The organism is Acinetobacter puyangensis, from assembly GCF_900096995.1.
GTDB lineage: Bacteria > Pseudomonadota > Gammaproteobacteria > Pseudomonadales > Moraxellaceae > Acinetobacter > Acinetobacter puyangensis.
The window spans coordinates 1-230,686 of record NZ_OANT01000002.1 but is presented as its reverse complement, the minus strand read 5'-3'; the positions used below and the strand labels follow the sequence as shown (position 1 = coordinate 230,686).

215 protein-coding genes, 1 tRNA gene, 1 pseudogene, 1 CRISPR repeat array and 1 riboswitch (1 of these 219 cut by a window edge) are annotated in these 230,686 nt (G+C 39.5%); of the genes and pseudogenes, 85 read left to right on the top strand and 132 right to left on the bottom strand.

Going from position 1 to position 230,686, the window contains the following annotated elements; all coding sequences use genetic code 11:
- On the top strand, nt 1-1,090 hold the 3' portion of the coding sequence (lpxB, locus tag CRO21_RS05490) for a lipid-A-disaccharide synthase (RefSeq protein ID WP_097078328.1). 89 nt of this gene lie to the left of the window's left edge; 1,090 of the gene's 1,179 nt are visible here — the last part of the coding sequence; its start codon lies off the left edge, out of view; the stop codon is at nt 1,088-1,090.
- 72 nt (nt 1,091-1,162) lie between these two features.
- Here the strand turns inward: lpxB and CRO21_RS05485 are convergent, their stop codons facing one another.
- The 13 genes from CRO21_RS05485 to CRO21_RS05425 form a co-directional block, all read right to left on the bottom strand.
- On the bottom strand, nt 1,163-1,498 hold the full coding sequence (locus CRO21_RS05485; protein ID WP_097078327.1) for a DUF3325 domain-containing protein: 336 nt from the start codon (nt 1,496-1,498) through the stop codon (nt 1,163-1,165).
- Entirely contained in the window at nt 1,498-3,186 is a 1,689-nt protein-coding gene (locus tag CRO21_RS05480; protein ID WP_097078326.1) for a PepSY-associated TM helix domain-containing protein, read from the bottom strand. The genes CRO21_RS05485 and CRO21_RS05480 overlap by 1 nt, the downstream gene beginning before the upstream one ends.
- 3 nt (nt 3,187-3,189) lie before the next feature.
- The gene (locus tag CRO21_RS05475) at nt 3,190-3,549 is read right to left on the bottom strand and encodes a DUF3649 domain-containing protein (protein ID WP_097078325.1); all 360 of its coding nucleotides are present in this window, start codon (nt 3,547-3,549) and stop codon (nt 3,190-3,192) included.
- Between the two features lie 190 nt (nt 3,550-3,739).
- Complete coding sequence (locus tag CRO21_RS05470; RefSeq protein ID WP_097078324.1) at nt 3,740-4,177, bottom strand: YbaN family protein; 438 nt, start codon at nt 4,175-4,177, stop codon at nt 3,740-3,742.
- Between the two features lie 104 nt (nt 4,178-4,281).
- Nucleotides 4,282-4,878 carry a biliverdin-producing heme oxygenase gene (locus CRO21_RS05465; protein ID WP_097078323.1) on the bottom strand — a complete coding sequence of 199 codons (597 nt, stop codon included), beginning with the start codon at nt 4,876-4,878 and terminating at the stop codon, nt 4,282-4,284.
- Between the two features lie 39 nt (nt 4,879-4,917).
- On the bottom strand, nt 4,918-7,473 hold the full coding sequence (locus tag CRO21_RS05460; RefSeq protein WP_228150368.1) for a TonB-dependent receptor: 2,556 nt from the start codon (nt 7,471-7,473) through the stop codon (nt 4,918-4,920).
- Nucleotides 7,474-7,596: 123 nt separating this feature from the next.
- On the bottom strand, nt 7,597-8,493 hold the full coding sequence (locus tag CRO21_RS05455; protein WP_171293991.1) for a FecR family protein: 897 nt from the start codon (nt 8,491-8,493) through the stop codon (nt 7,597-7,599).
- Between the two features lie 10 nt (nt 8,494-8,503).
- Nucleotides 8,504-9,034 (bottom strand): RNA polymerase sigma factor, encoded by a 531-nt coding sequence (locus tag CRO21_RS05450; protein WP_097078321.1) that lies wholly within the window; start codon nt 9,032-9,034, stop codon nt 8,504-8,506.
- A 169-nt stretch (nt 9,035-9,203) separates the two neighbouring features.
- Nucleotides 9,204-9,899, bottom strand: a complete 696-nt coding sequence (gene ispD / locus CRO21_RS05445; RefSeq protein ID WP_097078320.1) for a 2-C-methyl-D-erythritol 4-phosphate cytidylyltransferase — start codon at nt 9,897-9,899, stop codon at nt 9,204-9,206.
- A complete protein-coding gene (locus tag CRO21_RS05440; protein WP_378234960.1) occupies nt 9,880-10,221 on the bottom strand; it encodes a septum formation initiator family protein in 342 nt (113 codons plus the stop codon). Before CRO21_RS05440 ends, ispD begins: the two co-directional genes overlap by 20 nt.
- Before the next feature lie 63 nt (nt 10,222-10,284).
- Entirely contained in the window at nt 10,285-11,574 is a 1,290-nt protein-coding gene (gene eno, locus CRO21_RS05435; protein ID WP_097078318.1) for a phosphopyruvate hydratase, read from the bottom strand.
- A gap of 62 nt (nt 11,575-11,636) precedes the next feature.
- Nucleotides 11,637-12,494 carry a 3-deoxy-8-phosphooctulonate synthase gene (gene kdsA, locus CRO21_RS05430; protein ID WP_097078317.1) on the bottom strand — a complete coding sequence of 286 codons (858 nt, stop codon included), beginning with the start codon at nt 12,492-12,494 and terminating at the stop codon, nt 11,637-11,639.
- Nucleotides 12,495-12,509: 15 nt separating this feature from the next.
- Nucleotides 12,510-14,150 carry a CTP synthase gene (locus CRO21_RS05425; protein ID WP_097078316.1) on the bottom strand — a complete coding sequence of 547 codons (1,641 nt, stop codon included), beginning with the start codon at nt 14,148-14,150 and terminating at the stop codon, nt 12,510-12,512.
- 552 nt (nt 14,151-14,702) lie between these two features.
- Between CRO21_RS05425 and CRO21_RS05420 the strand changes: the two genes are divergently transcribed.
- On the top strand, nt 14,703-15,170 hold the full coding sequence (locus CRO21_RS05420; protein ID WP_097078315.1) for a hypothetical protein: 468 nt from the start codon (nt 14,703-14,705) through the stop codon (nt 15,168-15,170).
- A gap of 71 nt (nt 15,171-15,241) precedes the next feature.
- Here the strand turns inward: CRO21_RS05420 and CRO21_RS05415 are convergent, their stop codons facing one another.
- The 4 genes from CRO21_RS05415 to fdxA (CRO21_RS05400) form a co-directional block, all read right to left on the bottom strand.
- Nucleotides 15,242-17,524 carry a molybdopterin-dependent oxidoreductase gene (locus CRO21_RS05415; protein ID WP_097078525.1) on the bottom strand — a complete coding sequence of 761 codons (2,283 nt, stop codon included), beginning with the start codon at nt 17,522-17,524 and terminating at the stop codon, nt 15,242-15,244.
- A 22-nt stretch (nt 17,525-17,546) separates the two neighbouring features.
- Nucleotides 17,547-18,419, bottom strand: coding sequence for a MaoC/PaaZ C-terminal domain-containing protein (locus CRO21_RS05410; RefSeq protein ID WP_097078314.1), 873 nt, complete (start codon nt 18,417-18,419; stop codon nt 17,547-17,549).
- A 19-nt stretch (nt 18,420-18,438) separates the two neighbouring features.
- Nucleotides 18,439-19,218, bottom strand: a complete 780-nt coding sequence (locus CRO21_RS05405) for a ferredoxin--NADP reductase (RefSeq protein ID WP_097078313.1) — start codon at nt 19,216-19,218, stop codon at nt 18,439-18,441.
- A 63-nt stretch (nt 19,219-19,281) separates the two neighbouring features.
- Nucleotides 19,282-19,620, bottom strand: a complete 339-nt coding sequence (gene fdxA / locus CRO21_RS05400; protein ID WP_097078312.1) for a ferredoxin FdxA — start codon at nt 19,618-19,620, stop codon at nt 19,282-19,284.
- Nucleotides 19,621-20,309: 689 nt separating this feature from the next.
- On the opposite strand from fdxA (CRO21_RS05400), the gene moaA reads away from it, so the two are divergent.
- The 5 genes from moaA (at nt 20,310) to CRO21_RS05375 (ending at nt 24,346) form a co-directional block, all read left to right on the top strand.
- Complete coding sequence (gene moaA / locus CRO21_RS05395; RefSeq protein WP_097078311.1) at nt 20,310-21,329, top strand: GTP 3',8-cyclase MoaA; 1,020 nt, start codon at nt 20,310-20,312, stop codon at nt 21,327-21,329.
- Between the two features lie 34 nt (nt 21,330-21,363).
- Nucleotides 21,364-21,612, top strand: a complete 249-nt coding sequence (locus tag CRO21_RS05390; RefSeq protein ID WP_097078310.1) for a MoaD/ThiS family protein — start codon at nt 21,364-21,366, stop codon at nt 21,610-21,612.
- Between the two features lie 3 nt (nt 21,613-21,615).
- Nucleotides 21,616-22,122, top strand: coding sequence for a molybdenum cofactor biosynthesis protein MoaE (locus CRO21_RS05385; protein ID WP_097078309.1), 507 nt, complete (start codon nt 21,616-21,618; stop codon nt 22,120-22,122).
- 95 nt (nt 22,123-22,217) lie between these two features.
- Entirely contained in the window at nt 22,218-23,141 is a 924-nt protein-coding gene (moaCB, locus tag CRO21_RS05380) for a bifunctional molybdenum cofactor biosynthesis protein MoaC/MoaB (protein WP_097078308.1), read from the top strand.
- A complete protein-coding gene (locus CRO21_RS05375) occupies nt 23,138-24,346 on the top strand; it encodes a molybdopterin molybdotransferase MoeA (RefSeq protein WP_097078307.1) in 1,209 nt (402 codons plus the stop codon). Before moaCB ends, CRO21_RS05375 begins: the two co-directional genes overlap by 4 nt.
- Before the next feature lie 57 nt (nt 24,347-24,403).
- Here the strand turns inward: CRO21_RS05375 and CRO21_RS05370 are convergent, their stop codons facing one another.
- A complete protein-coding gene (locus CRO21_RS05370; protein WP_097078306.1) occupies nt 24,404-24,886 on the bottom strand; it encodes a winged helix-turn-helix transcriptional regulator in 483 nt (160 codons plus the stop codon).
- 81 nt (nt 24,887-24,967) lie between these two features.
- Nucleotides 24,968-25,570 carry an NTP transferase domain-containing protein gene (locus CRO21_RS05365; protein ID WP_097078305.1) on the bottom strand — a complete coding sequence of 201 codons (603 nt, stop codon included), beginning with the start codon at nt 25,568-25,570 and terminating at the stop codon, nt 24,968-24,970.
- Nucleotides 25,571-25,661: 91 nt separating this feature from the next.
- Here CRO21_RS05365 and CRO21_RS05360 point away from each other — a divergent pair, with 91 nt between their 5' ends.
- Nucleotides 25,662-26,015 carry a winged helix-turn-helix domain-containing protein gene (locus tag CRO21_RS05360; protein WP_097078304.1) on the top strand — a complete coding sequence of 118 codons (354 nt, stop codon included), beginning with the start codon at nt 25,662-25,664 and terminating at the stop codon, nt 26,013-26,015.
- A gap of 7 nt (nt 26,016-26,022) precedes the next feature.
- Here CRO21_RS05360 and CRO21_RS05355 read toward each other — a convergent pair whose 3' ends face one another.
- From CRO21_RS05355 to CRO21_RS05335, 5 genes are read right to left on the bottom strand one after another with little or no spacing between them, the layout of a single operon-like run.
- A complete protein-coding gene (locus tag CRO21_RS05355; RefSeq protein WP_097078524.1) occupies nt 26,023-26,640 on the bottom strand; it encodes a molybdenum ABC transporter ATP-binding protein in 618 nt (205 codons plus the stop codon).
- Nucleotides 26,640-27,335 (bottom strand): molybdate ABC transporter permease subunit, encoded by a 696-nt coding sequence (gene modB / locus CRO21_RS05350; protein ID WP_097078303.1) that lies wholly within the window; start codon nt 27,333-27,335, stop codon nt 26,640-26,642. Before modB ends, CRO21_RS05355 begins: the two co-directional genes overlap by 1 nt.
- A gap of 17 nt (nt 27,336-27,352) precedes the next feature.
- Entirely contained in the window at nt 27,353-28,093 is a 741-nt protein-coding gene (gene modA / locus CRO21_RS05345) for a molybdate ABC transporter substrate-binding protein (RefSeq protein ID WP_228150380.1), read from the bottom strand.
- Between the two features lie 56 nt (nt 28,094-28,149).
- A complete protein-coding gene (locus CRO21_RS05340; RefSeq protein WP_097078301.1) occupies nt 28,150-28,689 on the bottom strand; it encodes a molybdopterin-dependent oxidoreductase in 540 nt (179 codons plus the stop codon).
- Between the two features lie 7 nt (nt 28,690-28,696).
- A complete protein-coding gene (locus CRO21_RS05335; protein ID WP_171293990.1) occupies nt 28,697-30,625 on the bottom strand; it encodes a TonB-dependent receptor plug domain-containing protein in 1,929 nt (642 codons plus the stop codon).
- 575 nt (nt 30,626-31,200) lie between these two features.
- On the opposite strand from CRO21_RS05335, the gene CRO21_RS05330 reads away from it, so the two are divergent.
- The gene (locus tag CRO21_RS05330) at nt 31,201-31,986 is read left to right on the top strand and encodes a crotonase/enoyl-CoA hydratase family protein (protein ID WP_097078299.1); all 786 of its coding nucleotides are present in this window, start codon (nt 31,201-31,203) and stop codon (nt 31,984-31,986) included.
- Between the two features lie 132 nt (nt 31,987-32,118).
- On the opposite strand, the gene CRO21_RS05325 is transcribed toward CRO21_RS05330, so the two are convergent.
- Nucleotides 32,119-32,595, bottom strand: a complete 477-nt coding sequence (locus CRO21_RS05325) for a hypothetical protein (RefSeq protein WP_097078298.1) — start codon at nt 32,593-32,595, stop codon at nt 32,119-32,121.
- A gap of 110 nt (nt 32,596-32,705) precedes the next feature.
- Here CRO21_RS05325 and CRO21_RS05320 point away from each other — a divergent pair, with 110 nt between their 5' ends.
- Together CRO21_RS05320 and ygaH are read left to right on the top strand one after the other, a co-directional pair.
- Complete coding sequence (locus CRO21_RS05320) at nt 32,706-33,437, top strand: AzlC family ABC transporter permease (protein WP_228150367.1); 732 nt, start codon at nt 32,706-32,708, stop codon at nt 33,435-33,437.
- Nucleotides 33,427-33,768 carry an L-valine transporter subunit YgaH gene (gene ygaH, locus CRO21_RS05315; RefSeq protein ID WP_097078296.1) on the top strand — a complete coding sequence of 114 codons (342 nt, stop codon included), beginning with the start codon at nt 33,427-33,429 and terminating at the stop codon, nt 33,766-33,768. The genes CRO21_RS05320 and ygaH overlap by 11 nt, the downstream gene beginning before the upstream one ends.
- On the opposite strand, the gene CRO21_RS05310 is transcribed toward ygaH, so the two are convergent.
- Together CRO21_RS05310 and CRO21_RS05305 are read right to left on the bottom strand one after the other, a co-directional pair.
- A complete protein-coding gene (locus CRO21_RS05310) occupies nt 33,749-34,183 on the bottom strand; it encodes an NUDIX domain-containing protein (protein WP_213064401.1) in 435 nt (144 codons plus the stop codon). The two genes, ygaH and CRO21_RS05310, sit on opposite strands and share 20 nt — an antisense overlap.
- A 25-nt stretch (nt 34,184-34,208) precedes the next feature.
- Complete coding sequence (locus CRO21_RS05305; protein WP_097078295.1) at nt 34,209-35,246, bottom strand: NAD(P)H-dependent flavin oxidoreductase; 1,038 nt, start codon at nt 35,244-35,246, stop codon at nt 34,209-34,211.
- 375 nt (nt 35,247-35,621) lie between these two features.
- On the opposite strand from CRO21_RS05305, the gene ptsP reads away from it, so the two are divergent.
- Genes ptsP through CRO21_RS05290 form a run of 3 tightly spaced genes read left to right on the top strand, consistent with a single transcriptional unit; the run spans nt 35,622 to nt 41,149 of the window.
- Nucleotides 35,622-38,474, top strand: a complete 2,853-nt coding sequence (gene ptsP / locus CRO21_RS05300) for a phosphoenolpyruvate--protein phosphotransferase (protein ID WP_097078294.1) — start codon at nt 35,622-35,624, stop codon at nt 38,472-38,474.
- Between the two features lie 4 nt (nt 38,475-38,478).
- Entirely contained in the window at nt 38,479-39,411 is a 933-nt protein-coding gene (gene pfkB, locus CRO21_RS05295) for a 1-phosphofructokinase (protein ID WP_097078293.1), read from the top strand.
- A 4-nt stretch (nt 39,412-39,415) separates the two neighbouring features.
- A complete protein-coding gene (locus CRO21_RS05290) occupies nt 39,416-41,149 on the top strand; it encodes a fructose-specific PTS transporter subunit EIIC (RefSeq protein WP_097078292.1) in 1,734 nt (577 codons plus the stop codon).
- A 194-nt stretch (nt 41,150-41,343) separates the two neighbouring features.
- Here the strand turns inward: CRO21_RS05290 and CRO21_RS05285 are convergent, their stop codons facing one another.
- The 4 genes from CRO21_RS05285 to pheA form a co-directional block, all read right to left on the bottom strand.
- The gene (locus CRO21_RS05285; protein WP_097078291.1) at nt 41,344-41,637 is read right to left on the bottom strand and encodes a chorismate mutase; all 294 of its coding nucleotides are present in this window, start codon (nt 41,635-41,637) and stop codon (nt 41,344-41,346) included.
- A 70-nt stretch (nt 41,638-41,707) separates the two neighbouring features.
- Entirely contained in the window at nt 41,708-43,960 is a 2,253-nt protein-coding gene (locus tag CRO21_RS05280; RefSeq protein WP_097078290.1) for a bifunctional prephenate dehydrogenase/3-phosphoshikimate 1-carboxyvinyltransferase, read from the bottom strand.
- Nucleotides 43,961-43,966: 6 nt separating this feature from the next.
- A complete protein-coding gene (hisC, locus tag CRO21_RS05275; protein ID WP_097078289.1) occupies nt 43,967-45,082 on the bottom strand; it encodes a histidinol-phosphate transaminase in 1,116 nt (371 codons plus the stop codon).
- A 48-nt stretch (nt 45,083-45,130) separates the two neighbouring features.
- Complete coding sequence (gene pheA / locus CRO21_RS05270; protein ID WP_097078288.1) at nt 45,131-46,231, bottom strand: prephenate dehydratase; 1,101 nt, start codon at nt 46,229-46,231, stop codon at nt 45,131-45,133.
- A 311-nt stretch (nt 46,232-46,542) separates the two neighbouring features.
- Between pheA and CRO21_RS05265 the strand changes: the two genes are divergently transcribed.
- The gene (locus CRO21_RS05265; RefSeq protein WP_097078287.1) at nt 46,543-47,244 is read left to right on the top strand and encodes an O-methyltransferase; all 702 of its coding nucleotides are present in this window, start codon (nt 46,543-46,545) and stop codon (nt 47,242-47,244) included.
- A 142-nt stretch (nt 47,245-47,386) separates the two neighbouring features.
- Here CRO21_RS05265 and CRO21_RS05260 read toward each other — a convergent pair whose 3' ends face one another.
- From CRO21_RS05260 to tkt, 4 genes are all read right to left on the bottom strand, one after another.
- Entirely contained in the window at nt 47,387-48,229 is an 843-nt protein-coding gene (locus CRO21_RS05260; RefSeq protein WP_097078286.1) for a universal stress protein, read from the bottom strand.
- A 98-nt stretch (nt 48,230-48,327) separates the two neighbouring features.
- Nucleotides 48,328-48,957, bottom strand: a complete 630-nt coding sequence (locus CRO21_RS05255) for an acyltransferase (RefSeq protein ID WP_097078285.1) — start codon at nt 48,955-48,957, stop codon at nt 48,328-48,330.
- A 171-nt stretch (nt 48,958-49,128) separates the two neighbouring features.
- Nucleotides 49,129-49,716: an IMPACT family protein gene (locus CRO21_RS05250; protein ID WP_097078284.1), complete on the bottom strand. Its 588-nt coding sequence runs from the start codon at nt 49,714-49,716 to the stop codon at nt 49,129-49,131.
- 271 nt (nt 49,717-49,987) lie between these two features.
- Complete coding sequence (gene tkt, locus CRO21_RS05245; protein WP_097078283.1) at nt 49,988-51,973, bottom strand: transketolase; 1,986 nt, start codon at nt 51,971-51,973, stop codon at nt 49,988-49,990.
- 320 nt (nt 51,974-52,293) lie between these two features.
- On the opposite strand from tkt, the gene sstT reads away from it, so the two are divergent.
- Entirely contained in the window at nt 52,294-53,514 is a 1,221-nt protein-coding gene (gene sstT, locus CRO21_RS05240) for a serine/threonine transporter SstT (RefSeq protein WP_097078282.1), read from the top strand.
- A gap of 85 nt (nt 53,515-53,599) precedes the next feature.
- Here the strand turns inward: sstT and CRO21_RS05235 are convergent, their stop codons facing one another.
- From CRO21_RS05235 to CRO21_RS05205, 6 genes are all read right to left on the bottom strand, one after another.
- Nucleotides 53,600-53,938 carry a hypothetical protein gene (locus CRO21_RS05235; RefSeq protein ID WP_097078281.1) on the bottom strand — a complete coding sequence of 113 codons (339 nt, stop codon included), beginning with the start codon at nt 53,936-53,938 and terminating at the stop codon, nt 53,600-53,602.
- 2 nt (nt 53,939-53,940) lie between these two features.
- Nucleotides 53,941-54,678 carry a hypothetical protein gene (locus CRO21_RS05230; RefSeq protein ID WP_322853229.1) on the bottom strand — a complete coding sequence of 246 codons (738 nt, stop codon included), beginning with the start codon at nt 54,676-54,678 and terminating at the stop codon, nt 53,941-53,943.
- 50 nt (nt 54,679-54,728) lie between these two features.
- Nucleotides 54,729-55,115, bottom strand: a complete 387-nt coding sequence (locus CRO21_RS05225; protein ID WP_097078280.1) for a type II toxin-antitoxin system death-on-curing family toxin — start codon at nt 55,113-55,115, stop codon at nt 54,729-54,731.
- A 305-nt stretch (nt 55,116-55,420) separates the two neighbouring features.
- On the bottom strand, nt 55,421-58,060 hold the full coding sequence (locus CRO21_RS05215; RefSeq protein WP_097078278.1) for a bifunctional aconitate hydratase 2/2-methylisocitrate dehydratase: 2,640 nt from the start codon (nt 58,058-58,060) through the stop codon (nt 55,421-55,423).
- Between the two features lie 298 nt (nt 58,061-58,358).
- Nucleotides 58,359-62,876: a translocation/assembly module TamB domain-containing protein gene (locus tag CRO21_RS05210; RefSeq protein ID WP_097078277.1), complete on the bottom strand. Its 4,518-nt coding sequence runs from the start codon at nt 62,874-62,876 to the stop codon at nt 58,359-58,361.
- A 27-nt stretch (nt 62,877-62,903) separates the two neighbouring features.
- A complete protein-coding gene (locus CRO21_RS05205) occupies nt 62,904-65,588 on the bottom strand; it encodes an autotransporter assembly complex protein TamA (protein WP_097078276.1) in 2,685 nt (894 codons plus the stop codon).
- Between the two features lie 146 nt (nt 65,589-65,734).
- On the opposite strand from CRO21_RS05205, the gene CRO21_RS05200 reads away from it, so the two are divergent.
- A complete protein-coding gene (locus CRO21_RS05200; RefSeq protein WP_097078275.1) occupies nt 65,735-67,036 on the top strand; it encodes an MFS transporter in 1,302 nt (433 codons plus the stop codon).
- A gap of 25 nt (nt 67,037-67,061) precedes the next feature.
- The gene (coq7, locus tag CRO21_RS05195; protein ID WP_097078274.1) at nt 67,062-67,697 is read left to right on the top strand and encodes a 2-polyprenyl-3-methyl-6-methoxy-1,4-benzoquinone monooxygenase; all 636 of its coding nucleotides are present in this window, start codon (nt 67,062-67,064) and stop codon (nt 67,695-67,697) included.
- A 91-nt stretch (nt 67,698-67,788) separates the two neighbouring features.
- On the opposite strand, the gene CRO21_RS05190 is transcribed toward coq7, so the two are convergent.
- From CRO21_RS05190 to tsaD, 3 genes are all read right to left on the bottom strand, one after another.
- A complete protein-coding gene (locus CRO21_RS05190; RefSeq protein WP_087620688.1) occupies nt 67,789-68,001 on the bottom strand; it encodes a KTSC domain-containing protein in 213 nt (70 codons plus the stop codon).
- 201 nt (nt 68,002-68,202) lie between these two features.
- Nucleotides 68,203-68,640: an N-acetyltransferase gene (locus CRO21_RS05185; RefSeq protein ID WP_097078273.1), complete on the bottom strand. Its 438-nt coding sequence runs from the start codon at nt 68,638-68,640 to the stop codon at nt 68,203-68,205.
- An 18-nt stretch (nt 68,641-68,658) separates the two neighbouring features.
- Entirely contained in the window at nt 68,659-69,675 is a 1,017-nt protein-coding gene (tsaD, locus tag CRO21_RS05180) for a tRNA (adenosine(37)-N6)-threonylcarbamoyltransferase complex transferase subunit TsaD (protein ID WP_097078272.1), read from the bottom strand.
- A 152-nt stretch (nt 69,676-69,827) separates the two neighbouring features.
- On the opposite strand from tsaD, the gene rpsU reads away from it, so the two are divergent.
- The 6 genes from rpsU to CRO21_RS05150 all read left to right on the top strand — a co-directional run bounded on the left by rpsU (nt 69,828) and on the right by CRO21_RS05150 (nt 74,328).
- On the top strand, nt 69,828-70,043 hold the full coding sequence (gene rpsU, locus CRO21_RS05175; RefSeq protein ID WP_087620690.1) for a 30S ribosomal protein S21: 216 nt from the start codon (nt 69,828-69,830) through the stop codon (nt 70,041-70,043).
- A gap of 41 nt (nt 70,044-70,084) precedes the next feature.
- Nucleotides 70,085-70,531 (top strand): GatB/YqeY domain-containing protein, encoded by a 447-nt coding sequence (locus CRO21_RS05170; protein WP_097078271.1) that lies wholly within the window; start codon nt 70,085-70,087, stop codon nt 70,529-70,531.
- Between the two features lie 407 nt (nt 70,532-70,938).
- Nucleotides 70,939-71,103, top strand: a complete 165-nt coding sequence (gene rubA / locus CRO21_RS05165) for a rubredoxin RubA (protein ID WP_000760495.1) — start codon at nt 70,939-70,941, stop codon at nt 71,101-71,103.
- Between the two features lie 84 nt (nt 71,104-71,187).
- The gene (locus CRO21_RS05160) at nt 71,188-72,363 is read left to right on the top strand and encodes an NAD(P)/FAD-dependent oxidoreductase (protein WP_097078270.1); all 1,176 of its coding nucleotides are present in this window, start codon (nt 71,188-71,190) and stop codon (nt 72,361-72,363) included.
- Nucleotides 72,364-72,439: 76 nt separating this feature from the next.
- Complete coding sequence (locus CRO21_RS05155; protein ID WP_097078269.1) at nt 72,440-73,378, top strand: alpha/beta fold hydrolase; 939 nt, start codon at nt 72,440-72,442, stop codon at nt 73,376-73,378.
- Nucleotides 73,379-73,392: 14 nt separating this feature from the next.
- Nucleotides 73,393-74,328 carry a hydrogen peroxide-inducible genes activator gene (locus tag CRO21_RS05150; protein ID WP_097078268.1) on the top strand — a complete coding sequence of 312 codons (936 nt, stop codon included), beginning with the start codon at nt 73,393-73,395 and terminating at the stop codon, nt 74,326-74,328.
- Between the two features lie 102 nt (nt 74,329-74,430).
- Here CRO21_RS05150 and CRO21_RS05145 read toward each other — a convergent pair.
- Nucleotides 74,431-75,154: pseudogene (locus CRO21_RS05145) on the bottom strand (SGNH/GDSL hydrolase family protein).
- Between the two features lie 81 nt (nt 75,155-75,235).
- A complete protein-coding gene (locus tag CRO21_RS05140; protein ID WP_097078267.1) occupies nt 75,236-77,260 on the bottom strand; it encodes an NADPH-dependent 2,4-dienoyl-CoA reductase in 2,025 nt (674 codons plus the stop codon).
- A gap of 183 nt (nt 77,261-77,443) precedes the next feature.
- Here CRO21_RS05140 and CRO21_RS05135 point away from each other — a divergent pair, with 183 nt between their 5' ends.
- Both CRO21_RS05135 and CRO21_RS05130 read left to right on the top strand, forming a co-directional pair.
- Entirely contained in the window at nt 77,444-77,995 is a 552-nt protein-coding gene (locus tag CRO21_RS05135) for a PadR family transcriptional regulator (RefSeq protein WP_097078266.1), read from the top strand.
- 4 nt (nt 77,996-77,999) lie between these two features.
- A complete protein-coding gene (locus CRO21_RS05130; RefSeq protein WP_097078265.1) occupies nt 78,000-78,905 on the top strand; it encodes an alpha/beta fold hydrolase in 906 nt (301 codons plus the stop codon).
- A 138-nt stretch (nt 78,906-79,043) separates the two neighbouring features.
- Nucleotides 79,044-79,915: direct repeats of the CRISPR family, unit length 28 nt; unit sequence GTTTGATGCCGCATAGGCAGCTTAGAAT.
- 59 nt (nt 79,916-79,974) lie between these two features.
- On the opposite strand, the gene CRO21_RS17880 is transcribed toward CRO21_RS05130, so the two are convergent.
- From CRO21_RS17880 to CRO21_RS05110, 4 genes are read right to left on the bottom strand one after another with little or no spacing between them, the layout of a single operon-like run.
- Nucleotides 79,975-80,802 (bottom strand): alpha/beta fold hydrolase, encoded by an 828-nt coding sequence (locus tag CRO21_RS17880; RefSeq protein WP_409449481.1) that lies wholly within the window; start codon nt 80,800-80,802, stop codon nt 79,975-79,977.
- Nucleotides 80,803-80,834: 32 nt separating this feature from the next.
- Entirely contained in the window at nt 80,835-81,707 is an 873-nt protein-coding gene (locus CRO21_RS05120; RefSeq protein ID WP_097078264.1) for an MBL fold metallo-hydrolase, read from the bottom strand.
- Between the two features lies 1 nt (nt 81,708).
- On the bottom strand, nt 81,709-82,128 hold the full coding sequence (locus CRO21_RS05115) for a DUF6691 family protein (protein WP_097078263.1): 420 nt from the start codon (nt 82,126-82,128) through the stop codon (nt 81,709-81,711).
- Nucleotides 82,129-82,131: 3 nt separating this feature from the next.
- Entirely contained in the window at nt 82,132-82,545 is a 414-nt protein-coding gene (locus CRO21_RS05110) for a YeeE/YedE family protein (RefSeq protein WP_087620701.1), read from the bottom strand.
- Between the two features lie 110 nt (nt 82,546-82,655).
- On the opposite strand from CRO21_RS05110, the gene CRO21_RS05105 reads away from it, so the two are divergent.
- Nucleotides 82,656-82,964, top strand: coding sequence for an ArsR/SmtB family transcription factor (locus tag CRO21_RS05105; protein WP_097078262.1), 309 nt, complete (start codon nt 82,656-82,658; stop codon nt 82,962-82,964).
- Nucleotides 82,965-83,011: 47 nt separating this feature from the next.
- On the opposite strand, the gene CRO21_RS05100 is transcribed toward CRO21_RS05105, so the two are convergent.
- Nucleotides 83,012-83,599 carry a uracil-DNA glycosylase family protein gene (locus tag CRO21_RS05100; RefSeq protein ID WP_097078261.1) on the bottom strand — a complete coding sequence of 196 codons (588 nt, stop codon included), beginning with the start codon at nt 83,597-83,599 and terminating at the stop codon, nt 83,012-83,014.
- 518 nt (nt 83,600-84,117) lie between these two features.
- Nucleotides 84,118-84,477 carry a helix-turn-helix domain-containing protein gene (locus CRO21_RS05095; protein ID WP_097078260.1) on the bottom strand — a complete coding sequence of 120 codons (360 nt, stop codon included), beginning with the start codon at nt 84,475-84,477 and terminating at the stop codon, nt 84,118-84,120.
- A 95-nt stretch (nt 84,478-84,572) separates the two neighbouring features.
- On the opposite strand from CRO21_RS05095, the gene CRO21_RS05090 reads away from it, so the two are divergent.
- Together CRO21_RS05090 and CRO21_RS05085 are read left to right on the top strand one after the other, a co-directional pair.
- Complete coding sequence (locus CRO21_RS05090; protein WP_097078259.1) at nt 84,573-85,904, top strand: APC family permease; 1,332 nt, start codon at nt 84,573-84,575, stop codon at nt 85,902-85,904.
- A gap of 30 nt (nt 85,905-85,934) precedes the next feature.
- Nucleotides 85,935-87,350 (top strand): NAD(P)/FAD-dependent oxidoreductase, encoded by a 1,416-nt coding sequence (locus CRO21_RS05085; protein ID WP_097078258.1) that lies wholly within the window; start codon nt 85,935-85,937, stop codon nt 87,348-87,350.
- A 150-nt stretch (nt 87,351-87,500) separates the two neighbouring features.
- Here CRO21_RS05085 and CRO21_RS05080 read toward each other — a convergent pair whose 3' ends face one another.
- Nucleotides 87,501-89,204: a M61 family metallopeptidase gene (locus tag CRO21_RS05080; protein ID WP_097078257.1), complete on the bottom strand. Its 1,704-nt coding sequence runs from the start codon at nt 89,202-89,204 to the stop codon at nt 87,501-87,503.
- Nucleotides 89,205-89,444: 240 nt separating this feature from the next.
- On the opposite strand from CRO21_RS05080, the gene CRO21_RS05075 reads away from it, so the two are divergent.
- From CRO21_RS05075 to CRO21_RS05060, 4 genes are all read left to right on the top strand, one after another.
- Complete coding sequence (locus CRO21_RS05075; protein ID WP_141398113.1) at nt 89,445-90,764, top strand: D-alanyl-D-alanine carboxypeptidase family protein; 1,320 nt, start codon at nt 89,445-89,447, stop codon at nt 90,762-90,764.
- Between the two features lie 81 nt (nt 90,765-90,845).
- Complete coding sequence (locus tag CRO21_RS05070) at nt 90,846-92,126, top strand: NAD(P)/FAD-dependent oxidoreductase (RefSeq protein WP_097078256.1); 1,281 nt, start codon at nt 90,846-90,848, stop codon at nt 92,124-92,126.
- Between the two features lie 157 nt (nt 92,127-92,283).
- Nucleotides 92,284-92,766: an FKBP-type peptidyl-prolyl cis-trans isomerase gene (locus CRO21_RS05065; RefSeq protein ID WP_097078255.1), complete on the top strand. Its 483-nt coding sequence runs from the start codon at nt 92,284-92,286 to the stop codon at nt 92,764-92,766.
- A 190-nt stretch (nt 92,767-92,956) separates the two neighbouring features.
- Entirely contained in the window at nt 92,957-93,388 is a 432-nt protein-coding gene (locus CRO21_RS05060; RefSeq protein ID WP_097078254.1) for a CBS domain-containing protein, read from the top strand.
- 84 nt (nt 93,389-93,472) lie between these two features.
- Here the strand turns inward: CRO21_RS05060 and CRO21_RS05055 are convergent, their stop codons facing one another.
- Nucleotides 93,473-94,054 (bottom strand): YceI family protein, encoded by a 582-nt coding sequence (locus CRO21_RS05055; protein ID WP_097078253.1) that lies wholly within the window; start codon nt 94,052-94,054, stop codon nt 93,473-93,475.
- Between the two features lie 452 nt (nt 94,055-94,506).
- On the opposite strand from CRO21_RS05055, the gene CRO21_RS05050 reads away from it, so the two are divergent.
- Nucleotides 94,507-95,565 (top strand): porin, encoded by a 1,059-nt coding sequence (locus CRO21_RS05050; RefSeq protein WP_097078252.1) that lies wholly within the window; start codon nt 94,507-94,509, stop codon nt 95,563-95,565.
- Between the two features lie 122 nt (nt 95,566-95,687).
- Here the strand turns inward: CRO21_RS05050 and CRO21_RS05045 are convergent, their stop codons facing one another.
- A complete protein-coding gene (locus CRO21_RS05045; RefSeq protein WP_097078251.1) occupies nt 95,688-96,338 on the bottom strand; it encodes a YidB family protein in 651 nt (216 codons plus the stop codon).
- Nucleotides 96,339-96,458: 120 nt separating this feature from the next.
- Complete coding sequence (locus tag CRO21_RS05040) at nt 96,459-96,920, bottom strand: DUF6231 family protein (RefSeq protein WP_097078250.1); 462 nt, start codon at nt 96,918-96,920, stop codon at nt 96,459-96,461.
- Between the two features lie 30 nt (nt 96,921-96,950).
- On the opposite strand from CRO21_RS05040, the gene CRO21_RS05035 reads away from it, so the two are divergent.
- Complete coding sequence (locus tag CRO21_RS05035) at nt 96,951-97,799, top strand: DUF2797 domain-containing protein (protein ID WP_087620716.1); 849 nt, start codon at nt 96,951-96,953, stop codon at nt 97,797-97,799.
- Between the two features lie 225 nt (nt 97,800-98,024).
- The gene (locus tag CRO21_RS05030; RefSeq protein ID WP_097078249.1) at nt 98,025-98,624 is read left to right on the top strand and encodes a LysE family translocator; all 600 of its coding nucleotides are present in this window, start codon (nt 98,025-98,027) and stop codon (nt 98,622-98,624) included.
- Between the two features lie 32 nt (nt 98,625-98,656).
- Here the strand turns inward: CRO21_RS05030 and CRO21_RS05025 are convergent, their stop codons facing one another.
- The 4 genes from CRO21_RS05025 to CRO21_RS05010 are packed head-to-tail and all read right to left on the bottom strand — an operon-like array spanning nt 98,657 to nt 102,807.
- Nucleotides 98,657-99,478 (bottom strand): AraC family transcriptional regulator, encoded by an 822-nt coding sequence (locus CRO21_RS05025; RefSeq protein WP_097078248.1) that lies wholly within the window; start codon nt 99,476-99,478, stop codon nt 98,657-98,659.
- A gap of 37 nt (nt 99,479-99,515) precedes the next feature.
- Nucleotides 99,516-100,484, bottom strand: coding sequence for a 2-hydroxyacid dehydrogenase (locus tag CRO21_RS05020; protein WP_097078247.1), 969 nt, complete (start codon nt 100,482-100,484; stop codon nt 99,516-99,518).
- A gap of 29 nt (nt 100,485-100,513) precedes the next feature.
- Nucleotides 100,514-101,260: a hypothetical protein gene (locus CRO21_RS05015; RefSeq protein ID WP_097078246.1), complete on the bottom strand. Its 747-nt coding sequence runs from the start codon at nt 101,258-101,260 to the stop codon at nt 100,514-100,516.
- Nucleotides 101,260-102,807: a 2-isopropylmalate synthase gene (locus CRO21_RS05010; RefSeq protein WP_097078245.1), complete on the bottom strand. Its 1,548-nt coding sequence runs from the start codon at nt 102,805-102,807 to the stop codon at nt 101,260-101,262. Before CRO21_RS05010 ends, CRO21_RS05015 begins: the two co-directional genes overlap by 1 nt.
- Before the next feature lie 219 nt (nt 102,808-103,026).
- Between CRO21_RS05010 and CRO21_RS05005 the strand changes: the two genes are divergently transcribed.
- The 3 genes from CRO21_RS05005 to CRO21_RS04995 all read left to right on the top strand — a co-directional run bounded on the left by CRO21_RS05005 (nt 103,027) and on the right by CRO21_RS04995 (nt 105,780).
- Nucleotides 103,027-103,689 (top strand): YoaK family protein, encoded by a 663-nt coding sequence (locus tag CRO21_RS05005; RefSeq protein WP_097078244.1) that lies wholly within the window; start codon nt 103,027-103,029, stop codon nt 103,687-103,689.
- Nucleotides 103,690-103,718: 29 nt separating this feature from the next.
- Nucleotides 103,719-104,255, top strand: coding sequence for a DUF2058 domain-containing protein (locus CRO21_RS05000; protein WP_097078243.1), 537 nt, complete (start codon nt 103,719-103,721; stop codon nt 104,253-104,255).
- Between the two features lie 325 nt (nt 104,256-104,580).
- A complete protein-coding gene (locus CRO21_RS04995) occupies nt 104,581-105,780 on the top strand; it encodes a sugar transporter (protein WP_097078242.1) in 1,200 nt (399 codons plus the stop codon).
- Between the two features lie 97 nt (nt 105,781-105,877).
- On the opposite strand, the gene CRO21_RS04990 is transcribed toward CRO21_RS04995, so the two are convergent.
- Both CRO21_RS04990 and CRO21_RS04985 read right to left on the bottom strand, forming a co-directional pair.
- Nucleotides 105,878-106,714: an aldo/keto reductase gene (locus CRO21_RS04990; RefSeq protein ID WP_097078241.1), complete on the bottom strand. Its 837-nt coding sequence runs from the start codon at nt 106,712-106,714 to the stop codon at nt 105,878-105,880.
- A 154-nt stretch (nt 106,715-106,868) separates the two neighbouring features.
- On the bottom strand, nt 106,869-108,374 hold the full coding sequence (locus CRO21_RS04985) for a cation:proton antiporter (RefSeq protein ID WP_097078240.1): 1,506 nt from the start codon (nt 108,372-108,374) through the stop codon (nt 106,869-106,871).
- A gap of 319 nt (nt 108,375-108,693) precedes the next feature.
- On the opposite strand from CRO21_RS04985, the gene pyrC reads away from it, so the two are divergent.
- Nucleotides 108,694-109,728 (top strand): dihydroorotase, encoded by a 1,035-nt coding sequence (pyrC, locus tag CRO21_RS04980; RefSeq protein WP_097078520.1) that lies wholly within the window; start codon nt 108,694-108,696, stop codon nt 109,726-109,728.
- The gene (gene rnt, locus CRO21_RS04975; RefSeq protein WP_097078239.1) at nt 109,725-110,366 is read left to right on the top strand and encodes a ribonuclease T; all 642 of its coding nucleotides are present in this window, start codon (nt 109,725-109,727) and stop codon (nt 110,364-110,366) included. Before pyrC ends, rnt begins: the two co-directional genes overlap by 4 nt.
- Nucleotides 110,367-110,498: 132 nt before the next feature.
- On the opposite strand, the gene hfq is transcribed toward rnt, so the two are convergent.
- The 4 genes from hfq to tsaE all read right to left on the bottom strand — a co-directional run bounded on the left by hfq (nt 110,499) and on the right by tsaE (nt 114,485).
- Complete coding sequence (hfq, locus tag CRO21_RS04970; RefSeq protein WP_097078238.1) at nt 110,499-111,002, bottom strand: RNA chaperone Hfq; 504 nt, start codon at nt 111,000-111,002, stop codon at nt 110,499-110,501.
- Nucleotides 111,003-111,095: 93 nt separating this feature from the next.
- Nucleotides 111,096-112,040, bottom strand: a complete 945-nt coding sequence (gene miaA / locus CRO21_RS04965; RefSeq protein WP_097078237.1) for a tRNA (adenosine(37)-N6)-dimethylallyltransferase MiaA — start codon at nt 112,038-112,040, stop codon at nt 111,096-111,098.
- Between the two features lie 5 nt (nt 112,041-112,045).
- A complete protein-coding gene (gene mutL / locus CRO21_RS04960) occupies nt 112,046-113,986 on the bottom strand; it encodes a DNA mismatch repair endonuclease MutL (protein ID WP_097078519.1) in 1,941 nt (646 codons plus the stop codon).
- 31 nt (nt 113,987-114,017) lie between these two features.
- Entirely contained in the window at nt 114,018-114,485 is a 468-nt protein-coding gene (tsaE, locus tag CRO21_RS04955; RefSeq protein ID WP_097078236.1) for a tRNA (adenosine(37)-N6)-threonylcarbamoyltransferase complex ATPase subunit type 1 TsaE, read from the bottom strand.
- A 266-nt stretch (nt 114,486-114,751) separates the two neighbouring features.
- On the opposite strand from tsaE, the gene CRO21_RS04950 reads away from it, so the two are divergent.
- From CRO21_RS04950 to CRO21_RS04925, 6 genes are all read left to right on the top strand, one after another.
- The gene (locus CRO21_RS04950; RefSeq protein WP_228150366.1) at nt 114,752-115,654 is read left to right on the top strand and encodes a pseudouridine synthase; all 903 of its coding nucleotides are present in this window, start codon (nt 114,752-114,754) and stop codon (nt 115,652-115,654) included.
- A gap of 557 nt (nt 115,655-116,211) precedes the next feature.
- Nucleotides 116,212-117,150: an ABC transporter permease gene (locus CRO21_RS04945; protein WP_097078234.1), complete on the top strand. Its 939-nt coding sequence runs from the start codon at nt 116,212-116,214 to the stop codon at nt 117,148-117,150.
- A gap of 1 nt (nt 117,151) precedes the next feature.
- On the top strand, nt 117,152-118,033 hold the full coding sequence (locus CRO21_RS04940) for an ABC transporter ATP-binding protein (RefSeq protein WP_097078233.1): 882 nt from the start codon (nt 117,152-117,154) through the stop codon (nt 118,031-118,033).
- 71 nt (nt 118,034-118,104) lie between these two features.
- On the top strand, nt 118,105-119,103 hold the full coding sequence (locus CRO21_RS04935) for an isopenicillin N synthase family dioxygenase (protein ID WP_097078232.1): 999 nt from the start codon (nt 118,105-118,107) through the stop codon (nt 119,101-119,103).
- Nucleotides 119,104-119,119: 16 nt separating this feature from the next.
- On the top strand, nt 119,120-120,007 hold the full coding sequence (locus CRO21_RS04930; RefSeq protein WP_097078231.1) for a hypothetical protein: 888 nt from the start codon (nt 119,120-119,122) through the stop codon (nt 120,005-120,007).
- 15 nt (nt 120,008-120,022) lie between these two features.
- On the top strand, nt 120,023-120,352 hold the full coding sequence (locus CRO21_RS04925) for a DMT family transporter (RefSeq protein ID WP_097078230.1): 330 nt from the start codon (nt 120,023-120,025) through the stop codon (nt 120,350-120,352).
- Nucleotides 120,353-120,432: 80 nt separating this feature from the next.
- On the opposite strand, the gene CRO21_RS04920 is transcribed toward CRO21_RS04925, so the two are convergent.
- The 9 genes from CRO21_RS04920 to CRO21_RS04885 form a co-directional block, all read right to left on the bottom strand.
- Nucleotides 120,433-121,461 (bottom strand): ABC transporter substrate-binding protein, encoded by a 1,029-nt coding sequence (locus tag CRO21_RS04920; protein WP_097078518.1) that lies wholly within the window; start codon nt 121,459-121,461, stop codon nt 120,433-120,435.
- Between the two features lie 26 nt (nt 121,462-121,487).
- The gene (atzF, locus tag CRO21_RS04915; RefSeq protein WP_097078229.1) at nt 121,488-123,281 is read right to left on the bottom strand and encodes an allophanate hydrolase; all 1,794 of its coding nucleotides are present in this window, start codon (nt 123,279-123,281) and stop codon (nt 121,488-121,490) included.
- Nucleotides 123,282-123,290: 9 nt separating this feature from the next.
- Entirely contained in the window at nt 123,291-123,725 is a 435-nt protein-coding gene (locus CRO21_RS04910) for a CopG family ribbon-helix-helix protein (RefSeq protein WP_087620738.1), read from the bottom strand.
- 11 nt (nt 123,726-123,736) lie between these two features.
- Entirely contained in the window at nt 123,737-123,859 is a 123-nt protein-coding gene (locus CRO21_RS17785; RefSeq protein ID WP_265734854.1) for a hypothetical protein, read from the bottom strand.
- Between the two features lie 535 nt (nt 123,860-124,394).
- Complete coding sequence (locus tag CRO21_RS04905) at nt 124,395-125,420, bottom strand: ABC transporter substrate-binding protein (RefSeq protein WP_097078228.1); 1,026 nt, start codon at nt 125,418-125,420, stop codon at nt 124,395-124,397.
- A gap of 125 nt (nt 125,421-125,545) precedes the next feature.
- A complete protein-coding gene (locus tag CRO21_RS04900) occupies nt 125,546-126,178 on the bottom strand; it encodes a cysteine hydrolase family protein (RefSeq protein WP_097078227.1) in 633 nt (210 codons plus the stop codon).
- Nucleotides 126,179-126,257: 79 nt separating this feature from the next.
- Nucleotides 126,258-129,878, bottom strand: coding sequence for an urea carboxylase (gene uca / locus CRO21_RS04895; RefSeq protein WP_097078226.1), 3,621 nt, complete (start codon nt 129,876-129,878; stop codon nt 126,258-126,260).
- Nucleotides 129,879-129,889: 11 nt separating this feature from the next.
- Nucleotides 129,890-130,543 (bottom strand): urea amidolyase associated protein UAAP2, encoded by a 654-nt coding sequence (locus CRO21_RS04890; RefSeq protein WP_097078225.1) that lies wholly within the window; start codon nt 130,541-130,543, stop codon nt 129,890-129,892.
- 16 nt (nt 130,544-130,559) lie between these two features.
- Entirely contained in the window at nt 130,560-131,300 is a 741-nt protein-coding gene (locus tag CRO21_RS04885) for an urea amidolyase associated protein UAAP1 (RefSeq protein ID WP_097078224.1), read from the bottom strand.
- A 61-nt stretch (nt 131,301-131,361) separates the two neighbouring features.
- Nucleotides 131,362-131,462: riboswitch (guanidine-I (ykkC/yxkD leader) on the bottom strand.
- A gap of 312 nt (nt 131,463-131,774) precedes the next feature.
- Here CRO21_RS04885 and bioB point away from each other — a divergent pair.
- Nucleotides 131,775-132,761: a biotin synthase BioB gene (gene bioB, locus CRO21_RS04880; RefSeq protein WP_378234964.1), complete on the top strand. Its 987-nt coding sequence runs from the start codon at nt 131,775-131,777 to the stop codon at nt 132,759-132,761.
- Between the two features lie 123 nt (nt 132,762-132,884).
- On the top strand, nt 132,885-133,367 hold the full coding sequence (locus CRO21_RS04875; RefSeq protein WP_097078222.1) for a DUF2846 domain-containing protein: 483 nt from the start codon (nt 132,885-132,887) through the stop codon (nt 133,365-133,367).
- A 45-nt stretch (nt 133,368-133,412) separates the two neighbouring features.
- On the opposite strand, the gene CRO21_RS04870 is transcribed toward CRO21_RS04875, so the two are convergent.
- From CRO21_RS04870 to prfA, 3 genes are read right to left on the bottom strand one after another with little or no spacing between them, the layout of a single operon-like run.
- Nucleotides 133,413-134,006, bottom strand: a complete 594-nt coding sequence (locus CRO21_RS04870) for a hypothetical protein (RefSeq protein ID WP_097078221.1) — start codon at nt 134,004-134,006, stop codon at nt 133,413-133,415.
- Between the two features lie 43 nt (nt 134,007-134,049).
- The gene (gene prmC / locus CRO21_RS04865; RefSeq protein ID WP_097078220.1) at nt 134,050-134,862 is read right to left on the bottom strand and encodes a peptide chain release factor N(5)-glutamine methyltransferase; all 813 of its coding nucleotides are present in this window, start codon (nt 134,860-134,862) and stop codon (nt 134,050-134,052) included.
- Between the two features lie 32 nt (nt 134,863-134,894).
- Complete coding sequence (gene prfA, locus CRO21_RS04860; protein ID WP_097078219.1) at nt 134,895-135,983, bottom strand: peptide chain release factor 1; 1,089 nt, start codon at nt 135,981-135,983, stop codon at nt 134,895-134,897.
- Nucleotides 135,984-136,323: 340 nt separating this feature from the next.
- On the opposite strand from prfA, the gene CRO21_RS04855 reads away from it, so the two are divergent.
- Both CRO21_RS04855 and CRO21_RS04850 read left to right on the top strand, forming a co-directional pair.
- The gene (locus CRO21_RS04855; RefSeq protein WP_097078218.1) at nt 136,324-136,809 is read left to right on the top strand and encodes a glycine zipper domain-containing protein; all 486 of its coding nucleotides are present in this window, start codon (nt 136,324-136,326) and stop codon (nt 136,807-136,809) included.
- Between the two features lie 217 nt (nt 136,810-137,026).
- Complete coding sequence (locus tag CRO21_RS04850) at nt 137,027-138,025, top strand: LLM class flavin-dependent oxidoreductase (RefSeq protein WP_097078217.1); 999 nt, start codon at nt 137,027-137,029, stop codon at nt 138,023-138,025.
- A 94-nt stretch (nt 138,026-138,119) separates the two neighbouring features.
- Here the strand turns inward: CRO21_RS04850 and CRO21_RS04845 are convergent, their stop codons facing one another.
- Nucleotides 138,120-138,473 carry a hypothetical protein gene (locus tag CRO21_RS04845; RefSeq protein ID WP_097078216.1) on the bottom strand — a complete coding sequence of 118 codons (354 nt, stop codon included), beginning with the start codon at nt 138,471-138,473 and terminating at the stop codon, nt 138,120-138,122.
- Nucleotides 138,474-138,718: 245 nt separating this feature from the next.
- On the opposite strand from CRO21_RS04845, the gene rlmKL reads away from it, so the two are divergent.
- The gene (gene rlmKL / locus CRO21_RS04840; protein WP_097078215.1) at nt 138,719-140,923 is read left to right on the top strand and encodes a bifunctional 23S rRNA (guanine(2069)-N(7))-methyltransferase RlmK/23S rRNA (guanine(2445)-N(2))-methyltransferase RlmL; all 2,205 of its coding nucleotides are present in this window, start codon (nt 138,719-138,721) and stop codon (nt 140,921-140,923) included.
- Nucleotides 140,924-140,992: 69 nt separating this feature from the next.
- On the opposite strand, the gene CRO21_RS04835 is transcribed toward rlmKL, so the two are convergent.
- From CRO21_RS04835 to CRO21_RS04825, 3 genes are all read right to left on the bottom strand, one after another.
- On the bottom strand, nt 140,993-141,691 hold the full coding sequence (locus CRO21_RS04835) for an aspartate/glutamate racemase family protein (RefSeq protein ID WP_097078214.1): 699 nt from the start codon (nt 141,689-141,691) through the stop codon (nt 140,993-140,995).
- A 295-nt stretch (nt 141,692-141,986) separates the two neighbouring features.
- Nucleotides 141,987-143,417: an NCS1 family nucleobase:cation symporter-1 gene (locus CRO21_RS04830; protein WP_097078517.1), complete on the bottom strand. Its 1,431-nt coding sequence runs from the start codon at nt 143,415-143,417 to the stop codon at nt 141,987-141,989.
- An 80-nt stretch (nt 143,418-143,497) separates the two neighbouring features.
- On the bottom strand, nt 143,498-144,586 hold the full coding sequence (locus tag CRO21_RS04825; RefSeq protein WP_228150365.1) for a porin: 1,089 nt from the start codon (nt 144,584-144,586) through the stop codon (nt 143,498-143,500).
- 385 nt (nt 144,587-144,971) lie between these two features.
- On the opposite strand from CRO21_RS04825, the gene CRO21_RS04820 reads away from it, so the two are divergent.
- The 4 genes from CRO21_RS04820 to CRO21_RS04805 all read left to right on the top strand — a co-directional run bounded on the left by CRO21_RS04820 (nt 144,972) and on the right by CRO21_RS04805 (nt 147,708).
- On the top strand, nt 144,972-145,706 hold the full coding sequence (locus tag CRO21_RS04820) for a GntR family transcriptional regulator (RefSeq protein WP_097078515.1): 735 nt from the start codon (nt 144,972-144,974) through the stop codon (nt 145,704-145,706).
- 258 nt (nt 145,707-145,964) lie between these two features.
- Nucleotides 145,965-146,642: a CsgG/HfaB family protein gene (locus tag CRO21_RS04815; protein WP_097078213.1), complete on the top strand. Its 678-nt coding sequence runs from the start codon at nt 145,965-145,967 to the stop codon at nt 146,640-146,642.
- Nucleotides 146,643-146,659: 17 nt separating this feature from the next.
- Entirely contained in the window at nt 146,660-147,022 is a 363-nt protein-coding gene (locus CRO21_RS04810; RefSeq protein WP_097078212.1) for a DUF4810 domain-containing protein, read from the top strand.
- Nucleotides 147,019-147,708 carry a DUF799 domain-containing protein gene (locus CRO21_RS04805; protein WP_097078211.1) on the top strand — a complete coding sequence of 230 codons (690 nt, stop codon included), beginning with the start codon at nt 147,019-147,021 and terminating at the stop codon, nt 147,706-147,708. The genes CRO21_RS04810 and CRO21_RS04805 overlap by 4 nt, the downstream gene beginning before the upstream one ends.
- Nucleotides 147,709-147,858: 150 nt before the next feature.
- Here the strand turns inward: CRO21_RS04805 and CRO21_RS04800 are convergent, their stop codons facing one another.
- A complete protein-coding gene (locus CRO21_RS04800) occupies nt 147,859-148,626 on the bottom strand; it encodes a sulfite exporter TauE/SafE family protein (protein ID WP_097078210.1) in 768 nt (255 codons plus the stop codon).
- A 108-nt stretch (nt 148,627-148,734) separates the two neighbouring features.
- On the opposite strand from CRO21_RS04800, the gene CRO21_RS04795 reads away from it, so the two are divergent.
- The gene (locus tag CRO21_RS04795; RefSeq protein WP_097078209.1) at nt 148,735-149,595 is read left to right on the top strand and encodes a LysR family transcriptional regulator; all 861 of its coding nucleotides are present in this window, start codon (nt 148,735-148,737) and stop codon (nt 149,593-149,595) included.
- Nucleotides 149,596-149,665: 70 nt separating this feature from the next.
- On the opposite strand, the gene CRO21_RS04790 is transcribed toward CRO21_RS04795, so the two are convergent.
- Nucleotides 149,666-149,742: transfer RNA gene (locus tag CRO21_RS04790), tRNA-Ile, on the bottom strand.
- A gap of 364 nt (nt 149,743-150,106) precedes the next feature.
- On the opposite strand from CRO21_RS04790, the gene CRO21_RS04785 reads away from it, so the two are divergent.
- Nucleotides 150,107-150,496 carry a DUF3144 domain-containing protein gene (locus tag CRO21_RS04785; RefSeq protein ID WP_097078208.1) on the top strand — a complete coding sequence of 130 codons (390 nt, stop codon included), beginning with the start codon at nt 150,107-150,109 and terminating at the stop codon, nt 150,494-150,496.
- A gap of 56 nt (nt 150,497-150,552) precedes the next feature.
- On the opposite strand, the gene CRO21_RS04780 is transcribed toward CRO21_RS04785, so the two are convergent.
- Nucleotides 150,553-153,309, bottom strand: a complete 2,757-nt coding sequence (locus tag CRO21_RS04780) for a M16 family metallopeptidase (RefSeq protein ID WP_097078207.1) — start codon at nt 153,307-153,309, stop codon at nt 150,553-150,555.
- 208 nt (nt 153,310-153,517) lie between these two features.
- Between CRO21_RS04780 and CRO21_RS04775 the strand changes: the two genes are divergently transcribed.
- Complete coding sequence (locus CRO21_RS04775) at nt 153,518-154,354, top strand: alpha/beta fold hydrolase (protein ID WP_171293988.1); 837 nt, start codon at nt 153,518-153,520, stop codon at nt 154,352-154,354.
- 246 nt (nt 154,355-154,600) lie between these two features.
- Here CRO21_RS04775 and CRO21_RS04770 read toward each other — a convergent pair whose 3' ends face one another.
- Both CRO21_RS04770 and sohB read right to left on the bottom strand, forming a co-directional pair.
- On the bottom strand, nt 154,601-155,101 hold the full coding sequence (locus CRO21_RS04770; RefSeq protein ID WP_097078205.1) for a hypothetical protein: 501 nt from the start codon (nt 155,099-155,101) through the stop codon (nt 154,601-154,603).
- A gap of 212 nt (nt 155,102-155,313) precedes the next feature.
- Entirely contained in the window at nt 155,314-156,276 is a 963-nt protein-coding gene (sohB, locus tag CRO21_RS04765; protein WP_097078204.1) for a protease SohB, read from the bottom strand.
- 225 nt (nt 156,277-156,501) lie between these two features.
- Between sohB and CRO21_RS04760 the strand changes: the two genes are divergently transcribed.
- The 3 genes from CRO21_RS04760 (at nt 156,502) to CRO21_RS04750 (ending at nt 159,405) form a co-directional block, all read left to right on the top strand.
- Nucleotides 156,502-156,936, top strand: coding sequence for a DUF2946 family protein (locus tag CRO21_RS04760; protein WP_097078203.1), 435 nt, complete (start codon nt 156,502-156,504; stop codon nt 156,934-156,936).
- A gap of 68 nt (nt 156,937-157,004) precedes the next feature.
- Nucleotides 157,005-159,059, top strand: a complete 2,055-nt coding sequence (locus CRO21_RS04755) for a TonB-dependent copper receptor (RefSeq protein WP_097078202.1) — start codon at nt 157,005-157,007, stop codon at nt 159,057-159,059.
- Between the two features lie 112 nt (nt 159,060-159,171).
- Complete coding sequence (locus CRO21_RS04750) at nt 159,172-159,405, top strand: hypothetical protein (protein ID WP_097078201.1); 234 nt, start codon at nt 159,172-159,174, stop codon at nt 159,403-159,405.
- 248 nt (nt 159,406-159,653) lie between these two features.
- Here the strand turns inward: CRO21_RS04750 and CRO21_RS04745 are convergent, their stop codons facing one another.
- Entirely contained in the window at nt 159,654-161,258 is a 1,605-nt protein-coding gene (locus CRO21_RS04745; RefSeq protein WP_097078514.1) for an isocitrate lyase, read from the bottom strand.
- Nucleotides 161,259-161,713: 455 nt separating this feature from the next.
- Here CRO21_RS04745 and CRO21_RS04740 point away from each other — a divergent pair, with 455 nt between their 5' ends.
- Together CRO21_RS04740 and CRO21_RS04735 are read left to right on the top strand one after the other, a co-directional pair.
- Nucleotides 161,714-162,715, top strand: a complete 1,002-nt coding sequence (locus CRO21_RS04740) for a LysR family transcriptional regulator (protein ID WP_087620767.1) — start codon at nt 161,714-161,716, stop codon at nt 162,713-162,715.
- 240 nt (nt 162,716-162,955) lie between these two features.
- Nucleotides 162,956-164,278, top strand: a complete 1,323-nt coding sequence (locus CRO21_RS04735) for a polyamine export protein PaeA (protein WP_097078200.1) — start codon at nt 162,956-162,958, stop codon at nt 164,276-164,278.
- Between the two features lie 23 nt (nt 164,279-164,301).
- Here CRO21_RS04735 and CRO21_RS04730 read toward each other — a convergent pair whose 3' ends face one another.
- From CRO21_RS04730 to CRO21_RS04720, 3 genes are read right to left on the bottom strand one after another with little or no spacing between them, the layout of a single operon-like run.
- A complete protein-coding gene (locus CRO21_RS04730; RefSeq protein ID WP_097078199.1) occupies nt 164,302-165,312 on the bottom strand; it encodes a CobW family GTP-binding protein in 1,011 nt (336 codons plus the stop codon).
- A 10-nt stretch (nt 165,313-165,322) separates the two neighbouring features.
- Nucleotides 165,323-165,853, bottom strand: coding sequence for an O-acetyl-ADP-ribose deacetylase (locus CRO21_RS04725; protein ID WP_097078198.1), 531 nt, complete (start codon nt 165,851-165,853; stop codon nt 165,323-165,325).
- A gap of 35 nt (nt 165,854-165,888) precedes the next feature.
- Nucleotides 165,889-166,080, bottom strand: coding sequence for a hypothetical protein (locus CRO21_RS04720; protein WP_097078197.1), 192 nt, complete (start codon nt 166,078-166,080; stop codon nt 165,889-165,891).
- Nucleotides 166,081-166,236: 156 nt separating this feature from the next.
- On the opposite strand from CRO21_RS04720, the gene CRO21_RS04715 reads away from it, so the two are divergent.
- On the top strand, nt 166,237-166,851 hold the full coding sequence (locus tag CRO21_RS04715) for a superoxide dismutase (protein ID WP_097078196.1): 615 nt from the start codon (nt 166,237-166,239) through the stop codon (nt 166,849-166,851).
- 28 nt (nt 166,852-166,879) lie between these two features.
- Nucleotides 166,880-167,008 carry a hypothetical protein gene (locus tag CRO21_RS17780; protein WP_265734853.1) on the top strand — a complete coding sequence of 43 codons (129 nt, stop codon included), beginning with the start codon at nt 166,880-166,882 and terminating at the stop codon, nt 167,006-167,008.
- A 130-nt stretch (nt 167,009-167,138) separates the two neighbouring features.
- On the opposite strand, the gene CRO21_RS04710 is transcribed toward CRO21_RS17780, so the two are convergent.
- Complete coding sequence (locus CRO21_RS04710; protein ID WP_097078195.1) at nt 167,139-167,387, bottom strand: YfhL family 4Fe-4S dicluster ferredoxin; 249 nt, start codon at nt 167,385-167,387, stop codon at nt 167,139-167,141.
- 4 nt (nt 167,388-167,391) lie between these two features.
- Complete coding sequence (gene trhP / locus CRO21_RS04705; protein WP_097078194.1) at nt 167,392-168,726, bottom strand: prephenate-dependent tRNA uridine(34) hydroxylase TrhP; 1,335 nt, start codon at nt 168,724-168,726, stop codon at nt 167,392-167,394.
- Between the two features lie 298 nt (nt 168,727-169,024).
- Between trhP and fdxA (CRO21_RS04700) the strand changes: the two genes are divergently transcribed.
- Nucleotides 169,025-169,354, top strand: coding sequence for a ferredoxin FdxA (fdxA, locus tag CRO21_RS04700; protein ID WP_097078193.1), 330 nt, complete (start codon nt 169,025-169,027; stop codon nt 169,352-169,354).
- A gap of 113 nt (nt 169,355-169,467) precedes the next feature.
- A complete protein-coding gene (locus tag CRO21_RS04695) occupies nt 169,468-170,226 on the top strand; it encodes a D-Ala-D-Ala carboxypeptidase family metallohydrolase (RefSeq protein WP_213064400.1) in 759 nt (252 codons plus the stop codon).
- Between the two features lie 195 nt (nt 170,227-170,421).
- Here CRO21_RS04695 and CRO21_RS04690 read toward each other — a convergent pair whose 3' ends face one another.
- Nucleotides 170,422-171,048 (bottom strand): alpha/beta hydrolase, encoded by a 627-nt coding sequence (locus CRO21_RS04690; RefSeq protein WP_097078191.1) that lies wholly within the window; start codon nt 171,046-171,048, stop codon nt 170,422-170,424.
- A gap of 121 nt (nt 171,049-171,169) precedes the next feature.
- Here CRO21_RS04690 and yaaA point away from each other — a divergent pair, with 121 nt between their 5' ends.
- Nucleotides 171,170-171,949 carry a peroxide stress protein YaaA gene (gene yaaA / locus CRO21_RS04685; RefSeq protein ID WP_097078190.1) on the top strand — a complete coding sequence of 260 codons (780 nt, stop codon included), beginning with the start codon at nt 171,170-171,172 and terminating at the stop codon, nt 171,947-171,949.
- A 171-nt stretch (nt 171,950-172,120) separates the two neighbouring features.
- Here yaaA and grxD read toward each other — a convergent pair whose 3' ends face one another.
- Nucleotides 172,121-172,459 (bottom strand): Grx4 family monothiol glutaredoxin, encoded by a 339-nt coding sequence (gene grxD, locus CRO21_RS04680; RefSeq protein ID WP_097078189.1) that lies wholly within the window; start codon nt 172,457-172,459, stop codon nt 172,121-172,123.
- A 155-nt stretch (nt 172,460-172,614) separates the two neighbouring features.
- On the opposite strand from grxD, the gene CRO21_RS04675 reads away from it, so the two are divergent.
- Nucleotides 172,615-173,826: an aspartate aminotransferase family protein gene (locus tag CRO21_RS04675; protein ID WP_097078188.1), complete on the top strand. Its 1,212-nt coding sequence runs from the start codon at nt 172,615-172,617 to the stop codon at nt 173,824-173,826.
- 78 nt (nt 173,827-173,904) lie between these two features.
- Here the strand turns inward: CRO21_RS04675 and CRO21_RS04670 are convergent, their stop codons facing one another.
- The 4 genes from CRO21_RS04670 to surE form a co-directional block, all read right to left on the bottom strand.
- Nucleotides 173,905-175,464: a phospholipase D family protein gene (locus tag CRO21_RS04670; protein ID WP_213064399.1), complete on the bottom strand. Its 1,560-nt coding sequence runs from the start codon at nt 175,462-175,464 to the stop codon at nt 173,905-173,907.
- A 190-nt stretch (nt 175,465-175,654) separates the two neighbouring features.
- Nucleotides 175,655-176,569 (bottom strand): LysR family transcriptional regulator, encoded by a 915-nt coding sequence (locus CRO21_RS04665; protein ID WP_097078186.1) that lies wholly within the window; start codon nt 176,567-176,569, stop codon nt 175,655-175,657.
- Between the two features lie 112 nt (nt 176,570-176,681).
- The gene (locus CRO21_RS04660) at nt 176,682-177,536 is read right to left on the bottom strand and encodes a LysM peptidoglycan-binding domain-containing M23 family metallopeptidase (RefSeq protein WP_097078185.1); all 855 of its coding nucleotides are present in this window, start codon (nt 177,534-177,536) and stop codon (nt 176,682-176,684) included.
- 188 nt (nt 177,537-177,724) lie between these two features.
- Nucleotides 177,725-178,534: a 5'/3'-nucleotidase SurE gene (gene surE / locus CRO21_RS04655; protein WP_097078184.1), complete on the bottom strand. Its 810-nt coding sequence runs from the start codon at nt 178,532-178,534 to the stop codon at nt 177,725-177,727.
- 96 nt (nt 178,535-178,630) lie between these two features.
- Here surE and CRO21_RS04650 point away from each other — a divergent pair, with 96 nt between their 5' ends.
- The 10 genes from CRO21_RS04650 to CRO21_RS04605 all read left to right on the top strand — a co-directional run bounded on the left by CRO21_RS04650 (nt 178,631) and on the right by CRO21_RS04605 (nt 186,938).
- On the top strand, nt 178,631-179,038 hold the full coding sequence (locus CRO21_RS04650) for an MCR_0457 family protein (protein ID WP_097078183.1): 408 nt from the start codon (nt 178,631-178,633) through the stop codon (nt 179,036-179,038).
- Between the two features lie 112 nt (nt 179,039-179,150).
- Entirely contained in the window at nt 179,151-180,311 is a 1,161-nt protein-coding gene (gene dacC, locus CRO21_RS04645) for a D-alanyl-D-alanine carboxypeptidase PBP5/6 (protein ID WP_097078182.1), read from the top strand.
- A 96-nt stretch (nt 180,312-180,407) separates the two neighbouring features.
- Nucleotides 180,408-180,962: a gamma carbonic anhydrase family protein gene (locus tag CRO21_RS04640; protein ID WP_097078181.1), complete on the top strand. Its 555-nt coding sequence runs from the start codon at nt 180,408-180,410 to the stop codon at nt 180,960-180,962.
- A 102-nt stretch (nt 180,963-181,064) separates the two neighbouring features.
- Nucleotides 181,065-181,544: an NUDIX hydrolase gene (locus CRO21_RS04635; RefSeq protein WP_097078180.1), complete on the top strand. Its 480-nt coding sequence runs from the start codon at nt 181,065-181,067 to the stop codon at nt 181,542-181,544.
- Between the two features lie 21 nt (nt 181,545-181,565).
- On the top strand, nt 181,566-182,705 hold the full coding sequence (gene mnmA / locus CRO21_RS04630) for a tRNA 2-thiouridine(34) synthase MnmA (RefSeq protein ID WP_097078513.1): 1,140 nt from the start codon (nt 181,566-181,568) through the stop codon (nt 182,703-182,705).
- 3 nt (nt 182,706-182,708) lie between these two features.
- Entirely contained in the window at nt 182,709-183,476 is a 768-nt protein-coding gene (locus tag CRO21_RS04625) for a lysogenization protein HflD (RefSeq protein WP_097078179.1), read from the top strand.
- 32 nt (nt 183,477-183,508) lie between these two features.
- Nucleotides 183,509-184,894 (top strand): adenylosuccinate lyase, encoded by a 1,386-nt coding sequence (purB, locus tag CRO21_RS04620; RefSeq protein WP_097078512.1) that lies wholly within the window; start codon nt 183,509-183,511, stop codon nt 184,892-184,894.
- Nucleotides 184,895-184,963: 69 nt separating this feature from the next.
- Nucleotides 184,964-185,569, top strand: a complete 606-nt coding sequence (locus CRO21_RS04615) for a DUF2238 domain-containing protein (protein WP_097078178.1) — start codon at nt 184,964-184,966, stop codon at nt 185,567-185,569.
- A gap of 739 nt (nt 185,570-186,308) precedes the next feature.
- Nucleotides 186,309-186,605 (top strand): type II toxin-antitoxin system RelE/ParE family toxin, encoded by a 297-nt coding sequence (locus CRO21_RS04610; protein WP_097078177.1) that lies wholly within the window; start codon nt 186,309-186,311, stop codon nt 186,603-186,605.
- 12 nt (nt 186,606-186,617) lie between these two features.
- Nucleotides 186,618-186,938 carry a HigA family addiction module antitoxin gene (locus CRO21_RS04605; RefSeq protein ID WP_097078176.1) on the top strand — a complete coding sequence of 107 codons (321 nt, stop codon included), beginning with the start codon at nt 186,618-186,620 and terminating at the stop codon, nt 186,936-186,938.
- A 215-nt stretch (nt 186,939-187,153) separates the two neighbouring features.
- Here the strand turns inward: CRO21_RS04605 and CRO21_RS04600 are convergent, their stop codons facing one another.
- The 7 genes from CRO21_RS04600 to msrB form a co-directional block, all read right to left on the bottom strand.
- Nucleotides 187,154-187,531 (bottom strand): endonuclease domain-containing protein, encoded by a 378-nt coding sequence (locus CRO21_RS04600; RefSeq protein WP_097078175.1) that lies wholly within the window; start codon nt 187,529-187,531, stop codon nt 187,154-187,156.
- Between the two features lie 200 nt (nt 187,532-187,731).
- Entirely contained in the window at nt 187,732-190,221 is a 2,490-nt protein-coding gene (locus CRO21_RS04595) for a TonB-dependent siderophore receptor (RefSeq protein WP_171293987.1), read from the bottom strand.
- A gap of 240 nt (nt 190,222-190,461) precedes the next feature.
- Nucleotides 190,462-190,689, bottom strand: a complete 228-nt coding sequence (locus tag CRO21_RS04590; RefSeq protein WP_097078174.1) for a FitA-like ribbon-helix-helix domain-containing protein — start codon at nt 190,687-190,689, stop codon at nt 190,462-190,464.
- Between the two features lie 97 nt (nt 190,690-190,786).
- A complete protein-coding gene (locus CRO21_RS04585; RefSeq protein ID WP_097078173.1) occupies nt 190,787-191,800 on the bottom strand; it encodes a FecR family protein in 1,014 nt (337 codons plus the stop codon).
- A 13-nt stretch (nt 191,801-191,813) separates the two neighbouring features.
- Complete coding sequence (locus CRO21_RS04580) at nt 191,814-192,332, bottom strand: sigma-70 family RNA polymerase sigma factor (RefSeq protein ID WP_171293986.1); 519 nt, start codon at nt 192,330-192,332, stop codon at nt 191,814-191,816.
- Between the two features lie 177 nt (nt 192,333-192,509).
- On the bottom strand, nt 192,510-192,995 hold the full coding sequence (locus CRO21_RS04575; RefSeq protein WP_097078171.1) for a glutathione peroxidase: 486 nt from the start codon (nt 192,993-192,995) through the stop codon (nt 192,510-192,512).
- A gap of 14 nt (nt 192,996-193,009) precedes the next feature.
- On the bottom strand, nt 193,010-193,429 hold the full coding sequence (gene msrB / locus CRO21_RS04570) for a peptide-methionine (R)-S-oxide reductase MsrB (protein WP_097078170.1): 420 nt from the start codon (nt 193,427-193,429) through the stop codon (nt 193,010-193,012).
- 239 nt (nt 193,430-193,668) lie between these two features.
- Between msrB and CRO21_RS04565 the strand changes: the two genes are divergently transcribed.
- Entirely contained in the window at nt 193,669-195,102 is a 1,434-nt protein-coding gene (locus tag CRO21_RS04565; RefSeq protein WP_097078169.1) for a pyridoxal phosphate-dependent aminotransferase, read from the top strand.
- Between the two features lie 127 nt (nt 195,103-195,229).
- Here CRO21_RS04565 and ppk1 read toward each other — a convergent pair whose 3' ends face one another.
- The 8 genes from ppk1 to rpsB form a co-directional block, all read right to left on the bottom strand.
- The gene (gene ppk1 / locus CRO21_RS04560) at nt 195,230-197,302 is read right to left on the bottom strand and encodes a polyphosphate kinase 1 (protein WP_097078168.1); all 2,073 of its coding nucleotides are present in this window, start codon (nt 197,300-197,302) and stop codon (nt 195,230-195,232) included.
- A gap of 180 nt (nt 197,303-197,482) precedes the next feature.
- The gene (locus CRO21_RS04555) at nt 197,483-198,994 is read right to left on the bottom strand and encodes an FAD-dependent monooxygenase (RefSeq protein ID WP_097078167.1); all 1,512 of its coding nucleotides are present in this window, start codon (nt 198,992-198,994) and stop codon (nt 197,483-197,485) included.
- Between the two features lie 6 nt (nt 198,995-199,000).
- Nucleotides 199,001-199,693 (bottom strand): TetR/AcrR family transcriptional regulator, encoded by a 693-nt coding sequence (locus CRO21_RS04550; protein ID WP_097078166.1) that lies wholly within the window; start codon nt 199,691-199,693, stop codon nt 199,001-199,003.
- 797 nt (nt 199,694-200,490) lie between these two features.
- Nucleotides 200,491-201,174, bottom strand: coding sequence for a monofunctional biosynthetic peptidoglycan transglycosylase (mtgA, locus tag CRO21_RS04545; protein WP_097078165.1), 684 nt, complete (start codon nt 201,172-201,174; stop codon nt 200,491-200,493).
- A gap of 176 nt (nt 201,175-201,350) precedes the next feature.
- The gene (locus tag CRO21_RS04540; RefSeq protein ID WP_097078510.1) at nt 201,351-201,740 is read right to left on the bottom strand and encodes a DUF962 domain-containing protein; all 390 of its coding nucleotides are present in this window, start codon (nt 201,738-201,740) and stop codon (nt 201,351-201,353) included.
- A gap of 99 nt (nt 201,741-201,839) precedes the next feature.
- Nucleotides 201,840-202,013 (bottom strand): hypothetical protein, encoded by a 174-nt coding sequence (locus CRO21_RS17515; RefSeq protein WP_097078164.1) that lies wholly within the window; start codon nt 202,011-202,013, stop codon nt 201,840-201,842.
- Nucleotides 202,014-202,193: 180 nt separating this feature from the next.
- The gene (tsf, locus tag CRO21_RS04530; protein WP_097078163.1) at nt 202,194-203,069 is read right to left on the bottom strand and encodes a translation elongation factor Ts; all 876 of its coding nucleotides are present in this window, start codon (nt 203,067-203,069) and stop codon (nt 202,194-202,196) included.
- A gap of 144 nt (nt 203,070-203,213) precedes the next feature.
- Nucleotides 203,214-203,969 carry a 30S ribosomal protein S2 gene (gene rpsB, locus CRO21_RS04525; protein WP_097078162.1) on the bottom strand — a complete coding sequence of 252 codons (756 nt, stop codon included), beginning with the start codon at nt 203,967-203,969 and terminating at the stop codon, nt 203,214-203,216.
- A gap of 483 nt (nt 203,970-204,452) precedes the next feature.
- Between rpsB and map the strand changes: the two genes are divergently transcribed.
- Complete coding sequence (gene map / locus CRO21_RS04520; RefSeq protein ID WP_097078161.1) at nt 204,453-205,280, top strand: type I methionyl aminopeptidase; 828 nt, start codon at nt 204,453-204,455, stop codon at nt 205,278-205,280.
- 55 nt (nt 205,281-205,335) lie between these two features.
- On the top strand, nt 205,336-205,740 hold the full coding sequence (locus tag CRO21_RS04515; RefSeq protein ID WP_097078160.1) for an NUDIX hydrolase: 405 nt from the start codon (nt 205,336-205,338) through the stop codon (nt 205,738-205,740).
- Between the two features lie 149 nt (nt 205,741-205,889).
- On the opposite strand, the gene CRO21_RS17445 is transcribed toward CRO21_RS04515, so the two are convergent.
- The 4 genes from CRO21_RS17445 to CRO21_RS04500 form a co-directional block, all read right to left on the bottom strand.
- Nucleotides 205,890-206,084 (bottom strand): hypothetical protein, encoded by a 195-nt coding sequence (locus tag CRO21_RS17445; RefSeq protein ID WP_141398111.1) that lies wholly within the window; start codon nt 206,082-206,084, stop codon nt 205,890-205,892.
- 338 nt (nt 206,085-206,422) lie between these two features.
- A complete protein-coding gene (gene proB, locus CRO21_RS04510) occupies nt 206,423-207,556 on the bottom strand; it encodes a glutamate 5-kinase (RefSeq protein ID WP_097078159.1) in 1,134 nt (377 codons plus the stop codon).
- Between the two features lie 88 nt (nt 207,557-207,644).
- A complete protein-coding gene (cgtA, locus tag CRO21_RS04505; protein WP_097078158.1) occupies nt 207,645-208,868 on the bottom strand; it encodes an Obg family GTPase CgtA in 1,224 nt (407 codons plus the stop codon).
- Nucleotides 208,869-208,955: 87 nt separating this feature from the next.
- Entirely contained in the window at nt 208,956-209,330 is a 375-nt protein-coding gene (locus CRO21_RS04500; RefSeq protein ID WP_097078157.1) for a winged helix-turn-helix transcriptional regulator, read from the bottom strand.
- Between the two features lie 140 nt (nt 209,331-209,470).
- Between CRO21_RS04500 and CRO21_RS04495 the strand changes: the two genes are divergently transcribed.
- Nucleotides 209,471-210,328, top strand: coding sequence for an SDR family oxidoreductase (locus CRO21_RS04495; RefSeq protein WP_097078156.1), 858 nt, complete (start codon nt 209,471-209,473; stop codon nt 210,326-210,328).
- Between the two features lie 98 nt (nt 210,329-210,426).
- Here CRO21_RS04495 and CRO21_RS04490 read toward each other — a convergent pair whose 3' ends face one another.
- The 5 genes from CRO21_RS04490 to CRO21_RS04470 all read right to left on the bottom strand — a co-directional run bounded on the left by CRO21_RS04490 (nt 210,427) and on the right by CRO21_RS04470 (nt 216,211).
- Nucleotides 210,427-211,236: an EAL domain-containing protein gene (locus tag CRO21_RS04490; RefSeq protein ID WP_097078155.1), complete on the bottom strand. Its 810-nt coding sequence runs from the start codon at nt 211,234-211,236 to the stop codon at nt 210,427-210,429.
- Between the two features lie 28 nt (nt 211,237-211,264).
- Nucleotides 211,265-211,867: a recombinase family protein gene (locus CRO21_RS04485; protein ID WP_097078154.1), complete on the bottom strand. Its 603-nt coding sequence runs from the start codon at nt 211,865-211,867 to the stop codon at nt 211,265-211,267.
- 1,087 nt (nt 211,868-212,954) lie between these two features.
- A complete protein-coding gene (locus tag CRO21_RS17640) occupies nt 212,955-213,512 on the bottom strand; it encodes a hypothetical protein (protein ID WP_228150364.1) in 558 nt (185 codons plus the stop codon).
- A 455-nt stretch (nt 213,513-213,967) separates the two neighbouring features.
- Nucleotides 213,968-214,672 carry a hypothetical protein gene (locus CRO21_RS04475; RefSeq protein ID WP_097078153.1) on the bottom strand — a complete coding sequence of 235 codons (705 nt, stop codon included), beginning with the start codon at nt 214,670-214,672 and terminating at the stop codon, nt 213,968-213,970.
- Nucleotides 214,673-215,170: 498 nt separating this feature from the next.
- Nucleotides 215,171-216,211 carry a hypothetical protein gene (locus CRO21_RS04470; RefSeq protein ID WP_228150363.1) on the bottom strand — a complete coding sequence of 347 codons (1,041 nt, stop codon included), beginning with the start codon at nt 216,209-216,211 and terminating at the stop codon, nt 215,171-215,173.
- Nucleotides 216,212-216,344: 133 nt separating this feature from the next.
- On the opposite strand from CRO21_RS04470, the gene CRO21_RS04465 reads away from it, so the two are divergent.
- Nucleotides 216,345-217,262, top strand: coding sequence for a M14 family metallopeptidase (locus tag CRO21_RS04465; protein ID WP_097078152.1), 918 nt, complete (start codon nt 216,345-216,347; stop codon nt 217,260-217,262).
- A 102-nt stretch (nt 217,263-217,364) separates the two neighbouring features.
- On the opposite strand, the gene CRO21_RS04460 is transcribed toward CRO21_RS04465, so the two are convergent.
- The 9 genes from CRO21_RS04460 to CRO21_RS17615 form a co-directional block, all read right to left on the bottom strand.
- The gene (locus CRO21_RS04460; RefSeq protein ID WP_097078151.1) at nt 217,365-218,261 is read right to left on the bottom strand and encodes a hypothetical protein; all 897 of its coding nucleotides are present in this window, start codon (nt 218,259-218,261) and stop codon (nt 217,365-217,367) included.
- Between the two features lie 15 nt (nt 218,262-218,276).
- Nucleotides 218,277-219,839: a glycosyltransferase family protein gene (locus CRO21_RS04455; RefSeq protein WP_097078150.1), complete on the bottom strand. Its 1,563-nt coding sequence runs from the start codon at nt 219,837-219,839 to the stop codon at nt 218,277-218,279.
- Nucleotides 219,836-220,546, bottom strand: coding sequence for a glycosyltransferase family protein (locus CRO21_RS04450; protein ID WP_097078149.1), 711 nt, complete (start codon nt 220,544-220,546; stop codon nt 219,836-219,838). Before CRO21_RS04450 ends, CRO21_RS04455 begins: the two co-directional genes overlap by 4 nt.
- A gap of 3 nt (nt 220,547-220,549) precedes the next feature.
- The gene (locus tag CRO21_RS04445; RefSeq protein WP_097078148.1) at nt 220,550-220,918 is read right to left on the bottom strand and encodes an HAD family hydrolase; all 369 of its coding nucleotides are present in this window, start codon (nt 220,916-220,918) and stop codon (nt 220,550-220,552) included.
- Nucleotides 220,915-222,702 carry a hypothetical protein gene (locus CRO21_RS04440; RefSeq protein WP_097078147.1) on the bottom strand — a complete coding sequence of 596 codons (1,788 nt, stop codon included), beginning with the start codon at nt 222,700-222,702 and terminating at the stop codon, nt 220,915-220,917. Before CRO21_RS04440 ends, CRO21_RS04445 begins: the two co-directional genes overlap by 4 nt.
- Before the next feature lie 8 nt (nt 222,703-222,710).
- Nucleotides 222,711-223,781 carry a YheC/YheD family protein gene (locus CRO21_RS04435; protein ID WP_228150362.1) on the bottom strand — a complete coding sequence of 357 codons (1,071 nt, stop codon included), beginning with the start codon at nt 223,779-223,781 and terminating at the stop codon, nt 222,711-222,713.
- 2 nt (nt 223,782-223,783) lie between these two features.
- Nucleotides 223,784-224,560: a serine hydrolase gene (locus CRO21_RS04430; RefSeq protein WP_213064398.1), complete on the bottom strand. Its 777-nt coding sequence runs from the start codon at nt 224,558-224,560 to the stop codon at nt 223,784-223,786.
- A 1-nt stretch (nt 224,561) separates the two neighbouring features.
- Complete coding sequence (locus CRO21_RS04425) at nt 224,562-226,238, bottom strand: poly alpha-glucosyltransferase (RefSeq protein WP_097078144.1); 1,677 nt, start codon at nt 226,236-226,238, stop codon at nt 224,562-224,564.
- 281 nt (nt 226,239-226,519) lie between these two features.
- Nucleotides 226,520-230,686, bottom strand: a 4,167-nt coding sequence (locus tag CRO21_RS17615; protein WP_228150361.1) for a BapA/Bap/LapF family large adhesin, incomplete at its 5' end; no start/stop codon positions are given.

Here is a 230,686-nt window from a genome sequence, read left to right as displayed (position 1 = left end):
GGGAATTGACGCTGATTTTGAAGGCATCGGCGGACCACAAATGATTGCCGAAGGCTTTAAGAGTCTTTACCCGATGGATACCTTGTCAGTTATGGGACTGGTTGAAGTATTAAAACACCTCAAAGACTTGTTTGCCGTACGTGACGGATTAATCCAGCACTGGGAAAATGCCCCTGTCGATTTATATATTGGTATTGATGCACCGGATTTTAATTTACGTGTGGCAAAACTCATTAAAGATAAGAACTTACCCATCAAAACCGTACAATACGTTAGTCCTTCGGTATGGGCGTGGCGACAAAAACGCGTCTTTAATATTAAATATGCGATTGACCTGGTGTTATGCCTGTTCCCCTTTGAAGTCGATTTCTATCAAAAATATGATGTCCCTGCTGTCTTTGTCGGGCATCCATTGGCAAAACAATTACCCTTAAATCCTGATTCTCAACAAGCCAAACAACAATTGCAATTAAACTCGGCACAAGCCTATATTGCCTTATTACCCGGTAGTCGTGGCGGTGAAGTATCGAAATTGCTGCCGGTGATGCTTGAATCGGTACAACGCATTATGCAATCTCAACCACAATTAAAATTTTTGATTCCAGCAATTAATGCGCAACGTTCACAACAAATTAAAACCTTATTAGCAACCCAACCAGCCGTTGTACAAGAAAAAATACAAGTGATTGAAAATACTGATACGAGTTCAAATATTGGTCGTCTGGTTATGCAAGCCAGTGATGCTGTAGTTCTAGCTTCTGGTACAGCCACCCTTGAAGCATTACTGCTACATAAGCCGATGGTTGTAATTTATAAACTGCATTGGCTGACCTATCGCATCATGTTATGGATGGTGAAAATTCCTGATTATTCATTACCAAATATTATTGCAAAGAAAAAAATCGTCACCGAATTGATTCAATCTGATGCAACTGCACAAAATATAGAAAAAGAATTAACACATTTACTCAACAGCGAACAAAGCCAGCTACAACAGCAACAATTACTTGCATTACATGAAATGCTGATTTCAGATCAATCGATTCAGGATCCGGCACAGGCGATTATTTCCCATTTTCATTTTTCTTAATTAAAGCTGTAAATAAAAAAAGCAATGCCTTTTATTAACTTTGGCATTGCTTTTTTTGAAACTTATATGAAATTAAATCAGTTTTATCATCAGTAAAATCACAAATAAAACTGTAACCGCAATATTTAATTGCAGTAATTTTTTAGGATAATAAGTTAAAGTCAGACCTATCACTAAAGGTGCAAAGGTAATTATCCCCAGCCATTCAGAAAAACCGACTGAAGCACCTTTCCAGCAAATCGCCAATAGTGCAGTCATGATTAAAATCACCCAACCAACAACCTGAAACAATCGGGTTTTCTGTGTGGATACTTTTGTGCTAAAAATATCACGCTGATGCTTACTCATACTACAGGCAAGACAGCTAAAGCCCCAAACCGATGCACACCATAATAACCATGCACCCATTATGCTTGCTCCTCTGCTGTCACTGTTTTCGTTGCTTTTTTCGCTTTTATTGGCAAGCCTTTATAACGTTTCAGCTTATAGTATGAATAGGCAAAAATTGCACCGAGAATCAAACAAATAATATCAAAACTTGCAATCATCCATTGCCCATGATAAATGCTACTCCAGAGCACTCGTCCACCTGTCGCAACATTAATGATTGGTGTAAAGAAATACATCGCAGCCACAAAAGCCAGCAATTCCAGCCATGCCTGACGATGGGGACGAATGATGGCATAGATCAATGTCATCAGCCATACAATAAAAAATACCCTGATTTCCTGAGCTGAACGCTCTGCCACTTGCGCAGGAATAAAACGATTGGCCCAGAAATAGGCTGCACAGGCAATGGGTAAACCTACAATTGCTGCAACATTCATCACTTCAACAAAACGATGCCCAAAAGGTTTGTAACCTAATTTCTGTACATCAGGCGCACGTTTCACCACCCATAAGATCAATCCAGAAGCCACCATCATCGTGCCAAGTACACCAGACAGGAACAATAACCAGCGTAATGTCGCATCTACCCCATGTGCCATATGTAACCAAGTCACAAGTGTATAAATCGCTTTAGGCGTTGAATTGACAGGCTTGGCCTCATCAATAATCTGCCCGGTCACGCCATTAAATTTAATCGAAGGGATGCTCTCACGATCAAGTAAGGTCACGGCTCTAGAGGCAATGATCTCTATTTCTGATTCGACAGTATTCGGATGGTTCACCCGAATTGAAGTAATTGGATTATCACCCCATTGCTGTTGAGCAGACTGTAATAAAGCAGTGATATTTACCATAGCTGCGGCTGGCAACGCTTCTGGCACATCTTGCCTCCCACCTCTACCACCACGTCCACCTTGTGTTTGCGCGTCTTTGAGTTTTTGCTGCGCTAATCGTGCTGCTTGTTCAGGGGTTTTGGGTTGTGGCTCATTCAGTTTTTGATAAAATTCCTGCCCACCCCCTGAATAATTTGAATTGATTGACCAAGGCATAAACAGAAACATCAGCAACAATAAACCGCTAAAAGTAATCATGATATGAAAAGGCAAAGCGAAAACAGCGGTGGCATTATGCGCATCCAACCAAGAACGTTGTCCTTTACCGGGTCGAAAAGTAAAGAAATCACTAAAAATTTTCTTATGCGTAATAATACCGCTGATAATTGCAACAAACATAAATAGCGTGGCAACACCAACGATCCAGCGCCCCCAAATCCGATCAATGCCATACAATTCAAAATGAAAACGATATAAAAAACCGCCGCCTCGAGTTTCTCTGGCTTTTAATTCTTGCCCGGTATCGGTATCCAGATATATTTCTCCGCCCCGACGTCTGCCTTCGCCAACTTTACGTATATTCAGCATGGTTGTAGGTTGACGATCATTGGCAAAACGAATATTCCAGTTTTCTGCTTGCTGCCCATGACGGTTTAAATACTGTAAAGCATACTGTAATTGCTGTTGCTGACTAGAAGTATTTAATGACTGATGTAACTCCGGCTTCATCCATGCACTTATTTCATTTTGGAAAAAACTTAAAGTGCCCGTTAAAAAAATTGCATACAGTAACCAACCGAGTAACAGACTGATCCATGTATGTAACCAGGACATCGACTGTCGTGCTCCCTCACTTTTACCATCAACACGCATGTCCTAACCACCTTTCATCAATAGATATACAACATAAAAAATAACCGTTGGCACAAGTACACCCAACCAAGCTTTTAATGTTGATTTCACCATAAACACCCAAATAAATACTGCACAATGCAGAACAAACGCCAACATCGTGCCCATTAACACAGCATTGGCTTTATTTGGTTCAGAGATAAAAAAAGCTCCGATCAACATGGCAGTAATGGCAGAAAAAAAATAACCGCCAAAAATCGCTAAAATAAATCGGAAAAAAATCATCAATCGATAATTGATCAATGATTTTGTATCTACAACTTTCTTTGTTACAGACTTTTGCCGGACTGGTTTCCCCACAGGTGCAATTGCTTCGATTGTCATCATTACTACTCTTAAAACAAAAATAATGGCTATCATTACCAAATGATAGCCATTATATATTAAATTTAAAATGAAAATTTGAGATTTGAAGCCGAATCGTCCAATCTAGAATCTATTTATCTGTAGCATAAGACCTTATGTGGGTTCATCATCTGATTTGTAGTTAAGCAATTTAAAATAAGCCACAATTTCATTGATTCAGACCGATTAAAGTTTCTTCAGATCTCGTCCACAACCATACCTGTACCAACACCATACAGCCGATGGTGATCCACACAAACCATGGATGCGGCACTTTCCAGATCATTAATGCCGCTGCAAAACTCATACTAATCAGGGATATATATTTTACTTTTCTTGGAATACTACGATGTTCATGCCATTGCTGTAATAGTGGCCCAATAAAACGATTATGATAAATCCAGTAATGTAAACGCTGTGAACCCTTTGCAGCAAAAAAACCTGCCAGTATATAAAAATCAATGGTTGGCAATCCTGGGATCACAATTCCCAATGTCCCTAAAGCAATACACAACCAAGCCAAAATGATACATAACCAGCGAATGATCGCTGATTTTGCCAGTTTTGGTTGTTTTCCAATTTTATGATCTGGCTTGGTATATTGCATCGATATCCCTCTGTTATATTGCTTTTGTAAAGGGCTATTGTTTAGACCCAAATAGTAATATATCGTTTTTCATAAACAATAAATCGGACGTATGTGATACGTCCCTAGCGTAATTGATCCAGATTTTCCAATAAGATACCAAACCGGGAAAAACCGTCCAAAGCGCCTTGAATCACCTTGTCCTGATCTTCCTGACTAAAATGAGCGTCATCCAAAGCCTGTTTAAAACGTTTCCAGACTCGCATACGGCCTTCTGGATAAGCTGCCAGATTTCGAGCACCAAACTCTGCTGATAAGCCTAATTTGGCTTGTGCCTCCTTAAATAAAAATGCTGCGCCTAACGTTGAACCTTCGGAAACATAGATCCAACCAAGGGCCTCGGGATAACCAACATTTAATGTGGCAATCTCTTCACTTTGCGGTTCGATCCCTAAATCTTCTAAATCCTGTAAAGCTGCCTGTGAACGCCCTCGCACGTCTAGATCCGGTATGATTTTTTCTACCTCGGCATGTCGATACAGGTTTTCTACATCTTGCTGGAAGTAATATTGCGCCAGTGTATGCTGCGCATAGTTCTGTCGATTGGCAAAGACTTGTGCTTTTTCCATTAACTGTTCCATGCGGTCATGTTCATGGCTGGTTTCGGTTTTTAGCCGTTGTGAAAGCACGGATGTTAAAACTTTTGTTAAGCGTGTATTCATTTCATTCATCTCTTAAATTTTTAAATTGATTGATCTGGATTAAAACTGGTAAGACACACTTAATTTATAGTCACGACCAGTACCTGTCATATATTCGCCAAGATACATTTTATAATCCCGATTAAAAACATTATCGATTCCAAAATTAATCGTTAAAGGTTTTTGAGATATTGGTTGCCATACCGCAAATAAATGATGTAATGCATAACCTTTGGTACGCGGTAAAGAAAACCCAGAAGCACCAATAGAGTGATCTGTATTTAATATACTTCTGTCCTGTGCATCGACAAAAATACCTCGCCATCCAGCTGTAAAATTATATTGAGGCAAATTAAACCCAAGTGTTGCTGTTGCTTTACGTGGAGGCGTTTCTTCAATCCATGTTTTTTGACTGAACCATGGATTTACTGGTGAATTATCCCGTTGACCACGTATATAGGAATAAGTGATGCCGGCAAAATACAACGGGTGGTTATAAAACATTTCTGCCTCATATCCTTTAATCGTATAATCCGTAATATTTCGATAAAAACCGTGGTTATAATCACCATTGCAAACACTGGCATTTGCACTTCCCCCCGCTGCAATAATCTCGGCTTGTGCCTGACAAAAAACCGAACGGTTTCTAAAAATTTCATTAGATCCGCGGTTGTCATAATAAGTTAAACGTATTTGCAGATGGTCATTGTCAGCAAATAAATCATCAAAATTCATTTCATTGCCTAAACGAATTGCCAACATTTTTTCTGGTAATAAATAAAGGCTGGTTGAAGGAACTGTGGCTGTGGGGCCATCCACATAATATTGCTCATCCACGCGTGGAGCGCGCCAGGTTTTACTGATGTTCGCAAACCAGGTTATAAATTCTGCTTGTTGCCAGGCTAATGCCAGTCGTGGAGACCACCCTGTATAGGTTTTGCTTGAATAATCCTGACCAACTTCAAGATGACTATATCGAGGTGCACGATTACCAAATCCCTGATTGGTAATATGATCATATCGAAACGATGGCGTAATCGTAAATTTATTGATCTGATATTGATCTTCAAGGAATAAAGCAAATAATTTTTGTTCACCTGCCGGCATAAAATTTGGCTCAAAATAACCATAGTTATAATCGGGATTATTATCATAGCTCAGCACATGGATAAGAGAATTTTGTTCCATTTTTTGGTATTGAAAACCCACTTTAATTTTATGCTTGCCATAATTTGTCACCAAATCACTCAGGTTGGTAATTTTTAACGCCGTATTACTATAATCAACCCAGCTTTCATTACCTAAATTGGCAGCAAGCATATTTACTGTTGGCAAACGTTTGTCATGTTGTTTGGTCTTTGAATAAGATGCTACAGCCTTAATATTGATATAGGGATTTTCTGTAGGATCATATTCATAACTTGCCGAATAACTGGTATCTTCCTGATCCCGATAAACCAAGCGTCGTTTCCATGCTTCATCATAACCATAGCGCTCAATATCTGCTGCTGTTGGTACTGCATCTTGATCCCGCATTGCAGCAAAAGGCTCCCAACCGTTATGACCACTTTGCATAAAATTCAAGGAAATTTTTTGCTCATCCGTAGGATAAAAATTTAATTTTGCCATATAGGTATCTTGATCCTGAGCAGAATATAGAAATTTTGATCCATCCGGACGTTTTATTTCTCCACTATCACGCTTGGTATAATAGAGAAGGCCATCAAGTAAACCATTTTCACTTTGAGCATACGCTGCGCCAGTATAGGTATTCTGATCATTATTACTAAATCGAGAATATTTTAAAAAAGCACCAACATTTTTACCGTCTAATAGTAAATCTTTTACATCTTTGGTCTCTAACGTCACCTTTCCACCAAAACCGCCATTACCGACCTCTACATTATGGGGACCTTTATCAACAGTCACCTGCTTTAAGATTTCTGGTTCTATAAATACTGAACCCTGACGATATTTATCAAATGTTTTTACAGAATCATCTAAAGTAATAGGTACATCTTCAACACTTTGCATACCCAAAATATTAATGGTTTGCCCACCTGGCCGGGGTGAACCTGTAGATGACACACTAGGCATATTATCCAACAGTTGAGCTACATTATTGACCTGATAACGATCAATGGCCTTTTGAGTTAAGACACTTTGACCAAACTGGATAGGTTCATCAGCATGTACCACAATTGGCGACATTTGATAAAGTGAATGTTCATTGGCCTGATTTGATGTCCTATCCTGCTTTAAAGGTGTTTTTCCCTTTTTAACAATATAAAATGTCTGCCCCTCTCTACGTAGACTCAGATCAGTATCCTGCAATAACCGCTGTAAAGCCTGTTCAACTGTGTATTGACCGGATAATGCAGAAACATTGCGATTTTCCAGCATATCACTGGCATATAAAATCTGGATATTACCTTGTCTGGCAAGTTGATCAACCGCCTGATGCAAAGGTTGTGCCGTCAGATTAAGGTTTACTGTTGTTTCCTGTGCGCATAACACACTCGAATACAACATTGTCCCCACCATTAGACTGACTGCTTTTAATTTCCAGTCAGATTTCCCGTTTTTTTTCACTGCAAAATATGGATATTGCCCCATCACCAAAACCTCTACCAATGAATTTTTAATGTCTTCATCTCTATAACCGTTTGGGCAGAGGCAAATGTATACCTACAATTAAAAAAAATTTTCAAATAAAAATGATTCTTCTCCGTATCTATATTATTTTGCTTTCACAATCCATTGTCCAGTCTGATCTTTATTGGTCTGAACAGTGGTAATCTGTGGCAAAAGTTGCATAAACTGGTCAGCATTATCCACTTTAAATCGACCTGAAATACGAATATTCTGGCTGGCAAAATCATTGAATTTGACTTTTAATGGCTGATAACGCTGAAATTCAGTAATCGCTTGTGATAATGGTATGGCCTTAAACTGAATATTGCCGGAATGCCATGCTGTTTGTACATCAATATCGGTATCCAGACGATAGGTCAGTTGCTGGTTAATTTGTTCTGCACTTTGTGGTGCATATAAATCCAGTGCCGGAATATCCTCACGATCACATAGAGATACTCTTACTTGTCCCTGTAATACAGTAACTTCGCTATGCTGAGGAGTATATTGTCGTAAATTAAATACCGTTCCAATATCTTCAACCTGCATATTGCCGGAAGTGACCACGAAACGCCGCTCGAATGGTCGTAAGAACTGCCAAGGATAATGCTTAACAGTAAAGGTTGCTTCACCCTGTTGTAAGCTGATTTCTTTGGAACGGAGACGATAATTTACATTGATTGTGGTCGAGGTATTGAGCTGAATACGACTACCATCTGCCAACTCAACTTGCTGCGTTTGCCCAAGTCGTGTTGATACATATTGTGTGTGATAGACTGGATTAAGCCAATATATATAACCGCTCAAAACCACGCATAATAATAAGGCAGATGAGCCAACATGTTTTTTCAAACGACGTTGTCGTCCTCGTTCCAGTATTTCTTCCTTCGTGGGTAATTCTGCCAACAGCATATCTTCAAAAGGTGCAATTCTCTCTTGTACATCGCGTAAATTATAGTTCTTCTGGTTTATCGACTGTGATTTAGCTGGATTCTGTTTCAATTTATAATTCCTACTGCTCATCAAACAGAGCAGGAATAAGGCCATGCAGTGCACGTGTTAAATGTTTCGCCACCATACCACGCGTGATACCTAGCTGTTCAGCTGCTTCATTTTGAGAAAAATGATAAAGTTGCGTCAGAATAAATACATCCTGACAAACCGTTGGCAAATCTTTAATTGCTTTAATTAATAATTGTCCATATTGATGTTTTGCCAAAGATAGCTCAGGTAAAGTAAATTGTTCTGGTTGTATGCCTTCAATCAAGTCAGGCAATTCCACTGTATTATCAAAATATTGTCCAATTAATTGATCACGTCGGTATAAGTCTATCGCCAAATGCATACTGATACGCTTGAGTAATGGTAAGGGTGCAGTCACCTGATCAAAATCATCACTGTTTTTACTTAGTAAGCGTAAACAGGTTTCCTGAACCACTTCCATTGCAAAATTTCGGTTTCCAAAACGGGCATTAATATAATTGACCAATTCATCATGATGAATGACCAATACATTAATCATTTTTTGTTGAGAAATACCCATACAAAAATTCAATCAATAAACGATAATGATTATTATTAATTAAAATTTAAAATAACTCAAGATATTCCTAATAATTTATAGCGTAAAACACTGCCGAATTGTACGCTCTAGAAAACATAATTTTATAATAAACAAGATACATCCTTAGCTTAGCATTAACCAAAAAATGTCAATCTCTGGATGCCAAAATTAATCTCGCCAAATCCAGATCTTCGGCATAGGTAATTTTAATATTATCTGACCTGCCAGCAATAAGATGGACAGGAATATTCAAATGTTCCAAAGCACTTGCTTCGTCGGTAACCAGAATATTTTCTGCAATGGCATTTTCCAGTGCATTAAATAGGATTGAATATTTTACAATTTGAGGTGTTTGCGCCTGCCATAGCTGTTGGCGATCAATGGTTTTTTCAATCATTTGATCATTATTGGCTTTTTTTAAGGTATCTCTTACTGGTACGGCAACAATTGCAGCCTGTTGCCCGCTCTGACAAAAATCCAGAATTTGTACAATCTGCGCCGGATGCAAACAAGGTCTAGCGGCATCATGCACCAGCACATAATCATCATCATGTGCATATTGTCGAAGATGATGTAATCCTGCCAGTACCGAATCCATACGTTCCCGACCGCCATAACAGAACTGGACCGACTGCGAGAAATCAATTGTTTTGGCAAACTGATCATGTTGATCAATGGCAATCACACATCCAGCGAGTGGTAGTTGATATAAGCTGTTGACTGTATGTTCAAGCACAGTCTTTCCGGCAATATGTTGGTATTGTTTTAATGCTGAGGAAGAAAAACGACGACCAGAACCAGCAGCTGGAATAACCGCCCAGAGTTTAGGGGGTGCTATCTTCATCTTCGGATTCATTGGTCAATTCGTCTTTTGGATCAATTTTTATATCATTCAGATAAATCGGCTGATATGCACCGCTAATCATACTCATCTGAATAAATGTTTCGTGTGGTTTGATTAAACCGAGATCAAGACGAGCATATTCTTCAACAGCTTCGGCACCATTTTTCAGGTCATACACTTCTGCTGCCAGAATACGATTGCGCTCTCTTAATTCCTTATTGGCTTCTTCCTGCAAGCTGATATCATTCATTAATTTCTGATGTTGATAATAGCCACTTTCACCAAACCAATAGGCGTATTGAAGACCTGCGACAAAAAGCATCGCAAGTCCAATAATGATTCTACCTGTTGTGGTATGCAACATAATAATTTAAAGGCCCAATAATTAGTTCAAGCCCTTAAATTCTGCCTTACCACGGTAAGGCGCCTTGATCAACTCTTCAATACGAAGCAATTGATTGTATTTTGCGACACGATCCGAACGACAAAGTGAACCCGTCTTGATTTGACCTGCTGCTGTACCCACTGCAAGATCGGCAATGGTTGAATCTTCTGTTTCACCAGAACGATGTGAAATCACTGTGCTATAGCCATTGGCTTTGGCAAGATAAATTGCATCCAGCGTTTCGGATAATGTACCAATCTGGTTATATTTGATCAAAATTGAGTTGGCAACTTTTTCATCAATACCACGTTGTAAAATCTTTGGATTGGTTACGAACAAATCATCACCAACTAACTGGATTTTATCACCAAGGATCGAGGTCAAATAAGCCCAGCCCTCCCAGTCGGATTCATCCAGACCATCTTCAATCGAGATAATTGGATACTGTTTCGCCAAACCAGCCAGATAATCGGCAAATTGATTGCTGGTAAATGCTTTATTGCCTTCACCTGCCAGAATATATTGACCATCTTTATAAAATTCTGAAGATGCACAGTCCAATGCCAGATAAATATCTGATCCTGCTTTATATCCAGTTTGTTCAATGGCTTGTAGAATCACAGTAATGGCTTCTTCATTGGAACGCAAATTAGGTGCGAAACCACCTTCATCACCCACTGCGGTATTTAAGCCCTGCTTTTTAAGCACAGATTTTAAAGAATGGAAAATTTCTGCACCAGCACGTAAAGCTTCAGCAAATGACGTAAAGCCAATAGGTTCGATCATAAATTCCTGAATATCGACAGTGTTATCCGCATGTGCGCCACCGTTTAAAATATTCATCATTGGCACTGGCATGGTTAAAGCAGTTTGACCACGCAAATTTGCGATATATTGGAATAATGGCAATTGTTGCTCGGTTGCAGCCGCACGTGCAGCCGCCAAAGACACAGCCAATGTCGCATTTGCACCGAGTTTAGATTTATTTTCGGTTGCATCAAATGCAATCATTTTGTCATCCAGTACTTTTTGTTCCAGTACATTTTGACCTACCAGCAATTCGTGAATGTCATGATTGACATTTTGAACTGCCTGACGAACACCTTTGCCAAGGTAGCGAGCTTTATCGCCATCACGCAATTCCAGTGCTTCACGTGAACCTGTTGATGCACCACTTGGCGCACATGCACGTCCGACCACACCGGATTCCAAAATTACGTCTGCTTCGATGGTTGGGTTACCACGAGAGTCCAAAATTTCACGTGCGCGAATGTCAGCGATTTGGCTCATTTATATTTCCTCAATCGTTGTTAAATCAATCAATAAAAAAAAGATACGACTAAAATAATGAATTAGTGCGTATCTAATGGTTCAAAACCTTTAACCAAACTATCCAGCTTTTTCAATTGCGCCAAAAACGGCTCTAATTGTGAAAGTCGTAAAGCACATGGTCCATCACATTTTGCTTCATCCGGGTTGGGATGGGCTTCCAGAAAAAGTCCAGCCAAACCAGTTGCCATACCTGCCCGTGCCAGCGTGGTAATCTGGGCACGACGGCCACCTGCCGAGTCGGCACGTCCGCCTGGTGTTTGTAATGCGTGTGTCACATCAAAAAATACAGGGACATTCATGGCTTTCATGGTATCAAAGCCAAGCATATCGACAACCAGATTGTTATATCCAAACGCCGACCCGCGTTCACATAAAATGAGTTTATCATTGCCTGCTTCCAGACATTTATTCAAGATATGACTCATTTCACGTGGCGACAGGAATTGTGCTTTTTTAATATTGATAATGGCATCTGTCTTTGCCATGGCTTCAACCAGATCGGTCTGACGACTTAAAAAAGCGGGCAACTGGATAATATCCGCAACTTCTGCCACAGGCGCAGCCTGATACGGTTCATGTACATCGGTAATAATCGGTACATGATATTTTTGCTTGATTTCCGCTAACCATTGCACACCCTTTTCCAGCCCGGGGCCGCGAAAAGAATGTAGACTTGAACGATTGGCTTTATCGAAACTGGCTTTAAATACATAGGGAATATCCAGTCGCGTGCAAATCTCAATATAGGTTTCGGCAATTTCGAAGGCTAAATCCTTGGATTCCAGAACATTCATCCCGCCGAATAATACAAATGGCAAATGGTTTGCCATTTTGATTTCACCTAATTCGACAATTTCTTTTGCTTGTAGCTTAGACATTGTATTCCCTGTGTTTTAATTGGTCTTTTGGTGTTGCTGCTTCGCTGCTGCAATAAAACTTGCAAATAACGGATGTCCATCACGCGGTGAGCTGGTAAATTCCGGATGGAACTGTACCGCAATAAACCACGGATGATCGGGAATTTCAACTGTTTCAACCAAATGTTGTACAGAAGAATAACCAGAAATTTTCATACCCGCTTTTTCAAGCTCATCAATAAAACGGTTATTCATCTCATAACGATGACGATGACGTTCGGTAATTTCTGCTCGACCATAAATCTCGCGGATTTTTGCACCCTCTACCAATTCGGATTTTTGTGCACCCAAACGCATAGTACCACCCAAGTCTGACTGATCGCTGCGCTGTTGTAATTCGCCACGTTCATCCAGCCATTCGGTAATCAGGCCAATTAACGGCTGTTTGGTATTGCGATTAAACTCTGTCGAAGTGGCTTCGGTCAAACCGGCTTGATGACGGGCAAACTCAATCACGGCCAACTGCATCCCCAGACAAATCCCCAAATAAGGAATCTTGTTCTCACGGGCATAGCGAATGGCTTTCATTTTTCCTTCGGTGCCACGTTCTCCAAAACCGCCAGGAACCAAGATTGCATCAGCAGTGGCTAACACTTCATCTTGGTTTTCGCTTTCTAGACGTTCTGCATCGACATAATCAATCTGAACTTTAACGCGATTTTTAATTCCGGCATGTAACAATGCTTCATTGACGGATTTATAGGCATCTGGCAGTTCCACATATTTACCCACCATGGCAACACGTACGGTAAATTCAGGATTAAACAATGCTTCACAAACCTGATCCCAGTCGCTTAAATCGGCTTCTGGTAAATTGGTATAACCAAAGCGTTCGCAGATGAAATCATCAACATCTTGTTCGTAAAAATTACGCGGGATTTCATAAATAGTTTTGGCATCTTTACACACCACCACTGCTGCCGGCTGTACATTGGTAAACAGGGCGATTTTACGCTTGGTGTCGGCATCGACATCATGTTCGGTACGGCAAATCAAAATATCTGGCTGGATACCGATAGAAAGTAATTCTTTCACCGAATGCTGGGTTGGTTTGGTTTTTAATTCGGCAGCAGATTTGATATAAGGCAATAACGTCAAATGCATCAGCATGGCATGTTTATCGCCTAGCTCCACCAGCAATTGACGTACCGATTCCATAAACGGTAAGGACTCGATATCACCCACCGTACCACCAATTTCCACGATAGCCACATCAAAACCTGCACCAGCAGCCAGTACCCGTTCCTTGATATTATCGGTAATGTGTGGAATCACCTGAACCGTACCACCCAGATAATCACCACGACGTTCTTTATTTAAAACATCCTGATAAACCCGTCCACTGGTAAAATTGTTTAACTTGGACATTTTTGAGTGTTTCAAAAAACGCTCGTAATAGCCAAGATCAAGGTCGGTTTCTGCACCATCTTCGGTGACAAATACTTCACCATGCTGGAATGGGCTCATGGTACCAGGATCGACGTTAATATACGGATCCATCTTTACCATGGTGACTTTTAAGCCACGGACTTCCAAAAGTGCGGCAACAGAGGCAGCAGAAATACCTTTACCCAGTGATGAAACTACACCACCAGTGACGAATATATAATGGGTCATTCAAATTCTCGTACAATGGCGCCAATAATCGGCATGCAATGCTAAGGGCTTGCTGATACTTCATAAATGAATTGCGTTGTCGGCTAAAATTGAGTTAAACAAGGCATGAAACGCAGGTAATGGCTTTCCCTTACCCAGTTTCATAACAAAGTTTAGCGCAATTTTAGCCACAACCCTGAGCAAGAGCAAAGCACTGCTTTGCTCGCAGCGCAAGGCGCAGCAAGGGACAGGAATATTTTTTGACGCTACTGCGTTATGGATTATTCATTTAGAATGACTAAATTTCATAATCCATGCCTAGTATCGCCTAAAAAATATTCTCTGTCGCAACCATAGATGAAGTATCAGCAAGCCCTCTTAATTTTACTTTACTATGCCCCTATAAAGCAAAGCGAATTGTCGATAATTCGCAATCAAAATCGTTAATCGGGTGAATAGAGAACATTTTAAAAAATTTTAAAACAAAGTTTCATCTAGGCCATATTACAAAGTAACAAAAGATTGCTATACTCATAAACCCTTTTCAACCACTGTATGCAATTGATGATGAAAATGACATTAATTAAATTTGGTTTAGTCTGCCTGATCAGCACTGTTGTCCTCAGTGCCTGTATAAAAAAAGAACAACCGGAACAAGAGCAAAGTAATAACGACACCGAAGTTCAAAATAATGAACAAGCTGAAACGACTTTACAGGAACAACCACAGCCGCAATATACCACTTTGGAGGAAATACAGCCTGAACCGGCAGCCGAAGATAGCGCCAATCATGATGATCAGCAAATATTGGTCTACAATGAAAATGGACAAGCTGACGTAAAAACTGCGACAACCAGTACACCAACACAACCTAATGTCGAAAGCAAACCAGCCAGTTCAGTACCATCTACTCCGGCAACGAACAACACAAGTAGTCCTGCGCCTGCAAAAACTGCAACGACCAATAATAGTGAAGATACAGCATCAGAAGATGATGCCATTGCCGCAGCAATCAAAGCAGCACAACCTGCTTTACAATAAAATATGCAGTTTTTTATTTTCATCTCTATAAAAAATGGTGCTTCAATATAAAGCACCTTTTTTTGTTTTGATTATGCGACTTTCTCCAATTTCACAGGCACATATTTTTGATAAGGCGTTTTACTAAAGGGTTCGCAATGGTCACTGGACGTGAGCATATTTAACCGTGGTCCAATCGGTTCACTGCCTTGATAACGCATGCCATAACCGTGCGGTAAAGACACTACGCCTTTTTGCATGCCTGCATCCAGTTCTACAACCACTTCAACTTGCCCATTTCTAGAAATACAGCGTAGCTTATCCCCATTGATCACTTCAAATCGTGCAGCATCTTCAGGATGAATACGTAGGCTGCCATGTGGGTCAACTTTACGCCATGCTGGATCACGATAAATCTGATTGGCATTGTAACTACGGCGTTCACCTGCAAATAGAATAAAAGGATACTCTGTTTGATCCAAAGTAGGTTCCTGCTTTAATTCCGCAAGTGCAACAAACATTTCAGGAATTGCCAGACGAATTTTTCGGTCTTTATACGCGACTAAAGACCAGACATCTTCATAATGATGTTCAGAGATTACAACCCCTGAGCGATCATTTAAAATATGTTCAAATAAATCAAAACCTAAAGTCAGTTTATTGCCTTGATATCCTGCACGCTGCACAGCTTTAGTATTTTCAACCGCAAATTTAATGGCTAAAGGCAATAAAAAGGCTGTAGATGCGGCATTGTTTGGTAATGTCTCGCCCAAAGTACGATAAGTAATCGACGCAGCATAAGGAATGAACTGACTATTTTTTGCCAATAATGCTCCTAATGCAGCCATATATCCTAAACGCTTGGTCTTCGGCGATTCATTTTCTGCAATTTTCTTTAACAATGAAAACTGCTTTGGAATCACTTTCATTTCTTCCAATAGGCGAGTGTAAATCTCTGCTTCGGGCAAGGTATTCCCTGTTGGCGTAAAAAGTGGGTGGCGTAAATGAAAGCCATTTTTTGGAAATTCCAGATTAAATCCTGTAAATTCCCATTTTTCAAATTGAGAATGTGCAGGCAAGACATAATCTGCCAATTGAGCTGTTTCAGTCATCGCCACATCCACGACAACCAGTAAGTCCAACGATTCAAAAGCCTTGGTATATGCAGGAGTATCTGCATAAGTCATTAATGGATTACTACTGTCGACAAAGACTGCCCGAATCCGCTTATCGCCTGCCTTTAGAATTTCATCAGGTAAAATATTGGGTGGGAAAAAACCAGAAATGGGAAACATGTGGTGATACATACTACGGCGATATTTTGGATTTCGTTCATCCGTATCGGAAATAATCGGAATCAACGCAGTATGCAGATTATTTCCGCCCTGTTTACCAAAATTACCCGTCACCAGATAAAGTAGTTTTTCCAAATAACCATTTAAAGTGGTATGCAGGCTATGCTGCAAGCCAAGGTCAATACGTACACAACCATGTTTAGCACGAGCAAAATCACGGGCAACCTGATAAACCAGTTCGGAATCCACACCCGCACGATGAATACAATCCTCTACCGGAACAGCGAGAAAAACCTGTTTAAGCTGTTCAAAACCGTAGGTATGCTGATCAATAAACTGTTGATCATGCAAATTTTCCCGAATAATAATACTGATCATGGCAGACATTAAAAAAGCATCTGTCCCTGGTTTAAGCTGTAAATGAATATCAGCTTGTTTTGCAGTTTCTGATACACGGGGATCAAACACCACCATGGTACGATTAGGGTCTTTCTTAATATGCTTCAAGGTATCACGGGCATTGGGAATACCATGTGCTTGAAACGGATTAGTACCAATAAAAAGGATATAATCGGCATGTTCGACATCTTCTGTGGTGTGACACTGCTGATTACCAAACACCCGTCCATTGACCCAGAAATCACCAGTTTTTTCCTGTGCCAACGCATTATAGGAATAAAAACTTTTCATGGCCAGAAGTAACTGCCGACTATAGGCACCGCCTAGATGATTGCCCTGCCCACCACCGCCAACTGATGCAAAAGCCGTACCGCCATAACTGTCACGAATGTGCAGTAACTTTGCTGCAATTTCTTTAATCGCCTGATCCCAACTAATTTCGGCAAAACTGCCATCAGATTGCCTTTTTAAAGGATGTCGCAGACGATCAGCATGATTTTGATAATGTTCTAGTCGAGCTGCCTTTTGGCAAATATAACCCTGAGAAAAGGGTTGCTGATCATCACCCTTAATCTTTTTAAACTGATTGTCCTGAATCTCAACCGCCAAACCACAATTCCGTGAACATAAAATACAAGCGGTTACATCGCTACGCACACCTGGCTGAGTAACTTGTGTCATGATCTTCCCTTCCTCGTATTCATTATTGATACTGACCAGATAAATGAACTGTGTCATGTCCACTGATCAGTCTGAGCGCATGTCCGCCCTCGCTTAATTCGGTAATTTCTACTCGTAATTCGGGCGATGGTAAGACCACCGGTTTAAGAAAACGTACATCGAGTGTATGAATGGAATCCGGTAAAAGCTCATATGTACGAACCAGCATACCAAAGCCATGTAACACTTTGTTTTTAAAAGTGGAAAGTTTACCCACAATACCAATCCAGTGAATCGGATTAAAATCCCCGGTTAACAAGGCAAATTTTAATCCATCATGCGTTGTTGCCTGCCAATGCCCAATATCCGTCCATTGCAGCTCATTTGGTTGACTGGTTTTCTTGCTCTTTTTAAAATCGGGTAAAATAAAAGCCATATGCAAAATAGTTTCAACCAGATCGGGTTCAGTCACTGTGCCAGTGATAATCTGAACCGATACCCGAGCCAAACCATTTTGTTCCTGTACCGAATAAACTTTAGCCTGTAATAATAAATCCTGATGTCTGGGTAAATCGCCCTTAATGGTTAACGTTACCCCCTGATTAATCACACTGGCAAGATTGTATTTGGTCAGTAGCAACAAGTCGGTGGCAACAGACAATCCCCATTGTGACACCATATGTGGAGGAAGCGTATCTTGATAACGTGTCGACGGTGCGCCAGACCATGCAATATAATGATTAACCAGATTATCATCAGGTACAGCAATAATTCTGGAAATCGCCGGAATTTGCTGCCAGTCCGCAATGATTTTTTTTGGTTTACGCAGTTTCACTGTACGCAGAGCAATCTCACCCAGACCTTTTAGAGTAGCCTGATGATGGCGCAGCAGAGAAATTGGCAGTTGTTGGTTCATGATCTCATCCTCAATAATTTTATTTCTCGACAAATGCACGTTCAATCACATAATCGCCCATAACACCCATACGAGGTGATTCAATTAATCCATGTTGATCTAATAAAGCAACAACATCGTTCAGAAATGCAGGACTACCACATAACATGGCTCGATCAGTTTCGCGGTTAAAACGTGGCAAACCAATTTTTTCAAATAGTTCACCCGTCTCAATTGCTGTCGTCACACGACCTTCGGTATGGAACGGTTCACGGGTTACGGTTGGGTAATAAATCAACTTGTCTTTAATACCTAATTCTTCAAAAAATTCATTATTGGGTAAATCATCTAGAATCAAGTCCTGATATGCCAGCTCGGAGATATAACGTGTACCATGAACCACAATTACTTTTTCAAATTTTTCATAAGTTTCTGGATCACGAATCAGGGAAAGAAATGGTGCGAGGCCTGTACCAGAAGATAATAAGTAGAGGTTTTTACCCGGCAACAAATCGTCATGAACCAATGTGCCTGTTGGTTTTTTGGAAATCAGGATATCATCGCCAACTTGAACTTTTTGTAAAATTGAAGTAAGCGGACCGTCTTGTACTTTAATGGAGAAAAATTCAAGCTCTTCTTCATAATTTGCGCTTGCGATTGAGTACGCACGCATTAAAGGTTTGCCATTCACCTCCAAACCAATCATCACAAACTGACCATTTTTAAAACGCAAACTTGTGTCACGTGTCGTTTTAAAACTAAATAAAGTGTCATTCCAGTGATGCACCTTTAAAATCTTTTCTTTAAAAAACGCGGCCATCTCAAGCTCCCCATTTAGCAATTAACGTTCGTAATGAAAATAAATAATGTGTCGACTGTCATGTTATGCACCATTTCGATCCAGATTTTGTAACTTTTCTGCGACCCCATGCCATTTTTCGTGTTCAGGTAAGGCCTCTTTTTTCTCATTAATCACTTGCCAATTCGGATGTTGAGATAACACCGCATTTAACTCAATAAAATGCTGTTGATCTTCGGGGACATCGTCTTCTGAGCGAATGGCATCTATAGGACATTCTGGCTCACATAATGCACAATCAATACATTCATCTGGATTAATCACCAAAAAATTAGGTCCTTCATAAAAGCAATCTACAGGACATACCGCAACACAGTCCGTATGTTTACATTGGATACATTCTTCTAACACCACAAAGGCCATACTTTGATCTCTCATCAATATTTATTAAGTTCTATAATAGAACTATTTTTGTAAAATTAGAAGACTTTATTAAATGTTAAAACCAAATAACTTATACAAAAATCATTGCAAGACTATAAAAGCAAGTCATTAATAAATAGTTAACACTATGATAATTATCATAAATATTTGCTATTCAGAGGAGATAAGTTTTTTGTAATATCACCATCAACTTCACTTTTTGCAGTACCTTTACTCGCACCCATATCAAATAACCTTAAATAAACTGCTTAAGATACTGAATCTATAAATTTTATATTACTGCGCCAATCTCAACTTATTTAGGAATATCATTTTTCACTAAGACACTAAAATCTTATGTTTTTTGCAATTTTGATTGACAGCCAAGACGGGATCTCACCCACTCGCCAAAGGCAGTGAGGCGAGCAATATTTGTGTAAAATTAACAATTTTATGTTATTTATGAATTAAAGTTGAGATTGCCTTATTACGCTTAAAAAGAATCTTTGAGCTGCTAAGATATATTCTCATCAGGTAAAGCTTTTTTAAAGTTAAAAAATTTGTCAAAGACAAATTAAATTTTCAAAAAAATAAGTTCCAAAAAAGAATTAAAAGATGTTATTGTTTTATTTTGCTATAGTATTTATATTTCCAGCTTCATCATCTCAAATAAAAAGGTGGATGATTTCATGACACAAGCCATAGCGTTTACACCCGCCTTTCCAGTTGAGCCCCAATCGTCTCAACTTGTGGATCAGTTTGGACGCTATAAACGTAAGTTACGTATTTCATTGACTGACCGCTGTAATTTCCGTTGTGATTACTGTATGCCGGATCACCCAGAATGGCTGGCGAAGAAAGATTTGCTTAGTTTTGAAGAGCTCCTCAAGTTTTGTCAGATCATGGTGAAACTGGGTATTGAGCATATCCGTTTAACCGGTGGCGAGCCTTTGATGCGACAAGGCATTGTACATTTCATTGAGAACTTACAGCATCTTAAGATACATGGTTTAAAACGCATTTCTATGACCAGCAATGCGTTTTATCTCAAAAAATATGCAATTGCACTAAAACAGGCAGGTTTGGATGATATCAATATCAGTCTGGACAGTATTCGTGCCGACACTTTTTTTAGCATGACACAAAAACAGATTGGACCGGTACTAGAAGGTATTACTGCTGCACAACAGGCAGGCCTCAAAATCAAATTAAATTGCGTGGTACTGGCGGATAAAAATGCCAATGAAATTGTGGAATTAACCCAATGGGCCTATCAACAACATCTACCTCTACGCTTTATTGAATATATGCCACTAGATCAACCAGAGCACTGGCAACGTGAAAAAGTTATGAGTGAAGATGAAATTATTCAAAAACTTAAACCTTATTTCCAGATTCAAAAACAGCAACGACAACATGATCCTGCGACAATCTATCGTTTAAATGAACATTATGATTTAGGTGTCATTTCCACCATTAGCAAACCTTTTTGCCAAAGTTGTGATCGTTTGCGCTTAACTGCTACAGGTGAATTGTTTACTTGTTTATTTGCCAATACAGGTACGCCACTGCGTGCATTACTACAACCAAATCAGGAACAATTTTTGCTTGCCACAATCCAACAGGCGGTATGGTATAAAAAAGCAGGGTTTATTGCCCATCAACAGGCACCAGTGCGTAAAATCAGTATGCACGCCATTGGTGGTTAATATGATTTTGATTGATAAAGATAGGTAAACATTGATGTCACAGCTAAAGTTTGAACTTTACGGCATATTAGAGCAACTGGCAGGCACTGCTGAATACACGCTTGAATTTGAAGCCCCCACACAACTTGACGATGCCTTGACCATGTTTAGTATGGATAAACCTGAAATCAAACAACATCTGGAACGTTGTGCCTGTGCAATTGGTGACAGCTTGGTTCATCGTCAGACAATGATTACACAAGATACGCTGGTCGCCTTATTGCCGCCTGTGGCTGGAGGTTAAATCATGTCTGAAATCAATGCCGATCTTGCCCGTATTCAGGAGCATACCATTGATCTTGATCAGCTACTGGCCATGCAACATTTTCCCGAATGTGGCGGTTTGGCACTCTTTGTCGGTACAGTACGCAATCATCATGAAGGTAAATCCGTCAAAAGCCTAAAATATACTGCTTATAAACCCTTGGCCGAAAAAATGATCCGCGACATTGAGCAGGAAATTGCACAACAATATGCAATCCCCTATGTGCGTGTGGTACATCGTATCGGGCATTTAGAGATTGGTGAAGTCGCTATCTATGCCGTTGCCCGTGCCGAACATCGCCGTGAAGCATTCGCTGCCTGTGAAGATGCAGTAGAACGGGTAAAACATGAAGTTCCTGTTTGGAAACAGGAGTTTTATCATGATGGCACCAGTATTTTTGTCGAAGGTTGTTGTATTCGTCGTGATTTTGCAGAGGTTGCACAGAAGAAACATCATCATGCGACACATGAACATTGTCATCATGACTAACACAACAACCTGTTGGAGAGAATTAATCCTATTGCTAAATTAGGATTTAAGATTGTTTTGAAATTTGAGTTTCTTTTAAAATTTGAGATTGTTTTATGAAAAATGTTGGCATGAAGCCAGAAAGTTATCGTATTGCTACCGCCAGCAGTGAGTTACTGGCACCTGCACATTGCATTCAATTGCTAAGAGATGGCAATACCGAAAAAGGTGATGCACTGAAAACTGCCCGTATTGCAGGAATTTTGGCCGCCAAACGCACCGATGAACTGATTCCCTTATGCCATCCACTACCGATTTATCGTGCTGATGTGGATTTTGAATTATTGGCAGATCGAGTGATTATTCGTGCCAGCGTAGAAACCATTGCGCCAACTGGTGTAGAAATGGAAGCTCTGACAGCAGCAAGTCTGGCGGCATTAACTATTTATGACATGCTAAAACCACATTGCGAACCAGAAGAATTGATCATTCAGCAATGTAAACTGGACGTTAAAAAAGGCGGAAAATCACATTATAAACGTCATTTACGCCAGTCAGTGTCGGCTGCGGTCATCGTCTTGTCCGATACCGTAGCGGCAGGTCGTAAACCGGATACCGCTGGTAAATCGGTGCTCGAAACATTAACACAAGCAGGTTTTGATCCGATCCATTATCAGATTTTACCCGACGAATCCGAACAATTAAAAACACTGGTTCTAGAGTTAAGCCAATCTTACGCTTGTATTATCACTGTAGGCGGTACAGGGATTGGTAAGCGGGATATTACCGTCGATACTTTACAGCCTTTGCTTGATCGGGAACTTAGTGGTTTGATGGAAGCTGCCCGTGCCTTTGGACAAAAGCGTACACCTTATGCTGCACTCTCGCGTGGTATTGCCGGTTTTATTGATCGTTCATTGCTGATCACGTTGCCTGGTAGCCGTGGTGGTGCCAGTGAATCCATGGCAGCCATTTTACCCGCACTGATCCATATCTTTGATGTGTGTCGTGACTTACCCCATCCTGGAGGTTATGAATGAGCTGTGAGCATGGCAACCTAATCAGTCTGGATGAGGCATTGGCACATTATCATCAGATTCAGGCACTGCCACCTTCTGATTTAACATTGTTACAGGCACATCAACATATTCTGGCAGATGATGTACTGTCACCAGTCGCTTTACCGTTATTTACCCAAAGTGCAGTCGATGGCTATGCCTTGCGTTATGCCGATATTGCCGCAGGACAAACAGAATTTGAACTGATTGGTGAAATTCGGGCGGGTATTGAACAACATTTTGAATTGCAGACAGGACAAGCCTTGCGTATTTTTACTGGAGGCCGCCTGCCCGATTCGGCAGACACCGTGGCACGACAGGAAATTATCAGCAGAGACCAGAATAAAATATATTTAAATCAAAAAATTGCAGCGGGTACAGATATTCGTTATCAAGGTGAAGAGCTGACACATGGTACGGTGCTTGCACAGCGTGGACAATATTTAAATAGCAGTCTGATCGCAGCACTGAGTATGGCAGGTGTGCAACAAGTCACCGTACATCGCCAGCCTAAAATTGCCGTGTTAATCACTGGCGATGAAGTCAGCACGCAATTGGACAATGATGCCAAAGTGTTTGATGCCAATAGTCCAATGATTCTGACTTGGTTAAAAGAGCAAGGTTTACAACAAGTAGATTTACAGCATGTGGTTGATGATAAACAACAGCTCGAAGCGGCCCTAGCACATGCCTTAAATCATTATGATCTGGTCATCAGCACAGGAGGTGTGTCCGTCGGAGATTATGATCTCATTCGTCCAGTTTCCATGGCATTAGGCGCAAAAGAAATTTTCTGGCAAGTGGCACAAAAACCGGGCAAACCATTGTATTTTGCTGCTTATCAATCCCATCAGCATCGTGCTTATTTAATTGGATTACCGGGCAATCCTGCGGCAGTTTTTATTTGTTTGTCGGTGCATGTGGCAACAATTTTACGTGCCTTACAAGGTGCTGGTCAAATTCAGCCTGCGTGGCAAAAAGCAGAAGTTGACCTAAGCCAGATAAAAACAGACTCACGTGAACAATTATTACGAATGAAACTGTCTTGTTCAGCACAAGGACAACTGCACCTAGCCCCCTTAAAAAAGCAACAATCGCATATGTTAAGTAATTTAAATCAAGCCAATGCCATTGCACGGATAAAACCCCAGCATCAGACTGGCTTGATTGATTTTATTAATTTTTAGATCAGATATATAAAGGTTTATTGAATATGGGTTTACCTATTCGATAAACCCATATTTTTATGCTTGTTGATTTTTCTTAACATAATAGGCATAAAATCCAGGGCCTGGTGAAGGCTGAACATCTTTTGCCCTAATTGGTTCGCCACATTCCGAGCACACCAGAACAGGAGTAAATTTATGATCACATAATTTATGCGTATATTCTACAGGTGCACCCAAACCTTCAGCTAACCAAGTATCGCCCCATTTCATCATACTCATAATAATGGGATATAAATCCAGTCCTTTTTCGGTTAACCGATATTCATACCTTTTTTGGGTGTCCGTATAAGGAACTTTTACAAAAATTCCTTCTGCAACTAGATTTTTTAATCTGTCTGCCAGGATATGCCGAGTTACACCTAGATTACGCTGTAAATCCTCAAAGCGACGAATACCTAAAAAAGCATTGCGTATAATCATGGCTGTCCAGCGATCACCAATAATCGCTAAAGTTCTAGCAATTGAGCAGGGCTGCTGACCTATGTCATCTGATTTCATATCACTTCTATATCCGGTTACTGGTACGATTATAACACTAATTTACAAGCTTGCATTGCCAAGAAAACAGACATGCCATCATCAATCATTGTTATTTAATTCAGACCATGCATTAATACTATGCAGTTGCTGATGATCTAATTCGAACTCAGCAATAGTATAATTTAATTTTTTAAAACAACGATATAAACTATATTGTTGCATCTCAATTTGCTGTGCCAATATAGGGCGAACTGAACGGTGCATCAAACAAAGTGGATATAAAGCCTGCTGATTAAACACAGCGTAACATAACGGACTTTGTTGCTGCTGCACAGCCTCAATCATCGTATCAAGTAATTTTGTCGGTACTTGATACAGATCACAGGGCACAAACAAAATCCAGTCTTGTCGACTATATTGCCAAGCACTATACATTCCCATCATCGGCCCCAAAAATCCTGCCTGTATGTCTGTAAAAATGGCAATATTGGGATCAAATACTTGATAAACGTCATGATCCCGATGACTATTAATCCAGAGTTTTTGCACCTCTGGACGAAGTGCCAAAATCAGTTTTTCTAGCTGTCTTTGCTGCCCATCAAACCGTTGCAATAATTTATTGAAGCCCTGCATGCGACTACCCTGTCCAGCTGCTAGGATGACTGCATCACAATGTTGTTTAATCTCATAGTTCAAGAACATCTTGCCGACTCCAACGATCCACCCTATAGTGACCTTGTATTTTGCATATGATGATTACATACAAAGACCGCATCCGTAGCAGGACAAAAAAATGCCGCATTCGATTCAATCACATCTACGCTTACGTATCTTACACGATCAACACATCGCCTTTGGTCCTGGCAAAGCCGAACTCCTAGAAGCTATTCAACGTACTGGTTCAATTTCACAGGCAGCCAAAAGCATGAATATGAGTTACCGCCGTGCATGGCAATTGGTCGATACCATGAACCAGTGCTTTGCATCCGCATTGGTCGAAACCCAAACGGGTGGGACGCATGGTGGTGGTGCAATTGTTAGCCCACTTGGACAACAAATACTGCAATCTTTTCGTGCAATTGAACACCTTGCACAACAAAGTATTCAACATCAGCTTGCCCAAATCGGCCAGCATTTAAAAGATTAAATCTGTATCAAAGCTGCCACAGCGTATCCGTCAATTGTGCAATCTCCTCTGCATCATGACTGACATACAACATCGGAATATGAATCTCATCCCGAATCTTTTGAAAAAATGGAATAATTTCTGTCTTGTGATGAGCATCTAGTGCAGATAATGGCTCATCCAAGAGCAAAATCTGTGGTGAATATAATAACGCACGTCCCAATGCCACACGTTGTTTTTCTCCACCCGAAAGTTTGGCAGGCATACGTGTTAATAAATGCTCGAGTTTTAAGAGCTGCACCACATAATCCAGTTCAAATTTACGCTCGGAACTGGCAATACGCTGCCAACCGAATAATAAATTTTGTTGTACCGAATAATGCGGGAAAAGTTGTGCATCCTGAAATACCATGCCTGTACGTCTGGCCTGAATACTTAAATTAATCTGCTTCCGAGAATCAAAAAAAGTCCTGTCCTGAATCCGTATCCTGCCCTGTTTCGGCTTAATAATCCCGGCAATACTATGTAATATTGTCGTTTTACCTGCACCCGACACGCCAAATAAACCAACGACTTTTTGCTCGGACTGGAAATGTTGTTTTAGCTGAAAATCGCCCTGTTGGACAATCAAATCACAATCAAAGATCACCCTAACCCCCATTGTCTTTTTTGTCGGCGGTTAAACCATTGGGCAAACCATAAGGTCAGAAATGCCACCGTTAAGGACAACATGATCAGACGATTTAAAGCAGCTTCACTATCGGGTTGTTGCATCAGACTGTACATGGCCAACGGTAAGGTACGGGTTTCTCCTGCAATATTGCCAACAAAGGTGATGGTGGCACCAAATTCGCCCAGACTACGACAAAAACAAAGTATCGCACCGACCAAAATACCACTTTTTGCCAAAGGTAAAGTGATATGACAAAATGTATCAAATGCCGAAGCACCCAGCGTTTTTGCTGCAACTTCCAGCCGCTGATCTACCAACTCAATCGCTAGACGAATGGACTGCACCAATAAGGGAAAACCCATGACTGCCGATGCCAGTACCGCTCCTTTCCAGTTAAATGCAAACTCAATCCCCAAAGGTGCCAGATATTTCCCGAGAAGACCATTATTGCCAAACAGCAGTAACAGGAGATAACCCGGCACAACAGGTGGCAGTACCAGCGGTAAAAACACCAAAGTTTCCAGTAATGATTTTCCCCAGAATTCCTTGCGTGCCAATAACCATCCTACAATAATCGCAGGTAATATACTGATCAACAAACAAAATCCCGCAACCTTACACGATAATTGTAAGACACTGATTTCTTCGGGCGTTAAATTAAACATCATGATATTCGTCAAACCAATTAACGCTGATTTAAAATAGTAAAACCATATTTTTTATACACTGTCTTTGCCTGCGGACTTTGTAAAAATTGATAAAATGCTATTGATTGAGGTGTCTTTTTAACTATAGCCAAAGGATACACCACAGGTGGATAACTATTTAAAGGAAATTCACCCACAACTTTAACTTTTGAGCTAACCGCTGCATCGGTTGCATAGACAATCCCCAACTGACATTCACCGCGCTCAACAAATGCCAATGCACCACGCACATCTTCCGTTTCCACCAGCCGTGGCTGAATCTTGCTCCACCAATCCAACGAGGTTAATGCCTGTTTGGCATACTTGCCAACAGGGACACTATTGACATTACCAGTACATAAACGCCCCGTAAATGCTTTGGTCGGATCGACACCCTTTTCAATCTTTAACTGAATATTCTGATTTTTGGGCGCAATCAGAACCAGCTTATTACCCAATAAATTGACCCGTTGTTTCGGATCAATCAATTTTTTATTCTGTAAATAATCCGCCCACTGTAAATCTGCCGACATAAAGACATTGGCTGGCGCACCAGCTTCAATCTGTTTTGCCAACGTCGAAGATGCAGCATAGGAGGTTTTTACCTCGACTTTACTTTTTTGCTCATAAATTTTTTCCAGATCATTCACGGCATTGGTCAGACTGGCTGCCGCATAAATCGTCACTGATTCAGCCGCATGGACAGATGAATAAATACACAATAACGATCCGTAAATCATGACTGTACGAATTCTGCCAAGTTTAAAGTTGATCATCAATTTTTCTCCTGAAACATTTAATATGAAAGTTGTACAACCCGAATTTCATCTAACCATTTCACAAATCTTGGACCTGTTAAATGATCCCGACTAGAAATTAATGCAATACGCCCTGTCCGGTCATCCAGTATCTGACCATCTTTCTGATAAATCACCAGCACCCCTTCACCGATTGCCGTATTAAATAATTCATTCCAAGAAAACACCACCTGATAACCATCTTTGGCTGTTGCCACAATAATCATTTTTTTAACATCATTATGATGGGTGGTCGTCACCTGTGCTGCATTTAACAATTCGGTCAAACGCACGCCCTTATAACGTGCGTTTTCACTGATTTCCCCATTTTTTTTGCTGATGTGTATGTTCTGGATACTTTGTGGATAGTGTTCCAGTTGAGACACCTCCAGATGCAGGTCATGTTTAACCTGCCCGACAATGTTGAGCTGTGTCGAAATATATTGCTGAATATTTTCAGTCGGTGCATGTGCAAATGTCATTGCACTGGACAGTGGCAGAATACTATATATGAATGCCAGACCAATATTTCTCATCATCTTATTCCTAAAATGTCAATGTTGCCTTGCTAAACCACATCCGTCCGGCACTCGGAAACCCGTCAGCCAACGCATAGTTTTTATCGGTCAGATTATTTACCCCGGTGGTAAAACGCCATTGTCCAAATTGACTTTTCAATTTCGGTTGATAGGCGATCTGCATATTGACGATCTGATAGCCATTTAATTGCAGATCATTCGATACCCAACGACGACTATTGCGTTCAAGGAAAGTTTGTATATCCAGCGTTTCAGTCGGCTTAATCAGCAGATAATTGATCAGTTTATGTTGTGGAATATCCGTGATTTTGTTGGCATCGTGCTGATCTGTCAGTTTTAAATAGGTATAATTCCCCCCATAACTTAACCAGTGCCAAGGTTGATAATTAAATTCAATTTCTGTCCCATACATTTGTACCTGACCCACATTTTGCATCTGTGATAAATCACCCTGAACATAAGCAACACTTTGAATTTTATTTTTGATATCACTTAAGAAAATGGCTGTATTCAAGCTCAATTGCTCATTGAACTTCGTCTGATAACCCATTTCATAATTGATAGCTTTCTCCGCCGCCAGATCCGGATTTTCAATATAGGTTCCCAAACGCTGTGAATAGCGGTCTTTTAAGGTCGGTAAACGACTTTTTCTGGCAATCGTGACGTAAAGCTGTGTATTGGCAATGCCATCATAAAATAATCCGATCTGTGCATCCTTTGCATGTTGCGATTTGGGTAATGAATAAGGATTTCCCACGCTAAAAACCGTATCCGGCTCCAGACTATGCCGAGCAAAACCCAAAGATAATAATAAATCCTTACCCAAATCAATATTATCCTCTACTGCAAACGACCATTGTTGATCCTTGAAACGGGTATTTGCCTCTCCGGTTGCATCAAGCTCCTGATGCTCATCTGTTTTATAATGTGTCACCAGACTTATGCTGTGATTTGGCAGACGGTTTGACTCCAGTGTTAATGAAGCACCATTGACACGATCATGGTAGATGCTGCGCCCTGTACTGACACTGCCCTGTCCTGATGTTTTTAATACATTATACTGACCATCAGTGAACGAATTTAATTCGTTGTCATAACGATCATGATAAGCTCGCAACTTTAACGTTTCATGTTCGGTAATTGTGCTATTGGAAATAAAATACACACTTTCTTTATCCCAATATGGCCATTGCCAGTAACGAATACTACGGTTGCCTGTTGTGGGTGGATTACCTTTTTCACCATCCTGTTTGATATAGCTTAGGCTATATTCATCGGTTTGATTTGGGGTTAAACCAAACTTTAATGCTAGCTTGGTGTCTTTACTATAGGAATTATTGCGTAATCCCCCATCTTCTGTTGTTGTCGGGACAAAATCAGAAGACAGTTTAAATCCATCACGCTCCAGATAAGATGCAGTTGCCTGTGCATACCAGTATTCATTGAGACTACCAATATATAATGCCCCTTGTCTTTCGCCTGCATCCGCAATGCCAATATCAATTTGCCCTTCAAGAGGGCGACTCGGTTTGCGCGACACCAGATTGATGGCTCCGCCTAATGTGTTTGCACCATAACTGACCGAACTAAAACCCTTGGCGACCTGAATAGCACTCACATCTCCTATAGTGAAACGGTTAAAATCAATGTAGCCATCATACGGAACATAAACCGGGATTCCGTCAATAAATACAGGAACCTGTCTGGCATCGAAACCTCGCACATAAACCATTTTTTCATTACGGGCATTGTTGGACAGACTCACCCCTGACAGTAAATTTAGTCCATCACCGACGTTACTGAAGTTAAATTGATGCAATTGTTCATTAGTCACAATTGAAGCGATCTGGTCAGGTTTATCTTGCTCAGCCTGAATGTGAATAATACCCAGCTGAAAAGGTTGCTCGGTAGTATTTACTGTCGATTCTGTAGCCATCACCAACCCCGGTATCCCCATAGTGACAACAACGTAAAAACAATAAACCAGATGACTACATTTAGAAGACTTTTTATTCATTTCATCCTCAAAGTTAAACTTTCGTTATATTTCAAAGAATATAACGTATGCAACATTTATACCTTTCATCACAGGATTAATCCAGACAGTTTTCATGAACGAATGTGGCATAATCCAATATAATCATACGGATTTATTATATCAGCCCCATGTCCTTACTTACGCTGGCTTAATTTCTTCAACGATAAAAAAGCACCAAAACAATTCTTTTTTAGAACTAAAATTTTAAACAGATTAACTTTGGCTTGACCAAAGGTCAATAGAATTTTTTATATAGCAAAATACCAATCTCAACTGTTTTAGAAAACTTTTTATCATAAACATTTAAATAAAAATATATTTTTTAAAATAAAAACAAAAAAATGTAGGACTTAGACTTCATTATCTCTCTGTAAAAATCCAAAATTAAATCCATTTAACCCACCCACACAAGATTGACAACGGCAACAATATTTGCAATATTAGTTTCTTTTTAGAACTAAAAAGAGATAATCATGGCAACATTGATTAGCACTGAAAAACGCGGACATATTTTATTAATTGGTTTAAATCGTCCAGAAAAACTCAATAGTTTTAATCCAGAAATGATCGCTCAACTTGCTCATGCCTATAAACAACTCGCCAAAGATCCCGAATTACGTTGTGGTGTATTATGGGCACATGGTACAGATTTTACCGCAGGTCTGGATATGCCGAGTATTGCCAAACATGTTCCCAAGGCACTGATCAAACCTTTTATTCCCCGTGGCACTCTAGATCCATGGGGCGTTTCCACCCTACAATGCCCAAAACCGATTGTCAGTGCGGTACAAGGTCGATGTTATACCTTAGGCATTGAACTGATCCTAGCAGGTCAAATTACTGTTGCTGCGCAATCCGCTACATTTAATCAATTTGAAGTTGGTCGTGGACTTTTCCCTTTTGGTGGAGGGACCGTGCGCTGGCCACATTCGGTTGGCTTAAACAATGCCTATCGTTATATTCTGACAGCCGAATGGTTTAATGCAGATGAAGCCTATCGTTTAGGTCTGGTTCAGGAAGTTGTGCCTGATGGACAACAAGTAGAAAAAGCCATTGAACTGGCAGAAAAAATTGCAGCACAGGCACCTTTAGGAATCCAAGCCATTCTTAAATCCACACGCCTTGCACAAGCAAAAGGCAGCCAAGTTGCATTGGCAAAAGTAAAATGGCAAATTTTACGTTTATTCCTGAGCAAGGATGCCAAGCGTGGCATCGAGGCATTTAAAAATCGTAGTACTGCAAATTTTAAGGGAAATTAGAAATTATGAGCAAAAGGATCATTATATTCTCATAGGCAATATTCAAACATTTGTATCAATTATAAACAACTAGCATTGCATCATGAAATCCACTATACAAATACTCAGATTCTGGTTAAAAATGAGTAGACTCTAACCGTTGCCAAGTGATTGGTGTGTCAATTTCGGCGAGGTGTTACCGAGTTCTGGATGTTCAATTGCGTTTTTACATAAGGCTTTATCCCGTTCATAATCGGCTTTTCGTTTTTCAATATCAATGCTGTGTTCATCAATACTTCGTGTCCATGCATCCAGACTGGTCAATGATTTACGGCACAAGGCATATTTTCCTTCTGTCACGGCATCAGTCATTTTTACCTCAATCCGCCAGCGTGTAGAGAGTTCACGTAAGGGCTTACGTACCATTTCATTCAAATTGTCTTTTTCACCTGAATACAAGATTTGATCCAGTTGATTAATCAAAATCCATGCCTCATTTGCCACAGCAGAGGCATCATTGCTTAATTTCTGTGCGGGTCTAATTTCTTGTTGTTGCTCATTCTTACCACATCCAGCCAAAACCAGACTGGCACACAATGCAAACACAATAGAAACCGTTTTAATGTTCATGAAAAACCAACCATGATTTGATGATATTTGTACTGGGAATACTAAGGAATTGCTTTACAATACTCAATACTTTGCAGGTTTTGATTTTTTGCTACAACAGCGGTTTTATTTTGAATTCACACATATTAAGCTCGCCCGGTACATTCCGGGATGGCGCAAAAGATGCCTTGGTCATTGTCTTTACCTATTTACCGGTATCTTTTGCATTTGGCGTTGGTGCGGTCAGTTATGGTTTTAGTCCATGGGAAGCCCTGTTTCTTTCCAGCACCATGTATGCTGGTGCCAGTCAGTTTTTGGTAATCGCCTTGCTGGCTTCCGGCAGTTCGATCTGGATTGCTGCCATTACCGTCATTGCACTGGATATTCGTCATGCACTGTATGGTCCTGCGTTATACCAGAATATCCCCAAGCCATTACAACTGAAGAAAACTGCGATTTGGGCATGGGGCTTGACCGATGAGGTGTTTGCCCGTGGTTTGATCGAATTATCCCAACGTAAACAGCACTGGTCAGAATCTTGGATGCTGGGTTTAAGTTTAACGGCATGGGCTTCATGGGCACTTGGTTCTTTACTGGGCGGTTTATTTGCCAATCAGATCCAGCATTTACCCAAATTTTTACAAGCCAGTCTGGATTTTTTATTACCAGCTTTATTTTTAAGTTTTTTACTGGCGGCATTTGAACGCAAACAGAAATATGTAATTGCCGTGGCACTGATTGTCAGTGCATTCGGCTGTATTTTTGTCGGGCTATCCTTTGCAATTTTTATCGGGATTATCGCAGGCATGCTGACCGCCATCGTGCAGTATCAATATAATACAAGGATCACACATGCATCTTGAAGTTATTATTATCGGGATTGTGGTCGGTATTGCCAATTTTTTAAGCCGTTTTGCACCACTATGGTTTTTGCAGAGGAAACATCGCAAACAAACACAAAAAGGTCATGCATGGATTGGGGTTGCCATGGGCAGTATCGGCATCAGTGCCATTTGTGCCATGTTGATGGTTGCCAGTTTACCGCCTTTAATGGAAAATCCCGCAAAAACGCTGGCAATGGCATGTGGCTTTTCCATATTGGTATTGGTGTATTTCTTAACTAAAAAAATTGTACTGGCAACACTGTTGGCCGCACTTTGTTATGGTTTGGTATTTACTTATGTCCCTGTTTAAAATGCTTTTGTATATATAAAAGTACGTCGCTAAACACTGGATGCATCTTCCAATCCTTCATTTTCTGGTGGATATTGTGCAAATCACTCCAGAAAAAATCAAATGTATGTCCATGGTCATCAATCGTCTGCCAAGACCATTGCATGCGATTTTCATTACTTTCACAATAATAAAAATGCCATTGCTGATTGACAATACTAAAGATCTTTTCTCCCAAATAATGTAGTGAATCTGGATTGACCTTTAAACCCGATTCTTCCCAAAGCTCCCGTGCAGCAGCTTGTATAAGATCTTCATCAGGATCAGGTGTCCCTTTCACCAATTGGATACCTGCATTTGGATGCTGAAACAGCAGAATATCCAATCGAGCCTGATTCTTTTTTAAAACAATGGGACACACTTTATGCCGTATCATTTCATTAGTCCCATGCTCTAAACAATTAATTCAATTCTTTAATTAATGTCTGCATCAACGCCGCAGCATCCAAACGGCGAATATTGGCCACATTGCTGCCGGCCCAGAATGCGCCAAAGCCTTGCTCACCTTGTTTACTGGCTGCGGCATGTAACTGCTTGCCCAGATCATAACTATAAGGATAGCCAGCATGTTGTGGACGCTCAGGTAAATCGACATATTGATGCCATGCATTAAACAAACCACGTGCTGCCCGACCGGAAATACTATCGCTAATCTGGGTAAGGGGTTGCTCAAATAAAGCCGCACGATACGCATCATTGGCTGCCGATTCGGCACATTGCACAAAAGCCGTACCAAGCTGAGCCGCATCTGCACCCAATTCACGATATAGACGAATATCCTCACCAGTCATAATGCCACCTGCGGCCACGACAGGCAGATCAATATATTGCTTAAGCAACAATAATAAATCCAGCGTTGCCAGACCTGCATCACACTGCGGATTAAATGTACCACGATGTCCACCTGCCTCAATCCCTTGAGCAATTAAGATATCAATGCCAGCTTGTTGTGCCGCAAGAGCTTCACTAAATTGTGTCACAGACACCATAGTCAAAATACCGGCTTGTTTTAAAGCAGTGAGTTGATCCGGACGTGGTAAGCCAAAATGAAAACTCACCACTTTCGGTTTTGTTTCCAGTACAACATCGAGTAAATCATCATTTTCCGCAAAACTTTGATAAATTTTCTGCAAAGTTTGCGGAGGTGCTGCATCAAACTCGGCAAACTGAGTACTTAAATAATCGATCCATTGCTGGGCATGCTGTGGATTATATTCGGCCGATTGATGACAGAAAAAATTGACCTGAAACGGTTTTTGTGTCAATTGTCGGGTTTTTTCAATCGCCGTTTTTGCAGCCTGAACCGAACTTGCACCTAGACCTAATGCCCCTAAACCGCCTGCATTGGAAACCGCAGCAGCCAGCTCTGGTGTCGATACACCTGCCATAGGCGCGACAAAAATGGGATGAACAATATCAAGTTGTTGTAATAAATCCATGATTGGTCTCAAATTAATCTCAAACAGTTAGCTTAACATGAATTTCGCACTGCTGAATTTTGTTCGGTGATGTTGGTTATTTACATCATATTTTGATTTGAATCGATAATCGGTAGTTTTTTGAGCAAAAAATAGTAAATAACATCATCAAAACCAATCAAAGTGCATTTTTCATTGGTTTTCATAGTAAAATTTGCACTTTGTTTTTCTCACTAGAGATACGGCGTAAGCACAATTTATTAAATAATTGTGCTTTTAAATTAAAATTTCATCATATGCGGCGTGAATACCACAAGATGAAGTGAAGTTCATGGCAATGCGCCTGCCAGATTTGATCACGCCCTTTCTTTCGATTTATATTTTCAAGGAATCTTTATGTTAGCACTAGATATACAACATGTTCGAATGAATCAACATGCTGACGATAAAGCGCAAGCATTACAGTGTCTAGTCGATATTTTAGTAGAAGATCAACTGGTCAGTGCCGAATACCTCGATGGCCTAACCACACGTGAACAACAAAGTCCAACGTATTTAGGACAAGGCATCGCCATTCCACATGGTACGCCACAATCGAGGCAGTATATTCAGCAAACAGGCATCCGACTGGCACACTTTCCCAATGGCGTACTTTGGGATGGCGAAAATACAATTTATCTGGCTGTGGTAATTGCCGCAAAATCCGATGAGCATTTGCAGGTCTTACAATTATTAACCAAAGCCCTAAATAAAGATATATCACAACAAATTCAGGCTGCAAACACACCAGAACAACTGGTCGAGCTATTACAGGCACAGCCTGCAACACTGGCATTGCATGAACAACTGATTGCCACGCAAGTTGCCGCACAGGACATTGAAGATTTTTTTTGGCAGGCAACGCAACGCTTAAAACAACATCACTATGTTGAATGTGGTTTTCTAAGTGCACTTAACCCCAAACACCTAATACAGCTCAATGAAGAAATCTGGTCGATTAGCACACATCAACAGGTTTTAAGTCCAGCAATTGCGATTGTACAATCAGCATCCCCGATACAGTATCAGGATAAAAATTTACAAACACTGGTCTGTATTGCAAGCAATGATCAAATGGATCTTTCACAGCTGAATCGGCTATTGGATATTTTTTTCAATCCGGAGCAATCCTCTCAAATCAATACAGAAAAGGATGCACATCAACTTGCACAGTTGATTGGTGCAGATATTATTCCGGATTGGCCCTCGCAAACCGTACAATTGGCCAATGCCCATGGCCTGCATGCACGACCAGCCACCCAGTTGGTAAATCTCACCAAAAAATTTCAGGGCGAAATACATGTTCAAGTCGATGGTGGTGCCTTTGTTTCTGCCAAAAGTCTGACCAAACTCTTATCATTGGGCTGTCAACGTGGACAACACCTGACCTTTATTGCCGAACCCGATAGCGATGCAGTACAAGGATTAAGTCAGATCATTGCCGCAGTCCAGCACGGTCTGGGCGAAGAAATTCAACCCATTGATACACAGCAAAATACTACAAATACACAGCCTGAAATTTTGACGTTTGAGTCTGATGCAGATACAGATGCCAAGACACACGGTATTGCCGCCTCAACCGGACTAGCTTATGGTCCGGCTTATGTGATTAAGCCACGTCAATATGATTACCCACGATTGGCAAGCAATATCAAGGATGAAAGCCTAAAACTCGATATTGCTTTGCACACGGTTAAAAATAATATTTATCAATTGATTGCCAAAACTGATGTGAATGACATCAAGCAGATCTTCACGGCACATCTGGAAATGCTTGATGATCCGGAACTCATTCACAATGTGCAAAAAGGCTTAAAACAGGGTCTGTCTGCGGCTGCGGCCTGGCATGATTATATTGAATCGGCAGCACAGGCACAGGAAGCCTTACAGGATCGCTTACTGGCCGAACGTGCTGCCGATTTACGCGATATTGGTGAGCGTATTCTGGCACATTTATGCGGTGTGGAAGAACAGGTTGCACCTGATTCACCCTATATACTAATCATGCATGATGTCGGACCAAGTGATGTGGCACGTTTAAATAAAGAGCGTGTAGCCGGGATTTTAACTGCTGTTGGCGGTGCAAGTGCGCACAGTGCCATTGTTGCCCGAGCATTGGGCATTCCGGCCATTGTTGGCGCAGGCTCACGTGTTTTAGACATTCAAAACAATGAAACTGTCTTGATCAATGGCGATAGCGGCGAATTTATCATACAGCCGGATGCCGCGCTGATTGAACAGGCAATTCTTGAGCGTGAACGCCAACATGCCCTTCGTCTTGAAGCAGAAAAACACTGTATGGCGCCTGCGATTACATTTGATCAGCATCAGATTGAAATTGCAGCCAATATCGGCAATATCCATGCCACCGAACAAGCGGTAAATGATGGTGCCGAAGCGATTGGTCTATTACGTACCGAACTGGTATTTATGGCGCATCAAAATGCACCAAGTGAAGAGATTCAGCAAGCGGATTACCGCACAGTATTGGATACACTGGCAGGTCGTCCACTTGTCGTCCGCACACTAGATGTCGGGGGTGATAAGCCACTGCCCTATTTACCGCTTCCTAGTGAAGAAAATCCATTTCTGGGTTTAAGAGGTATTCGTCTCACCTTGAGAAAACCGGAATTATTACAGCAACAATTGATTGCTTTATTAAAAGCTGCGGATGATCGGCCTTTACGCATCATGTTCCCCATGATTGGCCGTGTAGAAGAATGGCGTGCAGCCAAAGCCATTTTAGATGAAGTACGCCAGCGATATCCTTGTAAAAATCTACAAGTCGGCATCATGATTGAAGTCCCTTCGGCTGCCTTACTGGCACCGATTCTGGCACAGGAAGTCGATTTCTTTAGTATCGGCACCAATGATCTGACGCAATATACGCTGGCGATTGACCGGGGACATCCATTACTTTCTGCCGAAGCAGATGGCTTACATCCGAGTATTTTATTACTCATTGATCAAACCGTACGGGCTGCCCATCAATATGGCAAATGGGTGGGTATCTGCGGTGAACTTGCTGCCGACCCCAAAGCAGTGCCAATCCTGATGGGACTTGGAGTAGATGAATTGAGTATGTCCAGTACCAGCATTCCATTGGTAAAAGCACAAATCCGTCAACTTAATTTTACAGATTGTCAGACACTCGCTCATCAAGCATTACAGTGTGACAGTGCAACATCTGTTCGCGCTTTGGGAGCCTAACAACATGGCAAAAATTTTAACCATTACCTTAAATCCTGCAATTGATATTACGCTGCAACTCGACAGCTTAAAAGTAGGTGAAGTCAATCGACATCATGCCCTACAGAGCCATGCCGCAGGCAAAGGGTTGAATGTCGCTCAGGTACTCAAAGATCTCGGACATGAACTGATCATCAGTGGTTTTCTCGGACAAGATAACCGTCAAATCTTTGACACACATTTTGCTGCACAAAACTTTGACAACCATTTTGTCTATATTGCTGGGGAAACCCGCCAGAACATTAAAATTGCCGAACAATCAGGATGCATGACCGACATCAACGGCAAAGGCTTCTGGGTCGATGCACAGGCAAAGCAACAATTACAGCAAAATATTGAAGCAGTACTGGATCAGGTTGATGTTGTGGTGATCTCAGGCAGTTTGCCACAAGGATTTAGCCCGGAAGAACTCACGCAACTCATCCTTTGGTTAAAATCAAAAGGCAAAAAAGTTGCTGTTGATAGTAGTGGCAATGCTTTGAGTGCAGCAATTGCCGCCAATCCATGGCTCATCAAACCCAATAGTGATGAACTGACTGAAACCTACCAACTGCCCGCCACCACTGCCGCCGAACAACAACAATTGTTTGCCAAACTCGATGCCAAGATTGAAAATATTGTGGTATCGATGGGTGAATATGGTGTGAACTGGTTGCATCCACAGCATCCGTTACATGCCACAGCACCGAAAGTTCAGGTCATCAGTACCGTAGGTGCCGGTGATTCTTTATTGGCAGGCATGATTCATGGCTTATTGGCGCAAACCACACCAGAAAAAACCTTGACCACAGCAACTGCGATTGCCAGTCATGCCGTCACCCAAATCGGTTTTCATCTTTCAGATTTATCCTTGATTGAAGATTTGAAACAAAACATCTCCACCAAGGAGTTAAATTAAGATCATGCAAGCGATTCAACAAATATTATTTATTGCAAATTCCCCCAAACACGCCATTGATGCTTTAATTTGTGCCAAAAAACTTAGCTCTATCGCAACAACATCAGGTTTTGACGCACAAGTTAGCCAAGATATTGATGCACTGGATCTAAATGCTTTTGATGTCATTGTTTTTGTCGGTCAGCAAAGTAACCTTCCACAAGACTTAAAAGATAAAAAAGTTGCCGTCATTGCCATTAAAGATGTCCAGCAAGATGCAAATCAAGCATTGCAATACGCATTAGCGCATACCAGCAGCATTGATGAACTCCTTCAAAATACGCAGACTACAACATCAGGAGCACAGCGTTTTGTTGCAATTACGGCTTGCCCTACAGGTGTCGCCCATACCTTTATGGCAGCAGAAGCCCTCCAGCAAGGTGCAACCAAACACGGCTATGAGATTCAGGTCGAAACGCAGGGTTCAGTCGGTGCAAAAAATATTTTATCTGATCAAGTGATTGAACAAGCCGATATTGTGATTCTAGCCACCGATATCGAAGTGAATATCGATCGCTTTGTTGGTAAAAAAGTCTACCGCTGTAGTACAGGTTTCGCCCTGAAACAAACTGATAAAACCTTTGAAAATGCGATCAAAGAAGCCAAGGTTTTAGAATCAGGCAAACAACAAAATGCCACAAATAGCGATAGCACGAGCGAGAAAAAAGAAAAAATCGGCGTGTATAAACACTTACTCACAGGTGTTTCATTTATGCTACCGATGGTTGTGGCAGGCGGTTTACTTATCGCCCTATCCTTCTGTTTTGGTATTGATGCCTTTAAGGAAGCTGGAACATTGGCAGCGGCATTAAAACAGATTGGTGATGCTGCCTTTTTACTGATGGTGCCGATGTTATCCGGCTATATCGCCTACTCGATTGCTGATCGTCCCGGCCTTGCACCCGGTTTAATCGGCGGTGTACTGGCAACAGAACTGCAAGCTGGATTTCTTGGTGGGATTGTATCCGGCTTTTTGGCAGGCTATCTGGCCTTATTATTTGCAAAACAGATCAAATTACCCAGCAGTTTAGAGGCTTTAAAACCGATTCTGATTATCCCATTACTCACCAGTTTGCTGGTGGGGTTGTTGATGATTTATGTGGTTGGGCAGCCTGTCGCACAAATTTTTGAAGTGATGCAGAATTTTCTCAATAGTATGGGTACCACCAATGCCGTATTAATGGGTATGATTCTGGCTGGTATGATGTGCGTGGATTTAGGTGGTCCGATTAATAAAGCGGCTTATGCCTTTACTGTCGGACTGCTCACCACACAAACCTATATGCCAATGGCAGCAACCATGGCAGGTGGTATGGTGCCAGCCATAGGTTTGGCGATTGCCACCTTGATTGCCAGAAATAAATTTAATCAAGCCGAGCGTGATGCAGGTAAAGCTGCCTTTGTACTGGGACTTTGTTTTATTTCTGAAGGCGCCATTCCATTTGCAGCAAAAGATCCAATGCGTGTTATTCCTTGCAGCATTGCCGGCGGTGTACTCACTGGTGCATTGGTGGCATTATTTCATTGTGAATTGATGGCACCGCACGGTGGTGTATTCGTTCTATTAATTCCAAATGCGATTAATCATGCCCTACTTTACTTGATTGCGATTGCTGCCGGAAGTCTTGTTACTGGAATTTCTTATGCCTTACTTAAAAAACCATTGCTTGTTACAAATACAATGGTTGAGGTGAAATAATAGTAAAAAACTAAGATGATCATTAAAAAGAGTCCAAACATGCCTAATGCTGGACTCTTTTTCAATCAAACTCACATCATATCAAAGAAGTAAATTCCATCAAAAATACAATAATAACTATAAACCAGCATAACTTTTTAAGATCAATCTAAAATTTTTAAGTCATTGTTGCAAATTTTCTATTAAAATTATACTCACTTTTTAAGCGCTTTATGCGCCAATAATTCCTGTTGAATAAACGCATCAATCATGGTTCGATAAACCACTTCCACCACATCTGGATTGGCTTCCAAATCTAGCGCCTTGGCTTTTACTTTGGCAATCACTTGCTCAACCCGATTCGGGGCTTTTACCGCATCTGTATCTTTTTTAAACTTTGCAGCCTGTAAGACAAATTTTTCTCTTGCCGCAATCAATGCAATAATTTGTGCATCAATCCCGTCTATTTCTTGTCTTACTTCATCAAGATTATCACAAATTTTCATCATAAAATGCTATCAACCATATAGTCGCATAGATTCTCAAATGAGTCACTATGCGACATTTAACCCAAAACTCTTATTGATTACTCACTTGCAACAATAGCCCTGCTTGTGTTGCCAACTCAGTAAAGGTTGGGAAGCTGGTCGCCACGGTTTCTGTACCCACAATTGTAATCGGCTCGGCAGCACGTAATCCGGCCATACTAAAACTCATGGCAATCCGATGGTCATGATGTGATTCGATTTGTCCACCAGCAAATACTGGTGACCAATCGCCTGCTTTGCCTTTACCCTGAATAATAATGCCATCTGTTGTTGGCGTACATTGAATGCCTAATAGTTTTAAACCATCAGCCATCACTTGAATACGATCAGATTCCTTAACCCGCAATTCTGCCGCACCAGTCAATACTGTTTCACCTTCTGCACAGGCAGCTGCAATAAATAATGCAGGAAATTCATCAATCGCCAAAGGCACCTGATCTTCCGGAATATGAATGCCTTTTAAGGTCTGGGTACCACGAATATGAATATCGGCAATCGGTTCACCACCGGCAATGCGTTCATTTTCAACTGTAAGGTTTGCACCCATCTGTTTTAAAATTTCAATGACACCGGTACGTGTTGGATTAATCCCGACCGCTTCGAGAATAATATCTGCGCCTTGGGTAATGGCTGCACCGACCATAAAAAATGCCGCGCTGGAAATATCGGAAGGTACTTGAATATCCGTACCAATCAGCTTCCCGCCACCTGTGAGTGAAATTTTATTACCTTCGGTTTTTACCTCATAGCCAAAAGCACGTAACATGCGTTCGGTATGATCGCGAGTCGGTTCCGGTTCTGTAACAGACGTTTTACCATTCGCCCAAAGCCCTGCCAGTAAAATACCGGATTTCACCTGTGCCGATGCCATCGGTAAATCGTAATGAATACCTTGTAGGTGCTGACTACCAGTAATACTGACAGGCGGCGTACCTTTTTCACCGGTGGTCTGAATTTTTGCACCCATTAAACGTAGTGGTTTGGCAATCCGTTCCATCGGACGTTTGGATAAGGAAGCATCACCCGTCATGACAGAATCAAATTGTTGTGCCGATAAGATACCGGAAAGCAAACGCATACTGGTCCCAGAATTGCCCATATATAAAGCACTAGCCGGTGCCTTTAAGCCATTGATACCCACGCCATGAATGGTCACTTCACCATTTTTGGGGCCTTCAATCGAAACACCCATATCACGAAATGCCTGTAAGGTCGCCAGTGCATCTTCGCCTTCCAGAAAACCAGTGACGTGTGTGGTGCCTTCGGCAATCGCACCAAACATAATCGAACGATGTGACACAGACTTGTCACCCGGTACGGTAAATTTGCCTTCAAATTTTTGTGTGCCCGGCAAAATCGTGAATTGTTGTGTCACAGTATGGTTCTCCATCAGGGGTTGGTTGGCAAGCATGTGATTAAAGTGCTGCCGTGCAGCACGGGCATGACCTAACATTCCCATTAATTTTTGTGAATCTTCGTTTTCAATCACTTGCTTGAATTGTTGTAACTGCTGTTCAAATCCTGCAACAGCATTTAAAATTGCTTTTTTATTGGCAAAAAAGATGTCATGCCACATCTGCGGATCACTGGCAGCAATACGGGAAAAATCACGGAATCCTCCGGCAGCATAACGAAAAATATCCAGATTATCCTTGCGACTTGCCAGTTGCTCAACCAGATTAAACGCCATTAAATGGGGTAAATGGCTGGTATGTGCCAACACCTCATCATGACGATCCACATCCATACAGATCACTTCGGCTTGGGCTGCTTGCCAAAGCTGAATAAGTTTCTGTACTGCTTTTTTGTCACTACTTTGTAATGGCGTTAGAATGACTTTGTGATTGGCAAATAAATCAACTTTACCTGCATGTACACCACTATGCTCACTACCGGCAATCGGATGCCCAGGAATAAAACCTTTAGGCAGGTTTTCACCAAATACTGCCTTGGCTGCATCAACCACATTACCTTTGGTACTGCCGACATCAGTAATAATGGCATCTTCACGCAAGAAGGGTTTAATTTTTTCCAGTGCAGATTGCGTGGCTTGTACAGGTAAAGCCAGTACAATTAAATCAGCACCTTTAACTGCTTCACCTGCATCATGGAAACCTGCATCAATCAGACCCAGTTGTTTGGCATCCTGTAAGGTTTTGGCCGAACGTGTTGATGCCACCACCGACTTTGCCAGGTGCTGCGCCTGTATCAGACGCGCCAGACTTGAACCAATCAGACCCAGACCAATAAAAGCAACTTTTTCAAATAATACAGCTTGCGACATCGATCCTTATTCCTTATCACCAAGCACAGTTGCCAATGCTGTCAGGAACTTGGCATTTTCGGCTTCTGTACCAATCGATACCCGAATATGTTTGTCAATGCCAACCGGACGCACAATCACACCCTGCTTTAACAAAGCATTAAAGGTTTGAGCCGGATCAGCATCAATGTTAATCAATAAGAAATTGGCACGAGAAGGCACATAACTTGAGCCTAATTGTTCAATGCCTTGTTGTAATTGCGCCATACCGGCTTTATTGACCTGACGGGATTTTTCAATAAAATCCTGATCCTGTAATGCAGCTACGGCTGCCACCATCGCCAGATGATTGACATTAAAAGGCTGACGAATCCGGTTTAAATAATTGGTGATCTGTACAGATGCCAGTGCAAAACCAACCCGTAATGCTGCCAGTCCATAACATTTGGATAAGGTACGACTTACAATTAAATTTGGATACTGTGCTAAAAATTTAAGACTGTTAAAGTTTTCCGGGAAATATTCCACATAAGCTTCATCCAGTACCACAACTACATGCGCAGGAACTCTTTGCATAAATTGCACAAATTCCGCTTCTTCAAACCATGTACCTGTCGGATTATTTGGATTGGCAATAAAAATCAGTTTGGTATTGTCCTGAATCGCCGCTGCCATCGCTTCGAGATCATGTGCAAAATCTTTGGCTGGTACTTCAATCGCCTGTGCATGAATGGCTTGTGTCAACAACGCATAGACCGCAAACGCATGCTGGCTATAAATCACAGAGTCTTGTTCTGAGACAAAAGTACGGGCAATAATTTCCAGTAAATCATTCGAGCCATTACCGAGCGTAATCTGATCATGCTCAAAACCAAACTGTTTATGAATCTGGTCTTTAAGAATAAAACCGCCACCATCAGGATAGCGTCCAATTTCAGCCACCTGATCAATTACTGCCTGTTTGACCTTATCCGAGCAACCTAATGGATTCTCATTGGACGCCAGTTTGACAATATCATGAATGCCTAATTCGCGTTCCAGCTCAGAAATCGGTTTACCCGGTTGATACGGTTTGAGTCGTTCAATACCCTGATTTGCAACTGTAATGGTTTCAGATCGCGTTGGCGTGAATGTAGATGTCATGATATAAAACTCGCTAAAATTTGCACAATAATGATCTTATGGAACGGCCTATAACACTGCAATTGGATAAGAACCCAGAACCCTTAACTCTTTGACATGCGGACGAATTTCATCTAAAGCATGTTTTACATTGTCATCCTCAACATGACCTTTTAAATCGATAAAGAAAACATAGGCCCATTTTTCCGGTAAAGCCGGACGTGTTTCGATACTGGTTAAGGTAATGTTGTGCTTGGCAAATGGCGCTAGAATTTCCAGCAATGCACCAGCTTTGTCATGTGCAGAAATCAATAATGAAGTTTTGTCATGTCCGCTTTTTGCTGCTTTTTCACGGCCAATCACCAGAAAACGTGTGGTATTTTCAGGATTATCTTCAATATTGGCATGTAAAATTTCCAGCTCATAAATCTGTGCAGCCACATCACTGGCAATTGCCGCAGAATGCCATTCATTTTTGATGCGGCGGGCAGCTTCGGCATTAGAACTTAAGGCAACACGCTCTACACCAGGATAATGAGCATCCAGCCAGTGACGACATTGCGCCAAGGTTTGCTGGTGTGCATAGATCTGCTTGATACTGTCTTTACGGGTATTGCTTGAAATTAAAAATTGATGATGAATCGGTAATTCCACCTCACCAATCACATGCAAATGTGAGGCTTTAAAACAGTCCAGTGTGTGATTGACAATGCCTTCTGATGAATTTTCAACAGGCACCACGCCATAATGCGCCGAACCTGATTCTACTTCACGGAATACCTCATCAATAGAAGCAATCGGCTTGGTAATCGCATCCTGACCAAAATGCTTGATGGCTGCGGCTTGGGTAAATGTGCCCACAGGCCCCAAAAATGCAATCGATTGCGGTGCTTCAAGTGCCAGACAGGCAGACATGATTTCACGAAACAATCGTGCCACGGTTTCATTGGATAATGGGCCGGTATTACGCTCCATCACCTTGCGCAATACCTGCGCTTCCCGTTCCGGACGATAAAAAATTGGATTAGTTTCATTGGCAAATTTTGCCTTGGCAACTGTTTCTGCAAGTTTGGCACGTTGATTTAATAATTGTTGAATATGTTCATCGACTTGATCAATCTCTTGACGAATTTGCTGGAGATCCAAAGCTGTGTCCTTATCTTGTTGCATCTTGATTTGCCTTCACCAATTTTACCGCACAGTATAGCAAGGCTATACACTAAAATCTTGCTTACCAAGCCCTCTGAATAAAATATTGTCTATTTTTACAACAAGCTGATATCGGTTCTGGCTGAGTACTAGTAAAAAACCTGTAAAATGCTTTACATGATTTTTAATCAGCTTTAACTATCGTCAGGAATCCATTTGATTCATTAAAAATAAAAATTTATTAAACTATTTAGGATCACAGATTGGCCTATACATTTCTTAAGAGAGAAGGTTTAGAATACGTCATCTTTTTAAAACTGCTTAACCAGAATATGTCAGAGATTCACAACACGATATCCAATCAGACTACACAAGACACCTGGACAGCTGTCGATGAATACATTGAACAACATCTGATTGCACCAGATCCGATCCTGACAAAAACCCTACTACATACCGAAAAATGTGGCCTGCCTGGTCATTTACATGTTGCTTCTAATCAAGGCATGCTTTTAGCAATGTTGATTCAAATGAATCAATGCAAGCGTGTCTTGGAATTAGGTACTTTTGCAGCATATAGTACAATCTATATGGCCAAGGTATTACCAGAAGATGGTTATATCCTGACCATTGAAGGACGGGATACCCATATTGCCCTAGCAAAAGAAAATATTGATGCGTCAGGTTATGCCGATAAAATTGATGCGAGACTTGGCCGTGCTGCCGATGTAATTCGCAGTTTACCCGCAGATACCGCCCCTTTTGACTTTATTTTTATTGATGCCGATAAACAAAGCTATCCCGAATATCTGGAATTATGTCTCGCTCATTCCCATTCTGGCACCGTGATCGTGATGGATAATGTCATCCGTGCCGCTGAAATTATTAATCCCGAGAATCAGAAACCTAGCATTACCGGGTTAAGAGATTTATTTACTGCCCTACAAAATCATCCAAAAATTACGTCGTGTACCGCTTTACAAACAGTGGGTAGCAAAGGTTATGATGGTTTTGCGCTTGCCATTGTTAAATAACGCACGATAAATCAGCATATCTCAGGCTAGCAGCCACTTTTTAACCAACCCAATACAACACCAATAAACATAAGGGCTGTAGGCTTTTATAAACACAGTTATCCACACATTTTGAGGATAACTGTGTAAAACTTTTCAGTATTTAACGGGTAACCAGCATCGGTACATCTGATTCTTTAAAAATTTTTAAGGTGGTACTACCCAAAAAGAACTGATGCAATTTACTATGACTAAATGCACCCATCACCATGAGCCCAATTTCATGCTGCTTTTGATAATCCAGCAAGGTTTGCGCCACATCCCCATATAGATACTCTGCATGTACTTTTATACCAGCAAAGTTCAAATAATCAATAGCCTGATCCAAAATACCATTTTGATCGCCAACATAGACCAGATGACAGGTTAAATCCTTGAGCAAATCGCTTTGTCCAATCCGTTTCAGCATGGACTGACAAATCGGCGAATACTCATAGGCAAAGAGAAAGTTTTTGGGCGGGGTAAATTTTTCACCAACGGTTAAAACAGTAGATTTAGTTCCCCGAATTAAGCCTTCTACATTACTGCCAACAGGTTTGTTATTTTCCGCAGCATTTTCACCAATCTTACCCACAACAACAATATCATCAACTGTCAGTTCATTGAAACACTGTTCGAGGAATTCCCCTCTCAGCTGGATAATATGCGGATGAATAGAAAATTTATCTTCAATCAGTTTGGAAATATAATGCAGTAAATCATCACTATATTGCTGCGCAAGCTGATATTGCTTTTCATCCAAATCGGCCAACTCTTTAAGCAACATGGCATTGCTTTCAAAACCAATTACCCCGCTGATTTCCCCCAAATGATAACTGGCAGGACGATAATCCAATACTTGTAGCAAAACGAGCTGACGTTGTGTTTTTTGTGCAATCCAAGCCGCAGCTTCGGCAGTTGCATTGACACACGGTGAAGCATCGATACAGGCAATGACACGTTTCATCACAGTCTCCTGTTTTTTATCTAATTCTATTTATACTAAGACAAAAGTTTAATGATCACATCTTTTTTTTATGTGTTTCTGTAACCTGCCGAATGTATTTACTTTTTATCGCGTCGATCACCAATGACCTTGGCTGGATTTCCCGCCACGATAGAATAAGGCTCTATACTTCTGGTCACCATACTATTCATTGCAATCACTGCATAGTCGGCGATTTTCACCCCATCGACAATACCAACATCGGCACCAATCCAGACATCTCGACCAATATAAATTCCTTTCGACGTGACTGCCTGATCATAAATCGGTGCCTGTATTTTCATACCATGATTAAAGGCATAGGCATGCGTATAAGCAGCCAAACGTGCCTGATCGGCAATATGAATCCCTGCCCGACCACCATCTAGTGTACAGTGATGATTAATTGCCACCTCATTGCCAAGCGTTAAAGGTCCATGTAAGACACAATCTGCTGCGATAAAACAACGATCACCGATTTTAATTTTACGCCCCGGTTCAGCAAAAATATGTGCCAGTGGCGAAATAAAACAATCTTCACCGATCTCGATATCTTCCATATCCTGTAAATATGCCTGATAGTCCTGCTGCCATGCGCTAGCCCATTGCAAATGTTTAGGCTTTAATTTCCAATATAGCCACGGCATATAGTTAAGACGATGTTTATGTTGTTCCCGATATTTCAATAAAGGATCATGATGTTCAATCATTTTTTGTGCCTTAAAAATTCTTAATTGTTCATGTCCTGAGAGTGACGAACTTTATGAAATATATTTTTCATTCGCAAGCTCGTAAGAGAGGACGCATAACTCTATTCATCAAGTACATGTAATTGTTCGCGTCCTGAGAGGCATTGCCTCGCAAGAGAGGACGCACAATACCTATTCGTCAAGTACATGCAATTGTTCGCGTCCTCTAGTCAAATCCTGTAAAAACAGTTTCAGCGGAGCAATCTGATCCAGCTTTAAATCACACAGCAATGTCACACCTTCTGCATGATAATCTTCCTGATACTCAATCTGCTGATGATTTAATTCATATTGTAATTTTGCCCATTCAGAAAAATGGCACGTCAGTTGTGCAGTTTTGGTCGGAATAAGTTCTATTTTTTCTGCCAGTAACAAGGTTTGCCCGGCACAACCGCCATATGCCCGAACCAGCCCACCTGTACCCAGCTTGATCCCGCCAAACCAGCGATTAACCAAAACCAGAACATTGGTTAAATCATTGCCTTCAATACTGGCAAGAATGGGACGTCCTGCGGTACCAGAGGGTTCACCATCATCATTAAAACGCACATCATGCCCTATTTTCCATGCCCAACATTGATGTGTGGTACTGATGTCCTTGTTGCACTGCAAAAAGTCCTTGACTTCTTGTTCGGACTGTACAGGGACCGCAAAGCCCTGAAAACGACTTTTTTTAATTTCTTGTTCAAATTCGACCAATGCTGCAATGGTAAATGCCATAAAAATGATAAATAAAATAAATTTGTGAACCGATTATACAAAAATTATGATTTTTCTTGTATCTATAAATCCGCAGAATAAGAGCATACCACAAAGTTAAATCAACAGACCCAATCTTAAATAGATAAAATTATATGGTATATCAAAATATTACCTTATAAACATTGAATATCTTTTAGCAATTTTTATCGCCATTGACGACAAAAATTGCCAGAGAACTTTGGTGGCACACACTCCCCAAAAGCTCGGTGGTAAATACATCACGGATATTTTAAATGACAGCCTTCACTGCCTCAACGACAGCATCTTTGGTAATACCAAAATGTTTAAACAGGTCTTTGGCTGGTGCAGATTCGCCATACGTAGTCATACCAATCACTTTACCATCCAGACCGACAAATTTCCACCAGTAATCGACATGCGCAGCTTCTACTGCAACACGGGCACGAACTTGTGCCGGTAACACTGCCTCACGATATGCCGCATCCTGTTGTACAAAGATTTCAGCACATGGTATAGAAACCACACGTACACCATCAAGCTCAGCATAGGCTTGCATTGCCAAGTCCACTTCCGAACCTGTTGCAATGATAATGGCTTTTAACTCACCTTTTTCAGCAGCCAATACATAACCACCTTTGGCAATATTATCCAGTTGCTCGGCAGTACGATTCTGGAATGGTAGGTTTTGACGGGAAAGGATCAGTGCAGTTGGACCGTCTTGACGCTGTAAGCCAGATTTCCAAGCGATCGCTGTTTCAACGGTATCCGCCGGGCGCCATGTATTTAAATTTGGTGTACCACGCAACGAAGCAATCTGTTCAATCGGCTGATGTGTAGGACCATCTTCACCTAAACCAATAGAATCATGGGTATAAACATGAATCACACGCTGTTTCATCAATGCCGACATACGCACTGCATTGCGTGCATATTCCATAAACATCAGGAATGTTGCGACATAAGGAATAAAACCACCATGTAACGCTAAACCATTGGCAATTGCAGTCATGCCAAATTCACGTACGCCATAATGGATATAATTACCGGCAGGATTATCCTGAATACCTTCACACCCTTTCCACAAGGTCAGGTTGGAACCTGCCAGATCGGCAGAACCGCCCAGTAATTCAGGCAACAATGGTCCAAATGCCTGCAAAGTATTTTGACTGGCTTTACGTGTTGCAATGGTTTCGCCCTTGGCATTGGTTTCGGCAATAAATTGGTCTGCCTGTGCAGCAAAGTCTGCCGGTAAATCACCAGCAATACGGCGTTTTAATTCTGCTGCCTCGGTTGGATATTTTGCCTGATATTGTGCAAAAATTTCATTCCAAGCCTGTTCGGATTGCTGTCCTTTGGCTTTGGCATCCCATGCAGCATAGATCTCTGCCGGAACAACAAATGCATCTTCATTCCAACCTAATGCTTCACGAGTCAGGATAATTTCATCTTTACCTAATGGTGCGCCATGACAGTCTTCTTTACCTTGTTTATTTGGTGAACCTAATCCAATCACTGTTTTACAGATGATCAATGTCGGTTTATTGCTTTCGGCTTTGGCAGTAAGCGTTGCCTCACGAATGGCATCTATATCATGACCGTCTACACGAAGAACTTGCCAGCCATAGGCGTGAAAGCGTTGTTCAGTATCATCACTAAACCAGCCTTCAACTTCACCATCAATCGAAATACCATTGTCGTCATAATACGCCACCAGTTTACCCAGATTTAATGTTCCGGCCAGTGAGCAGACTTCATGGGAAATACCTTCCATTAAGCAGCCATCGCCCAAGAAACAATAGGTATAATGATCAATAACAGTTAAATCAGCTTTATTAAACTGTGCAGCCAGTGTTTTTTCTGCAATGGCAAAACCCACAGCATTGGCAATCCCCTGACCTAAAGGTCCGGTTGTGGTTTCAATCCCCGGTGCATAACCCAACTCTGGATGACCCGGTGTTTTAGCGTGTAATTGACGAAATTGTTTTAAATCTTCAATAGATAAATCATAGCCAGTTAAATGCAACAATGCATATTGCAACATTGAACCATGACCATTAGACAATACAAAACGATCACGGTTGGCCCATTGTGGATTACTCGGGTTGTGATTTAAAAACTCACGCCAGACCACATCAGCAATATCAGCCATACCCATTGGCGCACCCGGATGGCCGGAATTTGCCTGCTGTACTGCATCCATCGCCAATACACGAATTGCGTTGGCAATACGACGTTCGTTAAGTGGGGTTGTCATAGATCAGATTCCAAAATTTTAACTCAGTGGGTTTTGTAGACAGGACTACAAAGAGATGTTGCATATTGTCCTAAAAAAAATCAGATGGGTAAAGCATTGTATTGAAAAATTTGCTTTAGCATACAAAAAAACGCCAATGCGCCTAGCCATCATATAACTGTCAGATTAATATTTTATATTTAGCACCAAAAATAAAACATTTTGTGTCCATTAGACATTTTCAACTGTTTCCAAGTCGGGAAGCCTGATAAAAATTCTAGCCATTATTGTTGTAATGATTTAACCTTTGCGCCTTTCTATTTGCTAAATCGCATATCCCAATGTTTCAGACACTAACTAAACTAAATCTGGTTACACAAATTTTTATTGCCTTTATTCTCGGTATCGTGGTGGCTTTTCTCTTTCCACAAAGTTCCGCATATTTTGAGATTCTAGGCGAATTATTTATTAAAGCCTTAAAATCGGTCGCACCTATTTTAGTCTTTATGTTGGTGATTTCTGCGATTACCAATTATCAACCCTCCAATAATAAACAAATTCGCTATATTTTTATTTTATATGCGATTGGTACCACTTTGGCTGCCGGTTCTGCGGTATTGGCAAGTTTAATCTTTCCGTCCGAATTAAATCTTAAACATGCTTATGATGCAGCAGTACAACCACCGAGTGATATTAGTGAAGTTTTAAAAGGTTTATTGCTTAATTTTATTGATAATCCTGTGCATGCTTTGGCCAATGCCAATTTTATCGGTGTGCTGGCATGGGCAATCGGTATCGGTATTTCAATTCGTCATGCGGGTGAAACCACCAAACAAGTGATTCGGGATTTCTCTAATAGTATTTCCTATATTATTACCTTGGTCATCAAATGTGCCCCTATTGGTATTTTTGGTTTAGTAGTGGTTTCTATTGCCGATGCCGGGGTTGATGCCATCAAAAACTATCTGCATGTATTATTGGTGTTGATTGCTACGATGCTATTCGTCGCCTTAGTGATTAATCCATTGATTGTGGCTTTTGTTATTCGGGCCAATCCTTATCCTCTGGTGTTTACATGCTTAAAAGACAGTGGCGTGACTGCATTTTTTACCCGGAGTTCTGCTGCCAATATTCCTGTCAATCTTGCATTAGCAGATCGTATGGGGGTTGAGAAATCTTTATATTCCATCGCTGTACCACTTGGTTCGTCCATTAATATGGCAGGTGCTGCGGTAACGATCAGTATTTTAACCATGGCTGCCGTACATACGCTTGATATACAGGTTGATCTTGGCACCATGATGCTGTTATCTCTTGTTTCTGCAATTTGTGCCTGTGGTACAGCAGGTGTTGCAGGTGGTTCTATTTTGCTAATTCCATTGGCTTGTAGCCTGTTTGGCATCAGCAATGATATTGCTATGCAGGTTGTGGCTGTCGGTATGGTGATTAGTATTTTACAGGACTCAACTGAAACTGCCCTAAATTCCTCCACGGATGTATTGTTTATCATTGCAGCAGATCAGGCGTTAAAACAAAAAGAAGGTTTATCAACACTAGAGTAATTTAATCATCCATAAAAATTTGACATAGTGAAAACAATCCTACCCTTCGCTATGTCAATTGATTTCACTTACCTTATTTATTAAACTACTTTGTATAATAATGCGGATCCTTCTTCCAAGTTACATCTTCAAATTTTAAGCTAAAAAAATCTACAATCTGCTTAGCAATTTGTGTCTTAAATAATTTTGCATCCATATAAACAATCTGCTTACTTTGTTGCACATTAAAAATTACACGTCCACGTGGTATTTCTTCATACTCAATGTATTTTAGATCAATAAATTGCTGACGTAATATTTCCCAATAATCAACATGAGTATAAGCACTATCTATTAAGCCTAATGAATCAGTATCAGACAAATCAAAGGTATGAGCCATGCCAATGACTTGATTTCTGCTATACCAAAAAATGCCGATTTTCATATTTATATCTCTGGCAATAAAGAAATCAGTTTTTGACGTGCTTTCTCAGCACTCACTCGCCCTCTTATCGTAGAAGGGTGCTGAATTCGATAGCATAAATATTTTTTATCGTAATCAAATTTCCAGAGGTGATCTTTTGAAATACCTTCATCCTCATAAATTACAGTATTAGTGCAATTAGCTAAAGGAAAATACTCCCTTCTATGCTTTACAGATGACATACCATTAGCAAAAATTATAATTTCAGGTTTAAAGAAATCCAACTGTGCTATTAACAATTTTTTTGATATATCTTTAATCAGATGAAAATTTTCGTTTTTAATTGGACTACCTCTTTTCCATGAAAAACAAAACAAATTACTATAAACAATACCATTTTTCCCTGATTTTTCCGCAACAAGTCGTGTAAAGTCATGAAAGGTAATTGCTTTACGTTTTTGAAGAGATAGTTGTTTTTGAAAAAAAATATTGTGTTTTTCTACAGAACTATTTATATATTCTTTCAAACCTAAATATGGCTGCTTTTGAAGAATATCCCAACCTGTAGTTTCGGAGCCAATAATCATGATTTTATTTTTAGCTTGAAAATAATTCTCTGGTAAACTCGAAAGAAATACTCCAGACAAGCCAGTTTTTTCATGAAATTTTGTATTTGGGTGATGTTTATCAAAAAATGTCACATCTAGAGATGACAATATTTCATAATACTTATCTAAAAGCTCAATATATTCCTTCATCATTACTCATTCCATCAATATAAAAATCATGACATAATTATTAAAATTTAAAATCAGATATCTGACAACTCATAAAGAAAATCAGAAACTTTTTGAGCAAGTATATTGTGATCATCTTGCGATTCTACGATGTCAACCATTAAGTCATCTAGTCCTGTTTTCTCTTTAATTGTAACACCTTGGATTTCCAAGAATGTCAGCATTACCGCTAAGCCAGTACGTTTGTTGCCATCAACAAAAGCATGCCCTTTCGCAATGGCGATGCCATACCATGCAGTGATTTCAAAAAGATCATCAACGTCACTGTAATACATCTGTTGATCAATTCGACTTAACACGCCTTCAAGTTTGCCAATATCACAACCAGCTCGACCAACACTCGTTTGCTTCAAAATTTCATCATGCACTGCAACGACAAAAGTTAGGCTAATCAAACTCATTTGTAAGCCAATTCCTGAATTTCAGCTTTATGCTGTTGAATGATCCGTTTTGTATTATGTAGAATTACTCTTCGACTTGCTTCATTATCCTCAAGTAGTATTGCTAGCACTTGTACCTTAGTTTTTTCACGTATTCGTCGATCATTTACATCATATTGGTTAAGTCGTTTATTCATATATCACCTTTTTAATCTGAATTACCTACAAGTAATTTATAGTTGCTTTTAAAAATCAATATTTTTACAAAAAATAAGGGCTGATACTCAGCCCTTATCATTACTTAATTTAATCTATATTTCAATAGATTAAGTCAATTGTGCAGCAGCAATTTTCTTGGTATCTACGCCTTCAGCAGCTTTAGTATAATCAGACATTTGATCAAAATTCAAATATTTGTAGATATCTGAAGACATGCTGTCAATTTGTGCAGCATATTCCTGATATTCTGCCGGTGTCGGTAATTTACCCAGTACCGCAGCAACAGATGCCAATTCAGCAGAAGCCAGATAAACATTTGCACCCTGACCTAAACGGTTCGGGAAGTTACGGGTAGATGTAGATACACAGGTGGTATTTGGTGCAACACGTGCCTGGTTACCCATACATAATGAACAGCCCGGCATTTCTGTACGAGCGCCAGCCTTACCATAGGTATTATAGAAACCTTCTTCCATCAACTGGTTTTCGTCCATACGTGTTGGTGGAGCAATCCACAGACGCGTTGTTAAAGAACCACCCGGTACTTTGTCCAGTAATTTACCGGCTGCACGGAAATGACCGATATTGGTCATACAAGAACCAATAAAGACTTCATCAATTTTTACGCCTTGTACGTCAGATAACAATTTTGCATCATCTGGATCGTTCGGGCAGCAAAGTACAGGTTCAGTGATTTCAGACAAGTCGATTTCGTAAACTTTGGTGTATTCGGCATCGGCATCGGCTTTGAGCAAGTTTGGATTTGCCAGCCATTTTTCCATGTTTTCAACACGGCGTGCCATAGTACGTGCATCGCCATAACCTTGTGAAATCATCCATTTCAACATGGTGATGTTAGAACGCAAGTATTCGGCAACTTTCTCTTCAGACAGTGTAATTGCACAGCCCGCAGCAGAACGTTCGGCAGATGCATCAGACAATTCAAATGCCTGCTCAACAGTCAGTTCTGTTTCCATTTCTGTTAAGTCGATTTCAAGGATACGTCCAGAGAAGATATTTTTCTTACCTTTCTTCTCAACGGTTAAATCGCCTTCTTTAATCGCATAGTAAGGAATTGCATGTACCAGATCACGTAAAGTGATACCCGGTTGCATTTTACCCTTGAATTTTACCAGTACAGATTCTGGCATATCCAGTGGCATGACACCAGTTGCTGCGGCAAACGCAACCAGACCAGAACCAGCAGGGAAAGAAATACCAATTGGGAAACGGGTATGTGAGTCACCACCAGTACCAACGGTATCCGGCAATAACATACGGTTTAACCATGAATGGATAATACCATCGCCCGGACGTAAAGATACACCACCACGGTTCATGATAAAGTCTGGTAGCGAATGTTGCATTTGCACGTCAACTGGTTTTGGATACGCAGCAGTGTGACAGAAAGACTGCATGACTAGATCGGCAGAGAAGCCTAAACATGCCAAGTCTTTTAACTCGTCACGTGTCATTGGACCTGTTGTATCTTGAGAGCCAACAGTTGTCATTTTTGGTTCGCAATATGTACCTGGACGAATCCCTGTACCTTCTGGTAAACCACATGCGCGGCCAACCATTTTTTGTGCCAGTGTATAACCAGTACCAGTATCTTCTGGTTGTTTTGGATGACGGAACAATTCAGAAGGCGCAAGACCTAATTCTTCACGTGCTTTGGTGGTTAAGCCACGACCAATGATCAGGTTGATACGACCACCGGCACGAACTTCATCTAGAAGTACAGGTGTTTTCAACTCAGATTCTGCGATTTTTGTACCATTTTTAAATGCAGTCACAACAGCAGTGTCTTTGTTGATGTTAAGGGTGATTTCATCACCCATATTCATTTCACCAACATCAATTTCTACTGGTAATGCACCAGCATCTTCCATGGTGTTGAAGAAAATAGGCGCAATTTTAGAACCTAGACACACACCACCGTCTTTCTTGTTTGGAATGTGTGGGATATCGTCACCAAAGAACCAGAGCACAGAGTTGGTTGCAGACTTACGTGAAGAACCTGTACCAACCACGTCACCCACATAGGCAACCTGAATACCACGGGATTTTAACTCTTCAATTTGTTTTAATGGGCCAACTTCGCCTGGTTTTTCCGGGAAGATACCATCACGTTCGTTTTTCAACATCGCATTGGCATGCAAAGGAATATCCGGACGACTCCACGCATCCTGTGCTGGAGACAAGTCATCAGTATTGGTTTCGCCAGTAACTTTAAATACTACGATTTTAATTTCTTCTGGTACATCTTTACGGCTGGTAAACCATTCTGCATCTGCCCATGATTGTAGAACAGCTTGCGCATTGGCATTACCTGCTTTTGCTTTTTCTGCAACATCATGGAACGCATCAAATACTAAAAGGGTTTTCTTTAAAGCTTCTGCGGCTAAAGCAGCAAGTTCTGCATCATCCAGTAATTCAACCAAAGGTGCGACATTGTAACCACCCAGCATCGTACCGAGTAATTCTACAGCACGTTGTTTGCTTACTAATGGAGAGGTTGCTTCACCTTTTGCAACAGCTGCTAAAAATGCAGCTTTTACATAAGCAGCTTGGTCAACACCTGCCGGAACACGATTTTCAAGTAAATCAACTAAGAACGCCTCTTCACCAGCGGGTGGATTTTTTAACAAATCTACCAGATCAGCAGTTTGGGCATCGTCAAGTGGCTTCGGTGGGACGCCGAGTGCGGCACGTTCTTCTACGTGTTGGCGGTAAGCTTCTAGCACGGTGTATTCCTCTTTTTAAAAAAATTATTTGTGATGACTCGCAATTGTTGCGTACACAAATAATATGAACTGTCAAATTCTACTAAATTTAGGCCAGAAAGTTAATGCAGGAACTGTGCTTTAAAAATGATGTTGATTATTTTTAAAATAAATACCAGACATCATGTCCTCTGCCAACAATCTTAAGGCACTAAACCTTTGTTTCCTATTATACGCTGAATGCATATCCTGTTCGCCATGCCACTTTTGGCTAGCATGGCGATATTTCGAGAATCCATTTTCCTCGTCATCAGTACGGTTAAAATTTCCAATTATAGAAAATATCTACAGCACGTTCGACCGATGAACTGGCTTCCATATATAAACGACGGTTGACCTGATAACGCAAAGTCAACTTATTCACCGGGGTAAATATTCCGACACCATAACGTAAATAAAGGTCTGGTGTAATATAACCTGTGACACTGACCTGAGTATCATCACCCGAACCCTGTGCATCCAATGCCAAACCACTTAAACCAAAACTACGCCCAAGCTGATTGGTAAATGCACGGGTGCCGCCTAAGCCCATACTGATCCCGGCCGCAGCAATGGTATTATTAACATCAGACTTAAAGCCCTCAGTATTATTAACACCACTGGAACCATTACTGATACGTCCAGTTAACAGGGCATTTAATGCTTCCTGTTCAGTCAAGCCGGCATCGTTATAAATCTGAATATTTGGTCGACTTGCTACACCGGTAACACGTACACCCACTGTACTGTTTTGCACATTCTTCGTCGCATCAATATCCAGTGATGGGTTGGCCAGTTCCCCACCAAAACGTGCAATGGCACGATTCAGATCCAGACTTTGTCCATAGGCTTCAATTTTAACCTGACGGCTGACACCGACTGCACCATTCGCTTGCATGGCAATTGCCGTGCCACGTTGTGAAAGATTAATTCGGCCAGCCAATGGAATCACACTATTAAAGCCCCGGAATACCACAGAATCTCCCAGACTTACCGCAATGTCTGCGCGAATATTCCATGGTTTTGATGCTTTAAGAATCGCAAGCTGGTCTTGTCCACTTTGCACAATCCGCACATCTGCCGACGTTGCAATCACACTTGGACTACTTTCCGGCATGGAAATCACAGCACGTGGCACATCAACCTTACCATTAACTGTCAGTTGTTTGAGTACAGGTCGAATATCCACAGTAATTTCTGGAGAAACGGAGGCACTAATCATTGGTGGTTGTGCAACCAGTAACTCCCGACCTGAAAGATTCAGTTTGATGCTTGGTGATGCACTCCAATCGGCATTACCGCTAATTTTACCGACACCACGTCCAGCATTAAATCCGCCTGTCACTGTTGCCTGACTGCCACGGATCGACGATGCAAGCTGAATATTTTGCAAATTCAGCGGCACACTGATCATAGCGAGCTGACCATCCTTAAGCCGAATTTCTCCATTAAACAAAGGTTGTTGCAAGGTGCCACTCAATTTCCCTGCGGCTGATATTTTTCCATCCAGTACACGAATATCGGAAATAAAGGGTTTAAATAAGCTCAGTTTGACCTGATCAAGTGCAATATCACCTGATATGGCTTTATCCTCACCCTGAGTACCAACCAGCACATTGACAAAGCCAGTCCCCAGTAATGGGGTATCTGCATTTAAACGCAGTGCCAAGCCCTGAGGCAGCGTTTTTGCCCCTAAACGTAATTCATTATAGGCAAGAGAAGCTGCTGGAACATCTAGATCCTCACTTGAGATACCGATATTACCACTTTTGGTGACAAGTTGTGTATCCATTTGCATGGGCTGACCATTCAGCCAGGACAGATGACTATAACCATTTAATTTACCACTTAAAGCCAGTCCGGTCGGCATAAAGGCAGCAAAATCACCCAATTCGATATTTTTAATCAGCACAGAAATTGCACCCTGATCCTGACTGGCAATCAAAGGTTGATCCAAGCAAATCTGGCTTTGTTCACGCCCTTGACTGATCCAGCAATGCTGGGTAATTGCAAGTTGATTCTGATTTTTACGGAAAATCAATGCTGCATTTTGACTTTGTTTTAGTGACACCCGTTTTGAATCAAAAGAACCGTTTTGAATTTGCCCCAACCAATCATTATTTTGGTTCAAGCCGCCAGCAAGTTGTAGATAGAACTTACTGATGCTATTTTGACCCTGAATTTTTAAAAGGTGTGCCGCACGCGTACCTTGCAATTCCAGCTTGGCATCATCTATTCCACGCTCACCACTGCGAAGATTCTGTAAGTGCATCACCATTTGCGATGCCTGATCACCCGTTGGCAAAGTTCCAATCAGGCTTAATTTTTCGATACTGGCGACATTGTTATAGGCAAAGTTCTGAACAATAAGATTGGATTTGGCATTTAATTGCGGATGGGTTTGTACAAAAATAAAGCCTTTTACCGTGCCACGTAGCCCCTGATAAAGTTCTGATAGATTGGAAGCATTAATATTTAATTGTAATCGCTGTGCATTGCCACTGGCATGCAAAATATTATTGGCATAACTCAACACCAGATTATTTGCTTCAAACTGTTTGGGAACAAAACCGTTGGCATCACTAAAACTCAAGGCCAGATTACCCTGCCCCAATAATGGCTTATTATTTAACTGACCTCGTAAATTTAGATCACGAATTGAAATATGTTTTTGCCGATCCGACCATTGTCCTGTGCTATTGACCTGTCCGGTAATCTCACCCTTGACTGTAGACACAAAGTATTGCGGTTTAAATTGCTGTAAATTGGCATGAATATCCCACGCCAATCCCTGCGCCAAGTTTACAGTCCCATTGGCTTTGATCTCGCCTGCCGCACCCTGATGATACAGCTCGGTCAATTTGATCATGCTAGGCGTGCCTGAAAGATTCAGACGCAAAGGCCCCTGACTATAATTCTGTGCATTTAAGGCACCGTTATACTGTACTGCATAGCTTCTTAAACCGCTCTGTTTTTTACCGTCATGCATGATCACCACAGCGGTTGATTGCCCTGTTAAAGAAATGCTTTGTGAGGTATTACCTTGTGGAATTTGTCCTTTTAGATCAATTCCCTTGAGTTGAATCACCTGTTTAAGATTATCCTGATAGCCTTGTGCAGTCAGATGACCATCCAAACGATTGACCGGTGCAGCAGGACTAATGGTTTGCGGATTAAATTGTTTGGCATTTAAATTGGCATGCCATTTCAACTGTGTTTTGTCGGTAGGTAAATTCACGACAGCCTGACCAGAAAGCAACCCTTGGCCTTGCTTCAAGCTAAAGTTTTTAATATTCAGAATATTATTGGCAAAATTCAATGTCGATTGATAATGACCAGCCGGTAAACTTGATTTTTCATTGGTATCAACATCGGTTGCCAATTTGATATCTTGGCCTTGCTCTGCCAGCACAATATCAACATCGCCTTGCCGACTATTCAGCCAGCCAATGTAAGGCATTTCACGATTGATATTATTCCAGACCACATTCATCAACCAAGGTTGCTTTTTCTCAACCGACTGATTTTTACTCGGCGCATTTTGTTTTAGGTGTACATCCCAACGCTCATAACGATCAAAATCAACAGTCGCTAAAATATCCGATTGTTTATCCATGCTACCTTTTAAGGAAATTCGACTACTCATATCAGGTGGTAGAAAACCTTGGATAGCTTCTGGAATATTTTTATCTTTCGGATTAAGCCCTTGAGCACGGCCTTTGATATCCCAGACTAAAGCATTTTCCCAGTTGAGATGACCAGTTAAATCCAGTTGACCATTCATGAGTGAACCCACGAATTTTTCAATATTCATCTGTTTCAGATCGGTATTTAATAGTGCCTGATAATTTCCTTTGGGAATATTTTCACCTTCAAGATCACTATCCAGCACAAAATTAAGCTGATTTAAATCTCCTGACAAATCAATCTGACCTTTTTCCGAATATAGCTTTTGTTCTGGCGCAATTGGCCAGTGGAATGTTTGCCAGTTTAATTTACCTTGCATCGGTACATCTTTACGTACTGGATGAGCAACGACATAACCAGAAATAACATCCGGCGTAGCTGAGGCAACCCCTGCTCTCAAGGTATCCACATCACCACGGGCAGAGACTTTAATCTGATGCAAATTCAAGCCCTGTAATGCCGGAATCGTCAAATCTGCACGCAGATTTAATGGATATTTATCTTGTAATAGAATGAAACCAGTGACTTTTTTGACATTCAAAAAGTCCATTGCCATTGAGGAATTCACCAACTCAATTCGGGTACCAGACCAAACAGCATCCTTAAGATCGATATCATAAAAATTAACTGTGGACTTAGCCGATTGAATCACCAGCTTATCTAAACTGGCGTCATCCAGACGTAATACAAAAGGTAGTTTTAATTCACTAAACTTAAAAGGATCATCATTTTCGGGGGCGTGATTAATGACTTTGACGGTTGCCACTTTGGCTGTCATAAAATGCAATTCTCGATTGACCAATGCCCGCCAGCCTAGACGTACATCAGCTCGATCAATTTGTACTTCGACATCTTTTACCTTGACCAAGATATCTTTTAGGATAAGGCCCTGAAGCAAATTCCCCTGCTCATATTGATAATGAATCATCTGTTGACGATTCATGACAAAATCAAGCAACCAGTGACTTCCCCGATCTGAACTTGCCAACAAGCCCAATGCAATGATCAGGGCAAGAAATAAACCCAGCAGGCTAAGAATCACCCAGCGCACAATACGCCAAGTCTTTCCCTTGGGTTGAGGAGGAGTTGTTTCTGGTAATTGCTCAGTCATACCTTATCCAAGTTAAATTTGTTTTTATTACAGAGGTGGCCCAATAAAAAAATGCAAACGAATCGGAATACTGTCTTCACTAATTCCTGCACCCACATCAATACGAATCGGACCAACTGGTGAAGCCCAGCGTAAGCCAAGACCTACACCATATTTTGTATCATTGCTAAAATCTTCATTGTAGGCATTCCCCACATCGGCAAATACGGCAGCACGCCAGCCTTCTTTAAATTGATAATTATATTCCAGTGAGCCTACAGCCAATGCCTGACCACCTAACAATAAATCATCTTCTTTCGGGGAGAGACTTTTATAGTCATAACCACGGATACTTTGGTCACCACCGGCAAAATAACGTAAATTGTAAGGCACCTGATCAAAATTATCCGTCACAATATAACCAGCATCGGCACGACCAACAAATTGATGATCAGCATTTTCACCTAAAGAATAGATAAACCGCCATCCAGCATTTAGAATTGCCATATCTGTTTCGGTGAGCAAACTTTTTGATCCAATTTCGGCACGATAGAATTGACGAAAACCTTTGGTCGGATTGACCCGATTATCCTGATTGGTCCGACTAATTTCATAGCCAAACAATAGGGATTCCTGTTCTGGGTCAGAACTAATGACTTTAAAGGCATCCGGAATATCATCATAATCGATATTGTCGCCCTTGGTGGTGATTCGATCCAGACGATAACGCACAGATAAGTTATGCTGCCATTCACCCAAAGGCCGTTTAATGGTGCGTTCTGCACCGATCACAGCAGATTCAATATCTAGCTCTACGCCTTGTCCAATCTGATCTCGTACTTCACGTTCATAACCACCGACAATGTTAAAATAATCGTTGAGTGGATCTTTATAGGGAATCATATAGCGACCATCAATGGATTGCCGGATTTGTGACAATTCCATGTTGGCATCAAAACTATGTCCCCGATCATTAACAATAGAACGACGATACTGGGTTCTCAAACGTACGCCAGTATCAGTACCATAACCAATACCCGTTTCAAGGTTATTTAAGGTATCTGCATTCAAGTAGACAATCACCGGAATTTTTTTATCTTGTCGCGCCTGAGCCTTTAATTGCTCATTCTCATCATCATTGTCTGATTGATCTGTATCAGATGCGGTTTTGAGTGTTTGCTCATCTTGTGCTCCTGCAAATACTGTTTCATCAACCACTTGCTGGGATTTCACTACAGTAGCATCATCGGCTTCGCTAGAAACAGTGGCATCTTGTTGGCTTTGGCTCTGTTGTAAAAGCTGTTTTACATCATCAGGCAGTTCCAATGGCACATCAAGCGGATCCGGCTTGATGACGTTAACCAGTGCATAATTAAAATAACGGCTGTTAATTAGGTTATTGGATAACAAATTCACCCGCCAGCTCATATAATCATCACCGTCCTTAAATGGTACCAGTTTCTCTAATACAGAACGACGCAAAGGAAAAGGCTTATCAGGATCGCTCATACGAAATTCCACCCCTTGCAACTGGTAACGCTCACCAGTTTCGTATTTTAAGCTAATGTCTGCTGTATTTTCCGGTAAAGTGACTTTGGCATCATGCATGCGCCAATATGCATCAAAATAGCCCTGATCACTGCCAGCATTGCTAATACGGGTTTTGGTGGTTTCATACAAGCCGTGATTAAAAATATCCCCTTCATTTAAATCTGGTACCACGGAAATTACCTGAAAAGCTGGACGGGTTGCACCCGCACCTGAAAATTCAATCAGTTGTGACTTTACTGTCACAGGTTCATTCGGTTTAACCGCAACCACCAGATCATTGTCATCTGTTTTAGTGAACTTAAATCCGGGTTCATAATAACCGACCGCCTGCGCTGCCTGCGTGGTCAAATTTCTAATTTGTGGCAAAGCGACATTAAAGTCTTCAAAAGCATCAACGGTAAATGTAGATAATTTGGCCTCAATATTTTCTGCCAGCAATGCCTCAGCCGGCTCGCCATTGGTACCTGTTACCGTGACATTGATTTTAGGCAAGACTTCAACCTGTTCGTTATTATCATTACCACGTCTAAATAACCGCGCCAAAAATCCACGTTTTTTGGTTTCGGTCATGGCACTGGTTTGTGGATTGCTTGGATCTTCGCGTGATACATCTGCCTGAAATTGTGGTAATTGTACCTGATCTGCCTGAATCTCCTGTATCAATTGATCCACTTTATTCTGCTGATCCTGTGGCGCAGTGACAGTCGTTTGCAATAAAGCATCATCTGCCTTTTGTGCATCAATGGCTTGTCTAACTGTAGGTAATTGTTGTTCCTGCTGTTTGGCTTCCTGTTGTGCTTCTGCCGCAATTTGATTAATTTCATTGAGCATGGTCTGATCAACAGATGGGATATCGGCATCATTCAGTTGATACACTGCTTCGGTTTGAAATTCCTGCAATGCGGCATTTAGATGTTGTTGATCTGTCTGGGTGTTTTCTGTTTGTTGTTGTAGCGCTTCCTGAATTTGTGCTGTTTGTTGCTGTTCATGTTTTTCAATTGCGGTATCGACATGGCTGCTATCTGGACTGGAAAGCACCATATCCTCTGCATAAGACACTGTAGAAAACACACAACTTATACCAAGCAAAACAGTTTTGCTATAACGAGATACATACAATAAATCATCAACAGCAATTGCCAATAGAGATCGATTAAGTATTTTCTTGTTTGGATTCGGCATATTGAACTCAATTAAATTTGGCGTTTCCCAAGAGATGATTCTCTTTTGTTCACGCCAACTTGTAAAGCACCTATATTCATACTTTACAAACTATCTTAAACTATAGACAAAATTTTACCCAAAATTCCTATTTACAGGGCGAATGAATGCCAACCAAATCAAACAGCTTGCTCATGTCACGCCGATTTCTACCGATGTTCCTCACCCAGTTTTTCGGCGCATTTAACGATAATATTTATAAATACGCCTTACTCATGGTGTTTACCTATGGCTGGATTAACCGTGGTGAGATCAACATTAGCACATTAAATAATGTTGCTGCACTTTTGTTTATTTTACCCTTTTTTATATTTTCTGCCACCGCAGGACAGATTGCCGATCGCTATGAACGCTCACAACTGATCCGCTGGCTTAAAATTGGCGAAATCTGCATCATGCTTTTGGCAACTGTCGGATTTTTCCTTGGTAATTTGTGGATTTTACTGTGTGCTTTATTCTTAACCGGTACACAGGCTGCATTTTTTGGTCCGATCAAATATGCAATCTTGCCGGATATTTTAACTGAACAGGAATTGATGTCCGGTAATGCGATCTTTCAATCCGGAACGTCACTGGCCATTTTACTCGGTATGGTCATCGGTGGGATTGTCATTTCACTCTCGGCTGGTAGTATGTGGTGGATTAGCCTGACTGTTCTGGCTGTAGCAGTAATGGGCTATTTTTCCAGCCGCCAAATTTTAAAACAAAAAATTGCTGATCCAACATTGAAAGTCAACTGGAATTTTTTTGTCACCAGCGGGCAAATTATTCGACTAAGCTATGGTTTACCGCTCATCTTCTTCATTTTACTCGGTAACTCCTGGTACTGGTTTTACGGTGCAACAATCATCACACAAATTCCTCAAATGACCCAGCAATATCTGCATGGCAATGAAAATGTATCCAGTGTGGTACTAACTTTCTTTTCCGTAGGTGTAGTGATCGGTTCGGCATTATGTAAAAAACTTAGCGGCAATAGCGTTAATATTAAAATGGTACCGCTTGGTTCAATTGGTTTAACCCTATTTGCGTTTTATTTATCCTGGGCATTAGGTAGTGTGCCGCAACAACATGGCGAATATTTCAATATTGCACAGGTATTTGGACAAGGCGTTAGCTATTACCATGTTTTTGCCGCTGTAACCCTGCTCGGGATCAGTGGCGGCTTTTATATCGTACCACTCTATGCCATGATGCAGGCCAAATCACCAGAAACCCAACGTGCCAGAATTGTCGCAGCTAATAATATTTTTAATGCGATTTTTATGGTCACCGCTGCAATTTTTTGCATCATCGTACTGAGTAGTTTACAGTTGACATTATTACATTTATTTAACATTACTGCTATTTTAAGTGCTGTAGTGACAGGTCTGTTAATTGTCAAAATTCGTCAGCGCTTAAATACCTAATAACAGAAATACAGAGGAAAATGCGATGCGTCAATTTACCGGTTTAGACCGCATGATTAATTCTTTTGATCAGGCTCTACGCAGTCTGGTGCCCGGCGCAACCGCTGCACACCGTCATAATCCAGCCACCGACTTAGACTCACAACTGACTATTAATGAAGCACGTCATGTTGCAGGTTTAATGCGGGTGAATCATAGTGGTGAAGTCTGTGCTCAGGCACTCTATCATGGTCAGGCCATGACAGCCAAATTGCCAAGTGTGCGTCTGGAAATGGAACATGCTGCCGAAGAAGAACAGGATCATCTGGCATGGTGTGAAGATCGCCTAAAAGAGTTAAATAGCTATCCTAGTCTGTTAAATCCAGTCTGGTATAGCCTGTCTTTTGCCATGGGTGCAGCAGCCGGTATTGCCGGTGACAAATACAGCTTGGGTTTTGTCGCAGAAACGGAAAAACAAGTCAGCGCACATTTACTTTCTCATCTTGCGCAACTTCCTGCACAGGATCAACGCTCAAAAGTCATTCTGGAACAGATGAATGAAGATGAGTTACATCATCGTGATACAGCCTTAAATGCCGGTGGTGTAGACTTGCCTGTTCCGGTACGTATTGTCATGACCCTTATTTCAAAAACCATGACCAAAACCAGTTATTATGTATAATTCGCTTTTAACTCGTTATGCTTTATAATTTTATTGTAGATAAAAATCAAATGACTAAAAAAGCCCTGATCACTCAAATCAGGGCTTTTTATTATGCAGCAGACATCAAGGTAATCTTGGTAAAATGTAAATCATATTCCAGATATTTCTGCACAAAAGCTGCTTTATCCTCACATCGCAAAAGATTCCGGTGCACAAATTCAGGCACAGATTTAAAGATTGCCCCACTGCCATCACTATAAAATAGTTTCAGGCATCTAGAGGACGCATCATATTTAAACATCGTGACTTTTAAATCGAGCATAAAGCACCTCTCTTTTGTATGTGAAACGGTACAAGCTAGCTTTGCAATTTTTATACCGATTGATCAACACAATGATCAATCATTAGACAGTCATAGCATGAAAGAAGGCTTTTGTACAAAAGTTTAAGGTGTTGATTTATAGTTTTTTTGCATATGCTTGTTGGAATTTTACGATATGGATGGCTGAGTTCTGGATTCTAGCTACCGATTCCAGCACATTGCGAATTCGGCATGTTGCGTGTGTGCATCAATATTTTGCGTCAAAATACTAAAATAATGTTTTTGATAAAATTCAACAGCAGCGGTATTTTCAGCGTATACATTTAAATTTAACTGGCGATATTGTGTTTTTAAAAAATTTAATAAGGCTGAACCATATCCTACACCCTGAAATTCAGGATCAATAAACAATGCAGCCAGCATATCTTGATCTTCAAGCAAAGAGGCAAAACCCTTAATACGATGAGTATCTTCAATCACATAATTTTTTGCGACAGGTAGATAAACATGTTTCATATCAACTATTTTTTCATGCCAAAATGAATCTGGAATAAAATTATGGGCCTGAATAGAAGCATTCAACCAGATATTTAATATATCTTGCATATCTTGTGATAAGGCTTCACGTATTATAAACATGCTATTTATACTCGAATTTTAAACATTTTTTACCAAACTCAACTCTGTCATCGGCCAGCGTGGTGTAGTGGTAACTGCCAAATCATCCTGCTGTCCGGCTTGTAAGCGCTGATAACCGGCAAAGGCAATCATGGCGCCATTATCAGTACATAAAGCAGGTTCGGCATAATAGACTTTAGCCCCCATCCCACTTAAAGAATTTTCCAGTTTTTCCCTTAATCGTTGATTGGCACTCACCCCGCCAGCAATGACCAATTGCTTTAAACCGGTCGCTTTTAATGCCCTAATCGATTTTTTGACCAGTGTATCCACTACCGCTTCCTGAAAAGATGCCGCAATATCCGCTTCTCGTCCCTGTCCTTCTACGGCCTTGATCTGACTCGACACGGCTGTTTTTAAACCACTAAAAGAAAAGTTTAATGCTTGCTGCATCAAGGGACGTGGAAATGCAAAGGCATCAGGATTGCCCTGCAATGCCAGCTTGGCAATTTGTGGGCCACCGGGATAAGGTAAATTCAACATTTTGGCGACCTTATCAAAGGCTTCACCTGCGGCATCATCAATCGACTCGCCCAAAAGTTCATATTGTCCCAGCGCATGTGCTGCCATTAATTGTGTATGTCCGCCTGACACCAATAAAGCCACAAAAGGAAATTGTGGTGGATTTTTTGACAATAACGGCGCAAGTAAATGTCCTTCCATATGATGTACACCAATCGCAGGAATATTTAAGGCAAATGCCAGACTGCGCCCAAACAATGCGCCTGTCATTAAAGCACCCATCAAACCCGGGCCACGAGTATAGGCAATCGCATCAATTTCAGATTTCTTTAGGCCACTTTGTGCCAGTAACTCATCCAGTAAAGGAATAAGTTTACGCACATGATCTCGTGATGCCAATTCCGGTACCACACCGCCATATTCTGCATGTAGCTTGATCTGACTATAGAGTACCTGCCCCAAAAGTCCTTGCTTGCTGTCATACAAAGCCAAGCCTGTTTCATCACAAGAGGTTTCCAAACCAAGTACAATCATGTCAAAAATGCCTATTTCTATGGGGTTATTTGGATTCGCTGTCATTATAGACTTGTACTTATGATTGTAAAAGCGTAAAATGTTGCACTCATTCACCGTAAGTACGTGGCGTACTTGCATTTATTTATCCATCATCTAACAGAGGATTCTACATGCCACAAGTTAAGTTAAAAGAAGGCGAACCAGTTGACGTTGCGATCCGTCGTTTCAAACGCTCATGCGAAAAAGCAGGTGTTTTAGCCGACGTTCGTAAACGTGAATTCTACGAAAAACCAACGCAAGAGCGTAAACGTAAAAAAGCTGCTGCTGTTAAACGTTATGCGAAAAAAGTTGCTCGTGAATCTATCCGTACAACTCGCCTTTACTAACTTGTTCTCATTAATCTACAATTTGTAAAAAGAACGCGACTATGACCACTTTAAAAACTCAAATTACTGATACACTTAAAACCGCAATGCGTGCCAAAGAAATGGCAGTTGTAACAGTGATTCGTGGTCTACAGGCAGCGATCAAACAAATTGAAGTAGACGAACGTATTGAACTTGACGATGCTCAAGTGCTTACTGTCGTCGAAAAACAAGTAAAACAACGCAAAGAATCGATCAAAGCCTTTTCTGGCGCTGGTCGAGATGATTTAGCTAGTAAAGAACAAGCCGAACTTGAGGTACTCTCTCAATTTCTACCAGAAGCTATGACTGAGGAAGAGCTTGATTCTCTCATTGAGCAAACGATTACTGCTCAAAGTGCAACTAGCATGAAAGATATGGGTAAGGTGATGAATTCTCTACGTCCGATCATAGCCGGACGTGCCGACCCTTCACAAGTATCCGCAAAAATAAAAGCCAAACTGGCCTAATTACCAAAAACTAATTGCCGAAACTGGTTGTCTTAACGCCCTACATTTTATTTTTCTTATGCCTCATCCGAAATGATCACAGGCTTTTTTGCGCTGCATAACATTTTGCCCAGTTGCCACTCTTCGTTTCCCACTGTTTTTAGCCAATCAAGTGAAACACAAGCATAAAAAATGATAAATTGTCTTAAAATGATAAATCATTATTTGCAGGTTTGACTTAAAGTATTGCCAATTTAGACATATCTAATAAATCGTAGAGTGGTAAACTCAAATCAGACTTTATTTTCTTTGCGTCGCATTTTAATATGAGAACGCAGTAAAAAAATTTAAGTTAAATTGACCATTTGCTTAAATTTATTTTGTCTGATAGGCAGAATGTTCCACCTAGTCAGCGCTTGGAGATTTAGATGAAGAAGTATCAGTGTATCGTTTGTGGTTGGATTTATGATGAAGCAGAAGGATGGCCACAAGATGGTATTGCCGCTGGAACAAAATGGGAAGATATTCCCGATGACTGGACCTGTCCGGATTGTGGCGTGTCAAAAGCAGATTTTGAAATGATTGAGATCTAAATCGAACCATCAGGACCATGCACTTTTGCATGGTTTTTTATTTATTCAATGTTGTAAAATTTATCGTTTAACGTGGAGATTAGAATGCATCCTATCGTCATTATTGGTTCTGGTATGGCTGGTTATACACTTGCAAGAGAGTATCGTAAACTTAATCCAGAGCAGGAACTGGTGATGATCTGTGCAGATGATGCCATCAATTATGCCAAGCCGACGCTATCAAATGCACTTGTCGGTAAAAAAGCACCGCAACAGATTGCTTTGGGCGATGCAGAAAAAATGAGTTCCCAACTCAAAATGACCATTCAGGCACATACTTGGGTCAAATCAATTGATAGTACAGCACATACCTTACAGCTTGAGCATCAGGGCGAACATTCTACCCTCTACTATCAAAAACTCATCCTAGCAGTAGGTGCCAATCCGATTCGTTTGGCCATTTCCGGTGATGGTGCCGAAGATATTCATGTCGTCAATAATCTAAATGATTATCGTGCTTTTCGTGAACGACTGGATCAACGCCCCGATAAGCGTGTACTCATACTAGGTGCCGGTCTGATTGGTTGCGAATTTGCAAACGACCTGCAAAATACCGAACATCACGTTACTGTGGTCGATTTAGCCCCCCAACCTTTGGGTCGTTTATTACCCTCGCATACAGCAGCAGCCTTTCGTCAAAATCTCGAAGAAGCAGGCATCAAATTTATTCTTGGCACAACCGTAGATAAAGTCAATAAAATCGCCAATGATGATTATGAAGTAACGCTGGCAAATGGACAGCGCTTTGTGGTGGATGTGGTCTTGTCGGCCATTGGTTTACAACCGAATCTGGATTTGGCCAAACAAGCAGGTATCCTTACCAGCCGTGGCGTCATTAGCAATTCATTATTGGAAACCAATCTACCTGATATCTATGCCATTGGCGATTGTGCAGAAGTAAATGGTACATTATTGCCTTATGTAATGCCATTAATGCAACAAGCCCGTGCCTTGGCCAAAACACTGGCAGGTGAAACCACACATGTACATTATCCTGCGATGCCGGTCGCCGTCAAAACGCCTGCTGCACCACTCACCGTTTTACCGGCACCCGCCAATGTCGAAGTCAACTGGGAAACAGAAGAATTTGATGATGGCATGTTGGCTAAGGCATTTGATCCACAAGGAACATTGCGTGGTTTTGTTTTGCTGGGCGCCACAGCAGGCAAACAACGTCTGACCTTGGCCAAACTTGTTCCAGATCTTATTCCACAAGGCTAAAATATCAATATTCTGTTTTTCCATCATTAGAAAGGTATGTCTCTTCTAATGGTGGATCTGCATAGGATAAAAAACAATGACAAATGTCTTACAACTTAAAACCTCGCCTTATACGCCCTTTATGCAGGAAGCGACAGTTGAACTGTCTAACCAGCAAACGCTACACATTGAGATCGGTGGTAATCCAGCCAATCCCACCATATTGCTGATTATGGGCTTAGGTGCACAAATGCTGTTCTGGCCCGATGCATTTTGTAAGCAACTGATTGATGCTGGTTTTCAGGTCATTCGTTTTGATAATCGTGATATTGGTTTGTCCAGCAAAATAAGAAAAAAAGGCAAAAGATTGAATACCATCAAAATGATGGGCCGTTTTAGCTTTGGTTTGTCTAATGAAGGGGCGCCTTATAATCTGTATGATATGGCAGAAGATGCAAATCTTTTGCTTGAAGCACTGCAATTAAGTAAGGTTAATGTGATTGGTGCGTCAATGGGCGGTATGATTGCACAAATTCTGGCGGCACAGTATCCAGAAAAAGTAGATCACCTTGGCTTATTATTTACCAGTAACAATCAGCGTTTTTTACCACCACCGTTTCCCAAACAATTATTTAGCCTAATTGGGCGCCCAGAAAATCGTGATGAAGACAGTATCATCCGTCATTCGATTAAAGTCTTTAATAACATTGGTTCACCGGGTTTTGTTAATCAGATTGAAACGGCACAGACTGCACGTAAACTCTATCAACGCAGTTATTATCCGACAGGAATCTTACAACAATTTTTGGCAATTCTTTGCACAGGGTCACTTTTACATCTTGACAAACAAATTCAACAGCCTACGATAGTCGTGCATGGTAGTCGTGATCGGTTATTGCCACCTGCTCATGGTAAAGCGGTTGCAAAAGCGATCAAAAATGCAAAATTTGAACTGGTCGAAGGTATGGGACATGATATTCAGCCCTATTTTATTCCAAAACTGGTTCAGACCTTTGTACAATATTTTAATCATTGATTTCCCAGGACATTATGGCCGCTTTACCTTCACTTCGTCAGCTTTCCTATCTGGTAACCTTATCTGAAACCTTGCATTTTACTGAAGCTGCACGTCGTTCATTTGTCACTCAATCCACCTTATCGGGTGGCATTATGGAATTGGAACGTCTTTTAGGAGGCGTTCTTGTAGAACGAGATCGACAAAATGTGCGATTAACACCCTTAGGTGAACAGGTCGTTGCCCGAGCACGTGTTCTTTTGGCAGATGCACAGGATTTAATGCGACTCAGCCGGGAAATGAGTGAACCTTTAACCGGTGATTTGCACCTTGGCATTATTCCCACCATTGCGCCCTTTATTCTGACGCAACTGTTGACCGCAGTACAAACTCAGTTGCCGCGTATCAAGCTCCACCTCCATGAAGCGCAGAGTGAAAAAATTCTCGAAGGATTGGAGCATGGTAGTCTGGATATGGTGGTTCTGGCTTTACCTTTTGATACGCATGGTTTAAAGGTTAAAGAAATTGCCACGGAAAAACTATTCATTGTCTGCAATCGTAATGACAAACAAACTGTACAGGCAAAAACCATTGATGATCTGGATTTGTCGCGATTGATTTTACTGGAAGAAGGCCATTGCTTACGTGATCATACCTTGAGTGTTTGTCCGGTGAATGATCGTAAAAATGACTCACGCCTTAAAGCCAGCTCATTACCGACATTATTGGAAATGGTTTTGGCAGATCTAGGTTTTACCATGCTGCCGGAAATTGCCATTCAAAATGCAAATCTGATGTCACATGAAAAACTGCTGATTCATCCAATCAAGAATCCACCGGAACGAACGCTTGCTTTAATTACCCGTAAAAGCACGCCATTACAAACCGAATTTGATTTATTACAGCAAATTCTGGTGACCATCAGTCAAACGATTTTATCCGAAAATGCCAAATATCTGGATAAGCAATAACCTGCTTATAATGATATTTACTGATTCAGACTAATCGATAAGCAATTGATTGAATTAAAATTTAAAGCCATACCATATCATTTTGATTATCGTATGGCTTTTTTAATTAGCCTTCGATAAATACATTTCTTTGACTATATTTGCGACCTGCTCTCCCCAAAGCGCATAAATTTCTTTACCGGGATGAAAGCCATCAGGTGCCATAGGCAGATTGAGCGCTTGCAATGTTTTAATATCATTTTCAATCCATCTGAATTGATCATGTAAAGCCAAATATTGTTGTAATGATTGATTCATCTGCTTGGCATACTTTCCCAATAGCCAAGCCAAAGGATTCGGTAAAGCAGGAAAATGCTGCATCGGTGGTACACTAAAGACAATAATCACTTTAGGCTGAAAGCGGTTGTGTAATTGGGTAAATAGCTGTTGCTGTTGTTTCAACCATTTTTTTATTGAGATCAATTGTGTCACATCATTGACACCAACTGATGTCACGATCACATCATAATTTTTTTGATCCAGTTGTTGTAGATCATGCAGTACCTGTTTACTGGTATGCCCAGTCTGCGCCTGCAATTTCCAGCTGATACAATATTCATTTTCCAAATTTGTAATAATTACACCGGATAGTGCCTGTTTTTGAGTCTCAACCCCAACACCTGCCGCCGCTGAATCGCCTAAAATAAGAAGTGATAAGGGTAAGCTGTCCACTAATCCCTTCACGCTCACCACTCGGCTCAGCAAGTCTTGGAATACTTTTTCGGACTTTAGACCCTTGCAGTACGATAATGGGTAATAAAGCAAACGTTGCGAATTTCAACCACATTGTTATCACTCCTATCTTGGCTGGGTTAATGTTTGTAAAACCAAAAATAATGGGGTATATAACAATACCCCAGAACCGCTTTTATAATTGCGCTGCCAACTCGGCACCTTGACGGATCGCACGTTTTGCATCCAGTTCACCCGCCTGTTTGGCACCACCAATCAGGTGTACAGATTTTCCTGCCTGTTGCAACTCATCGAACATGGCAGTAAAGGATTCCTGTCCGGCACATACCACAATCTGATCGACGTCCAGTACAGTCTGTTGATCATTTACGGTGACATGTAAACCTGCCTGATCAATCTTGTCATACTGCACACCCGAGATCATTTTAACTTGATGATGTTTTAAGCCGGTACGATGAATCCAGCCTGTGGTTTTGCCTAGATTAGCACCGACAGGAATGGCTTTGCGCTGTAATAAATACACTTCACGTTCAGGCGCATCATATTGTGCAGGCTTTAAACCACCAACATGTTCATATTGCGGATCAATGCCCCATTGACGATAGAATTTTTCTGGATTCACTGTAGCACTTTCACCACGCTGTACCAAAAATTCTGCCGTGTCAAAACCGATACCACCAGCACCGATAATGGCTACTTTTTTGCCCACAGGCTTACGATATTTTAGTACATCCAGATAACTCAGTACCTTATCTGAATTACTGCCTTCAATCGCTAAATGGCGTGGTATTACACCAGTGGCAATCACAACTTCATCAAATTCTGGCTGATTCAGTTCTGCAAAAGTAGCTCTATGATTCAGTTTTAATTCAATCTGGGGATGCAGCTCAATCTGACGATTAAAATATCGTAAAGTTTCATAAAATTCCTCTTTGCCGGGAATAGTTTTGGCGATATTGAACTGACCGCCGATTTGATGTTCGGCTTCAAAAATCGTGACGTTATGACCACGACGTGCCGCATAAATGGCAAAACTACAACCTGCCGGTCCTGCCCCAACCACAGCAATATGTTTGGGCTGTGTGGTTTGGATAAATAGCAATTCTGTCTCATACCCAGCTTCGGGATTGACCAAACAGGTGGCTGTTTTATGGGAAAAAATATGATCCAGACACGCCTGATTACAGCCAATACAGGTATTAATTTCATCACTACGGTCCTGAGCTGCCTTTAATACAAAATCCGGATCTGCAAGCATTGGACGCGCCATCGAAATCATATCGGCCTGTCCTTGTGCCAAAACATATTCAGCCATTTCCGGTGTATTGATCCGATTCGAAGTAATTAAAGGAATACTGACATGTTTTTTAAGTTTTTCTGTAACCCAAGTAAATGCAGCGCGAGGAACTTTGGTGGCAATGGTTGGTATACGTGCCTCATGCCAGCCGATCCCAGTATTGATAATGGTTGCACCAGCCTTTTCAATCTCCTTGGCAAGTTGAATGACTTCATCAAAAGTTGAACCGCCTTCGACCAAATCCAGCATGGACAAGCGATAGATAATAATAAAATGTTCACCGACCGCTGCACGAATATGTTTTATAATTTCAATCGGAAAACGTATCCGGTTTTCATAGCTTCCACCCCATTCATCTTCCCGATGATTGGTTCGGGCTGCAATAAATTCATTGATCAGATAACCTTCCGACCCCATCACTTCCACACCATCGTAGCCGGCATATTGCGCCAGTTTTGCACAATTGGCAAAATCATCAATGGTTTGCACCACTTCACTAGCAGTTAATGCTTGAGGTTTCACCGGATTAATCGGTGCCTGAATTGCAGAAGGTGCAACAATATTTTCCTGATAAGAATAACGCCCAGTATGCAAAATTTGTAAAGCAATCTTGCCACCTGCGTCATGGACAGCTTGTGTGACAATTTTATGCTGTTCTGCCTCTTGTAATGTTTCCAGTTTGGACCCGCCAGCAAACACCACACCGGCGGCATTGGGTGCAATACCACCAGTTACAATTAGCCCAACATCGCCTTGCGCTCGTTTGGCATAAAATGCAGCAAGACGTTCAAAACCATTGGCCTGTTCCTCCAGACCAATATGCATAGATCCCATTAATACCCGATTTTTAAGTGTGGTAAATCCCAAATCCAATGGTTTTAATAAATGTGGATATGCAGACATTTAAACTCCTTAGCTGGCAAATATAATTGCTGGCAAATTTTCCGATCATAAATTCATCATACAGCAAACTATGCAATATATTGCATAATCTTTAGAAGGTGTTATAAACGATAGAAATAAACTATGCAATATGTTGCATAATAATTTACAATTAAAATAGATAAAACGGAGTGCTTGTATCTTATGTCCTTATCCCATGTTCTTTTAACCAGCTTACTAGAAAAACCAAGTACTGGGATTGCTTTGGCACGTCGCTTTGATCGTTCGATGGGATTTTTCTGGCATGCTACGCATCAACAAATCTATCGCGAACTGGGACAAATGCAGAACAAAGGATGGATTAGTACCATTGAAACCGAGGATACAGATTCCCGCAAAAAAACCTACCAGGTTGAAGACATTGGTAAACAGGAACTTTATCATTGGATCTTACAGGAAAGCCAGCCCGCCAAATTGCGTGATGAATTAATGGTAAAATTACGCGCCGAAGCACAACTGGGCGGTGATTTAATCTTGCCTGAATTAAAAAGACATTTGACCTTGCATCGCACGCAACATGATTTATATAAAAATATTTTTGCAAAAGATCAGCAAAAGCAATCTAATGGTCAGACACGTGCCATGATGATTCAGCAAAAAATTCTCGAACTTGGTATTCAACTAGAGGCTGGCTGGATCGTCTGGATTGAAGAAATGATAGAGATTTTGCAACAAGATCACGACGCAAAGGAATAATTGAATGCCACACTATCTCATGCCCGATCAGGAATCACTCTATGTCCGCCAAATCGGAACAGGTGAACCTGTGCTCATTTTATCCGGTCTGGGCATGAGTAGCTGGCAATGGTTACCGTTTATTCTGCCAAGTTTAAAATCACGGTCCTTTATTATTCCTGATTTTCGCGGTTTTGGTGGCTCCAAACATTGTAAAATTCCATCTTCCCTGAATGCCATAGATAGTCACTGGCAAGATATACATGCACTTTTACAACAGCTCAATATCGGGGAAATTGATGTCATTGGCTATTCCATGGGTGCAACAACGACAATGCATGGTTTAAAATATGGTCAGTTTAGTCAATATATCAAACGCTATTTACATATTGATCAAAGCGCAAAAATCAAGAATGATGAATTGTGGAATTTTGGTCTATTGGGCGAACAACAGCAGCAGCTTTTACAATTAATGCTTAAAATTTCTGGTCTGGTAGAGCCCTATCAGCACTATTCATCTATTGCCAATTTACCAAAAGATATACAAATTCAACTGCTAAACTTATGGCTGGAATTTATGCAATTGCAAAATCCACATTCGCCATTGACTGCATTACTGGGTAAATTGCCTTTGAATAAAGTCCAATCTCACCTTATGCCATTACAATCATTGCAATATATTCTCTGGTATCTGCACACCTATCTTGAACATGATGAAGATTATCGTGATGCCATTGCAAGCCTAGATAAACCCACACATTTTATTATTGGGAAACAATCTTCTTTATATGGATATCATGGACAACTGGAAATTGCCCAACAACTTGATGATGCAACCATTCATCTTATGGACAAATCCGGGCATGTGCCATTAATGTCAGAACCGGTGAAATTTGGTAAAATTTTAAATGAATTTTTACGTGCTTCCTAAATCTAAAACCCCAATTTTTTTAACATTCTTTTATATCTTGTTGAATCAATATTTTAGAATCACAGTTTAAAACTTTGGTGTTTTATTAATTTTCGCTCTAATGCTTTAAAATAGCTTAGCTTTTTTTAAAAATTTTAAGTTTGATGCCGCATAGGCAGCTTAGAATGCCAAAAAGACGCATAACACGACGCACACTAAGTTTGATGCCGCATAGGCAGCTTAGAATCCTGTAGGATTTTGGCAGGGCTACAACGCAATTGTTTGATGCCGCATAGGCAGCTTAGAATTCTAGAATGTATTAAGTATTCTAACAATCCATGTTTGATGCCGCATAGGCAGCTTAGAATATTGGGCAAATCACGCCAATCAAAAGGCTTATGTTTGATGCCGCATAGGCAGCTTAGAATTCATCAGGTCAGGTGCAAAGTTAATGAGCATTGTTTGATGCCGCATAGGCAGCTTAGAATTTACTGTGTCGCCCACAGATTCGATCAATAAAGTTTGATGCCGCATAGGCAGCTTAGAATTCATCCATTTCATAGATATAGCCACGCCCCAAGTTTGATGCCGCATAGGCAGCTTAGAATTCTGCGTCGATCACGGGTGGTCCCTATGGCGAGTTTGATGCCGCATAGGCAGCTTAGAATTCGTAATCGAAAGTGTTTGATCCAAATCGTCCGAGTTTGATGCCGCATAGGCAGCTTAGAATCTTATCTGGGTTCTATTGTTGATACATTTAATGTTTGATGCCGCATAGGCAGCTTAGAATTTGTTGTAAATACGATTTGTTCAGACATGGGGAGTTTGATGCCGCATAGGCAGCTTAGAATTTCATCAGCAAAGACCAGAACACGTTCTGGATGTTTGATGCCGCATAGGCAGCTTAGAATTCTCTCCAGTCTTTAATTAAGGCACGGCAATAGTTTGATGCCGCATAGGCAGCTTAGAAACAGTTGCGACCGGAGATTTGACTCGCACCAATGTTTGATGCCGTATAGGCAGCTTAGAAATAACAGGCATTTTGCCACATCATAAAATCAATGGTTAATACCACATAGGCAGCTTAATATTATTTAAAATGATACTGCTGCATCCATGTATCAATCAATGCTACAGTTTGCGGCATAAATTGTCCCATGTCATACATATGGTCCGAACCTTTTAACTCAATATAGGTGGCGTTTTTATATTTTTTTGCTGTGGCTTTGGCTATTTTTGCTACCACAATTTTATCATCCGTTCCGGAAATCACCAGTACCGGGGTTTGGATTGCATCGGTATCGACAGTTGCTGCTTTTTTTCGATCCAAAAACCAAAATGCTATTTCGGCATAGACCCGTCCGGATTCTGCCACCAAGCTTTGATAAAATTGCTGACGTAAATGTTCCGGCTGATGATTCATGCAATACTTAAAGACTCGATCTTCGGTAGGAAACAAAGGCTTTTTCCAGAAACCCCATTGTAAATAATGCCGATAAAATGCTGCCAACATGGTGGGATATAATGCAAAAATACCTGCCATCGGTGCAGGTCCCAATAATACAACACCCTTATGATAATCCGGATGTCGGGCAGCCAGTAATTGTGCCAACAATCCACCGAGTGAATGTCCCAAAATAATGGGTGGGCTGTCCAGTGATAAAAGTAACTGGCTTAAATCATCCACATAATCTATTAGACTAACAGAGGCAACTTTTTCTGCACCTTCTGCCATCGGCAAATCATGATAACGTAAAGTCGGGGTATGAACCGTTAAACCCAATGCCTGCAAAGCAGGGACAAAATCCCCCCAAGAATCCCCTGTACACCATGTCCCATGAATTAAAATAATATGTTGTTTTGCCGACATACCTGTCCAACCTGATTCATTATTGCTGATGTAAAGTAAAGATAGCATAAAAATCAAGCATTACAGTAGGATTAAACGGCCTAGTTAAAATAATTCAGCGGTAGTTTTAAGTAACGAATCCCATTACTTTCAGGTTCCGGAAAGCGTCCGGCATCCATATTGATTTGAATTGAAGGCAAAATTAATTTTGGCATATCAAGTGTGGCATCCCGTTGTTGCCGCATTGCAACAAACTGTTGTTTTTGAATCCCTTGATGAATATGAATATTATTGTTTTTCTGGGTTTTAATATCCGTCTGACAACAATACTGTTCACGCCCTTCTGGTAAATAGTCATGACATAAATACATACGCGTGGCATCAGGCAATTCAAATATTTTTTGTACAGAATCATAAAGCTGTGCTGCACTGCCTTTTGGGAAATCACAACGAGCTGTACCATAGTCCGGCATAAACAAGGTATCCCCGACAAAAACTGCATCGCCAATCACATAACTTAAACAGGCAGGCGTATGCCCAGGTGTGGGAATATTATAGGCAATCATTTCGCCAATTTTAAATTGTTCATAATCTTTAAATAAATAATCAAAACCATGATGCGCTTTTAAAGCTGCCAGATTGACATGATAAATTTCGGCAAAAGTCTCTTGTACCACAGCAATGTTATGACTCATGGCAATCTGGCCACCCAATTTAGATTTTAAATATTGTGAGGCAGTGAGATGGTCGGCATGCACATGGGTTTCCAGAATCCATTGTACGTTCAACTTTTGGGTATGAATAAAGGCAATAATCTCATCAGCATGTGTGGTTTTTGTGGTTGCCGATGCCGCATCATAATTTAAAACACTGTCGATAATGGCACAGTATTGGCTTGCCGGATCAATCACCACATAGCTATAGGTATTGGTGTCCTCATCAAAAAAATCTTTAACAATCGGCTGTGCATGCATATTATTGCCCTCTTGCAATACGGGCATACAACCGCATACCAATCAGCATTGCAATAATAAAATATAAAGATTGAAAATGGCCTAAGCCGATCAAAGTCAGAGCTGGTGCAGGACAAATACCCGCAATTCCCCAACCAATGCCAAACAAGGCACTCCCCACCAATAATTTTTTATCGATATTTTGCTTGTCGGGTAACTGTATTTTCTCATTAAAACATGTTTTGGCTTGCGGGTTTCTTACCACTTTTTGAAAAGGGATAAAGGCAATCAAAATTGCGCCTGCCATAACGAATGCCAGACTCGCATCCCAATCACCCAAAATATCCAGAAAATTTAATACTTTCTCAGGATTAGACATACCTGAAATTATTAAGCCTAAAGCAAATATCGCTCCGAAGATAAACGCTGCGAAATTTTTCATGCATTATCCCCCGATTACATGGCGTATCACAAACACAGTGATAAACCCAAATAGCATAAAGCTCAATGTTGCGACCATCGAACGTTTAGATAAACGGCTGATACCACAAATCCCGTGTCCACTGGTACAACCACTGCCCATTCGGGTACCTATTCCGACCAGCAAGCCGGCAATAACCAATAATAAAGGTGATTGTTTGATCTCAATATCAGGCGTGATAAACATGCGGTAAAAAAATGGTGTAATCAATAAGCCCATTAAAAAATATAAAGCAGGCGTGGTGAAAATTGTTTGTTTATCGAGAACCTGAGCAATGAGTCCACTAATCCCTGCAATTCGCCCATTTACATATAAATAGCCCACGACACTTAAACCAAGCATCGTACCGCCAATGAATGCCAGCAGGAAATCGTGCATGCTATTGCTCCTTGGTTTTTATCTTTCATTTTCATTGTTACAATTTTATATTAAATATTATATAATTTTATATATTAATCAATGTCTATTTTAAGGGATTTGTATTGCAAATGCTTCCATCAGAAAAACAGATGCAAATTGACTTTAACAAAATTAACATCGTGACAGACTGCCTAAAAGTGTTGTCCAATCCTGACCGTTTAAAAATCTTATGCGTACTGATTAATGGTGAAATCAATGTACATAACATCGAAAAGATGACCGATATTCATCAGCCCACATTATCGCAACAACTTACTGTGCTCAGAAAATCCAATCTGGTTGAAACACGACGCGATGGCAAACAGATTTTTTATCAGATTAGCGATGAAAAAGTTTTGGTCATTATGCAAACCTTATATGGTTTATATTGTCAGTGATGCATTCCAAGCGTGAATCCACCACCCGATAGAGCTGCCAAAAATAATCACAGCATGCCAATTGACCGAAAAAAAGCCGCATATTGTTCTGCTTTTTTATCTAGAGCCAACGGATAGGCTCTTGATGAGGACGGCATGCGATGCAAGAAGATTTCCTGACCATTGATCCATGTGCGACTACTGTGCTGTAAGGTAGGTTTAACCGTGTCTTCAGTTAAAACCGTCATCAATGTATCGGTAGCTTTGTCACCTGTGGTCATAATATGCCGGCATAAGGGAATGTGCTGCAACAAGTGCGGAATATCTGTTGCCTTTTCGATCTGTAAAAACTGATCTGAAGCATTGCCTTTTAGACGTACAATCTGCTCAGCAGTATCATAGATTGCAATTCCCTGTTCATTTAAAAATGCCTGTATTAAAGATAAATTAAAATTTTTCGCAGCATGATCAATGAAATAATCTTTGTTTTGAAAAAAGATTAAACCGAGAATACGCCACATATCATTTTGAAAATTTGGATAGTAAAAATCCATTTTCCAACGTTGTTTGGGTGGTGGAAAACTTCCTAACATCAAAAGCTTGGCATTTTGAGGCAAAAAAGGGGCTAAGGGATGTTGTTCTATCTCTGGCGTCATCAATTCTTCCCTTGGGCAAACATGAAAAAAATAAACAGAACATAGGTTATATCATCAAGCCAAGTATAAGCCAGTGCAAATCATGAAAAACCAACTGCTTCATTGTTGTGCAATCCTAGCTTTTATTCTGTTGTCGTGCATCAAAAAAGTTCTTCTATCCTTGTAGTTCCCCTCTCCAATTTAACTTTTTAATAATTATACTTTACATTTTTAATAATTTAAATTTACCTTTTTAATATAATAACTTTACATTATTAATTAATTAAAATTACATTTTTAATTTATATAGTTTACTTTTTTAATAATAAAACATTACTTTTTTAATTTAATTAATTTACGTTTTTAATTTAATTAATTTACATTTTTAATAAATACACCTTACGTTTTTAATCATTTAATTTTACGTTTTTAATATTTTAAATTTATATTTTTTACTTTTATTATTTACTTTTTAATACAACTACCTCTACATTTTTTAGGCTATATCATGCCTCATTGACTGCATATTTCAGGCGCAATTAGCCATAAAAACGGCCTTTTCGACGGCGCAAGCCCAAAACATGTATCGCACGTACCAGTACTGCATAGGACACTTCATAACCAAATTCCTGTTCAAATAATACAACCAAATCACTGATATTTTTAAATTTTATATTTTTAACAAATTTTTCAAATGCGTACCAGTCCTTGATATGGGTAGATGCACCGCGTTTTTTTGCAGGTTTGGGATGCAAATCTCCGGTTTCTTCTTCAAGCTTGATCCATGCATCCAGTGTCACTCTGGAAATATCAAACTGTTTGCATACCGCAACTTTATAATCTGTTTCTTTATATGCTTTAATTGCCGCACGTCTAATTTCAATTGGATATTTCGCCATCTTTCTACCTCACTTTAAAATTTAAATAAAAACTATATATGGCACACTTGTTGCAAACTGCATTTGCATATTAATAGATATTGGGTTAAATTAAAATGCACGATAATGATATTCAGCGTAAAAAACTATCATTATGGCAAGTATTGATTATTGGTATCGCATATATGACGCCAATGACGGTATTTGATACCTTCGGTATTGTTTCTGGCATCACGAATGGTCGTGTACCTCTAGCCTACTTGCTCGCACTGGTGGCTATGTTACTCACCGCCTTTAGTTATGCCCGATTCAGTCGTTTTTCTGCCAAACCGGGTTCTGCCTATACTTATACCACTGATAGTTGTGGTACAAATGCCGGATTCATGGTGGGTTGGTGCGCATTACTGGATTATATTTTGTTACCCCTTATTAATGCATTATTGATTGCAATCTATCTGGAAGCACTTTTCCCCAGCATACCCTATTGGGCTTGGGTGTTGATTGCCACATCGGTAGTGACGCTGATCAATTGCTTTAGAATCCACATTCTTGCCAATATTAGCCTGATTTTTGTGCTGGCTCCAACACTCCTGATGATGGTATTTGTCTATCTGGTGATTAAAGGCATAGGCACAAGTCAAGGCTATGAACATGTATTGACTGTCACACCTTTGATCAATGGTGATCACTCGATTGCCCCACTGGTTGCAGGTGCATCTATTCTCTGCTTTTCCTATCTAGGTTTTGATGCCGTCACCACCATGTCGCATGAAACCAAAGACCCGCAAAAAACCATTCCACGGGCAGTTATTTTAACCACCCTGATTGGCGGCTGCATCTTTTTTACCGCTTCATGGTTTATCCAACTCTATTTTCCCAATAATCTGCGCTTCAATAATCCATCGGAAGCATTACCAGAAATCGTTTTATATGTTGGTGGCGTGTTTTTCCAGTCAGTATTTTTATGCGGACAAATCATGAATACCTTTGCTTCTGGACTAGCAACCCACGCCAGTGCCTCACGCCTTATGCATATTATGGGACGCGATAATATTTTTCCAAAAGCGATTTTCGGACAAACCAGTCGAAGATTTGGAACACCAATTTATTCAGTATTGGTCATTGGTTTAATTTCCTGTCTGGCGATTTTCCTGAGTCTGGATACTGTAGTCAGCCTGATTAGCTTTGGTGCCCTGATCGCCTTTACCGCAGTAAATTTCTCAGTCTTTATGTTTTTTTATATCAAACAAAAGCAAAGATATGGCATCAAAAATATTTTTCTTAATCTGATTGTACCGTGGTTATCTGTACTCACTATTGTGTGTTTATGGTTCAACCTTGATGCAGCCGCATTACAGTTTGGTTTTATCTGGCTGACTTTTGGTCTGGCTTTATTTATCTATAAAAAGCTGACAAAACAGAATATTACCATCAATGAAGCATGTTAATGAATTGATTATTTCTATCGGAGTATTGCAATGCAAACTATAAATAAACCTGTCATTCTAGATGATGTTGAGTTTAGAAACAGTATCCACAACAAGATGGATAAAGAGTGGAATTGGGTCAATCCACAACGGGCAGAACTGGATAATCCAGCCAATTACTACGAAAGCTCGCTACAGGAATGGCATTGCTTTGACACATTATCGCATGATCTGGAATGTGATGTGGTAGTCATTGGCGGAGGCTTGCTGGGTTCCTCCACAGCATTGCATCTCTCGGAACAAGGCGTGGACACCATTTTAGTCGAAAAGAACCGGATTGGCAGTGCCGCTTCGGGACGTAATGGCGGTCAACTGACGCCGGGGCTTGCGCGCTGGGAAGCAGAAGAAATGATTCAGCATTTCAGCACTGAAGATGCAAAAAAACTGTGGCATTTCACCTCGACAGAAGCCATGTCTTTAATTGATGAGATCATCGAAAAATACGACTTATCCTTACAACGTAAAAAAGGTCATATTACTGCGGCAGTGCATGAAGGTCATTTAATTGGTTTAACCCAAGGTGCGGATGCACGCAAATTTTTAGGTGAAGCTCATACCCAGATTGTTGGTAAACACGAATTACAAGGCTACCTCAATTCAGATTGCTATTTTGGTGGTTTGATTGACCATCTTGGCGGTCAGATTCATCCGCTCGCCCTTACCCGTGGCTTAATTTATGGCTTCTGTAAAAATGGCGGACAGGTCTATGAACAAACAGAAGTAACTGAAATTGAGGAAACTGCCGATGGTATTTATGTCAAGACAGCACAAGGTGTAATTAAAGCGCGCAAAAGTGTAGTGATTGCAGTGCATCATGCCTCTTTTAAATTACTGTCTTCAAACACACAAACCACCATTCCATTCTTTACCTATGTCAGTACCACTGCGCCTTTGGAAGTAGATTTAAAAGAACTTATTCCATCTGATTTTCCGGTATACGACACCCAATTCCAGATTGATTACTATCGTGGTGTTTCTAACAATCGCTTATTATTTGGCGGACAAGGTACAGGCAGTTGTTGGAATCCAGAAAAAACCTATCAATATTTACTGGGCCGGATTAATCATGTTTTCCCACAACTTAAGTCAGTAGAACTGGATTTTGTCTGGAGTGGAGAAACAGATTTAACCTATAACGGCGCTGTTGACAGTCGTAAATCAGGTGAAAAATTTCCAATTTATGCGGTTCATGGCTGGAGTGGTCATGGTGTCGCGCAAACTGTGCGGATCGGTAAAGCCATTTCCGATGATTTTATCGGGCACTCAGACGACTTTGAAATGCTGACCAAAATTCCCCACAAAGATATCCTGCTCGGACGGGAACTTGCCCCAATGGCGATTCCAATTGCCAAAGGTGCTTATGGCCTTGGTGCATGGATTAATCCGGGAAAAATGGTATCGTTCTAATTTATTAAATTAGCAGTCAGATCACTTTATTCCTCAACATAAAGTGATCTGATTAATATCTTTGCTAAGTAAAAATAATTTCAACGACAACCGAACTTAGGCATATTTATACAGACTAAAATATGCCTTTTATTTAAAAACCGAGAAGCCCTAGTTAAATAACCACTGCGTGACTTTGTCTTGATCTGCAACCGATAATTTAACTGTATGCAATACATACTCCTGTGGTTCAAGATCAAAAACCATTAATTCATCTCGACGGAAAACATGACATGACATGGCATTTTTTTCTTTGGCCTTGGCTTGCCACAGATTATTTGTAATGCGAATGTCGTCCAATGCAATGACAATATCATGTGCGGATAAACCGGCTTGTGCTGCACTGGAATCTCTAAATACTTGTTGGATCAATAAACCTTCCGGTTTTTCCTGTACTTTCGCACCAAATGGCAATGTTTTTTCGGTTTGTAATTCATACTCTATACCAAACTCTGCCAAAACCTGATCAAGTGGTAAATCATCGGTACTATGAATCAAATAACTCAAACGATCAGTCCAGTCCTGCCCGGTCAGGGTTTTACATAATTCAAAAATCGTCTGCTCATGTACTTGAATCCCGGCCTGTGTATTGGCATATAATTTTTGCATCAAGGCATCCAGACTCGAGCCATGACTGCGTAATCCCAGATCCAGACATAGCGCCACCAATGCTCCTTTATTATAGTAGCTGGTCCCGGCATTGTTGGAGTTTTCATCCTGACGATAAAATTTGATCCACGCATCAAAACTTGATTCACTCACCGACTGAATTTTACGTCCAGGATTTTGTAAATAACGATTAATTTGATCCGTTAATAAAGTGAGATAATCCTGCTGTGAAATGACGCCACTTCTGGCCAGAATCAAATCATCATAATAAGAGGTAAAGCCTTCAAAAATCCACAGTAAGCTGGTATAGCCTTCCTCATGCAAATTCGGATTAACAAAATTTTCCGGGCGAATAAATCTTACCAACCAAGAGTGAAAATATTCATGACTACATAGCCCCAAATAACGTTGATAGTTTTTGCTTGGTTCAGATTTTTCATCGGCTTTAGGCAAATCATCACGCGGACAAATCAAACTGGTACTTTCGCAGTGTTCCAGTCCACCATATAAACTGCCTGTCGCCATGGTTAAAAAGGTATAATGCTGAAATGGCGCAGACCCAAACATCTGTATTTCAGTGCGACATATTTTTTCGATATCTTGTTGTAAACGCGCCAGATTGGCATGATGACGACCCGAAATCACAAAATCATGTGCAATGCCTTCTGCATCAAAACTAAAACGATCCTGTACTGCCAACTCAAACGGGCTATCGATCAATTGTGCATAATCTTTTGCCTTGAGATTAAAACGACCTTTGACTAGCGATTTTGCAGGCAAGGCCCCTGCATAGGTAAAATGATGCAAAGCTTGCGGTACAAATAATTCCAGTTCATGCGCGATATCCTCCTGATCAGTCAGGCCCATACAGACAGTGGTTGGATTAACATATACACGACTTTGATCGATATAACTGCCACGCACGGATAAATCATAGGCATAGACTTTATATTCGACCGTAATCAGCTCATGATCATTATTAAATAATTGCCATTTATTTTTATGCGTTTTGGCAATTTTTAACTGGCGTCCAGATTCATCGAATGCCTGCACACTTTCAATATGTTTGGCAAATTCACGCATCAGATAACTGCCGGGAATCCATGAGGCCAACCACAGTTGCTGCTGTGGATTGGCGAGAAAACGGATCGTTACATGAATTAAATGCTGAGAGAAATCATCAAATTCGAGCTGATAATGAATCATCTATAGTGGTCCTCATACGAATTTGCATAGTGTAGCATTTGTTTTCACCCGACTCTAATCCCGACCAATTGAAATATTTGCCACACATCACATCTCCTCTAAAACCATAGCTTTCCGACATATTTTAATGACATTTTCCTTTGTATGATTTCTCTACAAAACTGCCAGATTTTAGTAGCAGTTCTGCCTAAAACAGTCTAGCATCTACGCCTTATGTTTCATGCTTAATCTAGGTTTGCCGTGTTCCGTCTTTGCCACTTTGTTTTTGTTGTTTTATTCAGCAGTATCAGCAGCGTTAGTTTTGCTCAAGTCCTGAGCATTGATCCCCAGACGGTAGAAGCCAAAGCATGGGTGATCCTTGATCCGCAATCGCACCAAGTCATTGCATCGTATAATGAAAATGAACATCGGGCGCCAGCTTCACTAACCAAAATGATGGTCGGTTATCTGTCACTTCAGGCAGTTGAACAAGGCAAGTTAAATCTTGAACAAATTGTCACTGTTCCAGAGATAGTGACCACTGTAAAAAGCGATGAGTCCCGTTTAAAACTGCATCCGGGCGAGCAAATCTCGGTACAGGCGTTAATCTCGGGTTTGATTATTATGTCTGCCAATGATGCAGCCCTGACACTGGCCACGTTAATTTCGGGTGATATTCCGCAATTTTTACAACTGATGAATCACACGGCTCAACAATTAGGTATGCACAATACCCAGTTTGATAATCCATCGGGGATTACCATGCAGAATCATTATGCATCTGCATTTGATCTTGCCTTATTATCACAGGCAATTGTTAAAAACACACCGGAATATCTTAATTATTCCAAACAACAAGAATTTGGCTATAAAGATATTCATCATCACGCTACTAATATTCTACTGAAAAAAGACCCTTCTGTTGATGGTCTAAAAACAGGTTATACCGAAGCTGCCGGATATAATCTGGCGTTAACTGCGAATCGTCTTGATCCCAACACCAATGAATATCGACGTTTAATTGTGGTGGTGATGGGAACGGCCTCCAAGCAAAAACGTGCCGATGTTGCCTATAGATTGATGAATATTGCCTATAATTACACACAGACCAAACAGTTATTTCGCCATGATCAGATCATTGCCGATATTCCAGTGATTGGTGGGCAAAAACCTATATATAAAATTAACTTACCACAAAGTAACAGTTACCACACCCTAAGCCTATTAACAGACGATATGCTGTTAAATGCTCAGCAATTTGATAACACATCTCAACGTTTTATCCTGCAAAAAAGTCCTTTAGACGTTTTGGAGCCACTTAAACAACCGCAACACATGGCATTTAGCATTCAACTATTACAGCAACAATTGGATGCGCCTTTGATTCGTGCAGCCATGCCTTTGGCAAAAATAAATGTAACACAATTTGAAAAAACCATTCATGAAGTGGATATTGTTCAGGACGTAGAACTCAATCAAGCCAGTTGGTGGCATAGATTGGCCGCGTGGATTAAAAGCTGGATTCAATTAATTCAAGGACATAGCATCAAAGCTGTGATTTACCCGATTAATACCCCATAAGTTATTCTGAGCAAATGACAACCTACCTTTTACATGCCATGATATTGCTAATCTTGACTAAAATAATAGGAATTAAATATCATGGCACAAAAGCATCGCATCGTGATTGTCGGTGGTGGAGCTGGCGGTCTCGAACTTGCTACTCAACTTGGACAACGTATTGGTAAAAAAAGACATATCCAGATTACACTGGTAGATGCAACACTTACCCATATCTGGAAACCTTTATTACATGAGATTGCCGCTGGAACCTTAAATGGTGCCAGTGAAGAAATTAATTATTTTGCGCACGCCAAAAAAAATCACTACAAATTCCAGCTCGGTTCTCTACAAGATATTGATCGGGAAAATCAGGAAATTATTCTGGCACCGCTTGTTCAGGGAGAAATCCAACTTGCCGATCAACGCCGAATTGCTTACGACACATTGGTGATTGCCATTGGTTCAACCTCCAACGATTTCGGTACGCCGGGCGCCAAAGAAAACTGTCATTTTCTCGACAATCGGGCACAGGCAGATATTTTCCAGCGTGATCTGCTCAATCTTTATTTACAAGCGCATGCCCAACCTCGTGAAAAACCGCTGAATATCACCATTATTGGTGCAGGTGCAACAGGCGTAGAACTGGCTGCGGAATTATATCAGGCAGCACAGGACTTTCATCATTATGGACTCGATGGCATTGATCCAAGTAAAGTAAAAATCAATGTAATTGAAGCCGCTGAGCGTATTTTACCGGCCCTGTCTGAAAAGGTGGCCACAGGTGCATTACAACAATTACATAAATACGGTGTTCATGTGTATACACAGCATAAAGTCGAAAAAATTGATGCAGAGCGAGTCTATTGTCAAGATGGAAAAACCTTTGATTCCAATCTAAAAGTCTGGGCGGCAGGCATTAAAGCACCTGCTGTCACACAAAATTTTGGTTTAAGTCTGGATCGTATCGGACGCATCAAAGTTTATGCGACATTACAAAGTATTGATGATCCCAAGATATTTGCTTTTGGCGACTGTGCACATTGTCAACCCGTCGCCAAACAACCTGTATTGGCACCGCGGGCACAGGTCGCCAGTCAACAGGCGGCTTTCCTGATTGATGCCATCACGGCAAGATTAAAAGACAAACCCTTACCCATGTTTAAATTTACTGATCGAGGTTCATTGGTATCACTGACACAAAATACGGCTATCGGCGAATTATTGGGCAATATTCACGTTGAAGGTTTGATGGCAAAAACCATGTATCATTCACTCTACCGTGTTCATCAGGCGGCAGTTTTGGGTTATACCCGTACCAGTTTAAGAGCAGCCAGAGATTTATTTGGTAAAGGGACTACCCCGTTAATTAAACTACATTAAAAATATCGTTACAATTGTAGAAAGACATCACGCTCAAGTGATGTTTTTTTACACTTATTTGCATTAAAGCATGCTTCTTTGTGTAAATCCCCTCCCATTTTTCTCATATTCTCTTTATTATATGTTGTTTTACAACTCACGATTGGATAGATCGATAATGACAGCTATTGCAAATGACCACGTAGTAAAATTTAACTACACACTAACCAATGGTGAAGGTCAAATTCTTGATAAATCAGAAGGTCAGCCGCTTGCTTATCTACATGGTGCGAGTAACATTATTCCAGGTCTGGAAAATGCTTTAACAGGTAAAACAACTGGCGAGAAATTGACAGTAAATGTCCCTGCTGCCGAAGGTTATGGCGAATATCACGCAGAACTAGTACAAGAAGTTCCACGTCAAATGTTCCAAGGTGTTGATAACATTCAAGCAGGTATGCAGTTCCAGGCACAAACTGAAGATGGTGTACAAATCGTTACCGTTAAAGATGTTCAAGAGGAAAATGTTATCATTGATGGTAACCATCCGCTTGCTGGCCAAGACTTAACCTTTGATGTTGAAATCGTTGAAGTTCGCCCTGCGACTCAAGAAGAATTAGATCATGGTCATGTCCATGGTGCAGATGGTCATCACCATTAATTCTTGCTAGCCTAAAAAACGAGACGATCCTGTCTCGTTTTTTATTGTCTTAAGTTCAAGGCTCAATCAAAAATTGATCAAAAAATATAATAACCAAATCATAATCAAAAACTTTAAAATTTACTTTGCTTTTATAGAAAACTACGCTATAGCTTATATTGAAATAATATAAGTCATGGGAGAGACATAAATGCTGACCGTCGCACATGTATTACAAGAGAAAAAAGAACATACCATCTATACCATATCACCAGATGCAACCGTACTCGAAGCAATCAGCTTAATGGCAGACAAAGGGATTGGCGCCCTCGTCGTGACGGAACAGGAAAATGTCATGGGCATTGTATCCGAACGTGACTATGCGCGAAAGGTCGCACTGATGGAGCGCTCTTCATATGACACCAGTGTTTCCGATATTATGACGCACAAAGTCATCACGGTAGAACCAAAAAATACCGTAGATGAATGTCTAAAGTTGATGACCAATCGGCATTTACGCCATTTACCTGTACTTGAAAATGGTAAATTGATTGGGCTGGTTTCAATCGGCGATCTGGTCAAAGGTATTATTCAGGAACAACAAAATCTGATAGAACAACTGCAAAACTATATTAGTCATTAATCACTTTAAATTTCTAATATTTTTATTTTTTTAATAAAAATGCATTGAATGTTTCATCAATGCATTTTTGAGTATTTTATTAAATTACTTTTGTACAGATGCTTCAGTGGTAATATTTACAGTGATTTTGTCACCAACATTCGGCACATAATTACCAATACCAAAAGCAGAACGATCAAATGTTGTGGTCGCATTAAAACCTACAGTTGCAAGTTTAGACATTGGATGGATACCCAATTTATTTAAAGTTGCATCTAACACCACAGGCTTAGTCACACCTTTAACGGTCAAATCACCCGTAATTTTGAAATGTTTTTTATCTTTGGTTTCAACTTTGGTACTTTTAAACGTGATATTTGGAAACTTTGCTGCATTAAACCAAGCTTCTTCCTGAAATTCCTGATCCAGTGCTTTTACATTGGTATTGACACTACTAATCGGAATGATGACATCGACCGAAGATTTTGCCGGATTTGTTTCATCTACTTTAATCACACCCTGAATATCGCTAAAGTTTGCGCTAGGTGTAGAAAATCCAAAATGATTCCATGAAAATACAGTGGCGGTATGTGTTGGATCAATTTTATAATCTACGGGTGCTGCCAGTGCGAAATTAGACCCTACAGCAACCAATAAACCTAAAGATAACGCTTTTAAACCCTTCATTTTTTCACTCAACTTAAATTAATTTTGATCTGTTAATTGTAGTTAAACTATATGCTAAATATTAGCCGATGTTCAATACACTCTGTTTTATTTTTGCAACATCAAAATTTTTTTAATCAAAACCAAATAGCTTTGACTGACTTTATTCACACTACAAAATTAGCCTTTCTAGCCATAAAAAAGTCCTTAATTTTTTTAAATCAGTTATTGTATCAATCGGCAACACCCTTATAAAATTATAAGTAACATATTTATTTTAAATAATATTTTTTAAAATTAGTCTATGAATTAATCAAACCTTTGTCATCTAACTGTCATCATTTTTTCATGTCAATGTCATATTGATTGCTGATACTGCTTAGCAAGTTCGTAAGCTTATGTAAAATTATGTTGCATAAGATAATCGAGAAATAAAGTGATTAGGTAAGACCTAAATTTTGGAGAATATTTCAATGAAAAAATTGCTTCTCGCTACCGCAGTTGCAACATTATGTGTAAGTACTGCCCAAGCAGCACCAACACTTTATGGTAAATTAAATCTTACTTTAGACCAAATTGATAATAGTGATTATGCTGGTAATAATGTAACCAAAGTAAACTCAAATGCTTCACGTATTGGTGTAAAAGGCGAAGAGAAGCTAACTGATAACCTTTCGGTTGTCTATTTGGCCGAGTGGCAAATTGCTGCTGATGATGGCAGTACTGACTTAACCCAACGTAATCGTTTCTTAGGTTTAAAATTTGCTAATGTTGGTACGTTAAAAGTTGGTAAATACGATTCCTATCTTAAAACTGCAGCAGGAAGCAATCAGGATATCTTCAACGATCACAATGAACTTGATATGACTGCAATTCTTGCAGGTGAAGATCGTTTGGGCAATGTCATTGGTTTTGAAACTGATAAAAAATTATTAGGTGGTTTGCAATTTAGTATTTTAGCGCAACAAGGTGAAGATAGTTCAACAGATAATGCTTCTAAAGGTCAAAAAGGCAAACGTGATGGCCTAGGCGATGGTATCTCTACCTCTGTGAGCTATGAAAATAAAGATATTGGTGTTGCAGTTGCACTTGCTGGTAACTTTGGTGTCGCAACAAAATATAATGCAGCAGGTTTATCTGGTATTTATACCGATGCTTATCGTCTAACAGGTTCTTATGACTTTAGCAATGTTGGTGTTAAAGGTCTTGTACTTGGTGGCCTGTGGCAAAATGCTCAACCAACTGATGATACTGTTACAGATAATAAAGGTTTAGAAGAAAGTGCTTATGGTATTACTGCTGCCTATGCAATCCCGACCACACCATGGAAAGTAAAAGCAGAATATATTTCTGCTGAAACTTCACGTGATGGCGTGTCAGATCGTACTATCGATCAATATGGCGTAGGCGTAGACTATAGCCTGAATAAACAAACTCGTGTTTATGGTGTTCTTGCTCAACAGAAAAAAGACTGGTTAGTATCTGATGACAAGAAAACTGTATTTGGTTTAGGTATGGAATATAACTTCTAATCCTGACCTTTTAGTTTTGTTCTGAAGGCCTTAGTCACATGACTGGGGTTTTTCTTTTATAGCAAAACACATAAAAAAAGCCTTATATTAAATAAGGCTTTCTCAAAACATGCTATTAATTTTTATTTCTTTAGAAATCCAGACACCAGATTCAATACATTTTGAATATCACTATCCGCTTCCTGTTGATTACTTTGCTCACCCTTTGGTGTCAAAGAATCAATCACCTGAGGTAAAGCGGCAGCAATGGCAGCATAGATATTCTGGGTAGGCACATTGGTTTCTTCTGCAACTTTTACAACGTCTTGTTCATCAAACAACTGTTGAACTTGTTGCTGCGGAATCGGTGCATTCTCCGGTGCTTCTGGACTGACCCAAGATTGTACCTGGCCACCTAAACCAGCTTGTTGCAGCTTAGATAAAGCACCTTGTAAGCCGCCTTGCTTTTGAATCCATGCCAGAATAATCGGTAATACTGCAACCAGCAATGCCGACGTACCACCACCCGATGCTGCTGTATTACTACGACCACCCTGCTGACCTAACTGGCCCAGCACCGAACCGAGAATGCCGCCCAGACCGGATTGTGATGATGCATTACTATTATTGGTATTACTGCTTTGGTTATTACCCTGATTAATGACCTGTCCTAAAACCGAACCTAAAATTCCACCCAGACCGGAACCGGATGGCTGCGATTGATTCTGCTGGTTGGATTGCCCACCCAGTGCTTGTTTTGCCAAAACTTCAACTAAATCTGATAAATTAGACATTTTCATTCCCATCGTTGTTATCTTCACATTACAACCCTAGTCGATCAATAATGCAATTAAATACTGTAAGCAAGTATAAAAATGAAATGCGGAGAAAATCAGAAGAAAATATTATAAAATTTACCAGCGGTATTTATCCCAGTTTTCCGGATTGGCCCAAAATTTTGAATTAAACCAGTCAGGCACATGCTTATAGGTCAGAATATTAAATTGCCAAATCTGTACCGGGCTATTTTCCGGAACAGCTTCCAATAGCTGATTAAAACCCAAAGCACGTAATTGTTTTTCCAGACGAAGATCCGCTAATACAATAATTTTTTTGGCAAACAAATCCCTTAACCGAACTAAGGCATGGTCAATCGTTATGGCATTATCCGGCTGAATATTTTCCTGTTTGATCAAATTAACAACTGCAAGATCGTAGCGCTGGGCAAATGGCAGATTTAACACCTGCTTTAAGCTACAATATTGCCATTGTCCCTCCCAATTTGACTGCGGTTCGATATCAATTGTCATCGCTGTATTCACTTTTTCTTCTGCGAGCAATTGCAGCAAGAATGGGATAAAATCGAAATCCGCCATGTTTGAAATCCTTAAAAGTCGAGCAAAGCAATGGAATATAAAGGCATTTGTCATAAAATGCAGGCACTGGTTAGTCCTGTACCCACGCAAACGAACGCCACTCCTAGCCATGTTGAGTATAAATTTGTTTTAGATCAATTCAATACCGATTTGATGCATTTAATTGGTGAAAACATACAATTAGAATGGACTGGTCGTATTTTCTGCGTTTCTTGTGGTGCCAAAACACCAAAGTCATATTCTCAAGGGCATTGTTTTAAATGTTTTAAAACCAAAGCCGAGTGTGATATGTGTATTTTAAAACCGGAAACCTGCCATTATCATCTTGGTACCTGTCGCGAAGAAAGTTTTGCACAAAATGTCTGCTTTCAGCCACACATTGTTTATCTTGCCAACTCCAGTGCCTTAAAAGTCGGCATCACCCGGATTGTCAACATGCCGACACGTTGGCTGGATCAGGGCGCCACGCAGGCACTACCAATCATGAAAGTTGGTTCCCGTCGTATGTCCGGTTATGTCGAGGTTTTGCTGGCAGAAATGATTTCGGATAAAACCGATTGGCGCAAACTTCTTAAAGGCGAAGCAGAACCACTGGATTTGCAGGAAGAAAAAGAGCAGTTGCTGGATCAATTTCATATGGAACTGGCAGGACTGGCCAATGAATTTCCAGATGATGAATTAAATTTTCTGGATGCAGAGCCGCACGAATTTATTTATCCGGTCAATCAATATCCTGTGAAAATTACTAGCCATAATCTGGATAAAACGCCAATCATTCAGGGAAAATTACAGGGTATTAAAGGACAATATCTGATTATGGATACCGGTGTGATTAATATCCGTAAATATTCAGGCTATGAACTGATTTTACGGACTTGATTCACAAATCAGCCTCATATAATTAGACTATTTAAACGATAAATAGTCTATCCTTCCATTGAAAACATTGCCCTTCTTCTTTTTTAATCTATTACTCACTGCTCTACCCCTTGCATCAAAATACAAGATATAAACTTTCCAATCATCGCACAAACGTACAATACAAATTAATTACCGTTGTTTATTTTGACTTTCCAAAATTAGTCAAATTCAAACAGGTTATTTATGGAAATCTTTCTCTATACCCTAAGTGTGATGTACAGCCCTGGCCCGGTCAATTTTATGGGTTTAAATGCAGGGTTAACCGGTCAATTCTCAAGAACATTTGGTTTTTTCATAGGCGTTGGCTGTTCAATGCTAGTTTTATTTATTATTTTTGGTTATGTGGGAGAGGCGGTCCTCCCACATGATTATTTACATTTTGTTGCACTTCTTGGTGCGTTATATGTCTTTTATCTTGCTTACAAAATGATCTCCTCCAATTTGGATTTGAAAGCTACACAACACAAGAAAACTCTTAATTTTTGGGATGGTTTTTTAATTCAAACCTTAAATCCGAAAGCAATATTAGTGATCTTACCGGTTACCACCATTATGTTTCCAACTGCGCATATTACAGGTAGTATGATTTTAATGATTTCATTTCTTATCTCTCTTGGCGCAGCAGGCGCACCATTCCTTTACGCATTTGCTGGCACGCAACTTCATCAGAAAATCACCAATCCCATCTGGTTCAATCGTATTAATACATACATGGGGCTTTTACTGATTATTTCAGGAATATTTATGCTGCATGATTTCTTAAAAGGTATGCACTTTCTTTAATCAATATAAAAATTAACCGTTAGACCAAAAAATTATTGTTTTACAACATGCATTTGTTTCCAGCGCGCAGGCGTTATACCAAAAGCTCTGGTAAAATGCCGCGTCATGTGACTCTGATCAAAAAAGCCAGCAATCATGGCAGCTTCAATCACAGACTTACCATGAACCAAACATGACTTCACAATATCTAACTTACGCATGATCATATAACGATGTGGGCTTGTTCCAAATAACATTCTAAAATCACGGCAAAGGCTCCAACGATCTCTCCCTGTGTTCTGTTCAAGATGATCTAGCGCAATATCCTGATCAAGCGAGGCATGAATAAATTCTCTTGCTCTTTCGGCAGCTATATAATCATAACGATGTCGATGTTGACGATTTTCTCCTGCCACTTCATACATCGTTGTTGCCAAATCATATAATGCATCCTCTTCTTCCAGCGTATCCAGCGCATAGTCCATCTTCTGCAACAATGTATTGGTGGCATGAAATAACCGAACATCATGACTAATACCCTGTTTAAAAAAGGGTAAGGGTTTACCTTTCATAATTTTCTGAATAAGGGCAGGTTCAACATACACCATACGATATCTGAATCCTTCTTGCGTACCCGCTTCACCATCGTGTTCTTCATCCGGATGCAAAATCATCGTCATTCCGAGCTGACTATGCCGGACTGCACCACGATAATGAAAACTTTGCACACCGTATAAAGTACGCCCTATAGCAAAAGTGTCATGGCGATGAGGTTGATAAGCATGATTGGAAAAAAAAGCCTCTATTCTTTCTAATTGACTGTGATCATTTGATGCCCTTACGATCCAATCCGAATGCGTTGATACATCAGTCATAGTATAAGCTGATACTGTATATAAATTAAGCCCATTATCAGTTCACAAAATATTTCGGTTGTGCACCATTTAATTTTAAAACCAGATTTTCATAGGCCAGTTTATTCATGGCATAACGCGTCGCCTGAGTTGCAGAACCAATATGTGGGGTAACTACAATATTGTTTAACTCAAACAATGGTGATTCGGTTAATGGTTCTTTCTCAAATACATCCAGCCCTGCTGCAAAAATTTTTTTCTGCTTTAAAGCCTGATATAAGGCATGCTCATCAATCACTGCACCACGAGAAATATTGACCAAAACTGCATGAGATTGCATCAGCGCAACCTCTTGAGTCGAAATCAGATGTCGGGTTTGTGCATTTAAATCGACGGCAACCACCACAAAGTCGGATTGGGTAAGTAATTCCTGCAAACTTAAAAACTGTGCTTTAAATGCATCGGCAACTTCGATTTTTTCACGACGTCCATGATAGACAATATTCATATTAAAGCCATAATAAGCACGACGGGCAATGGCAGCACCAATATGACCCAGACCAATAATGCCCAGTGTTTTATTATGAATATCCATACCAAACTGTGCTGGCGCAACAGTGCGTTGCCATTGTCCCTGTCTGGTCCATTGGTCCAGTTCGGCAATACGGCGAGCTGCACTCATCAATAAGCCAAAAGCAGTATCCGCTGTGGTTTCGGTAAGCACATGTGGTGTATGTGCCAGTGTAATGCCTCGTTCTTTTAGATAGGCCAGATCATAATTATCATAACCGACACTGACGCTGGAAATAATCTCTAAATGCTGGGCGGTCTCAAGCTGGGCTTGTCCCAATATTCGTCCGGCACCGATCATGCCATGTGCATCCACAACTGCATCACGAATTTGCTGGTTTACATCACCCAGTTGATCACTTAATTTGGGATCGATTTTCACCACATCAAATTGTTGTTTGAGTTTTTCTTCAAACTCCGGAAAAATCTGGCTAAAAATAACAACTTTCTTTTTCATGGCAGTACTCGGTATGTATGCGAAATAAACTATTCAACAGCATAAATCAGCGGATAAAGTTTCTGCCATAATGCCCGTTTTTGCTCTGGTGAATCAATTAATTGTTGTAATGAAGCACATTGATTATTTTTTAATGAATCCTGTTGCAATAAATCATCATCGAGTTGACTCAATATCAAATCACCAAGACAAATCAAAGTCTTTCTAGCATGAATTGCAAAAAAACCCTGTAAATAACTTTTCACCATCAAATCATTACTCTCCCAACTTTGGATATGTAAAGGCCATTTCAACAGATGATGCTCGGCAAAACAGGCTTTTTGTATATTCAAAAACAACTTACGCTGTAGTTCACTTGTGATTTCGGCAAAAATTAAAAATTTCTCATGCACCAATACCTCAAAATGAAATTCAATCGTTTGAGAAACAGATGTATTTTCAATAATTTCAAGATGATTTTCAGATGGAGCTGGAATATCGGTATTGGATACTTTAGCTTGAATTTGTGATGTCGTATGATCTGATAACTGTACAGTATTATCATGTACTGCAACTTTTTGCAGGTTGATTACAGTGTCTTCGGCCTTATTTTCACGACTCTTGTTCGTAGGACGCATAGTCTGCTGTGTTTGCATGGTGCTGTCTAAGGACGGATCAATCTCAATCGATTGATCACGCCATAGCACATCAACACTTTTTTTCGCCGTAATTTGCTGTCTGGGAATCCAATGTCGGATTCCCATTTGTTGTAAAAGCAATTGCTGGCGATTCAACATTAAATTGCTGTTGCCTCATCTTTTTGTGGATTGGTTTTTGCTTGGGTACCTAACCAGTTTAATGCACTGAGATAAGCCTTGGCACTGGCAATCACGATATCGGTATCTGCACCCTGACCGGTCACAATACGTCCGTCCTTGTTCAGGCGTACCAACACCTCACCCTGACTGTCCGTACCACTGGTAATCGCATTAACCTGATACAATTCCAGTGTTGCCTTGGATTTTGCAATCACTTCAATCGCTTTAAAAACTGCATCTACAGGACCTGAACCACTTTCTGCCGCCGCAGCGTCTTTACCATCTACAGTCAATAACAAATGGGCACGAGGCGTTTGACCTGTTTTTGAGGTCACTTCCAGTTCTTTTAACTGATATTTTGCAGTTAGGGTGTCCTGACCTGAAGCCAATGCATGTAAATCTTCATCAAAGATTTCTGCTTTACGATCAGCCAGATCTTTAAAACGACGGAATAATTCATTTAAATGCTCATCGGATTCAATCGCAATGCCGATCTCATCCAGACGGGCACGAAATGCCGCACGGCCAGATAATTTACCCAAGGTCAGTTTGTTGGTTTTCCAACCCACATCTTCAGCGCGCATAATTTCGTAAGTTTCACGATGCTTTAATACACCATCCTGATGAATGCCTGACTCATGCGCAAAAGCATTTGCCCCGACAATGGCCTTGTTTGGTTGTACCACATAACCGGTAATGGTTGATACCAACCGCGAAGTTGGCACGATTTCTTCACTACGGATATTGGTGGTGACATCAAATAAATCTTTACGCACCCGGGTTGCCATTACAATTTCTTCGAGTGATGCATTGCCTGCACGTTCTCCCAGACCATTGATGGTACATTCAACCTGACGAGCACCATTTTGTACCGCAGCCAAAGAGTTTGCCACGGCCATACCCAAATCATTATGGCAATGCGTAGACCAGATGACTTTATCCGAATTAGGTACACGTTCAAGTAAAGCCTTAAAACGTGCGCCCCATAATTCCGGTATCATATAACCAACGGTATCCGGTACATTAATGGTTTTAACACCCGCCTGAATCACTGCATCAAAAATTCTAACCAGAAAATCCATATCGGAACGTGCTGCATCTTCTGCGGAAAATTCAACATCATCGGTATATTGGCGTGCCCAGCCAATCGCTTTGACTGCCTGTTCTACCACCTGATCTTCACTCATACGCAATTTATGCTGCATATGAATCGGGCTGGTGGCAATAAATGTATGTACTCGACCACGATTGGCATGGCGAATGGCTTCACCGGCACGGGCAATATCTTTTTCATTGGCACGGGCCAGTGAACAAATGGTGGAATCTTTGATGATATTGGCAATACTGGAAATTGCATCAAAATCGCCAGGGCTTGCAGCAGCAAAACCAGCTTCAATCACATCTACACCGAGTCGTTCAAGCTGACGCGCAACACGAATTTTTTCTTCTTTGGTCATCGCTGCGCCCGGGCTTTGTTCGCCATCACGTAAAGTCGTATCAAAAATAATTAACTGGTTGCTACTCATCGCTGCCGATCCTTAAGATATCTTTTTAATTACTTACCTTTATATTTTAACCTGAGTCATCATATTTTGCCTTATCTATTTGATCACATTTAAGTGCTTCTCTCATTCTTTAGTAGAAAAACAGATATATTTCTCGCCTTTCATTATAGATAGGATGTAAACTCAATACTGATATTAGTAAAATATCATCTAAATAATTTCTACAATTGAATGACGCACATGTTTTTTCAACAACTGCCTAACTGGATACAGCTTGGTGCATTTTTATTGGCAATGAATGCTGGCATGATCAATGTCATGGGGTTGATTACGGTATTACATCAATCCATTTCACATATGACAGGCAATATCAGTATATTTGCCATCGCCTTATCTCATCTTGATTATGGCATGATGCTCTATCTTTTTCTGGTGACCCTGAGCTTTATGCTGGGATCGTTTTATAGCGGATTTATTCTGGGCAACAGTAATTTAGAGCTTGGTCGCAGCTATGGGGTACCGCTTACCTTTGTCAGCTTATTCATTTTGCTGTGCTGGATATTTTTGCCCTATTTCCCACGCTATGCACTACTTTGGGGTTCGGCTGCCATGGGAATGCAGAATGCCATGGTCAGTCATTATCGAGGTGCAATTATTCGAACCACCCATTTATCAGGTGTAATCACGGATATTGGACTCGCACTGGGTTATATTGCACGCGGTCTAAAAGTTGAGCCGCGTCGTTTGTTATTACATTTTCTTATTTTGTTTGGTTTCTTTGTCGGTGGGGTCATTGCGACCGTTTTTTATCATTTTTTCGGTATTAATGCGTTTTTAATCCCTGCGATACTCACTGCACTCTTGAGTATTACGTATTGGTATCTATACTTAAAGCGTTCTTAGTTCTTAATTTCGGTATAGGGAGAAAATTGATGGTTAAAAATGCATTACAGGCGCAATTGCTTAAAGCAGGCTTGATCGATAACAAACAGGCAAAGAAATCATCAAAACAGGTACAGCATGCCAAAAAAACCGGGCAAGATACGCAAGCAGCACTCAAAGCCGAAATTGAAAAAGCCAAGCAGGAAAAAATTGCCAAGGACAATGAACTCAATCATGCCAAACAGCAAATTTTGGAAGAAAAAACTTTAAAAGCCAATATTATTCAGATGATTAAGCAACACCAGATTACTGCAACTGATGGAGACATGACCTATCAGTTTATTGATGAAAATAAAATCAAAAAACTATATGTGAATCAGCAAGTTTATAATGCTGTGGTTTCGGGAAGTCTGGCAATTGCCAAGTTAGAGCAAAGCTATGCATTTATTCCCCAAGCTTTGGCAGAAAAAATTGATGCCCGCATGCAAGGTTATATTATCAGTCTACAAAAGCAGGCAGAAGATCAATCTACAGATGAAGAAGATCCTTATGCAGCCTATGTCATCCCGGATGATTTAATGTGGTAAAAGATATCAATTATCAAATCCATCTATAGCGTATTTAATGCGACTCGATACGTATTGATAGAAGTATGAACCGGCACATTGATCCATCGAGATCGGTGTGATGGTTGTTCTGCATCACTTAGTGATAAATCATCTTTTCTGCTATGTTCTTTATCGGTTAAATTGATTTAAAAAAAACTGTTCATTAGTGCGACTGATATGCTTATATACATCTATAAAATCAATTATATTACATTGATTTATATATAATTTTAATAACCCCATGAAATAATGAATATGCTAAAATCTGCCCACTTCATTCTTTCCCAAATTGTTGTTTTTTGCCATGTCCTCGAGTACCCAAGCGCAGCCTGCAACCACCGGTCATTGGATCAGTGTGATTGCCCTGGCCTTAGCCGCTTTCATCTTTAATACCACCGAATTTGTTCCTGTCGCCCTGCTCAGTGATATTGCAGAAAGTTTTTCAATGAAAGTCGAGCATACAGGGATTATGCTGACGATCTATGCGTGGGTTGTTTCGCTTACCTCTCTTCCATTAATGTTGCTCACCCGACAACTGGAACGTAAACGTTTATTAATTGCAGTTTTTACATTATTTATTTTAAGCCATGTAATTACCAGTATTGCCTGGAATTTCTACGTGTTGATTGCGGGACGTATTGGTATTGCATTTTCGCATGCAATTTTCTGGTCGATTACGGCCTCTCTTGCTGTTCGGGTCGCTCCACCTGGTAAAGAGACTCAGGCCTTGGGTTTGTTATCGACAGGTACTGTGCTGGCATTGGTATTGGGAATCCCGTTTGGACGTATTATTGGTGAGGTTTTTGGCTGGCGTGATACCTTTATGTTGATTGGTATCTTGGCCGCACTGGTCGCTTTTATCCTAATGAAAACCTTGCCACGCGTGCCAAGTAAAAACGCTGGTTCACTGGCAAGCTTGCCGATATTATTTAAACGCCCTGCACTTGTGTGCGTATTTATCATCACTGTGTTGATCATTACTGCACAATTTACTGCCTATAGTTATATTGAGCCTTTTGCTGCAACCATTTCTCATCTGGATTCAGAACAAACCACATTTATATTACTTTTTTACGGTGCTGCCGGCATTCTGGGTTCATATCTATTTAGCCGCTTTAGCCCAAAGATACCACGTGCATTTCCTGTCTTATCCAGCATGGGCATTGCTTTATGTCTAATTTTTTTATTGCCCATGGCATTAAGTTATCTCGGTATCAGTGTTGTATCAATGTTCTGGGGCATTGGTATTATGTGTTTTGGCTTAAGTATGCAGGCTTTAGTATTAAGACTAGCCTCCGATGCCACAGACGTTGCTATGGCAATCTATTCTTCTCTTTATAATGTGGGGATTGGTGGCGGCGCTTTACTTGGTGGTATTGTCACCAGCCATTTAGGATTAAGTCAAATTGGACTGGCAGGCGGTAGTATTGCCTTTGTTGGGGTGCTGTTAATGGTATATACCGTAACGCGAAAAGATTTTATCATACGTCCACTAAGCAAATAAAAATTTGCTGAAAATAGCTGTTGATGATTTAACCATTTCAATATGATCTAAACCATCAACAGCCTTAATTTAAATAACAAGAAAGCTATTTTTCTCTTTAAAATTCCTGATATACCGCAGGATCCTGATTGTTAATCCTTCCATCTGCACGGCTTAGCTGGTTAATCTGCTGTACTTGTTGCTCGCTCAGTTCAAAACCAAATACTTCTTTATTGGCCAACTGATTTTTATCACTGGAGGCTTTTGGAATTGGAATCACGCCCAGTTGAATTTGCCAGCGCAGAATCACCTGTGCCACACTTTTTCCAGTTTCTTTGGCAATTGCTTCAAGCACAGGCTCGTTAAACAGCTCTTTACCGCGACCTAATGGACTCCATGCCATGGTGATAATTTTCTGTTCAGCATCATATTGTCGTTGTTGTTGCTGATTAAAATAAGGATGCAATTCGACCTGATTAATGACTGGTAAAATACCTGTTTCTTTCTTCAGTGTCTCAATATGTTCGGGTAAAAAATTACTGACGCCTATAGATTGAATATAGCCTTTTTTCTGACAATCAATCAGAGCCTGCCATGCTTCCACATATAGACCTTCTTTTGGATTTGGCCAATGAATCAGGTACAAGTCATAGTAATCCAGTTGCGCCCGATATAATGATTCCTCCACAGTGGAGACGGCTTCTTTATAACGATGATGTCGTCCCGGAAGTTTTGAACTGATGAATAATTCTTCTCTTGCCAGCTTAGATTGTCGTACAGCTTTGCCTACAGCCCCTTCATTTTCATAATTAAATGCCGAATCTAGCAGACGATAACCATTGTCAATGGCACGTACTATGGTTTCTACACCTTCGCTACCATTTAAGCTATAGGTACCAAAGCCCAAAGCAGGAATTGAGCGACCATCATTTAATGTTAAGTTTGGAATGTTCATCTTGTTTATTCCTATTTTCTCTATATCAGCTTGTTTATGTTACTTGTTTAGGATAACCAATGAATTCGATGAGTAGATTGTAAAAATTATATGTTTTGTTATAAAACGTAATGCCACAATCTGCTGATTATGGCATTGAGGTACTGCTTATACATTAGAAATTATCCGGATGTTCAAGGCGTTTAACCTCTTGTTCCACTTCTTGTACAGTTTTGTCATCACGCACCTCGTCACTGCTCTTTTTCTTTTTAATTAATGCAGTTGGATCATAAATGCTGATGATTTCATTGCCACGTTCATCTTCATCCACCACATATTGAAAACCTTTTACATTCATGCGATGGCACATGCGTTGATACCAGCCAGCAAAACCTTGTCGTGGTTCATTCGGATTATAATAAAAAGCATTCATGACTTGCGGCAAGCCTAAACCACAGACCAAACCAGACAATAAAACACAAATAAAGGTGTAACCAATTAGAATATCACTATAAGCAGCAAGTGCCGGAATATTGGCAACCGCAAGCACCAAGGCCAATGAAATCCCGCCGCGCACCCCACCCCAGGAAAGAATGGTCAAACTGCCGTTATAGCTTTTTTTACTGACTGAAGGGAAAAAGGCAAAGGCCAGAAAGTTTGCTGCAAAACGCGACACATGTAAAATAATAAAGGCAATAATTCCGCCAAATATCAATTCCTTACTTAAATCGATAATAAATAATTCAAGACCAATTAAGGTAAACAAAAAGGCATTAATAATGCCTTCCATGGTATGCCAAAAGTGATTGACTTCTTTAATTTCTTTTTCTGCCAGCACTTCCTGCCATTTATTTCCAACCACCAGTCCGCCGATCACACAGGCAATTGGTGCAGATGCATTGGCAAATAATGCAATCAAATAGGCACCGGAAGCCAATGCTGCTGTGGTCATAATCAAAGATTCAAGTTCATGTTTTTGCTTTAAAATCCATAAGGCAGCATAACCGGTTGTAAATCCGATCACCACGGCAATGGAAATTTCCATCAACAAGTGGCCAATGACGTGACCTACCGTAATATGATCGCCTTGTACAATATTTAAAATAGTCATAAACAAGGCAATACACATCGCATCATTAAACAGCGATTCGCCTTCAAGTTTAACAATCAAATGATGTGGCGCACGGATAGAGCTAAGTACACCTTTAATACCAATCGGATCGGTTGCACCCAATGCTGCCCCTAATAACAACAGGATCAAGATATTGACCTGATGACCGACGAGCCATTGAAAACCATACAATATACCGGCAAAAAATACGGCACAGAGTACCAGTGCAATCGAAGCCAGAATACCAATCGGTTTCCAGTATTTTCTTAAATCAGACACTTTAAATTTTAAGGCAGATGCCATCAAAATAAAGCAGATCACCCCATTGATCAAAAAATCATAGAAATTAAAGCTTCGTACTGTTGCTTCAATCTTTTCAATATTAATGGCAATAATATCGCTACTATTGAACAGACTGGCTGCCCACTGCAATAAAAACACGAATAATGCTGAAACCATTGGTACACCAATGGCTGCTGGAAAGCCTAAAACTTTTTTATTAAATAAAGTTGTGGAAATCGACAAAAGAAAAATAACAGTAAGTGCCTGTAAAAAAAGATAGCTACCCATCATCAGCTCTTAAAAAAATATAAATAAAATTTTGCGTCTGTTGACACTTTACGCATCAATACATTGCGAAATGATCGAAATGTCAGTAGACCCCATTATTCTAAAACAAAATAGTTAAAAATCCTTCGATAAATTTAAGAAATATACAATATTATCCAAATTAAATATTTAGCAAGTAAATCATTTGAGTTAAGTAGCATTTAGGAATGCAATAAAGTCGCCAATGCGACTGAAAAGCCAACAAAAAATAAATGATGTCATACAAATCTGCCGTGAATTGTTTTATCATGGCTTTTATTTTCTGATAAGTTCAATGGCCTTGGATACTCTTACGCTCCTGCAACCTGATGATTGGCATACCCATCTTAGAGATGGCGATTCTTTAAAACGCACCGTTCCCGACCTAGCAAAACAGTTTCATCGTGCGATCTGTATGCCGAATCTGGTGCCACCGGTTAAAACTGTTGAGGAAGCAGTCGCCTATCGTGAACGTATCATGCAACATGTGCCAGAAGGTATCGACTTTGATCCCCGTATGGTTTTATATTTCACCGATCACACGCCTAGCGATGAAATCAAAAAAATTAAAGCTTCTTCTGTGGTCAATGCCATTAAACTTTATCCTGCTGGTGCAACCACCAATTCGGATAATGGCGTAAGTGATATTCGCAAAGTCTATTCTGTAATCGAACAACTAGAAGAACATCAGGTACCGCTATTATTACATGGTGAAGTAACACATTCTCATGTTGATATTTTTGATCGGGAAAAACGTTTTCTTGATGAAGTACTAACACCGCTATTACGTCAATTTCCCCAGCTTAAACTTGTGCTCGAGCATATTACGACCGCCGATGCAGCGCATTTTGTACTGGAACAAGGACGTCAAGTAGCCGCCACCATTACACCGCAACATTTACTTTTTAATCGTAATGATATGCTGGTCGGTGGCATCAAACCACATTTCTACTGTTTGCCTATTTTAAAACGGCAGTCTCATCAAACCACATTACTTGAAGTGGCCACCAGCGGTAATCCCAAATTTTTCCTAGGCACCGATTCTGCACCCCATGCACAAAGCAAGAAAGAAAATGCCTGTGGTTGTGCTGGCTGCTATAGTGCACCCTATGCCATTGAGCTATATGCACAGGCATTTGATCAAATGGGAAAACTGGATAAACTTGAAGGTTTTGCCAGCCACTTTGGTGCAGATTTTTATGGTTTGGAACGTAATCGCAAAACCATTACTTTGGTGCGTAAGGAGCAAACCATTTCTGAACGACTTAGCTATTTCCCAAATGATGACATCATTCCATTATTTGCCGGTCAAACCATCAACTGGAGTCTGCAATGACTGAACAACTCACGCAGACACACCTGATTGGTCAGCGTTTTCGTGGTTTTTTACCTGTCGTTGTAGATGTTGAAACTGCGGGATTTAATGCCAAAACGGATGCACTACTGGAAATTGCTTGTATTCCGATTGTCTATGACGAAAACCAAAAATTCGTTCCAGGCCCGGCTTTTCATGCTCATATCAATCCATTTGAAGGGGCAAATCTGGATCGTCGTTCACTCGACTTTACCGGCATCGACCCTTTTAATCCCCTGCGTATGGCCATGGCAGAAAATGAAAAAGATGCATTAAGACGTATTTTTAAATCATTAAATGAAGTCCGTAAAGCGCAGCAATGTACGCATTGCGTACTTGTTGGCCACAATGCCCATTTCGATCTGGGTTTTCTACAAGCCGCCATTGCAAGAACCGGTACCAAAAACCAGAATCCATTTCATAGTTTTTCGGTATTTGATACAGTGACTTTAAGTGCAGTCACTTTTGGACAGACCGTATTGGCCAAAGCGTGTATTCAGGCAGGTATCGATTTTGACGGTAAAGAAGCACATTCTGCACTATACGATACGCAAAAAACTGCCGAACTGTTTTGCCATATTCTGAATCACTGTACGCAGTATTTTCCAAGCGAATCCTAAATCACAGCGTTAATTAAAAAGTATTGTTTAAAACCAATGCAAAAATAAACCCCGATGCAGATAAAACACATCGGGGCTTCTTTTTAAGACACCAAACCAGTTTAACTAGTTTGGTGTAATGAGATTTAATAATTAACGATTGTTTTCGTCATCATTACCATCTTCAAATTTTTGATCATCAAAACCAGCGCCTTGACCACCAAAACCACCTTGATTACCAAAGCCGCCCGGTTGACCACCAAAGCCACCTTGACCGCCAAAACCACCCGGTTGACCACCACCAAAGCCGCCTTGACCGCCAAAACCACCCGGTTGACCACCACCGAAACCACCAGGCTGACCACCACCAAAGCCGCCCGGTTGACCACCACCGAAACCACCTGGTTGACCACCACCAAAGCCGCCTTGACTTACAGGCGCGCCAGCAGGACGTGGATTACGTGCTGGAACAACTGTAGAAATCGCATGTTTATAAACCATTTGACTTACAGTGTTTTTTAATAATACAACATACTGATCAAAAGATTCGATATGACCTTGTAATTTGATCCCGTTAACTAGGAAGATAGAGACTGGAATACGTTCTTTTCTTAGTGAATTCAAAAACGGATCTTGTAAAGTTTGACCTTTAGACATTGTTAACTCCAAAAAAATAATATCAGCGCAAAAAAATTCACCTTAGTATTTCAATTAAACTTTATAATAAAAGATGAACCCCTAAATTTTGCGTTATATCAATCTGTTTCGCAAGCCCTTAACACCCTGTTCAGGCGTATAAAAAGTATCAAATTGATGCTTTTCTTGCAAAGATCGTAACCAAGTGTATTGACGTTTTGCTAATTGTCGTGTCGCGTATAACGCTTTTAAACGCATTTCCCCTTCACTTATGTGATTCTCATCACTTTTTATGAGAAATTCCAGTGCCTGACGATAACCCACGCTACGCATTGAAGGCAATTCCGGGGTTAAATCATATTTTCTAATCAAATTTTCAACTTCATTCAAAAAACCGATTTCCCACATTTTTTCGAGACGCAATTCAATTCTTTGATGTAATTCCTGTCGATCAGGCAATAACGCATAATTTTCAAATTTATATTTTTCGTTACGACGTACAGTTTGTTGTGCCTGTAACTGGGTAATCGGTGTACCTGTAATCATAAAGACTTCCAGTGCACGAATAATCCGTTGCCGATCACTGACTTTAAATTTTTCACCTGCCAGCGGATCAACCCGTTTCAATTCCTCATAGACAAATTGCCAGCCTTGTTGTGTTGCCATATCTTCAATACTGGCACGGATCTTGGTATCTGCACTGGGCAAATTATCTGCCAGACCTTCCAGTAAACTTTTAAAATACAGCATGGTACCACCGACCAAAAGCGGAATCTTGCCTTTGGCATGAATCTCATCAATCAGTCGTTCGGTATCTTCAACAAATTCTGCCACAGAATACACCTGCGTCGGATCAATAATATCAATCAGATGATGCGGATATTTCTGCTGTTCCTGCTTGCTCGGTTTTGCTGTACCAATGTCCATATCTTTATAGACCAAGGCAGAATCTACCGAAATAATCTCAAAATTGCCAAGATCATATAGCTCACACGCCAATGCAGTTTTACCACTTGCGGTCGGCCCCATAATATTAATCACTGGTAAATCACTTGCCACAACAATTATTCTCCACGCGCAAAAAGTTTATCAAGCTGTGCCAAAGGAAATGCGCGCCAGGTTGGTCGACCATGATTACATTGACTCGCAAATTCGGTTTGCTCCATCTGCCGCAGTAAGGCATTCATTTCCGACAAACTCAATTGCCGATGGGCTCTTACGGCACCATGACATGCCATACCCGCCAAAAGCTGATCTCGTTTACGGGTTAGACCCTGTACATCATCATTAGGATCAAGATCGTTCAATAACTCTGGAATCAATTGCTCCAGATCGGCTTTTTGTAATATGGCCGGAACACCACGAATCAAAACCTGATCATCACCGTATAAATCAACTTCGAGTCCCAGACGGTGCAATTTGTCCTGTAGTTGCTGTAAACGATCTGCCTGTGAAATACTGATTTTTACCACTTTGGGTAAAAGTAATTGTTGCGATTGCCAGAACTCGGGTTTGTCCCAGGCCTGTTTCATCTGCTCCAGTACAATCCGTTCATGTGCTGCATGCATATCAACAATAATTAAACCTTCGGTGTTTTGTGCCAGAATGTAAATCCCATGCAACTGGGCAATCGCAATCCCTAAGGGATATTCATCTACCGGATTGCTTGCTTGTACTGGCCTATCATGTTCTGACATGTTTGATAAGGCATCTGCTTGTGCGCTATCGCTATCCTCATGACTTAATTCTTGTGGCGTTCTTAAGGGCGCAAGATATTTTTGCACCGCATTTGCCACGTAATCTGCACCCAATTTATGATTATTTTGATAGCTAACCGAATGCCCTTGAGAAGAGTTTGTCGAATGATCTGAAGACGGTTGTGATGGCACTTGATGTAGTGCCAAAGCGTCCTGATAACGGGGCTGTGGTTCGGGAGAATGTCCCATTAAAGGTTTCATTGCCACTGCAAGATCTGCACTTGCAGTCTGAAACTGGGATAGTGTTTCCTTAGCAAAATGACGTACAAATTCATGTACTTCACGTTGACTTAAAAAACGAATCTCATGCTTGGTCGGATGCACATTAACATCAATTTCATGCGGATCAACTTCCAGAAATAACAAATAGGCTGAATGTTGATGACCATGCAAAATACCATCATATGCCATGCGCAGCGCATGGCTGATGGTTTTATCCTTGACGATGCGCCCATTGACATAAATATATTGCATATCTGCCTGCGCACGGGCATCTGACGGATGACCAAGCCAGCCCGCCATATGAAGGCCATTTGCTTCTGCATCAATCCAATAGGCATTTTCTGCAAACTGGCGTCCTAAAAGCTGTAATACCCGTTGATAACGCAATTCACCGCTATCAGCCAGTGGCAAGTTCAGACGAATCTGATCATTATGTTCAAGGGTAAAATGAATATCGAAATGCGTTAAGGCCATGCGGCGCACAACTTCTTCAATATGCTGATATTCGGTCGCTTGTCGTTTTAAGAATTTGCGTCTGGCAGGCACATTAAAAAATAAATCCTGTACCCGGACATGCGTACCACGATTCATGGCATTGGCAAGCGCTTGTTCATTTTGTAAGGCCGCACCATGCAACTCAATCTGAAAACCAATGCCATCATCTGTTTGGCTGCTTGCTAGCGTTAAGCGTGATACCGCAGCAATTGAAGCCAGTGCCTCACCCCGAAATCCCAGACTCTGAATAGCTGCCAGCTCTTCTGAACTGCGGACCTTACTGGTTGCATGACGCATGATCGCCAGCGGCAGATCTTCCGGGTGAATACCAAAACCATTATCAATGATTTCAATTAAGGTAGTACCGCCTTGCTCAACCCGAACCACAAGCTCCGTTGCGCCGGCATCTATCGCATTTTCCAGTAATTCCTTGACCACCGAAGCAGGTCGCTCAATGACTTCACCAGCGGCAATCTGGTTTGCCAATGCCGGTGCCAAAGTTTGTATCCGTCGACTGACACGATCTGCCATGGAAATTTGATTTGGCTCAATAGCAAGAGATTCAGTTTGCATAAAAACTGCCCTCAATACGTTGTAATACTGTGCGTTCTCCGCTTACTTCTACTTTACGGATATCATCTTCACAGATTATTTTTAATGTTAAATCTGCCGCAGGTAAAATCCCCTCACCTTTTGACGGCCATTCAACAATCAATAGACTATTATCTTGCTCAAGATAATCACGAATTCCTATCAATTCCAGCTCATATGGATCCTGCAAACGGTACAAATCAAAATGATAAATTGTCTGGTTATCAATGTTATACGGCTCAACCAGCGTATAAGTCGGACTTTTTACTGCACCTTGATGTCCAAGTGCCTGTAACCAATAACGAGTTAATGTGGTTTTTCCAGCACCTAAATCACCAATCAAAAATACCAGACCTGCACTAAAACCCTGTACCAAAGCCAAAGCCAGTTTTGCAGTGTCCTGCTCGCTTGTTAATCTAAGATTTAGATTGTCACTCATCACGCTATCACTTTATAAGAACCGCATTCATCATATCATTAAGCATTATTTTGAGCGAATGATGATGTTGTATTTTGCAGCAATTATCTAAAGCTCTAGCACTCAAGCGAATCCATTGACATTGGTTCTGCAATAACGGCAAAAATAAAAATATCGTGTATTGCCCTATCACAATACCCAATCTGAGCAAAAAACCTTTAAAATATGAAGCTAAATCCTATTCGACTGTTTTTTTATCTATGCTGCAATCAACCATGATTCCCCCAATGCGAGAAGGTGTCAGTGCCAGCACGGTTTTTTTACCGAAAGATTCACCACATCAAACAATTTTTGAATTTTTATTAAGGCAATTTCCGCATATTCAGGAGCATGAATGGAAACAACGCTTTGACGATGGTCTGGTGATTAATCAGCATGGCGAAAGCATTGATATGTTGAGTCCCTATGTCGGTGATCAGCATATTCATTATTATCGTCATTTGGCGCATGAAGCCGCAGTCCCCTTTGCTCATCAAATTATTTTTGAAAATGAACATTTGATTGTGGTCGATAAACCGCATTTTTTAACGGTTAGCCCAACCGGACAATATGTACAACAAACCTTGCTTACTCGATTAAAAAAGGCAACGTCAAACCCTCTACTGAGTCCAATTCATCGACTGGATCGGGAAACTGCGGGACTGATCCTGTTTTCAAAACAAGTAGAAAGCCGACATCTTTATCAGCAACTTTTTGTAAACAAGGAAATACATAAAACTTATCATGCCATTGCCCCATTTTTGTGCCACTTGAATTTTCCATTTAGATTTTCTGCCCGTATGCAAAAGGGCGAACCTTTTTATCGCATGAAAATCGTTGAGGGAGAAAGCAATAGCGTCACTGATATTGCTTTGCTTGAGCACAATCAAAACTGGGCAAAATATCAATTAAAACCAATTACTGGAAAGCAGCACCAGCTACGGGTACATATGAATGCACTCGGTATGCCATTAAAAAATGATCGTCTTTATCCAGAGGTTCAGCATTTAGCAATGGATGATTTTTCCAATCCATTACAATTATTGGCGAAAGAAATTGATTTTATTGATCCGCTAACAGGGCAGCATTTTAATTTTTATTCTTCTTTTGACTTGTTGCTGCCCGAACAATTGACAGCAACAAGTATTTAAACAGATGAAGTGGGGAGTGATCAAGTAAACAAGTTACTTACCAGCGCATGATATGCCACATTCGCCGCAAGTGCCAATGCCATATATACACCTAGATAAGCTTTATTCGTATTCATAATACCTACCTCTCTAACAGACAATGATTTGTTTTTTTGCATGGTTAAATCCTTCTATGCAATTCTTCCCTGACCACAACTTTACGAAAATCTTTAAAGCAATAACTATGCCGTAATCGCCACAGCATAATCACTGCAAGGATAAAGTCGACTGAATTAATCAACTTAAAATAATTGATCCCCATATTTATACAATTTTTGCCCATTTTGCAAGCAAGATTCATTGCATAAGCTCAAGTATCAATGTAAAGCAAACCAAATGCCGATAAGAAGGCTACACAACTTACACTGCGTAACCGCTTTAAAATTCTTCAATCCTATAGATAATCTCTTTCAATTAACCTTTTTGCTGTTTTTTCATTCAAAGCATTAGAATGGCATTAATATTGCTTATTTTAGTATTACTATTTTTCAAAAAAGTAATACTAAGCGGTAGAGCCTATGTCCAATACACTTCTATCCAGAAACCACACACTGCTGCTCAGTCTGGCATCATTTCTGATTCCAATCCTGATCTGGTGTGCTGTCAGCTATTTACCTTTTATCTGGCATCCGCAGGTACAAGTAACCAACTCGGGTGATGTGACTTATTTTCAAGTCAATAGCCGGGTGGCCAAAGATGTGTTCTATCAGGAAGCACAAAATGCAGTAAATCGGGGAGAAACCCCACCCCAAGGTAAACTGGTCAATCCGATTTATTTGCCTGCGCCACATGAAGTTGCTAGGGCTTTAGTCACCTCATTTACCACACCGCCCGTTCAGGCAGATGCACCGTGGTTGCATCAAAGTTTGTGGCATAGCATTAAAATTGTTTTTAGTGCATTTATTATTTCATCAATTATCGGTGTGCCTTTGGGCATTCTATGTGGTTTCTCCAGTGTTATTTCCAGACTGACCGAACCTTTTGTCGAGTTTTTCCGCTATTTACCGGCCCCCGCATTCGGTGCGCTGGCTGTGGCAATCTTAGGCATCAATGATGCACCAAAAATTGCCATTATTGTCATCGGTACCCTATTCCAGCAAATTCTGATTATTGCCAATACCACCCGTATGGTGGATCGTGGTCTGATTGAAGCTGGATTTACCCTTGGAACCAACAAACTAAAAAGCCTGTTTCATGTGGTGATTCCTGCGGCATTGCCTGATATTTATCAAAATCAACGGGTGTTACTTGGCTGGGCATGGACGTATTTAATCGTCTCCGAACTAATTGGTGCAACATCGGGCATTACTTGGTTTATCACCCAACAGGCACGTTATCAAAACTTTCCCAATGTCTATGCTGCCATCCTGATTATTGGCGTGATTGGTTTAATCACAGATTTTATCCTGATGAAACTCGGTGAACGCCTGTTTAAGTGGAAAAAAGGAGCAAAGTAAGATGACTCAAGACTTCAATACCGAAAACTATTTTAAGCAAATTTATGCTCGCCCCGTCATTCTGGAAACACAGGGCTTATCTCAGGTCTTTCAGCATGATCAGATCAAACGCACAATTTTAAAGCAAATTGACCTAAAAATTCATCAGCGTGAATTTATTTGTATCATTGGCCCATCAGGCTGTGGCAAATCGACTTTAAGTCGTGTAGTTGCTGGTTTGGATGATTTTGACAGTGGCAAAGTGCTGGTCGATGGCAAGCCGATTCAGGGCACCAGTCCTGAACGTGGCATGGTCTTTCAGGGCTATACCCTGTTTCCATGGAAAACGGTAAAAGAAAATGTCATGTTCGGTCCATTAATGAAAGGCATCAGCCGTACCCGGGCAGAAGAAATGGCACGGGAATGGATCGGTATTATTGGTCTGGAAAAATATGAAAATCAGTTTCCGCATGAATTGTCCGGAGGAATGAAACAACGGGTTGCCATTGCCCGTGCGCTGGTCAACGAACCCAAATTATTATTAATGGATGAACCGTTTGGTGCGCTTGATCCTTATACCCGGCAAAAGATGCAAAAGCATTTATTAGATCTGTGGCAAAATATTGATATCACGATTTTGTTTGTCACCCATGATATGGATGAAGCGATTTTACTGGCAGATCGCATTGTGGCACTTAAAGCCAATCCCGGTGAAATCAGGGAAATTATCGAGGTCAATTTACCTCGCCCAAGAACGCCTGATATCATGCAAAGTGACGAATTCAAGCAGCTAAAAGCCCATGTCAATCATCTGGTACATGCTCAGGATGATATAGAAATTGATCCTGCCATGCAGAATCTGCCAAGCATTCCACGAATGACACAAGTGAGTACACAAAAGTAGTTTTGCAAGGCCTTGGGACGACCCAACTGCCTTAATCTATTGCTGGACGACCAGCCTGATGGTGAATTCAAATGTATGAAGATAACTATGTTCTACCCATGGTGGATATCTCCAAACTTTCTAGTCCAAATTTGGCTGATCGCCTTGACGTTGCAAAAGCCCTGGATCTAGCCTGTAAAGAGGTTGGTTTTTTATATATTAAGGGTGATCAATTTAATCCTCAGTTATTTACACAAATTCAGCACATCGCAAAAGCCTATTTTGCCCAAGAAGAAAAGCTAAAAATGCAGCATTATATTGGCTTATCGGAAAATCACAGTGGCTATGTACCCATTGGTGAAGAGCAATTTGCCTCCAATACCTATGATTTAAAAGAAGCCTATGATGTCAATTATGATTATCCGCTTAGCACACCACGTCGCCCTTTGTTAGGTCCTACCTTGTGGCCAGATTTTCCTGAATTTCAGACACAGGTGCTGGCCTATTACCAACATGTCAAAACTGTTGGACATCAAATATTTCAGGGTTTTGCACTGGCTCTTGGCTTGAGTGAAGACTTTTTCACCCCACATTTACAACATCCGCCTAGCCAGTTACGTTTAATCCATTATCCCTACAATCCAGCTGCCGAAGATAGCGTCGGAATTGGTGCGCATACCGATTATGAATGTTTTACTTTGCTATTACCGACGGCTCCCGGGCTACAGGTATTGAACAAACAGGGCGAATGGATTGACATTCCATTGATTGAAAACAGTATGGTGATGAATATTGGTGACATGATGGAAATACTTTCCAATGGCCGTTATCTTGCCACCAAACATCGGGTGAAACGGGTACAAGAAGAACGCTATTCTTTTCCGCTATTTTTCTCCTGTGATTATGACTATGTCATTGCACCTGTGATGCCAAATGAGGCGCCAAAATATCAGCCCCTCAAAGGTGGCGATCATTTATTTAATCAGACAGCGCAAACTTTTTCTTATTTAAAACAGCGAATCGCCAAGGGAGAATTAACCTTAAACAATGCGATTCCCTTATCTTCTTTTGGTCTGGCAGAACAACAATAAAACACAGGAGAAATCTATGCATTTAATCCATGATATTTTAGCCAGATTGCCTATCAGCGATTTAACTCAGTGTAATTTGCCGCATTACCTGTTGGGTGCATTTAGACGAAAAAGTATCACTTTTTTTAATGGACTCACCGATGAAGACACCATTGTTTACTGGTTTCAGTCCAAGTCATTTAGCATAGATCTACGTTTAAGTGATGCACATAACACGTCAATTTATGATCGACAAGGCTGGATTGGCGATACCTTATGGGACGAAAAAAACCAGTTATTATCCTGGCATATTGAACACAGTTATCAGCCTCGTACACAGTGGCCAGAACCAGCCAAACTTTATCCGATTGGTAATTGTATTCTGGAGTTTGCTCCATCTGGTGCTTATGTGGAAGACTGGCGACAACAAGCAACGACAGGACTTTTTTTGGGTTTAAGATTAAAACAGATCGAGCACATAGCCACACAACAGCAATACAAAATGGAGGGTGGACTGATCATTAGTGGCCAACATATCGCAATGGTACAAAGTCGTTTGCCTGAGATTGAAGAAAAATTTACACATATTGCTGATCTAAGAAAAGCTGCTCAACAACATATCCATGATGATGAGATCAACAGTTATGAGATTTCTATCGCACTAGGCAGTGATGAAATTCGTTATAGTACAATATCGGAACATATTGGCACCGCTATAAATTTGGATCAATTTGAATTACTGCAAAATGGTCAACTTAGACAACAAAAACTTTTGCAGGGTACAAAGTATTTCTTTTATTATGAACTGGATTTTTACTCGCCCGATTTTCATTTCATCGGTCAATCGCCCGCCAGCATTGATGCCATTACATGGTCAAAACAGGAACAGCAACATTTGTTTGAACATGCCAAAATCGTGACATAATATTTGGAATTCTATATGTCCTATGTATTTCTGGCAATTGCCATTATTTCAGAAGTGATTGCCACATCAGCCTTAAAAGCATCAAATGGTTTCACTGTGCTGATACCATCTCTGATTACCATTGTCGGTTATGTGATTGCTTTGTTTTGTTTGTCGCTTACCCTCAAAACCATTCCGGTTGGCATTGCCTATGCGATTTGGTCAGGCGCAGGAATTATCCTGATTTCAACTGTAGGCTGGGTACTTTATAAACAACAGCTGGATCTGGCAGCATTGATCGGTTTAGGGCTGATGATTAGCGGGATTATTGTCATCAATGTATTTTCCAAAAGTACACAGATTTAATTCAATTTAAATAGCCGTTTCATTATTTAAAAAACCGTTTTATTTCAGAATAAAACGGTTTTATTTAAAATGGATCAGGTTTATTGAATCGAATCCAGTAATTTTGCAGAAATCAATCCATCGGCATCCACTTCGGTTGTATAAATACCATTTTCGACATTAAATTTATTGACGTGATAGGTCGAACCATAAATCGAATCAAAGCCATTGCCTTTTACAAACACCTTTTTATTGGCTGCGACATCCAGTAAATGCGTTCCACCCACAAATTGTTCGTATTGCGCAGGATCAACGCCCACCCGATTTGCCATGATTTTAACTGCATCAGCATGAGTAGCAGGATCATTAATATATTTCACGGTTTTATCCCATACCTGAATAACTTTTTTCCAGTCTTCTTCATGTGCAGATAAATGCGACATATTCACCGACAAAGTGTCGTAAATTAATCCCGGTTTGTCTTTGGAACTATAGATAATTGTGGAACCTGCCACTGCTTTAAGTGCCTGATTTGCGACAGGCTGCCATACTGCAATTGCTGCAATATCCGGGCTGGCAAAAACCTGTGGTAATTCATTAGTCACGGAATTGACCAGTTTGATGTCCGATAAAGGAATTTTGGCATCATCCAGTGCAGTAGATAACAGTAAATGATCGACCAGACCTTTTTCGGTTGCAACAGACTTACCTTTCAGATCGGCAATACTATTGATACCATCTTTGGCAATAATCACATCATTGCCTGCGGAATAATCAGTTGCCATGATGATAATGCCCTTGGTACCTCCAGTTGATGTGATTAAATTATCACCATTGGTAACCAATACTGCATCCAGTTGATTGGCAGAAAAGGCATTCAGTGAAGAGGAATAATCAAACCATTTAAACTCGACATTTAAGCCTGCTTCTTTAAGCCAGCCTTTTTCAATGGCCACTTGCCATGCCACAAAACCGGGCCAGTCACTATAACCAATGGTGATCGGTTGACTGCTTGCAGTACTTGATTGTTCGGATTTTGCCTGAGCATCCGGTGTTTTAGCAGTATTGTCACAAGCTGTTAGCAACATGCCAAAAACCACTGATAAAGAAAGTGTTGCTGTACGAATCATCATGTCATTCTCCCGAAATTGGAAATTTAGCGATTTGCTTGAGAAGAAGATTGGCGTGCAGCAATATAATTTCGCCACCCGCCGAAATGGCTGATATTGACAGCATCCTGAAGCGCATAAGCTTCACAAATAAAGCCTTTTACCCATGAGCCATCTTGTAATTGCACATTGCCAATGCCTAAAGGCGCTGGAACTTCGGCAACAATTGCACCAAACAATGCGTTTGGAATTTCCCATACCTCTAGCGCAATACACTCACCCTGTTCGACATATTGCAGGCCAGGTTTGGGTGGTGTGGTATTGTTTAAGGCATACAGTTGATAATGTGCTGAAGTTTGTGTTTTTTGCAGTAAAACCCCTTGTCGTGTGGTCAACTGAAAATTCAGTGGCATCCCACTTAAATGTGCGCCCACCACTGCCAAACGAACATAATGCGAAGATTCAATTGCCACACTCGGCTGATAAAACTCAGGTAATGCCTGCGCTGAACAACCAACTGCTAAATTATTCAATTCCTGCCATTGTTGTCCAAAGCGCGCCAATGCCTGATCGTGCCAAGCTGGGGCAATAAAAGTGACGCCTGAAGGTAAACCATCTGCACGGATGACATTCGGCAATGCCAAAGCACTTAAATCCGCCAGATTCACAAAATTAGTATAAGCACCCATGTGACTATTTTTATTGATAGGATCGGCTTCAACATCTTCAATGCTGTAGATGGTTGGTGCAGTTGGTACCATTAGCGCATCATAATCCGCCAGTACAATTTGAATCTGGCGTTGTAAATGGGCACGATCATATTCTGCCTGCATGGCATCGGTGGCAACAAATTGGTCTGCCTGTGCAATGATTTGCGCAATCACTGGATGACATTGTTCACGCCTTACCAAACGCTCTACCGCAACCGTTCGTTCTGCCACCCATGCCTTGTTGTAAAGTGCTGCTGCCAATTCATTAAAGATGGAAAAATCAATCGACTCTACTTGATAACCAAGCGTTTTCAGCTTTCCGATGGCAAGTGTAAATGCGTGTTGGCTTTGTTCATCGCCATACCATTGTAATTGCTTTGGAATGGCAATTTTATATTTAGAAAAAGAGGCCGGGACATTTTCCGGGTGATGGCGTGAATAATCATCTTGTGCATCATAGCCTTGCATGATCTGTGCAACTTCCCAAGCATCATCAACATTCAAGGCAAAAATTGAAATCACATCAATCAAACGGCAGGCAGGAATCAAGCCTTTACTGGAAAACCAGCCTTTGGTCGGTTTTAAACCCATAATATTATTATGTCCAGCGGGAACACGACCAGAACCTGCGGTATCGGTACCCAAAGCAAAAGGCACCTGCCCTTTGGCTACTGCGACCGATGATCCGGAACTAGAACCACCGCTGATATATTCGGGATTAAAACTGTTTTGCACTGCACCATAGGGAGAACGCACACCCACCAGTCCTGTGGCAAACTGATCTAGATTAGTTTTACCAATCACGATTGCACCAGCCTGCTTTAATTTCGCCACCACAGTGGCATCCTGTTCGGCCATATAAGCTGCATCAGGACAAGCTACAGTGGTATAGAATCCTGCAACATCAATGTTGTCCTTGACCGCAAAGGGTATGCCGTATAAAGGCAGTGCTTTGGCATGTTCATGACTTAATGCATCAATCTGCTGTTGCAGCTGCTCTCTACTGGCCAGCGAAATCCAGGCATGATTGTGGTTATCTATACTTGCGACATAACGATATAAATCATCAAGTCCAAAATATTTCTCTTGATAGGCAGTACGCCAATCCTGTAGTGTCCAAAATTCTTGCACAGTTTTACCCTACTCGTTTTGTTGTAATGGCGGCATAACAGCATCCATCAATTCTAGATGCCCCTTGATCACCCCTTTGATGGCAATAAATTGCTGGCTAATACAGTCCAGCTCGGTGCTTACTCCTTGTAATAGCATGACCTCCAGCACCTTGTCCTGATCCAGTTGAACAGTGAGAGAACTAATCACCTGTTCCAGATATTGATGCTGTAAGTCCCCAATCTGGATACGAATATTGGGAAAGTTACGATCATATAACAGGGTTAAAGTCCCCACCATCACCGCATTGGAAATGGCCTGCTGCGCAATCAGACGATGATTGATCATATCCACCAGCGCCTGCGAACGACTGTCAAACCCCTGATCATCCACCATGATATCCAGTGCCTGTAGTGTTTCTTCAGGTAAGGTAATGCTGATTCTGGTAAGCTTCTGTTTTGCCATTGATTAGCACCTTAGTGTTTATTCAGATCATCATAGTATGTCTGATAAAATCGGGCGCGTGCAGCAAAAATCCGAGCCAATTGCTGTAAAAGCCATATCGCAAATTGATTGCTGTGATTGAGGAAGTGTTTCATGCTTTTCTCCTTAGTATTACTTTTTATAAATTTCGTAATACTTATTTTTATAAAGCATGATCTATGCCAGTTTTAGCAAAGAAAATATCCAAAAAAGAAAGAAACATGCACTATAGTTGATCAAAGTAAAAAGTATGATGAGATAAACATGCTTTAAAAGAGTTCTATTTCTATTTTTCTAACTCCAATATGCATCATCAAATTTAAGAAGCACAACCGAAATGCAGCAAAAATGACTTATTTTATATACGACACCATTTCTGGGCCTTGTCATAAAGTTGAAAAGTTTTTGTTATTTGTAACATCTATCCCATGAAATATTTGATATTAAATACTCATCACTAAGAAGGTGGGATTTTGACACTCCATATCTTGCTATTTTATAGTGGACTAAAAAATGAAATATTAGCTATATCGAAGGCAATACCTAAATTACAGCACTCTATTGATGAATAAAAATAGTTATTCTGGTGAGTTATATGTATGATCAAATATGACTCACCAAATTTATAATTCATTAAAAAGAGAAAATCTCTTATTTTATACTATCTACAATCTCGGGAGAAATAAGGCTATCTACATCAAGTTTTGTATTATAAACACCATATTTTATATTAAATTCATTGACCCGATAACTTGAACCATAAATAGAATTTAATCCTGTGCCTTTGGTAAATAAAGTTTTATTATCTTGAATACTTAAAAAATGTGTACCATCAATAAATTGTTTATATTGTTCTGATTGAATACCTGCACGGCTTGCCATAATACGTACAGCATCTTCATGCGTTGCTGGATCTTTAATATATTTGACTACTCTATCCCATACTTCTAAGATTTTTACCCAATCTTCTTTATGACGCATTAAATGTTCTGCATTGACAGTCATAGCACCATAAATTAATCCCGGTTTTTCTGATGCTGTATAAATAATTTTAGAACCGGGAACATTTTTTAGTGCCTGATTCGCAATAGGCTGCCATAATGCAACAGCGGAAATATCAGGTGACATGAATACCTGCGGTAATTCATTCGTGACAGCATTTACAATTTTAACCTCCTGCGTTTTAATATTGGCATCTGTTAACGCTGTATCTAATAATAAATGATCAACCAATCCCTTTTCTACTGCAACAGTCTTACCTTTCAAATCTGAAATAGAATTAATACCTGATTTTGCCACAATTAAATCATTACCTGCACCTTCATCAGTGGCTAGAATAACTAAGCCTTTTGTGCCACCAGCCGAAATTACCAAATTATCACCATGGGCAATCGTCACAGCATCAATTTGTTTCGCCGCAAAAGCATTTAATGAAGCAGAATAATCAAACCATTTAAATTCTGCATTTACACCAGCATCTTTCAACCACCCTTTGTCAATTGCAATCTGCCATGCAACCCAACCCGGATAGTCACTATACCCAATCGTTATGGGAGGATTTTCATTTTTAGATTGTGATGCAGTATTTTCTGATACGGAAGTCTTTGCAGTATTATCGCAAGCTGTCAGAAATACACTAAATATCAAGGGAAAAATATAATACGGTTTGTTCAACATATCATCTCTCACTCTAAATCATAAGGTGTAAAAAATAATTAGTATTACTTTATTTAAAAAAAGTAATACTAATATAATAAGCAATATTTATGCCTAGAGTTTAATAAAATAAGAAAATTATTTTATTAAATTAATGATATGAGTTCATTTGTAGATTTTAAAATACCGAAAATACCATTTTCGACTTTAATCATTTCCAATGCAGCTTGATGTAAACTAATATTTGCAGAAGCACAAGCATCTGCAACGGTAATACAATAAAAACCCAAATCTGTCGCATGACGAAAAGTACTTGATACACAAACCTCTGTTGTAACACCTGTAATAATTAAATTTTTAATCTCTTTATTTCTTAATATCAACTCCAAATCAGTATATACAAAAGCGGAATATCCTGGTTTATCTATAATAGGTTCACCTGATATCGGTTGTAATTCATCGATAAAATCATGACCATATTCACCACGTATCATTAACTTACCTAGTGGACCCTGATGACCAATTTCCGCATTGGCTAAAAGTGTTCTTTCCCTTTTTATTATGGGTAAGTCTGTTAAATCTACTCGATGTCCTTCTCGGGTATGTATAACCAGCATATTTAAATTACGTGCCCATTTTAATAACTTATTTATGTTGAATATTGGTTTTCTTAATAAATTTATATCCAACCCAATTGAATCAGCATATCCACCCTTCTGGCAGAAATCTCGCTGCATATCAATAATAAGCAAGGCAGTGTTTAAAGGAGAAATGCTCATATACTCAATTTTTCCAAGAATATGAAAAAGAATAAACAAGATCTAATGTTAATCCTGTTCATTCTTTTTCATTACATTATTAATTTGGTGCTAAAGTAAACAACACCTGCCCTGTTTTGACGATATGGCCTTTTTCTGCCAACACTTCATGTACTTTCATTTTTTCCGGTGCGACGATTGGAATTTCAATTTTCATGGCTTCAATCACTGCCAATATCTGCCCTTCCTCGACAATATCACCGACGGCACATTCAACTTTCCAGATTGAACCCGGCATATGCGATTCCACTGCCAGTCCGTTTTCCGGAATAATCACTGCACTGTCATCGTCGATTTCATCAGCTGAATCAGACACATATTCTGCCAATCCTGCTTCATGCCAGCGACGGCGTTCCGCTTCAAAATTTTGCTGTTGCACCTGTTTAAAGGCATGAATACTGTCCTCATACTCATTCAGGAAATCATTGTATTGTTTTAGGTTGAGTACACCTTCTTCAATGCGAATGGTTAAGCGTCCAGCCTTGAAATCCTCACGCATGATCAGTAATTCTTCTTCACTCACTTCGTAAAATTTGATCTGATCAAAGAAACGCAATAACCATGGTTTATTGGCTTCAAAATTGGCATTTTTACGGTAGCGGCTCCACATTTGCGTGGTACGTCCAACAAACTGATAACCGCCCGGTCCTTCCATGCCATAAACACACATATAGGCACCACCGATACCGACTGCATTTTCAGGCGTCCAAGTCCGTGCAGGATTATATTTGGTGGTCACCAAACGATGTCGTGGATCAAGCGGCGTTGCAACGGGTGCGCCTAGATAAACATCACCGAGTCCCATCACCAGATAATTGGTGTTATACACAATATCCTTAACCGCCTGTTTCGATGCTAATCCATTAATCCGACGGATAAATTCAACATTATCCGGACACCACGGTGCATCTGCACGTACCAGTTGCGTGTATTTTTCAGTGGCAAGTTGGGTTTGTGAATCTTCCCAAGCCAGCGGTAAATAGACTGTTCGTGACGGCACCTGCATATTTTTAACATCAGGTAATTCCATTTCTGCCTGTTGCAACAAAGTCAGCAATTGTTGCTGATCCAAAACTGTCGAATCAAAATGAATTTGTAGTGAACGAATACCCGGGGTGAGATCAATAATACCTTGAATATCTTGATCTTTAACCCATTGTATTAAGGCATGGATTCTAAATCTAAGATTCAGATCGAGTACCAGCTCACCATACTCAACCAATAGATAATGATTGCCTGCCGGACGATATACCACGCGAGGCGCATCATCTTGTCCTGCTAGCGTTGCCAATACTGCATCTTTTAAGGTATCTGTTTCAATCTCAATCTTCGGTAATTGGGCTATATCAGCGACATCTTTGCTTTGTATCAGATCACGGTAAGCAAAGTTTAATGTTTGTGCCTGTGCATAGCTGATTGGGATAAACTTCACCTTATCACCGGCTTTTAGTTGTCCGAGTTTCCATAATTCGGAATGCACCACTACCGCAGGACAGACAAATCCGCCTAGACTTGGGCCATCGGGTCCCAGAATAATTGGCATATCGCCAGTAAAATCAATGGCACCAATGGCGTAGGCGTTATCGTGAATATTTGATGGGTGTAAACCAGCTTCTCCGCCATCAGTTCTTGCCCATTGTGGTTTTGGACCAATTAAGCGAATTCCGGTACGGCTGGAGTTATAATGGATTTCAAATTCATGCGCAAAGAAAGTCTCAATATCCTCTGGGGTAAAGAAATCTGGGGCACCATGCGGCCCATACATCACTGCAATTTCCCAGTGATGATCAAATTGCGGTATCTGTTGTACATACAAGCTATTGTGCTGTTGTTGCGTTGTAGGCGTTTCCGTAATGGGTAACATATCCCCGATTAATAAATTACGTCCGGCATGCCCGCCAAATTGTCCTAATGTAAATGTTGCCTGACTCCCCAAATATTCGGGAAGGTTTAAGCCACCTTTAATTCCGATGTAACTGCGGCAACCTGTAGTTACTTTCCCACATTTCAGCACTTGTCCTTTTTGCACAGCAATGGTGCTATACATGGCAAGTTTTTCACCATCAAGCACAGCTTGCATTTCACCGCCTGTCAGTACAATCTGGCTATCACAATGGAATTTGAGTGTAGGTCCCTGTAAGGTACATTCCAGTCCAGCAGTATTAAACGGATTACCCAATAATTGATTGGCGATGTTTAAACTTAAAGGATCCATTGCACCCGATGGTGGCACACCCACATCCCAATAACCCAAACGTCCGGTGACATCCTGCACCGCAGTTTGAATCCCTGCCTGCAAAACTTCAATTTTTTGGGTTTTCCAAACAAAGTTATTTAAAAACCGTGTGGTTTGTGTGCCACTGTTAAATACCTCACCAGCGACAATTTCCTGTAAATATTCAAGATTGGTTTCAATACCTGCGATGCTAGTGTTTGCCAAGGTATTAGACATCGCCTGAATCGCTTGCTCACGGTCGGCAGCAGTCACAATAATTTTGGCAATCATTGGATCATAAAAAGAAGATACATGTGAACCCGTTTCCACCCATGTTTCAATACGGGCATGCGAATCAAACTTCACTTCGGTCAGCAAACCCGCACTAGGCTGAAAATTTTTAATCGGGTCTTCGGCATATAAACGTACCTGAATCGAATGACCCTGTGGTGCATTCACTGTTTCTGGTAAAACGAGATCACCACTGGCAAGCGTCACCATCCACTCCACCAGATCTATGCCAAACACCTGTTCGGTCACACCATGTTCAACCTGCAAACGGGTATTGACTTCCAAAAAATAAAATTGCTGATCTTCATGTTGGGCTTCGGTATCCATCACAAATTCAACCGTCCCGGCCGAACGATAATTCACCGATTGCATCAGTTGAATCGCCACCCGTTGCAGATAATCACGCTGTGTTTGAGATAAATGCGGTGCTGGCGTTTCTTCAATTACTTTCTGATTGCGGCGTTGTACCGAGCAGTCTCGTTCACCGAGTGCCAGCACTTTGCCTTGACCATCACCAAAAATCTGTACTTCGATATGACGGGCATGCTGGACAAATTTTTCCAGATAAAGTCCTGCATCCTTAAAGTTGGCTTGCGCCAGATAGGACACGGTAGCATAGGCTTCTTTTAATTCGGCTTCATTCCAGACCAGACGCATGCCGATCCCGCCACCGCCTGCGGTACTTTTTAGCATTACAGGATAGCCAATTCGGGCAGCTTCGGTTAATGCTTCCGCTTCATCCGCCAGTAAATTACTCCCCGGTAATAATGGCATCTGATTTTCAATCGCCAATTCCCTTGCAGTATGTTTTAAACCAAAATCCCGCATTTGCTGTAAGGTAGGTCCAATAAAAGCAATGCCACGTTGTTCGCACAAATCACAAAATGCAGCATTTTCCGATAAAAAACCATAACCGGGGTGAATCGCATTTGCCCCACTTTGCAAGGCAATTTCTAGAATTTTTTCAACATTCAGATAACTCTGGCTGGCTGGTGCTGCCCCGATACAAAAAGCTTCATCGGCAAGACTGACATGTAGTGAATCCCGATCTGCTTCGGAATAAACCGCAACTGACTGAATCCCAAGACGTTTTAAAGTACGAATAATCCGGCAGGCAATTGCACCACGATTGGCAATCAAAACTTTATTAAACATGTATTTGCCCCTTATTCTGCATCACGCACGATGAGCTGAATCCGTGTCGGGTTATAGGCATTACAGGGGTTATTCAGTTGCGGACAATTGGAGATCAACACGATCAAGTCCATGTCGGCCTGAATTTCCACATATTTACCCGGTGCAGAAATCCCGTCATCAAACTTGAGATGACCATCAGAAGTAACAGGTACATTCATAAAAAAGTTAATATTGGGTCCAATATGGCGAACATTTAAACCATGTTTTTTTGCAACCGGATGAGTGGCCAATGCATGCATAAAATTATTGCGGCAACTGTGCATTGGATATTTATCATGAGAATAACGTACGGTATTACTCTCGCAGGAACAGGCACCGCCCAGCGTGTCATGTCGCCCACAATTGTCATCAACAATAGTCGCTATGGCATGTCCTAGATTGCTATACAACGTCGTACCTTTTTCCAGATAAATGTACTGATTTTTGGCAATGGTATCGGTTGCACTATACCGTTCCTGTGGATTAGCTGCACTGATAAACAGCGTATCCACTGCCTGATTGCCTTCCAGATCCACGATACGAAAATATTGCCCTTTTTTGACTTCGCACATCCATCCTTCGCCCGCAGGACAGACTTCACTTAATAATGCATGGTCAAAATGTTGTGATGCTAAATTTGTCATTGTTATTCTCCTGATATTAATGATTGTCTAATGCAAAATAACGCTGATTATTGGCAAAACCATTCTGATTCTGATGACATGAATCTCGGCAAATATCCTGTTCCAATAATGGCAAGGTTTTAAATAAGCGCAGTTGTACATCGGCTGGTTGATAGTTTGTTGCCGCATCCAGTGCATGCGGTGCAGCAGACAAAAATACCAGACAATCCATTTCAAAACGTAATTCAATAATCTGTCCGGAGTTATCCGAGTCAATATAAGAAAGTGCCCCTGAGTCATCGGGACTGACTTTGGAAAATAAATTCACTGTCGCCGTCAAATCCTCTACGCCCAGAGAAAATTTGGTCATTTCTACCAGCAAACTGTCTAGACTATTTTGATACATGGCATTGCGCGCATCCTGAAAAGTCTGTACGCCAAAATGATCCTGAATCTGTTCCGCCGTACTCGGACCACAGATCGCATCATTCCAGCCATGATCATCGCGAACAATTGATGCCATCACATGACCAAAGTCGGAATACAATACATTTCCTGTTGTTAAAAATGCCGTATGCTGTGCCTTTAAACTGTCTGGCATATTAAAGCGTTCCAGCTTTTCTTGTGCATTGACACAATACAAAGACACATTGGCATTGGGACCCAATGCCTCAAATTGTAAAACTGTGCCGCGTGGTATCCGTCCAGACCAGTGATGGCCACCGGGTAATAATTCTTGCCAGAGTGCCTTTTGCTCATGATATGTTGATGTGTTCATAACAACTCCTTGCGGATAAATCGATTCAGTTTTAGAAATGAATAACTAAATTCATCTCCTGACCTCCCGGGCTTTTATCCCTCCGTGTAGTTCTTACGAACCGTCATCTCTCGGTCCAGTCATGTTGATCATTGCAACATCGGAACCCTAGATCACTTTTTGCTATTGATAAAATAGAAGCAAAGCTTATGCCAATTCAGTATTACGATTTTTATAAAAAGTAATACTGAATTGGTGCAAGAAAAATTATCGTTGCTGAAAACTGCACTAAAACTCAGCAAATCAGTAGTGATTCCTTGGATTTTGAACCTAAACAAGCAATTTAGAGTTGGTATGGTTTTTGATATAACAGAAATAGAAAAGTAATTGCCTTAACTAAAATTATAGAAGAATGGAAGAATTGGTCTATAACAACTGACTCAATCCATTATATAGTTATGGCGTAGTTTATTGGCGAAGATTGGAATGAAACTCATGCAACGTAATGACTGGACAAGACAAGAAATTGAAGCCTTATATCAACAACCATTTATGGATTTGTTGTTTGAAGCCCAGCGCCTGCATCGCCAGAATTTCAAAAAAAATACCATTCAGGTCAGTACCTTGCTCTCAATCAAAACCGGTAAATGCCCGGAAGATTGTAAATATTGCTCACAGTCGGCACGTTATGATTCAAAACTCGAAGCAGAAAAACGTATTGCTGTAGAAAAAGTCCTGCGTGAAGCAATTGAAGCAAAAGAATCTGGTTCTTCGCGTTTTTGTATGGGCGCTGCATGGCGTAATCCGCATGAACGCGATATGCCTTATGTGCTGGAAATGGTACGTGAAGTCAAGGCACTGGGCATGGAAACCTGTATGACCTTGGGTATGCTCAATGCCTCACAGGCAGAACGCCTTAAAGATGCCGGATTGGATTATTACAACCATAATCTGGATACCTCACGTGAATATTATTCCAATATCATCAGTACCCGAACTTTTGATGACCGACTGGATACCCTGGATCATGTGCGTAATGCTGGTTTAAAAGTGTGTAGTGGCGGGATTGTCGGCTTAGGTGAATCAGAGCAGGATCGTATCGGCCTACTGTATGAACTTGCCACACTGCCAGTACATCCGGAATCGGTACCAATTAATATGCTGGTACCAATCGAAGGAACACCTTTGGCGGATGTAGAAAAACTTGATGTGATTGAATGGATTCGTACCATTGCCACGGCGCGTATTTTAATGCCGACCAGTTATATCCGTTTGTCTGCCGGACGTGAGTCTTTAAGTGATTCGGATCAGGCATTAGCATTTATGGCAGGTGCAAACTCCATCTTCTCTGGTGAAAAATTGCTGACCACGCCAAATGCTGGACAAGGTAAAGATCAGGCATTATTTGCCAAACTTGGGCTTGAAGCAGAAAAACCTAAAGTCAGTGTACGAGAAACAGCAGTTGATGCGATGGCTGGTTAAATAATAACAATTATTATTTTCAAATACGGTTTCTTTTCACTCCAAATATCCTATAATTACTCAACCAATCACTTATTAAGTGGTTGGTTTTTTATTACATAAAGAAAATTTCAAGGGTTGTATATGATTAAACAAAATTTGTTATTACTTGCAGTTACTTCATTGCTGATTGGCTGCGCATCAGTACCCACCACTTCCACTGAAGTAGCAACTCAACTCAAACAAATTCAAGCACCTACTGAAGGCAAAGCTGGGCTGTATATTTATCGTTCCAGCTCTGTCATAGGCGCTTCACTTAAAAAAGATATCTGGCTAGATAAAGAATGTATAGGTGAAACTGCTCGAGGCGTATTTTTTTATAAGGAAGTAGAAGGTAATAAAACACATGTTTTAGCCACTGAATCCGAATTTTCTCCTAATTTGCTCAATGTAACCACTGAGCAAGGGAAAAATTACTTTATTCAACAGTACATAAAACCTGGGGTATTTGTTGGTGGTGCAAATTTAAAATTGGTTGATGAACAAGAAGGCCAAGCAGCTATCCAAAAACTTTCTTTAGCCGAATCCGGAAAATGTAGTAAACCCTTCCCGACTAAAGCATCATAATTCATTCAAATGTAAAAAGAGGTAGATCATCTACCTCTTTACTATTTATTCCAGAATATTTTCAAAATCATAGTGTGATGGATACAGCTCCGCCTGATAGAAATTGACCTCACCGTCCGGATAGACATCACTGATCAAAGACGTTAAAACATCAAGCTGTTCGGCTTTGGCATCACTTAAGATTAAAATAATCTGTTGATCCAGTTCTACCGTAATGACATTGATGCCTTTTTTAAGCAACTCGTCGAGCACATTTTCCAAACAAATCGCCCGATAGGTTTCCGGATCAATTTCGGTTTCACCGTCCAGATCATCTTCATCATCATGATCGGTTTCGAGTTCCTGTTGATCTTCATCACCCGGACCACTTAGATAATCGGAAATTCTCTGCACAACCGTAGATAGATCAAGATCATATTTATTTGCAATGTCCAGCTGTCCAATATCATCTTCAATTTCCCATAGCCAGTCCTTGATATGACCGCTGGCCACATATTTTTCAGATTCAGGGAATTCTTCCAACCAAACATTAAACCATGTGGTTAAAGATTCTGTATTGAGCACTTCGGGAAAATCTTTGGGTGTTAATTTTGGAAAAACATTAATCAGCGCATCACGTAATTTTACTGGTTCAGACATTGTTCTCTCTCATGTTGTTATATTTACTGTCCATAAGCATAGATCAAAACTGTGCCAGGGTCACCCGATCATTGCCACCATAGTCCTGAATTGACGTGATATTTTTATAGTGATTTTGTTTAAATCGTGTTTGTACCGCTTGTGCCTGATCAAAACCATGTTCCAGTACCACCCAACCATTGGGTTTTAGCCAATAGCGCGCAGTGGTAATAATATGTTCCAGATCTGCCAGACCGTGTTGATCTGCCACCAAAGCCCGTTGAGGTTCATGTTGCAGGTTCTGCACATGCGGGTCCTGTGGATCAATATACGGTGGATTAGACACGATTAAATCAAATTTTTGTGTAGTTAAGGCCTGATACCATGCCCCCAAAGCAAACTGTACCCGATCCAAACCATGCTGTATGGCATTTTCTTTGGCAACGTCCAGTGTGGCAGCGTAAATATCTGTGGCGGTGATGTGCCAGTGTGGCCGTTCTGAAGCCAGAGCTAGTGCGATTGCCCCAGTTCCTGTGCCCAAATCAACCACATTGGCCTGATAAGGTAAATCCAGATTCAATACAGTTTCAATCAGAATTTCGGTATCCGGACGAGGCACCAGCGTATCAGGCGTGACCTTTAAATCCAGTGTCCAGAAAGGTTGTGTTCCGGTGATATAAGCCAGAGGTTCACCTTTGGCCAGACGCATCAAACCATCCAGATAGTCTTGCTCCTGCTCGGCAGTTAAGGCTTGCATCAGATGCAACTTAAGTTCCAGTGCCGATAATTTTAAAATATGCTCCAATAGCCATGTCGCCTCTTGACGTTCATAGCTATCTGCTTGTCCTCTTAAGCTTAAGGCTTGTGCAATTTTCAAAAATAATGTCCAGAAAAAGAGATTTAATTCAATTAACCGCCATTTTCCTGTGCCAGCATCGCCAATTGATCGGCCTGATATTCACGATGCAAACTATCCAGCAATTCTGTTAAATCACCTTCCATAACGGCATCGAGTTTGTACAGGGTTAAGTTGATACGGTGGTCGGTCATGCGACCTTGCGGATAGTTATAGGTTCGGATACGTTCGGAGCGATCACCAGAACCGACCAGATCACGACGCATTTCAGAAGTTGCATCAGCCTGTGCCTGACGTTTGGCATTTTCCAGACGAGAAGCCAGTAACGCCATGGCTTTGGCTTTATTTTTATGCTGTGAACGTTCGTCCTGACATTCCACTACAGTACCGGTTGGAATATGGGTAATCCGTACCGCAGAATCGGTTTTGTTAATGTGCTGACCACCGGCACCCGAAGCACGGTAAGTATCGATACGCAAATCGGCAGAGTTAATTTCCACACTAGTATCAATATCAACTTCCGGTAAAATCGCTACCGTACAAGCAGAAGTATGCACCCGCCCTTGTGATTCGGTTGCAGGTACACGTTGTACCCGATGTGCGCCACTTTCAAATTTCAGGCGACCATAGACACCATCACCATCAACCCGGCAAATGACTTCCTTATAACCGCCATGTTCGCCTTCATTTTCGGACAGGATTTCAATACGCCAACCTTGTGATTCGGCATATTTACTATACATGCGAAATAAATCACCGGAGAAAATCGCGGCTTCATCACCACCAGTTCCGGCACGAATTTCAAGAAATGCAGCATTGGCATCATTGGGGTCTTTTGGAATCATCAAAATGTTCAAACGCCCTTCCAGTTCTTCTAAGAGCGCTTTATTACTTTTGATTTCCTCTTGTGCCATTTCCTTAAAATCAGGATCGGCAAGCATTTCTTCTGCGGTGGCAATATCATGTTCGGCCTGAGTGTATTGCTGCCAGACTGCGGTAATTTCCTGCAAATCACTATGTTCACGGGAGAGTTTACGGAATTTGTTATTATCGGAAATCACTTCGACATCGGCCAAAAGTGCTGTTAATTCCTCATAACGATCAGACAATTGATCCAAACGTAAACGTAGTGACTCTTTCATATACTGACTTTCTCAATCCATTTGCTTCATGCAAGCACAACATCACATGAAAACGGTAATTTATAAAATGCCACATAGTTTACCTATTCTCGGCGATAAATCCTACCTTGATTCAACACGGTATTGAATTAATCTTTCTTACCCCACAACTAAAACCACATCACAGTTTCCAAAGAAAATAAAATAACCATCACTTTGTCATTACAATTAGCAAATTTTCTGCAACACAAAACTACGCAAAGCAGGTATTCGATAAAAAACTCTTCATTTTTATCAACAAGGGCTTTGCTAAAGTGCAACCATTGAAAAATTTTGATACATCTAAAACTGGAGTCATCTTATGCAAACGACAAAATGGATTTATACAGCGTTACTGTCAAGTAGCGTTCTGGTTGCCACCAGTAGTTATGCTGATAGTAGCACACGAGTTGCAGCAGCAGGCGCATTAGGCAGTGTAGTGGGTAATGTTATTGGTCAATCAGTAGGCGGCTCCAATGGGGCAACCATTGGCTCAGCAATTGGTGGTGCAGGCGGTGCTGCTGCTGCAAGTAAAAAATCTACCCGAACCGAATCCGCAATTGGTGCTGGCTTAGGTACTGTCGCTGGTGGTGCTGTTGGTAAGAGTATCAATGGCTCTACTGGTCAACTGATCGGCGGGGCTTTAGGTGCGGCAGGTGGTGGTGCTTTAGGCAATAAAATTGGCGATGACCGTGAAGCTGATAAACGTAGCAACTATCGCAACAACTACAAGCAGGCAAAATATTCACCGCGCCATAATGACTGGAAAAAAGGCTATCATAAGAAATATGATAAAAAATACCGCTAGGAAAACCTTTGGGTTACTGTCTCACAGCCGACCCTAACAGTTCGTTATTCGCCTTGCAGCTCTGCCCTTGCAAGGCTTTTTCATGTTGATGCATGATCCCAAATCATTGATGCTCACTCTACGCCTATGGCTAAATTTTTACCTTACAAATCTATTTAAAACAGGCAAAACAAAAACGTTATAATTTTCTTAAATTTCAAGTTTACGGACATTGGCAGTGACCACAATACAGCAGTGTAAATTTTCAATTTTAGAACTTGCCCCAATCCATGATCATGGTACCGCACAACAAGCTTTACATCAGTCGCTCGATCTAGCACAACATGCCGAAAAATGGGGTTATCATCGTTTCTGGGTCGCCGAGCATCATAATATGTCCGGCATTGCCAGTTCCGCCACCAGTGTTCTCCTAGGTTATCTGGCCGCCAATACCAAGACCTTACGTTTAGGTTCTGGCGGTATTATGCTGCCCAATCATGCCCCGCTCGTTGTCGCCGAACAATTTGGTACCTTGGCAACCTTATATCCCAACCGTATTGATTTAGGTCTTGGTCGTGCACCCGGTACCGATCCAACCACCATGCGTGCCTTGAGACGAGGTCGTCAGGAAACCGAAGATCAATTTCCGCATGATGTGCTGGAAATTTTAAATTACTTCGATGATGCCAAACCAAAACAACAAATTGTTGCCACGCCCGGAGAAGGTACACATGTACCGGTATATTTATTAGGTTCAAGTTTATTTAGTGCACAACTGGCTGCGCGTTTGGGTTTACCGTATGCTTTTGCTTCACATTTTGCCCCTCGTATGATGATGCAGGCGATTCAATTATATCGGGAAAACTTTCAGGCTTCCGACAATCTGGAAAAACCCTATGTCATTTTAGGTGTGCCGAGTTTGGTTGCGGACAGTGACAAAGAAGCGGAATATCTGGCAACCACGATTTATCAGCGTATTTTGGGATTAATTCGTGGACAATCCATTAAATTAAAACCACCAATTGAATCCATGCAGGGATTATGGAACGAAGCAGAAAAAAATACTGTGCATAATTTTCTAGGTGTAGCCAAATTTGGATCGCCACATACCGTAAAACAGCAATTGATAGAATTTTTAAATGTCACACAAGCAGATGAATTAATTTTCACCTGCGATGTTTATGATCCGCAGGCACGTTTACGTAGTTTTGAATTACTTAAACAGCTACAGGATTAAGCCTGATAAACCCCATTTTATCAAATTGCTCAGAATCTTCGATTTTAAATGTTAAAGATGAAGATTCTGATGAAATCATTTTTCATTTTAATCACTATCGCAAAGCGCCAATATAATGATGTGACACTTGTGCCTTATATACCTCTTCTTCACTGATCTGATCTTCATTTGATTCGGCTTGAATGTCGGTCGAGATAGAATCCAACGGCACAGATTGTTCATGCTCAGGTTGAATGAGATTTTTTAAACGCAGTGCATAACGCTCTAATTCCGCATCCTGCGTTTCCAGTGCAAGCTCAACGATATATTGTGCATAATTGTGATTTTCTACCAGATAACTGACATCCATCACCCGACCTGATACACGTCTTAGACGTACATACATTTGTGTGGCAATCGCAAATATATCCCGGTTAGCGCTTAAATCAGGGTGTACCGAATTATTCATAAGCAAATCTTCCTTAGCAGCTGAACTTCATACGCACCATTTGATTACAAATTTTGATGCGGCAATCATCGATCAGTAAAAGAGCAAAAAAAATGCCAAGTTTTTAAACTATCTGCTTATTTATCCAAAACTTGTGATAATCATCACAAAATAAACAGGAATAAAAAATTAAACAGAGTGTTTCGACTGAAAATACGTTAAACTTTGCCATATTTCGCACCTAATAATTTTGGTTTATTAATTTTATGAATAGCTCTTTGCGTTTAAACACCTATTGGATTACTTGTGCTGATGGTCTGGAAAACTTGTTACAAGAAGAAATAGAACAGCTTGGTGCAATCATTACCGAACGTAAAATGGGTCGTTTAATCATTCAGGGTACACTGGAAACAGCTTATCGCATCTGTATGTGGTCACGTCTTGCCTCACGGGTACTTGTGCCTATTTTTCAGCACGAGATTGAGCATCAGCATGATGCCCGTGATGTTGCGGAAGAATTGTTTGAAGCTGCTGTAAATTTTGACTGGTCATTGATTTTTGCACCACAAAGTACCTTTGCCATTCGCCTGCATACCGAACGTGAAATCAGAGTCAATCCACAATTTGCTACATTGCGGGTCAAAGATGGCGTAGTAGATAGCTTTATGGAAAGTCAGGGCCGACGTCCAAGCATCGACATTAAACAACCTGAAATTACCTTGTATGTATTGGCAGGCAAAGATGCCCATACCTTCTGTCTGGATTTATCCGGCGACAGTTTGCATAAACGCGGCTATCGTCGTTATATGACCGATGCACCGATTAAGGAAAATCTGGCCGCAGCGATTTTACAAAAAGCCCAGCTAAAACAGAAACAACCCGATTTAATTCTTGATCCTATGTGCGGTTCGGGCACATTTATTATCGAAGCATTGATGATTCTGACTGATCGTGCACCGGGTATGGTCCGTCGTTTTGGCTTTAATGGCTGGCATGGCCATGACCATGACTTGTGGCAAAGTATCAAAAAAGAAGCTGCCGAGCGTCATCAAGCTGCGCTGGAACAACCTTTACCTCAATTTTATGCCTTTGATGCCGATTGGGAAGCTGTAAAAGCCACTCGTCAAAATATCATTGCCGCAGGTTTTGAACGTATTATTGAGGATATCCGGATTGAAGAACGGGTATTGGGAGATTGGCCTGATTTTCAGCTTCAGGAACAGCAAAAAGCTTTTATTGTAACCAATCCACCATATGGTGAACGTTTAGGTGAAAAAGCATCCAATCGTGCGCTGTATCAGGGCTTGTCCTTATTATTACAGGAAACATTCCCGAATCAGTCCGCTGCCATCATCGCAGCACAGATTGAACAGGCGGATGTTCTGGCACTCCAACATACTGAAACCTTACGTTTAATGAATGGTAAATTACCGATTTATATTCGTTTTGGTGAAATTAAACCGCTTGCTGCCAGCCAGCCATTTTTAGCCACATGGCAACCGCAAGCTGTCGAAATCGAAGGTGCGCAGGACTTTGCCAATCGCTTGCAAAAAAATATGTCCAGTTATAAAAAATGGGCAACCAAAGACAATATTTATTGCTTGCGTTTGTATGATGCCGATCTACCCGATTTTAATATTGCGGTAGATTTATATGGCGATAAATTACATGTGCAGGAATATGCGCCACCTAAAACGATTGATCCGGAAAAAGCTAAAAAACGCTTTAATCTGGCACTGGCGACTTTGCGTGCTGTCACAGGCTTAAGCCGTGAAAATATCTTTATCAAAACACGCGCCCGTCAAGCCGGTAAAACCCAGTACGAAAAACAAAGTAGCGCATCAAAACGCTTTATTGTTCGTGAAGGTCAAGCCAAACTTCTGGTCAACTTAACCGATTATCTGGATACGGGTTTATTCCTTGATCACCGTCAGATTCGTTTACAGATTGCCAAAGAAGCCCGCGGCAAGCACTTTTTAAATCTGTATAGTTATACCTCCACTGCAAGCGTACATGCCGCTTTGGGCGGTGCTGCCAGTACCACCAGTGTAGACTTGTCCAACACCTATCTGAACTGGTCAAAAGAAAACTTTGTATTAAATGGTCTTACTGTTGATCACCCAGATGAACAACACCAGTTTTTTGAAAGTGACTGTTTTGAATGGCTCAAAGAGGGTCATGAGCAATATGATCTGATTTTTATTGATCCACCTACTTTCTCGAACTCCAAGAAATTCTACGGTACCTTTGATGTCCAGCGTGATCATTTGTCCTTGCTTAAACGTGCCATGAATCGTTTGACCACCGAAGGCACCCTGTATTTTTCCAATAATTACCGTGGCTTTGAATTCGATGCAGAAATTGAAGGCATGTATCAGGTGGAAGAAATCACCCACTGGACGATTGGACCGGATTATAAACGTAATCAAAAAATTCACCGTGCTTGGCGAATTCGACATTATCCGATTTAATGAGGATTTTTTGATATAAAAACGGGGCGTTGTCATTGCAGCGCCCCGTTTTTATTTTAAAGTCACTGATTATTTTTGTTCGGGATAATTATAATCGCCCCATTTACTGGTTTTAATGCCCAGACCATGCAAGGCTTCAATAAGTTTTACCGCAGCAGTCACGCCATCAATCACTGGAATGTCAATTTCGGCGGCCACACGTTCGGCAAGTTTTGCCATGCCACCACACCCGAGCACAATTGCGCCGATCCCATCTTGCTGTTTCGCTGCCAGACAATTTTCCAGCAACTTTTGATAGGTTTCCTGTTCATTATGTTCCAGATCCAGAACTGGCAAATCAATACAGCGAATCTGCGCACATTTATGGACAAAACCATATTGGTGCAATAGATGTTCAGCAATAATTTTAGTGCGGCTGAGTGTGGTCACAATCGAAAATTTGGTTGCAACCAGCGTTGCCATATGAAAAGCTGCTTCTGCAATCCCGATCACAGGTGCATCGGCCACTTCCCGCGCTGCATGTAAGGCCGGATCACCAAAACAGGCAATCACATGACCATCTACACCCTGCTCTCGGCCTTGTTGCACCAGATTTAATACGCCAATAGCAGAAATGGCCTCATCATAATGACCTTCGATAGAAGGCACACCCTGTTCAGGAGAAACCGCAATAATTTCGGTACCCGCTGCCGCAACTTTGTCGGCACTTTCCCCGATTGAAACGGTCATTTCTAAAGACGTATTCGGATTAATGACTTGTATACGCATATCTAACCTTTCTAGCAATGATTTATAGCCTAAAATAAATAAAACATTTTTCTCTCAGGTTGTCCTTTGAACTGGACTGGAATATCCAGCAACAGGTTCAACCTAATACTTTTGTTCTGTAACCGTTAAAATGGGCGTCCATTTCTCGGTAAACGCTGGTAATGATTGCCTGTTTTCACCTTATGCCGGACTGCACACATACTTTTTGCCCAATGCAATGTACCTATGGCTAACACTTTAGCCCGCCACAAAACCTGAGGTTTGCAACGGGCCTCCCGATCAACTCAATTGAGCATTATTTTTTCTTCATCAATGCAATATAGATCACAAACCCGAGTCCCATACCAATAAACCAGGAAAAGTTTGCCATTGCAGACAATTGTGGAATCAATACGCCCATAATCGGGACTAAAGCAGCAGGAATCAAGGTATAAATGGCTTTTTTGTTATAACCATTTTCATACCAGTAGCTACCTTGAGGATTCATGCTATATAAATCATCCACCACAATTTTTTGCTTTTTCACCACATAAAAATCTGCCAGTAAAATACCAAACAATGGGCCAATCAAAGCACCTAAGATATCAATGGTGTAGTGGATCACTTGCGGATTGTTAAATAAATTCCACGGTGTGATAAAAATTGAACCGACCGCAGCAATCATACCACCTGTACGCCAGCTAATTTTACTTGGTGCAACATTGGAAAAGTCAAATGCAGGAGAAACAAAATTTGCCACAATGTTAATGCCGACAGTTGCAATCATCAGGGTTAAACTGCCCAAAATAACCACAAAGGTATTGTCCAACTTGCCCACCATCTCCACAGGATCGGTAATCAATTGTCCATAAATAGGCAAAGTTGCAGCAATACACACCACAGTCAGGATTGAGAAAAACAAGAAATTGATGGGTAAACCGAGGAAATTACCAAATTTTACCGCTTCAAAAGACTTACCGTAACGGGAAAAGTCACCAAAATTGAGCATAGGGCCAGAAAAATAAGACACGATCAAGGCAATTGCACCAATCATCACAGGTACAACTTCAAGACCTTCGTATTTTACCCCAGCCAGATTAAAATCGATATTGCTCCAGCCTGCTTTATAAATCAACCATGCTGCCATGGCAAACATCACCACATACACAGCAGGTCCAGCCCAATCGATAAATTTACGAATACCGTCCATGCCTTTCCAGAAAACGATGGCCTGAAGCACCCACATCAGCATAAAACCAACCCAGCCCAGATAGGACAAGCCTAACAAACTATATTGATTGACATCGGCATAAGCACTGTACTCTGGAAAGAATTTGAGTATGATCAATAAGAATGCACTAGAGGCAAGATAAGTTTGAATCCCATACCAAGCAACCGCAATTAAACCGCGGATCACGGCAGGAATATTGGCACCCTGTACCCCGAAAGTAGCACGACAAATCACAGGAAATGGTGCACTGGTTTGCTGACTAGATTTAGCAATTAAATTGGCAAAGAACTGTACAATCACAATCCCAACCAATAAGGAAATCAAAACCTGCCAGCTATTCAAGCCCAAGGCAAACAAACTACCAGCAGTGACATAACCACCGACACTGTGTACGTCCGACATCCAGAAGGCAAAAATATTATATGATCCCCAAGTCTGTTTTTTTAACGGTGCCAAATCACTGTTGGTCAGCTTTGGATCATAAGAAGGTTTAATCACTGCTTCCGATTCATTCATCATGGTGAAAACTCACTATTTTTTAGATCTTAATTCAGTGAAATACTGATGTATTCCACCATTTTTGCTTAGTGCCACACTTAGAAAGTGAGTCTTATACCAAGCGCAGTTGAAAGTTGGCTTTTATCTGTATAGCCACCGCCTTGTAGTCCGGAATCTGTATTCACCAGACTTTCAGATGCACCATCTGCATTGTTTAAATAGGCAATATTGGCCAACAGACTGATGGGTTGACGAAGTTGATAAATCGCTAAGGCCCGGTAAACTGTGGTATTGGTATCAAAAGTGGTATTCTTGCGATAAAGAATATCTGCGGATAAAGTGAATTTTGGTGTCATCAAATAATCCACACCAATTTCACTGCTCCATGCTTTTTGTTTTTCAAGGTTACTGGCAATTGCTGCATATTTTCCCGGACCGGAAATATCTGCATAAGCCAAGCCTAAGCGGGCAATCCATTGATCCATCTGATATTTACCAGCCAGTGTGGTCAGTTCATAATGATTGTCGGTATCCTGTGCCTCATGATATTCGTAACCAGCGCCAACCATCCATTGTTGCGCATCATATTTCACAGCAGTGGTAAAAATTTGGCCATGGGTATTTTTATCGGAATCATCTTTCAAGCCATAAATCGCCCCGATCTGCAATCCATTGAAGTTAGGTGAAGTATATTTAATTAAATTGGAATAAATTTCACTGACCGCATCAAATTCGGAAAACTTAAACATAGCACCGGAATTATAGCCACCTTTAAATACACTACCGACAAACCAGTCATCGTTAAACGTCCATTGTTTCCCCAGACTCACAGAACCATAAGGTGTTTTTAATCCGACATAGGCATTGCGGTCAAACAATTCGCCATCTTTACTTTGCTCTCCTTTGGACGGGTTAAAACCTGCCTGCAATTTAAAATAAGCACTGTAATTGTCATCAATCTGATAATCCCCACTTATTCCCAGATTAGATACGCCCAAAATACTATCTACGCCTGTTGTTTTGGTTTGCGTTCCACCTTTGACATTGGTCACTGAAGCAATCCCGGTATCGATCACCCCACTCATTTTAAGATTGACATCACCTGTCGTGACATTTAAATCGGCATGACTGACCACCGTACAAGTTGTTAATGCACATGCCAGAACTAATTTATCCATTGCAAACATGATAGACCCCAAAGTATGTTATTCATATTTGTGCTCAAAATATTTATATATTGTTTACTATATTTAAATAAGATTGTGCACAATTTTATTTAAAGCAAAAAACGGACCAACCTAAAGCTGATGATTTCTATTCAATATTTAGAATAAAGAGCTGAAAAAAAAACCTGAAAATTAATTTGAATTTTCCCATACAAAAAAAATACTTTTAACTTTTTGATATGTAGAAATTTTAATAATGCTAGATTGTTACAATCCAGTGTGGTAAATGTCTAAATTCTACGCAAAAATGACTGGCGGGAAAGAAAAAAATATTCCAGAATTGCCACTTAAACCACTGCCTGTATTTGTTTATCTTTCTAACCTCATTCAGTGCATAATTGTCACCATGGAGAACTCAATGTCATCTGATGCACCACAACAAGACACAGAAATGAGCAATGATGAAATTGATCAACATATTTATAATGCCATTGTTGATGCCATCCTCAACCGTCAGCTTACGCCGGGCACCCGTCTGGTCGAAGCCCCCCTGTGTAAGGCGTTTGGTGTGACCCGTGGCGTACTGCGCAGAGTGTTCGTGAGACTGGCCCATGATAAAGTCATTGAAATTCAGCCCAATCGTGGTGCATTAATTGCGACCCATAGTTTGGAAGAAACCAAGGAAGTGTTTGAAGCCCGAAGTATGCTGGAAATCGAAACCGTCAAGAAACTGGCGCGCAAGGCCAAACACATTGATTTAAATCCGCTTAAAGATCTGGTTGATCAGGAAGCGGAAGTGCGTGGTTCCGGGCACTGGAAAGAATGGATTAAACTTTCTGGCGAGTTTCACATCCGTTTAAGTGAAGTCAATAAAAATACCATCGTGACCAATTATCTTCAGACACTGATTGCACGGACATCTTTACTGATTGGTATGTATGAGATTCCCAAACATAACAATTGTTCTGTCGAGGAACATAAAGCGATCCTCGATGCGATTGAAAATGGCAATGACGAACTGGCCACCTTTTTAATGGAAGAGCATCTGGAAGACTATGCCAGCATTCTGCTAGATGACCGCCCGGAAGCCAGCAATGTCAATTTAATTGATATTTTTCAGAATAAGAAAATTAAACCTTAAGCTTTTTATCAATAGCTCTTGGCCTGAAAATTTCCATTGTAAAGATACGCTAGCCAAGAGTTTATATTAATTACAACTCTTTTTTAAAGATTAACTCCACTGTTAAGTTTCTCTTACCAATTAGCATTTACTTTTTATAAAAACAAATAAATTATTGAATTATCAAGAAAATTATTAATTATCTTTTTAAAAGACGTATTTTTTATAATGTATTGTAAGTAGAATAACTGCCTTAATTTAAGCACAAGAGTCATAAAAATGAAGTTTGTTTTCATACCAATTATTGCATTATCCATACTTAGTATCACTGCATGTACCACAACTGAAAGCGCCCGTACAATTCAAAGCCCTCAAGTCAATGCTGCTACAACTGCTATTCGTTATTCAGGCGTTAAAACACCGGTTTCAATTGGAAAATTTGACAATCGTTCTAGTTATATGAGAGGTATCTTCTCTGACAATACAGATCGTTTAGGTGGCCAAGCAAAAACTATTTTAGAGACACATTTACAGCAAACAGGTTATTTTTCGGTTCTAAATCGAGATAATTTGTCCGAAATTAAACAGGAAGTTGGCTATAGCAAAACAAATCAAATCATCAAAGGTGCGCGCTATGTCATTACTGGAGATGTTACAGAATTTGGCCGTAAAGAAGTAGGTGATCAACAACTTTTTGGAATTTTAGGTCGTGGTAAACAGCAAATTGCCTATGCAAAAGTAAATTTAAATATTGTAGATGTCCAAACATCTGAAGTGGTTTATTCAGTACAAGGTGCAGGCGAATATGCGTTAAGTGAGCGAGAAGTTCTTGGTTTTGGTTCTACTGCTTCCTATGATTCAACCTTAAATGGCAAAGTTTTAGATTTAGCAGTTCGTGAAGCCGTGAATAATTTAGTTTCCGGAATACAAAATCAACAATGGACTCCAAATAAATAACTCGAGTAACATCAATAATGAAAAATTTAATATTTGCACTATGCTGTATGATCGGGCTTTTTGGTTGTGCTACAGCCCCAAAGTCTTTGTATTATTGGGGTTCATATCCGAACCAAACTTATTTAATGTATAGTGATACTACAAAAGCATCACCAAGCGCACAAATAAATACTCTGGAAAAAGATATACAAAAAGCACAAGCAAAAAATTTGGCAATTCCACCAGGATTCTATGCTCATCTTGGGCTTATGTATCTTGAAGAAGGTAATTATTCAAAAGCTGAAAATTATTTTCAGTTGGAAAAACAGGTTTATCCAGAGTCTACGACTCTTATTAATCGTTTGCTCAATGAGAAAAGCCTAAGCGAGCCACAATCATGAAAAAAATGCTCTGTTCTACAATATTACTTGGAATAGTTTTAACAGGATGTGCAACTGCTCCACTTACGTATGATTATTCCACGTATAAAGCGAATATGCCAAAATCCATATTGGTACTTCCACCTATTAATAATACACCTGATGTCAAAGCAACATATGGATACTGGACAACTGTTGACCAGCCAGTTGCGGAAGCAGGTTATTATGTTTTCCCAATGTCTATTGTGGACAAGATGCTAAAAGAAAATGGTGTCACCAATGGAAATGATGCACAATCTATCCCAACCACTAAACTTAGGGATGTTTTTGGTGCTGATGCGGCCTTATATATAAAAGTCACTGAATATGGAACAAAATATCAATTGATCCAAAGTGTCACAAGTGTAGCTGCCGAAGCCAAGTTAGTTGACTTAAGAACTAATCAAGTTTTATGGGAAGGTAAACAATCTATAGCACAACCGACAAATAATAGTGGAGGTAATCTTATCGGTATGCTGGCTAGTGCATTGATTGACCAGATATCAAGTAGCCTAAATGATTCAGCCCATACTTTTTCTAATGCATTAAATTATCAGTTATTTACCCCTTACGATAAAAGTAATGCCAACTCAACGATATCTAGCCGTCAAAGTTCTGGACTGTTATATGGTCCTCGTTCACCCAAATATCTGCAAGAAAGGCCATAAATATTATCAGCAATCATTGCTTTAATTTTTAAACCTTAAAGTTTTGAAGTTAATGCATGCATGTTAATTAATAAACCAGTGATGTCAAAAGCATTACTGGTTTTAAAATTTAGAGATCTATAAAAGGTCTCCACCTTATCTATTTCTAAATTAGAAAAACAAAGAAATCCCCATCCTGCCAATTAAAAACAACAATAAAATAAGAAAGAAGATTCGAATAAAAGCACTACCATAACGCAAAGCCAGAAATGTCCCGGTTAATGAACCGATGACATTACACAACATCATGATCACAGCAATCTTCCATAACACATGGCCTGATGGAATAAAAAACAATAACGAAGCGCTGAATGTGCCTAGATTGACCAATTTTGCTGATGCAGAAGCATTTAAAAAATCAAATCCAAAACATTTTACAAAAAGAAAAAGCAGAAAACTTCCACTGCCCGGTCCAAAAACACCATCATAAAAGCCAATTAAGCCGCCAAAAAATATGCCCAATATCATTTCTTTCCGACCACATTGCACATGGCGATGTATTTGCCCTAAATCTTTTTTATAGAAGGTATAACTTGCCATGAGCAATAAAAGTAAGAAAACCAGATATTGCATCAATTCCTTGGGGATTAAGCTAATCGACATCGCACCCAAAAAGGCAAAGACAAATGCCGAAAACATCGTCGGTAACATTAGATGCCATACAATTTTTATTCTTTTGAGATAACTAAAAGCAGATGAGATTGTGCCAGCCAAAACTGCCAACTTATGGGTTCCTACAACAGTGGCTAAACTAGTCTGGGGTAAAGCATGTAAAAGTGCAGGCAATTGCACCAGTCCACCACCGCCGACAGCAGCATCAATTAATCCACCACAAAATGCAAAAAAACCTAAAGCCATCAGAACATGCGCATTATTCATATCTAATTGATTAGCCAAGTCAAAACCATTGCTTGCAGATTAGAATACTAGATCACTGACTACAAATAACTTATATTAAGTCAATCATTCTGTTTAAGTGAACATTGTATGGAACTTTCACAATTACGCATGTTTAAAATGGTTGCTGACCAAGGCAGTATTATCCGTGCCTCAGAAATATTGCATTGCGTGCCATCAAATATCACAACACGAATAAAACGTCTTGAAGAAGAACTCAATGTGACACTTTTTATCAGGCAAGGACGTGGTCTGATCCTTAGTCCATCTGGCAGAATATTCCTTGATTATGCGAACCAAATTCTGTCTTTGAGTGAGCAAGCACGTCAGGCTTTGAAATCTTCCGCAATGCCCTCTGGGCCATTGAAAATTGCAGCGATTGAATCATCCGCAACGGCAAGATTACCCAAATTATTATCAGACTATCATCAACACTACCCAGCGGTACACATGCAGTTTTGTACTGGCACATGGTCACAATTGGTCAATGATGTCATTAATCATCAACTTGATGGCGCAATCATTGCCATCAATCCAGCACATCCACAACTGGAATGTCTAGCAATATATCAGGAAGATCTGGTGTTGATTGCTTCGTCTACACTGGGAGAAATACAGCGACCACAGGACTTGATCGGAAAAAATATATTGATGTGGCCAGAAGGTTGTCCCTATCGAACAGCACTGGAACATTGGCTGGTTCAACATCATATCACGGTACCGATCACCAGCATTGCCAGTTATGGCACCATTCTGGGTTGTGTCAGCGCCGGTGCCGGTATCTCATTAGTACCAAGAGGTATATTTGAACAATTTAAACAGAGTGGCAGTATAAAGGGCTATAGCTTTGAAGAATTGACTGCGGTACAAAATTATTTTATCTGGCATAAAAATGCAGGATTACATCAGGCTAGAGATGCATTTGTCGATTTACTCAAACAAGCATTCTGAACATAACTTATTGTTATCATTATAAAAAAAGCACTTGGTAGTGATTCTCTCTAAGTGCTTTTTAAAAATATGGTGGGCCCGCCCAGACTCGAACTGGGGACCAATGGATTATGAGTCCACTGCTCTAACCGACTGAGCTACAGGCCCTATAAAAATTTACTTGTGGTGCAATACACCGCACGCTTCTAAATTTTATGTAAGACAAACGCAAGGCGTCGTACCTTATAAAAACAATGCTTGGATTCTATTACACAACAAACAAAGTACAGCGTGTTCGAAGCTAAATCAAAACTTTGAAGCGGTGCCAATCTTAACCAAGATCATCTTAAAAAACAAGAAGTATCAAACTACACCTATAGCGAAAGCCCCTGCAACCGTTTAATATTCAGCCAACCCATTAAAAATCGTCAAAAATTTTACTACTGCCATTTCTCGCGCCTTATAATCTATATTGGTATCGGGCATTTGCCTGTTATACTATTGCCGTTTTTAAATGTTGAGAGTTTAGCCTGTGTCTAACCGTATTGATGCCACCGATGTAACAGAAGAAGAAGCATTAAATGCAGCATTTTTTGATCGTGCCGATCAATTTATAAAACTTGCCAATGAATTTTGTCATCTCAAATCAGGGGAAACCGTTGAACCTGGCGAACGTCGTGGTCAAGTCAGTTCTGCCATGTTATTTGCAGCAGCGCGTTTTAATACTTGGGTCAGTGCCAATACATTTAAGGATGGTAAAGAAATGCAGGATGCCAAAGATCAGGTCATGGCTTATCTGGTGCAGCAATTTCAGGCCATGCTTGAAGATAATTATGATGAATACTGCGAACAATTCGATAATTATCTGCGTTTTCGGAAAATGGAAGATTTTCATACCCACAAGCATGATCACGACCATTAAACAAAACGCCTCATTCCGAGGCGTTTTTTAGCTCTAAATATATCTTTAACCAATTATTATTTTATTTGTTGGCCATATTGATCCGCCATAACTTCGACAAACTGTTCCGGCTTGATATATTTTTTAATCGCATCATTCACATTAGTCACTGTTAATCGTGTGATGGCTAAATCACGTTGGGCACGGCTTGCCATAGTTTTATCCTGTTGAAGCTGATTGGTCAAAATACGATGGATATTACGGTCATCTTCCAGCATCGTCGCACGTTGCTTCATAATATCGGCTTTTGCGGCTTCAAGTTCTTGTTCGGTAACTCCGCGTTGCAGCAAATCCTTTAAAACCTGATGCACAGATTGACTGACCTGACTAGAACGACCAGATGTGTAATTAGCACTGATTGTTAATGCACCAACATTTGTTTCATCATCCAGATTCAAACGACTCGCAAAACCATAGACTAATGCATTTTTCTCACGTAATTCCTGAGCCAAACGAGAAGATAACTGTGAATGACCTAGAATATGACTAAATACAATCAATGCTGAGGCATCATGATGATATACCCCCACAGGCAAAGTCAGAACACTCTGGTAATTACCAAATTCACGCTGTTCTGCCAAAACATGCTGAGTTTGCGCCGGATAACGCTGATATTGATCTAAGACAGGTGCATAGGGTTGTTTTGAATTCCAGTATGCAAAAGATTTTTTCAATAATCGCTGCATCTGCTTGGCATTAAACTCACCTGTTACAGCCACTTGTGCATGATTCATGGCAAAATATTTTTGATAAAAATCTTTGACTTGCTGATTTGTCGCTTGCTCAATCTGCTTTTTTGCAAATTCGGGTTCAAAATGATAGCGTAAATCCCCTGCCGGATATCGCTCGGTTATACGGGACAGCGTTAAACCGGCAACCACTTCAGGTTCGGTATATGGACGATCCAGACTTTGCAAAGACTGGTTTTTGATCAGATCAAATTCTTTTTGATCAAAGCTCGGATGCTTTAAGACATCAACAATGTAATTAAAATATTGTGCAAAATTTTCCTTAGGAGCACTAATATTAATTTTCAGACTATTTAGACCGCTATTGACCGATGCACTACCGTCAAGTGCAATAGACTTATCGGTAATGTCTTGAAACGTTTGTTTTTCTGAACCCCGTAAAATCAAATATGAAGCAAGATCAATAATTTGGGTCTGATTAAATAATGATTTTTCATCACCGAAATTTAAGTTAATTGTGGCATATACCCGATCATCTCGAGTTGAGGTTGGAAATAATGCATATTTCATCCCGTTGGAAAATTGACCACGCTGAATTTTTTGCTCAGTTTTCCCTAGAAGTTGAGCAGATTGTTTAACAAAGTTAATGACTTCCTGTTCATAGACCTTTGGATCTTTCAAGGGTTGTGGTTGTACCTGCTGCTGATCCAGTGTTTTACTTTGCTCAGTCAATTGCTGCTGTGCCTGTTTCTGATCTTCCGGTGTCGGCTGGATATCACCATTGATACGATGTTTGTCGACCAAAAAGCTTTTGAGCACCTGATTGACTTGCTCAATTTTTAAATCCTGAACTGCTTGCTGATCTTTAAAAAATTGTCCCCAAGTCTGTTGATTGGCAAGATAAGTACTTAAAGTAGTACCAACAGCAACCGAACTGCTCATCATATTTTTTTGACTATTTTTAGCAATGCTTTTAATACGACTGAGATCACTTTCAGAAAAAGGAGCTGTATTTTCAACCTGTTGGGTCAAACTACTTTCTACTGTTTTGGCATCTTGAGTCGGCGAATATACTGCCCCTAAAAACACCAGATTAAAATTTTGATCTAGCCATGTGGTTGACATCACACCGGTACTGATGCCGTTTTGCACCATATTCTGATAAAGATAACCACTCGGTTCCATGCTATATAAATAAGGAATGATCGACAATGCAGGTTGTATGGTCTGATCTTTGCCATTAATATAAATATGGAATTTCGCCAGATCACTGCCCTTTTTTACGACAAAATCACGCGGCTTGATCTGGGCTGGTTCAAGTATCGGTACTTTTGCGGACGGTGCTAAAGTACGGGCTTGAATGCTAGAAAAATTTTGATCAATTTCTTTTAATGTTTGCTGTATATCAAATTTGCCGGCAACCACCATCACCGCATTATTCGGTGCATAATATTGCCGATAAAATGTTTGCAACTCAGGCATTTGAATTGATTTTAATTCGTCCAGATCACCGATAGGTAACCGTCCTAGAGATTGATTGCCATAAGCGGCTTTCCACATTTGATCCATCATCACCGCAAATGGTTGATCCAGTCGAATCTCACGTTCACGACGTACAATTTCGATTTCGCTGGGTACAAATTTTTCCTGTAATACGAGTTTATCCATACGTTCCGCTTCAAGCAGCATCATTTCTGCCAAAGCATTTTTGTCCGGACGCACGATATTGGTATATTGCGTGGTGTAATAACTGGTACTGGCATTATTGCTTAAAGTATATTGATCCAGTCGCCGTTGAAATTCTTCATCCTTGATATTTTCTGTCCCTTTAAATGCCAAGTGTTCAAGCAAATGTGCCAAACCACCTTTGCCTTGCGGATCATTTAAAGAGCCAGTGAAATAGATGGTATTGATAAATACTTTATTTTCTTTTTGATTGGGGGCCAATACCACCCGAAAACCATTATCTAATTGATATTCATAAATGTCTTGTTCAGATTTAATTAAAACTGGTTCAGCAAAACTGTAACTGCTGACCGCAACCACACACAATGCTAAAACTAATTTTTTTGTACGTCGTAACATAATTTGTCCAATATAAAAAATAAAACTTATATTTACTTAAAGAGCTTAAGATTGTGGACTATTATTCATTGTTAGAAAATATGTTGCGTTATTTTTTGCAAAATTAATATGAAAAATCAACCATTCATCGGGTTCAAAATTGACAGAATAGCCAACTTCACATAAATTAGAATAATTACTCTAATTTTGTATCAAGGATTTTCCCATCGTGACAAATGTAAAAGGAAAAACCATGCCAAGCACATTTAAGCTCAATCATATATTTAATGTTGAGATTCAACACTATTTTCCCGAGCAGGATGCCCAACATATTGCCATTCTTTTGCCAGCGATTGGTATCACCATTGATAAATATCAAAAATTTATACATCAATTAAATCAGGCTAACATTGCAATTATCACCGCAGACTATCCCGGTTATGGCAAAAATTTACCCAAGGTAGATCGCCAACATTCTTATGGCTATGCAGATTTAATTGAACAATTTATCCCTGCATTAGTTAATAATGCCAGTCAATTTCCAACATTTAATACCCCCACATTTATCGGTCATAGTCTGGGCGCGCACATTGCGACACTCTATGCTCAACACCATCCATGTCATGTGGTCGGTATTGCCACAGGGAATGTTTTTTATAAACACTGGCAAGGCAAAGCACGTTATAAAATGCTGGCAACCGCCTATACTTTTTGTTTATTGGTCAATACACTTGGCTACTTACCCGGGGATAAAATTGGTTTTGGCAAACGGGAAGCCAAGGGTTTAATCAACGATTTTGCCAGCACAGTAATTCGTGGTAATTACCATCATATTTTACCGGTCTATGATAAAAGTAATGCAGCTAATCTTTTTCTACACATACAAGATGATCAATGGGCACCTATGACTTCAATGACTGCGCTTGCCGATCTATACCATTATCCGCATGTTGAACAAATCAAGTTAACACCCGACATTAAAGGTAATCCGCATAGTGTCTGGTTAAAAGCACCTGAAATTGCAGTATCAAAAATTTCACAATTCCTAACCAATATCAATGCTTAAAAAAATAAGCATACAAGCCGATATTTAATCGATTTTCATCTCTTTGTAAGAAACCTGAGCTATATTGAGTCATACAAAGACTTGATAACAATAATTTGCTTATTTGAAATGACAACAAGGGACATCTTGACGAGAACCCATGCAACTGAGAGATTGTAGACAATACAGCATTAAGACTATAAAACCAGCCAATCAACACTCACTGTTGATTGGCTTTATTAATTTTTACTGTCAAAATCTTTTAGGTTATGCATCCACGCTCGCATTTAATACCTCAGGCGGAATATCCGCCTGCCAATTCTTGCGTAAAACCGGCACATAAAAACTTGCACCCAGTTCAACCAATTCTGCATCCAGCAAGCTATGAATGGCCTGTAAAAATACATAATCGGCATATAATAGATTTAATCGAGGCTGGGCATGCTGGAATTTCTTCCGCGCCTGCTGTGCCTGTTTTACCAATTGATTGGCAAACTCCTGATTTTTATACTTGCTTAAAGCTGCCAAACGAATCTCAACCGTTGCCCATTCCTGCATCAACCGTTTAAAGAGTCCAAAATTTTTCGCATTACTTTCCCATGTCACCTCATCCAGACGTGTTTCATCTTCGGGTAAAACCGGCAGTAATAAATCAAAAATAGAAGGAAATATTTTCTTAAAATTCATCATGAATTTAATCGGATCTTCACCCGGAAAATCGGTGAACTCAATTGTTTTCTGACCATCTTTTAAGAAAATAACCAACATGGATCGCTCTATATTTTTGAAGATGACGGTATTGTAACGAGAGTTGCCTTCGCTTTCTAATCTTTTATTCAGGTCTGTTAGCAATTCGGCACAATAGCGCTTGTGAATATGGATTTCTCCTCAATTGCAGTGAAATACAAAAAACAGATATGACCATTTAGCAGACATAAAAAAATCAGCCTAAATGACTGATTTTTTTACTACACAGATATTTAAAGCTTTGGATCACGCAATTCTATGCTTCTTTGAGACAGTTTCATTAAACTCTCACGTGCAGCTTCAACCACCACAGGTAATACGGATTGCGCCATTTGCGCTGCCTGCAAACCCAATTTTTCACCTAAAGTCGGTTTTTTCCGCGTATTAATCACATAAATATCGTGTTGTGCCAGATGTTCCAGCAAATAAGCATCCGAAGTTTGTAATTTATCCACCAGTTTTAGCTTCAAAGCATCTTCACCATACCAGTGTTCACCCGTTGCAACATCACTGACATTTAATTGCGGACGATAGTTCTCGACAAAGTGCTTGAATAATTGATGGGTTTGTTGCAATTCTTGTTCAAATTTAGCTTTGCCCTCTTCCGAGTTTTCGCCAAAAACTGTCACGGTGCGTTTGTATTCACCCGCAGTAAAAACTTCATAATCAATATTATGTTGTCTTAATAGTTTGTTAAAGTTTGGCAATTGTGCCACCACACCAATTGAACCCAAAATTGCAAAAGGTGCAGCCACGATTTCACTGGCAATACAAGCCATCATATAACCGCCACTGGCTGCAACTTTATCCACGCAAATGGTGAGATGAAAACCGGCATCACGTAGACGAACCAATTGTGCCGCAGCCAAGCCATAGCCATGTACCACACCGCCCGGACTTTCCAAACGCAACACAATACGATCCTTACCTGCTTTTGCCGTGGCCAAAATCATGGTGATTTCTTCACGTAACTGCTCGACTGCACTGGCTTGAATATCACCTTTAAAGTCCAACACAAAGATTTTTTTATTATGCTTTTTACGTAATACAGCCTCTTTTTTTAATTGTGCAGCAAATTGCAATTGCTCAATTCGACCCATGGTACTTTGCGCAATTCGACGACGTTGTTGCTCGACCCGACTGTTAAGATGAACGATGCGTAGTTCGGCAGGGAATTTCGGTAAATGAAATAGCATATAGTTTTTATTCCAGTATTTAGTGAGAACCAATTTCACTAACATGAGGGTATTGGCATTAAAATTCAACTCGATTTATGCAATTTATTTATGAGCCTCTCAAAATTTTATTCATCGTAGCCATTGTTGCCATAAAAATCATTGCATTTAAGCGAAAATTATTGCCCATTTAAAAAATTCAAGTCTATGTTATAGTAGTGCAAAGTTTTGTTTTGAGTGCGTTATTTGTTTTATCGTAGTGGCATACTGCTTGGATTCTTTGCAGTATTTTTGCAAATTGCTGTTTTTTTACAGCCATTGCTACCTGCGCAGTTTCAGATTTCACCCATCTGTGAAACGATCTCGCACGCCCTATCGATTGACCAACAACATAGTCAGCAACATTCATCACATCATGCCAGTCTCGATGACCATTCACAACATCAACTTGGCACGTCTTCCAATGTACATGACAGTCATCATCATGATATTCATCACCAATGTCAGTATTGTACCGTCTATGCCAATCTGGTTTTACCGCCTGAACTTGGGATAAAAGAAGTTCTGGAACGTATCCAAGTTCGTTTATTGTTTTTTAAACGTACACTGGCACATGTTTATTTTGCCTTACAACGTCTATTTCTCCTGCCACAAGGGCGTGCCCCACCTGTATTTGCATAAATTTAAACCTATTTTTGATTAAAAGCTTTCAACTTTTAATCCCGTTTAATTTATGTTTGAGTACAATCATGTCTTATTTTTTTAGATTACAACCGCTTACGGCTGCAATTACACTTGCATGCAGTTCAACCATTAGTGTTGTACATGCTGAACAGCACACCCTACAGCTTGCACCTATTGTGGTCACAGCACAGAATGAACATACAGATGCCAATGGCTTAATCATTCATGCCGATCCCAAACAACCGATTCAGCCGATTCCTGCCAGTGACGGTGCAGCATATCTCAAAAGTATTGCAGGTTTTAATACGATTAATAGTGGCGGGACAAATGGTGATATTACCTTTCGGGGATTGTTTGGTTCCAGAATAAAAGTCTTGACCGATGGCAGTGAAAATCTAGGCGCCTGTCCAAGTCGAATGGATGCACCCACCTCTTATATTTCTCCTGAAAGTTATGATCGTATTACCGTCATTAAAGGACCACAAACTGTGGCTTATGCCAATACAGGATCGGCGGCAACGGTGATGTTTGAACGTGATGCACCCAATTTTGATGCGGATAAACCCTATCAGGGACAAGCCAGTGTCGTGGTCGGCTCATTTGGACGGCTGGACCATAATGTAGAAGCCGCTGTGGGAAATGATGACTTTTATACTCGTTTAAATGCCAACCGATCTAAATCAAATAGTTATCAAGGTGGCAATGGAAAAACCGTACCATCGTCATGGGAAAAATGGAATGCGGATTTGGTACTGGGATGGACACCGAATACCGACACCCAGATCGAACTTAAAGCCGGAAAATCCGATGGCAAAGCAGAATATGCCGGACGCAGTATGGATGGTGCCAAGTTTGCCCGTGAAAGTATTGGTCTTGCCTATACACAGGAAAACGTAAGCGAGCATTTCAAGAAGCTCGAAGCGCAAGTTGATTATAGTTTTAATGATCATGTCATGGATAACTTTAGCTTACGTGAATTTACACCATCTGGCGGTATGTCTATGCCAATGGCAACGAATGTGTCCCGTAAAACGCTGAATGCTCGGATTGCCGGTACATATGACTGGTATGATCTCACCATCAAGTCAGGTGTGGATCATCAGTACAATCAACACGCAAAGCGAAGTGCTATGTACAATCGCTATGTAGATCAAGCACGTAGCAAAGATATGCAATTTCAATCCTATGGCATATTTAGCGAAATAAGTTATCCATTGCATCCACAATACCAACTGGTCACAGGCATTCGTGCCGATCATGTAGAAGTGAAGGATCTACGCGAAGCATCCAAAACCAGTGGCTACAATACCAGACTTGAAAAAACACTGCCTAGCGGCTTCATTCGTCTAGAAAGTGAAAATTCGGATGCAACACTGAAAAGCTATGTGGGAATTGGCTATGTAGAACGTATGCCCGATTACTGGGAGTTATTTAGCCCCGTACATGGCAACGCAGGTTCGAGTAATACTTTTAATGGTATAAATCCAGAAAAAACCACCCAACTTGATCTTGGAATACAATATGAGCAAGGTGCATTACGTACTTGGGCATCTAGTTATATCGGTGTAATACAGGACTACATCTTGATGAGTTATCATCAGCATAGTATGGGGTCAATGAGCCATGGCATCAGTGCCGGCGCCAAAAATATTGATGCGACCATTGCAGGTTTAGAAGCAGGATTCAGCTATCAATTTACTGACCACATTGTGACAGATGCCAATCTTGCTTATGCTTGGGGTGAGAATCGCACCGATCATGGTGCATTAGCACAGATTGCCCCACTGGAAGGTCGCTTTAATCTAAGATACGTTACAGATCGTTATAGTCTTGGTGCATATTTACGCGCAGTTGCCAAACAAAACAGGATTGCCTACCATCAGGGTAATATTGTCGGTTATGATCTGGCGACAAGTAAAAGTTTTAGCACGCTGTCATTCAATGGTTCCTATCGTTTAAATTCCTCCGTTGATTTATCCGTCGGCATCGATAATGTATTGAATAAAACCTATGCAGAACACCTGAATAAAGCTGGTAATGCGGGTTTTGGCTATGCCAGTGAGGAACAGTTCAATAGCATTGGACGTAATTACTGGACACGCCTCAGTATGAAATTTTAACAAAAGGCTTAACACATAACGTTTGGGTGGATGGGCTAAGCATGCCACAATCCGCCTAGATTTTTTAATAACTTAGATTCACATTTCAGGATTTATACTTTAGGTGAAAGATATGAGTAACGAAAACCTCGCCTCAAAATCAATATTTGGATGGAAAGGCGTGATTATTGCCTGTGTACTTGGCTCAATTTTTATGGCGATCCTGTATCTTGCCATTAGTAATGAACCAGATTATATGCCAAGTCAACAGCGCAAAAAACAGCAGGAAATGCAGATGCCGCAGCAAGATACTGCTCAGCAACAGAATACCAATGCACATTCTGCATCATCAGAGCATAACCATTAAATCATTATTGCTTTAAATTTGACTGTACTGATAAAAACCAAATTATTAAAGCGCTGATTCATCAAGTAGCGCTTTAATCAATTGTATTTTCATAGAACTTGTTAATTTTTTATGATAAAAAAAGCTGGATTCCGTTTATCACAGAATCCAGCTTTTAGTTTATGTTACTTCATCAATCCAATGTCTTTAATCAATGAAGCAACATTTTTGCGCTGAACTTTTTAAACTACAACCAAGTATTTGAATACTTAGTGTGCTGCAAATTGGTTCATGGTGTTTTTGCTGTCATCACCCGCTTTAAGCGCTTGTTCACCAGCAAAGATTTCTTTGTGATCATCACCGATGTCTGAACCAGCCATTGCTTGGTGTTTCACACATGCGATACCGCCACGGATTTCTTTACGTTGAACGCCGGCAACATAAGCCAACATACCTTCTTCACCAAAGTAACCTTTTGCCAACTCATGTGTAGACAACGCAGCTGTATGGTAAGTAGGCAGTGTGATCAAGTGATGGAACACACCTGCTTCACGTGCAGCATCTGCTTGGAAGGTACGAATTTTCTCATCAGCATCAGCAGCCAATTCAGAATTATCATACTCAGCACTCATTAACTTGGCACGGTCGTAAGCAGATACGTCTTTACCTTCAGCAGCCCAACGATCATATGATTGTTGACGGAAGTTTAAGGTCCAGTTAAATGATGGAGAGTTGTTATAAACAAGTTTCGCATCTGGAACTTGTGCTTTGATATCATTTACAAAGCTAGCAATACCCTGAACGTCTGGTGTTGGTGTTTCGATCCAGATCATGTCCGCACCGTTTTGTAAGCTGGTTACGCAGTCAAGTACAACACGGTCATGTTGTGTGCCTTCACGGAACTGATACAGGCCGGAAGCCAAACGTGTTGGACGATGTAATTTACCATCGCGTTTAATCAGGATTTCGTCTTCTTTAGCATCGGCGATATCAATTTCTTGCGTATCTAAATAGCTAATGTATTGAGAAGCCAAATCACCTTTCTCTTTTGATACAGGGATTTTTTGAGTTAAATCTGCGCCTTCAGAGTCAGTACGTGCAACGATTACACCGTCATCAACACCAAGCTCAAGGAATGCATAACGTACTGCATTGATTTTTGCAAGGAAGTCTTCGTGTGGAACAGTTACTTTACCAGCCTGGTGACCACATTGTTTCGCATCAGAAACCTGGTTTTCGATCTGGATTGCAGCAGCACCCGCTTCGATCATTTGTTTGGTCAACAAATAAGTTGCTTCTTCGTTACCAAAACCAGCATCAATGTCAGCAATGATCGGTACAACATGCGTTTCGAAGTTATCGATTTGTGATTCGATATCTTTTACTTTTGCAGCATCGCCAGCAGATTCAGCTTTTTGTAATGCACGGAACAAATCGTTTAATTCTTTGGCATCCGCTTGACGTAAGAATGTATAGATTTCTGCAATCAATTTAGGTACAGCAGTTTTTTCGTGCATGGATTGGTCTGGAAGTGGACCAAATTCTGAACGAAGCGCAGCAACCATCCAGCCAGAAAGGTAGATATAACGCTTAGATGTTGTACCAAAATATTTTTTATTGGCAATCATTTTTTGTTGTGCAATAAAACCGTGCCAGCATCCTAATGATTGTGTATATTTGCTCTGATCTGCATCGTATTCAGCCATGTCTTTACGCAGGATAGCCGCGGTATATTTCGCAATATCCAAACCAGTATGGAAACGGTTTTGAACAATCATACGTGCCGCATCTTCTGGGCGGATCGCATTCCATGTGCCACCTAATTTGTTTTTAACGGAGCGTACATGCTCTAAAGCTGATTGATATGTCATGATATATTCCTGCATTTTATGTTAGGATCATCGATTAAAACTTGGTATTTAGCGACTGCAAAAACACCCTGCTTTTTGTATGAAACACAGCATAGTAGGAGTCATTTCATTAATCCAATATTCTGCCTTGATCTTCACTATTTATTTAAAAAATATCATGATCACAATCAAAACATATTGTTATGTGATTAAAATAAGTTATTGTTTTAAATCAACTTTATAAAAATAATTTAATCGTATATTTTTTTATTTCTTGTCAAAAAACATTCAATAAAGCTGTTACGACTTATGTCTAATATGCCTTTATCTTTGCCAAAAAGCAGTTTTTTGGCCTTTATTTTCAGTTTTCCATGCTATTTTTACAGCGTAGACATTTTTTTAATTTATATGCATACAATCATTTAGAAATGTGGCATAATTCACCCAATTTCAGGACGTTATTTTGTGGTATTCTTTAGATGAATCTTGAGCGGGTCGATCTCAATCTATTAATTTATTTAGACGTATTATTACGAGAAAAAAATGTTACGCGTGCTGCCGAGCAACTTGGCGTCACCCAACCGGCAATGAGTAATATATTACGCCGTTTACGTACACTGTTTAATGACCCTTTGCTTATTCGCTCTTCTGAAGGTATGACCCCCACCGAACGTGCACTGGAGTTACAGCCACGTATCCGTGATGCCTTATCAGATCTTTCCATGATTCTGGAACCTCGGACCGAGTTTCGTCCCTATACGTCAAATCGTGTCTTTCGCATTATGACGTCTGACTATGCAGAAGCCACATTGGTACCACGCCTGATTAAAGCCTTACGTTCCGAAGCCCCACATGTGGTGCTGGATTTTCTCACGCCCAGCGATGTCTCTTATCGGGACATGGAGCAAGGTAAAGTCGATCTGGCCATTAACCGCTTTAATGAAATTCCGCAAAGTTTTCACCAAGTGCTGGTATGGCGCGACAGTTTTAGCTGCTTATTAAATGATAGACACCCTGCTGTATCCCATCTCAATTTAAAAACCTATCTGGATGCCCAACATATCTGGGTTTCCAAAACAGGTATGGGTGTTGGTTTCGGGGTAAATCCGGAAAAACAAGCCGGTTTGGGCTGGATTGATCAGGCATTAGAACGCATCGGGCAAAAACGCAAAATTTCGGTATTTACCCGGCATTATCAAATGCCTGCTTTACTGGCACAAAATGTTGATCTGATCGCCACCTTGCCGTCACGTATTGCACGATTACAAGCCAATAATTCTCGTCTGGTCATTAAAGATCCACCTTTTTATATTCCCGAATTTGAATTAAAAATGGCATGGTGCCCATTATTACACCATCACCCTGCACATCGCTGGTTACGTCAGTTAATTCTCTTTGTGGCACGACAAATGGTGGAAGAAGAAAAACGTGAATTTTTGGCAAATAATAATAGTCCAGTGCCACCTTATTCACATTTCTAAAGACATTAACCACTTTAATCTTTCCAAAGGCAGAAATCCTGATGATCCCTGCCTTTGACTTTTTGATATTTTTTATACTTCCAGTAAAAATTTCGAGTACAATACCCACATTCAAATCTATTTTAATTTTTAATTATCAACATCGATCAGATACCTTTGTGAATCAAAAACTATTTTCATAAGATCGGATTTCATAAAATCAGTATCTTGAGATACAAATACTCCATATAGGTGTGATTCGTGAGCTTATTTCAAAATATCATTGTCATTATTACATTGATAATCGGCGCAGGATTTCTGTCTCTTTCAGAAATTGCTCTTGCGGGTTCAAGAAAAATTAAGCTAAAACTGTTGTCCGAAGCTGGTGATGAACGGGCAACCAAAGTTCTTAAACTGCAAGAGAATTCTGCCGATTTCTTTGCCGCCTCGCAAATTGGTTTAAATGCAGTGGCGATCCTCGGCGGTATTTTAGGTGAAGCAGCCTTTCGCCCTTATCTAATGAATTTTGTTGAACGCTTTTATGGCGGTCCATGGGCAGAATCAATTGGATTTATTCTTTCCTTCACCTTTGTTACTTCCCTCTTTATTTTATTTGCCGATCTGATGCCAAAACGTCTGGCGATGATTGCACCTGAAAAAATCTCGATTGCTGTTATTAATCCGATCAGTATATTTATCAAAATCTGTAAACCACTGGCATGGGTAATTAATGCCATTGCCAATCTGATCTTTCGCTTGCTTAAAATCAACACCACGCGTGATGACAATATTACATTTGATGATATTTCTGCAATTGTTGATGCCGGTGCACAGGCAGGCGTGCTTCAGCAACAGGAACATCATTTTATTGAAAATGTGTTCGAGCTTGAGGAACGTACAGTCCCTTCCAGCATGACCACACGTGAAAATGTGGTTTATTTTACCTTAAAAGAATCTGAACACAGTATCCGTCAAAAAATTGCAGAATATCCTTACTCCAAGTTTTTGGTGTGCAACGAACAAATTGATCAAGTGATTGGCTATGTCGATACCAAGGATATTCTGGTTAAGATCATGAATAATCAATCATTTATTCAACTCAATGAATCTATTATTAGAAATGTACTGATTATCCCGGATTCATTAACTTTGTCAGAATTGCTTGACCGCTTTCGTGCCACAAAAGAAAAGCTGGCTGTGGTGATCAATGAATATGCGCTGGTTGTCGGGGTAATTACGCTATCTGATATCATGATTACCGTGATGGGCGACTGGGTAACACCAGTAGATGAAGACCTACAAATTATTAAACGTGATGAAAATTCATGGCTGATTGAAGGTTCAACACCGATTGAAGATGTTAAACATGCACTGGATATCGAAGAATTTCCTGAATGGGAAAACTATGAAACCATTGCAGGTTTTATCATGTATCGTTTACGCAAAATTCCTCGTCCTGCGGATTATGTTGAACATGAAGGCTTTAAATTCGAAGTCGTCGATATTGACCACTATAAAATTGACCAGTTGTTGGTGACACGTCTAATAGAACAACCGCCAGCCAATCCTACAGAAGAAGAATAAATTTTATACGGATTGGTTAAGGCTTAATCAAGCTTGCTATCGATTAGATTCTGCTCTATAGACAACCAATCCTGTTCAACCTGACTAATAATTTCCAGGCGATTATCCAGTCCGGCATGTGCCGCAAAATCGATTTGGAAATTTGCCGGAATGGCATTAATATCAATCCAGCCCTGACCGGTATTGAGTTTAGCCTTGATACGCTCGCAATTTTTGAGTTGCTGTAAGCCTGATAACAGTTGGTCTGCATCAAATTGCCACGATTTTGGTAAATGCCAGCCGGCAACAGTATATGCTTGTTGTCCAGAAACCTGCTTTTTAGAAACATAATGATACGGCAAAGTTTTAGGCTCGGCCATTTCTGTCTGCCTTAAATTTTGCTGTTGCAGTATTAACAAGGATTGTTTCTTGATCTGTACAGCAGTATGCAATTGATCAAGCTGTTCCAATGCAATTTGACCATGATCAATTAAAAACCACTGCTTATCCAGCCCATGATAAGCCTGTTTTAAATGCGTCAGTTGTTGCTCATCTTGCGCCGACATTTGCTGATGATAGGACACCAGTACAATATCAGCCACATCAATCTGCTGTAAGAAAATCTCATGCTGCTGCCAGAGCTGTTCATGTAATCTATGTCCATCAACCACAGTGACCACCTGACGCAATGACAAACTGGTCTGCCAGTGTGCCTGACTGAGTTGATCCACCAGTTCTTTGGGATGTCCCAAACCTGTCGGTTCGATAAACAATCTTGTCGGTTTAAATTCCGAGAGCAGTCGGGCCAGTGCGATTTGCATCGGCAATTGTGAGGTACAGCATAAACAACCGCCTAATACTTCTTTAACTGCCACACCATTTTGCTCGGCAATCCAGGTCTGGTCGATACCAATTTCACCAAACTCATTCATCAGAACAGCCCATGTCTCATGCGCTGGCTTTTGACGTAATAGATGTTTTAATACAGTCGTTTTACCGGCACCTAAAAAGCCAGTAATAATATGTGTAGGCACCGCTTGAATTTTAAATTGCATATTTTAAGACTTATAAATCTGAAAAATAAGTCATGATGTCTTGGTAAATTAAATAATTTTCCTGATCATAACAAACAAAATATATGGTTTCGACACAACTTAAATGATGCAACTGTTTTTTTACTGTAGCAAGTGCAATTTTTGCTGCCTCTTTTTTGGGGAAATGATAAACGCCTGTGCTGATATTTGGAAAAGCAATACTGCTACACTTTAATTTTTCTGCAAGCTCAAGGCTATTCACATAACACGCTGCCAGAAGCTTTTCTTCCTCATTATTGCCGCCCTGCCAGATTGGTCCGACCGTATGAATCACATATTGTGCAGGTAACTTCCCTGCGCCCGTTGCAACCGAATGTCCAGTACGACAGCCGCCCTGCTTTTCCCGGATCATTTTACATTCATCAAGTATTTCTACCCCGCCAACTCGGTGAATCGCACCATCAACACCACCACCGCCCAATAATGAAGAATTGGCAGCATTGACAATGGCATCAACTTTTAATGTCGTAATATCTGTCTGAATGATTTCAATATTTGGCATAAACGTCTTGTCCTAAATCTGATAATTTTTTCGTATTATTTTTTTTCTCGGTCATTCATTAAAGTCCCCCAGCCTGCAATTAAACCACCCAGACCCAATCCTAGAAAAAGATAACCTAGAATAGACGAGGCATCGTGATACAGTGCATAGCCACCTACAACAATAAAGACCAATAAAATTAATACTAATAGCACTACGATCCATGGACGCGTTTTTTCTGTACTCATCACCAATCACTCTGACTTGTCATAATGGATAGTGTCACATAAATCAAAGTTCAGATAAAGTCTTAAACAATTAACACATGGAAATGATTGAAATTTACTTTTGTATATGATAATTATTAGCATATGTAAAACAACTTCATTATCCCAAGGTAGACTATGACATATCAACTCCCTCCACTTCCTTATGCTTATGATGCATTAGAACCCCATATCGATAGTAAAACCATGGAAATCCATCATACCAAACATCATCAAACCTATATTAATAATATCAATGCGGCCATTGAAGGCACCGAATGGGAAAAATTACCTGTTGAAGAACTGGTAGCCCGTGTCAATGATGTTCCCGCTGACATTAAAAATACAGTGATTAACAACGGTGGTGGACATGCCAACCATAGTCTGTTCTGGACAGTGATGGCACCAGATGCTGGTGGTGATCCAACCGGAAAAGTTGCCGAAGAAATCGATAAGCATTTTGGTAATTTTGAAGAATTTAAACAAAAATTTATTCAGGCTGCTTTGACTCGCTTTGGTTCCGGATGGGCATGGTTAGCCGTGACCCCAGAAAAAAAACTGGTTGTAGAAAGTTCTGCCAATCAGGATAGCCCATTAATACAGAAAAACACCCCTATTTTAGGTCTGGATGTATGGGAACATGCCTATTACCTAAAATATCAAAACCGCCGCCCAGAATACATTGCTGCATTTTTTAATGTAATCAACTGGGACGAAGTAAATCGCCGTTATCAGGAAGCACTGGATCAATGATGAGCTGAATTAATTAAATGGAGAAAATATGATGATTACGATGCAACAATTACAACACTATAAACAGCAGCTACAAAAATACCGCTACGTTCTAGGTGTCTTTGTACTGGCTATCGGCAGTTATTGTCTAATGTCTGCACAACATCTTATTTTCTAAAAATATGTCCTGTTGTACTGCGATTGCGAAACATTGATTTGTATTCAAATCAGGCTTGATCAAAGTACAACAGGTTAACTGTGCCTGACAATTGATGCATTGATCACCAATTTTCATCATTGGATACTGATTATTGCTGCATCAACTGTTTTGCCTTGATCAGCAATTCTTCCTTGCTTTCGATATGGGCAGGATCGGGAATAATACAATCAATCGGGCAGACCTGAATACAGGTCGGTTGATCATAATAACCAACGCATTCGGTACATAAATCCACAGCAATTTCATAGACTTTTTCACCTTCAGAAATCGCCTGATTTGGACATTCTGGTTCACACATATCACAATTGATACATTTCGACGTAATCAGCAAAGCCATGGCATTATCCACACGCCTGTACAGCAATACGATCCAGATTGGAAACTTCCGGCAAAAACCGCATCAATAATGCATATTCAATGGCGATACTTTGCTCAACCGGAATTTTCACAATATGTCCATCACCTTTTGCATCGGAAATTGACCGATGATTTTTATCCAGCATTTCTTCTAACACAAAAATATGATTACCCTGCGGTGTCATCAATTCCAGTCGATCTCCCAATAAAAACTTATTTTTTACTGCAACACGGACATAATCACCGTCACGATCCAGAATTTCGCCGACAAATTGCTGATGAAAACTGCGTGATGAGCCTGTTTCATAATTCTGATATTCCTGATGTACATGTCGACGCAAGAAACCTTCGGTATAACCACGATGTGCCAAACCTTCCAAGGTTGTCATCAGGGTTTGATCAAAAGGTTTTCCTGCGACGGCATCATCAATGGCTTTACGATAGACCTGTGCTGTGCGGGCGCAATAAAAATAGGATTTGGTTCGTCCTTCAATTTTAAGCGACTCCACGCCAATGTTAAGCAAGTGCTCAACATGCTGCACAGCACGAAGATCTTTTGAATTCATGATATATGCACCATGTTCATCTTCATCCATTTCCATCAATTCCGGTTTATCGCCTTGTTGTAGCAATACCGGTTCAATTTTTTGTGCAAAAGATTTTTGTATGGAAGATTTCAATACCACTTCACCAGTTTCATTTTCCTGTGCCGGATGAACCTGATAATCCCAGCGACAAGCATTGGTACAAGCACCTTGATTGGCATCACGCTTATTCATATAACCAGACAATAAACAACGTCCAGAATATGCCATACACAAGGCACCGTGCACAAAAACCTCAAGTTCAATATCCGGAACATGGGTATGTATTTCGGCTATTTCCTCAATCGACAATTCCCGGGAAAGAATCACCCGGCTAATGCCATAATTTTTCCAGAACTTTACCGTTGCCCAGTTCACTGCATTGGCCTGTACCGATAAATGAATCGGCATATCGGGAAAATTCTCTCGAACCATCATTATAATACCGGGATCAGACATAATCAGTGCATCGGGTTGCATAGCGACCACGGGTTCAAGGTCGCGAATAAAGGTTTTTAATTTGGCATTATGCGGTTGAATATTCACCACCACATAGAATTTTTTCCCCAATGCATGTGCTTCATCAATACCAATTTTTAAATTGTCATGATCAAACTCATTATTACGTACACGTAAACTATAACGGGGTTGCCCTGCATATACCGCATCTGCACCATAGGCAAAAGCATAACGCATATTTTTTAAAGAACCCGCAGGAGAAAGTAACTCAGCCATTTAGATAAAACCATAAATATAATATGGTTTTATTTTACCTTATCTTACTGCTTAAATTCAGTAATCAGTGAAAAAAACCATATAAAAATTATGGATAAAATCCAAGGTGGTGTGACCATACCTTAGTGATCGATTTATTGCTTTTAAAATTTAAGCAGAATTCAGTCATATCATGACTTCAGCTATGCTTTTACATTGTTTTTATAACCGTTATCAATAAAAGAGATTGGTACTTTATGTTTTTTTTCCTTAGAATAAGCAAAATTTTCACCAAACTGAATATTGGATAGCTGTCGCCATGACCTTTGTCGTTACTGAAAACTGTATTAAATGCAAATACCAAGACTGTGTAGAAGTTTGTCCTGTGGATTGTTTTTATGAAGGTCCCAACTTTCTTGTCATCAATCCAGACGAATGTATCGACTGTGCGCTATGTGAGCCGGAATGTCCTGCCAATGCGATCTTCTCGGAAGATGAACTGCCCGAGGGACAGGAAATCTTTATTGAAATTAATACGGAACTGGCAGAAAAATGGTCAGGTAATAATATTACCCAAATTGGCGATCAACCAGAAGATCGTGAAGAATGGAATGGTAAACCAGACAAGTTAAAATTTCTGGAACGTTAATCTTCTTAACATGTTGAGGGTTATGTATGTTTTAACCCTCAACATACGTTTGCTGTACATTTTTTTGCAAAGTACATTTTGTATCTTTTTCAATTTACACCTAAACTATAATAATGACGAAAATTATACCCCCGATTAAATTCAAAAATACTGCGAAGTGCTTTTTACTCCTCAGTTTATGTCCATTCATATTATCCGGATGTACTACGACATCGACTCAATCGATGCAGCGTTTACCTGAGACTGCCCGAAAAGTTATCATTAATCCGCAACAAGCACCGCAGCCCCCTGTACAGCAAACTTGGCTAAAACAGCCACCTGCCAATTATCTGGTTTGGCTGAATCAAGGTGAGCATAAAGAACGGGTGCGTCATTACGAAAAATTTTTAAAAGAAAATCGTGTCAATACCGCGGTACCAACCTATCAATTATTACGTAATGCAAGAGACTGGGCCAAATGTGGTTATGCACCCTATTCGGTACCAACTCCAGAACTTTGGAATAATTTATTGCCTACCTTGAAAATTCTGCAATATTTAGTTGATACTAAAGTGCTTACGAATTATGAAATTACGTCAGTTTATCGGGATTATTCATTAAATATTTGTGCCGGTGGTGCAGCAGGCTCAAAACATGTCCATAATGCGGCTATTGATTTTCGTATTGGTCCTGAATATCCCACCCAACCTGAAGATATTATTTTGATTGAAGATACAAAAATTAAATTATGTAATTTCTGGAATCAACATGGTCAAACACTCAATATGGGTCTAGGCGTTTATGCCTCCGGGCAAATTCATATTGATACGCAGGGCTACCGTTCATGGGGACCGGATCATACCAGCAATACCTCAATGTGTCGTAATTATTAGTTTTATTTTTTGACTAATTTTAGAAAGATAGTATCGTGTAAAGAGTTCTATCCAAAAATACTGAATAATAATATCTCATATCTATTTAATATATTGAATAATCAAAAAAAACCTCAGTAAAGCAAACTATATTGGATTAACTGTCCTCTATATTATTACAACTTTACTGAGTATATTTGTAATCAATGTGCCTATTTAGATGACAAAATACCGCTCAATAATTAATCTTAAAGGTTTTAAATAGCCAGTAAAAAAATGATTGGCACCCGGCATAATGGTAATCGGATGACGTTGCGGTTTTGCCCAGTCAATTACATCTTGTAGAGGTGTAATATCATCTTGCTCACCATGTACAAGTAGAATATCACTATCGATTTGCGGTGTTTGATAATCTACAGCGCCGCGTACAAAACCACAAGGCAAACCTGCGAGTAGTAGTTTTTCAGGTCGGTTTTGCTCGGCAAGTAAATGAAAACTTTTAGACCAGACATGGGAACCAAATGAGAAACCACCCGCAATAAATGGCAAATCTGGATATCTTTTTTGCAGTTCCAGACTCAACAGTGCCACATCACGACTTTCGCCATTGCCATGATCATGTGCCCCTTCAGATTGTCCCATACCACGAAAGCTGGGCCGCCACACTAAACATCCTTTTTCAAGCAAAACATCTGTAATCAACTGGGGAATTTTATGCTGTGGATTCCCCCCCATTAATGGATGGGGATGGGTAACAACTGCAATTGCTTTAATGTTTTCTGGACAATCTTCAAAAATTTCGATTTGTCCGGCTTCACCTTGAAGGAAAATTTGTTCTGTCATAACACACCTATTTTATCCAAGCGTATTCTAGCAAGTATTCAGGCAATACAAATCAGTTCTTGGCATAAATTTCAGCATTTGTTACAGTATTTAAACTCCATTTCAAATTTGCCCAATCATTATGTTTATTGTTATTTCCCCTGCAAAAACACTCGACTATGAATCAGAACTTGCCACAGAGCAATTTACCCAGCCTCGTTGTCTGGAAGATTCGGCAGAATTAATAGAAAGCTGTCGTAAACTTTCCGCCACGCAATTAGCCAGCTTAATGAAAATCAGTGATAAATTGGCCACCTTAAATGTTGAACGCTTTCGTGATTGGCAAAAAGATTTCGACTTACATAATGCCAGACAGGCTATTTTTGCTTTTAAAGGTGATGTGTATACCGGGCTTGATGTAGAAACCTTGTCCGAACAAGATATTGAATTTGCACAACAACATTTACGTATTCTTTCAGGCTTGTATGGTTTATTACGTCCATTGGATTTGATGTTGCCTTATCGCTTGGAAATGGGAACAAAACTAAAAAATGAACGCGGATCAGATTTATATCAATTCTGGGGAGATCGGATTAGTACATTATTAAAACAAGATATGCAGCAACAAAAAGATGATCTTCTGATTAATCTTGCTTCTGATGAATACTATAAAGCTGTACAAGAAAATACTTTAAATGCAAATATTATCAAACCTGTATTTTTAGATCAAAAAAATGGCAAATATAAAGTTATTAGTTTTTATGCAAAAAAAGCCCGGGGCTTAATGTCACGCTTTATTATCCAAAATCACCTCACACAGCCTGAACAACTGAAAGCGTTTGATCTGGATGGTTATTATTTTGATGAAGAAAACTCGAATGCATCTGAATATGTATTTAAACGTGATGAAGGGATTAAATAGCTTTCTTGATCATCAGATCAATCCTGTTTAAATAGACTTTGTTATCCCCTCTTTGAAAAGCAGCTTAAGCAAAAATGCTTTGCTTAAGCTTAACATCGTAATAACTGGCAGATAGTCCTACAACTTGCAGCACAACTGCTCGCCTTGCGCAAGGGACGAGCAATGCTCGTCTTATCCTTGCTCAGGACTATGTTCTTCGATCAGGGTACGTAATTCACCATTCTGGAACATTTCCAGCATAATGTCGCTACCACCCACCAATTCGCCTGCCACCCATAATTGCGGGAAAGTTGGCCAGTTGGCAATTTTTGGTAATGTTGCGCGGATATCTTGATTTTCTAGAATATTCACATAGGCAAATGGACGCCCAATCTGGCTCAAAACTTCTATTGCACGGGCAGAAAAGCCGCACTGTGGAAATTGTGGTGTGCCTTTCATATAAAGCAATACCGCATGTTTGGCAATTTGATCACGGATCAACGCTTCGGTATCACGTACTTGTTCGGTCATGGTGTATTCCTCTTTATCAATCTGCCTATTATAGACAAAACATCTTCATTGCGTAGTCCCAATTGGTTTTTTCGACAAAAATATCGGCATTCGGGCTTTCTTTTATGACAATATTTTGCTTAGATTAACACTTTGTTTTGTATAAAGAGATGGAAATGAGCCAGTATACGCCCGCACCGATTCAAAGCGATCAACCTAGTCATTTGATGCCAACCTATGGTCGTCAACAGATCGCCTTTGTCCGAGGTCGAGGTTCATATCTTTATACCGAAGATGGTACAGAATATTTAGATGCACTAACCGGGATTGCGGTATGTGGTTTGGGACATGCTCACCCTGTGATTGCCGATGCCATTGCCGAGCAAGCGCACACCTTGATTCATACCAGTAATATTTTCGAAATTCCATGGCAAACAGCTGCTGCACAAAAACTTGCCCAAGTATCCGGCATGGACGAGATATTTTTTTCCAATAGTGGTGCAGAAGCCAATGAAGGTGCAATTAAAATTGCCCGTAAATATGGCAATGACCGTGGTATTCACAACGGTAAGATTATCGTAGCCGATCATTCTTTTCATGGTCGTACCATTGCAACATTATCCGCAACTGGCAATAAAAAAGTTCAGGCAGGTTTTGAGCCATTGGTTGATAGCTTTTTACGCGTACCTTATGGTGATGTCGCAGCCATTGCCCAACTTGCCAGTGAACGTGATGACATTGTTGCCATTTTTGTTGAACCGATTCAGGGTGAAGGCGGTGTTAATACTGCACCACAAGGTTTTCATTATCTAGAGCAATTACGTGAATTGTGTGACCAGCACAATTGGTTATTGATGCTGGATGAAGTTCAAACCGGTAATGGTCGTACCGGTAAATATTTTGCCTACCAACATACCACCATCAAGCCTGATGTACTTACCACAGCCAAAGGCTTAGGTAATGGCTTCCCAATTGGTGCGGTGATGGTAGCAGGTCCAGCGGTGGGTGTACTGGCAGCTGGTAATCATGGTTCAACTTATGGTGGTACAGCACTAGGCAGTCGTGTGGTCTATACAGTCATTGATACCATTTTTAAAGAAAATGCCGTAGAAAATGCTGCACAGATTGGGCAATATCTGGTTGAGCAGTTTACTGCCCGCCTTGCAGGTCTGAATGTCACAGTACGTGGTTTTGGCATGATGATTGGGATTGAATTACCCAAAGATTGTGCCGAACTGGTTGCCATCGCACGTGATACAAAACAATTAATTATTAATGTGACTGCCGGCCATGTGGTACGTTTATTACCGCCATTAAACATGACGCAGCAACAGGCAGATGATTTGCTGGATCGTCTGGTGCCAATTATTCAGGACTTTCTAAAATAATCAAAATCTGACAATTGTTTGAGATTAAAAAGAGGTTGCCTATAATATGGCAGCTTCTTTTTTTGTGCTAAATCCACTCTACATTAACCACTCTACCGGAAAAATTGCAGCAAATTTAATCATAAATCGTTGGAACTTATTGGATTCAGGTTCTTTGTTATGGATAATTTGTTTTCCATCCGCCGTATATTCAATCCAGATGATCTCTCCCTGCACATCCAGTTTAAGTTGATATGCAATCTGGGGTAAGTATTGATCCAGTGACTGAGAGACACGATCCTGCAAGCGATCAGACTCGACCACCAAACCGACTTCACTATTCAGGTTGGCAGATCGTGGATCAAAATTAAATGAACCAATAAACACTTTGCCATCAATATCAAAGAATTTGGCATGCAAACTGGAATTATTTTTGCCCTTAGCGGGAATAATATTCCCGGTAATCAGTTCGTACCAAGTCGGTTTATCTCGATGAATATAGGGTTTAAATTCATAGAGCTGTACCCCGTTTTTCAGTAAGTCTTTACGATATTTCTGATAAAAAGCATGCACCACAGCGACATCATTAGCCAAAAATGAATTAGTTAAAATCCGCACATTGACACCACGATTCGCCAGTGAGGATAAATACTGCTCCCCTCGCTGTGTCGGGACGAAATACGCAGACACCAGTTCCAAATGCTGTTTTGGCTGCCCCATCAATTGATACATTTGATGATAAATCAACTCGTTGCCGGTTGCCTGACCCGTGATTTTTTTCGGTGAATCAGCAACAAAATGAGCCTCTGCCCATTCTACAGGATCTTCCTGTAAACGAACTTTTAATAATTCTTGTGCTTGTCGAATTTTATCTTCCACATTTTGATCATTCAGATGATACGCAGCATATTTTTGTCTTAGTTGTTCAAGGTGCTGTTCATTGCCGGAACCTATAAATTGCTGTACAGCATAACTCAACCGATCATTCCAGAATTCCAGATAAACTGCATTGGCATGTTCAACTGCATGACCATAAAATAAAATATCCATATCGGTAAACTGAAATTGTTCACTGGCATCAAAATATTCACTACTGATATTACGTCCGCCCGTCACTGCAATGACGCCATCTGCAATAATCAATTTATTATGCATGCGATGATTAACATGTTTTAAGCGAAAAATATAATCCAATACCCGCAAATGACGGAATTTATATGGATTGAAAAATCTGATCTGAATATTAGGGTGATTTACCAAAATTTTTAAAGTAGGGTCCAACTGTGTACCATTTTGATCATCCAGCAGTAAGCGAACCTTTACGCCACGATCAGCAGCTTTTAATAGCTCTGAGAGCATGAGATGACCGATAAAATCATCTTTCCAGATATAGTATTGCAAATCCAGATGATGCTGTGCATGACGAATCAAATAAATTCGCGAAGCAATACTGATAAAAGCATCATCCAAACCCAGATAAGCAGTTAGCCCTTGATCCAGTTTTTCCTGAACACCTGCTTCATTTAACCAATATGGATTTTCAACGGCGAAAGATGCTTCCGGTTTGTTATGATTCATCGGCAAACGACATCCTACAAGCCCACTACATAGCAAAGTGATGATAAAAATGATGGGTATAATTTTAAAGCAAAAAGACATCACATTAAAAAAATAATAACTGTGTGGCTTTTTAACATAGCATGTTGCTATTAAATTCAGTGAGGAAAATTGTTATCAAGCCCTATAGAGACGCACTGCTTAAAAACTTGTAAAGTCATTCCTGATAAAAACCACTAACATTAAAATCTATTCCTACTGAACAATATGTGATGAAATCGCAATGAAATATTTATCGGCCACCAGGCAACTGCGCAAAAAAGTTTTTTAAGGTTTCAATACAACGGACAATTTTCACTGGTTGTTGTTCGCGCTTTAAAATCACCGCATACAAAATATATTCCGGTAACTTCCAATTCGGTAAAAGTTCAACCAGTTCCGATTTCCGCAACTCATGTTGCGCATCAAGATAGAGTATTCTGGCAATACCATGACCATTCTGGCACAGCGATTTTGCCACATAGACATTATTGGTTTGAATACGTACAGGCATTTCAACCTGTACTTTCTCGCCACTTGTCGCATGCGTAAAACTGAACTTTGAATAATCCGTCATTAAATCAATCGGTAAAAGCTCATGCTTGACCAAATCCTGCGGACAGTCAATTGAAGTATTTTGATTTAAATAAGACGGCGACACCAGTAGCACTTGCTCAACCCGTGCCATCGGAATAAATTCATAATCATCTCGCTGCTCCATCTTGGGACTCATGCGAATCGCAATATCAATATGCTGATCCACCAGATCAACATAATGATGTGCTGCCTCAATCCGGACTTTTAAACTGCTATGCGCCATCATCCATTGTGATAATGCAGGAACAATATGCATTGCACCCAATTCTGGCGTAGTGGCAATGCGCAACTCACCAATTAAATTGTCCTGCAATTCACTGATTCGGATCTTGCCCCGTTCAGCAGCTGCCATCATTTCCTGACAGCTTTGATAAAAAGCCTGTCCCACTTCGGTCAAACTAATCTTTCGGGTAGAACGATGCAGTAGTGTAACATTCATTTCTTGTTCTAATGAGCGTATTTGCTGGCTTACAGCACTTGTTGTAATACCGAGCTCTCTGGCTGCCCCACTAAAAGAATTACGCTCTACCACACAAGCAAAAACACCCATTGCCCGTAAATTATCTAACATAATCACTCACTGTTTTGTTATTTTTACATATTCAGTGAGTGAGTATACAAGAAAAACCATATAAACATAAGGGCTTTATACACAAATCCCAATATCAGTCATCTGGAATCATTTAACTGATGGGCAGCACCGTGATCGGGTCGATTGGTTTTCCATCAAGACGAATCTGGAATTGCAACATCGTACTCGTCGCACCGCTATTACCCATTTCGGCAATTTTCTGCCCACTGGTGACACGATCCCCTACTTTAACCAGCAATTTACTGTTATGGGCATATGCTGTGATATAACCATTGCTATGACGCACCAAAATTAATTTGCCATATTCAGTTAAACCATCATCGGCATACACTACCTCACCATTGGCTGCTGCATAAATCGGATCACCGATTTTGCCACCAAAATAAAGACCTTTTCGGTTTTGATTTAAATCGAAGCGCGCAACAATCGGTCCTGAACTCGGCACCACCCATTTAATCTGGCTATTTGTGACTGTCGAATGACTCGGATTAATCTGTGGTACTGTGGCTGCGCCCAGTCCAACTTGTGGTGTTGTCGGCTGTACAGGAACTGTCTGTGTTGGCACTGTTGCAGTTTGTGCCTGCGTCGCAATACTTTGACGCTTGATTTCTGGTACAGGCTCAATTGGTGTACCGCGTACCAGACGGGTGGAAGACTTGCTATTGTCACGCAATCTTAAGGATTGATTGACATAAATTTTATCAATTGCATCGATATTATTTAAACGCGCAACATCCATGTAATTGAGGCCGTATTTTGCAGCAATTTTACTTAAGCTATCGCCTGGTTGTACGGTATAAAATTCTGGTACATAAAATACCCGAGAATTATTTACGGTTGGCTTGGAGGCACAGCCCACAACCAATACTGTACTTGCAAGAAGACTTGCCGATAAGATTGTCTTTATAGATTTATTATTCATCAACAAAGGTGCTGCCCAAGCCATTCATCTATCCAATCAATCAAAGTATTTGTCTTAGCATAACAAATCAAAAAGAAAAGTTTATATCCCTTTGCTAGGAATGAAACAAACTCATAACATAACTCTGGATAATTGCCTGCTTTTTAAACAAAAATACAGGCTTATCCTATGCCATACATTCATTTCAGCATCAGTTAAGCCATCAACAATGATCAAGTCCGTTCGCTGATATCATTATTTACTGCTATGCCCTGTGTTGACAAAATCTGGTTTAACTCATGTAACACGTCATAATTGGTTGCATCCATCTGTATCGGGGTAATACTAATAGCATCATTGGCAATCGCATAAAAATCCGATTGAATCCCTTCAACTTTACCCGGTGCAGCGACTGCCTCACCTGATAGCCCAATCCAGTAAACCTGACGGCCCCGTGGATCAACTTGTGTGGTGATCGGTTTGGATTGTGATCGCTGTCCAAGATGGGTGATATGTACACCCGAATAATGTGCAACATCTGGAATATTAATATTGAAAATATGTCTTGCTGGCAATTGTGGCAAACCACTTTGAATAAATGATTTGACCCACTGTGCAGCTTTTTCATAATCTTGGGGATCCTGATAAGTGCGTACATGCTGTCCACAAAACGACACCGCGATTGCAGGCTGTTTCATCAGCCGCCCTTCAAATGCAGCGCCTACTGTTCCGGAATATAAAACATCATCACCCAAATTTGGTCCGCTATTGATGCCGCTCACCACCAGATCGAATTCTCTGTCATTAAATAATCCGTTCATGGATAAATAGACACAATCTGCCGGCGTACCATTGACGGCCCAGACATCTTTGGAAATTTGAATAGGTCGTAAAGGTCGATCCAGCGTTAATGCCGAAGAATATCCACTTCTTTCACTTTCCGGTGCCACAATCGTAACATGTGCAATTTCACGCAAGGCATTGGCCAGCGCAATTATTCCCGGTGCAAAAACACCATCATCATTGGATATTAAAATATTCACGTAAAATCTCTACAAAACTTATATAGCGAAAGCAAAAACAGTTGGGTATTGTAAACGCAATTTAACGTGTAATGTCGTATTAAGGTAGTTTTTATAATGAATCAATTGATTAAAACAGCATGTATTTCCACTTTATGTCTTGGATTATCGGTATTTGCCAATGCAGCGCAGGACAAACATGCCAACCATAATAATGGCGACGTAGTCGATGTTAGTTCCGATATTGGCTCGTTAAAAGAAGATCTGGCTTATGCTCAGGTTTTTTCTGAAATTTGTCCAAAATTGATTGGTAACAATAAAAATTTTGATCAAGCTTATAAACGCTATGTAGATGTAAAATTAAAAGATGTGTCCAATCCTCAGTTGGCTTTACAGTTTTTAAATGAAGAAGATGAAGATTATAAAAACTTGTTGCAACAATTCCGTCAGAATGTCAGCTCAGCCAGCAGTGAATCAAATCGTGCAGTCTGTCTGGATATGATTGAATGGGGCAAGAAAAAATAAATTTTTGACAGTTTTTTTTAATAAACGTCTTAAACCATTTGGCTTGTTGGCTTGACTATTTTAGAATGGCGCATTCTTACCACATCAAATTTTAATTACTGGAACTCTAATAATGGCACGCCAACTTGCATCTGCTGCATTATTCTTATTAGCAAGTACATCATATAGTTTTACATATGCAGCGACTGTAATTGCTTCTCCACCGGAACTGGACAATAAAGCGTATGTCGTCATGGACTACGAATCGGGTCAAATCCTTGCGGCAAAAAATGAAAATGAACATCTTGCCCCTGCTTCCATGACCAAGATGATGACCAGTTACATCATCGAGCAAAAATTACTAAAAGGCGAACTCACGGAAAATGAAAAAGTTCGTATGAATGAATCTGCTTGGTGTCGTGGTAGTAGTGCCGAATCTTGTATGTATGTCCCACTGAATGGCACAGCTACAGTATTGGAAATGCTACGTGGCATCATCGTACAGTCCGGCAATGATGCCTCTAAAGCACTTGCGGAACACATTGCGGGCAATGAAGGTACATTTGCCCACATGATGAATCAGGAAGCCGAACGTATTGGCATGAAAAATACGCATTTTGCAAATGCGACTGGTATGCCTGCCGAAGGTCATTATTCCAGTGCCTTGGATATGGCTTTACTGGCCAAACATATTATTCATGACAGCTCAAAATACTATCCGATCTACTCTGAAAAAGAATTTACCTTTAATGGTATCAAACAAGGCAACCGTAATGCCTTACTGTATACCGATCCAAGTGTTGATGGCTTAAAAACCGGCCATACCAACGAAGCCGGATATTGCTTGACCACCTCTAGCAAACGCGGCCCAATGCGATTGATCACGGTAATTTTTGGTGCACCAACCATGCAGGCCCGCGCAACTCAAACCCGTGAATTACTCAACTGGGGTTTTGGTAACTTTGAAACTGTGGTGATTCGACCTGCCAACAAAACACTGGCCAATGCACCGGTCTGGTTTGGTAAAGAAGATAAAGTAGCACTTGGGGTTGCCGATCCTTTTGCTGTGACCATGACAAAGGGCCAAAGCAGTAAAATTGAAACCAAACTCAATGTAAATCCAAAACTTGAAGCACCTTTGAAACAAGGTCAGGTTGTTGGAAAGATTTCTGCACTGGTTGATGGCAAAGTGATTGCCGAACAACCACTTGTGGTATTAACACCCGTTGAAGAAGCTGGTTTCTTCTCGCGTTTAATTGACCATATCAAATTATTCTTTAGTAATTTATTCTAATCCTGAATAAATCTTTTAATTAAAGCATTCATTTGTCCAAGTGAATGCTTTTTTTATTTATAATGCTGTGGTTTTCTTTCATCGCTACAGGTCAGCATGACACATAATATTCGCCCCTATCTTGAACATCGCCCACAGATTGACAGCAGTTGTTATATTGATGAAATGGCTGTTGTCATAGGTGAAGTCAGTTTGGCCGAAAATGTTTCCGTTTGGCCGTTTGCAGTCATTCGTGGTGATGTGAACTCCATTCAGATTGGTAAAAACAGCAATGTACAAGACCATTGTATGTTGCATGTCAGTCATAAAAATGCGTCAAAACCTCAAGGCTCCCCACTGATTATTGGTGAAGAAGTCACGGTTGGTCATCATGTCAACTTACATGGCTGTCGTATTGGCGATCGGGTACTCGTCGGCATCAATAGTATTATCCTTGATGATGCGATTATCGAAAATGATGTGATGATTGGTGCAGGTAGTCTGGTACCGCCCCGTAAAGTACTCAAAAGCGGTTATTTATATGTCGGTCACCCTGTACAACAAGTACGTCCATTGACGGAAAAAGAACTAGCCTTCTTGTCTTATTCTGCCCTACATTATGTCAAAGTCATGAATCAACATAAGTTACATCAAAATGATCATTCGGCATAGATTTTTCAATTCAACGACAAAATCACCCAACCTTTTAGAAGTATTGGCCTTTAGCCGCTAAATTTCGTATCATATAGCGTAATTTTTTGAGGGGTATAAACAATGTCTTGGTCTGCCCATGTCACTGTTGCCACTGTGGTACAACAAGATGATCGTTTTTTGCTGGTCGAAGAACACAGCGAAGGCTTTAGCCATGCTGTTTATAATCAACCGGCCGGACATGTTGAAGCAGGCGAAACCCTGATTGAAGCTGCTTTACGTGAAACCCTAGAAGAAACCGCATGGCAGGTTGAAATTACCGATCTGCTGGGTTTTTATACCTATACCCCACCGATGTTTCCAGATCGTACCTATTTCCGTTTCTGTTTTTTGGCCAAACCGATTAAGGATACACAACAAAAACTTGATACCGGAATTATTCGTGCTACATGGCTAACGCTAAACGAATTACAGAACTCGGGACGTGCCCGCAGTCCTTTGGTCATCAAAGCCATTCAAGATGCATTAAGTGGACAAAAATATCCATTGTCGCTGATTTATGAACATCCTTTTATTTCTCCTACCTCAAATTTGGAAGCTTAACTCAATATGCCTGCAAGCAATATGCAAAAACGTGTCGTCGTCGGAATGTCTGGCGGTGTAGATTCATCGGTTTCGGCTGCACTTCTTTTAGAACAAGGCTACCAAGTCGAAGGCCTGTTTATGAAGAACTGGGAAGAAGATGACGGCACGGAATATTGTACAGCACTCAAGGATCTGGCTGATGCACAAGCGGTTGCAGATCGTCTGGGCATTAAACTGCATACCGCCAATTTTGCCATGGAATATTGGGATCGGGTGTTTGAACATTTTCTGGCAGAATATTCTGCCGGACGCACGCCAAATCCCGACATTTTGTGTAATAAAGAAATCAAATTCCGTGCCTTTATTGATTATGCCGTGACACTCGGTGCAGATTATATTGCCACCGGTCATTATTGTCGCCGCGGCGAAACATGTCTTAACAGCAAAGGTGAAGCCTATGCACCATTGCTACGTGGCATAGATAACAATAAAGATCAAACTTATTTTTTACATGCTGTACATGGCCGGGAAATCAATAAAACCCTGTTCCCAGTCGGTGAACTGGAAAAACCACAAGTTCGTGAAATTGCCAAAAAACTTGAGTTAGCCACAGCCAGCAAAAAAGATTCGACTGGTATTTGTTTTATTGGCGAACGCCGCTTTAATGATTTTCTTAAACAATATCTCCCTGCGCAACCCGGTGAAATCCTACTCGAAGATGGCACCGTTATTGGCAAGCATCATGGCTTAATGTATTACACCCTCGGCCAACGTGGTGGCATTGGAATCGGCGGATTAAAAAATGCCGACGAAGGTGCCTGGTTTGTATTGTACAAAGATATCCCAAACAATCGTCTAGTGGTCGGACAAGGTCATGAAAACCCATTGATGTTGAGCACAGAACTCGATAGTGAAGAAATTTACTGGATTGCCGGTGAACAGGATATTCCTGCGTCAGGTTTTCGTTGTACCGCAAAAACCCGTTACCGTCAGCCCGACCAAGGCTGTGTGATTTATCCTCATGAAGAATTCTCTCAAGGCGTGAAAGTGGTGTTTGATCAACCACAGCGCGCAGCGACACCGGGCCAATCCGTGGTATTCTATCAGGATCAGTATTGTCTGGGTGGTGGTGTGATTCGTAGCACCAATGCACCGCTCCCCCATTATTTGCAGGGTTAAATTATGACAATACCAGCACCCTTCATTGATCAAGATCAATTCAATACCGAACAGCATCAAGCGATTGCCCTTGCTGCGGTGTTTCAGGCGGCTCAACTGGTGCATGCCATTGCCACTACGGGTTCGCAGCGGGTTGGGGAATTGGGTCAGCACTATGCAACAGTTCTGTTACAGGCATCTTTAAATATTCGTGTCGGGCACAATCCAAACTCAAATAGCTTGGTGTTCTTTAAATCTTTAAGCGATGTGCATCTTGGCTTACACACACTGGAACAAAGTCTGGTCATGCCCTATGATCCGCAACCTAAACAACGCTATCCACGTGTAAAAACCAAAAATCCCAAACAGGCATTGCGTTATGCAATGTCATTGTTGCAATTGTCTGCCAAAGTTTATGCCCATAAAGACTACCCGGCAAAAATTGAGCAAACACAGCAAAAAATTATCCGTCAATTCGCTTTTTTTGATCATGACTATCAAAATAGCAGTATCATTGCCGCACTTGCACAGACCTATAGTGATACCGCCAGCCATTTAAAACCCCGTATCATGGTAAAAGGCTCATCACAAGCCTTTAGAAATAACCATGAAGTTGCGCTGATTCGCGCCTTGTTATTTGCAGGATTACAAGCTGCTCATTATTGGCGTGATCTCGGCGGCAGCCCATGGAAAATGATTTTTTCCAAAGGAAAAATACTTAAACACATTCGATATTTTGCAGAACTCCAGCACCAGCAACAACAGCTTGAAGTGGAATCTGAATCTTTATAATTGCGCCTGACTGAAATGAAGGATTTGCCATGTTGTCAACCTTAACCGCACTTTCTCCACTCGATGGACGTTATGCTAGCAAATGCGATGCCTTACGTCCTTACCTTTCCGAATTTGGTTTAATTCATGCCCGCGTCACTGTTGAAGTACGCTGGTTACAAGCTTTGGCAAATCATGCTGAAATCGGCGAAATTCAGCCTTTTAGTGCAGACACCAATGCGGCACTTGATGCCATTGTGCGTGACTTTTCCGAAGATGATGCGCTGCGTATCAAAGAAATTGAACGCACCACCAATCATGATGTAAAAGCGGTTGAGTATTTCTTAAAAGAAAAAATCGCTCATATTGACGAACTCAAAGAAGCTGGCGAATTTATCCATTTTGCCTGTACCTCAGAAGACATTAACAACCTGTCTCATGCGTTAATGCTAAAACAAGGTCGTGAAGTCTTATTACAAAGTATGCGTCAAATTCTGGCTGGGATTGCTGCACTGGCTGAAACCCATGCCGCACAGCCAATGTTGTCACGTACTCATGGTCAAACTGCCAGCCCAACAACGCTGGGTAAAGAAATGGCCAATGTCGCCTATCGTTTATCGCGTCAAATCCGCCAGTTTGAACAAGTAGAATTACTGGGTAAAATCAATGGTGCTGTAGGTAACTACAATGCGCATTTATCTGCTTATCCGGACATTGATTGGGCAGCACATTCACAGGCATTTGTTGAATCACTGGGCTTAACGTTTAACCCATACACCACACAGATCGAACCGCACGATTATATGGCAGAATTATTTGATGCCCTGCGTCGTTTTAACACCATCTTGATCGACTTTAACCGTGATGTCTGGGGCTATATTTCTCTGGGTTACTTCAAACAACGTTTAAAAGAAGGTGAAGTCGGTTCATCAACCATGCCACATAAAGTCAATCCGATTGATTTTGAAAACTCAGAAGGTAATTTAGGCATTGCCAATGCGGTACTGGCACATTTAGGCGAAAAATTACCGATTTCGCGTTGGCAGCGTGACCTGACAGACTCGACTGTTCTGCGTAACATGGGTGTTGGTCTGGCACAAAGTTTAATTGCTTTTGATGCCTGCTTAAAAGGAATTGGCAAACTCGAACTGAATGCCAACCGTTTACTGGAAGATCTGAATCAGGCACAAGAAGTTCTGGCCGAACCGATTCAAACTGTGATGCGTCGTTATAACATCGAAAAACCGTATGAAAAACTCAAGGCATTGACCCGTGGTCAAGCCATGACCCGTGACATGATGGTTGGTTTTGTACAAAGTGAAGAACTGGCACAAGTACCGCAAACAGATCGTGCCCGTCTAGCACAGCTTAGTCCGGCAACGTATACCGGTAATGCAGAACAGCAAGCCAAAGATTTAAAGAAACATTTGAATAAATAAATTTATTTTTATTCTGAATACCGTCACAATTGTGGCGGTATTTTTATTGAATGATACGGAAAAACTAAAATGAATAAGATCAAATGGGCATGTATCATCACACTCATTGGCATGATTGCCATTGCATCAATTAATCCGTTAGAAATGCAATCCTATTTATTACATCAGGTCGGCACTGTATTGATGTTAATTGCCCTACTCTATGCCAATCACAAAATCACATTATCCAATCTCAGTTTTGTTTTATATTGTGGATTTCTGGCGGTACATATCGTTGCAGCGCATTATTTATATTCTTACGTACCGTATAACAACTGGATTCAGTCATTATTTCATTTTGATCTAAATGCATTTTTTGGCTGGCAACGCAATATGTTTGATCGCTTTGTACATTTTGCTTATGGCTTTTTACTCTATCCGTTCTTTTATCAGATTTTCCAGCACTGGTTAAACCCATTAAAACAATCCTATAAAATTGCCTTGATCTGTATTATGTGGGTGATGGCAAGCAGTATGTTTTATGAATTAATCGAGTGGTGGATTGCGATTGGTTTATCCCCCGAAGAAGCAGAAAATTATAATGGTCAACAAGGCGATATCTGGGATGCACATCAGGATATGTTCTTGGCTTTGCTGGGTAGCCTGATTGCATGGATTGCTTTTTCCAAAAAATAGATTTATTTTTAATTAAAAATCTCCTGTCTTGCTTTATACCTAGCTTATGTTTAAAAAAGCAGTCTTATTCCATATTAAAATCCCGCTTTATTCTAAATCCCTCCTTGCGCATGAGGAATATATTCCGTAAAGCTGCTCACCCATTTAAAAAAAGGGAGGATGAGCAGTGTACTGCGCAAGGAATTACATAATGCATTGAATTCGTAGAAATTCCCTCCTTTCCAAAGCTGGGCTGTCAAGTTCTTTAAAATCTAATTCGTCATGCCGGACTTGATCCGGCATCCAGTACGGTATATGCAAGGAAAACGGTTATGGACGCTCTGGATTCCTGAGATGCGACTAAAGTATCGCAAGGCAGGAATGACTGTAGGTTAAACTTGACAGCCCTGAGGTTTGTGGGGGCGTTATGCCCTGAGAAGCGATTAAAGCTTCGCAAGTAACTGCAAATTTTTGTTGACGTAGCCGACAAAAAATTGCTAAAAGCTAAATTTATTAAAAGGTTATAAAATTTAGATTGTTATAAAAGTTGAGATTGGCATATAAATATTTATTTTGACCATATTGATCTGCTTTTATGGACAAAAATTTTGATTTTGTAAATATCACTATTGGGCTTTGTCATTCTTTTGAAAAATTTTTAGATGAATACTGTATTATGTAATAACTGCACAAATTAAAACTTGTTGATGCGTGTAGCGTTCCGCTATACAATAAAACTTATTCGGATAAAGTGATTAGCATGATTAAGTCTTTTCGGCATAAAGGCTTGAAAAAGTTTTTTGAAACAGGTTCAACCGCAGGTATTCAGCCAGCACATGCCAAAAAATTACGCCGTCAACTGCTGGTATTGGATACCGCTATATCACCCTCTGATATGGATGTTCTAGGCTGGGGCTTACACCCATTAACAGGTAAAAACCCGAAAAACCAAGATGTCGAGAAGCATTATTCTGTATCAGTGAATGGGAACTGGCGCTTAACATTTAAGTTTGAAAATGAAGACGCCATTTTAGTTGATTATCAGGATTATCATTAAGAGAGGTGTACCATGTCACAAATGTTTAACCCACCACATCCAGCGGAAATTTTGCGAGAAGATATTTTACCGTCACTGGCTTTAACCGTAACTGAAGCGGCTAAACAGCTTGGTGTATCCCGTGCGACATTATCGCGCGTACTCAATGAGAAAGCAGCTATATCGCCTGAAATGGCATTACGTCTTGAAGCATGGTTGGGCACTGAACGTGGCGGTCGTGCTGATCTGTGGTTACAGATGCAAGCGAAGTATGATATGTGGCAAGCTCGCGAAAAAGTAAAGAATCGACCATTGCAAGTGATTCATGCACCTATTGTTCATGTAATCGCATAGGCAAAAAGAATACCGGATTAATCTCGTCTTTTATTTACTAACTAATCTTACGATGCTCTAGTCACATCTCAGGGAGGAGCGTTGCAAATCCAAAACCGGATTAGATACCTTGCGAAGTACACTTCTCATCCCTCCTTTTTCAAAGGATGAGCAATATATTGCGCAAGTCCGCAAGGGTGGATTTATATTTGGGAATTTGCTTTTAAAATTTAACCTTACGTTCCGGTATCATTAATTTTGTTTTTTATCTGGTCGAAAATGACTGAGCATACAACATCTATTTCTAATAAAATTTGACGATTATCAAAACGTAAAACCATTAAACCAGCTTCATTTAATACATAATCTCTTATTTGATCAGCCAAAAGTCCTTCCTCTGTATGATGTTGGCTACCATCACATTCAATGACTAATTTTGCAGCAGGGCAATAAAAGTCCACAATAAAATTTAATAATGGTTTTTGACGATAAAATTGCATACCTAAAATTTGTTTGCGTCTAAGTCTTTGCCATAATTTCTGTTCCGCATCGGTCATATTTTTGCGTAAATCACGAGCTGGTTGTTTGAGTATAGAATTATAAGATTTAGGCATGATATGGCTTTTATATTTTTGATCAATTCATTGTATAACAAAAAATTTGATTTATAGAAATCCCCCTTTACTTTAAATCCCTCCCAACCTCCCTTTTAAAAAAGGGAGGAGTGTTGCGAATCCAAAACTATATTAGATACGCAACGTTCCCTCCTTTCTTAAAGGAGGGTTAGGGTGGATTAATATTAAGGGATTTGCTTTTAAAACTTATAGGTCAAACTCGCTGTAACATTACGTCCAGCGCCCCATGAGTTATAGGCGTAAGTTTTATACTCTTCGTCCAACACATTATTTGCATTGAGAGCAATGCTAATTGCATCATTCACTTGGTAGCGCCCCATTAGATTCACCAGCCAATAAGCATCCTGACGTTGGTTGGCTTTTGCAATCTCCGTTGTTGCACTACTGTTGAAAAACTCACTTTGCCAGTTTACACCACCACCAATAGTTATTTTATTCCATCTAAAAGAACTAAATAATTTAAAGGTATCTTCTGGAAGCTGTGCATTCAAAATACTACCACTGCGATCCTTGGCATCTGTATGCGTGTAGCCTGCATTAATGTTCCAGTTAGGTAGAATTTCCCCTGAAAGCGATAATTCATAACCTTTGACGGTTGTACCATCAACACCTATATAAGCCTGATTACCTTCGGGAGTTATATTTGTACCATCAGCAATAGCGTAATTATCCTGCTGCATATCAAAATAAGCAGCTGCCAAATTTAAACGTCCATCATAAAAATCGGCTTTAATGCCTGCTTCAAAAGTATTTCCTTCTTGTGGGTCAAGAAAATTACCATTAGCATCTTTGCTGGTTTGAGGGTTAAAAATTGAAGTATAACTGGCATACAGTGAGATATTTTGATTCAAATCAAAAATCAAGCCTGCATATGGTGTGAATACGCCAGATTGTTTTTGTTCACTGCCACTGACTTTTCGCTCCCAGTTGCTAAAACGTGAGCCGACTATGAGTTTCAAAGGATCAAGCAACTGTAATTTTGCTGCTGCAAAAGCACCGAGTTGTTGTTCATCTACGATACTGTTATATCGTGTAGAATTTTCAAAATTCGGACTAGATACATGACCATTATAACCAGCGATCGGCACTGCACGATCTGGTGCAATCAGGGTATAACCATTGTCTTTATTGGTATAACCATTAATGCCAAAGCTAATATTATGTTCATGACCAAAAGCGTTAAAATGACCTGAAGCATAAATGTCTAAAGCTCGTACTTCTGGAGAACTTATCAATTTACGATTGCCAAATGACATTTCCCCAGGCTGATAAACTAACCCACTAGATGCAGTATACACTGAATCGTAAACAAGAGCTGCTGTACCCACGCCACTGGATAATTGTTCTTTAGAGTTATTACTAAAGGTGTAATTTATAATACCTTGCCAGTTGTCATTAAATTGATGTTCGATACCTAATAAAATATTGAGTTTATTAATATCATTATAGGCAAATTCCGTTGCAGAGTTGTCTTTGCGTCCGAAAGTGGTTTGTTGCTGCGGTGGGGTATCATTGGTAATAAACCCAAAACTATGTATTGAAGAATCATCAAGTTTAATTTGTTGTGCTGTAAGGGCAGTGGTTAATGTCGTTTTATCCGATAAATCTATATCTAATGCCCCATAAAATACTGCATTTTGCCGATGATAACGGTCTTGTTGGTTACCCCCTTGTTCATAAACTGCAACGGCACGTCCACGAATTGAAGCATCATTATTTAATCCACCACTGACATCAACCTCGCTACGGTAATTATCCCAGGTTCCTGCCTGTACACGAATTGAACCTGTTAAATCTTCGGTTGGACGTTTACGTACATAGTTTAAACTGGCGGCTGGGTTGCCCGAACCACTGGTTAAACCTGTTGAGCCTTTGGTAATTTCGACTCGTTCATAAAGGGCAGAATCTTCCAGTCCAATATAATCACTTCCGCCGAAAGATGCGGCAGAGGTTGGAATACCATCACGCAAATAATTATTAATTGCGAAACCACGAGAATAATATGACACATAACCAGTCCCTTCTTGCCCTATTTTTATGCTGGTCACACCCGGTGTTTGTGCCAGTATCGCACTGACATTATTCAGGTTTTGGTCTTCTATTTGTTGACGAGTAAAAACAGTAATACTTTGCGGGGTTTCTTTTAAGCTTAAATCGAGTTTAGTTGCGGCTTTACTGGATTTTACGGTATAGGATTTCTCATCTTCTGCCGCTACTACAATTACAGGGAGTTGATTTATACCATCACTTACTACTACTCCACGGCTACTATTTGAAACTAAATCAATCGGATTTAACTGCCCCATATCACGAGCTTGTGGCTGTTGTCCTTGTGGCTTTTCCACCAAAATATAATGATCTGTATTTTTTTGAATGGTGTAAGGCGTATTTTCCAGTAATGTATTAAAACCACTTTCAATACTGTATTGACCCGATAAGCCAGCTGTTTTAAGACCTTCGAGTTTGCTATGCTCAATCGTTAGGGTTGTGCCGGATTGAAGTGAAAATTGCATTAAGGCATCACTTAAAGCACCTGCACCAATATTATAAGATTGAAGATATTGATTTTCAGCATGGCCGTTTACAGCATATATGCTACATCCGGCTGCTAGACTTAGTTGAATTGCCAAAACCAGTGGTTTTAATAACTGACCATGTGTAGTTTTCATCCTTATTTCCCCCATTTAAATGAATGCGTACTTATAAAGACGAATGAAAATTATTTCTGCACGAAAATTTTTTGAATTTTATTAAATATTTTTTAAATAAATGATATTTATAATTTATTTTTAGATACTAAAAGGATTAAATACCTGTAAATTAGCAATTGCATCAAAATCTTTGATGTTCCTGGTCACCAAAGTACATTTCCGACTTAAAAAAGAACCAGATCTGGTTTAATAGGACGTTCAGAAAACAACATCTGAAACATCGTAATCTTTAAAACGTTCGTGAATCCGAGTTGCTAAATCTTTTGGTGGCGAATTGTCTATAGACTTAACATGTGTAGATGAACAAAGAGACTGCTCCAAAATTAACAATAATTCTTTTTCCAGACTATAACCATTAAGATTAGCTCTTTGCTGTAGTTGCAAAAACATGGCATCATTGACATTTGGAATAATTAGGCTTGTCATTCCTTTTTCCTCTCCTTATTACCATAGAATCATGAATTAAAAATAACAATGGATTAATGATCAGCATATCATCAGATTTTCCTCAACGCATATAGATTTATTTTCTCACCACTTTAACCACATACGGTATGGAATGCTGTATCTCCAGATTGAGTTCCTCTGCCAAAGCCTGTAATGATTTTTCAACATCATCCAGCGGTAAGGTGGCTGTCACCTGAATACCTTGCAAACTGGCACGATCAAAAATAATTTTGCCAGAATAATACATCTCCAGATAGTCCAAAATATCGGTTAAGTCATCACCATTGGCAACCAGTTTGCGTTGATCCCAAGCCTGTTCCAATAGATGAGCATTAATCTGGATAGGTTGTCGATCTACTATACCTTTGGCATTAATTTCAATTCGTTGCCCCTCAACCACCTGAATTTTGTCATTGGTCTGTTGCTCTGGCCATACTGCGGTTTTGGATTCCAACATGGTTAAAATTGTCCGCTGACCATCTTGCGTCACCATAAATCGCGTACCTAATGCCTGAATCGTAGCGTGAGAAGTCACTACCTTAAACGGACGCTGTGCATCTTTTGCAACATCCAGCAAAATATTGCCTTGTAGTAATTCTAGTGTTCTTTGTTGCTGATTAAATTGCAGATTATAAGCTGTTTTACCACTGACTTTTACCTGACTGTGGTCCTGCAAAGTATGCTGTTGCCAAGATTGACTGCGATTATATTGATCTGCTGTCCAGTAACCCAAAGGTGCATATTGTGATGCAAAGAAAATGATCAGCGCACTGCACATCAGCAATACACCCAGTCCCTGATAAAGATAATGCGTTTTGGACTGCTCCGATTGATTTAAACTCTGCTGAAGAATGACTTTGGCAACTTCTAGGTCCGGATAATATTGATGTAAAGCCTCAACATCACCCAACAATTTTTTCATTCTTTCGATGGCTTGAATATGCCGTGGGTTTTTTGCCAGCCACAAAGCAAATTCATGCTGTGTGGTCTGATCAGTCCCGTCATCATCCAACCGTACCAACCATTCTGCTGCTTGAACGGAAATATCTTCATCAGAGGTTGACGAAATTTGACCTGACAGATCAGACATAACAAACCTTTATTTAATCATGCTGTAAAATTTGATCACAATGCTGTATGGCTTTCGCTAAAGCACCCTGCACCACACGACGGGAAATATTCAATTGTTCTGCAATTTGTAATTGAGTTAAGCCTTCCAAATAACGCATCAGAAAAATTTGTCGGGTTTGTTCATGTAAACCATCCAACATACGCGCCACTCTTTCCAGTAATTCTACCGCCAATAAGATATTTTCTGGCGTGTCCATGTCATACAGTTGTTCATGAACGGTTAAATAATCCAGATAGGCCTGTTCAATCTGTTTACGCCGAGTTTGATCGATAATAATACGTGTAGCTGTCTGCGCAAGATAAGACTTAGGATGGGTAATATTTTCAAAATTTTGTGTATATAAAATCCGCATAAAAGTATCTTGCGCGACATCTTCTGCTTGTTCATTTTGTCTTAATTTTTTAAGCAACCAATGATATAACCACGCATAATGCGCCTGATAGAGGTCGGCAAACAACTGTTGTTGTTTAAATTTTAAGGCAATATCCATGCTGATCATTTACATAAAAGTGAGCAATACCGTATATATTATGATAATGAGAATTGTTTGTATATATTTTGTCAAAATTCTTAGCTAAAAAGGACAAATCATCTTCGATATGACTTGTCCTCATGTATTTCATTTATAGAAATTTCAAGGCCTCTTAACCATTACAGAAAATGGTCATTAACCTGCGGCTAAAGCCTTTTCAATATCTTCTTCCAGACTTTCCGGTTTGGTGGTCGGTGCATAACGGCCAACGACTTTTCCTGTTTTATCTACTAGAAACTTGGTGAAATTCCACTTAATGTTTTTATTGATAAATCCTCGTGTTTCACTGGTGAGGTAACGAAATATTGGATGAGCTTCCGGCCCTTTGACATCCACCTTGGCAAACATCGGGAAACTTACGCCATAGTTACGCTGACAAAATTCCCCAATTTCTTCATTTGATCCCGGATCTTGTCCACCAAATTGATTACAAGGAAAACCTAGAATAACGAAACCTTGATCCTGATATTTTGTATAGAGTTTTTCCAACCCTGTAAATTGTGGTGTAAAACCACATTTACTGGCAGTATTGACAATCAAAATCACTTTATCTTTATAATCTTGTAGTGATTGTTCCCCGCCTTCCAGACGTTCTGCTTCAAACTGATAAATACTAGTCATGGCTTATTTCTCCTTTAAGGATAGTTATCCTCGTCATTTTTTTCTGCTGTATTTAATTTTAATGATGCGGAATTGACACAATAACGTAATCCTGTGGGTTCCGGCCCATCTTCAAAAACATGTCCTAAATGCGCATCACACACATGACAGGTAATTTCAGTTCTCACCATGCCGTGAGTTTGATCAGTATGTTCATCAATATTACTATTATTGATGGGACGATAAAAACTTGGCCAACCTGAACCAGAGTCATATTTTGTTTCGGATGAAAATAAGGGTGTATTACAACAACGGCAATAATATGTTCCTTCGGCTTTGCTATTCCAATATTTACCTTGAAAAGCTGGCTCTGTCCCTTTTTGCCGAGTAATACGATACTCATCTGGACTAAGCTCTCGCTGCCATTCGCGGTCTGTTTTATTGACTTTTCCCATTGCCCGCTCCTTTCATTCTACTGTTGAAAATGTCATGACGATCAGGTTTTATATTTACGCCATTCATCATCAAAATTCTAGTAGTTAACTGTGTAATTTATAAAAAATTAGTGATTTATTTTAAAGAAAGCAAATAGTAAGCATAATAATTGAATTTAGAAAGCATTTTTCTTTATGATGCGCTTTAAAGTAAGCAAAGATGGTGTTATGCTTGGCGCACTGTTGTATAGGATAGAAAAATGTCGCAAAAAAAAAGCGTTGTTTTTAAAAATCTGTTACCTGTGATCAGGCAATATCAGCAATCCGGCTTTACCCATGAAAAAATTGTTGAATTACTGCGAGATCAACATGATCTTGATCTATTAACGGTTGAGACCTTCAAAAGTTATTTATACCGATATGCCAAAGTGAATCCTGTCATGACTCAAAATACTGCAATCAACCAGAGCAAAAAAATTGAACGAGAAATCAAAAAATCAGCCAAACTCGAACATGTTTGTTACGATATTCGTGGACCTGTGTTACGAGCCGCCAATGAAATGGAAGAACAAGGCCATAGAATTATAAAACTCAATATTGGCAATCCTGCACCTTTTGGCTTTGAAGCACCGCAGGAAATTATCAATGATGTTGCCATGAATTTGCCCAATGCAATTGGCTACACCGATTCCAAAGGCATTTTTCCTGCCCGTAAAGCCATTTGCCAGTATTACCAGCAAAAAGGTCTTTTAGATCTACATGTCAATGATGTATATATTGGCAATGGCGTCTCCGAACTCATCGTGATGTCGATGCAGGGCCTATTAAATGATGGCGACGAAATGTTGATTCCGATGCCAGATTATCCGCTTTGGACCGCAGCAGTCAATCTTTCCGGTGGCGTAGCAATCCACTATAAATGTGATGAAGAGAACAACTGGTATCCCGATATTGCCGATATGGAAAGCAAAATTACCGCCAATACCCGGGGTATTGTGGTGATTAATCCAAACAATCCAACTGGTTCGGTCTACCCTCGCCATATACTGGAACAGATTGTCGCACTGGCACGTAAATACGATTTAATTTTGTTTGCCGATGAAATCTACGACAAAATCATATATGACGGTCTGGAGCATGTTGCCGTCGCTTCGATTGCCAAAGATGTTTTATGTATCTCATTTAACGGTCTATCCAAAGCATATCGTATTGCAGGCTATCGCTCCGGTTGGCTTGCCATTTCCGGGGACAAATCCAAGGCAGCAGATTATATCGAAGGTCTGGATATGCTGGCTTCCATGCGTTTATGTGCCAACCATCAGGCACAATATGCGATTCAAACAGCGCTGGGCGGCTATCAATCGATTAATGATTTAATCCGTCCGGGTGGACGATTATATGAGCAGCGCAATATTGCTTGGGAAATGCTCAATGAAATTCCGGGTGTTAGCTGTGTTAAACCCGAAGGTGCAATGTACTGTTTCCCTCGACTGGATCCGAATGTTTATCCGATTCACGATGATGAGAAATTGATGCTAGATTTATTAAAAGCAGAAAAAGTACTGCTAGTACAAGGCACCGGCTTTAACTGGCCAACACCTGATCATTTCAGGGTGGTATTCCTGCCAGCTCCGGTTGAACTACGTGAAGCCATTACCCGTATCGGACGTTTTTTGGCGAAATTAAGGGCTTAAATTACCTTATAAATTAAAACTTACCGCAAATAAAAACACCTTCTCCCCTATGGCAGAAGGTGTTTTTTAAACATAATAATTATTGTTATTTAAGTCATATCAATAAAACTCAATATCACTTTTAGCTTTAGGTTAATTGATCAAGTAAGACTTTTTGTGCAGTATGCGGTTTTTCCCCTTCCTTCATTTCTACACGTAACCATTGACCATTGGGCTGTAAAATCCACGCTTGCTGATTATCTTCCAAATAATTAATCAAACCTTGCTCATAGATCCGTTTTTTAAGCACGGGATCTTCAATCGGGAAACATGCTTCAACCCGGTTAAACAGGTTGCGATCCATCCAGTCGGCACTAGAACAATAAATTCGTGATTGTCCACCATTTTCAAAATAATAGACACGAGTATGTTCTAGAAAACGGCCCACGATGGAACGCACACGAATATTTTCAGACAAACCCGGTAATTGCGGACGCAGACAGCAGATTGAACGAATAATCAAATCAATTTGCACACCCGCCTGCGATGCCTCATATAGCTTATCCATTAACTGTTTTTCGGTTAATGCATTCACTTTTACGATGATACGGGCCACTTTACCGGCTTTGGCATTGGCAATTTCAGTATCAATAAAATTCATTAATTGTTGATGCAAGGTAAAAGGCGCATGTAACAGTTTTTTCAATTTCACTGTTTTGCCCATGCCTGTCAATTCCTGAAAGACACGATGTACATCTTCAGATAATTCCTTATCCGTGGTTAATAAACCATAATCGGTATACAAACGCGCATTACCGGCATGATAATTTCCTGTGCCCAAATGCACATAGCGAATCAATTTATTATTTTCACGGCGCACGATCAGAATCATCTTGGCATGAGTTTTATACCCCACAATGCCATAGACCACCACTGCACCAGCTTCTTGCAATACGTTAGCCACTGCAATATTGGATTCTTCATCAAAACGGGCACGCAATTCAATGACCGCCGTAACTTCTTTGCCATTTTTTGCTGCTTCTGCCAATACCTGAACAATTTCAGAATTTGCACCACTACGATAAAGTGTTTGCTTAATCGCAAGCACTTGCGGATCACGGGCCGCTTCACGCAAAAGATTAATAACTGGACCAAATGATTCAAACGGATGATGCAATAAAATATCCTGCTTTTTCATGGCAGAAAATATACTTTCAGATTTTTTAAAAGCTTTTGGAATCACTGGCGTAAACGGCACATAACGTAAATGTGGTCGATTAAAATCAGAGGTTAATCGCGCCAGATTAACAGGACCTTCGACTTTATATAATGCACTGTCGTCAAGCTCAAATTCATTTAACAAATAGTCATAAATATGTGCCGGGCAGCTTTCGGTGACTTCAAGACGTACAGCCTGACCAAAACGACGAGAGCTCAATTCACCTTTTAAGGCTTTAGCCAAATCTTCAACATCTTCATTTAATGCTAAATCAGCGTTTCGTGTCACACGGAATTGATAACATCCGGTTGCCGTCATACCAGGGAAAAGATCAGACACATGCTCATGAATAATGGCAGATAACATCACATGGTGTTCTTTACCGCCTGTCAGTTCATTAGGTAGGCGGACCACACGAGGTAAAGAACGTGGTGCAGGCACCACCGCAAGATCAATATTTCGTCCAAAGGCATCTTTACCTTCCAGCGTAACAATAAAGTTCAGGCTTTTGTTCACCAATCGAGGAAAAGGATGCGCCGGATCAAGACTGATCGGCGTTAAAACCGGTGCAACCTGCTCTTGGAAATATTTTTTAATCCATGCCAGTTGTTCTGCTGATAGTTCATTACGCTTGAGAAAACAAATATCTTCTTCTCGTAATTTTGGCAAAATTTCTTCATTTAAAATACGATATTGACGTTCAATTGCAGCATGCGCTGTTTCTGAAATCCGCTCGAGTACTACTTTTGGCGTTAATCCATCCGGGGTATGACTTTCATTACCAAGCGTCAGTTGCTCCATGAGTCCAGCAACACGTATTTCAAAAAACTCATCCATATTACGGGAAAAAATTAATAAAAATGTTAAACGATCAAGCAGTGGATGCCCCGGATTAACTGCCTGCTCTAAAACCCGCAAATGAAAGTCTAAAATTGATAGCTCACGATTAATATAACGATCATGAAAAGTATAGTTATTCGCCACTTCGACCACTTGATTCATCGAATAATGCCCTAAATTAAGTTATGCCTATTTGTATTGTTATTATGCGTCAAAATTGTGACAGTTCGATAAAAATATTACAATTTTAGACTTTAGTTTATTAAATCTACGAACAATAAAGCATGTAAAGCAAATGAATTTACCTCACATGCTACGCATTAATCATGATGTGATGAATGCTCAATGAAAATGATAAAGTTCAGTCACTTGTTGCAACAAATCAACTGCATCTTCAGCACAAGAAACCACAGCAATATAGCTATCAGGACGCAGTAGAATCACCATATCCTCAGTAAAACCGGCATGCTTAAACTCGGCTTGCCATGCAAACTGCTGGATCACAATGTGATGTTGTACTGCCCATTGTTGCACGTCTGCTGTAACCTGACCATACACATGAATTTGCCAAATCATCTGATTTAAAGAATCAAAATTATCCATAGATGCAGTTTTCAACCAGGGTAAGCGTTGACCTGCCTCAATTTTGCCCACTTTACCTAGACTTAAAGGACTATTTTCATAACTTAAAGAAATTTGCGACATAATCTTAAACATATGTTTACGAACAAAATCAATGTTATAAATCAGTGGTGCAATGATCGGTGCAACTTTGGCACGTAAAACCTGTGTTAATGGATTATCAGCCACCATAAAACTAAACATTTGATCTGTGGTTTTCACCAGTTTCTCGGCAAAGGTATGACGTTCAATCTGATAAGTATTGAGCAGGCTTTGATCAGCATGTCCTTGAATTACATTTGCAAGCTTCCATGCCAGATTAATCGCATCACCGATTCCGGTATTCATGCCCTGTGCACCAATCGGACTATGCAAATGCGCAGCATCTCCTAATAAAAACACATTGCCATGGCGATAATCTTTTGCGACCCGATGATGAACACGATAGGTAGAAAACCAGTTTACTTTGTTAACCGTTAATCCTAGACTTTTTATTGCTTTGTCACTAACATCATCAAATGTTAATGGCGCTTTATGAATTTTATCCTGATTCACAATACCAATCAGTCTGGCCTGACCAAGATCACCATAAGCTAGCATCATCATAATATCAGCGTCATCCAGCGCCAGATGAACTTGTCCATCTACGGCTGCACCTTCAACATCGACATCTGCCACATAGAAAATCTGCGGATAGGTACCACCGGAAAAATCTGTACCCAGAATATGCCGAACTGTTGATTTAGCCCCATCACATGCTGCGACATAACGTGATTCACAACTGATCATACCTGCTGCTGTCTTTAATTGACTGACCACTTTCTCTTGCTGATCTTCAAATGAAACCAATTCAACATTGCGTTCAACCTGAATTCCCAGTTTCTCCAAATGCTGAATTAATAAACGCTCATGCTGATCTTGTGGATAGAGCAGAATATATGGATAAGGTGTGACTTGTTCCCCCACATCACTATAAGATACATGCGCACGTTTTTTACCATCCGACCACAAGTTCATAATTGGATTGGGCTGTCCTGCTGCGACTACTTCATCACTCAGATTCATTTGTCGATATAGTTCCAAGGTTCTTGCCTGTACCCCTAAAGCACGAGATGCCGTACCTGCTTCTGCGGTTTTATCAATAATACGTACCGCAACATTTTGTTTGGTTAACCATAGGGCGAGTACCAGGCCTGTCGGCCCTGCCCCGACAATCAGTACATCAGTTTTCATCGTTGATTACTCCGTATCGGATAATTGAATATTTTGCATGGCTGATAAAAGTATGTGTGTGTATTGCTTGGCGAGCTGTTCCAAATCCGGCATTGCAACAGGCAAATGCTGAAATAACATGCGATACAACATTGCAGAAATAAGCGGACCAGTCAGAACAAATCGATACAAATCAATATTATTATTTGAACCACCCCATGTATTTAAAAATAGCTGATCAAATGCTTTCCAGACTTTATCCGTCATTTCCTCATGCCAGGTAGCCGCCAGATCCGGAAAAGTCGTTGCTTCTGCCAACATCAAACGGATTAAAGCCGTGGTTTTTGGATCTTGTAATTGTCGTGCTGTTTCAAGTAAAACTGCTTGCAAACACTGCTCAACACTCACTTCGGATTGATCAGAAATTTGCTCTAAATTCAATCGGTATTGTTTGGAAAAAGCGTGAATGACAGCCCTAAATAAGGCTTCTTTGGTGGGAAAATATAAAAATAACGTGCCTTTCGCCACACCGGCTTCTTTAGCAATCTGCATCATGGTTGCTGCTGCATAGCCATGTACGCTAAAAATCCTAAAAGCAGCTTCAATAATTTCTTGTGGACGTGCTTCCTTGCGCCGTTTTCGCTGGGAAACAGATATCGAAATATCAGATGAATGATTCTGATGATCTCTGTTTATATCTATTTCTGAATTTAATCCCATTTTATTTACTACACATTACTGACCATCTGGTCATTATAATAAGTATTTTGATCAATACAGCTTTGCTTTTGTAAATTTACGTTAAGACGAACTATGAATTAAAATCGATTGATTGGCATCTATACTTGAACGTCAATATCAACTTTAATTCATGATTAACTGATCAATAAATGATCTAAAATTATTAATTTTACACAAATATTGCTCAGCTCGCTGCCGAAGGTAGCGAGGTAAATTAATTTTTAAACGGTTGAAATTTATACTTATATATCTATTTAACGTGAATTCGGGATAATATGAGTAGAGGAAATCGATTTCGTAGCAACGTCCGCTGCTTGTTCGAGGTCATGAGCCATATATGGCGCAAGGATCTGTAAAATAATGTTTTTCAATTAATTTGTTCTTTAGCGGTATTTGACCGAGTTTGCAGCGGACAAATGGTTTTGCCCTTGCGTGGTTATACCACTCATCCCGAAAGCCTTGCGAGCTATAGCTCTCAGGTCGAACCTGAACAAGATTGAAATATATTTCAATCGCAGTGCAAGACCTTGCGGCATACATGCCTCAGGTTAATCCTAAAATATGCCTAATCTTGTAAGACTCCGTCGTGATTCTTTCATTGAAATTAATTTTATTTATACAAAACAAATACTTTTATCCCGAACTGATGTTATTTAAGCATATTTATTAAACAAAAAAGATAAATTAAAGTTAAGACTGGCGTTTATATTGAAAAAAAGAATAAAACCAGCGACTGCTCATTAATGGATAGAGCCAAAAAATAACAATTAAAGCAATCAATCATCACTTGGAAGTGTGGCATGAGAAATATATTTATTGATAAAGCGTTGTCTAAACTGATATCTGCGATCATTGGGATGATCCTGATAATATTTTGGATTTGGTAACATTGCTGCCAGTTTAATCGCCTGATTCCGACTTAAGTTTTTGGCACTTTTCCCAAAATAATGTTGTGAAGCTGCCTCAACCCCATAAATCCCTTTCCCCAATTCCACCGAATTAACATACACTTCCAGAATACGCTGCTTTGACCACATACGCTCCATCATCCATGTGGCAACTGCCTCCTGCCCTTTACGAATATAAGAACGTTTATTGTATAAAAAAAGATTTTTTGCCAATTGCTGGGAAATGGTGGAACCGCCGGCGATAACTTCCCCTTTTTTCTCGTTACGTTGCACGGCATGCATCATACCGTCCCAATCAAAACCCTTATGTTGCAAAAACCGTCCATCCTCAGCAGCAATCACAGCACGTTTAAAATGATCACTGATTTGATCTGCATCTTTCCATTGATGATAAATTTTGGCATCCGGCGTGGTCCAGTAATATGTTCGCATAAACATTGTAGTTTCCACCGGATGGGTGCGCCACCAGAACAAACTGGTAAAAATCCAGATCTGTATCAGCAATACGAAACAAACAAACAACATGATGCATCGCATTAACCATTTTTTCATAGAAATAGAGCTACCCTGAATAAATCAAAAAAACTTGACGCAATTTTTCTGGCAAATATCGCTACCATAAGAGGTCTAGGCTAAAAATATCCACCTCGAACGTTCAGCCTAAAATTTTCGATATTGTAGCGAAGCCACGAATTTTACGACAGAATTTTTATGTAAGCCGAACACATTTAATGTGGAAAACGATCTTTCGCATGATCAAATAAGCTAATCTGACCAGTCACAATATGATAATACATACGCCAGTCAGAAATAAAACTATATAAAGGTTGTTTAAAGGAAGCAGGTTTATTTTTTTCAAATACAAAATGCCCTACCCAAGCACAGGCATAACCAGCCAACAAACCATAGCCGACATATCTTTTTTGTTTTTTGACTACAGCAGTTATCAATGCCAGTAAGCCTAGACTACTGCCTAGAAAATGCAAACGTCTACATTTTAGATCATGATGTTCGGTTAAATAAAAACCATAAAAATCCTGATAATTTTTGATTGGCATAGTCAACCGAGGCCGATCAATAGCAACAGGTAACGCCGTATTGGTCGGCTGCAAATCCATTTTCACTCGGCTGGCAACCTTTGCTTGCGATGCGATCATGATTCTCTCCTTAAATCATCTCAACTAAGTTGATCTTTTGCTTAAAATATTCCTTAAAGATCAACGTTTACCCATGGAACGTCGTGTACCACGAGGCGGCATCCAGGTTCGATCAGCATACTGCTCCGGCTTTGGACGTATTTGGTTATGGATAGCGTCTTGCTCACCTTCATCTTTGCTTGGTATTGGAAAAGGTAATTTTACCGATGCCTTGTTCACTTTGCGATTAGACATGATGGATTCTCAGATATTTTAAATTCGCTCAGGTCTATTGACGTTCATTCCACTCAGGAATGCATTGATGGCCTGTCAACAGCCTCCTCATTGCATAAGCTTACTGTTTTTTTGTACAAATAAAAAGGACTGAACATTCAACATATCCAGCCCCACACGATTAGCCTGTGGTCAATCGTATTATTTCGCAGCAGCCTGTGCAGCAGCAACTTCTTCAGCAAAACTTAGTTCTGCTTTTTTCTCAATACCTTCACCTACTTCAAAGCGAATAAACTGAGTCACTGTTGTTCCAGTAGATTTCAATACATCAGCAACTTTCTTGTCGTTGTCGATAACGTATTGTTGACGATCAAGTGCAACTTCGTTCAAGAATTTCTCGATAGAACCAGTCACCATTTTTTCGATGATGTTTGCTGGTTTACCAGATTCTTGTGCTTTTGCTTCTGCGATTTCTTTCTCTTTGGCAACCAGATCAGCAGGAACTTGTTCAGCACTTACTGCAACCGGATTAAATGCTGCAATATGCATTGCAAGACCTTTACCAGTTTCCGCATCACCAGCATAAGAAACGACAACACCGATTTTTAAACCGTGTTTGTAAACAGCAAGGTTGTCGCCTTCGATGATTTGCGCACGACGGATCTGGATGTTTTCACCAATTTTTTGTACAAGTGCAATACGTGCTTCTTCTACAGTTTGGCCATCTTCCAGTTTTAATTCAGCAATTTTCGCTGGATCAGTTTCGTTTGCAGCCAAAGCAGCCGCAGCAACTTTTTTGGAGAAGTTGGAGAAGTTTTCATCTTTTGCAACAAAGTCAGTTTGAGAGTTTACTTCCAAAACGATCGCTTTATTATCAACTTGCTCAATAACAATAGCGCCATCAGCAGCAATGTTACCCGCTTTTTTCGCTGCTTTTGCCTGACCAGATTTACGAAGGTTATCGATGGCAAGTTCGATGTCACCAGCAGCTTCTGTTAATGCTTTTTTGCATTCCATCATCGCAAGACCAGTACGGTCACGTAATTCTTTTACCATGGCTGCAGTAATTGAGCTCATGCCTTTCTCCTAAATTCGGATTATGTCAAAAATCTTTCCAACAAAAAACGGCCCTAAGTATGCCGAGGGCCGTCTGCATCACTACATGCCTTAATTTGCCATCATCGCATTTCGCCATGATGACAAATTTGGCAATTTAGTGCATTAAGCCTCTGGAGTTGCTTCTACAGCAGGCTCTTCAACTTTTGCTTGTGCATTTGCTTGAGTTTGTGCGTATTCTTTACCAGCAATAATCGCATCTGCCATTGCAGAAGCATATAAAGTTACTGCACGGATCGCATCATCATTACCAGGAATCACGTAATCTACGCCATCTGGATTAGAGTTGGTATCAACGATACCAATCACTGGAATACCCAGATTGTTCGCTTCTTTGATTGCAATTGCTTCGTGATCAACATCGATAACGAATAATGCATCAGGCAAACCGCCCATGTTCTTCACACCACCTAAAGAACGCTCAAGTTTTTCCATTTCGCGCGTACGTTCCAAAGCTTCACGTTTGGTCAATTTCGCAAAAGTACCGTCTTGAGATTGAGTTTGAAGATCTTTTAAACGGTTGATAGACTGGCGAAGTGTTTTCCAGTTGGTCAACATACCACCCAACCAACGATGATCTACATACGGTTGACCAGCACGTTGCGCTTGTTCACGAATGATGTTAGACGCAGCACGTTTTGTACCAACAAACAATACTTTATTCTTTTTGCTTGCCAATTGGTTTACAAAATTTAAAGAATCATTTAACGCAGGAACGGTATGCTCAAGGTTGATAATGTGAATTTTGTTGCGTGCACCAAAAATATATTGACGCATTTTTGGATTCCAAAAACGAGTTTGGTGACCAAAGTGCGCGCCAGCTTGAAGAAGGTCACGCATACTTACTTTATAATCTGCCATTTTCTTTACCTTACAGTTTTGGGTTAGGCCTCCATATGTCCGCATTCTCCACTCACAGGGGACTGCTGTCACTTTATCAGTGGCTGCGACAGTGGGCGTTTTTTAGACGATACAAGGCAAACATTATGATATTTAGCAATCTAAATGAATAATGTTTAACGCAGTAGCGTCAAAAAACGTCCCTGTCCCGAAGGGTTGTGGTTAAAATTTCTTCATACTTCGTTATAAAACTTGGTAAGGGGATCACCATTACCTGCGTTTCATGCCTCGCCTGAATAAATTTTAACCTACAACGCAACTCACATATAAAGTGGCAACAGCCCCCTAGGAAGCACCCAGAGCAATGTGACGACATATGTGCGGATTTTTCCATTTCATCATTGAAATTTTTAGTATAGATAATACAAAAAAACCATTTGATAAAACGGGCGGGTATTTATACCATAGTCACTTATAAATTGCCAAAATTTTTTGAAGAAGATTATGAATAGTTTTAATGCAGCACCTCGCCGTTTAATCAAATCCCCTGAAGCGATCGAAAAAATGCGCGTGTCGGGCAAACTGGCAGCGGATGTGTTAGAGATGATTAAGCCATATATCAAACCCGGGGTAAGTACGTTAGAACTCGATACGATTTGTCATGACTATATTGTCAATGTCCAACATGCCAATCCATCATGTTTAGGTTACGGCGGTGGCCATGGGCGTCCAGCATTTCAACATGTTATTTGTACCTCTGTTAACCATGTGGTCTGTCATGGCATTCCCTCTGAAAATAAAATTTTAAAACATGGCGATATTTTAAATATTGATGTCACTGTCAACAAAGATGGTTACCATGGCGATACCAACATGATGTATATCGTTGGCGGTGAGACCACAATTCTAGCCAAACGTCTTTGCGAAGTGGCACAAGAAGCCATGTATATCGGCATGGAAACTGTCCGAGCAGGCTCCTATGTCGGTGATATTGGCTACGCCATTCAAAAATACGTCGAATCACAACGCTTTAGTGTAGTCCGTGAATATTGCGGCCACGGTATCGGTACTGTATTCCATGATGATCCACAAATTTTACATTATGGTCAAAAAGGTACTGGCATGCGTCTTGAAGCCGGTATGACTTTTACCATCGAACCCATGGTCAATGCTGGTGTCTGGCAAACCAAAACGCTGGGTGATAAATGGACAGTTGTGACCAAAGATCATAAATTGTCTGCGCAGTATGAACATACATTGTTAGTCACTGAAACAGGCATTGAAGTCCTCACTGCCCGTCCGGAAGAAGATTTGTCCCGTTTTGGACAATAATCGACATTTAACCGGGCGTGTCCCGGTTTTTTAACCCCTAAATGATGGAAAAGCTATGGCATTTCATGATCTTTATCGCATGAGTTCACATGCGGTCATTTTTAATGATAGGCAGCAAATTTTGTTGCTAAAAGCCAATTATGCCAATCGGGACTGGGGCTTACCCGGTGGTGGGCTTGATCCCGGTGAAACCATTCATCAAGCACTTTTACGGGAATGTCAGGAAGAACTAGGATGTGAAGTGATTGTTAACTATCTGAGTGGTGTGTACTATCACCACAATGTCAATTCACATGCTTTTATCTTTCGCTGCTCCTTAGCAGCAGATGCAGTTATTCAATTGAGTGATGAGCATGATGTCTATCGCTGGTTTGATCTACAAGAATTAAGTCCAATACAGCGCATCCGGGTTGAAGATTGCCTGAATTTTAATGGTACTGTGGTAAGCCGAAGTTTTTAATGTGAATGATTTGGATAATCTATAAAATAATAACGTCAATCTCAACTTTAACTCATTATTAACTGATTAATAAATGACGTCAGTTCGGGATAAAAGTATTTGTTTTGTATAAATAAAATTAATTTCAATGAAAGAATGGTGACGGAGTCTTACAAGATTAGGCATATTTTAAGATTAACCTTCGGTTCGACCTGAGAGCTATAGCTCGCAAGGCTTTCGGGATTAGTGGTATAACCACGCAAGGGCAAAACCATTTGTCCGCTGCGAACTCGGTCAAATACCGCTAAAGAACAAATTAATTGAAAAACATTATCTTGCAGATCCTTGCGCCATATATGGCTCATGACCTCAAACAAGCAGCGGACGCTGCTACGAAACCAATTTCTTCTACTCACCTTATCCCGAATTCACGTTAAATAATCTAAAATTGTTGATTTTACACAAATATTGCTCGTCTCACCGCCTCTAGCGGCTCGGTGAGTGGGCGAGATACACGAGGTGTGCATCCCCAGTACCTGCAATGTTGGTTGCTGTAGGCATTAAAAATTAAAAAAATATAATATTATTAGTATCTTAGTGAAAAATGATATTCTTAAATAAGTTGAGATTAGCGTAATAATAGAAATGAAATATTCAGCAATTTTCTTACTCAATATTTCATTACCATCAAATTACATCAATATTAATAAATCGCCATGTGATTGCGGTGGATCATTTCCAGAGAACGTGCCTCACCTAAAACTTCCTGCACTTTATTAGAGGCCAGTCCTTTAATTAAATCGGCAGAACGCGAACTAAAATTTACCCGCCCCACTGCCACACGCAAACCAATTGCATCTACACATTCCACCACATCACCACGTTCAAAATGCCCTTCTACAGTTTTAACACCTACAGGCAATAAACTACGATGATTTTCCTTAATTGCTTTAACCGCACCATCATCTAACACCAGACGACCAGCGGTTTGTAAATGTGCTGCAAGCCATTGCTGATGTGCCGTAATACGATCATTATCTGAGGTAAACAAGGTACCTAGCATTTCGCCATTCATTAGGCGAGTTAATACATTTTCACTTTCACCGCTGGCAATCAAAGTCGGGCAGCCTGATTTTGCAGCCAAACGTGCAGCACGGACTTTGGTCAACATCCCACCACGACCGAGAATACCGCCGCCACCTGCCATATCAAAAAGTCGATCATCTAAAGCACGCACAGTAGACAGTAATTTTGCATTTGGATTGCTACGGGGATCAGCATCAAACATTCCTTGTTGATCAGTCAGAATAATCAGTAAATCGGCATGAACCTGTGCTGCAACCATGGCTGCAAGTGTATCATTATCACCAAAACGGATTTCATCTGTCGCGACCGTGTCATTTTCATTAATCACAGGAATGACACGCCAGTCGATTAAATGTTGCAACGCATCACAGGAATTAAGATAACGACGACGATCGGTCAAATCATCGTGTGTCAAAAGCACCTGTGCGGTGCGAATATTATGACGCTCCAACACACTTGACCACGCCTGTACCAATCCCATTTGACCAATTGCTGCACACGCCTGCAAACTAGGCAGATCCTCCGGACGACTTGGTAAATGCATACGCACCATACCTTCGGCAACTGCACCTGAAGAGACCAGAATAATTTCAAAATCCTGATCATGCAGCTGTGCAATTTGCCCAGCCCAGTGCGCAATCGCGTCCAGATCAAGACCACGTCCATTGGCAGTCAATAATGCAGAACCAATTTTGACCACGATACGTTTACAATTGGACAAGACACGTTTATCGTTTATTACTTCTATCATCTTCATTCAACCAGAATGTGCATGATCTCGTGACCCAATCATATATAAATTAGCCATATAGACCAACTATATCAATCATGCACAAAGATCAATCACGCACATAAATCACTTCCATTTCGTCGTCATCGTCATCAAAATCGTCGTCATCAAAACCATCATCATTTTCCAGGCCTTCACGCTGTGCTTTACGTTTTTCACGATAAGCTTCTTTTGCAGCAATGGTTTGCTCACGAGTTTCTTCTTCCAGTTGCGCACGGAAAGCTTGTACCTGTGCAGCATATTCAGGATCTTCAACTTCAAGTTCTTTTTGTTGCTCAATCTGATCCATTAAATAATAAATAACCTCTTTGGTCCCTTCTGCAAGCAAACCAGAGGTTTTAAAGACCGGACCTTCCCACTGCAACTCATCTAAAATATGTTTGCACCACTCTTCTCTGGTATCTTCACTCAATTGATCCAGTTTATTTAAAACCAATACTACTGGCAGCTGTGCCAAAGTCGGTGAAAACTTTTCCAGTTCTGCGGAAATGGCTTTGGCATTATAAGCGGGATCGGAACCATCAATCGGTTGTACATCAACAATATGTAATAGAATTCGGGTACGTGCCAGATGTTTTAGAAAACGAATCCCCAGACCTGCACCTTCGGCTGCACCTTCGATCAAACCGGGAATATCAGCCATAACAAAAGAACGATGACGATCCACATCCACCACACCCAGATTTGGCACCATCGTAGTAAATGGATAATCGGCAACTTTTGGTTTTGCAGCACTTACCGCGCGGATAAATGTCGATTTACCTGCATTTGGCATACCCAATAAACCAACATCGGCCAGTACTTTAAGCTCAAGACGAATTTCACGTGCTTCGCCTTCACCCCCATGTGTACATTTTCTTGGCGCACGATTGGTAGAGGATTTGAAATGTGTGTTGCCTAGTCCGCCATCGCCACCACAAGCAACCATCACACGCTGACCATCTTCAATTAGATCGCCAATAATATCGCCACTATTAATATCAACAATGGTTGTCCCAACCGGAACTTTAAGAACGATATCTTCACCGCCACGGCCGGTACAGTTTGCGCCTGCACCATTTTTACCACGTTCTGCGCGAAAACGGCGAGTATAACGATAATCAACCAGCGTACTGGTATCATCATCTGCGACCAGATAGACACTGCCACCGCGACCACCATCGCCGCCATCAGGCCCACCAAACGGTACAAATTTTTCTCGGCGAAAACTGGCTACGCCATTGCCGCCATCTCCAGCTTCTACCGTAATGACTGCTTCATCAACAAAGCGCATAGTCCAATCCTCAACCTCAATATAAAAGCGGCGTATTATGCCATGATTTTCAAAAATTCTCGATGGTTTATGATGATGCAATGGAAATTAGTCGTCAACATTTGCAATGGCTTGTCTACGTTGCAAAATATCAGGTAAGGATTCTTCAATCCATGAGGTGAGTTGAAATACCTTTTCCGCGGCCTGTTCACCAAATTCGGTTAAACAATATTCCACACGTGGCGGAATTTCTGCATACATCTGCCGTTCAATAAATCCATCCTGTTGTAATGCCTTTAAGGTTTGCACCAACATTTTTTCACTGATTCCACCAATGCAATGACGTAACTGACCAAACCTTAAGGTTTGTCCCCGTAAAGCGATCAGCACAAGTCCGCCCCAGCGACTGGTTAAATTCATCAAAATCTGTCTGGATGGACAGTCCTGTGCTAACACATACCCTTTTCTATCATCAGCATACATCGTACTCACCGTTACAAAAGAATAATAAAACAGCCTTTACTTACGTTTAGGTAAGTACTTACTATTTGTAAGTATAGAGAATAAAATAATTGTACACAACATTCTAAACCGCTATTCATTGCAAATATGGAGAAAATCTCATGCGTATTGCCATCACAGGTGCAACTGGCCAACTTGGTCAGCTGGTATTACAACAATTGCTGCAACGTACCGAAGCTTTTAATATTGTTGCTCTGGCTCGTGATCCCGCCAAAGCAGAAGTTTTAAATCAATATGGTGTCGAAATTAGACCGTTTAATTACGATGACAATCCTGAACAACTACTCTCTTCATTAAAAGACATTACCCATTTATTGCTGATTTCTTCCAGTGAAGTGGGTAAACGTGTGGCACAACATCAAAATGTGATTAAAGCGGCCGAACTGGCCGGGATACAATTGATCGCATACACCAGCTTGCTTGATGCCGATCAATCGCCTTTAAGCCTTGCACAAGAACATATCGAAACAGAACAACTGATCAAGGCTTCTCATCTTCCTTATATCATTCTGCGAAATAATTGGTACAGTGAAAACTATGCAATGACATTGCCGCAGTCCATCGAAACTGGTGCAATCATTGGCGCAACACACCACGGAAAAATCAGCTCCGCATCACGTCTGGACTATGCCACCGCCGCAGCTGAGGTTTTAACTAATGATGGACATCAAAATAAAATCTATGAATTGGCTGGTGATAACAGCTATACACTAGATGATGTGGCACAATGGGCAACTGAGATTTCAAGAAAAAATGTAATTTATCAGGATCTATCAGAAGGTGAGCTTAAACAGACTTTAATCAAAGTAGGGTTACCTGAAGCTTTCGCAGCCATATTGGCAAATGCAGATGAAGGGGTTTCTAAGGGTGCCATGTATAGCAATAAAAAAGATTTACATCAACTGATTGGACGAGCAACGACGCCTATGATAGAGACCATACGTACTGCATTATCCTAATCATATTAGCCGTTAGCTCTATGGGCAAATCTACTGACAGTAGTTTAGTATGCATACAAAACTATTGTCAGTCATTCAATGGTGATCAGTATTTTAAATCAGCTAATCGAATAGAATCCTATCAAATCTAAAGAAAATGGCTGAGAAAAATAATAACCCTGATAATAATCACAATTCATATTTTTCAATAAATAATATTGCGATTCGGTTTCCACACCTACAGCAATCACTTTAATACTTAGATTATGACAAATATTAATCAGACTACTTATAATCAAATATACCTCTTGATCATTATTAATTTTCTGAACAAAAAATTTGTCAATTTTCACCATATCAACAGGTAGATTTAATAAATAAGTAAAACTAGAAAAATTATGACCAAAATTATCAATACATATTCTCACCCCCATTTCTTTTAATTGGTAAAGAATTCTTTTATAGAGAACCAATGAATCAAGAAACTCAAGTTCAGATAACTCAATGACAAATAATTCTGGATTTAAACCAGACTGGCGTATCATTATCTTAAAGCTTTCCATAAAAAAAGGGGCACTCAGCTCTCTAATGGAAAAATTGATAGATACACTCGCATTAGCATCATTAATTTGATTTAATAAAAAAAACTCCTGAAAAACCCGAAATGAAAAAACACTTCCTAATGCGAGAATATCTCCATTCTCCTTAAAGTAATCAATAAAAGAATCTGCACTGATTATCCCATATTTTTCATGATCCCAACGCATTAAAGCTTCAAATAAAAAAATATCTTTACTTTCAATAGATTCAACAATAGGCTGATAATAAGCTATAATCGTATCATACGTTATTACACCTTTATTCATAAGAAAGTAAGAAAATAAATTTCGGTCAAAATTTAATTCTTTAAGATATTTATTTTTGAGCATAAAAACCTATAAACCCTATTAAATTTAACTACTGTACTCGCTTTATAGTATTGAGATTTTTAGTAGATTTATCTAATAATCTTTGGATTACAGTTCTAGTTACCGAATATTCCTTGGCAAGTGCATAAACACTATAGCCCTTTTTAAACTTATCTAATACCTCCTGTTTTTGATTTACTGTTAATATCTCTGGCCTTCCAACCTTTTTTACATAATTACTATTTAAGTGATTTCCTTTTCTTCTATTTTTTAATTTACTTTCAAAGCTAGAACATAACTTTAAAAAATGAAAGAAAATTAATTTAAGATCTTCTATAATTTCCTTTTTTGAGAAATCTAGACAAATAATTTTTATTTTCTTATCCTCCATTGTATTGACAATATTATAGATTTCCTCAAAACTACTTCCTAAACAATCTATACCCTTGAATATAAGTAAGTCTCCTTCTTCTAAACCATAATTAATTAAATTAATTAATTTATCCCTATAAATAATTGATGTATCAACTGCAACTTCTTCTACAATCAATCGCTGACCAGGAACTGAGTATCCAAAATTTTGAAAGAAAAAAAGATAATTAATATTTTCTTGTGTATTTGGATCAATTCTTACATAAGCATATGTACGCATAAATTAAATTCTCCGCACAAAATCAATATAAAACGCTTAATACATCGCACATTCTATATATTTTTACCAATAAAAAAATACATATTAAATATGTCTTTTAAAACATATAGATGTTTTAAACATAAATTTAATAAATATACCATCGAGGATTAATAATAATATTTATTCCTTATAAAACAAATAATTAAATTTTATCAATAGATTTAAATCCTAGAAATTTTGCAAAGTAAAACAATATTCTCTATGTGAAAAAAATAATGAAAACATGATTGTTTTTTTATAAAAAAAACAATTGAATGAGTGAAATTTAAACATATTTAGGCATACAATATTATTTTCAATTTATTGTAATATAATGATTTTTTAAATTTATTAATCAATCTAACGCATTAGGTAGTTTTTCTACTTTGTAATGAACCGTATGACATTTGTATGTCTTGCTGAGCATTAGGACAAAAACCAGACATATCATGTTACCTACTAAAATTTTGTTTTTGATAAAAATTTTTTATGATTTATACATTTTTTAATTCTAAAAGTAAAATAACCATATTATTTCATATAGTGAAATGCTTCTAATATAAACCACAAGTTAAAGTTAAGTTTTTCAAACATAAGAATTGTTATAGCAAAATTCGATTTATGGGCTACATATCATGTCGTCATACTTGCCTTGCGAGATACACATCTCTCAAAGTATCCAGAGCAAAGTTCTTAAGGCCTAGGCTTTAGTTTTCTAGAGTTTGATTTAGGATACGTTAACTCTGGATGCCGGATCAAGTCCGGCATGACACAAATGTAGCTTACATTTTGAATTTTGCTATAGTTGATGTTTTCAGCTATCGCCACAGGGATTGTACAAAGAATTCAACACGAGTATTTTCAATAAAAACATATGTATCATTCACATGCTAGCTTATTCAAAAAGACTTAGTTTAAGCACAAAGCTATGAGCTATATAAAGTATTTTATATGATAATATACAGATTTTGTAATTTCGCACAACTTAAAACACTTGCTATTACCTTAGCATCGTATAACTAGTTGATGCTCAAATTGAGCATCAACATGGACAAAGCACTATGCCTTAATTGAGATTAAGAAAGTTTTGTTCTTCAAGTATTTGATTCATACCAAATTGATACATTGTCTCTTGTATAACATTCAACATATATGGCCGATTGCTAGGACTTATTTGATCGCTTTCAGCCCAATTATGTGGATCCCAATTATTTTGAGATGAAATCAAATCTGTTTTCAATTTCATGTTTTTCAGAACCTTTTTAATAAAAGCATGCCCTTTTAGTTTTTCATCCTTAAAAACCTTGCTGCCATCGGTATAGGTACGGTTTAAAAGTTCGAATGGTAAATTCAATTGACCATTCGTATTATCTGATAATACGGCCAAACGGTGCCAAAGTTGATTGTAGGCAACATTATACACATTATTTTCCAACTCAGTTTGGGTTGCTGGTAAAGGTGTCAGGCCATTACCACCCTGTGTACCCAACCTTAAAAGTCTTTCCATTAGATTCGTCATTCCCTCCAGATACCAGCCACCTTTAAACTGGTTATAACCATATTGATATAAATGAAAAATTGCATGGGTGACTGTCGTCCAATAATTACCAGGGAATTGTTCCAAATTATGGCGAACAACTAAAAGTAATGCACATTTATTCTCTTTTATCGGTTTGTTAATCCAATTACTGAGAATTTCATAGGCAACACCATTACCAGATCTAGATATAAGATGTATATCAATATAATGTGCAACATTTTTATAACGTTCACTATCTAAAGGGTGAACGAAACCTAATAAAGATAACGCTTCGGTTGTGGCAGTTGCCTGAATTGCTACATTTTCGACGTAATCTGGAATACTGTTATTATTTATATCGGTTTGATCCGGAATATAATCTGTATTATTTGGATTAGTTGAATAGTAAATTCACCAGTTTTATATATGGTATCTAGCGTTGCAAGCATTAATTCTGATGAATTATATATGTAAGCAGCATTTGCTACATTCACACAACAGATTAAAAAAATATAATAATTTATATTCATTCAATTTTCAGATAAATTAATACATTAAAATTATTGAGAAGCAAGTTTTGCCTCAATTAAAGGTACATAATGTAATATAGTTTGTACCTGACTAGCATCGAACCCTATATCTCGTTTACCCCCAGATCCTAAACCACAGCTTGCACTTGCCATAATATTAGTGGAGCTATTTATTGTTGCGCCCGGTACACAAACATGACTTAAACCAAATGCATGTCCCATTTCATGTTCTTCCGGAGATTGTGTCGTATGATTTAGCCTTTTCCAGTCCAAGAATATAAATGGTTTATTACTATTTCTTTTACCATAACTGTTAATACTATTAAAACCTTTAGAATCACTATATTCATCAAAAATATAGATATTAATTGCATTTTTATCTCTTACATTAAGATCGGTACAATCATTAAATAAGGTAGCTGCATTTTCCAAATTAAAAGGCTGCATTGCATCACCTAAATCAACTAAATGACAAGTTGAGCTTTTGATGTCATTATATAGAGAAGCACTTTTAAACCTAAAATTGACAATTGAAGAACGATCTTCCTTAACGAAATATTTATTAAGAACATTTACTTCTTCATATAATTGATTTAAATTAACTTTGGTTTTGGCATCTGGATTATTAGTGATAACGACAAAATGAAGATCAAAAGTTTTTATTTCATTCGCATAGATATTTACTCCATAGAAAGAAATCAAAACAATTATAAAATTAATCAGTTTTTTTAACATAACTTTAACCTTTATTTACAAAATATAGTTTATTTGCCATTAAAGCTTTTTAAGATTAACATAAAGTTAAATTTTGATTAAGTAATTAGTTCTTAGGTTTAATAATCAGTATTTAAATCACAATTTTATTTCTATTCATTTTTTATTAGAATAGATTAGCAAATATTGATAAAATTAAATTTAAATTGTTCTATAATATCCTAGGGTCTGTTGACATTTGATAAATAGATTGCGTTGTAGGCTAAAATTTCTTCAGATGAGGAGTGTACTCCGCAAGACAAAGCGAAGGCAATGGCTATTCCCTTGTCGAGCTTTGTAACGACGTATGGGGGAATTTTAACCACAACCCTTTGGGACAGGGTTGTTTTCCTTGCGGCGCAGTGCGCCTCATACTGCGTTATGAATAGTTCATTTAGAATAACTAAATTTCACTATTCATGCCTTGTATTGCCTAAAAAACAACCACTGTCGCAATCATAGACGAAATGTCAACAGACCCTATTTTAATTGTAAAAAATTTTTCTCTTCAGATGTTTTATTCATGCCAAACTCATGCATTGTTTGCTGAATTACCCTAAGAATAATAGGACGATTCAATGCGCTTCTTTGATCTTTTTCAGCCCAATAATATGGATCCCTATTATTTTGTATAGATATTTCATTTGAAGCTATAGTCAAATTTTCTAAAATACGTCTCATAAATTTGTAGCCACGTAATTTATCATCTTTAAAAACTTTACTACCATCAACATAGGTTTGGCTTAATAAAGATTGGGGTAATTTCATTGTTCCATCAGTTTTATCTGACAAAACCGCTAAACGATGCCATAGATGATTATATGGCGTATTATAAATTTTTTCTAGTTCTGCTTGCGTTTGAGGTAGTTTTTGATTGTAATTTCTTCCTACAGCGCCAGCTCTTAAAGATCTTTCAGCCCAATTGGCCATTCCTTCTAAATACCAACCACCTTTAAATTGGCTATAACCGTATTGATAAAGATGAAATAATTCATGTGTAACAGTTGTCCAATAATCACCAGGAAAGTTTTCTATATTATTACGAATAACTACTAACAATGCTATCTTGTCCTGTTTGCTTTTCTTGTTTCCCCACATAGCAGGCATTTCATATGCCACACCATTGCCTTTAACAGAAATCAGATGAATATCTATAAACTGTGCCACCCCTTTATAACGTTGACTTTCCAAAGGATTTATAAAGCCGAGATGATTCAACACATCAAGGGTTGCATTTGCTTGTATTGCGATATTTTCCACATAATCTGGAATATTATTTCTATTTATATCTACTCTATCAACAATAAAATCTATATTATTTAGATCATTGGAATAATAAACTCTAATTTTATTATTTAGATAAACAACATTAAGATTATCAAGTTTATCATTTAACTTATTATACGGGGACTTTGCAAAAATTTGAATAGAAAACAATAAACCCAAAATTAATAAAATTAAAATTTTAACCGCTATTGTAAATAGTTTACTATTTATGAAAATCATATAAAAACAATTCATATCCCAATACTCCTATAAATATGTCAAAATAAACTTAATGATCAATAAAAAATATTTAACATTCGATTCACAAAAGTCAAATTAGTAACTATAATTCAGTAATTATGATAGTAACTATACAGTAGTAAATACAATGCAAATAAATGATCATGCTTGGTATAATATGTCAAATGACTCTATTCGATTATCATCAAGAGACATGCTAAAATTAGTATATAATTTTTATGATCAATTAACTATTGATTTTCCCAATCATATTACTATGAACTTATTGGGAACAGATATGCTTGGCAACGAGATTAGAGAATACGTATTATCGCCTTTTGGTATTGGAAAAATGTCTTCTGCACCTATTTCAATTAATAAATTTCCACAATTATTAATTGTTACTGGACAGCATGGACAAGAGATTTCAAGTACGATAGCAGTAATGCTTTTATGTGATGAATTATTAAGAAAATTTATAGACAATGATGTTTTATCTGCAATTCGAACCTCTTTTTCACTTAGAATTATACCTGCTATCAATTCATCAGGGACTAAAAACAACCAGCGAAGAAACCATAATGGAGTTGACCTTAATAGAAATTTTCCTAATGGCTGGGAAAATGCTGGTAAATATAAAGGTAAAAAACCTTTATCCGAAATTGAAAATCAAATATTAGTTAATTGGATTAATCGACATAAAAAGGATAGTATGTGTTTTATTAATTTACATGACCATAGTGACCTAGCTTTAACTTGGGGTTGTGCCTCCCATAACTGGAGTCAAAAAATACTATTTAAAAGTTTTCAGAAACTTGCTGTATGGTACCATAAAAAGTTTGATAACTTAGTCGATGGCGATCTAACTTGGCTAGGAGTACCGAGAGATGGATATTCAGATAAATATATTGGCAATGACCTAGGATTACCAACTATTCTTGTTGAATGTCCATATATTAATCATGCACGTTTATCCAATGAATGGATTGATATAAGATTAACAAATAGACAAATACTCATCTGTATTTTTGATACATTAATTAAATATTATCAAAATACTTTTTAATTTTAAAAAGTATTCTTTAAATTATAATGCATTATTCAATAACACCAACTCCTATATTAACCTATCATTTTTAATTTATAAAATATATAGAATTTAAATTTACTACAACCTATCTATATGATAAAACATTTTTGGTTGATTAGTTAATACGTTTTCTGGATTATTTAATACATTTCTAAATCTAATCCATACTGGATAATAATTATATCTATAGTAAATTTTATTAAGCTCTGTTAACAATAAAGTCTCTGGTATTACACTTCTCACGCAATTTGAATAATCTAATATACTTGCATCTTTAAATAAACATAAATAATATATATAAATAATATGTTCAAAACTCTCCCATTCTATAGCCATCCAAAAATCTCCATCAAATTCAGATGAATTGAAATAATCATAAAATTCATTTAAATCATCTACATGATAAAATGGCACATCAAAAAACCACGGATAACATTTAAAACCATTAGTTAATTGAGATATATTCTCTCTCAGATTCTCATTAAAAAACCCAGCACAATGATTTAAGACATTATTACATAGCTCATTACTTTCTATGCTAGAACCAAAATAATATCTTGTCTGATAATTTTTAAATAAACAATCAAAAAAACCTTTTGTTGTTTTATTAAAAGCAGAGTCACAATCTATAACTGCAATATTTTTATAATATTTTTTTGCCCAATAAATTGCACAAAACTTTTTAAGATTTACTATACACCGATCAATATTATTGATATATCTATATAATAATTTTTCATGTTGCAATGATGACTCAATAAATTGATAAACATCAAAAAATAATATATTATCTTTAAATTGAGGTAATGAGCATGAAATAGCACGAGAAATTTGTATTTTTTCCTTTTCATTTGAAACTAAAAGAACAATGTCGAAATCAAGATCATCAATTTCATAATCTGGAATAGATAATAAAAATAGATATAACCAATTAAATTTCTTCCCATGAATAGGAATAAGTAGTGCATTATCCATATTTACTCTCCAAAATCAAAGCATATACTCATAATAAAGCCTTAGTGCATTATAAAACATTACTTTCTGCCGATCAGGTCTATCCGAATGTAATGGCAACATAGAAAAAAACAATAATATAACTAGAGGCAATATTTCTTTTACATGTAATTCATTTATTATAAAACTCTTATAAAAATGATTAGAAATATTTTCTATACGCTTATCAATATCAAAGATTAATTCTAAAGAACCACTTGATGTTTCAATAATTTTATAATGACCAGATATAATAAAATCATAATATCCAATTACTGAATGGGTAAGTTTTGCAAAATCATATTTTAAATCACCAAATATTGTAAAATTATTATCATAGCTTAATCCTCTAGGGTCAATAACTTTAATTCTATCTCCGCGAGAATCAAACAAAATATTGCTAAAACATAGATCCCCATGCATAATTCCATAAATTGCATCTAAAGATGTAGTTCTAGTAATACATTCTTCCAAAATCTGACTCAATGAAGGTAAAATTTTATTTTTATACATAATTTTTTCATCAATTGAAATATTTTTCTGTTCAAGATATGTCAGAAAACGTTCTTTTGACTTTATTGAATATAACTTTAATAAATCGTTATCTATTGATTCTTTTTGTTCATTTGAAGCTTCAATCTGAGAACATTTTAAATATGTTTTTAGTTTTTCAAAGATGTTATTCCATTGTAATAATTCATTTTTACCATGAACAAATAATTCATTTAATGGAATATAGGGCAAATATTCAAGACAATAGTAATATTGATCATTTTTATTTCCATGCTCTAATAATACTGGAATATATTTTTTTAATTTATATGGTACATTTTCAAACCATTTTGCTTCAGCCTCAATTTTTATACTTGGATTTCCACTTTTATAAACAATACCATCTTTAATTTTTAATTCATTAAAGGCTCTTTGAGTCGTAATTTTTGCACGTGTTGAGAAATAAGTATAAGCATGCCCTAAATCATACCAATTATTTATTTCAATATTTTCTAAATAATATTTATCATTATAAAATTTTATTGCTTTGGGAAAATTATATTTATTTAAGGTTAAAGCCTTAAGCAAATAACCTATCGATGAAAAATTAAAAAAACCACTCCACACAAGTGCATGATCTTCCATACTGCGTACAACTTCCCAATTATAACTATCTATTGATTGAGAAACAGCAAGTATATTATGAAATTTAAGTAGAGAAAAATCACTAATATACGTATCACCATGCAAAAGGTAAAAAGTATCATCTTTATATAAATACTCACTTGTATTAATAACATATAATAAAGATTCTGCAAGTGAGAAAGCATCAGGCACAAAAATAATATCTATTTTTAAATTATCAAATAATTTCTGTTCAGATTCTGACAGATTATAACTTTCTGGGAGTGAAACTGATATAGATTCATCAGCAAAAGTCTCTATTAAGGATTGATACTGTAATTCAATTAATTTTTTATTACCTATAGGCAATAAACAAGGCGGAATTTTTCCTAATTCGACCTGAAAATCGGTTGTTACATATGCAGCTGATGCAATTAAAATCATAAACCCTCCTTATTATATTTTTTTAAAGTTTCCAGATATTCTATAGGTGTGCCACAAAAATCTATATCTTTTAATTCAACAATTTTATATTTAATATTTTCACCATTATCAATATATTTATTATATATTGGTGCTATGTAAATTTCATTATTTCCAAAACATTTTAGCTCTTCGGTAAAATATTTTTTGTATTTTTCCAAAGAAGCAAAATAATATAAACCATTACTACATAAATCTGAAATTCTCTGTTTTTCAGTTGTTCTTAACACCGTATTATTTTCACCCGGTAACACAAAAGACCAATGCTCCCCTTCTCCTTTAAAAACTTCGAGATATCCGTCAACTTGAAAAGGTAATTTTTCAAAATTATTTAAACGAGAATCAATATTAAAAACATAGATCTCATCTTCTTCAATATCTTTAATTCCTTGATAAACAGTATCAGCTTGTCCCAGAGTATATTTATTTAAAATGATTATTTGATAATTTATTATACCAAGTTTTATTATTTTTTCTTTAACAAAATTTGGAGTATCATAATGATCAAATAAAATAAAAACAAATTTATCTGATTGAAAATATTTTTTAAAAGATAAAACTGACCATTCAAAAATAGTGATATCATTTAATTCGAGCATATATTTTGGGACAGTATAACCTGCTTTAAAAAATCTAGAGCTAAGACCTGCCATTGGTATTACAAACATTTTTTACTCACTACCTATTAATTTTTTAATTTCATCATAAGACAAAGTAACAAATTCATCAGGTCTAATTGCTTTATCATCGACATAAAATCCATCAAAACCACACCAAGGCTTACCAACATATATTTCATCAAAAGGAATATTATGTTTATTTAACCAATCAATAATAATAGGTAGTGTATTTGCATTTATCTTTCCAAGATTACCATGATATGTTTTAACATTTCTACTGGTAGAAAAGCAGATTTCAAAACCTAGTTCTTTATATGCTTTAATTTTAGTAATTACTGCCAAATTTGGCACAGCATTTTGATAATCACCATTTATTGTAGTACAGATAGTATCATCAATATCCAAAATTAACCTTTTCATAGTCTATTCTCCAGATTTAAATATGCCAACCATTTTTTTTCAGCTATAACAATCTCATTGATTTTTTTATTCAACTTTAAATTATCTAAAACTACTTGACTAACAGATTGATTTTCAATGCTTGCAAGCATAAGATTTATCTCTGGTGTATTATCATTTACAACACGTTTGAAAATAGATTTAACTATATTAATATAACTACTTTTATTTCCCGATAAAATTTCATTTACTTCTGTTACATTCAAGAATTTTTCAAATCCACAGGGTATAATTTTATCTGGTTCTATATCAACCATTGCACGCTCATACATCAACAAGAGTTTTAATATAATAAATGTAGTTTGATTAGTTTGAGTTTTTCTTCTTACATGAATATCTAAATAAAAAAAAGTTACTCGTAGTAATTCTTTGATATTAATATCTGATATTAAATTTTTATCGAATAGATCTAATAAAATATATATAGCATATTCATTACCTGTACGCGCTATAGGAAATAACATTTTTTCAGTTGTGATTGCTGTAGGATTTTCTAATTTCAACCATAAATCATATAAATCTTTTTCAACTAATTGAGTATGACTTAAATTGTACCAATCTGATGCTTTACATGTAATACAATCCAACATTGATACATCTATATTTTCATTATATTTAAATAAGTTTTTTTTATTCACTGGTGGTTTTCTAAGACCTTTAAACCATTTTAAATCATCAGATTGTTCATAAAATTTAGTATTAACTAAATCTACCAATTGTTTATAATCAGGATAAGATAATTCAAAAGTTTCATCATTTTCTCCATAAGCAATTATTTTATTTACATAATATAAAAAACGCTCATATGCTTTAGATTTTGTCAATTCACCAGAAATAGCCATATGCAAAATTTCTTGATCTCGAATAGATGTACCTAAAGTTGTATGTTGTAAGCCTCTATTTTGACTACTTGAAAAAAAATGATAAAATCCTATCTTATCTATATTTTTTTTATTTAAATTCCCTGTATATACTATATTAAAATGAGTATATAGAATAAGCAAATAAATCGCATAAACTTTATAATATACTTCTGGAAAAACAGAGTCCTCTTTATATTTTTCTACATAATCTTTTAAAACTTTTACTGTGTGAACAAATTGTGTGAATCGCATATAATCACGTAATATTGGAAACACCTTTAAAAAAGGTTGAGCATACCATTGTACATTTGCAACCATTTCTTTTTGAAAATATAGTTCATGTATATCAAAATTAATGAATTTATATAAGTCTTTATTTTGCCCTAATATAGCAAAATCTATCATGTGTAATAAACGCACCATTTTAGGTGCAAACACTGTTACTTTATATTCAAATATTTTCGGAAATAATCCAAGTTCCTTGACTTTAATTTTATAATTTTCAAAAACTCCAAGTTTCTCCATTTGATTAATATAATTTAGACTGCGATCCGTTCTCACTCTTAATACAAAATCATGTTTAGGAATAAAATCAAGAGCTAATAATAATTGACGTGCTTGTCGCCAATAATTTACAGAACCAGTAGGTGTTTTTTCCACGGTATCCGATAAGGGATAACACTCTAATACATATATTTGTAAACTTTCTAATTGCTTGCGTAATTCAGGATATTTTTCAATTTCACCCTTCCAAGTAGAAACTACAATATGCTGTATTTTACCTATGCTACGTAGCTCAATAAGTCGAGTCAAGGTAAGCTTAAAATCTAGCTCATCACGAATATTTCCACAAATTACTGCCCAAAGACTTTTTTCACTCATCTTAAAACCTATAATCTAGCTGTCAAGGTATTTGATTTTCTTAAATTAATAGGTAAGAAATTATTAATAAAAGGTTTTTTTGCATTTATTGCTAGCCATTCATAATATGATACTTGTGAACAGGCTACAGGATATGCCATAAAGCCAATACCTGCTCCAACATTGACCTCATAAATATAAATACTACCTTCTTGTGTAATACCTAAGTCTAATCCTATACCATCTAAACGCCATCGATATAATTTTTGAAATTCTTTTGTAAATTCTCTGAATAGAGATTTTAATTCATTTTGTATTATTTTATATGAATCTGAATAATATTGTTCTAAAAATAAATTTTCTCGTGTAGTGATTAAAGCACCTAGCATTCCATTTGTAATATCTATTTTATGATTTAAATTAACATAAGGGAAAAATTTAATCATTTGCCACTTACCTTTTTCTCCTCTGGTTAAATGCATACGGAAAACCGTTGTTTGTCCAAGGTTTGTTTCACTTTTTATAAAAGGTGATATTGTATATCCTTTAATAAATTTTTCTTTATAAAATCCCTTCAAACCATCAACATCAAGTATGCTTTCACTTTCCAATGACTTAACAATATAGTATTGATCTTTTTTAATAATACTATATATGCCTTTTCCCTGATTACTTGCACTTGGTTTGCAAATAACTTTTCCATGTTGTTTTATTTTATCAATTAATAACTCAAAACTTTCAAGCTTCAATACCTCTATAAGATATTTTTTCAAGCTTTCAATATTTTTTATCTTGTTATATATAAATTCCTTATCCCCAATTCTATTATTTGTGAAAGGAATCATGTCTGCAAGTTTTAAATAATTTTCCACATCCTCTGCTTTAACAGCCAATCTATTTTGAACAACATCAGGAAAATCGAAATATTTTTCTACTATTTCATTATTTTCAAGTGTTATACCTTTAATCTGTTTTTTCTCAAAATTAATATTTTTTGCAATAAATACATATGCTTCATGCTTACGCTCATGTGCAACACTGATAAATACTTTTTCCACTTCTGTAATAACCATACTTGGTTTTAAAATTGCAAAAATCATGATTAAGCTCCAATGCTTTTTAATAAATTTACAACCAATTCAACATCCTTTTTCCTATCATAAGCACTTTCATTATAGAAGTCTATGATATAACCTTTAAAATAATTAATTTCAAAAAACAATATTATATTATACACATTAGGAACCAATGTTCCAGTTTTTCGACCTAATATTATATTATTTTCCATATTAAGAAAAGTATTTTTTATTTTCACTTCTCTGTCATTTTTTGAATAAAATTCATATTCATTTATATTCATAAATTCAAGCAAATAATGGTCATTAATTTTTTCATCCATAAACAATGATAAATCATATATAGTAGTATATTGATTTCTATTGGCCAGCCCATGTTCATTGACTAAATTTGTATTAAGCATCCCTTTTTTTTTGTTTATTTCATTAATTACATTTAAATATAAAATATCATGGTTTTCAGATAAATATCTACTCAAAACCTTAGCTGACGTATTACTTGATGAGATCATTAAGTTTTTTATTAAATCTTCAATTTTATAACTATCTCCTACAACTAAATTATTTCCACTACCCTTAACAATATCGTCTTCCATAATTTCAATATAATATTGCAAATCCACATTTTGTTTTAATATAACATCTAGTAAAAATATTTTAATTGTAGATGCCGGAACAACTTTATGCTCAATATTTTTTCTAAAAATTGTAATAGGATTATCATCAAAAATCTTAATAATAATATTTTTTCCTTTTAATTTTTGATTAAGTTGCTCATTTATAAATGCAAAATTCTCTATCATCTTATTTATCATTATTTTCCCCAAAAAAATTCACATAAGCCACATAACCAGACAAGTTATGTTCCTGGTCATCTATTCTTGTACGAAAACGATCATGTCTCACATAAAATGCATTAAGTATTTTGTCTGGTTTGGCCATATACATGGCTACCTCAGGATAGAAGAATCCTGTAGTACGCTGGAACTCAACACGCAACTCAATTAATTGTTTTAATTCATCAAATTTTGCCGATTCAAATAATTCTGTAAAACCTTGCTCTTTTATTCTGACTACCATTTTATAGGCGGACATCATCATTTCCAAAAATGTTGCATAAGCAGTTTTCCGTTCACGAATAAATTTCATATGCTTTAAATAGTTATTTAAACCAAACTGAAAATATTTTTCTTCCGGACATATTTGGGTCAATTCATTCGTACAATAACTTAACCAATGATCATGATATTTATCATATTTTTTACTGATAAAATGTTCGAACATCAGTTTAACTGTGTCTAGTAACTCTAGATTTCCATTAATTTGATATAGTCGTAATAACCCCAATGCCGCTTCACCATCATAATAAACAATTCGAAATTTTTCTTTAGTTTCTAAGGATGGATATTGCAATACATGTGTCGTTTCACCATTTTTATCAATCATAAAACGTATGCCTTCTGCTAATGTTTCGGCATAATGTTGATATTGGTTATCCTTTGTAATTTCTTGATATTTTGCAAACATAAAAATTGCAGCGGCATTCGATCCCAACTTAATCTCTGCATCGATTTCGTTCCCATCAATCATAAATGCTTTATCATTGACTTCTTTGTAAAAATTATCGATTGCATACTGAATAGATTGCTTTATTTTAGCTAAATAGCTTTCATTATATAGAATTTCTAATGTTTCGAGTAATGCATAAATTGCAGTACAATGTCGTACTGTATTATAACTTTTTATTTCACGATTAAAGGCAGGGAAATATCCATAAATAAATCGACCATTTTCTAATATTTCATGATGTAAAAACTCTGCATTTTTTAGAATCAAGGATTTAATCTGTTGTTTTTTATCTCCTGTTAATTGGCGTACACCATTTTCACAGCCTGTCGATTGTAATTCAAACCATTGTCCTTGTTCATAAAAAGTAGCATAGGTATCAAATACCCAAGCTGTTTCTATTTTATCTAATTGAATCTTTTGTTTGACTATGGGATATTTACTTTTAATTGCATCATTGAGATTTTTTTCATCAAAAAAATTCGGTTCATTAAACACCACACTACGGATAATGGCTTTCGCATAAATTTCCTGTTCCAGAAAATTTATTGCAAATTTTTCATCAAAACTTATTCCTTTACGATAATGATTATTATGTGTTTGTTGATTAACTTCTTGTAGTACGTTTTGCCATGCTTTTTTCTGTATATTATAAGCGACATCAATTTTTATAAATTCAGGTAAACATCGGTCTTTTTTAAATATTTTTTCAAAAAAATCGAGACTACGTTTAATTAACTTTTGTGGATGAGTATCAGAATTACTCCATACTTTACAACGCTGAGTACGGCTTCCATAGGAAATAAAAATAGCAAAATAATCTTGTTGTTCTGCTAAGTGTGTAAATTTTTCTTCCAACCATTGATTAAGTTGCTGCTGAAATTGATTCAAGTCTGTATAAGATGTAATTGACATTTTTAGGATTAAACCATATTTTAAAAAATACTATTTATACAAATATATCATTTATTATTTTTAATTCAAGCATTTTAGTAAATTTCATCAAGCTTATAATTTAATTATTTTCAATTTAAATCTTGCAATTTAAAATTAGTTTTTAATGTTATATCTAATGTAATAATTTAAACATTTCTAATTTTTTATTTAAATTAATTTCAATATTGTTTATTTAGTAGCATCAAAAAAAAAAAGAGGATCCGAAGATCCTCTTTCTTGCTTCTATTGATTAACTGATATTAGAAAATGATATTACCATTTGCTATCAACTCATCAAGTGTCTTATCAGTTGTGAAACTAATTAAGTCAACTTGATTATGTGTTGCACCCGTACCATCACGATCAATGATGAGTACACCATTTTCATAAGAGATATAATCTTTGATATCTGATGTATTTTCGTCAAAATCAACTAACAAATCAGAAATATCAATCTTATCTCCTTGATCAGCATCGAAGTCAGTCCAACTGTCTTTGCCATTACCACCTGCATCATCGGCTCCATTAAGTAGATCGAAGATTACGGTGTCAGCTCCTGCATTAGTAGTATAGACATCATTACCAGCAGAACTTGTTATAATGTCATTACCTATACCAGTACTGTAGTTCACACCAGCATTAATAGTTAGTATTGCAACAGATTCATCGCCATTTGGCGCGACAAGTTTATAAGTAAACTCTTCACTCGCACCAGAACTTAAGGAAGCATCCGTTACTATATAGGTATAACTGCCATCAGATTTAATGGTCAATGTACCATAGGTTCCTATAATGCTCGTACCAGTACTTACGATCTGATCACTATAAGTATTTCCACCATCTGTAGAGATATACAGATCTGTGTAAATTGAACCTATAGTATCCACACCGGCTCCATCATCATCTGTGTAAATATTACCAGACACTTCCGAATCGATCGATGTCGTTATGAAGTCATCAAGATGAGTCAATGTTGCCTGTACAGATGTCTGAACTGTTGTACTATTTGTACCATTAACTAAGAATGTAGTATTACTTTCAGTACTGTTAAATACTACTCTCCACTGCGTAGATACGCTTTCTGAAGAAATAGTATACGTATCAGCAATGATTGTTGCACTTGAACTACCTAAGAATGGGTAATCATATGTTGTGATAGCTGATGTATAGACTGTTGTCCATACACCATCAACTAACTTCTGTACCAGATATCCAAAGGTATCATTATCCGCACCAGAAGCACTTGTAGTCGTTACATTAATGGTTAATACCGCTGATGCATTTGCATCTACAGTCACCACATCAGATGTATCGGCACCAGCAACAGGCGTGTACGTATAGCCACTAATTAAATTTCCTGTCCGACTTACAGATGCAGTTAATATACCTGTATCAGCCGCAAGTGTTTCAACCTGATTGGTCTGATTTACACCAATAAAATCTGTGTTATCAGTTGCGACAACTGTTGATGCTTCAACAGTTGGATCTGTTGCATCCCAAACCAGATCAAGATCACTATCAGTACCAATCTGGATGATCAGATTAGCAGTATCGGATTTACCAGTTACAGAATCTGTCACTGTGTAGCTAAATACTTCTGTATTACCAATAGCAGTAATATCTGCATTAGGAGTATATTTATAGCTACCATCCGTATTAATAATGAGCGTGCCATACGTACCAACTATGGTTGTTTCGCCCGTAATATCTTGACCAGAAACATTAGTTACAACTGCTGTAGCAGGAACATTATCTGTACCATATGTATCATCAGCATCAGTAATCACATTACCTTCTACTGCTGTCACACCGGTCACTTCCGGATTAGAAGAAGTATCATAATTGGTTAAGTGAACATCAACATTGAGATAACCGCCAACACCAATCAATGAACCTCCACTGAAATCTAAACGGTAGTTACCAGTCGTTAATCCATTTACACCAATTTCTGTAGATTCACCAAATATACCAAGAAGATCTAACAACCCTGCTGAAGAGTTGTCTGCTATTAATTCCCAGCTACCTGTGGAAGTTTCTTTATACAATTGAATGGTTGCACTATCTAACAGATTCACTAAAGATCCGGTCGATACTGTAATCACTGCATTTGAAACTTGATCTTCTCCAACTGAGAAATAACCTGAATCAGAAATACTACCTATATTTATCAACCAACTTCTATCGATAATATCGTTATATTCAGACTCACTCACTGGATATGTGAAATCAACTTTCGCTTCGGCCACATTATCTACTGCATCTACAACAATATCTGGTGCTGTTGCTTCTGTTGCATCAGATTCATTACCTGCTGCATCAGTTGCTGTTACTTCTACAGTTTCACCATCGGTTAATGCTTCTTCCAGATCAACTGTGTAATCACCATTCGCATCTGTCACAGCTGTACCTAATGTATCACCATTTTGATCCTTAACTGTAACAGTAGAACCTGGTTCGGCTGTACCAACCACTTGTGAACCATCATCACTAAACTCAGCTGTTGGTGCTTCTATAACAGTATCAACTTCAAAGTTAAGTTCTTCTGATTTTTCACTTTCCGTACCATCTACTGTTTGAGTAACAGAAATTGAATATTCGCCATCTGTTAAATCAACATCTGGAGTGAATGTCCAATCACCATTGTCATCAGCAACCGTTGTACCAAGCGCTTCATTACCATTGTAAATTGTGATAATTGCACCAGCTACCGCACCTATACCAGAGAAAGTCGGTTTAGAGTCATCTGTAACACCATTATTACTAATTGGACCAATGATTGTACCTTGATCATCGTCCGCATTAGGTGCATCTAGTTGATCAACATCGCTGTCGGAATCTGAGTCACTGTCGCTATCGGAATCACTGTCGCTATCGGAATCGCTGTCGGAGTCTGAATCACTGTCGCTGTCGCTATCTGAGTCACTGTCGCTATCGGAATCTGAGTCGCTGTCGCTATCGGAGTCGCTGTCGCTATCGGAATCACTGTCGGAATCTGAATCGCTGTCGGAGTCTGAGTCGCTGTCGGAGTCTGAGTCGCTGTCGCTGTCGCTATCGGAATCGCTGTCGCTATCGGAATCGCTGTCGCTATCGGAGTCACTGTCGGAATCTGAGTCGCTGTCGCTATCTGAGTCGCTGTCGCTATCGGAGTCACTGTCGGAATCTGAGTCGCTGTCGCTATCTGAGTCGCTGTCGCTATCTGAGTCGCTGTCGGAGTCTGAGTCGCTGTCGCTATCGGAATCGCTGTCGGAATCTGAGTCGCTGTCGCTATCTGAATCGCTGTCGGAATCGGAGTCGCTGTCGCTATCTGAGTCGCTGTCGGAGTCTGAGTCTGAGTCGCTGTCGCTGTCGCTATCGGAATCGCTATCGGAATCGCTGTCGCTATCGGAGTCACTGTCGGAATCTGAATCGCTGTCGCTATCGGAATCACTGTCGCTATCGGAGTCACTGTCGGAATCTGAGTCGCTGTCGCTATCTGAGTCGCTGTCGGAGTCTGAGTCGCTGTCGCTATCTGAATCACTGTCGCTATCTGAGTCGCTGTCGGAATCGGAATCGCTGTCGGAATCTGAATCACTGTCGGAGTCTGAGTCACTGTCGGAATCTGAGTCGCTGTCGGAGTCTGAGTCGCTGTCGCTATCGGAGTCGCTGTCGCTATCTGAATCACTGTCGGAATCTGAGTCGCTGTCGGAATCGGAGTCGCTGTCGCTATCTGAATCACTGTCGGAATCTGAATCACTGTCGGAATCTGAGTCGCTGTCGCTATCTGAATCGCTGTCGGAATCTGAATCGCTGTCGGAATCGGAGTCGCTGTCGCTATCTGAGTCGCTGTCGGAGTCTGAGTCGCTGTCGCTATCGGAATCGCTGTCGCTATCGGAATCGCTGTCGCTATCGGAGTCACTGTCGGAATCTGAATCGCTGTCGCTATCGGAATCACTGTCGCTATCGGAGTCACTGTCGGAATCTGAGTCGCTGTCGCTATCTGAGTCGCTGTCGCTATCGGAGTCACTGTCGGAATCTGAGTCGCTGTCGCTATCTGAGTCGCTGTCGCTATCTGAGTCGCTGTCGGAGTCTGAGTCGCTGTCGCTATCGGAATCACTGTCGGAATCTGAGTCGCTGTCGCTATCTGAATCGCTGTCGGAATCTGAGTCGCTGTCGCTATCTGAATCGCTGTCGGAATCGGAGTCGCTGTCGGAGTCTGAGTCGCTGTCGCTGTCGCTGTCGCTATCGGAATCGCTGTCGCTATCGGAATCGCTGTCGCTATCGGAATCGCTGTCGCTATCGGAATCGCTGTCGCTATCGGAGTCACTGTCGGAATCTGAATCGCTGTCGCTATCGGAATCACTGTCGCTATCGGAGTCACTGTCGGAATCTGAGTCGCTGTCGCTATCTGAGTCGCTGTCGCTATCGGAGTCACTGTCGGAATCTGAGTC

Coding starts and splice junctions, on each gene's coding strand:
- CRO21_RS05485 (WP_097078327.1), bottom strand. CDS start 1,498: ATGGGTGCATGGTTATTATGGTGTGCATCGGTTTGGGGCTTTAGCTGT.
- CRO21_RS05480 (WP_097078326.1), bottom strand. CDS start 3,186: ATGCGTGTTGATGGTAAAAGTGAGGGAGCACGACAGTCGATGTCCTGG.
- CRO21_RS05475 (WP_097078325.1), bottom strand. CDS start 3,549: ATGACAATCGAAGCAATTGCACCTGTGGGGAAACCAGTCCGGCAAAAG.
- CRO21_RS05470 (WP_097078324.1), bottom strand. CDS start 4,177: ATGCAATATACCAAGCCAGATCATAAAATTGGAAAACAACCAAAACTG.
- CRO21_RS05465 (WP_097078323.1), bottom strand. CDS start 4,878: ATGAATACACGCTTAACAAAAGTTTTAACATCCGTGCTTTCACAACGG.
- CRO21_RS05460 (WP_228150368.1), bottom strand. CDS start 7,473: ATGGGGCAATATCCATATTTTGCAGTGAAAAAAAACGGGAAATCTGAC.
- CRO21_RS05450 (WP_097078321.1), bottom strand. CDS start 9,034: ATGGGTATTTCTCAACAAAAAATGATTAATGTATTGGTCATTCATCAT.
- ispD (WP_097078320.1), bottom strand. CDS start 9,899: ATGAAGATAGCACCCCCTAAACTCTGGGCGGTTATTCCAGCTGCTGGT.
- CRO21_RS05440 (WP_378234960.1), bottom strand. CDS start 10,221: ATGCTTTTTGTCGCAGGTCTTCAATACGCCTATTGGTTTGGTGAAAGT.
- eno (WP_097078318.1), bottom strand. CDS start 11,574: ATGAGCCAAATCGCTGACATTCGCGCACGTGAAATTTTGGACTCTCGT.
- kdsA (WP_097078317.1), bottom strand. CDS start 12,494: ATGTCTAAGCTACAAGCAAAAGAAATTGTCGAATTAGGTGAAATCAAA.
- CRO21_RS05425 (WP_097078316.1), bottom strand. CDS start 14,150: ATGACCCATTATATATTCGTCACTGGTGGTGTAGTTTCATCACTGGGT.
- CRO21_RS05420 (WP_097078315.1), top strand. CDS start 14,703: ATGACATTAATTAAATTTGGTTTAGTCTGCCTGATCAGCACTGTTGTC.
- CRO21_RS05415 (WP_097078525.1), bottom strand. CDS start 17,524: ATGACACAAGTTACTCAGCCAGGTGTGCGTAGCGATGTAACCGCTTGT.
- CRO21_RS05410 (WP_097078314.1), bottom strand. CDS start 18,419: ATGAACCAACAACTGCCAATTTCTCTGCTGCGCCATCATCAGGCTACT.
- CRO21_RS05405 (WP_097078313.1), bottom strand. CDS start 19,218: ATGGCCGCGTTTTTTAAAGAAAAGATTTTAAAGGTGCATCACTGGAAT.
- fdxA (WP_097078312.1), bottom strand. CDS start 19,620: ATGGCCTTTGTGGTGTTAGAAGAATGTATCCAATGTAAACATACGGAC.
- moaA (WP_097078311.1), top strand. CDS start 20,310: ATGACACAAGCCATAGCGTTTACACCCGCCTTTCCAGTTGAGCCCCAA.
- CRO21_RS05390 (WP_097078310.1), top strand. CDS start 21,364: ATGTCACAGCTAAAGTTTGAACTTTACGGCATATTAGAGCAACTGGCA.
- CRO21_RS05385 (WP_097078309.1), top strand. CDS start 21,616: ATGTCTGAAATCAATGCCGATCTTGCCCGTATTCAGGAGCATACCATT.
- moaCB (WP_097078308.1), top strand. CDS start 22,218: ATGAAAAATGTTGGCATGAAGCCAGAAAGTTATCGTATTGCTACCGCC.
- CRO21_RS05375 (WP_097078307.1), top strand. CDS start 23,138: ATGAGCTGTGAGCATGGCAACCTAATCAGTCTGGATGAGGCATTGGCA.
- CRO21_RS05370 (WP_097078306.1), bottom strand. CDS start 24,886: ATGAAATCAGATGACATAGGTCAGCAGCCCTGCTCAATTGCTAGAACT.
- CRO21_RS05365 (WP_097078305.1), bottom strand. CDS start 25,570: ATGTTCTTGAACTATGAGATTAAACAACATTGTGATGCAGTCATCCTA.
- CRO21_RS05360 (WP_097078304.1), top strand. CDS start 25,662: ATGCCGCATTCGATTCAATCACATCTACGCTTACGTATCTTACACGAT.
- modB (WP_097078303.1), bottom strand. CDS start 27,335: ATGATGTTTAATTTAACGCCCGAAGAAATCAGTGTCTTACAATTATCG.
- modA (WP_228150380.1), bottom strand. CDS start 28,093: ATGATTTACGGATCGTTATTGTGTATTTATTCATCTGTCCATGCGGCT.
- CRO21_RS05340 (WP_097078301.1), bottom strand. CDS start 28,689: ATGATGAGAAATATTGGTCTGGCATTCATATATAGTATTCTGCCACTG.
- CRO21_RS05335 (WP_171293990.1), bottom strand. CDS start 30,625: ATGGCTACAGAATCGACAGTAAATACTACCGAGCAACCTTTTCAGCTG.
- CRO21_RS05330 (WP_097078299.1), top strand. CDS start 31,201: ATGGCAACATTGATTAGCACTGAAAAACGCGGACATATTTTATTAATT.
- CRO21_RS05325 (WP_097078298.1), bottom strand. CDS start 32,595: ATGAACATTAAAACGGTTTCTATTGTGTTTGCATTGTGTGCCAGTCTG.
- ygaH (WP_097078296.1), top strand. CDS start 33,427: ATGCATCTTGAAGTTATTATTATCGGGATTGTGGTCGGTATTGCCAAT.
- CRO21_RS05310 (WP_213064401.1), bottom strand. CDS start 34,183: ATGATACGGCATAAAGTGTGTCCCATTGTTTTAAAAAAGAATCAGGCT.
- CRO21_RS05305 (WP_097078295.1), bottom strand. CDS start 35,246: ATGGATTTATTACAACAACTTGATATTGTTCATCCCATTTTTGTCGCG.
- ptsP (WP_097078294.1), top strand. CDS start 35,622: ATGTTAGCACTAGATATACAACATGTTCGAATGAATCAACATGCTGAC.
- pfkB (WP_097078293.1), top strand. CDS start 38,479: ATGGCAAAAATTTTAACCATTACCTTAAATCCTGCAATTGATATTACG.
- CRO21_RS05290 (WP_097078292.1), top strand. CDS start 39,416: ATGCAAGCGATTCAACAAATATTATTTATTGCAAATTCCCCCAAACAC.
- CRO21_RS05285 (WP_097078291.1), bottom strand. CDS start 41,637: ATGATGAAAATTTGTGATAATCTTGATGAAGTAAGACAAGAAATAGAC.
- CRO21_RS05280 (WP_097078290.1), bottom strand. CDS start 43,960: ATGTCGCAAGCTGTATTATTTGAAAAAGTTGCTTTTATTGGTCTGGGT.
- hisC (WP_097078289.1), bottom strand. CDS start 45,082: ATGACATCTACATTCACGCCAACGCGATCTGAAACCATTACAGTTGCA.
- pheA (WP_097078288.1), bottom strand. CDS start 46,231: ATGCAACAAGATAAGGACACAGCTTTGGATCTCCAGCAAATTCGTCAA.
- CRO21_RS05265 (WP_097078287.1), top strand. CDS start 46,543: ATGTCAGAGATTCACAACACGATATCCAATCAGACTACACAAGACACC.
- CRO21_RS05260 (WP_097078286.1), bottom strand. CDS start 48,229: ATGAAACGTGTCATTGCCTGTATCGATGCTTCACCGTGTGTCAATGCA.
- CRO21_RS05255 (WP_097078285.1), bottom strand. CDS start 48,957: ATGATTGAACATCATGATCCTTTATTGAAATATCGGGAACAACATAAA.
- CRO21_RS05250 (WP_097078284.1), bottom strand. CDS start 49,716: ATGGCATTTACCATTGCAGCATTGGTCGAATTTGAACAAGAAATTAAA.
- tkt (WP_097078283.1), bottom strand. CDS start 51,973: ATGACAACCCCACTTAACGAACGTCGTATTGCCAACGCAATTCGTGTA.
- sstT (WP_097078282.1), top strand. CDS start 52,294: ATGTTTCAGACACTAACTAAACTAAATCTGGTTACACAAATTTTTATT.
- CRO21_RS05235 (WP_097078281.1), bottom strand. CDS start 53,938: ATGAAAATCGGCATTTTTTGGTATAGCAGAAATCAAGTCATTGGCATG.
- CRO21_RS05230 (WP_322853229.1), bottom strand. CDS start 54,678: ATGATGAAGGAATATATTGAGCTTTTAGATAAGTATTATGAAATATTG.
- CRO21_RS05225 (WP_097078280.1), bottom strand. CDS start 55,115: ATGAGTTTGATTAGCCTAACTTTTGTCGTTGCAGTGCATGATGAAATT.
- CRO21_RS05210 (WP_097078277.1), bottom strand. CDS start 62,876: ATGACTGAGCAATTACCAGAAACAACTCCTCCTCAACCCAAGGGAAAG.
- CRO21_RS05205 (WP_097078276.1), bottom strand. CDS start 65,588: ATGCCGAATCCAAACAAGAAAATACTTAATCGATCTCTATTGGCAATT.
- CRO21_RS05200 (WP_097078275.1), top strand. CDS start 65,735: ATGCCAACCAAATCAAACAGCTTGCTCATGTCACGCCGATTTCTACCG.
- coq7 (WP_097078274.1), top strand. CDS start 67,062: ATGCGTCAATTTACCGGTTTAGACCGCATGATTAATTCTTTTGATCAG.
- CRO21_RS05190 (WP_087620688.1), bottom strand. CDS start 68,001: ATGCTCGATTTAAAAGTCACGATGTTTAAATATGATGCGTCCTCTAGA.
- CRO21_RS05185 (WP_097078273.1), bottom strand. CDS start 68,640: ATGTTTATAATACGTGAAGCCTTATCACAAGATATGCAAGATATATTA.
- tsaD (WP_097078272.1), bottom strand. CDS start 69,675: ATGATTGTACTTGGTTTGGAAACCTCTTGTGATGAAACAGGCTTGGCT.
- rpsU (WP_087620690.1), top strand. CDS start 69,828: ATGCCACAAGTTAAGTTAAAAGAAGGCGAACCAGTTGACGTTGCGATC.
- CRO21_RS05170 (WP_097078271.1), top strand. CDS start 70,085: ATGACCACTTTAAAAACTCAAATTACTGATACACTTAAAACCGCAATG.
- rubA (WP_000760495.1), top strand. CDS start 70,939: ATGAAGAAGTATCAGTGTATCGTTTGTGGTTGGATTTATGATGAAGCA.
- CRO21_RS05160 (WP_097078270.1), top strand. CDS start 71,188: ATGCATCCTATCGTCATTATTGGTTCTGGTATGGCTGGTTATACACTT.
- CRO21_RS05155 (WP_097078269.1), top strand. CDS start 72,440: ATGACAAATGTCTTACAACTTAAAACCTCGCCTTATACGCCCTTTATG.
- CRO21_RS05150 (WP_097078268.1), top strand. CDS start 73,393: ATGGCCGCTTTACCTTCACTTCGTCAGCTTTCCTATCTGGTAACCTTA.
- CRO21_RS05140 (WP_097078267.1), bottom strand. CDS start 77,260: ATGTCTGCATATCCACATTTATTAAAACCATTGGATTTGGGATTTACC.
- CRO21_RS05135 (WP_097078266.1), top strand. CDS start 77,444: ATGTCCTTATCCCATGTTCTTTTAACCAGCTTACTAGAAAAACCAAGT.
- CRO21_RS05130 (WP_097078265.1), top strand. CDS start 78,000: ATGCCACACTATCTCATGCCCGATCAGGAATCACTCTATGTCCGCCAA.
- CRO21_RS17880 (WP_409449481.1), bottom strand. CDS start 80,802: ATGCTATCTTTACTTTACATCAGCAATAATGAATCAGGTTGGACAGGT.
- CRO21_RS05120 (WP_097078264.1), bottom strand. CDS start 81,707: ATGCATGCACAGCCGATTGTTAAAGATTTTTTTGATGAGGACACCAAT.
- CRO21_RS05115 (WP_097078263.1), bottom strand. CDS start 82,128: ATGAAAAATTTCGCAGCGTTTATCTTCGGAGCGATATTTGCTTTAGGC.
- CRO21_RS05110 (WP_087620701.1), bottom strand. CDS start 82,545: ATGCACGATTTCCTGCTGGCATTCATTGGCGGTACGATGCTTGGTTTA.
- CRO21_RS05105 (WP_097078262.1), top strand. CDS start 82,656: ATGCTTCCATCAGAAAAACAGATGCAAATTGACTTTAACAAAATTAAC.
- CRO21_RS05100 (WP_097078261.1), bottom strand. CDS start 83,599: ATGACGCCAGAGATAGAACAACATCCCTTAGCCCCTTTTTTGCCTCAA.
- CRO21_RS05095 (WP_097078260.1), bottom strand. CDS start 84,477: ATGGCGAAATATCCAATTGAAATTAGACGTGCGGCAATTAAAGCATAT.
- CRO21_RS05090 (WP_097078259.1), top strand. CDS start 84,573: ATGCACGATAATGATATTCAGCGTAAAAAACTATCATTATGGCAAGTA.
- CRO21_RS05085 (WP_097078258.1), top strand. CDS start 85,935: ATGCAAACTATAAATAAACCTGTCATTCTAGATGATGTTGAGTTTAGA.
- CRO21_RS05080 (WP_097078257.1), bottom strand. CDS start 89,204: ATGATTCATTATCAGCTCGAATTTGATGATTTCTCTCAGCATTTAATT.
- CRO21_RS05070 (WP_097078256.1), top strand. CDS start 90,846: ATGGCACAAAAGCATCGCATCGTGATTGTCGGTGGTGGAGCTGGCGGT.
- CRO21_RS05065 (WP_097078255.1), top strand. CDS start 92,284: ATGACAGCTATTGCAAATGACCACGTAGTAAAATTTAACTACACACTA.
- CRO21_RS05060 (WP_097078254.1), top strand. CDS start 92,957: ATGCTGACCGTCGCACATGTATTACAAGAGAAAAAAGAACATACCATC.
- CRO21_RS05055 (WP_097078253.1), bottom strand. CDS start 94,054: ATGAAGGGTTTAAAAGCGTTATCTTTAGGTTTATTGGTTGCTGTAGGG.
- CRO21_RS05050 (WP_097078252.1), top strand. CDS start 94,507: ATGAAAAAATTGCTTCTCGCTACCGCAGTTGCAACATTATGTGTAAGT.
- CRO21_RS05045 (WP_097078251.1), bottom strand. CDS start 96,338: ATGTCTAATTTATCAGATTTAGTTGAAGTTTTGGCAAAACAAGCACTG.
- CRO21_RS05040 (WP_097078250.1), bottom strand. CDS start 96,920: ATGGCGGATTTCGATTTTATCCCATTCTTGCTGCAATTGCTCGCAGAA.
- CRO21_RS05035 (WP_087620716.1), top strand. CDS start 96,951: ATGGAATATAAAGGCATTTGTCATAAAATGCAGGCACTGGTTAGTCCT.
- CRO21_RS05030 (WP_097078249.1), top strand. CDS start 98,025: ATGGAAATCTTTCTCTATACCCTAAGTGTGATGTACAGCCCTGGCCCG.
- CRO21_RS05025 (WP_097078248.1), bottom strand. CDS start 99,478: ATGACTGATGTATCAACGCATTCGGATTGGATCGTAAGGGCATCAAAT.
- CRO21_RS05020 (WP_097078247.1), bottom strand. CDS start 100,484: ATGAAAAAGAAAGTTGTTATTTTTAGCCAGATTTTTCCGGAGTTTGAA.
- CRO21_RS05015 (WP_097078246.1), bottom strand. CDS start 101,260: ATGTTGAATCGCCAGCAATTGCTTTTACAACAAATGGGAATCCGACAT.
- CRO21_RS05010 (WP_097078245.1), bottom strand. CDS start 102,807: ATGAGTAGCAACCAGTTAATTATTTTTGATACGACTTTACGTGATGGC.
- CRO21_RS05005 (WP_097078244.1), top strand. CDS start 103,027: ATGTTTTTTCAACAACTGCCTAACTGGATACAGCTTGGTGCATTTTTA.
- CRO21_RS05000 (WP_097078243.1), top strand. CDS start 103,719: ATGGTTAAAAATGCATTACAGGCGCAATTGCTTAAAGCAGGCTTGATC.
- CRO21_RS04995 (WP_097078242.1), top strand. CDS start 104,581: ATGTCCTCGAGTACCCAAGCGCAGCCTGCAACCACCGGTCATTGGATC.
- CRO21_RS04990 (WP_097078241.1), bottom strand. CDS start 106,714: ATGAACATTCCAAACTTAACATTAAATGATGGTCGCTCAATTCCTGCT.
- CRO21_RS04985 (WP_097078240.1), bottom strand. CDS start 108,374: ATGGGTAGCTATCTTTTTTTACAGGCACTTACTGTTATTTTTCTTTTG.
- rnt (WP_097078239.1), top strand. CDS start 109,725: ATGACTGAACAACTCACGCAGACACACCTGATTGGTCAGCGTTTTCGT.
- hfq (WP_097078238.1), bottom strand. CDS start 111,002: ATGTCTAAAGGTCAAACTTTACAAGATCCGTTTTTGAATTCACTAAGA.
- mutL (WP_097078519.1), bottom strand. CDS start 113,986: ATGGCAGATCGTGTCAGTCGACGGATACAAACTTTGGCACCGGCATTG.
- tsaE (WP_097078236.1), bottom strand. CDS start 114,485: ATGAGTGACAATCTAAATCTTAGATTAACAAGCGAGCAGGACACTGCA.
- CRO21_RS04950 (WP_228150366.1), top strand. CDS start 114,752: ATGCGAGAAGGTGTCAGTGCCAGCACGGTTTTTTTACCGAAAGATTCA.
- CRO21_RS04945 (WP_097078234.1), top strand. CDS start 116,212: ATGTCCAATACACTTCTATCCAGAAACCACACACTGCTGCTCAGTCTG.
- CRO21_RS04940 (WP_097078233.1), top strand. CDS start 117,152: ATGACTCAAGACTTCAATACCGAAAACTATTTTAAGCAAATTTATGCT.
- CRO21_RS04935 (WP_097078232.1), top strand. CDS start 118,105: ATGTATGAAGATAACTATGTTCTACCCATGGTGGATATCTCCAAACTT.
- CRO21_RS04930 (WP_097078231.1), top strand. CDS start 119,120: ATGCATTTAATCCATGATATTTTAGCCAGATTGCCTATCAGCGATTTA.
- CRO21_RS04925 (WP_097078230.1), top strand. CDS start 120,023: ATGTCCTATGTATTTCTGGCAATTGCCATTATTTCAGAAGTGATTGCC.
- CRO21_RS04920 (WP_097078518.1), bottom strand. CDS start 121,461: ATGATTCGTACAGCAACACTTTCTTTATCAGTGGTTTTTGGCATGTTG.
- CRO21_RS04910 (WP_087620738.1), bottom strand. CDS start 123,725: ATGGCAAAACAGAAGCTTACCAGAATCAGCATTACCTTACCTGAAGAA.
- CRO21_RS17785 (WP_265734854.1), bottom strand. CDS start 123,859: ATGAAACACTTCCTCAATCACAGCAATCAATTTGCGATATGGCTTTTA.
- CRO21_RS04905 (WP_097078228.1), bottom strand. CDS start 125,420: ATGTTGAACAAACCGTATTATATTTTTCCCTTGATATTTAGTGTATTT.
- CRO21_RS04900 (WP_097078227.1), bottom strand. CDS start 126,178: ATGAGCATTTCTCCTTTAAACACTGCCTTGCTTATTATTGATATGCAG.
- uca (WP_097078226.1), bottom strand. CDS start 129,878: ATGTTTAATAAAGTTTTGATTGCCAATCGTGGTGCAATTGCCTGCCGG.
- CRO21_RS04890 (WP_097078225.1), bottom strand. CDS start 130,543: ATGACAAATTTAGCATCACAACATTTTGACCATGCATTATTAAGTGAA.
- CRO21_RS04885 (WP_097078224.1), bottom strand. CDS start 131,300: ATGAACACATCAACATATCATGAGCAAAAGGCACTCTGGCAAGAATTA.
- bioB (WP_378234964.1), top strand. CDS start 131,775: ATGCAACGTAATGACTGGACAAGACAAGAAATTGAAGCCTTATATCAA.
- CRO21_RS04875 (WP_097078222.1), top strand. CDS start 132,885: ATGATTAAACAAAATTTGTTATTACTTGCAGTTACTTCATTGCTGATT.
- CRO21_RS04870 (WP_097078221.1), bottom strand. CDS start 134,006: ATGTCTGAACCAGTAAAATTACGTGATGCGCTGATTAATGTTTTTCCA.
- prfA (WP_097078219.1), bottom strand. CDS start 135,983: ATGAAAGAGTCACTACGTTTACGTTTGGATCAATTGTCTGATCGTTAT.
- CRO21_RS04855 (WP_097078218.1), top strand. CDS start 136,324: ATGCAAACGACAAAATGGATTTATACAGCGTTACTGTCAAGTAGCGTT.
- CRO21_RS04845 (WP_097078216.1), bottom strand. CDS start 138,473: ATGAATAATTCGGTACACCCTGATTTAAGCGCTAACCGGGATATATTT.
- rlmKL (WP_097078215.1), top strand. CDS start 138,719: ATGAATAGCTCTTTGCGTTTAAACACCTATTGGATTACTTGTGCTGAT.
- CRO21_RS04835 (WP_097078214.1), bottom strand. CDS start 141,691: ATGCGTATACAAGTCATTAATCCGAATACGTCTTTAGAAATGACCGTT.
- CRO21_RS04830 (WP_097078517.1), bottom strand. CDS start 143,417: ATGAATGAATCGGAAGCAGTGATTAAACCTTCTTATGATCCAAAGCTG.
- CRO21_RS04825 (WP_228150365.1), bottom strand. CDS start 144,586: ATGTTTGCAATGGATAAATTAGTTCTGGCATGTGCATTAACAACTTGT.
- CRO21_RS04820 (WP_097078515.1), top strand. CDS start 144,972: ATGGAGAACTCAATGTCATCTGATGCACCACAACAAGACACAGAAATG.
- CRO21_RS04815 (WP_097078213.1), top strand. CDS start 145,965: ATGAAGTTTGTTTTCATACCAATTATTGCATTATCCATACTTAGTATC.
- CRO21_RS04810 (WP_097078212.1), top strand. CDS start 146,660: ATGAAAAATTTAATATTTGCACTATGCTGTATGATCGGGCTTTTTGGT.
- CRO21_RS04805 (WP_097078211.1), top strand. CDS start 147,019: ATGAAAAAAATGCTCTGTTCTACAATATTACTTGGAATAGTTTTAACA.
- CRO21_RS04800 (WP_097078210.1), bottom strand. CDS start 148,626: ATGAATAATGCGCATGTTCTGATGGCTTTAGGTTTTTTTGCATTTTGT.
- CRO21_RS04795 (WP_097078209.1), top strand. CDS start 148,735: ATGGAACTTTCACAATTACGCATGTTTAAAATGGTTGCTGACCAAGGC.
- CRO21_RS04780 (WP_097078207.1), bottom strand. CDS start 153,309: ATGTTACGACGTACAAAAAAATTAGTTTTAGCATTGTGTGTGGTTGCG.
- CRO21_RS04770 (WP_097078205.1), bottom strand. CDS start 155,101: ATGTTGGTTATTTTCTTAAAAGATGGTCAGAAAACAATTGAGTTCACC.
- sohB (WP_097078204.1), bottom strand. CDS start 156,276: ATGCTATTTCATTTACCGAAATTCCCTGCCGAACTACGCATCGTTCAT.
- CRO21_RS04755 (WP_097078202.1), top strand. CDS start 157,005: ATGTCTTATTTTTTTAGATTACAACCGCTTACGGCTGCAATTACACTT.
- CRO21_RS04750 (WP_097078201.1), top strand. CDS start 159,172: ATGAGTAACGAAAACCTCGCCTCAAAATCAATATTTGGATGGAAAGGC.
- CRO21_RS04740 (WP_087620767.1), top strand. CDS start 161,714: ATGAATCTTGAGCGGGTCGATCTCAATCTATTAATTTATTTAGACGTA.
- CRO21_RS04730 (WP_097078199.1), bottom strand. CDS start 165,312: ATGCAATTTAAAATTCAAGCGGTGCCTACACATATTATTACTGGCTTT.
- CRO21_RS04725 (WP_097078198.1), bottom strand. CDS start 165,853: ATGCCAAATATTGAAATCATTCAGACAGATATTACGACATTAAAAGTT.
- CRO21_RS04720 (WP_097078197.1), bottom strand. CDS start 166,080: ATGAGTACAGAAAAAACGCGTCCATGGATCGTAGTGCTATTAGTATTA.
- CRO21_RS04715 (WP_097078196.1), top strand. CDS start 166,237: ATGACATATCAACTCCCTCCACTTCCTTATGCTTATGATGCATTAGAA.
- CRO21_RS17780 (WP_265734853.1), top strand. CDS start 166,880: ATGATGATTACGATGCAACAATTACAACACTATAAACAGCAGCTACAA.
- CRO21_RS04710 (WP_097078195.1), bottom strand. CDS start 167,387: ATGGCTTTGCTGATTACGTCGAAATGTATCAATTGTGATATGTGTGAA.
- trhP (WP_097078194.1), bottom strand. CDS start 168,726: ATGGCTGAGTTACTTTCTCCTGCGGGTTCTTTAAAAAATATGCGTTAT.
- fdxA (WP_097078193.1), top strand. CDS start 169,025: ATGACCTTTGTCGTTACTGAAAACTGTATTAAATGCAAATACCAAGAC.
- CRO21_RS04695 (WP_213064400.1), top strand. CDS start 169,468: ATGACGAAAATTATACCCCCGATTAAATTCAAAAATACTGCGAAGTGC.
- CRO21_RS04690 (WP_097078191.1), bottom strand. CDS start 171,048: ATGACAGAACAAATTTTCCTTCAAGGTGAAGCCGGACAAATCGAAATT.
- yaaA (WP_097078190.1), top strand. CDS start 171,170: ATGTTTATTGTTATTTCCCCTGCAAAAACACTCGACTATGAATCAGAA.
- grxD (WP_097078189.1), bottom strand. CDS start 172,459: ATGACCGAACAAGTACGTGATACCGAAGCGTTGATCCGTGATCAAATT.
- CRO21_RS04675 (WP_097078188.1), top strand. CDS start 172,615: ATGAGCCAGTATACGCCCGCACCGATTCAAAGCGATCAACCTAGTCAT.
- CRO21_RS04670 (WP_213064399.1), bottom strand. CDS start 175,464: ATGTCTTTTTGCTTTAAAATTATACCCATCATTTTTATCATCACTTTG.
- CRO21_RS04665 (WP_097078186.1), bottom strand. CDS start 176,569: ATGTTAGATAATTTACGGGCAATGGGTGTTTTTGCTTGTGTGGTAGAG.
- CRO21_RS04660 (WP_097078185.1), bottom strand. CDS start 177,536: ATGGCTTGGGCAGCACCTTTGTTGATGAATAATAAATCTATAAAGACA.
- CRO21_RS04650 (WP_097078183.1), top strand. CDS start 178,631: ATGAATCAATTGATTAAAACAGCATGTATTTCCACTTTATGTCTTGGA.
- dacC (WP_097078182.1), top strand. CDS start 179,151: ATGGCACGCCAACTTGCATCTGCTGCATTATTCTTATTAGCAAGTACA.
- CRO21_RS04640 (WP_097078181.1), top strand. CDS start 180,408: ATGACACATAATATTCGCCCCTATCTTGAACATCGCCCACAGATTGAC.
- CRO21_RS04635 (WP_097078180.1), top strand. CDS start 181,065: ATGTCTTGGTCTGCCCATGTCACTGTTGCCACTGTGGTACAACAAGAT.
- mnmA (WP_097078513.1), top strand. CDS start 181,566: ATGCAAAAACGTGTCGTCGTCGGAATGTCTGGCGGTGTAGATTCATCG.
- CRO21_RS04625 (WP_097078179.1), top strand. CDS start 182,709: ATGACAATACCAGCACCCTTCATTGATCAAGATCAATTCAATACCGAA.
- CRO21_RS04615 (WP_097078178.1), top strand. CDS start 184,964: ATGAATAAGATCAAATGGGCATGTATCATCACACTCATTGGCATGATT.
- CRO21_RS04610 (WP_097078177.1), top strand. CDS start 186,309: ATGATTAAGTCTTTTCGGCATAAAGGCTTGAAAAAGTTTTTTGAAACA.
- CRO21_RS04605 (WP_097078176.1), top strand. CDS start 186,618: ATGTCACAAATGTTTAACCCACCACATCCAGCGGAAATTTTGCGAGAA.
- CRO21_RS04600 (WP_097078175.1), bottom strand. CDS start 187,531: ATGCCTAAATCTTATAATTCTATACTCAAACAACCAGCTCGTGATTTA.
- CRO21_RS04595 (WP_171293987.1), bottom strand. CDS start 190,221: ATGAAAACTACACATGGTCAGTTATTAAAACCACTGGTTTTGGCAATT.
- CRO21_RS04590 (WP_097078174.1), bottom strand. CDS start 190,689: ATGACAAGCCTAATTATTCCAAATGTCAATGATGCCATGTTTTTGCAA.
- CRO21_RS04585 (WP_097078173.1), bottom strand. CDS start 191,800: ATGTCTGATCTGTCAGGTCAAATTTCGTCAACCTCTGATGAAGATATT.
- CRO21_RS04580 (WP_171293986.1), bottom strand. CDS start 192,332: ATGGATATTGCCTTAAAATTTAAACAACAACAGTTGTTTGCCGACCTC.
- CRO21_RS04575 (WP_097078171.1), bottom strand. CDS start 192,995: ATGACTAGTATTTATCAGTTTGAAGCAGAACGTCTGGAAGGCGGGGAA.
- msrB (WP_097078170.1), bottom strand. CDS start 193,429: ATGGGAAAAGTCAATAAAACAGACCGCGAATGGCAGCGAGAGCTTAGT.
- CRO21_RS04565 (WP_097078169.1), top strand. CDS start 193,669: ATGTCGCAAAAAAAAAGCGTTGTTTTTAAAAATCTGTTACCTGTGATC.
- ppk1 (WP_097078168.1), bottom strand. CDS start 197,302: ATGAATCAAGTGGTCGAAGTGGCGAATAACTATACTTTTCATGATCGT.
- CRO21_RS04555 (WP_097078167.1), bottom strand. CDS start 198,994: ATGAAAACTGATGTACTGATTGTCGGGGCAGGGCCGACAGGCCTGGTA.
- CRO21_RS04550 (WP_097078166.1), bottom strand. CDS start 199,693: ATGGGATTAAATTCAGAAATAGATATAAACAGAGATCATCAGAATCAT.
- mtgA (WP_097078165.1), bottom strand. CDS start 201,174: ATGAAAAAATGGTTAATGCGATGCATCATGTTGTTTGTTTGTTTCGTA.
- CRO21_RS04540 (WP_097078510.1), bottom strand. CDS start 201,740: ATGGATTTGCAGCCGACCAATACGGCGTTACCTGTTGCTATTGATCGG.
- CRO21_RS17515 (WP_097078164.1), bottom strand. CDS start 202,013: ATGTCTAATCGCAAAGTGAACAAGGCATCGGTAAAATTACCTTTTCCA.
- tsf (WP_097078163.1), bottom strand. CDS start 203,069: ATGAGCTCAATTACTGCAGCCATGGTAAAAGAATTACGTGACCGTACT.
- rpsB (WP_097078162.1), bottom strand. CDS start 203,969: ATGGCAGATTATAAAGTAAGTATGCGTGACCTTCTTCAAGCTGGCGCG.
- map (WP_097078161.1), top strand. CDS start 204,453: ATGAATAGTTTTAATGCAGCACCTCGCCGTTTAATCAAATCCCCTGAA.
- CRO21_RS04515 (WP_097078160.1), top strand. CDS start 205,336: ATGGCATTTCATGATCTTTATCGCATGAGTTCACATGCGGTCATTTTT.
- CRO21_RS17445 (WP_141398111.1), bottom strand. CDS start 206,084: ATGAGCCATATATGGCGCAAGGATCTGCAAGATAATGTTTTTCAATTA.
- proB (WP_097078159.1), bottom strand. CDS start 207,556: ATGATAGAAGTAATAAACGATAAACGTGTCTTGTCCAATTGTAAACGT.
- cgtA (WP_097078158.1), bottom strand. CDS start 208,868: ATGCGCTTTGTTGATGAAGCAGTCATTACGGTAGAAGCTGGAGATGGC.
- CRO21_RS04500 (WP_097078157.1), bottom strand. CDS start 209,330: ATGTATGCTGATGATAGAAAAGGGTATGTGTTAGCACAGGACTGTCCA.
- CRO21_RS04495 (WP_097078156.1), top strand. CDS start 209,471: ATGCGTATTGCCATCACAGGTGCAACTGGCCAACTTGGTCAGCTGGTA.
- CRO21_RS04490 (WP_097078155.1), bottom strand. CDS start 211,236: ATGCTCAAAAATAAATATCTTAAAGAATTAAATTTTGACCGAAATTTA.
- CRO21_RS04485 (WP_097078154.1), bottom strand. CDS start 211,867: ATGCGTACATATGCTTATGTAAGAATTGATCCAAATACACAAGAAAAT.
- CRO21_RS04475 (WP_097078153.1), bottom strand. CDS start 214,672: ATGTTAAAAAAACTGATTAATTTTATAATTGTTTTGATTTCTTTCTAT.
- CRO21_RS04470 (WP_228150363.1), bottom strand. CDS start 216,211: ATGAATTGTTTTTATATGATTTTCATAAATAGTAAACTATTTACAATA.
- CRO21_RS04465 (WP_097078152.1), top strand. CDS start 216,345: ATGCAAATAAATGATCATGCTTGGTATAATATGTCAAATGACTCTATT.
- CRO21_RS04460 (WP_097078151.1), bottom strand. CDS start 218,261: ATGGATAATGCACTACTTATTCCTATTCATGGGAAGAAATTTAATTGG.
- CRO21_RS04455 (WP_097078150.1), bottom strand. CDS start 219,839: ATGATTTTAATTGCATCAGCTGCATATGTAACAACCGATTTTCAGGTC.
- CRO21_RS04450 (WP_097078149.1), bottom strand. CDS start 220,546: ATGTTTGTAATACCAATGGCAGGTCTTAGCTCTAGATTTTTTAAAGCA.
- CRO21_RS04445 (WP_097078148.1), bottom strand. CDS start 220,918: ATGAAAAGGTTAATTTTGGATATTGATGATACTATCTGTACTACAATA.
- CRO21_RS04440 (WP_097078147.1), bottom strand. CDS start 222,702: ATGAGTGAAAAAAGTCTTTGGGCAGTAATTTGTGGAAATATTCGTGAT.
- CRO21_RS04435 (WP_228150362.1), bottom strand. CDS start 223,781: ATGATTTTTGCAATTTTAAAACCAAGTATGGTTATTACAGAAGTGGAA.
- CRO21_RS04430 (WP_213064398.1), bottom strand. CDS start 224,560: ATGATAGAGAATTTTGCATTTATAAATGAGCAACTTAATCAAAAATTA.
- CRO21_RS04425 (WP_097078144.1), bottom strand. CDS start 226,238: ATGTCAATTACATCTTATACAGACTTGAATCAATTTCAGCAGCAACTT.